At 50.5% G+C, this 230,686-nt stretch carries 198 protein-coding genes, 3 tRNA genes and 15 pseudogenes (2 of these 216 cut by a window edge); 80 read left to right on the forward strand and 136 right to left on the reverse strand.

Annotated elements, in window-relative coordinates; all coding sequences use genetic code 11:
* On the reverse strand, positions 1–642 hold the 5' portion of the coding sequence (locus HC248_RS09180) for a glycosyltransferase family 2 protein (RefSeq protein ID WP_168922237.1). The gene continues 141 nt to the left of window position 1, outside the view; only the first 642 of its 783 coding nucleotides appear in the window; it begins with the start codon at positions 640–642; its stop codon lies beyond the left edge, outside the window.
* Between the two features lie 143 nt (positions 643–785).
* On the opposite strand from HC248_RS09180, the gene HC248_RS09185 reads away from it, so the two are divergent.
* Positions 786–2,054, forward strand: coding sequence for an O-antigen ligase family protein (locus HC248_RS09185; protein WP_238342587.1), 1,269 nt, complete (start codon positions 786–788; stop codon positions 2,052–2,054).
* Complete coding sequence (gene msbA, locus HC248_RS09190; protein ID WP_168922238.1) at positions 2,051–3,808, forward strand: lipid A export permease/ATP-binding protein MsbA; 1,758 nt, start codon at positions 2,051–2,053, stop codon at positions 3,806–3,808. Before HC248_RS09185 ends, msbA begins: the two co-directional genes overlap by 4 nt.
* Before the next feature lie 291 nt (positions 3,809–4,099).
* Here msbA and HC248_RS09195 read toward each other — a convergent pair whose 3' ends face one another.
* The 10 genes from HC248_RS09195 to HC248_RS09240 form a co-directional block, all read right to left on the reverse strand.
* Entirely contained in the window at positions 4,100–5,269 is a 1,170-nt protein-coding gene (locus tag HC248_RS09195) for a glycosyltransferase family 4 protein (RefSeq protein ID WP_168922239.1), read from the reverse strand.
* 5 nt (positions 5,270–5,274) lie between these two features.
* Positions 5,275–6,024, reverse strand: coding sequence for a polysaccharide deacetylase family protein (locus HC248_RS09200; protein ID WP_168922240.1), 750 nt, complete (start codon positions 6,022–6,024; stop codon positions 5,275–5,277).
* Positions 6,025–6,035: 11 nt separating this feature from the next.
* Complete coding sequence (gene rng / locus HC248_RS09205; protein ID WP_168922241.1) at positions 6,036–7,508, reverse strand: ribonuclease G; 1,473 nt, start codon at positions 7,506–7,508, stop codon at positions 6,036–6,038.
* A gap of 18 nt (positions 7,509–7,526) precedes the next feature.
* Positions 7,527–8,132 carry a Maf family protein gene (locus HC248_RS09210; RefSeq protein ID WP_168922242.1) on the reverse strand — a complete coding sequence of 202 codons (606 nt, stop codon included), beginning with the start codon at positions 8,130–8,132 and terminating at the stop codon, positions 7,527–7,529.
* 9 nt (positions 8,133–8,141) lie between these two features.
* Positions 8,142–8,609 carry a 23S rRNA (pseudouridine(1915)-N(3))-methyltransferase RlmH gene (gene rlmH, locus HC248_RS09215; RefSeq protein WP_168922243.1) on the reverse strand — a complete coding sequence of 156 codons (468 nt, stop codon included), beginning with the start codon at positions 8,607–8,609 and terminating at the stop codon, positions 8,142–8,144.
* Complete coding sequence (gene rsfS, locus HC248_RS09220) at positions 8,606–9,397, reverse strand: ribosome silencing factor (RefSeq protein ID WP_168922244.1); 792 nt, start codon at positions 9,395–9,397, stop codon at positions 8,606–8,608. The genes rlmH and rsfS overlap by 4 nt, the downstream gene beginning before the upstream one ends.
* Before the next feature lie 32 nt (positions 9,398–9,429).
* Complete coding sequence (nadD, locus tag HC248_RS09225; RefSeq protein WP_238342588.1) at positions 9,430–10,077, reverse strand: nicotinate (nicotinamide) nucleotide adenylyltransferase; 648 nt, start codon at positions 10,075–10,077, stop codon at positions 9,430–9,432.
* On the reverse strand, positions 10,074–11,000 hold the full coding sequence (gene hemF / locus HC248_RS09230; RefSeq protein WP_168922246.1) for an oxygen-dependent coproporphyrinogen oxidase: 927 nt from the start codon (positions 10,998–11,000) through the stop codon (positions 10,074–10,076). The genes nadD and hemF overlap by 4 nt, the downstream gene beginning before the upstream one ends.
* Positions 10,997–12,301 carry a phosphoribosylamine--glycine ligase gene (gene purD / locus HC248_RS09235; protein ID WP_168922247.1) on the reverse strand — a complete coding sequence of 435 codons (1,305 nt, stop codon included), beginning with the start codon at positions 12,299–12,301 and terminating at the stop codon, positions 10,997–10,999. Before purD ends, hemF begins: the two co-directional genes overlap by 4 nt.
* A 71-nt stretch (positions 12,302–12,372) precedes the next feature.
* Positions 12,373–13,095 (reverse strand): YebC/PmpR family DNA-binding transcriptional regulator, encoded by a 723-nt coding sequence (locus HC248_RS09240; protein ID WP_168922248.1) that lies wholly within the window; start codon positions 13,093–13,095, stop codon positions 12,373–12,375.
* A 212-nt stretch (positions 13,096–13,307) separates the two neighbouring features.
* Here HC248_RS09240 and upp point away from each other — a divergent pair, with 212 nt between their 5' ends.
* The 3 genes from upp (at position 13,308) to HC248_RS09255 (ending at position 15,740) form a co-directional block, all read left to right on the forward strand.
* Positions 13,308–13,937 carry a uracil phosphoribosyltransferase gene (upp, locus tag HC248_RS09245; protein WP_168922249.1) on the forward strand — a complete coding sequence of 210 codons (630 nt, stop codon included), beginning with the start codon at positions 13,308–13,310 and terminating at the stop codon, positions 13,935–13,937.
* Between the two features lie 22 nt (positions 13,938–13,959).
* The gene (gene trhO / locus HC248_RS09250; RefSeq protein ID WP_168922250.1) at positions 13,960–14,907 is read left to right on the forward strand and encodes an oxygen-dependent tRNA uridine(34) hydroxylase TrhO; all 948 of its coding nucleotides are present in this window, start codon (positions 13,960–13,962) and stop codon (positions 14,905–14,907) included.
* 128 nt (positions 14,908–15,035) lie between these two features.
* Positions 15,036–15,740: a glutathione S-transferase gene (locus HC248_RS09255; protein ID WP_168922251.1), complete on the forward strand. Its 705-nt coding sequence runs from the start codon at positions 15,036–15,038 to the stop codon at positions 15,738–15,740.
* On the opposite strand, the gene sbcB is transcribed toward HC248_RS09255, so the two are convergent.
* The 4 genes from sbcB to icd all read right to left on the reverse strand — a co-directional run bounded on the left by sbcB (position 15,724) and on the right by icd (position 21,591).
* On the reverse strand, positions 15,724–17,187 hold the full coding sequence (gene sbcB, locus HC248_RS09260) for an exodeoxyribonuclease I (protein ID WP_168922252.1): 1,464 nt from the start codon (positions 17,185–17,187) through the stop codon (positions 15,724–15,726). The genes HC248_RS09255 and sbcB overlap by 17 nt on opposite strands.
* A 142-nt stretch (positions 17,188–17,329) precedes the next feature.
* The gene (clpA, locus tag HC248_RS09265; RefSeq protein WP_168922253.1) at positions 17,330–19,672 is read right to left on the reverse strand and encodes an ATP-dependent Clp protease ATP-binding subunit ClpA; all 2,343 of its coding nucleotides are present in this window, start codon (positions 19,670–19,672) and stop codon (positions 17,330–17,332) included.
* A gap of 91 nt (positions 19,673–19,763) precedes the next feature.
* The gene (clpS, locus tag HC248_RS09270; protein WP_168922254.1) at positions 19,764–20,135 is read right to left on the reverse strand and encodes an ATP-dependent Clp protease adapter ClpS; all 372 of its coding nucleotides are present in this window, start codon (positions 20,133–20,135) and stop codon (positions 19,764–19,766) included.
* A 202-nt stretch (positions 20,136–20,337) separates the two neighbouring features.
* Positions 20,338–21,591 (reverse strand): NADP-dependent isocitrate dehydrogenase, encoded by a 1,254-nt coding sequence (gene icd, locus HC248_RS09275; RefSeq protein ID WP_168922255.1) that lies wholly within the window; start codon positions 21,589–21,591, stop codon positions 20,338–20,340.
* Between the two features lie 210 nt (positions 21,592–21,801).
* Between icd and HC248_RS09280 the strand changes: the two genes are divergently transcribed.
* A complete protein-coding gene (locus HC248_RS09280) occupies positions 21,802–22,095 on the forward strand; it encodes a cell envelope biogenesis protein TolA (protein ID WP_168922256.1) in 294 nt (97 codons plus the stop codon).
* Positions 22,096–22,192: 97 nt separating this feature from the next.
* On the opposite strand, the gene betA is transcribed toward HC248_RS09280, so the two are convergent.
* From betA to HC248_RS17665, 8 genes are all read right to left on the reverse strand, one after another.
* On the reverse strand, positions 22,193–23,866 hold the full coding sequence (betA, locus tag HC248_RS09285) for a choline dehydrogenase (RefSeq protein ID WP_168922257.1): 1,674 nt from the start codon (positions 23,864–23,866) through the stop codon (positions 22,193–22,195).
* A gap of 32 nt (positions 23,867–23,898) precedes the next feature.
* Complete coding sequence (gene betB / locus HC248_RS09290) at positions 23,899–25,371, reverse strand: betaine-aldehyde dehydrogenase (RefSeq protein WP_168922258.1); 1,473 nt, start codon at positions 25,369–25,371, stop codon at positions 23,899–23,901.
* A gap of 66 nt (positions 25,372–25,437) precedes the next feature.
* Positions 25,438–26,616, reverse strand: a complete 1,179-nt coding sequence (gene choV / locus HC248_RS09295) for a choline ABC transporter ATP-binding protein (protein WP_168922259.1) — start codon at positions 26,614–26,616, stop codon at positions 25,438–25,440.
* A complete protein-coding gene (gene choW, locus HC248_RS09300) occupies positions 26,613–27,455 on the reverse strand; it encodes a choline ABC transporter permease subunit (protein WP_202882356.1) in 843 nt (280 codons plus the stop codon). The genes choV and choW (HC248_RS09300) overlap by 4 nt, the downstream gene beginning before the upstream one ends.
* Positions 27,456–27,566: 111 nt before the next feature.
* Positions 27,567–28,502, reverse strand: coding sequence for a choline ABC transporter substrate-binding protein (locus tag HC248_RS09305; RefSeq protein ID WP_168922260.1), 936 nt, complete (start codon positions 28,500–28,502; stop codon positions 27,567–27,569).
* A gap of 477 nt (positions 28,503–28,979) precedes the next feature.
* Positions 28,980–29,183: a hypothetical protein gene (locus HC248_RS09310; RefSeq protein WP_168922261.1), complete on the reverse strand. Its 204-nt coding sequence runs from the start codon at positions 29,181–29,183 to the stop codon at positions 28,980–28,982.
* Positions 29,184–29,342: 159 nt separating this feature from the next.
* On the reverse strand, positions 29,343–29,741 hold the full coding sequence (locus tag HC248_RS17660; RefSeq protein WP_238342589.1) for a hypothetical protein: 399 nt from the start codon (positions 29,739–29,741) through the stop codon (positions 29,343–29,345).
* Between the two features lie 9 nt (positions 29,742–29,750).
* Positions 29,751–30,200 (reverse strand): hypothetical protein, encoded by a 450-nt coding sequence (locus tag HC248_RS17665; RefSeq protein WP_238342590.1) that lies wholly within the window; start codon positions 30,198–30,200, stop codon positions 29,751–29,753.
* Positions 30,201–30,721: 521 nt separating this feature from the next.
* Between HC248_RS17665 and HC248_RS09320 the strand changes: the two genes are divergently transcribed.
* From HC248_RS09320 to HC248_RS09335, 3 genes are all read left to right on the forward strand, one after another.
* Complete coding sequence (locus HC248_RS09320; RefSeq protein ID WP_168922262.1) at positions 30,722–31,459, forward strand: dienelactone hydrolase family protein; 738 nt, start codon at positions 30,722–30,724, stop codon at positions 31,457–31,459.
* A gap of 844 nt (positions 31,460–32,303) precedes the next feature.
* Positions 32,304–36,035, forward strand: coding sequence for an EAL domain-containing protein (locus HC248_RS09330; protein ID WP_168922264.1), 3,732 nt, complete (start codon positions 32,304–32,306; stop codon positions 36,033–36,035).
* Between the two features lie 537 nt (positions 36,036–36,572).
* Entirely contained in the window at positions 36,573–38,012 is a 1,440-nt protein-coding gene (locus HC248_RS09335) for a tyrosine-type recombinase/integrase (protein WP_168922265.1), read from the forward strand.
* A gap of 90 nt (positions 38,013–38,102) precedes the next feature.
* On the opposite strand, the gene HC248_RS09340 is transcribed toward HC248_RS09335, so the two are convergent.
* Positions 38,103–39,083: an IS30 family transposase gene (locus HC248_RS09340; protein ID WP_168922266.1), complete on the reverse strand. Its 981-nt coding sequence runs from the start codon at positions 39,081–39,083 to the stop codon at positions 38,103–38,105.
* A gap of 564 nt (positions 39,084–39,647) precedes the next feature.
* On the opposite strand from HC248_RS09340, the pseudogene HC248_RS09345 reads away from it, so the two are divergent.
* From HC248_RS09345 to HC248_RS09355, 3 genes and pseudogenes are all read left to right on the forward strand, one after another.
* Positions 39,648–40,809, forward strand: a pseudogene (locus HC248_RS09345) (IS3 family transposase).
* A 39-nt stretch (positions 40,810–40,848) separates the two neighbouring features.
* Entirely contained in the window at positions 40,849–41,568 is a 720-nt protein-coding gene (locus HC248_RS09350; RefSeq protein ID WP_238342591.1) for an EAL domain-containing protein, read from the forward strand.
* Between the two features lie 248 nt (positions 41,569–41,816).
* The gene (locus tag HC248_RS09355; RefSeq protein WP_168922267.1) at positions 41,817–42,047 is read left to right on the forward strand and encodes a transposase; all 231 of its coding nucleotides are present in this window, start codon (positions 41,817–41,819) and stop codon (positions 42,045–42,047) included.
* Positions 42,048–42,433: 386 nt separating this feature from the next.
* On the opposite strand, the pseudogene HC248_RS17815 reads toward HC248_RS09355, so the two are convergent.
* Positions 42,434–42,610, reverse strand: a pseudogene (locus tag HC248_RS17815) (helix-turn-helix domain-containing protein); the annotation flags it as partial.
* A 124-nt stretch (positions 42,611–42,734) separates the two neighbouring features.
* On the opposite strand from HC248_RS17815, the pseudogene HC248_RS17960 reads away from it, so the two are divergent.
* Positions 42,735–42,878, forward strand: a pseudogene (locus tag HC248_RS17960) (IS30 family transposase); the annotation flags it as partial.
* 17 nt (positions 42,879–42,895) lie between these two features.
* On the opposite strand, the pseudogene HC248_RS09365 reads toward HC248_RS17960, so the two are convergent.
* Positions 42,896–43,939, reverse strand: a pseudogene (locus HC248_RS09365) (PQQ-dependent sugar dehydrogenase); the annotation flags it as partial.
* 71 nt (positions 43,940–44,010) lie between these two features.
* Complete coding sequence (locus HC248_RS09370) at positions 44,011–44,703, reverse strand: IS6 family transposase (RefSeq protein ID WP_168922269.1); 693 nt, start codon at positions 44,701–44,703, stop codon at positions 44,011–44,013.
* Positions 44,704–45,052: 349 nt separating this feature from the next.
* On the opposite strand from HC248_RS09370, the gene HC248_RS09375 reads away from it, so the two are divergent.
* On the forward strand, positions 45,053–46,561 hold the full coding sequence (locus HC248_RS09375) for a sigma-54-dependent transcriptional regulator (RefSeq protein WP_168922270.1): 1,509 nt from the start codon (positions 45,053–45,055) through the stop codon (positions 46,559–46,561).
* A 142-nt stretch (positions 46,562–46,703) separates the two neighbouring features.
* Here HC248_RS09375 and HC248_RS09380 read toward each other — a convergent pair whose 3' ends face one another.
* From HC248_RS09380 to HC248_RS09485, 22 genes are all read right to left on the reverse strand, one after another.
* Complete coding sequence (locus tag HC248_RS09380; RefSeq protein ID WP_168922271.1) at positions 46,704–47,396, reverse strand: IS6 family transposase; 693 nt, start codon at positions 47,394–47,396, stop codon at positions 46,704–46,706.
* A 160-nt stretch (positions 47,397–47,556) separates the two neighbouring features.
* A complete protein-coding gene (locus HC248_RS09385; protein WP_168922272.1) occupies positions 47,557–47,973 on the reverse strand; it encodes a response regulator in 417 nt (138 codons plus the stop codon).
* 11 nt (positions 47,974–47,984) lie between these two features.
* Positions 47,985–49,466 (reverse strand): PAS domain-containing sensor histidine kinase, encoded by a 1,482-nt coding sequence (locus tag HC248_RS09390; protein WP_168922273.1) that lies wholly within the window; start codon positions 49,464–49,466, stop codon positions 47,985–47,987.
* A 118-nt stretch (positions 49,467–49,584) separates the two neighbouring features.
* Entirely contained in the window at positions 49,585–51,453 is a 1,869-nt protein-coding gene (locus HC248_RS09395; protein ID WP_238342592.1) for an Hsp70 family protein, read from the reverse strand.
* Positions 51,450–52,001: a DUF2760 domain-containing protein gene (locus HC248_RS09400; RefSeq protein ID WP_168922274.1), complete on the reverse strand. Its 552-nt coding sequence runs from the start codon at positions 51,999–52,001 to the stop codon at positions 51,450–51,452. The genes HC248_RS09395 and HC248_RS09400 overlap by 4 nt, the downstream gene beginning before the upstream one ends.
* Positions 52,002–52,023: 22 nt before the next feature.
* Positions 52,024–53,859 (reverse strand): molecular chaperone DnaK, encoded by a 1,836-nt coding sequence (dnaK, locus tag HC248_RS09405; RefSeq protein ID WP_168922275.1) that lies wholly within the window; start codon positions 53,857–53,859, stop codon positions 52,024–52,026.
* A gap of 9 nt (positions 53,860–53,868) precedes the next feature.
* Positions 53,869–54,939: a GvpL/GvpF family gas vesicle protein gene (locus HC248_RS09410; protein WP_168922276.1), complete on the reverse strand. Its 1,071-nt coding sequence runs from the start codon at positions 54,937–54,939 to the stop codon at positions 53,869–53,871.
* Positions 54,940–54,946: 7 nt separating this feature from the next.
* Positions 54,947–55,753: a GvpL/GvpF family gas vesicle protein gene (locus tag HC248_RS09415; RefSeq protein ID WP_168922277.1), complete on the reverse strand. Its 807-nt coding sequence runs from the start codon at positions 55,751–55,753 to the stop codon at positions 54,947–54,949.
* Complete coding sequence (locus HC248_RS09420; RefSeq protein WP_168922278.1) at positions 55,750–57,903, reverse strand: CDC48 family AAA ATPase; 2,154 nt, start codon at positions 57,901–57,903, stop codon at positions 55,750–55,752. Before HC248_RS09420 ends, HC248_RS09415 begins: the two co-directional genes overlap by 4 nt.
* Before the next feature lie 32 nt (positions 57,904–57,935).
* Positions 57,936–58,541, reverse strand: coding sequence for an Hsp20/alpha crystallin family protein (locus HC248_RS09425; RefSeq protein ID WP_168922279.1), 606 nt, complete (start codon positions 58,539–58,541; stop codon positions 57,936–57,938).
* 42 nt (positions 58,542–58,583) lie between these two features.
* A complete protein-coding gene (locus HC248_RS09430) occupies positions 58,584–58,910 on the reverse strand; it encodes a gas vesicle protein (protein WP_168922280.1) in 327 nt (108 codons plus the stop codon).
* Between the two features lie 9 nt (positions 58,911–58,919).
* Positions 58,920–59,210: a gas vesicle protein K gene (locus HC248_RS09435; protein ID WP_168922281.1), complete on the reverse strand. Its 291-nt coding sequence runs from the start codon at positions 59,208–59,210 to the stop codon at positions 58,920–58,922.
* Positions 59,207–59,413 carry a gas vesicle protein gene (locus HC248_RS09440; RefSeq protein ID WP_168922282.1) on the reverse strand — a complete coding sequence of 69 codons (207 nt, stop codon included), beginning with the start codon at positions 59,411–59,413 and terminating at the stop codon, positions 59,207–59,209. The genes HC248_RS09435 and HC248_RS09440 overlap by 4 nt, the downstream gene beginning before the upstream one ends.
* Positions 59,414–59,433: 20 nt before the next feature.
* Positions 59,434–59,691, reverse strand: a complete 258-nt coding sequence (locus HC248_RS09445; protein ID WP_168922283.1) for a hypothetical protein — start codon at positions 59,689–59,691, stop codon at positions 59,434–59,436.
* A 14-nt stretch (positions 59,692–59,705) separates the two neighbouring features.
* Entirely contained in the window at positions 59,706–61,682 is a 1,977-nt protein-coding gene (locus HC248_RS09450) for an ArsA family ATPase (protein WP_168922284.1), read from the reverse strand.
* Positions 61,672–61,962, reverse strand: coding sequence for a gas vesicle protein GvpG (locus HC248_RS09455; RefSeq protein WP_168922285.1), 291 nt, complete (start codon positions 61,960–61,962; stop codon positions 61,672–61,674). Before HC248_RS09455 ends, HC248_RS09450 begins: the two co-directional genes overlap by 11 nt.
* On the reverse strand, positions 61,946–62,728 hold the full coding sequence (locus HC248_RS09460; RefSeq protein WP_168922286.1) for a GvpL/GvpF family gas vesicle protein: 783 nt from the start codon (positions 62,726–62,728) through the stop codon (positions 61,946–61,948). The genes HC248_RS09455 and HC248_RS09460 overlap by 17 nt, the downstream gene beginning before the upstream one ends.
* Positions 62,729–63,097: 369 nt before the next feature.
* Positions 63,098–63,424, reverse strand: coding sequence for a hypothetical protein (locus tag HC248_RS09465; protein WP_168922287.1), 327 nt, complete (start codon positions 63,422–63,424; stop codon positions 63,098–63,100).
* Between the two features lie 12 nt (positions 63,425–63,436).
* Positions 63,437–64,438, reverse strand: a complete 1,002-nt coding sequence (gvpN, locus tag HC248_RS09470; protein ID WP_168922288.1) for a gas vesicle protein GvpN — start codon at positions 64,436–64,438, stop codon at positions 63,437–63,439.
* Positions 64,439–64,910: 472 nt separating this feature from the next.
* Positions 64,911–65,894: a hypothetical protein gene (locus HC248_RS09475; RefSeq protein WP_168922289.1), complete on the reverse strand. Its 984-nt coding sequence runs from the start codon at positions 65,892–65,894 to the stop codon at positions 64,911–64,913.
* Between the two features lie 106 nt (positions 65,895–66,000).
* The gene (gene gvpA / locus HC248_RS09480; RefSeq protein WP_168922290.1) at positions 66,001–66,219 is read right to left on the reverse strand and encodes a gas vesicle structural protein GvpA; all 219 of its coding nucleotides are present in this window, start codon (positions 66,217–66,219) and stop codon (positions 66,001–66,003) included.
* A 412-nt stretch (positions 66,220–66,631) separates the two neighbouring features.
* Positions 66,632–67,249, reverse strand: coding sequence for a hypothetical protein (locus tag HC248_RS09485; protein ID WP_168922291.1), 618 nt, complete (start codon positions 67,247–67,249; stop codon positions 66,632–66,634).
* A 548-nt stretch (positions 67,250–67,797) separates the two neighbouring features.
* Between HC248_RS09485 and HC248_RS17670 the strand changes: the two genes are divergently transcribed.
* Together HC248_RS17670 and HC248_RS09495 are read left to right on the forward strand one after the other, a co-directional pair.
* Complete coding sequence (locus tag HC248_RS17670) at positions 67,798–67,911, forward strand: type II toxin-antitoxin system RelE/ParE family toxin (protein WP_238342804.1); 114 nt, start codon at positions 67,798–67,800, stop codon at positions 67,909–67,911.
* 14 nt (positions 67,912–67,925) lie between these two features.
* Positions 67,926–68,231, forward strand: a complete 306-nt coding sequence (locus HC248_RS09495) for an addiction module antidote protein (RefSeq protein ID WP_168922292.1) — start codon at positions 67,926–67,928, stop codon at positions 68,229–68,231.
* 83 nt (positions 68,232–68,314) lie between these two features.
* Here HC248_RS09495 and HC248_RS09500 read toward each other — a convergent pair.
* The 6 genes and pseudogenes from HC248_RS09500 to HC248_RS09525 form a co-directional block, all read right to left on the reverse strand.
* Positions 68,315–68,728 (reverse strand): annotated as a pseudogene (locus HC248_RS09500) (IS6 family transposase); the annotation flags it as partial.
* 228 nt (positions 68,729–68,956) lie between these two features.
* Positions 68,957–71,050 (reverse strand): TonB-dependent receptor, encoded by a 2,094-nt coding sequence (locus HC248_RS09505; protein WP_168923770.1) that lies wholly within the window; start codon positions 71,048–71,050, stop codon positions 68,957–68,959.
* A 37-nt stretch (positions 71,051–71,087) separates the two neighbouring features.
* Positions 71,088–71,351 carry a hypothetical protein gene (locus HC248_RS09510; protein WP_168922294.1) on the reverse strand — a complete coding sequence of 88 codons (264 nt, stop codon included), beginning with the start codon at positions 71,349–71,351 and terminating at the stop codon, positions 71,088–71,090.
* 104 nt (positions 71,352–71,455) lie between these two features.
* Positions 71,456–72,364 carry a metal ABC transporter solute-binding protein, Zn/Mn family gene (locus tag HC248_RS09515; protein WP_168922295.1) on the reverse strand — a complete coding sequence of 303 codons (909 nt, stop codon included), beginning with the start codon at positions 72,362–72,364 and terminating at the stop codon, positions 71,456–71,458.
* Between the two features lie 1,053 nt (positions 72,365–73,417).
* Entirely contained in the window at positions 73,418–73,894 is a 477-nt protein-coding gene (locus HC248_RS09520) for a nucleotide-binding protein (protein WP_337778938.1), read from the reverse strand.
* Positions 73,895–73,936: 42 nt separating this feature from the next.
* A complete protein-coding gene (locus tag HC248_RS09525) occupies positions 73,937–74,245 on the reverse strand; it encodes a hypothetical protein (RefSeq protein WP_168922296.1) in 309 nt (102 codons plus the stop codon).
* Positions 74,246–74,745: 500 nt separating this feature from the next.
* Here HC248_RS09525 and HC248_RS09530 point away from each other — a divergent pair, with 500 nt between their 5' ends.
* Positions 74,746–75,315 carry a recombinase family protein gene (locus HC248_RS09530; RefSeq protein ID WP_168922297.1) on the forward strand — a complete coding sequence of 190 codons (570 nt, stop codon included), beginning with the start codon at positions 74,746–74,748 and terminating at the stop codon, positions 75,313–75,315.
* A gap of 334 nt (positions 75,316–75,649) precedes the next feature.
* On the opposite strand, the gene HC248_RS09535 is transcribed toward HC248_RS09530, so the two are convergent.
* Both HC248_RS09535 and HC248_RS09540 read right to left on the reverse strand, forming a co-directional pair.
* Positions 75,650–75,988, reverse strand: a complete 339-nt coding sequence (locus tag HC248_RS09535) for a hypothetical protein (RefSeq protein ID WP_168922298.1) — start codon at positions 75,986–75,988, stop codon at positions 75,650–75,652.
* A 121-nt stretch (positions 75,989–76,109) separates the two neighbouring features.
* The gene (locus HC248_RS09540; protein ID WP_168922299.1) at positions 76,110–76,241 is read right to left on the reverse strand and encodes a recombinase family protein; all 132 of its coding nucleotides are present in this window, start codon (positions 76,239–76,241) and stop codon (positions 76,110–76,112) included.
* Between the two features lie 575 nt (positions 76,242–76,816).
* Between HC248_RS09540 and HC248_RS09545 the strand changes: the two are divergent.
* Positions 76,817–77,482, forward strand: a pseudogene (locus tag HC248_RS09545) (IS3 family transposase); the annotation flags it as partial.
* A gap of 532 nt (positions 77,483–78,014) precedes the next feature.
* On the opposite strand, the gene HC248_RS09550 reads toward HC248_RS09545, so the two are convergent.
* From HC248_RS09550 to HC248_RS09565, 4 genes are all read right to left on the reverse strand, one after another.
* Complete coding sequence (locus HC248_RS09550; RefSeq protein ID WP_168922300.1) at positions 78,015–78,347, reverse strand: hypothetical protein; 333 nt, start codon at positions 78,345–78,347, stop codon at positions 78,015–78,017.
* A gap of 21 nt (positions 78,348–78,368) precedes the next feature.
* Entirely contained in the window at positions 78,369–78,623 is a 255-nt protein-coding gene (locus HC248_RS09555; RefSeq protein ID WP_168922301.1) for a hypothetical protein, read from the reverse strand.
* Between the two features lie 100 nt (positions 78,624–78,723).
* Complete coding sequence (locus HC248_RS09560; RefSeq protein WP_168922302.1) at positions 78,724–79,857, reverse strand: hypothetical protein; 1,134 nt, start codon at positions 79,855–79,857, stop codon at positions 78,724–78,726.
* A 201-nt stretch (positions 79,858–80,058) separates the two neighbouring features.
* Entirely contained in the window at positions 80,059–80,262 is a 204-nt protein-coding gene (locus HC248_RS09565; protein WP_168922303.1) for a helix-turn-helix transcriptional regulator, read from the reverse strand.
* 666 nt (positions 80,263–80,928) lie between these two features.
* Between HC248_RS09565 and HC248_RS09570 the strand changes: the two genes are divergently transcribed.
* From HC248_RS09570 to HC248_RS17970, 5 genes and pseudogenes are all read left to right on the forward strand, one after another.
* Positions 80,929–81,231, forward strand: coding sequence for a transposase (locus HC248_RS09570; protein ID WP_168922304.1), 303 nt, complete (start codon positions 80,929–80,931; stop codon positions 81,229–81,231).
* A gap of 74 nt (positions 81,232–81,305) precedes the next feature.
* A pseudogene (locus HC248_RS09575) lies at positions 81,306–81,929 on the forward strand (IS3 family transposase); the annotation flags it as partial.
* Positions 81,930–81,939: 10 nt separating this feature from the next.
* A complete protein-coding gene (locus tag HC248_RS17965) occupies positions 81,940–82,101 on the forward strand; it encodes an IS3 family transposase (protein ID WP_168922305.1) in 162 nt (53 codons plus the stop codon).
* Between the two features lie 38 nt (positions 82,102–82,139).
* Positions 82,140–82,838 carry an ADP-ribosyltransferase-containing protein gene (locus HC248_RS09585; RefSeq protein WP_168922306.1) on the forward strand — a complete coding sequence of 233 codons (699 nt, stop codon included), beginning with the start codon at positions 82,140–82,142 and terminating at the stop codon, positions 82,836–82,838.
* Positions 82,799–82,966, forward strand: a pseudogene (locus HC248_RS17970) (hypothetical protein); the annotation flags it as partial. The gene HC248_RS09585 and the pseudogene HC248_RS17970, both read left to right, overlap by 40 nt.
* A gap of 680 nt (positions 82,967–83,646) precedes the next feature.
* Here the strand turns inward: HC248_RS17970 and HC248_RS09595 are convergent.
* The 10 genes from HC248_RS09595 to aceA (HC248_RS09640) all read right to left on the reverse strand — a co-directional run bounded on the left by HC248_RS09595 (position 83,647) and on the right by aceA (HC248_RS09640) (position 93,614).
* Positions 83,647–83,723 (reverse strand) — tRNA-Pro (locus tag HC248_RS09595).
* Between the two features lie 34 nt (positions 83,724–83,757).
* Complete coding sequence (locus tag HC248_RS09600; RefSeq protein WP_168923773.1) at positions 83,758–84,255, reverse strand: MerR family transcriptional regulator; 498 nt, start codon at positions 84,253–84,255, stop codon at positions 83,758–83,760.
* A 179-nt stretch (positions 84,256–84,434) separates the two neighbouring features.
* Complete coding sequence (locus HC248_RS09605; RefSeq protein WP_168922307.1) at positions 84,435–84,752, reverse strand: integration host factor subunit alpha; 318 nt, start codon at positions 84,750–84,752, stop codon at positions 84,435–84,437.
* Between the two features lie 58 nt (positions 84,753–84,810).
* Entirely contained in the window at positions 84,811–87,237 is a 2,427-nt protein-coding gene (gene pheT / locus HC248_RS09610; RefSeq protein ID WP_168922308.1) for a phenylalanine--tRNA ligase subunit beta, read from the reverse strand.
* Between the two features lie 32 nt (positions 87,238–87,269).
* A complete protein-coding gene (gene pheS, locus HC248_RS09615) occupies positions 87,270–88,334 on the reverse strand; it encodes a phenylalanine--tRNA ligase subunit alpha (RefSeq protein ID WP_420371981.1) in 1,065 nt (354 codons plus the stop codon).
* A gap of 160 nt (positions 88,335–88,494) precedes the next feature.
* A complete protein-coding gene (gene rplT, locus HC248_RS09620; protein WP_168922309.1) occupies positions 88,495–88,857 on the reverse strand; it encodes a 50S ribosomal protein L20 in 363 nt (120 codons plus the stop codon).
* A gap of 25 nt (positions 88,858–88,882) precedes the next feature.
* Positions 88,883–89,086 carry a 50S ribosomal protein L35 gene (gene rpmI / locus HC248_RS09625; RefSeq protein WP_011802230.1) on the reverse strand — a complete coding sequence of 68 codons (204 nt, stop codon included), beginning with the start codon at positions 89,084–89,086 and terminating at the stop codon, positions 88,883–88,885.
* A 223-nt stretch (positions 89,087–89,309) separates the two neighbouring features.
* Positions 89,310–89,900, reverse strand: a complete 591-nt coding sequence (gene infC / locus HC248_RS09630) for a translation initiation factor IF-3 (protein ID WP_168923775.1) — start codon at positions 89,898–89,900, stop codon at positions 89,310–89,312.
* Positions 89,901–90,009: 109 nt separating this feature from the next.
* Positions 90,010–91,917 carry a threonine--tRNA ligase gene (gene thrS / locus HC248_RS09635; RefSeq protein ID WP_168922310.1) on the reverse strand — a complete coding sequence of 636 codons (1,908 nt, stop codon included), beginning with the start codon at positions 91,915–91,917 and terminating at the stop codon, positions 90,010–90,012.
* A 377-nt stretch (positions 91,918–92,294) separates the two neighbouring features.
* Positions 92,295–93,614: an isocitrate lyase gene (gene aceA, locus HC248_RS09640; protein WP_168922311.1), complete on the reverse strand. Its 1,320-nt coding sequence runs from the start codon at positions 93,612–93,614 to the stop codon at positions 92,295–92,297.
* A gap of 297 nt (positions 93,615–93,911) precedes the next feature.
* Between aceA (HC248_RS09640) and HC248_RS09645 the strand changes: the two genes are divergently transcribed.
* Positions 93,912–94,811: a DMT family transporter gene (locus tag HC248_RS09645; protein ID WP_168922312.1), complete on the forward strand. Its 900-nt coding sequence runs from the start codon at positions 93,912–93,914 to the stop codon at positions 94,809–94,811.
* 10 nt (positions 94,812–94,821) lie between these two features.
* On the opposite strand, the gene HC248_RS09650 is transcribed toward HC248_RS09645, so the two are convergent.
* Genes HC248_RS09650 through HC248_RS09665 form a run of 4 tightly spaced genes read right to left on the reverse strand, consistent with a single transcriptional unit; the run spans position 94,822 to position 98,905 of the window.
* Complete coding sequence (locus tag HC248_RS09650) at positions 94,822–95,658, reverse strand: ABC transporter permease (RefSeq protein WP_168922313.1); 837 nt, start codon at positions 95,656–95,658, stop codon at positions 94,822–94,824.
* A 1-nt stretch (position 95,659) separates the two neighbouring features.
* Complete coding sequence (locus HC248_RS09655; RefSeq protein WP_168922314.1) at positions 95,660–96,583, reverse strand: ABC transporter permease; 924 nt, start codon at positions 96,581–96,583, stop codon at positions 95,660–95,662.
* A 4-nt stretch (positions 96,584–96,587) separates the two neighbouring features.
* On the reverse strand, positions 96,588–97,763 hold the full coding sequence (locus HC248_RS09660; RefSeq protein ID WP_168922315.1) for an ABC transporter ATP-binding protein: 1,176 nt from the start codon (positions 97,761–97,763) through the stop codon (positions 96,588–96,590).
* Positions 97,764–97,771: 8 nt separating this feature from the next.
* The gene (locus HC248_RS09665; RefSeq protein WP_168922316.1) at positions 97,772–98,905 is read right to left on the reverse strand and encodes an extracellular solute-binding protein; all 1,134 of its coding nucleotides are present in this window, start codon (positions 98,903–98,905) and stop codon (positions 97,772–97,774) included.
* A 205-nt stretch (positions 98,906–99,110) separates the two neighbouring features.
* Between HC248_RS09665 and HC248_RS09670 the strand changes: the two genes are divergently transcribed.
* Positions 99,111–99,830, forward strand: a complete 720-nt coding sequence (locus HC248_RS09670; RefSeq protein WP_168922317.1) for a helix-turn-helix domain-containing protein — start codon at positions 99,111–99,113, stop codon at positions 99,828–99,830.
* A gap of 499 nt (positions 99,831–100,329) precedes the next feature.
* Here HC248_RS09670 and HC248_RS09675 read toward each other — a convergent pair whose 3' ends face one another.
* The 5 genes and pseudogenes from HC248_RS09675 to HC248_RS09695 form a co-directional block, all read right to left on the reverse strand.
* Positions 100,330–102,798, reverse strand: a complete 2,469-nt coding sequence (locus tag HC248_RS09675) for an adenosylcobalamin-dependent ribonucleoside-diphosphate reductase (protein ID WP_168922318.1) — start codon at positions 102,796–102,798, stop codon at positions 100,330–100,332.
* Positions 102,799–102,979: 181 nt separating this feature from the next.
* Positions 102,980–103,798: a transglutaminase family protein gene (locus HC248_RS09680; protein WP_168922319.1), complete on the reverse strand. Its 819-nt coding sequence runs from the start codon at positions 103,796–103,798 to the stop codon at positions 102,980–102,982.
* Between the two features lie 80 nt (positions 103,799–103,878).
* Positions 103,879–104,821 (reverse strand): annotated as a pseudogene (locus HC248_RS09685) (alpha-E domain-containing protein); the annotation flags it as partial.
* A gap of 11 nt (positions 104,822–104,832) precedes the next feature.
* Positions 104,833–106,363, reverse strand: a pseudogene (locus tag HC248_RS09690) (circularly permuted type 2 ATP-grasp protein).
* Between the two features lie 500 nt (positions 106,364–106,863).
* The gene (locus HC248_RS09695) at positions 106,864–109,182 is read right to left on the reverse strand and encodes a DNA internalization-related competence protein ComEC/Rec2 (protein WP_337778939.1); all 2,319 of its coding nucleotides are present in this window, start codon (positions 109,180–109,182) and stop codon (positions 106,864–106,866) included.
* A gap of 299 nt (positions 109,183–109,481) precedes the next feature.
* Between HC248_RS09695 and HC248_RS09700 the strand changes: the two are divergent.
* Positions 109,482–110,575 (forward strand): annotated as a pseudogene (locus HC248_RS09700) (transglutaminase family protein); the annotation flags it as partial.
* Here HC248_RS09700 and clpS (HC248_RS09705) read toward each other — a convergent pair.
* The 4 genes and pseudogenes from clpS (HC248_RS09705) to HC248_RS17985 form a co-directional block, all read right to left on the reverse strand.
* Positions 110,531–110,895, reverse strand: a pseudogene (gene clpS, locus HC248_RS09705) (ATP-dependent Clp protease adapter ClpS). The pseudogenes HC248_RS09700 and clpS (HC248_RS09705) sit on opposite strands and share 45 nt — an antisense overlap.
* Before the next feature lie 202 nt (positions 110,896–111,097).
* Positions 111,098–111,648: pseudogene (locus HC248_RS17975) on the reverse strand (isocitrate/isopropylmalate family dehydrogenase).
* On the reverse strand, positions 111,620–111,763 hold the full coding sequence (locus HC248_RS17980) for an isocitrate/isopropylmalate family dehydrogenase (protein ID WP_420371982.1): 144 nt from the start codon (positions 111,761–111,763) through the stop codon (positions 111,620–111,622). The pseudogene HC248_RS17975 and the gene HC248_RS17980 overlap by 29 nt, the downstream one beginning before the upstream one ends.
* A gap of 125 nt (positions 111,764–111,888) precedes the next feature.
* A complete protein-coding gene (locus HC248_RS17985; RefSeq protein ID WP_420371983.1) occupies positions 111,889–112,203 on the reverse strand; it encodes an isocitrate/isopropylmalate family dehydrogenase in 315 nt (104 codons plus the stop codon).
* A 365-nt stretch (positions 112,204–112,568) separates the two neighbouring features.
* On the opposite strand from HC248_RS17985, the gene HC248_RS09715 reads away from it, so the two are divergent.
* Positions 112,569–112,763, forward strand: coding sequence for a hypothetical protein (locus tag HC248_RS09715; RefSeq protein ID WP_168920681.1), 195 nt, complete (start codon positions 112,569–112,571; stop codon positions 112,761–112,763).
* On the opposite strand, the gene HC248_RS09720 is transcribed toward HC248_RS09715, so the two are convergent.
* The 15 genes and pseudogenes from HC248_RS09720 to HC248_RS17705 all read right to left on the reverse strand — a co-directional run bounded on the left by HC248_RS09720 (position 112,755) and on the right by HC248_RS17705 (position 120,994).
* Positions 112,755–112,913, reverse strand: coding sequence for a hypothetical protein (locus HC248_RS09720; protein ID WP_168922320.1), 159 nt, complete (start codon positions 112,911–112,913; stop codon positions 112,755–112,757). The two genes, HC248_RS09715 and HC248_RS09720, sit on opposite strands and share 9 nt — an antisense overlap.
* A 171-nt stretch (positions 112,914–113,084) precedes the next feature.
* A pseudogene (locus HC248_RS17675) lies at positions 113,085–113,369 on the reverse strand (GMC oxidoreductase); the annotation flags it as partial.
* A 250-nt stretch (positions 113,370–113,619) separates the two neighbouring features.
* A complete protein-coding gene (locus HC248_RS17680) occupies positions 113,620–113,811 on the reverse strand; it encodes a hypothetical protein (RefSeq protein ID WP_238342594.1) in 192 nt (63 codons plus the stop codon).
* Positions 113,780–113,977: a GMC family oxidoreductase N-terminal domain-containing protein gene (locus tag HC248_RS17685; RefSeq protein WP_238342595.1), complete on the reverse strand. Its 198-nt coding sequence runs from the start codon at positions 113,975–113,977 to the stop codon at positions 113,780–113,782. The genes HC248_RS17680 and HC248_RS17685 overlap by 32 nt, the downstream gene beginning before the upstream one ends.
* A 187-nt stretch (positions 113,978–114,164) precedes the next feature.
* A complete protein-coding gene (locus HC248_RS17895) occupies positions 114,165–114,452 on the reverse strand; it encodes a GMC family oxidoreductase N-terminal domain-containing protein (protein ID WP_337778940.1) in 288 nt (95 codons plus the stop codon).
* Positions 114,453–114,488: 36 nt separating this feature from the next.
* Positions 114,489–114,653: an NAD(P)-binding protein gene (locus HC248_RS17900; RefSeq protein ID WP_337778941.1), complete on the reverse strand. Its 165-nt coding sequence runs from the start codon at positions 114,651–114,653 to the stop codon at positions 114,489–114,491.
* 32 nt (positions 114,654–114,685) lie between these two features.
* Positions 114,686–116,160, reverse strand: a pseudogene (gene betB / locus HC248_RS09730) (betaine-aldehyde dehydrogenase).
* Positions 116,161–116,226: 66 nt separating this feature from the next.
* Positions 116,227–116,619 carry a hypothetical protein gene (locus HC248_RS17485; RefSeq protein ID WP_202882359.1) on the reverse strand — a complete coding sequence of 131 codons (393 nt, stop codon included), beginning with the start codon at positions 116,617–116,619 and terminating at the stop codon, positions 116,227–116,229.
* Positions 116,564–116,893, reverse strand: a complete 330-nt coding sequence (locus HC248_RS17820) for an ATP-binding cassette domain-containing protein (protein ID WP_202882360.1) — start codon at positions 116,891–116,893, stop codon at positions 116,564–116,566. Before HC248_RS17820 ends, HC248_RS17485 begins: the two co-directional genes overlap by 56 nt.
* Positions 116,836–117,342 (reverse strand): ATP-binding cassette domain-containing protein, encoded by a 507-nt coding sequence (locus HC248_RS17825; protein ID WP_202882361.1) that lies wholly within the window; start codon positions 117,340–117,342, stop codon positions 116,836–116,838. Before HC248_RS17825 ends, HC248_RS17820 begins: the two co-directional genes overlap by 58 nt.
* Before the next feature lie 63 nt (positions 117,343–117,405).
* On the reverse strand, positions 117,406–118,248 hold the full coding sequence (choW, locus tag HC248_RS09740; RefSeq protein WP_202882356.1) for a choline ABC transporter permease subunit: 843 nt from the start codon (positions 118,246–118,248) through the stop codon (positions 117,406–117,408).
* 111 nt (positions 118,249–118,359) lie between these two features.
* The gene (locus HC248_RS09745; RefSeq protein WP_168922260.1) at positions 118,360–119,295 is read right to left on the reverse strand and encodes a choline ABC transporter substrate-binding protein; all 936 of its coding nucleotides are present in this window, start codon (positions 119,293–119,295) and stop codon (positions 118,360–118,362) included.
* Between the two features lie 477 nt (positions 119,296–119,772).
* On the reverse strand, positions 119,773–119,976 hold the full coding sequence (locus HC248_RS09750) for a hypothetical protein (protein WP_168922261.1): 204 nt from the start codon (positions 119,974–119,976) through the stop codon (positions 119,773–119,775).
* A gap of 160 nt (positions 119,977–120,136) precedes the next feature.
* Positions 120,137–120,535, reverse strand: coding sequence for a hypothetical protein (locus HC248_RS17700; RefSeq protein ID WP_238342589.1), 399 nt, complete (start codon positions 120,533–120,535; stop codon positions 120,137–120,139).
* A gap of 9 nt (positions 120,536–120,544) precedes the next feature.
* Positions 120,545–120,994, reverse strand: a complete 450-nt coding sequence (locus HC248_RS17705; protein WP_238342590.1) for a hypothetical protein — start codon at positions 120,992–120,994, stop codon at positions 120,545–120,547.
* A gap of 521 nt (positions 120,995–121,515) precedes the next feature.
* Here HC248_RS17705 and HC248_RS09760 point away from each other — a divergent pair.
* A complete protein-coding gene (locus HC248_RS09760) occupies positions 121,516–122,253 on the forward strand; it encodes a dienelactone hydrolase family protein (protein WP_168922262.1) in 738 nt (245 codons plus the stop codon).
* A gap of 844 nt (positions 122,254–123,097) precedes the next feature.
* Entirely contained in the window at positions 123,098–126,829 is a 3,732-nt protein-coding gene (locus HC248_RS09770; RefSeq protein ID WP_168922264.1) for an EAL domain-containing protein, read from the forward strand.
* 299 nt (positions 126,830–127,128) lie between these two features.
* On the opposite strand, the gene HC248_RS09775 is transcribed toward HC248_RS09770, so the two are convergent.
* The 10 genes from HC248_RS09775 to aceA (HC248_RS09820) form a co-directional block, all read right to left on the reverse strand.
* Positions 127,129–127,205, reverse strand: a tRNA-Pro gene (locus HC248_RS09775).
* A 34-nt stretch (positions 127,206–127,239) separates the two neighbouring features.
* A complete protein-coding gene (locus HC248_RS09780; protein ID WP_168923773.1) occupies positions 127,240–127,737 on the reverse strand; it encodes a MerR family transcriptional regulator in 498 nt (165 codons plus the stop codon).
* Positions 127,738–127,916: 179 nt separating this feature from the next.
* Positions 127,917–128,234, reverse strand: coding sequence for an integration host factor subunit alpha (locus tag HC248_RS09785; RefSeq protein WP_168922307.1), 318 nt, complete (start codon positions 128,232–128,234; stop codon positions 127,917–127,919).
* 58 nt (positions 128,235–128,292) lie between these two features.
* Entirely contained in the window at positions 128,293–130,719 is a 2,427-nt protein-coding gene (pheT, locus tag HC248_RS09790; protein ID WP_168922308.1) for a phenylalanine--tRNA ligase subunit beta, read from the reverse strand.
* A gap of 32 nt (positions 130,720–130,751) precedes the next feature.
* Entirely contained in the window at positions 130,752–131,816 is a 1,065-nt protein-coding gene (pheS, locus tag HC248_RS09795) for a phenylalanine--tRNA ligase subunit alpha (protein ID WP_420371981.1), read from the reverse strand.
* Positions 131,817–131,976: 160 nt separating this feature from the next.
* Positions 131,977–132,339 carry a 50S ribosomal protein L20 gene (rplT, locus tag HC248_RS09800; RefSeq protein WP_168922309.1) on the reverse strand — a complete coding sequence of 121 codons (363 nt, stop codon included), beginning with the start codon at positions 132,337–132,339 and terminating at the stop codon, positions 131,977–131,979.
* Between the two features lie 25 nt (positions 132,340–132,364).
* The gene (gene rpmI / locus HC248_RS09805; RefSeq protein ID WP_011802230.1) at positions 132,365–132,568 is read right to left on the reverse strand and encodes a 50S ribosomal protein L35; all 204 of its coding nucleotides are present in this window, start codon (positions 132,566–132,568) and stop codon (positions 132,365–132,367) included.
* 223 nt (positions 132,569–132,791) lie between these two features.
* Positions 132,792–133,382 carry a translation initiation factor IF-3 gene (infC, locus tag HC248_RS09810; protein ID WP_168923775.1) on the reverse strand — a complete coding sequence of 197 codons (591 nt, stop codon included), beginning with the start codon at positions 133,380–133,382 and terminating at the stop codon, positions 132,792–132,794.
* Between the two features lie 109 nt (positions 133,383–133,491).
* Positions 133,492–135,399, reverse strand: a complete 1,908-nt coding sequence (thrS, locus tag HC248_RS09815) for a threonine--tRNA ligase (protein WP_168922310.1) — start codon at positions 135,397–135,399, stop codon at positions 133,492–133,494.
* A 377-nt stretch (positions 135,400–135,776) separates the two neighbouring features.
* Positions 135,777–137,096, reverse strand: a complete 1,320-nt coding sequence (aceA, locus tag HC248_RS09820) for an isocitrate lyase (RefSeq protein ID WP_168922311.1) — start codon at positions 137,094–137,096, stop codon at positions 135,777–135,779.
* A 297-nt stretch (positions 137,097–137,393) separates the two neighbouring features.
* On the opposite strand from aceA (HC248_RS09820), the gene HC248_RS09825 reads away from it, so the two are divergent.
* Complete coding sequence (locus HC248_RS09825) at positions 137,394–138,293, forward strand: DMT family transporter (RefSeq protein ID WP_168922312.1); 900 nt, start codon at positions 137,394–137,396, stop codon at positions 138,291–138,293.
* A gap of 10 nt (positions 138,294–138,303) precedes the next feature.
* On the opposite strand, the gene HC248_RS09830 is transcribed toward HC248_RS09825, so the two are convergent.
* From HC248_RS09830 to HC248_RS09845, 4 genes are read right to left on the reverse strand one after another with little or no spacing between them, the layout of a single operon-like run.
* Complete coding sequence (locus tag HC248_RS09830; RefSeq protein ID WP_168922313.1) at positions 138,304–139,140, reverse strand: ABC transporter permease; 837 nt, start codon at positions 139,138–139,140, stop codon at positions 138,304–138,306.
* A 1-nt stretch (position 139,141) separates the two neighbouring features.
* Positions 139,142–140,065, reverse strand: coding sequence for an ABC transporter permease (locus HC248_RS09835; protein ID WP_168922314.1), 924 nt, complete (start codon positions 140,063–140,065; stop codon positions 139,142–139,144).
* A 4-nt stretch (positions 140,066–140,069) separates the two neighbouring features.
* The gene (locus HC248_RS09840) at positions 140,070–141,245 is read right to left on the reverse strand and encodes an ABC transporter ATP-binding protein (protein WP_168922315.1); all 1,176 of its coding nucleotides are present in this window, start codon (positions 141,243–141,245) and stop codon (positions 140,070–140,072) included.
* 8 nt (positions 141,246–141,253) lie between these two features.
* Entirely contained in the window at positions 141,254–142,387 is a 1,134-nt protein-coding gene (locus tag HC248_RS09845) for an extracellular solute-binding protein (protein ID WP_168922316.1), read from the reverse strand.
* A gap of 205 nt (positions 142,388–142,592) precedes the next feature.
* On the opposite strand from HC248_RS09845, the gene HC248_RS09850 reads away from it, so the two are divergent.
* Positions 142,593–143,312: a helix-turn-helix domain-containing protein gene (locus HC248_RS09850; protein ID WP_168922317.1), complete on the forward strand. Its 720-nt coding sequence runs from the start codon at positions 142,593–142,595 to the stop codon at positions 143,310–143,312.
* Positions 143,313–143,811: 499 nt separating this feature from the next.
* On the opposite strand, the gene HC248_RS09855 is transcribed toward HC248_RS09850, so the two are convergent.
* The 5 genes from HC248_RS09855 to HC248_RS09875 all read right to left on the reverse strand — a co-directional run bounded on the left by HC248_RS09855 (position 143,812) and on the right by HC248_RS09875 (position 152,615).
* On the reverse strand, positions 143,812–146,280 hold the full coding sequence (locus HC248_RS09855) for an adenosylcobalamin-dependent ribonucleoside-diphosphate reductase (protein WP_168922318.1): 2,469 nt from the start codon (positions 146,278–146,280) through the stop codon (positions 143,812–143,814).
* A gap of 181 nt (positions 146,281–146,461) precedes the next feature.
* Positions 146,462–147,280, reverse strand: coding sequence for a transglutaminase family protein (locus HC248_RS09860; RefSeq protein ID WP_168922319.1), 819 nt, complete (start codon positions 147,278–147,280; stop codon positions 146,462–146,464).
* A gap of 58 nt (positions 147,281–147,338) precedes the next feature.
* Positions 147,339–148,301, reverse strand: a complete 963-nt coding sequence (locus HC248_RS09865) for an alpha-E domain-containing protein (protein WP_168922321.1) — start codon at positions 148,299–148,301, stop codon at positions 147,339–147,341.
* An 11-nt stretch (positions 148,302–148,312) separates the two neighbouring features.
* Positions 148,313–149,842: a circularly permuted type 2 ATP-grasp protein gene (locus tag HC248_RS09870; protein WP_168922322.1), complete on the reverse strand. Its 1,530-nt coding sequence runs from the start codon at positions 149,840–149,842 to the stop codon at positions 148,313–148,315.
* 199 nt (positions 149,843–150,041) lie between these two features.
* Positions 150,042–152,615 carry a DNA internalization-related competence protein ComEC/Rec2 gene (locus HC248_RS09875; protein ID WP_168923776.1) on the reverse strand — a complete coding sequence of 858 codons (2,574 nt, stop codon included), beginning with the start codon at positions 152,613–152,615 and terminating at the stop codon, positions 150,042–150,044.
* A gap of 344 nt (positions 152,616–152,959) precedes the next feature.
* On the opposite strand from HC248_RS09875, the gene HC248_RS09880 reads away from it, so the two are divergent.
* The 10 genes from HC248_RS09880 (at position 152,960) to HC248_RS09925 (ending at position 168,027) form a co-directional block, all read left to right on the forward strand.
* Complete coding sequence (locus tag HC248_RS09880; RefSeq protein ID WP_168922323.1) at positions 152,960–156,493, forward strand: transglutaminase family protein; 3,534 nt, start codon at positions 152,960–152,962, stop codon at positions 156,491–156,493.
* A gap of 14 nt (positions 156,494–156,507) precedes the next feature.
* Entirely contained in the window at positions 156,508–159,417 is a 2,910-nt protein-coding gene (locus HC248_RS09885) for a circularly permuted type 2 ATP-grasp protein (protein ID WP_168922324.1), read from the forward strand.
* Between the two features lie 15 nt (positions 159,418–159,432).
* Positions 159,433–160,356, forward strand: a complete 924-nt coding sequence (locus HC248_RS09890) for a transglutaminase family protein (protein WP_168922325.1) — start codon at positions 159,433–159,435, stop codon at positions 160,354–160,356.
* A 20-nt stretch (positions 160,357–160,376) separates the two neighbouring features.
* On the forward strand, positions 160,377–160,853 hold the full coding sequence (locus HC248_RS09895) for a RidA family protein (RefSeq protein ID WP_168922326.1): 477 nt from the start codon (positions 160,377–160,379) through the stop codon (positions 160,851–160,853).
* Between the two features lie 301 nt (positions 160,854–161,154).
* The gene (locus tag HC248_RS09900; protein WP_238342596.1) at positions 161,155–161,835 is read left to right on the forward strand and encodes a GspH/FimT family pseudopilin; all 681 of its coding nucleotides are present in this window, start codon (positions 161,155–161,157) and stop codon (positions 161,833–161,835) included.
* The gene (pilV, locus tag HC248_RS09905) at positions 161,832–162,395 is read left to right on the forward strand and encodes a type IV pilus modification protein PilV (RefSeq protein ID WP_168922327.1); all 564 of its coding nucleotides are present in this window, start codon (positions 161,832–161,834) and stop codon (positions 162,393–162,395) included. Before HC248_RS09900 ends, pilV begins: the two co-directional genes overlap by 4 nt.
* On the forward strand, positions 162,392–163,399 hold the full coding sequence (locus tag HC248_RS09910) for a PilW family protein (protein ID WP_168922328.1): 1,008 nt from the start codon (positions 162,392–162,394) through the stop codon (positions 163,397–163,399). The genes pilV and HC248_RS09910 overlap by 4 nt, the downstream gene beginning before the upstream one ends.
* Before the next feature lie 6 nt (positions 163,400–163,405).
* Complete coding sequence (locus HC248_RS09915; protein WP_168922329.1) at positions 163,406–163,978, forward strand: pilus assembly PilX family protein; 573 nt, start codon at positions 163,406–163,408, stop codon at positions 163,976–163,978.
* Between the two features lie 81 nt (positions 163,979–164,059).
* The gene (locus HC248_RS09920) at positions 164,060–167,491 is read left to right on the forward strand and encodes a pilus assembly protein (protein ID WP_168922330.1); all 3,432 of its coding nucleotides are present in this window, start codon (positions 164,060–164,062) and stop codon (positions 167,489–167,491) included.
* A gap of 35 nt (positions 167,492–167,526) precedes the next feature.
* Complete coding sequence (locus HC248_RS09925) at positions 167,527–168,027, forward strand: type IV pilin protein (protein WP_202882362.1); 501 nt, start codon at positions 167,527–167,529, stop codon at positions 168,025–168,027.
* 15 nt (positions 168,028–168,042) lie between these two features.
* On the opposite strand, the gene parC is transcribed toward HC248_RS09925, so the two are convergent.
* Both parC and HC248_RS09935 read right to left on the reverse strand, forming a co-directional pair.
* Entirely contained in the window at positions 168,043–170,412 is a 2,370-nt protein-coding gene (gene parC / locus HC248_RS09930) for a DNA topoisomerase IV subunit A (RefSeq protein WP_168922331.1), read from the reverse strand.
* Between the two features lie 240 nt (positions 170,413–170,652).
* A complete protein-coding gene (locus HC248_RS09935; RefSeq protein WP_168922332.1) occupies positions 170,653–172,623 on the reverse strand; it encodes a DNA topoisomerase IV subunit B in 1,971 nt (656 codons plus the stop codon).
* 180 nt (positions 172,624–172,803) lie between these two features.
* Here HC248_RS09935 and HC248_RS09940 point away from each other — a divergent pair, with 180 nt between their 5' ends.
* From HC248_RS09940 to HC248_RS09960, 5 genes are all read left to right on the forward strand, one after another.
* The gene (locus tag HC248_RS09940; RefSeq protein WP_168922333.1) at positions 172,804–174,075 is read left to right on the forward strand and encodes an MFS transporter; all 1,272 of its coding nucleotides are present in this window, start codon (positions 172,804–172,806) and stop codon (positions 174,073–174,075) included.
* A 165-nt stretch (positions 174,076–174,240) separates the two neighbouring features.
* Positions 174,241–174,831, forward strand: a complete 591-nt coding sequence (locus HC248_RS09945) for a class I SAM-dependent methyltransferase (protein ID WP_168922334.1) — start codon at positions 174,241–174,243, stop codon at positions 174,829–174,831.
* A gap of 270 nt (positions 174,832–175,101) precedes the next feature.
* Positions 175,102–175,986 (forward strand): 4-hydroxy-tetrahydrodipicolinate synthase, encoded by an 885-nt coding sequence (gene dapA / locus HC248_RS09950; RefSeq protein WP_168922335.1) that lies wholly within the window; start codon positions 175,102–175,104, stop codon positions 175,984–175,986.
* Positions 175,987–176,003: 17 nt separating this feature from the next.
* Positions 176,004–177,170: an outer membrane protein assembly factor BamC gene (gene bamC / locus HC248_RS09955; RefSeq protein ID WP_420371984.1), complete on the forward strand. Its 1,167-nt coding sequence runs from the start codon at positions 176,004–176,006 to the stop codon at positions 177,168–177,170.
* Between the two features lie 24 nt (positions 177,171–177,194).
* A complete protein-coding gene (locus HC248_RS09960; protein ID WP_168922337.1) occupies positions 177,195–177,965 on the forward strand; it encodes an MBL fold metallo-hydrolase in 771 nt (256 codons plus the stop codon).
* Between the two features lie 98 nt (positions 177,966–178,063).
* Here HC248_RS09960 and HC248_RS09965 read toward each other — a convergent pair whose 3' ends face one another.
* Entirely contained in the window at positions 178,064–178,318 is a 255-nt protein-coding gene (locus HC248_RS09965) for a hypothetical protein (RefSeq protein WP_168922338.1), read from the reverse strand.
* 516 nt (positions 178,319–178,834) lie between these two features.
* On the reverse strand, positions 178,835–180,025 hold the full coding sequence (locus tag HC248_RS09970; RefSeq protein ID WP_168922339.1) for a cupin domain-containing protein: 1,191 nt from the start codon (positions 180,023–180,025) through the stop codon (positions 178,835–178,837).
* A 14-nt stretch (positions 180,026–180,039) separates the two neighbouring features.
* Between HC248_RS09970 and HC248_RS09975 the strand changes: the two genes are divergently transcribed.
* Positions 180,040–180,576, forward strand: a complete 537-nt coding sequence (locus tag HC248_RS09975; RefSeq protein WP_168922340.1) for an FKBP-type peptidyl-prolyl cis-trans isomerase — start codon at positions 180,040–180,042, stop codon at positions 180,574–180,576.
* A gap of 80 nt (positions 180,577–180,656) precedes the next feature.
* On the opposite strand, the gene HC248_RS09980 is transcribed toward HC248_RS09975, so the two are convergent.
* From HC248_RS09980 to coaBC, 3 genes are all read right to left on the reverse strand, one after another.
* On the reverse strand, positions 180,657–181,178 hold the full coding sequence (locus tag HC248_RS09980) for an outer membrane lipoprotein (RefSeq protein WP_168922341.1): 522 nt from the start codon (positions 181,176–181,178) through the stop codon (positions 180,657–180,659).
* 239 nt (positions 181,179–181,417) lie between these two features.
* On the reverse strand, positions 181,418–181,879 hold the full coding sequence (dut, locus tag HC248_RS09985) for a dUTP diphosphatase (protein ID WP_168922342.1): 462 nt from the start codon (positions 181,877–181,879) through the stop codon (positions 181,418–181,420).
* Between the two features lie 160 nt (positions 181,880–182,039).
* Positions 182,040–183,293, reverse strand: a complete 1,254-nt coding sequence (gene coaBC / locus HC248_RS09990; RefSeq protein WP_168922343.1) for a bifunctional phosphopantothenoylcysteine decarboxylase/phosphopantothenate--cysteine ligase CoaBC — start codon at positions 183,291–183,293, stop codon at positions 182,040–182,042.
* A 71-nt stretch (positions 183,294–183,364) separates the two neighbouring features.
* On the opposite strand from coaBC, the gene HC248_RS09995 reads away from it, so the two are divergent.
* From HC248_RS09995 to HC248_RS17500, 5 genes are all read left to right on the forward strand, one after another.
* Entirely contained in the window at positions 183,365–185,032 is a 1,668-nt protein-coding gene (locus tag HC248_RS09995; RefSeq protein ID WP_168922344.1) for a CTP synthase, read from the forward strand.
* Between the two features lie 2 nt (positions 185,033–185,034).
* The gene (gene kdsA / locus HC248_RS10000) at positions 185,035–185,892 is read left to right on the forward strand and encodes a 3-deoxy-8-phosphooctulonate synthase (RefSeq protein WP_168922345.1); all 858 of its coding nucleotides are present in this window, start codon (positions 185,035–185,037) and stop codon (positions 185,890–185,892) included.
* A gap of 82 nt (positions 185,893–185,974) precedes the next feature.
* Positions 185,975–187,258, forward strand: coding sequence for a phosphopyruvate hydratase (eno, locus tag HC248_RS10005; protein ID WP_168922346.1), 1,284 nt, complete (start codon positions 185,975–185,977; stop codon positions 187,256–187,258).
* Between the two features lie 33 nt (positions 187,259–187,291).
* Positions 187,292–187,567: a septum formation initiator family protein gene (locus HC248_RS10010; protein WP_168922347.1), complete on the forward strand. Its 276-nt coding sequence runs from the start codon at positions 187,292–187,294 to the stop codon at positions 187,565–187,567.
* An 81-nt stretch (positions 187,568–187,648) separates the two neighbouring features.
* A complete protein-coding gene (locus tag HC248_RS17500; RefSeq protein WP_202882363.1) occupies positions 187,649–188,053 on the forward strand; it encodes a hypothetical protein in 405 nt (134 codons plus the stop codon).
* A 53-nt stretch (positions 188,054–188,106) separates the two neighbouring features.
* On the opposite strand, the gene HC248_RS10020 is transcribed toward HC248_RS17500, so the two are convergent.
* The 3 genes from HC248_RS10020 to HC248_RS10030 are packed head-to-tail and all read right to left on the reverse strand — an operon-like array spanning position 188,107 to position 190,613.
* Complete coding sequence (locus tag HC248_RS10020; RefSeq protein ID WP_168922348.1) at positions 188,107–188,775, reverse strand: hypothetical protein; 669 nt, start codon at positions 188,773–188,775, stop codon at positions 188,107–188,109.
* A gap of 20 nt (positions 188,776–188,795) precedes the next feature.
* Positions 188,796–189,773, reverse strand: coding sequence for an MlaD family protein (locus HC248_RS10025; protein WP_168922349.1), 978 nt, complete (start codon positions 189,771–189,773; stop codon positions 188,796–188,798).
* 36 nt (positions 189,774–189,809) lie between these two features.
* The gene (locus tag HC248_RS10030) at positions 189,810–190,613 is read right to left on the reverse strand and encodes an MlaE family ABC transporter permease (RefSeq protein ID WP_168922350.1); all 804 of its coding nucleotides are present in this window, start codon (positions 190,611–190,613) and stop codon (positions 189,810–189,812) included.
* A gap of 277 nt (positions 190,614–190,890) precedes the next feature.
* Between HC248_RS10030 and HC248_RS10035 the strand changes: the two genes are divergently transcribed.
* From HC248_RS10035 to proX, 4 genes are all read left to right on the forward strand, one after another.
* A complete protein-coding gene (locus HC248_RS10035; protein WP_168922351.1) occupies positions 190,891–191,580 on the forward strand; it encodes a C40 family peptidase in 690 nt (229 codons plus the stop codon).
* Between the two features lie 1,071 nt (positions 191,581–192,651).
* A complete protein-coding gene (gene proV / locus HC248_RS10040) occupies positions 192,652–193,866 on the forward strand; it encodes a glycine betaine/L-proline ABC transporter ATP-binding protein ProV (protein WP_168922352.1) in 1,215 nt (404 codons plus the stop codon).
* 11 nt (positions 193,867–193,877) lie between these two features.
* Positions 193,878–195,050 carry a glycine betaine/L-proline ABC transporter permease ProW gene (proW, locus tag HC248_RS10045; protein WP_168922353.1) on the forward strand — a complete coding sequence of 391 codons (1,173 nt, stop codon included), beginning with the start codon at positions 193,878–193,880 and terminating at the stop codon, positions 195,048–195,050.
* 132 nt (positions 195,051–195,182) lie between these two features.
* On the forward strand, positions 195,183–196,154 hold the full coding sequence (proX, locus tag HC248_RS10050) for a glycine betaine/L-proline ABC transporter substrate-binding protein ProX (RefSeq protein ID WP_238342809.1): 972 nt from the start codon (positions 195,183–195,185) through the stop codon (positions 196,152–196,154).
* Positions 196,155–196,267: 113 nt separating this feature from the next.
* On the opposite strand, the gene HC248_RS10055 is transcribed toward proX, so the two are convergent.
* The 3 genes from HC248_RS10055 to HC248_RS10065 form a co-directional block, all read right to left on the reverse strand.
* Entirely contained in the window at positions 196,268–196,924 is a 657-nt protein-coding gene (locus tag HC248_RS10055; RefSeq protein WP_168922354.1) for a transmembrane anchor protein, read from the reverse strand.
* Between the two features lie 17 nt (positions 196,925–196,941).
* Complete coding sequence (locus HC248_RS10060; RefSeq protein ID WP_168922355.1) at positions 196,942–197,679, reverse strand: HupE/UreJ family protein; 738 nt, start codon at positions 197,677–197,679, stop codon at positions 196,942–196,944.
* 89 nt (positions 197,680–197,768) lie between these two features.
* The gene (locus tag HC248_RS10065; protein WP_168922356.1) at positions 197,769–198,188 is read right to left on the reverse strand and encodes a hypothetical protein; all 420 of its coding nucleotides are present in this window, start codon (positions 198,186–198,188) and stop codon (positions 197,769–197,771) included.
* Positions 198,189–198,248: 60 nt separating this feature from the next.
* On the opposite strand from HC248_RS10065, the gene HC248_RS10070 reads away from it, so the two are divergent.
* The 19 genes from HC248_RS10070 (at position 198,249) to HC248_RS10155 (ending at position 221,300) form a co-directional block, all read left to right on the forward strand.
* Positions 198,249–198,527, forward strand: a complete 279-nt coding sequence (locus HC248_RS10070) for a metal-sensing transcriptional repressor (protein WP_168922357.1) — start codon at positions 198,249–198,251, stop codon at positions 198,525–198,527.
* Positions 198,528–198,596: 69 nt separating this feature from the next.
* Positions 198,597–199,922, forward strand: a complete 1,326-nt coding sequence (locus tag HC248_RS10075) for an MFS transporter (protein ID WP_168922358.1) — start codon at positions 198,597–198,599, stop codon at positions 199,920–199,922.
* 249 nt (positions 199,923–200,171) lie between these two features.
* Positions 200,172–200,810: an efflux RND transporter periplasmic adaptor subunit gene (locus tag HC248_RS17830; protein WP_272953650.1), complete on the forward strand. Its 639-nt coding sequence runs from the start codon at positions 200,172–200,174 to the stop codon at positions 200,808–200,810.
* On the forward strand, positions 200,765–201,376 hold the full coding sequence (locus tag HC248_RS17835; protein WP_272953609.1) for an efflux RND transporter periplasmic adaptor subunit: 612 nt from the start codon (positions 200,765–200,767) through the stop codon (positions 201,374–201,376). Before HC248_RS17830 ends, HC248_RS17835 begins: the two co-directional genes overlap by 46 nt.
* A gap of 12 nt (positions 201,377–201,388) precedes the next feature.
* Positions 201,389–204,568, forward strand: coding sequence for an efflux RND transporter permease subunit (locus tag HC248_RS10085; RefSeq protein WP_168922359.1), 3,180 nt, complete (start codon positions 201,389–201,391; stop codon positions 204,566–204,568).
* A complete protein-coding gene (locus HC248_RS10090; protein ID WP_168922360.1) occupies positions 204,565–206,034 on the forward strand; it encodes an efflux transporter outer membrane subunit in 1,470 nt (489 codons plus the stop codon). The genes HC248_RS10085 and HC248_RS10090 overlap by 4 nt, the downstream gene beginning before the upstream one ends.
* A gap of 613 nt (positions 206,035–206,647) precedes the next feature.
* The gene (locus HC248_RS10095; protein WP_168922361.1) at positions 206,648–207,658 is read left to right on the forward strand and encodes a TRAP transporter substrate-binding protein; all 1,011 of its coding nucleotides are present in this window, start codon (positions 206,648–206,650) and stop codon (positions 207,656–207,658) included.
* Between the two features lie 66 nt (positions 207,659–207,724).
* Complete coding sequence (locus HC248_RS10100; RefSeq protein ID WP_168922362.1) at positions 207,725–208,249, forward strand: TRAP transporter small permease; 525 nt, start codon at positions 207,725–207,727, stop codon at positions 208,247–208,249.
* Positions 208,249–209,535: a TRAP transporter large permease gene (locus HC248_RS10105; RefSeq protein ID WP_168922363.1), complete on the forward strand. Its 1,287-nt coding sequence runs from the start codon at positions 208,249–208,251 to the stop codon at positions 209,533–209,535. Before HC248_RS10100 ends, HC248_RS10105 begins: the two co-directional genes overlap by 1 nt.
* A 343-nt stretch (positions 209,536–209,878) precedes the next feature.
* Entirely contained in the window at positions 209,879–210,835 is a 957-nt protein-coding gene (locus tag HC248_RS10110) for a cyclase family protein (protein WP_168922364.1), read from the forward strand.
* A gap of 516 nt (positions 210,836–211,351) precedes the next feature.
* On the forward strand, positions 211,352–212,656 hold the full coding sequence (locus HC248_RS10115; RefSeq protein ID WP_168922365.1) for an ABC transporter substrate-binding protein: 1,305 nt from the start codon (positions 211,352–211,354) through the stop codon (positions 212,654–212,656).
* 121 nt (positions 212,657–212,777) lie between these two features.
* Positions 212,778–213,638, forward strand: coding sequence for a carbohydrate ABC transporter permease (locus HC248_RS10120; protein ID WP_168922366.1), 861 nt, complete (start codon positions 212,778–212,780; stop codon positions 213,636–213,638).
* 9 nt (positions 213,639–213,647) lie between these two features.
* On the forward strand, positions 213,648–214,478 hold the full coding sequence (locus tag HC248_RS10125; protein WP_168922367.1) for a carbohydrate ABC transporter permease: 831 nt from the start codon (positions 213,648–213,650) through the stop codon (positions 214,476–214,478).
* 77 nt (positions 214,479–214,555) lie between these two features.
* Entirely contained in the window at positions 214,556–215,599 is a 1,044-nt protein-coding gene (locus HC248_RS10130) for an ABC transporter ATP-binding protein (protein ID WP_168922368.1), read from the forward strand.
* The gene (locus HC248_RS10135) at positions 215,596–216,324 is read left to right on the forward strand and encodes an SDR family oxidoreductase (RefSeq protein ID WP_168922369.1); all 729 of its coding nucleotides are present in this window, start codon (positions 215,596–215,598) and stop codon (positions 216,322–216,324) included. Before HC248_RS10130 ends, HC248_RS10135 begins: the two co-directional genes overlap by 4 nt.
* A 10-nt stretch (positions 216,325–216,334) precedes the next feature.
* Entirely contained in the window at positions 216,335–217,753 is a 1,419-nt protein-coding gene (gene dalD, locus HC248_RS10140; RefSeq protein ID WP_202882364.1) for a D-arabinitol 4-dehydrogenase, read from the forward strand.
* 32 nt (positions 217,754–217,785) lie between these two features.
* A complete protein-coding gene (locus tag HC248_RS10145) occupies positions 217,786–218,721 on the forward strand; it encodes an AraC family transcriptional regulator (RefSeq protein WP_168922370.1) in 936 nt (311 codons plus the stop codon).
* Positions 218,722–218,774: 53 nt separating this feature from the next.
* Entirely contained in the window at positions 218,775–220,247 is a 1,473-nt protein-coding gene (gene xylB, locus HC248_RS10150) for a xylulokinase (protein WP_168922371.1), read from the forward strand.
* 39 nt (positions 220,248–220,286) lie between these two features.
* Entirely contained in the window at positions 220,287–221,300 is a 1,014-nt protein-coding gene (locus HC248_RS10155) for a PfkB family carbohydrate kinase (RefSeq protein ID WP_168922372.1), read from the forward strand.
* 134 nt (positions 221,301–221,434) lie between these two features.
* Here HC248_RS10155 and HC248_RS10160 read toward each other — a convergent pair whose 3' ends face one another.
* Both HC248_RS10160 and HC248_RS10165 read right to left on the reverse strand, forming a co-directional pair.
* Positions 221,435–221,785 (reverse strand): PIN domain-containing protein, encoded by a 351-nt coding sequence (locus HC248_RS10160; protein ID WP_337778975.1) that lies wholly within the window; start codon positions 221,783–221,785, stop codon positions 221,435–221,437.
* A gap of 58 nt (positions 221,786–221,843) precedes the next feature.
* Positions 221,844–222,101: a hypothetical protein gene (locus HC248_RS10165; RefSeq protein WP_202882366.1), complete on the reverse strand. Its 258-nt coding sequence runs from the start codon at positions 222,099–222,101 to the stop codon at positions 221,844–221,846.
* A gap of 557 nt (positions 222,102–222,658) precedes the next feature.
* Here HC248_RS10165 and HC248_RS10170 point away from each other — a divergent pair.
* A complete protein-coding gene (locus tag HC248_RS10170; RefSeq protein WP_168922373.1) occupies positions 222,659–223,522 on the forward strand; it encodes an ion transporter in 864 nt (287 codons plus the stop codon).
* A 115-nt stretch (positions 223,523–223,637) separates the two neighbouring features.
* Here the strand turns inward: HC248_RS10170 and HC248_RS10175 are convergent, their stop codons facing one another.
* Complete coding sequence (locus HC248_RS10175; protein WP_168920958.1) at positions 223,638–224,618, reverse strand: IS30 family transposase; 981 nt, start codon at positions 224,616–224,618, stop codon at positions 223,638–223,640.
* Positions 224,619–225,240: 622 nt separating this feature from the next.
* On the opposite strand from HC248_RS10175, the gene HC248_RS10180 reads away from it, so the two are divergent.
* Positions 225,241–225,681, forward strand: coding sequence for a CBS domain-containing protein (locus tag HC248_RS10180; protein ID WP_168922374.1), 441 nt, complete (start codon positions 225,241–225,243; stop codon positions 225,679–225,681).
* 1,299 nt (positions 225,682–226,980) lie between these two features.
* On the opposite strand, the gene HC248_RS10185 is transcribed toward HC248_RS10180, so the two are convergent.
* Positions 226,981–227,056: transfer RNA gene (locus HC248_RS10185), tRNA-Asn, on the reverse strand.
* A gap of 314 nt (positions 227,057–227,370) precedes the next feature.
* Here HC248_RS10185 and aat point away from each other — a divergent pair.
* From aat to HC248_RS10200, 3 genes are all read left to right on the forward strand, one after another.
* On the forward strand, positions 227,371–228,120 hold the full coding sequence (gene aat, locus HC248_RS10190; RefSeq protein ID WP_168922375.1) for a leucyl/phenylalanyl-tRNA--protein transferase: 750 nt from the start codon (positions 227,371–227,373) through the stop codon (positions 228,118–228,120).
* A 14-nt stretch (positions 228,121–228,134) separates the two neighbouring features.
* Positions 228,135–228,878 carry an arginyltransferase gene (locus HC248_RS10195; protein ID WP_168922376.1) on the forward strand — a complete coding sequence of 248 codons (744 nt, stop codon included), beginning with the start codon at positions 228,135–228,137 and terminating at the stop codon, positions 228,876–228,878.
* 84 nt (positions 228,879–228,962) lie between these two features.
* Entirely contained in the window at positions 228,963–229,745 is a 783-nt protein-coding gene (locus HC248_RS10200; protein ID WP_168922377.1) for an IclR family transcriptional regulator, read from the forward strand.
* Positions 229,746–229,811: 66 nt separating this feature from the next.
* Here the strand turns inward: HC248_RS10200 and HC248_RS10205 are convergent, their stop codons facing one another.
* Positions 229,812–230,686: the 3' portion of a serine hydrolase gene (locus HC248_RS10205; RefSeq protein ID WP_168922378.1), read on the reverse strand. The gene runs 175 nt beyond the window's last position; the window shows 875 of its 1,050 coding nt (coding positions 176–1,050); its start codon lies off the right edge, out of view; it ends in the stop codon at positions 229,812–229,814.

Consider the following 230,686-nt stretch of genomic DNA (forward strand, 5'->3'; position numbering starts at 1 on the left):
CAAAATATAGCTACGCAGAAAAGTCCACAAGCCATGAAGCAAAGCAGTCACAGGCGTTGCGGTTTTATTTTGTGATTGCATACGCTCTGCACCCGCACTGGAGTAGTGGTTGACCTTGCTCAGCACGCTTTCAAAATTGATAAAGCTGTGGTGTAGCAAATGTGCTTTGAGCTGACCAACTTGAGATTTTGTGATTAATCTTTCATGCACTTTGTCGTTAGAAAAATCCGCAACGCCGCGTTTAAAAAGTCGTGTCACACGATCGGGATACCAGCCTGAATGGCGTATATATTGACCGCAATAACTAGAAAGCCGAGGAAAGTCATAGACATCGAATTGCGGCGCAGCCAAAGCCGCCAGAATTTGCTCGCGTAATTCAGGCGTGACGATTTCATCGGCGTCAATTGACAGCACCCAGTCCCCGGTGCTTAAAGCCAACGCACGATTTTTTTGGATGCCAAAGCCTTGCCAGTCTGTGGACTGCGTGACTTCCGCCCCTAGCTCACGGGCTATCTCGCAGGTGGCATCGCTGCTGCCAGAGTCCAGCACCACACATTGGTCTGCAAACGAGAGTGCTTGCAAACAAGTTTGAATGTTGTGGGCTTCGTTTTTTGTAATAACAATGACTGAAAGACTTGCCAAGGACTCCCCTTTGAGACGCTATTGAAAGCCTGTCCTTGAGGATGGGCGGTAAATTAATCCAGAATCTAAAGCATAGCAGAGGCATATAAAGGCTTGACTGGTGATGCATTGATAATGCTCTATCTCAGTCGTCAAGGTCATTCATGCTCATGGGGGAAAAAATCAACCTTCGGTTGACCATTATTTGTGCCGCAGCCGCTAGTGTTGGCCTGTCGATGGCTTTTATCAGTATCTTTAAATTTCTGTTGCTGCTTTGCGGCTTGACTGTTTTATTCAAAGCTTGGCGCCTAAGCAGCATCAAAATACCGCCAGTATTGCTTGGAAAAGCCACTCCCATTGCCATCATGCTGGTGTTGGCAGCGTTTGCAATAAGCCTTGCATGGACGATTGCGCCCATAGACCAGGCGTTTGGTAGTTTGGCTAAGTACGCTAAGTTACTAATCATTATTTTCATCATGTGCTTGATACGCAGCAGGCGCGAAGCCCTTTTGGCCGCAGCATGGTTTGCCGGGTCACAATTATTTTTAGTCTTAGGCGCTTGGGCTTTATATCTTGGAATACCGATTCCATGGGCCAGCTCAAAAATGGCCATGACTGAATATGCCGTTTTTTCTACCTATCTAGACCAAGGCATTATGAGTGCGGTGTTTGCCTTGCTCTGCTGGCACTTGCGCAGTTTAGTGCCAGGCCGATATGGCCCTGGCCTTGCCATAGGTGTTGGGGTTTTATCGCTAGGCAGTGTGCTGTTTGTTTTAAGTGGCAGAAGCGGTCACTTGGTGGCTATCGCAGGTCTGTCACTGGCCATCATGTGGGAGCTGCCGAAACGATTTCGGGTCTTAGTGGTGACACTACCTTTTTTGCTTGCCGCATTGCTGTTTGCCACATCAGAAAAAGTACGCGAGAGATTGACGGTTGTTCAAAGCGAAGTGCAGGCCTACTCAAGCACAGCGCAAAGCAACACTTCATCTGGCTTACGGCTAATGATGTGGCGTTATGCTTCGATAATGATCGAGCAACACCCAGCCAGAGGCTTAGGCTCTGGCAGTTGGACCACTGAGTACAACCGCCTACAGCACGCTGACAACCCTAGCTTTGAAAACATTCAACCGATGGGGAACCCGCACCAAGAGTATCTACTCTGGGGGCTGCAGCTTGGCATAGGCGGCATTTTGCTGTTTTTAGGCTTAATGCTAAGCATACTTAGAGATTCGCTGCGTATGGCTGATAAATATAGGCGCGCACTGCAAACTTGTCTCGCAGGTTTAGCGGTCGCTTGTCTTTTTAATTCGTCTCTTTACGACGCTTTGATTGGCGACTTTTTCTGTATGACCTTAGGCTTATTACTCGCCTTGGGCGCTAATTACAAACCCAAAGTGCTCAGCGCTCAAGTATCCAGAGTAAGCCCCGCATGACGACAGACATCGCAAAAACAAACGCCAAGCTCTCGATTCGGCAAAGATTCAAACGTGTCTGGCCGTATTTTAAAAATGCCAAAAGTGCTTGGGCGCTGGCAATAGGTGCAACCATCGTGGCTTCGGCAACCGAGCCATTTGTGCCGGCCTTATTAAAGCCACTGTTAGACCGTGGTTTTAAACCTGACGGTTTGGAGCTGTGGATGGTTCCGGTGTCTTTGATAGCGCTTTTTACGGTGCGTGGTGTGTCTGGTTTTTTGGCGCAATACGCACTGGCCAGAGTCACTAACGATGGCCTGCACTCTTTGCGGCGGGCAATGTTTGCCAAGCTTTTAAGTGCGCGTTTAACGCTGTTTTCTGACCAGTCCTCCAGCGCCATTGCCAACACCGTTGTGTATGAGGTGTTTAACGGCTCGTCTATGTTGATGAACGCGCTGTTAAAACTCGCGCGCGATCTACTCACCTTGCTGGCATTGATTAGTTATTTAATCTTTTTAAACTGGAAACTCATGCTGGTGGTGGGACTGTTATTTCCAGCGGTCGCACTGGTCATACAGTTCCTCACGCGACGTTTATACCGACTCGCCAAGCAAAGCCAAACCGCGACCGATGAGCTAGCTTATGTGGTCGAAGAAAATGTGCTGGCCCACCGCGATGTACGCTTGCATGGGGCGCAATCGCTACAAGCTACGCGCTTTGATCTGCTCAGCGATGCGCTGCACAGCCTGTCGATGAAGTCCACCGCAGCATATGCCAGCATGAGTGCGATTACTCAAATACTCGCATCTATGGCACTGTCGGCAGTGATATCAATCGCTATTTTGCAAGGCTCAGAAAACACCACCACGGTGGGCGGATTTGTGGCTTTTGTAACCGCCATGCTACTGCTCATTTCACCTATTAAAAGTCTCTCAGACGGCGCCACGCCCATCACACGCGGACTGGCCGCCTTAGAGCGCGGGCTGGACATGATTGACCTAATAGAAGATGAAACCAGCGGTGACTTCAAGCTTGAAAGAGCCAAAGGCGAAATCAAATTCACCGATGTTGCCGTGCGCTATAAGACTGACGCCCCAGCTGCCGTCGACGCCATCAATTTAACCATTAAAGCCGGTCAAACCGTGGCTTTAGTGGGCAGTTCAGGCTCTGGAAAAACCACCTTAGTTAATTTATTACCGCGTTTTGTTGACCTCACAGGCGGCAGTATTTTGCTCGATGGTCACGAGCTGCGTGAATGGGATTTAAATTGCCTACGCAGTCAATTTTCGGTGGTCAGCCAACACGTGGTGATGATCAACAGCACTATCGCATTTAATGTCGCACTTGGCCAAACCATAGACCGAGAAAAAGTAGTGCAATGTCTGCAAGCTGCAAACCTAGGCCAACTACTCGCCGACATGCCGCAAGGCATAGATTCAATGCTCGGACACAATGCGATGCAGCTCTCGGGCGGTCAGCGTCAACGCTTAGCAATTGCACGCGCACTTTATAAAGATGCCCCTATCGTCATTTTGGACGAAGCCACCTCAGCCCTTGATACTGAGTCTGAGCAAGCGGTTCAAGTCGCTATGAAAAGCCTGCTCAAAGACCGAACATCACTCATCATTGCGCATAGGCTGACCACGATTCAACACGCAGACTGTATTGTCATGATGAGCGCAGGCAAAATAATTGAGACCGGTAATCATGCCGAATTACTGGCACAAAACGGTGCTTATGCCCATTTGTATCGCCTTGGATTTTCAAATACCTAAAACTTTTTTTGTCTTTAAAGCAAGCCTGCACAAATGCTGTGGGCTTGCTGGACAAGTCATTTATCTTTAAATGGGTTCATGCTTAATTTAGACCTGTAGCAATAAAAAATTACACGCACAGACAATAGCTAAAAAAATCAGGCTGAAGATTAAAAATCAACCTTAAACAACTTTAGTCTGTGTTAAAAACATTTTCAGCACTGCAACGTTTATTGACTATGACGTTAGCAAAACAGCGTGAGTTGATTGGACGCAAACGAAACGCATACGCAAAAAAGATAGGGCGACCGTCTAAATTTTGTCTGAATTTGAAGCTGCAAAATAAAGCTTCTCTTGATCCCGTGCTATCTCACTCCACTCAAAACGTGTGGCGAATTTACGCGCGGCCTGACCTAAAGAGTTACGCAAACTTTCACTCTGACAAATTTCTCGCAAGGCGGCAGTTAGTGCGGAAACGTCGCGTGGATTCTCTAGTAGCAGTGCATTGACCTTATCTTTAAGCATTCCGGAAATGCCGCAATAACTTTCACTGCTCACCACCACTGGCAAACCAAAAGCCATGGCTTCTAAAACTACCATGGCAAAAGTATCTTCTAGCGTGGGATGGACCAAGCAATCAGCCGCCTGATAAGCCGGCCCGACGTCGTTCAAGCTGCCCAGGAAAAACACCCGCTGCTCTAGTCCGGCTTGCTGCGCTTGAAGTTTGAATTGCGGCAACTGTTTGGAATGACCGACCACCGCTAAAACAGTGTCATCAGGCAACAGGCGCAAAGCTTGAATCAATGCTGGCAAGCCTTTTTTTCGCATGTCATTGGCCACCAACAAAAAACAAAAACGTTCTTGCGGTAAGCCTAGCGCGTGTCTTGCGTTAGCGCGAACACCCGCTAACTGAGGATAGGGATGCAAGCGTACCCCGGGTGTGATGACGCTGCACATGCTGGCCGCTTGGGGATAGGTTGCTATAAAGATTTCTTCTAAGCTAGATGATGTGAGCACAACGGCGCGTCCGACTTGAGGTGCATAGCGAAGTTTTTCCAATCCTAAATACACCAACAACCTTGGACTGGTAAGAACTTTTATCCATCGCATAACAAGTCTAAAACCACTGCGAGCGTGAAAAAGATTGTGCTTGACTGGCAACACATGCACGGTCTGCACCGCGCCATGCCAAGTGTTTTCATGTGAGTGCACAACATCAAAACCTTTGCGTGTCGCCCACCAAGTCGAAGTTGCGAACCAGAGCTGATTAAACCAACGCGGTCGCCGCAAAGGCATGCTGACGTGGTGGTAGGTTACGTCTGGCCAGTCATGGTCTGTGCTTTGTGAGAAAACATGAATCTCGTGGCGACTGGCGAGCTCTTCAACCAGCGAGGTCGAGTAGCGCTCAGCACCGCCTGAGCGAGATGAAAAATGCCGGTTTAAAACTGCAATACGCAATCGTTTGTGACTGGCTTTTAGCATCGTGCTTATCGCCCATCCTCATAAGAAGTCAGTAACTTGAGCAAAAAATGCGCCAGCGTGGTGGAACGAACAATGCTCACGCGCGGCAACGCCAGCATGTCTGCACCGGCATGACAGCGACTGCGCGCTGTGGTGGTGCTGGCGCTAAAACCATGCTGACGCGCCATCTCAAGGTGAGTGTTTTTATACTCGCCATAGGGATAGCAAAATTGCGTGACGGATGTCTGCAACATAGTTTCAAGATCGCTACGCCCCAGCGCAATCTCAGCGCTACTGGCTGCGTCATCTAATGCAGTCAAATGAACATGACTGCGCGTGTGAGAACCAATTTCTTGCCCAGCTGCAACCCATTGCCGCATTTGCCCTGCGTCCATTAGCGCGGTTTGTGCGATACCAGTTTTAAGATCCCAACTATTGGTCTGACCGGCTTGGCTACTCACGGCATAACAAGTAGAACTAAATCCATGACGCTGCAAAACAGGCAAGGCATCGGTTAGATTGTTTAAGTAGCCGTCGTCAAACGTAATGCCCACCACCTTGCCATGACGCTCGCCGCGCAAATACGGTTCAAGTGCCGTCATAGACAGACCTTGATAACCCAAAATTTTGAGCAGCAGCATTTGCCGCGCAAAAGCTGACGGCGCTACATACAGGCTGCGAAACGCACTTCCGCTTGGGCTGCCTTTTTCTGGCGCCACGGCGATCTGGTGATAGACCAATATTGGTATTGGACTGGCGTTTTTGGTAACAGTCATAAGAGCCTAAATCAAAGCAAAACGATGTCGTATTGTTCCTGCGCCATGCTGGCTTCGGCTTGCAGCGAAATCGGCTTACCGATAAATTCACTCAACCCCGCTAGGTGTTGACTTTCTTCGTCGAGAAAAATTTCAATCACTTTGGGGCAGGCGATCACGCGAAATTCACGCGGATTGAACTGCCTGGCTTCGCGCAAAATTTCACGCAAGATGTCGTAACTCACGCTGCGTGCGGTCTTGACCACACCTTTGCCCAAGCAAGCTTGGCAGGGTTCACAAAGCTGTTGGGCCAGTGATTCACGGGTGCGCTTACGTGTCATCTCTAACAATCCGAGCGCAGAAAAACCATTCGCAGATGTTTTGATGCGGTCGCGTGCGAGTTGTTTTTTAAATTCGGCCAGCACCGCATCGCGGTGGTTTTCTTTGAGCATGTCGATAAAGTCGACGATCACAATACCGCCTAAATTGCGAAGCCGTAATTGGCGCGCGATAGCTTGTGAGGCTTCGAGATTGGTTTTGTAAATCGTCTCATCAAAATTACGCGCGCCGACAAAACCACCGGTATTGACGTCTACCGTGGTCAGTGCTTCTGTCTGGTCGATGATGAGGTAGCCGCCAGACTTAAGGTCAACGCGGCGACCTAAAGCTTTGGCAATGTCTTCATCAATATTGAAGAGATCAAAAATTGGCCGCTCACCGGCATAGAGTTGTAATTTCGGCAGTGTCGATGGCATGAACTCAGTAGCGAAGCTGGTGAGTTTTTCAAACTGTTCACGCGAATCAATACGTATGGTTTGCGTGCCCTCGACCACCATATCGCGTAGCACTCGTTGCAACAAATTAAGGTCTTGATGCAAAACCGAAGCTGGCGGTAAGCGCAGCGAAGCTTGCTTGATGCGAGTCCAGGTTTTACGAAGGTAGGCAATATCTTCGGCTAACTCGCTGTCGCTGGCTTCTTCTGCATTGGTGCGTAATATGAAACCGCCACCCAACTCACCGGCCAAGGTTTGAACACGTTGGCGCAAAACCTCACGTTGATTGGGTGGAATTTTTTGCGACACGCCGATGTGATTGTCCTGCGGTAAAAAAACTAGCAAGCGACCCGCAATACTGATTTGTGCGGTGAGCCGTGCACCTTTCGTGCCAATAGGGTCCTTGAGCACTTGCAGCATCAGAGACTGGCCTTCAAAAACCTGCTTTTCTATAGGTTTGAGAGGCGCGGATGCTGCATCTTGATCAGCATGACGGCTGTTAATGCTGCTCATCAAGTCGGCCACATGTAAGAAGGCCGCTTTTTCTAAACCGATATCTATAAAGGCCGATTGCATGCCCGGCAAGACGCGCACAACTTTGCCTAAATAGACATTGCCGACTAAGCCGCTCTCTAGTGAGCGTTCAACCTGCAATTCTTGCAATGCGCCGTATTCAATGACGGCGACGCGGGTTTCTTGTGGTGACCAATTAATCAGTATGTCTTGTTGCATGGATTGGATAAATCGCGATTAAATGTTCAAACCGGCCGCCGTCAGCAACAATGCGCATTCGCGCAACGGCAAGCCCATGATGCCAGTGTAGCTGCCGCTGATGCGGCTGATATAAAGCGCCGCCCTGCCCTGAACAGCGTAAGAGCCGGCCTTTCCGAGTGGCTCGCCCGTAGCAACGTAGGCTTGAATTTGGCGCTCAGTCATGTCGGCAAAATTAACTTGTGAAATACAAAGGCCGGCATGGCGCGCGCCGAGTGGACTTTGCACCGCCACAGCGGTGAGCACTTTATGGGCTTTGCCTGAGAGCGCGCTAAGCATGCTGACCGCGTCTGCATCATCTTCGGGTTTTCCAAAGATACGTCTTCCCAAAGCCACCGTAGTGTCAGCACAAAGAATCGGTGCAGCGGGAAGTTTTAAACGCTTGAGACGCGCTAGCGCCGCGTCGAGTTTTAAACCCGTGACGCGCATAACATAAGCCGCAGGGGCTTCGTTTTTAAGCACTCTTTCAAGTGCCTCGGCGTCTTCATTCGGCTCCGGCAACAACAACTCGTAGCTAACGCCTAGTTGCTCAAGCAGTTGCCGGCGCCTTGGACTTTGTGAGGCGAGGTAGATAAATTGAGCCATGCTAAATCCTTATTCACGGTGGTAAGGATGGTTGATGGTGATACTCCAAGCCCGATAAAGCTGCTCAATGAGTAGCACTCTGACCATGGCATGCGGCAAGGTCAAGTCTGATAAGCGAATTCGTTCATGGGCGGCACGCTTAAAGCCAGCATCTAAGCCGTCTGGGCCACCAATCACAATGGCCACATCATCGCCCGACAATTGCCAGGCTTTTAGCCTCTCTGCCAGCGCCATCGTGGTGACAGCCGTGCCGCGTTCGTCTAAGGCAACTATGTGCGTGCCACGCGCTATAGCGCCTTCAATACGGGTCTTTTCTGCAAGCAGCAAGTTATCCAATGTTTTGGAGGCACGCGGCTCTGTTTTGACAGCTTTTAACTCGACTTTTAATTCGGGCGGAAACCGCTTGGCATAGTCGTCGTAAGCCGTCTGCGCCCAATCGGGCACTTTCTGGCCTACGGCTACTATCGTCAGTCTCATGACTTGTCGACTAGGGGTTTCTTAGCTGCAGTTTTGGTGGCGGTGGTTTTGGCAGCGACTTTTTTCGCAGGTGCTTTAGCAGCAACCGTTTTTACAGCAACTTTTTTAACTGCTGGTGCTTTATCAGCAGCAGTTTTGGCTGGGGCACGAGTAGCTCTAGCGGGTTTGCTTGGCTCTTCAAGAACTTCAGCTTCATTGCGCTTTGCCGTCCAGTCGCTGGTCTTGCCCAAACGACCGATATAGCCTGGCTCATGGTCACGCACAGGTGCTTTAACCAACACTTTGGCAGCTGGCTTAGCGCGACCTTTTGCGGTTTTTGCGGCTACTTTTTTAGCCGCAACTTTCACTACTGGTGCCGGCTCTGCTTTTACTTCAGGCTTTGAAGCCTTAACTAACGGGGCAGCAGAACCCAACTTGAGCTTGATTGGCTTTTCACCCCAGAGCTCTTCAAGGTGATAGTACTGACGAATCGTCGGCTGCATGATGTGAGCCACAGCTGAGCCGCAGTCAACAATAATCCATTCGCCGTTGGCTTCGCCTTCGACGCGGGGTTTGCTAAAACCAGCGTCACGTACCGCATCGCGCACGCTGGCGGCGAGGGCTTTGGTCTGGCGGTTAGAGGTTCCCGAGGCGATGATCACGCGCTCAAAAAGCGAGGTAATGTGCTCGGTGTCAAACACTTGGATATCCTGCGCCTTGACGTCTTCCAGGCCATCGATGATGGCACGCTGGAGTTTCTGCACATCTTTTTTCTCAAGTGTGTTGGTGGGTTTAGGCGTAGAAGTCATGCAGTGCTTTGTGTGTTCGAAAGAGTAAAAATTTAACTGACAGTGTAGAGATGATGCTGTGAAATATAACGCGCAACAGCCTCTGGGACCCAATCGCTAAGATCGGGGTTTTCCCCGGTGCTTGCGGCGACGAGTTCACGAATCTGGGTAGCAGTTTGGGCCATGGGGGGCATTGATAGGCTTAAAAAACCTTGCCTGGACATGCTTGGCGACGCGTTGAGCGAGGCTGTAAAAACATCAAGCTGGGCTTGGGAAGCTGCAGATATTGCACGATCAGCTACGCAGATTATAGCAATTCTTAGGATCTCCTCCCAACGCTGCCAATGCGTGAACGCAGCGCACTGATCAGTACCAATAATTAAGCAAAGTTGTGCCTCTGGATTTGCCGCCTGTAGCGCCTCTAAAGTGTCAATCGTGAAACTTGACCCCGTGCGATTGAGCTCGGTCTCATCGACCACCACACCAGGCATTTTCTCAAACGCTAACTTGACCATTGCAAGTCTATGTTCTGCGTCGCTCAGCACGCGACTCTTATGCCAGGCTTTACCGGTGGGCACTATATGTAGCTCGGTCAAATCGAGCGTTTCTAGCGCTACTTTAGCCATTGCAATATGGGCTAAATGCGGCGGATCGAACGCGCCGCCGAACATACCGATTCGCCGCCTTATCGCTGCGCTCACAGCCATTCCCGCCGGGGTAAGAAGTCGCTGTAGAGGCTTTGCTCGGGCGAGCCGGGTAAAACCGGCCGCTGGTAAGACCAACTCGCAAGAGGCGGCATGGACATGAGTATGGATTCTGTGCGTCCACCCGACTGCAAACCAAAATGCGTGCCTCTATCCCACACCAAATTGAACTCAACATAACGACCACGCCGATAAAGCTGAAACTCGCGTTCACGCTCACCATAAGCCATGTGTTGCCGCTTATGCACTATCGGTAAATAGGCAAGCAAAAAAGCATTCGCCACACTTTGCAGCATGGCAAAGCTGCGCTGAGGCCCTAGCTCTTGGAAGTCATCAAAGAAAATACCGCCTATGCCGCGCTGCTCGTTGCGATGCTTGAGGTAAAAATATTCATCGCACCACTTTTTAAAGCGCGGATATTTATCTTCGCCAAAGGGCAATAAAGCGTCTTTGCAGGTTTGGTGAAAATGCACGGCATCTTCTTCGAAACCGTAATAAGGCGTGAGATCCATGCCGCCACCAAACCAGCACACTGGCTCACCACCATTCACCGGTGTAGCCACAATCATGCGCACATTCATATGCACCGTCGGCACATAGGGATTGCGCGGATGAAACACCAGCGACACGCCCAGCGCTTCGAACGGTGCACCAACTAATTCAGGGCGGTGAGCGGTTGCGGAAGCTGGTAGACGCACACCCCTGACATGCGAGAAACCACAACCGGCGCGTTCAAAAACGGATCCCTGCTCAAGAATGTTGGTAATTCCATTGCCTTGCAGTTGCTCGCCCGGCTCTTTATGCCAGGCATCAGCGACAAAATCGTGACCGTCAAGCCCGCTAACTGCCGCCACAATACGTGACTGAAGACTTAGTAAAAAAGCGCGTGCGCCCAGTGTGAGTGCATCGGCTTGTGTCATATTTTAATGGCTCTCCAGCCTATGTCTTTGCGGTATTGCGCGCCATTAAAGTGAATCTCATGGGCTACTTCATAAGCGCGCTGTTGCGCAGCTTTTACCGTGCTACCCAGAGCGGTAACGCACAGAACACGCCCACCGCTGGTCAAGGTAGAACTCCCCTGCGCTTGGGTGGCGGCGTGAAATACCATGCTATCCGGAGCTGGACCATCTTTAGACACCGGCAGGCCAGCAATCACATCGCCTTTGCGTGGCTGCAATGGGTAACCATGGGCCGCCATGACAACGCCAAGAGCCGGCCTTCTGTCCCATTCAAGGGTGAAATCTGCCAAGCCACCAGAAGTAGCAGCCAGCATGACCTCTAGCAAATCGGTTTTGAGTCGCATCATGATGGGCTGGGTTTCGGGGTCACCCATGCGGCAATTAAATTCCAGCGTTTTGGGGTTACCTTGGGCATCAATCATCAGCCCAGCGTAGAGGAAACCCGTAAACGGTATGCCGTCTTTTTCCATGCCCTTGATAGTCGGCAAAATAATCTCACGCATGGCTTTGGCATGCACTTCAGGCGTAACTACTGGAGCCGGTGAATACGCACCCATGCCGCCGGTGTTAGGGCCCATGTCACCATCGAGCAGGCGTTTGTGGTCTTGGCTAGTCGCCAGCGCAGTGACGTTTTTGCCGTCACACATGACGATAAAGCTGGCTTCTTCGCCGACCAAAAACTCTTCAATCACGACGCGCGCGCCGCCCTCGTTATGCGTCACGCCCAGAGGGTTAAAACTCGGCTCGGTGGCCAGCATAAAGTCAATCGCCTCATGCGCCTCAGCCAAGGTCATAGCCACGACTACGCCTTTGCCAGCCGCTAAGCCATCGGCTTTAACGACTATAGGCACGCCCTTGACATCGATGTAGGCGTGGGCAGCTGTTGCGTCGGTGAAAGTTTCGTATTCAGCCGTGGGAATGGCGTGGCGCTTCATAAAGGCTTTGGAGAAAGCCTTAGAGCTCTCAAGCTGTGCTGCTGCCTTGGTCGGGCCAAATATGCGCAGACCGTGGGCTCTGAACTCATCGACAATGCCAGCAGCCAGAGGTTGCTCTGGACCAACAACGGTTAGGCTGATTTTATTTTCCAGCGCCCATTCACGCAGCGCGACGACATCGGTGATGTTGAGGTTTTCAAGCCGCGCATCGAGCGCCGTTCCGCCATTGCCGGGTGCGACAAAAACCGAGCCTACTCGGGGTGACTGGGAGAGTTTCCAAGCCAACGCATGCTCTCGGCCGCCGCCGCCTACTACTAATACTTTCATTGAATTTCCCGTTTTTTTAAAACTGTTTTGCTAGCTTGTTTGAACTTGTGAATCACCGAGGGCAAAGCCGCTCAGGATAATGCTGCGTTGTGGTAAAGGGCCTGGGTGTCGTCTAAGTCTTCGAGTATGTCTAACAAATGCTGCATTTTGGCCGAGTCTTCTGGACTTAACTCAATGCTGTTATCGGCGCGCATGGTGATTTCAGCGACTTCGGGAATCAGACCTGCCACTTCTAAGGCTTGCTTGATACGTTCAAAGTCAGTGTAAGAAGTCAGCACTTCGATAGCGCCTTCATCATCAGCGATGACGTCTTCGGCGCCAGCTTCCAATGCAACTTCCATGACTTTTTCTTCATTCGTGCCTGGGGCAAAAACAAATTGACCGCAGTGCTTGAACTGAAACGCTACCGAGCCTTCGGTGCCCATGTTGCCGCCATGTTTAAGGAAAGCATGGCGTACTTCTGCCACAGTGCGTACACGGTTGTCAGTCATACAGTCCAAAATAATGGCTGCGCCACCTATGCCGTAGCCTTCGTAGCGAACTTCTTCGTAGCTCACGCCTTCTAAGTTGCCGGTGGCCTTGTCAACGCCGCGCTTGACGTTTTCGGCCGGCATATTAGCGGACTTGGCTTTTTCGATTGCTAAACGCAGACGCGGGTTAACGCTTAAGTCACCGCCGCCCATGCGAGCGGCAACCATGATCTCGCGCATCACGCGAGTCCAGATGCGCTGGCGTTTTTCGTCCTGCCTGCCCTTGCGGTGCTGAATATTTGCCCATTTACTATGACCTGCCACAAGCTAATCCCTTCAGAGTTGGATTAATTGATTTAATCCAGTGACTGCATTTTACTTTTTCATTTCCGCCTTCTTTAAAGCGGCTCAATACGCGCCGATTCTCGCCTCGTTGCAAGGTCTAATGCGTGGACTACTGAATTAACTGAGGTTAAGCTCCTCGCACAGCGCCGCGCATCGCGGCGCAGTCAAATACCTACCTAAAGCAAGAAAATATGCGCAATGTACACCACATCACCCACCCTTTAGTGCAGCACAAACTGACCTTGATGCGCCGTAGTGATGCATCAACCACCACCTTTAGAACCTTGCTCAACGAGGTATCTAGTCTGATGGCCTATGAAGTTACACGCGATATGCCGCTGCAAGATGTCGAGGTGCAAACCCCACTCGAGACCATGACTGGCCAAATGATTGATGGCAAAAAACTGGTTTTTGTATCGATATTGCGCGCCGGCAATGGCATTTTGGAAGGCATGCTTAGCGTGGTGCCGGGTGCGCGCATAGGTCACGTCGGCCTGTACCGCGACCCGACCACGCTAGAGCCCGTTGAGTACTACTTTAAAATGCCGCAAGAAATGGCGGAGCGCGACATCATCATCGTCGACCCTATGCTGGCGACCGGCAATTCAGCGATCGCAGCTGTCACGCGCTTAAAGCAACTCAAGCCCAAGTCGATTAAATTCGTTTGCCTACTGACCTGCCCAGAAGGCTTAGCGGCAATGGGTAAAGCCCACCCAGATGTAGACATCTATACCGCAGCGATTGACCGCGAACTCAGTGAGCACGGCTACATTTTGCCGGGTCTGGGCGATGCCGGAGACCGTATTTTTGGCACCAAATAACGTATCCAATTCCGCTTGAAAAATGTCTGAATTTCTAACAGCTGCGCTGTATAAATTTGTTGAGCTTCCCGATTACGCAGAACTGCAGGCGCCACTGCTTGAATGCTGCCAAGCCAATGGCGTCAAAGGCACACTGCTGTTAGCGCCAGAAGGCATTAACGGCACTATTGCCGGCCTTGCCGAAAACGTTAATGCTGTGCTGGCTTGGCTACGCCTAGACGCCCGTTTCAAAGCACTTGAGCACAAACAAGCTTGGGCTAAACACATGCCGTTTTACCGCATGAAGGTCAGGCTCAAACGTGAAATCGTCACCCTTGGTGTGCCGGATGTACATCCGGCGCTAATGGCCGGCGAGTATGTCAAACCAGAAAATTGGAACGCTTTACTGGCTCAACCCGGCGTGGTGCTAGTCGATACGCGCAACGATTACGAGGTGAGCATAGGCACATTTGAAGGCGCTGTTAATCCAGCAACGCAAAGTTTTTCAGACTTACCCGATTGGGTGGAACAAGAAATGCAAGCCGGCGGAAAACTCGCCGAAACCGATGGCGTAAAACCGCGCGTCGCGATGTTTTGCACCGGCGGAATTCGCTGTGAAAAATCCACCGCACTGCTGCGATCACGTGGGTTTACAGAGGTCTATCACTTAGAGGGCGGAATTCTTAAATACTTAGAAACCGTGCCGGCAGCGCAAAGCACTTGGCATGGCGAATGCTTTGTATTTGACGAGCGTGTATCCGTCGGTCATGGCCTTCAAGTGGGCAAATTTTCGCTGTGCCGGTCGTGTCGCGATCCCTTGAGCGAGCATGATCGCCAGTCGCCGCTCTATGAGCTAGGTGTGAGCTGCTCCCACTGCCATGCAAAAACCAGCGAATTACAAAAGCAAGGTTACCGCGAACGTCAGCGACAAGTTGATCTGGCCGATGCGCGGCAGCAGGCGCATATTGGTGTGACACAGAGTCAATCTTGAACTGCTGGACTGGGTAGTAAAAACGTTTCTCTGCGAAAACTAACTACGCAAAAAAACCTATTTACTTGCTTAGTCAACTTCGATGTAGACGACTAAAACACCAATCCAAATGCTTTACATTGAGTCTTATGCCTCTTGCCAACAGCAATACTTCACTGCCCATTCTTTACTCCTTTCGCCGCTGCCCTTATGCGATGCGGGCGCGAATGGCGCTCGCTGTGAGCGCTCAAACATGTGAACTGCGCGAAGTACTTTTGCGCGATAAGCCACCCGAGCTAATCGCCGCATCAGCTAAAGCCAGTGTGCCGGTACTGATTCTTCCCCATGGTGAAGTGCTGCACGAAAGCTTAGACGTAATGTTGTGGGCGCTGCATCAGCACGACCCACAGCACTGGCTAAGGCCTGAGCTTGGTGACATGGCGAGCATGTTGGGTTTGATAGCGCATAACGACGGCAACTTTAAGCGCCAGCTAGACCGCTATAAATACCCGCACCGTTTTGCTCTCGAGGCTGGAGATGATTTACTGCGGTTTGCAGAAAGTAATCGTGACAGCGCTGCGCTCTGGCTTTCATCACTTAACGCCGATCTTGACAAACACCAAGGCTGGCTGTTTGGTGCAAGGCCAAGTCTGGCTGATATAGCGTTGTTGCCTTTTGTACGGCAATTTGCACACACGGATGACGCTTGGTTTGCGCAGCGACCGTGGCACGCATTAATCGATTGGTTAGCGACTTGGGAGACGAGCGAATTATTCGCAGCGGTAATGGAGAAATATCCGCGCTGGTGTAGCGAGCAACGCGGGGTGTCGATCTGGCCTAAATCTGCGGCGTAATTTCTTCGGCGTAATCTTGCAAAGCCGACAAAATCTGCTCGCCTCGCGCATCTGCCGTTTCTTGCAAGTTCTCTAAGCTCTCAAGCAAAGCGTCAACATTGCGCGCCCCACCCTCCCCGTCCAGCAGCTTGGCCGTACGATAAGCTTCCCACCGCTGGTCCTCCTCAGGGCTCAAGGTATCGGGGAAGTTGCGTGCTCGATAGCGAAACAGCAATTCTGGCAAACGCTCATCGTCAAAACTGCCGCGACTCATGGCCAGCTTTTGCGGCGAGAGCTCAAGCAATTCATTCAAGCGATGCCTATCGTTGTTGCCAACAAACCCACCGTACAAGTCTTCATCCACATCTGGTCTTGGTAGAACTTCACGCTCAAAGACATCAGGCCAGATAGCGCTCATGTCTGGCAAACCTGCTGCAATCGCGGCGTGGCTGTGAACCAGATCTAAATCAACACCCCATTTAGTTGCCAACTCAGGCCGCAGAATTTTTAAAGTGCGCACAACCATAGGCGATTTATTCAGGTGTATGGACTTAATTGGCAGACGCGTGATGCCTTCCGGTAAATCTGCACTTTTGGTAAACATGCGCTGACGCAGTGTGGCCAAGTCAAGTAAAGCTAGCTCGCTAGGGTCTTGATTCAAATCCCAAGCCAGCAACTCGTTCTTATTAGTCGGATGCATGGCCAGCGGCCACATGATGGCCATACAGCCACGCTCTGGCGAGAACATGCCTGAAACGTGCAAAAACGGTTGTGCCAAATGCGGGCGTGTGGGCAGGCCAAGCTCTGCTGCGACACGGTCTTTTTTGTGCAAACCTAGACAAAAATCAAACAGCTTGGGCTGTGCTTGACGTATCAGTCTAGCTAACGCGATGGTGGCGCGCACGTCGGACAGCGCGTCATGTGCAGCCTCATGCAGCAAGCCGTTAGCTCGCGCTAAATCAACCAACTTAAAGCTCGGTCTGCCGTCTTCCTTTAACGGCCACTTAATGCCTTCGGGCCTCAAGGCATAGCACATACGAGTCACATCCAGTAAATCCCAGCGACCACAGCCGTTTTTCCATTCCCGCGCATAGGGGTCAATCAAGTTACGCCAAAACAAGTGGCGAGTGACTTCATCGTCAAAGCGTATGGTGTTATAGCCCACACCTATGCTGCCAGGCTGACCTAACCATTGCTCTATTTGAGCGGCAAAACTATGTTCGGGCAGACCTTCAGACAAACAAAGTTGTGGTGTGATGCCGGTGATCAAGCAGGATGCGGGATCCGGAAAATAGTCGTTGGCGGGCTGACAGTAAATCATTAGCGGCTCGCCAATTTCATTGAGCTCTGCATCGGTGCGAATGGCGGCGAATTGACACGGCCTGTCGCGCCTCGTGTTTAGACCAAAAGTCTCATAGTCGTGCCAGACAAAAGTATGCGAAGGCTTGCGTGTAGAGAGGTTTGTCATGCGGCTTGGAGTGTTGGGACCATGCGGTCTTATAACCGATGTCTGGGGACTGGTATTTTTGTCTCAAAAAAAAGGCCGGCAGCGTGATGCTGCCGGCCCTTTGGGACAAATATGAAATTACAGACTTGTCAAAGCCAAGTGTTTAACTCGGTTCAGCTGCCGGCTCTGCCGCTTCCGGCTTGGACTTACTTTCCTTTTTAGGCAGCGGCTGAATGTCGAGCTGAACTTCGCCATTTTCTATGCCCTTCTCATCCGTCGTGACCAGCATGTCTACTGTTAAACGGCCACCATCGGTCAGTCGTCCAAACAGCAGCTCATCGGCCAATGCACGGCGAATCGTGTCTTGAATCAAGCGCTGCATTGGACGCGCACCCATCAATGGATCGAAGCCTTTTTTACCCAGATAAGTGCGCAAGGTATCGGTGAAAGTGACCTCGACTTTTTTCTCAGCCAATTGGGTTTCGAGTTGCAACAAGAACTTGTCAACCACACGCAAGATGACCGTCGAGTCAAGCGCTTTGAAGCTCACCGTCGCATCAAGGCGGTTACGGAACTCAGGTGTGAACAGGCGCTTGATGTCAGCCATCTCGTCGCCAGATTCACGAGGATTGGTAAAGCCAATCGTTGCCTTATTTATGGTTTCCGCACCCGCATTGGTGGTCATAACGATGATGACATTGCGGAAGTCTGCTTTGCGTCCGTTGTTGTCGGTCAGCGTGCCGTGGTCCATCACCTGCAGCAAGACATTGAAAATGTCCGGATGGGCTTTTTCAATCTCATCGAGCAATAAAACGCAATGCGGCTTCTTAGTCACAGCTTCTGTCAGCAGACCACCTTGGTCAAACCCGACATAGCCGGGCGGTGCGCCAATCAGGCGGCTAACCGCATGACGTTCCATGTACTCAGACATATCAAAGCGGATCAGCTCAATGCCCATGATGTAGGCTAATTGCTTAGCCGCTTCGGTCTTGCCCACGCCCGTAGGACCCGAGAACAAGAAGGAGCCGATTGGCTTGTCATCTTTACCCAAGCCTGAACGTGCCATTTTGACGGCGCTGGCGAGTACTTCCAGAGCTTTGTCTTGACCAAAAACCACGCTTTTGAGATCTCGCTCAAGTGTTTTGAGCTTGCCACGGTCATCGTTAGAGACATTAGCGGGTGGAATACGGGCAATTTTTGCCACGATATCTTCAACTTCTGTCTTGGTGATGATCTTTTTACGCTTAGATGGCGGCAAGATACGCTGTGCAGCACCGGCCTCATCGATCACATCGATTGCTTTATCAGGCAGGTGACGGTCGTTGATGTACTTTGCACTGAGCTCTGCCGCAGCTTGCAGCGCAGCCAAAGCGTATTTCACGCCGTGATGTTCTTCAAAACGCGATTTCAGACCTTTGAGAATGTCTATAGTTTCCTGCACCGAAGGCTCGACCACGTCCACTTTTTGGAAGCGACGTGAAAGGGCAGCGTCTTTCTCAAAGATACCGCGATACTCGGTAAAGGTTGTCGCGCCTATGCATTTAAGCTGACCCGAACTGAGCGCAGGCTTGAGCAAATTCGACGCGTCTAACGTACCGCCAGAGGCAGCGCCAGCACCTATCAGGGTGTGGATTTCGTCAATAAACAGAACGCCATTTGGCTTGTCTTTGAGGGCTTTGAGCACGCCCTTAAGACGCTGCTCGAAATCTCCACGGTATTTGGTACCAGCCAGCAAAGCGCCCATGTCTAGTGAGTAGACCTGTGCTTCTGCCAAAATTTCAGGCACATCTTTTTGCGTGATGCGCCAAGCCAAGCCCTCGGCAATCGCAGTCTTGCCAACGCCGGCTTCACCGACTAGTAATGGATTATTTTTACGCCGGCGGCAAAGAATTTGGATAACGCGCTCGACCTCGAAATGGCGCCCGATAAGCGGATCAATCTTGCCTTCTTTAGCGAGTTGGTTCAGGTTTTGAGTGTAGAGCTCAAGCGGTGAAGCTTTCTCGTTTTTCTCACTACCTTCTTCGTTCTCGCTAGCTGACTCGCCAGCTTTGGTAGGCTCTGGTGGATCGGTCTTTTTAATACCGTGGGCAATGAAATTGACCACATCCAGACGCGTCACGCCTTGCTGATGGAGATAGTAAACAGCGTGCGAGTCTTTCTCGCCGAAAATAGCCACCAGCACATTTGCGCCTGTGACTTCTTTCTTGCCGTTGCCAGTAGATTGCACATGCATGATGGCGCGCTGAATCACGCGCTGAAAGCCCAGCGTGGGCTGGGTATCAACATCATCTGAGCCGGCTACTTGCGGGGTGTTGTCTTTAATAAAATTGCTAAGAGCCTTACGCAAGTCATCAACATTGGCGGAGCAGGCACGCAGTACTTCTGCGGCGCTGGGGTTATCCAGCAGGGCCAACAACAAATGCTCTACTGTGATGAACTCGTGGCGCTGCTGGCGCGCTTCGACGAAGGCCATGTGCAAGCTAACTTCTAATTCCTGGGCGATCATTGATTTTCCTTTCGGCTTGCTATGTGAATACTGAGATGACGGATGGGATTGAGGATTGATTCATAATTATTTTAAATATGGGTCATATTGCTCACAATTCAATGGGCTCGCTGACACACTGAAGAGGATGACCATTTTTTCTAGACGCTTCGGTAACTTGGTCAACTTTGGTAGCCGCAACATCGCGCGAAAACACACCGCATATTCCTTTGCCATCTAGATGAATTTTGAGCATGATCTGCGTCGCAGTTTCCATGTCCTTATTAAAAAATTCCTGAATCACCATCACAACGAACTCCATAGGGGTGTAGTCGTCGTTGAGGAGTACCACTTGGTACATCTGAGGGGGCTGAGTCTTAAGCGGTAAACGCTCGAGTACAACTGCGTCACCACCGCGCCCATCATCGGGTTTAGTAAGCGGCACAGAAGGTGGCGTTGGAGTCTTGGGGGGTTTGGTTACCATAAAAATCATTCTATCCATCGCCAAAGTACTGTGCATAGTGTGGGGTGATGTAGGTTAAGGATACAGCTGATGCTGATCTAAACTAATTCAAGGCTTTTGAGCTAGCAAGATTTAACAAAAAAGAATTACGCATCATGAGGCCAAAAAAAACCGCCGCGGAAACTACTTCCGGGCGGTTGGACTGCAGAGCAGACCGGGAAAATTACAGATGATCAATCATGACGTCGCCGAAACCGGAGCAGCTAACTTGGGTAGCGCCTTCCATGAGGCGAGCAAAGTCATAGGTGACTTTCTTGGAGTTAATTGAACGTTCCATGGACTTGATCATCAAGTCAGCAGCTTCTGTCCAACCCATGTGGCGCAGCATCATTTCGGCCGACAAGATGAGTGAGCCTGGATTCACATAGTCTTTACCTGCGTATTTTGGTGCAGTACCGTGCGTGGCTTCAAACATGGCGATGGTGTCGCTCAAGTTTGCACCGGGAGCAATGCCAATGCCGCCAACTTGGGCTGCCAAGGCATCAGAGACATAGTCGCCATTGAGGTTGAGCGTGGCAATCACGCTGTACTCGGATGGACGCAACAAAATTTGCTGCAAAAATGCATCAGCAATTACGTCCTTGATGATGATTTCTTTACCAGTCTTTGGATTTTTGAACTGGCACCATGGGCCACCGTCAATCAATTCAGCGCCAAATTCAGTTTGTGCCAGTGCGTAAGCCCAATCACGGAAACCACCTTCGGTGAATTTCATGATGTTGCCCTTGTGCACAATGGTCACGCTTGGCTTGTCATTGTCGATAGCATATTGAATGGCTTTGCGCATCAAACGCTCAGTACCTTCGCTGGAGACTGGTTTAATGCCAATGCCTGAAGTTTCTGGAAAACGGATCTTAGTCACGCCCATCTCATCTTGCAGGAACTTAATCAGCTTTTTAGCTTTGTCGCTGCCAGACTCAAATTCGATACCTGCATAGATGTCTTCCGAATTTTCACGGAAGATGACCATATTGGTTTTATGCGGCTCTTTGACGGGCGAAGGCACGCCAGCGAAATACTGGATTGGGCGCAAGCAAACGAACAAATCGAGCTGCTGACGTAAGGCTACGTTAAGGCTACGGATACCGCCGCCTACAGGAGTGGTCAAAGGACCTTTAATCGAGACAACGTAGTCGCGCACTGCGCTAAGGGTTTCTTCCGGTAGCCAAACGTCAGGGCCATAGACTTTGGTTGACTTTTCGCCAGCGAAAACTTCCATCCAATGAATTTTTTTCTTACCGGCATAAGCCTTGGCAACAACGGCATCAACCACTTTGATCATCACAGGGGTTATGTCTACGCCAGTGCCATCGCCTTCGATGAAGGGAATGATTGGCTCATTAGGCACATTGAGTGAATTGTCGGCGTTAACCGTGATTTTTTGGCCCTGTGCAGGAACCTTTATATGCTGATACATGTGCGAGAGTCTCCAGTTAGCCTGAGCGGAGTACATGTTCATCCGCTTCTAGCAGTTTCAGTGATAACTTATAAATTCTAGTCGTAAACACAAACAGTAAAAAAATATGTACACCGGCTGTCAACCGAATGAGAACTGACCTCGTTACATTAACAGCTTCGAAATTTCGAAGTAGTTTTTTCTAACAACGTTATTTCAGGAAATATCCAAATGAACAAAATCCTTGCTGTCTTGATCTCTGGTCTGTTTGCTGCTGGTGCATTTGCACAAGCTCCTGCTGTTAAAGCTTCTGCTGCTGCTCCTGCAAAAGCAATGGCTGCTCCAGCTGTTAAAGCTGAAGCTGCTCCAATGGCTAAAGCCGAAGCCGCTCCAATGGCAAAATCTTCGATGGCTAAAGCTGAAAAGCCAGCTAAAGCACCAAAAATGACTAAAGAAGAAAAAGCTGCCGCTAAAAAAGCAAAAGCTGAAGCCGCTCCTGCTGCTAAAGCATCTGCTGCTAAGTAATTCTTAGCGCCTAAGAATAAAAGCCCGCCTTGGCGGGCTTTTTGCATTGCGAAGCGGTTATTGACAAACGTCATAAAAATGATGCAAGCGCTACCGATCAAGAATGCGTTAGCGACATAGGTTCAACTTTAAAGTAAGCCGCTTGGCTACGCTGCAACGGTGAACGTCCGCGGATGAGGTCTGCAATTTTCTCCGCAATCATGACAGTGGGAGCATTTAAGTTGCCAGTGACAATCTGCGGCATGATGGACGCGTCCACCACACGCAGAGCTTGTATTCCGTGCACACGGCCCTGCGCATCAACCACGGCCATGTCGTCATAGCCCATGGCATTGCTGCCGCAAGGATGGTAGGAAGTCTCGGCGTTTTGACGCACAAATTCATCCAACTCAGCATCGGTCTGCACGCCCTCACCCGGGCTGATTTCTTTACCGGTGTAAGCCGCCATCGCAGGCTGGCGCATGATCTCACGGGTGATCCGAATCCCGGTGCGAAATTCAGTCCAGTCTTGCTCGGTCGACATGTAGTTAAACAAAATGCTGGGGTGATCATGTGGGTCTTTTGAGCGCAGGTGAACATGACCTCGGCTAGGTGAACGCATGGAACCCATATGCGCCTGAAAGCCATGAACCTTAATTGGTTTGCTACCGTTGTAGTTGATAGCTATCGGCAAAAAATGGTACTGAATATTCGGCCAATCAAACTTCTCAGATGAGCGAATAAATCCACCGGCTTCAAACTGGTTACTGGCACCCATGCCGCTGTTTAGAAACAACCATTGCGCGCCAATCGCAGGCTGATTCATTAGTTTGAGAGAATCCACTACAGAGACTGGTTGAAGACATTCATATTGCTGGTAGACCTCTAAGTGGTCCTGCAAATTAGCGCCAACACCCGGCAAGTCATGAATGACGGCTATGTCGAGACCACGCAATAAGTCGCCGGGACCAACACCAGAGCGCTGCAGAATCTGCGGTGAAGCAATTGCGCCAGAGCACAACAAGACTTCGCGCTTAGCACTGACGTTCTGCGGTTGATCTTTGTGTAGATAGGCCACGCCTACAGCACGCAGACCAGAAAAAATAATACGGTCAGTCACCGCATGCGTGACTATGGTTAAGTTAGGCCGGTGTTTGGCCTGATCTAAGTAACCACGCGAGGTGCTGGCACGCCGACCTTCTGGCGTCGTCGTTCGGTCCATGGGACCAAAACCCTCTTGCTGATAACCGTTCAGATCGTCGGTGCGCGGATAGCCCGCTTGCACACCGGCTTCGCACATCGCTTCAAACAAAACGTTGTTGCCCGCTTTCGGAGTGGTCACGCTTAATGGACCGCTGTCCCCGTGATAGTCATTAGCGCCAATATCGCGCGTTTCGGCTTTTCTAAAATACGGCAGGCAATCGGCGTAAGACCAGTCCTCTAGTCCAGCGCGTTGCGCCCAACCGTCATAGTCCATGGCGTTGCCGCGTATGTAGCACATGCCGTTAATGAGAGATGAGCCGCCTAAGCCCTTGCCGCGACCGCACTCCATGCGGCGGTTGCCCATATGCGGTTCGGGTTCAGTTTCATAGGCCCAGTTATAGCGCTTGCCTTGCAGCGGAAAAGCTAAAGCAGCTGGCATTTGGGTGCGGAAATCAAACCGGTAGTCTGGGCCGCCAGCTTCTAGCAGCAGCACGCTAACGTCAGCGTCTTCGCTCAGACGTGCGGCCAGCACATTACCGGCTGAGCCTGCGCCAATAATGATGTAGTCGTATTGAGCTTGTTTAGTCATAGTGTTAATTCTTTCTGCGATAGCTTGAGCATTTAAAACACCGAGGCGTAATCACCCAGTTCTACTTGAATAGACTTGTTACGGGTGTAGTGGCGCAAGGTCTCCTGACCGTTTTCGCGTCCAACGCCGGACTGTTTATAGCCGCCCACTGGCATCTCGGCGGCGGATTCGCCCCATGTATTAATCCAGCAAATTCCAGCATCTAGTTGATGAATCACGCGGTGCGCACGATTAAGGTCGGCAGTCATCAAGCCTGCGGCTAGACCGTAAGGTGTGTTGTTGGCTCGGAAAATAACCTCGGCTTCATCTTCAAAGCCCAAAATACACATGACTGGGCCAAAAACCTCTTCCTTGACCATGGTCATGTCATCACTGCAATCCGTAAAAACCGTCGCTTGCACAAAAGAGCCTTGTCCCAATACGCCACTCATTTCGCGCTCGCCACCAATCAGCAGTTTGGCGCCTTGGGACTTGCCCAATTTGATGTAACGCAGCACGTTTGCCATGTGAGCCGCGCTCACTAACGGACCAAAATTGGTATCCATGACTTGCGGATCGCCCATGCGAATACGGCGTACGCGTTCTAGTACTTTGCTTTCAAAACTGGCTTTAACGGATTGATGCACGAACACTCGGGTTGCGTTGGTGCAGACCTGGCCTGAACTATAGAAGTTGGCCATCATGGCTACGTCGGCGGCTCTGTCCAAATCGGCATCGGCAAACACGATCAGAGGCGACTTACCGCCTAACTCCATAGTCACTTCTTTCAGCGTAGAGCTAGACGCGCTGGCCATCACTTTTTTGCCCGTTACAGTGCCACCGGTAAAGGAAATTTTCTCAATACCAGCGTGTTCCGTCAGCCAAGTGCCTACGCTGGCACCGGGACCATTGAGTACGTTAAATACGCCATCTGGCAGACCCGCTTCGGTGTAGATTTCAGCCAACTTTAAAGTGCTCAGTGGCGTGAACTCACTGGGTTTGAAGACCATGGCGTTGCCAGCAGCCAATGCTGGCGCCGATTTCCAAAGCGCGATTTGTATCGGGTAATTCCATGCGCCAATACCAGCCACAACGCCTAATGGCTCGCGGCGGGTGTAGACAAAAGAGTTAGCGCGCAGCGGCACTTGTAGGCCTTCAATACTGGGCGCTAGGCCAGCGTAATACTCCAGCACATCGGCGCCGGTCACAATATCTACAAAGCGAGTTTCAGACACGGGTTTACCGGTATCTAAGGTTTCTAAATCTGCGAGTTCATCGTTGCGTTCACGCAAAATCTCGACCGCCCGGCGCAGCACTCGGCTGCGCTCCATCGCCGTAAAAGCGGCCCACACACGCTGACCTTTTGTGGCGCTGGCAACGGCTCGTTCTACGTCTTGTTGCGACGCAGCTTGTACCTGCGCTAAAACTTCGCCAGTGGCAGGATTCAGGGTTGTAAAGACTTCACCGCTGGTGGCGTCTACGCGCGCACCGTGGATATAAAGTTGTTGAATTGAAATTGCGGGCATCTCAGGCCTCCTAAAAAATTAAATCGATGGATGCCGGTAAGGGGATGCCGACCGGCATGTGGGTCATCAGCCCATGGCTTTGCCTAGCAAGGCGTGGTAGAGCTCGCGGTCACCGAGAATACCGACCACCTTATCTCCTTGACGCAGCATTATTTTTTGACCGGTTTGGTAGCGAATTTGAACCGCGTCACGCATGCCGATATCGGCATTCACCAATGTAGGCAGCGATTGCAAAGCCTCCAATGGCTCACCGCTTGTCCAAGATTGCGGAGGCAACACTCGATCGCCACGGCGCAAGCGCTCAAGCCCTCCTTGCTGATTTAGCGTGAGCCATATGTCTCCTTGATCATCGAGACAAATCTCGCCGCCTTGAGTATCACAAGCCTCAATCGGACGCATCAAGCTATGGCCGCTGAGCACATTCAAGGGATTGGTATGCGCGACGAATGAACGCACATAGTCGTCAGCTGGACTTAAAACAATTTCTTCCGGCTTGCCCCGCTGAACAATCACTCCACCTTTCATGATGGCAATATGAGTGCCTATCTTTAGCGCCTCATCTAAGTCGTGGCTGACAAACACTATGGTCTTGTTTAGCTTGTGTTGCAGTTCCAGCAACTCGTTCTGTAAGCCTTGGCGGATTAAAGGATCAAGTGCCGAGAAAGGCTCATCCATTAACAAAATATCAGCATCCATTGCCAACGCACGCGCCAAGCCCACGCGCTGTTGCATGCCGCCGGACAACTCGTCCGGTCGCTTGTCTCGCCACTGCGTCAAGCTCACCAACTCTAGCTTTTCGTTGACCAGTTTTTTACGCTCGGCGGACGGGCGACCTTGCATTTCTAGACCGAAGCTAATGTTCTCCGCTACTGTCAGCCAAGGCATTAAAGCGAACTTTTGAAACACCATGGCGATACGCTTGGTGCGCATAGCTTTAAGCATAGCGGCCGAGCAGTTGGCGATATCAACTTCAGCGCCTTCATGCTCAATTAGTAGCCGGCCGCGGCTGACGGTATTTAAACCGTTAATACAACGCAGCAAACTCGATTTACCTGAGCCCGACAGTCCCATCAGCACGCAAATCTCGCCACGCTGCACGGTTAGGTTGGCGTTTTGAACACCGACGGTTTGTCCGGTCTGCTTAAAAATCTCATCGCGTGTCAGTCCTTGGTCCAACAAGTCCAGCGCAACTTTCGGCTGCGGTGAAAAAACGACGTCTACGTTTTCAATATTGATCATGCTCATTGCGCACCTCCCCGGCTGGGTATGCGCTGCTTGCAAACGCGGTCAAGAATAATAGCTAGCAGCACGATGGCCAGACCGGCTTCAAAGCCAACAGCAATATCTGCAGTGTTCAAAGCGCGCACAACCGGTTTGCCAAGACCGTCAGCGCCAACCAAAGCCGCCACCACCACCATGGACAAGGACAACATAATGCATTGCGTTATACCGGCCGAGATACTCGGCATGGCATGCGGCAACTCAATGCGCATTAACAGTTGATGGCGTGAGCAGCCAAAGGCTTTGCCCGCGTCCATGAGTTCTGCAGGCACATCATGAATGCCGAGATAGGTCAGACGAATAGGTGCTGCGACGGCAAAAACGACCGTCGAAATTAAGCCTGGAACAACGCCCAAACCAAACAAAGTCAAGGTTGGAATCAAGTAGACAAAAGTAGGCACCGTCTGCATCAGATCCAGCAGTGGTTGCATAACCGTATAAAAGACCGGTTTATGTGCGGCATAAATACCCAGCGGTACGCCTATCAGCACACAAACAAAGGTGGCGAACAGCACTTGTGCCAACGTCTCTATTGTTTCTTGCCAATAACCTAAGTTCAAAATCAAGAGAAATGAAGCGACTACAAACAAGGTCAGCATCCATTTACGCTGGATTAGGTGGGCCAACAAACCAAATAAGCCTATCAACACCAACGGGTTGAGCCAAAGCAAACCGTCTGTGACGGTATGAATGCTGGTTTCAAGTACGTCGGCGAAAGTATCAAAGTAGTCGGCCCCGTGAAGAGTCAGCCAATCAACGAAGTCAGCCATAACCTCGCCCAGCGGAATTTTGTAATTATTCATAATATTTAAAAAAATCGCCCACTCGCGCTTCGTGAGTGGGCGGGAGCGCCTTGACGCTAAGAAGTTGCCAACGTGCGGCCCTCAGCACGCTGTGGTTTTACGGCGCTAGTCTTATTTAGCAAGCGCAGTTTTCACGGCTTTCAAACCTGGCTTACCGTCAAAAGTGGTGACACCAGATAACCAAGCATCTAAGGCCATGGGGTTGGCCTTGAGCCAGACTTTGGCGGCTTGAGCTGGCGTTTTGTCACCATTGAGCACAGCATCCATCAAGAAATTCTCAGCCTTGAGGGTAAAAGCCAAATTGGTTAGCAGCTTGCCGACGTTGGCACATTCTTGAACGTAGCCTTTGCGCACGTTGGTGAAAATAGTTGCGCCGCCTAAATTCGGGCCAAACACATCGTCACCGCCTTCAAGATATTTGATCTTGAAGCGGCTATTCATGGGATGCGGCTCCCAACCCAGAAACACTACCCATTTATTGCGACGCTCAGCGCGTTGCACTTGTGAAAGCATGCCCGCTTCGCTGGACTCGACAATTTTGAAGCTACCCAGTCCAAACATGTTTTTATCAATCATGCCTTGAATCAAACGGTTGCCGTCGTTACCGGGCTCGATACCGTAGATTTTTCCACCCAGCTTATCTTCAAACTTGGCGATATCGGAGAAAGTCTTTAAACCAGCTTCGTAAGCTTCGGCAGAAACTGCCAAGGTGTACTTAGCGCCTTCTAAATTAGCACGCACGGTTTCTACACTGCCGTTATCGCGGTAGGCCTTGATATCGGCTTCCATTGTCGGCATCCAATTGCCCAAAAACACGTCGATGTCATTGTTCTCAAGCGACTTGTAAGTCACAGGAACAGAGGTCAAATCGGTTGTGGTGGTGTAGCCCAAAGACTTTAAAACAGTGCTGGTCAATGCAGTGGTCACCGTGATGTCTGTCCAGCCTACGTCGGCAAAGCGCACAGCTTTGCAAGAGGCCGGCTCGCCCGCATGGGCGAACAGAGGCAGGCAAAGGGCTGCCAGCAGCATGGAACTGGAAATTTTCATTGGAGAGGTCCTGTAGAGTTGAATGCATTAGAAAGATCTGAGGACCTTTGGTGACAATCAATAAGAGGTTGTAGGGAAGTCAATCCCCATAAAGTTCGGCGCTTAGGCCAGACGAAATAGAGCGTCAAATGATGCGCAAGGCAAAGGAAAATGCACTGTACGAAATAATCACGACTTAAATAACTTCAAATATTATCAATCAGGGCAAACTTTTTGCCAGGATGAAATCTCCATCATTCCTGTAGTCTTTAGCCGATGATTTCGCTCTGACGTCAATTGGGCATCAATTGGAGCATCAAATACATATTTCGCAGGCCCAATATCTAAACTGTAAAGCTATATTTTAAAAAAATTCATTAAAAAAAATTTGAATATGGTTTTTTAAGTTTGAGGTTAGACAACAGCTGCACACTTTCTGACTTTTGCGAGGCACTCAGACACAGCCTCCAGTCATCTAACTCAACACCCCCTCATCACTCAACTATTTATATCAACACCTAATTTTGCAAGCTTTGATGCAAACGAATCTCTGCGTTTTACGGCCTTTGCCGCCGTATCAACCGCCGCTTGAATCGCCTTGGGGCCTTTTGCATTGACGAGCTTTATAAGACTTAGCTTGTGGGCAGCATCTGCTTGCGACCTTTTGTAAGTAGCAATGAGTTCGGCATGGGCTTGATTCACAAAAAACCTTTTTATTTAAAACATTATTTTCGTCGCTTTTGCTTTCGTCACGACCGCTTGTACAAAGCGAAAAAAATTCAAACGGATTTAAATTTATTCATACCTAGCAATAAGACCAATACCTACGCACAAGACAAACGAGGCGATCGCCAAGATCGTTCAGAGAAGAATTATTTCTGCATCACCGCTCAAAATCGGCTGACACAGTATTTTGTAACTATCGGCATCGAAGCCGCCAGCTACAACATCCAATTTAACCGCATCAGCTGCGTTGCTTACGCTACCCAAATAACACCAATTGCGAATCACATGGATTTGACAGTCAGTAGCATCCCGCTCAATTAAGCCGATGGCGCCGGGATAAGGCCAGCAATTCACGCGTAAACCCTCGAGGCTGGTAAAGAGTCTTATGCGGTGTGCCTCTTCGCTCTCATTGCCGCAGCAAACGCCTGCGCATTGCTTGAGCATGGCACGAAAGCAGGCGCGCCCAAGATTGAGCTTTTCCAGTCCCAAGGCGGCATAACAAAGGCTGTGTTTGTCAGCAAGATTACGCAGCATTTCAAGGGCTCAGTGACGGCTAGCAAACAGTCCATACAACATAGGCTCAGCCGCGAAGTTAAGGTCGTTGGAGTAAACCACCTCGGGCAAACCTTGCACGATTCGAAGCGAGCAAAGTCGCTTAATTCGCCTTAGTTTTTTGTTTATCAAAGGCTGCTGCTGCTTAATCAAACTGGCTTCTAACAAAAGAGCACCAATTTCTCCGACAGTGCGGATAAAACTGATTCTGCGAGTTTGTCTTAAGAGACTGGCTTCTTCTGCATTGCGCAGGTGAGAAAGCACCCGACTGCGCAGGTTAACACTTTTGCCGATGTAAAGCGGTAAATCACCCTCTTCACCGTGGAACACATAAACGCCGGGCGCAGACGGTAAATCACCAATGGCTTCGCGCAAATGACTAGGGTATTGATAGCCAAGCGATTGATCAAAGTCGGGATGACGCCGTGCAGGAATTTGCACGACTTAGACTTGTGAAGGTTTAATAAATACAAGCATTGGACGGTAAATTTTCAAGACTTCAACATCATTAAAAGAAAGACTAAGCCAATTGGTAATGTAAGCCTTGATTTTGATGAGTGCAGCGCACAGAGCCATTGCCTTAATCTCCTAGTCAATTGCAAACATTGCATGACGCTCTCTTAAAAAAATAATTGTGTGCGTGGCAAATTAGTCAATTTTTACACCACAAGTCTAGCGATTGGAGTCACTCAAAGATGGTTGACTGCATGAATAAATACAGATTGAACGATTATTAAACTTGACAACCTACAAACAAAAAAAAGTGAAAATAATTTTCACCGAAGCTTAAATTGCAACCATCAGTTTGTGCCAATGAAAAAATCTATGTCTCAGCCTCATGCTCAAGGCAATAAAAAACAAGTTAGTTCTTACAAATGCATCACGTACGGCTCGTGGTACTCTGAAGTTCGAGTTATTTGAAGATTGAGCTAATTTATGGCAGGCCACAAGAAATGCTCCACATGATAGAACATCACTTTGATATCCACACAGCCGACGGTTTGATGAACACCTTTGTGGTTCATCCAGACGAAGGCGGGCCTTATCCCGTGATTCTGTTTTATATGGACGCCCTAGGTAAGCGTGAAGAGCTGCACGATATGGCGCGGCGCTTTGCAGCCGTAGGTTATTTTGTCGTCTTGCCCAATCTTTACTACCGACGCGACCGCGATTTTTGCTTGCAAGAACGAACCGAAGCAGCAATGACCGCAATGTTCACCTTGATGGGTTCGCTCAATGCGGCCACAACAGCCTGTGACACAGGTGCAATGCTAGAGTTTATTGGCACACAGCCACAAGCTGATGCGCGCCGTGTTGGCGCAGTAGGCTATTGCATGAGTGGCCCCTTCGTCATGTGGGCCGCAGCCACATTTCCTCAGCGTTTACAGTGTATTGCGTCCATTCACGGAGCCAATATGGCAACAAAAGCACCGGATTCACCGCACTTGATGGCGCCTCTGATTGATTGTGAAAGTTATTTTGCCTGCGCTGAGATTGACAAGTGGGCTCCTCCGGCGGACATCGCACAGTTGCAGGATGCGCTTCAAAAATCCGGTACTCCACACCGAATAGAGTGGTACCCGGCAGTCGAACACGGCTTTGTATTTCCGCTGCGAATGGGCATCTACAACAAAGCAGCTGCAGAACGCCATTGGGAGCGGTTATTCAGCCTTTTTGAGAGAAATCTCAAAGTGATTTGAAGACCAATTCTTCGGGGCAACTTTGTGTAAAACCGATTTTTTTGAAAAACATCAAAAGCTAGAGCAAAACAAAATCTGGCCTACAACGCTGACAGGGTCATGCCACGGTTTTTAGGTTCACTCAAGCTTAAGTGCCCGTTAAATTTTCGCGCACACTCAACAAATTCGACAGCGCAAACATAGCCACGAGCTGGGCGAGTGCTTGGTCAACAAGGGCGAAGCAATCAAACGGGCATCCATCTACCTACGTACCAGTCTCGAGCAATAGGCCGTACGCAATCAGGATCGCATTCACCACACTCAAGGTTTACGCGACTAATTTGTGGGTCTACAGATGGTTGCGAAAACGCAGAATGGTACGCTCGTCGAACAGACGCCTAAACGCTTGCGGCTGCGCAAAATTTCGGCACAGCCGTATGACAAAGAAGAATTCTTTTATGGCGAGATCGGAGAGCGAAAACCACTGCTGCATGAAGTGAATACGCCGCATAGTTTGCTAACTAAATGGTGGCCGCCCGGTCCTCGGCAGTAATAGGGTGCAATGCGTTCGATCAGCGCAGTGTATAAAACCACCTGATCCATTTATTCCAAGAACACTTAATGACGTATTTTTTGTTTTCTTAACGTTCTGTTTGAGCTTAAGGCTAGCTTGTTTTATGACAATTTTTTTTAGGCCGAAGCTAACTGTAATAAGACGACCGGCGGAGTTGTGGAGCCTGACCATAAAACTTATTGCTCTGCGAGTCAGAATTAAATAGCCACATTTCCAACCAAAAGCGTACACTGAATATATCAAAAATTATCTATTTTTATCATTTTTTGGATAAATTCAAGGATAGCTATTATGGTCATTGCATCAGTTCCGGATTCGGAAGAATACCGCCTACTAGCTCTTGAACAGCTCGAAATTCTTGATTCGCAGGCTGAGGAAGGTTTTGACTCTTTAGTCAAGGCGGCTGCTTTAGTGTGTGAAGTACCTGTGTGCTTAATAAGTCTTGTCGATAAACATCGCCAATGGTTTAAATCAAATTTCGGCTTTTCTAATTTCACGGAAACGCCACGAGACATTGCATTTTGTGCACATACGATTTTGCAAGATGGTCTACTTGAGGTTAAAAACGCCCTAAAAGATAAACGGTTTTACGATAACCCTTTAGTTCTTGGCGATCCGCATTTTCAGTTTTATGCTGGTGCCCCTCTGGTCTTGTCTGGTGGCGCACGTGTGGGAACGCTCTGCATTTTTGACCGTGAACCGCGCACGCTTAATCAAAATCAAAAGCAAGTTCTATTGCAATTAGCTAAGACTGCGAGTCAGCTGATGGAGTTGCGCGCCACTGCTCGCAACAACGAGATTAATTCTGCACAGTTTCGAGATCTGAGTAGCGCCTCGCCAATGGGTATTTTTGCGACTGATCTACTAGGCATTTGCACCTACAACAATGCCGCTTGGCTTAAGATTTTTAATATTTCATTAAAGCAAAGTATTGGATCCAACTGGGCCGCTAGCATCCATCCCGAAGATGCGCCAATAGTTTTCGAACAATGGCAGGCCTTTGCTGAGAAAGGTGAAGTATTTGATGCCGAGTTCCGCATACAGCCAATAGGAGGAGATCTTCGCGTCGTGCATAGTAGTGCGAGCAAGATTATGAATTCGCAAGGCAAGCACACTGGCTATGTAGGAGCAGTCAAAGACATTACGAAACAGTCTCTTGTCGGATACGCCAATCACTCCTTGTTAGGCATGATCAAAAAGCACTTTATGGTCGCGGTGGTCGATTTGTCGGGTCACATAACTGATGTGAATGACGCGTTTTGTGATTTCAATGGCTACTCGCGCGCAGAGTTAATAGGCCAACACCACAACTTGTTGAACTCAAGCTCACACCCCGAATCACTTTTTGCAGAAAGGTGGCTAAAAGTAGAGCAAGGTGAGTCATGGCAAGGTGAAATTTCATACTGCAAAAAAAATGGAAAGCTGCAATGGGTGGATAACGTGATGGCACCACTCAAAGGTGTCTCTGGCCCTGTAGAGAGATATGTTTCGGTCAGTCGCGATATTTCGCAACGTAAAAATTTTGAAGAACAACTGCGTAAAAATAAGCTCTTCCTCGACCGTACAGGCAGCATGGCTGGAGTCGGCGGTTGGGAGGTAGACCTAGTAGCGAACACTGTTTATTGGTCTGACGAGATCTGTCGTATTCACGGCGAAGAGCCTGGTTACGCGCCTTCATTTGATGGGGCAATACACTACTACGCGCTAGACTCGCGCTCTGTCATCACGAACGCAATTGATAGCGCCATTTCGACTGGCAAAGGTTGGGACTTAGAGTTGCAACTAATACGTAAGGACGGCGCTTTAATCTGGGTCAGAGCAATAGGTTCTGTTGAGTTTGAACTGACTAAACCCATACGTCTAATCGGTGCATTTCAAGAAATAACGGAGACCGTTAAAACACGCCAGTTAATTGCAAACATCCACGAGCGTATGCTGCAACTGACAAAAACAGCGGGGGGCGTGGGTGTTTGGGAATATGACGTGCTTAAACATACCCTAGTGTGGGATGAATTAATGTACCGTTTATGTGGTGTTGAGCAAGATGACACGCTTAGTGCAAGAGCTCTTTCGTCACGCCATCTGCATCCGGATGATAGAAAAATAATTAAAAATAAATTTCAAACAGCAATTATTAATGCACAGCAATATGATGCGGAGTTTCGTATTATTTGGACAGATAAAAGTGTTCACACTATCAAAACACTTGGTCACGTAGAGCGTGATGCCACGGGAGCCGCTCAGCGAGTTATTGGTGTAAGTTGGGACGTAACGCATGAACGCGAAATCGAAGCTGTCTTAGTCGAACAAAATGAGCTACTTCGAATCACCATGCAGTCTATCGGTGATGCAGTCATAACTACAAATGCAAAAGGAGAAGTCACGTGGCTCAATCCAGTAGCGGAAAGAATGACTGGATGGGGGGCTCTAGAAGCACACGGGTGTCCATTAAAGAAAGTCTTTCACATCATTGATGAGCAGACGCGATTGCCGCTAAAAAATCCAATCGAGACTTATCTCCAACAAGACCAGATCGTCTGCCTTTTAAACCACACATTATTAATTTCGCGCAAAGGCATAAAGTTTGGAATTGAACATTCTGCTGCGCCCATTCGCAATGCACAAGGCGTGGCACTTGGCGCTGTCGTAGTCTTTCGTGATGTTACAGAGCAACGTCGCCTCGCTAGTGAGATGAAACACCGCGCCACCCATGATGAATTGACTGGCTTGTTCAATCGTGGTGAGTTCGATGATCGCTTAAGTCGTCTTTTAGAAAAATCCAGTGAAGACGGCAGTATTCACACCTTGTTATATATAGATCTAGACGAATTCAAACTGGTTAACGACGCATGCGGACATACGATAGGCGATCAATTACTGAAACAAATAAGTAGTTTGATGGGGGCTGTTATTCGCGACTGCGATACCCTAGCGCGTTTAGGCGGAGACGAGTTTGGTATTATTTTGGAGCATTGCAGCGGCGAGCAAGCTCAGCGTGTGGCGCAGCAGGTCTGTGACCATATAGGGGAGTTCAGACTACATCACGACGGCAAACGCTTTCGCGTGAGCTCTAGCATCGGCCTAGTCGAGCTGAGTCATACTTTCACCAGCACCATCTCAGTGATGCAAGCGGCTGACACCTGCTGCTACGCGGCTAAAGAAGGTGGTCGTAACAGAATTCACACTTGGATTGATAACGACCAAGCTATAAAAGAGCGTCGTCATGAAATGCAGTGGACAAGCCGAATTGAGCAGGCGCTAGACGAGGACCGGTTTGTACTCTATGCCCAGCGATTACATTCTTTAGAAGCCGATACTCAAGGCATACACGCCGAAGTGCTGCTGCGTATGCTTGACAACAACGGCTCTATCATTTCTCCGGCAGCTTTTTTACCAGCAGCGGAACGGTTTCACTTGGCTTCACGTATCGACCGTTGGGTGTTAAACCGCTCGATCGCTTGGCTTAAGGCCTTGGGCTCAGACAGCCCAATTCAGCTGCTTGCGATTAATTTATCCGGTCAAAGTGTCGGCGATATGGCCTTTCACCGAAGTGTTATGGAATATCTTGTGACGCTGCCAGCCACTCTTTGTAAACGCTTATGCTTCGAGATAACCGAAACTGCAGCAGTTACCAATTTAGCTGCTGCTGCACTTTTCATAGAACAAGTACGTGCATTAGGAATCAGCGTCGCACTGGACGACTTTGGCGCTGGTGCGTCATCTTTTGGATTTCTCAAACGACTACGTGTGGACTACCTCAAGATCGACGGTCAATTTATTACGAACTTGCTTGACGATGCTTTGGATGATGTAGCTGTGAGGTGCTTTGTGGATTTAGCCAAGGTCATGAATATCAAAACTATTGCCGAATACGTTGATAAAGCACCGGTTTTAGAGAGGATTAAGGAACTTGGTGTCGACTACGCTCAAGGATTTTTTCTGCACAAACCTGAGCCTATTAATTTTTTACTAAAAAGCCCAGTGACTCATAGCGATGGTCAAGCACATCTAAGCCTTCAGTAAGTTTTCAATTAATTCTTGCTTATCGCTTTATTGACTGTTCTGAAATGATTTGAAACTAGTCAAATTAATAAGCAGCAGAGTCCACTCAAAATTAGTGATGTAGGCTATCAAAGTCGAGCCGACTAAATCAGCCAATAGTCCAATGCCTGCGGCTGCGGCTGCGGCTGCGCTGGCAGTGAACCTTTTGGTATTCAAAGTTAGCCTGTTTTCCCTGCACTAGGGTTGCAAAGTATTCAGCGTAATAGACCCAGCAATAAAAAAGGACTTAGCCTCGTTTGAAACTAAGTCCTTAATCTGATTGGTCGGTGTGAGAGGACTCGAACCTCCTACCCCTTGCACCCCATGCAAGTTTTAGTAAATTCAAAGAGACACACTAAAAGCCAAATTTACATCTAAGCCATTGACTTTAAATGACTTTACTATAAAAAAGGCAGTCGATCGAATCCAGTGGCGTCCAGTAAGATACACTAAAAGCCTGCGTTTCGGTTGGGACAATAGTTGGGACAACGGCGATGGCGCAGGCTTACAAGGCTTGCTATGGCACTGACGATACTGGAGCTCAAGGCGCTTACCGCTGCAGACCACGGGCAACGACTAACCGACGGTGGATCACTCAAAGGCAAGGTCTATGCGGCACGGGACGGTGCCGTCTCGGTGCAATTCCGATTCGCATACAAATTTGGCGGCAAGTTCCGCGAGGTGCTGGTGGGCACATGGCCAAAAGCTGACATCACCGCCATCCGCAGAGACCGTGACGCATTGCGTGTGAAGCTTCAAAACGGCATTGACCCGGTAGCTCAAAGCCAACTGGCACGCGAACAAGTTCAATCCGACCGTGAAGCCGACCACCTGCGCCTGTTGGCAGAGCGTGAGGCAGAATTCCTCAAAATCGAAGCCGACCGACAAGAGGCTGTGCACCAGCAACAATTGCGGCTGCAAGCATTGGCCGAAAAAACGGCGCGTATGTCGGTACGCAGCTTGTTTGAACAATGGCAACGGCTGGAGCTGGTAAAACGCGCCGACAAGGGCAGTGAGGCACAACGCTCTTTTGAGCGCGATGTTTTCCCGCTCATCGGCGGTGTGGCTGCGGCGGATGTGACCAAGGCGCATATTCACGAGATTGTGGACACCATCAAATCACGCGCCACGGCAGTGCACAACATGGTGCGCACCGCCAAAAAGACACTGGCTGATATGCGCCAAATGTTTGGCTTCGCGCTGGATCGGGACTATGTGGATGCCGACCCCACCGCGCGCGTGAAAAAGGCTCGCATCGGTGCTGACGTGGAACGCGACCGCGTTTTAAGCGTAGCCGAACTGATCCTGCTGTTTCAGAAGCTACCCAAGGCGCGCTTGGCCATCACATGCCAAATGGCGCTGCTAATCCAATTAGCCACAGCCGCCCGCATCGGCGAAGTGTTGGCTGCGCGCTGGGAGCATGTGGACTTTGAGCGGCGGAGCCTGACCCTGCCAGAAACCAAGAATGGCAAGCGGCATGAAATCTGGCTAAGTGACTTTGCGCTGCGCCAGCTTAAGACATTACATGAAAACACTGGGCTGACAGCTTGGCTGTTCCCAGCCTCTCAAGCTAAAAATGATCAACCTGACTTTGCCGACCATGTTTGCGTCAAAACCGTCACCAAACAAGTGGGCGACAGGCAACGCCCCGGTGGTGTACCTATGACCGGACGATCAAAGGACGTGGAAGCACTGGTGTTGCCCGACGGCAAGTGGACTCCGCATGATTTGCGCCGCACCGCGGCCACCACCATGGCAGAGCTTGGCGCCCTCCCCGACGTGGTGGAAAAGTGCCTAAACCACACCGAAGTGAACAAAGTCAAGCGCATCTACCAGCGTGCGCAATATCAAAACCCGATGCGTGAAGCTTGGCGACTGCTGGGCATACATTTAAACCGATTAGAAAATATAGCCGCTGATCAAACAACTAAACTCAATCTTAAACAACAGACTAAATAATGCCCTCACTCAAACTCGAGCAACCTAAAATTAAAGAACATAGAGAGACAAAATAATATTTAAGCCATCGTTAAATATTAAGGGGCGGATTCAAGCTTGAAGTGCAACCGTATGCTGATAGGACTCTAACTGTTCCATAAAAACCTGATGCGGCGTTCGATACCCTAAACATTTTCTAGGACGATGATTGAGCCTGTGCATCGCTAAAGCAATGTCATCGTCGGTTATGCAATTAAAGCGCATCCCCTTTGGGAAAAACTGGCGAATCAAACCGTTCATATTCTCGTTCGCCCCACGCTCCCACGAGGCGTATGGATGGGCGAAAAAGAAATCTGCACTCAGCGCAGAAGCTATTCGTTCATGCTGAGAAAATTCCTTGCCGTTATCAGTCGTGAGAGTGTGCACGCAATGAGCGAACGGTTTGAGTAAAGTGATTAACGCGTCCCCTACGGCTTGCGCTGTTTTGAATGGCACGTGGAAAATTATTGAATAGCGAGAGACACGCTCATTAATCGTCACTAGTGCTTGCTTCTGCCCGGCACCAATCACCAGATCAGCCTCCCAGTCGCCAAAGCGCGCACGCTCAAGCACGATGTCGGGTCGCAGTTCTATTGAGACCTGGTGAGAGATGGTGCCGCGCCGTTCACGGCCACTGCTGCGTTTTTTTCGCGTCTTCTGGCAACGCAGTGTTTTATGCAAGGTGCCGCCCGCGCGTTTGTCAGCGTAGATGTACTGGTAAATGCTCTCATAGCTAACACCGGGTTGGTGGCTAGCTTCGAGGTGGCCGCTGATTTGCTCGGGGCTCCAAGCCTCAGCCAACTTTTCCTCCACTACAGCCCATGTCGAGTCAGCAACTCTAGGACTATTGGCGCAGGCAAGTCTACGTTCTTGGGCTTTGTCATTTGCCTGCTTAGGGCGATAGCCTCGTAGACCGCGGTTACGACGCAACTCACGGCTGATGCTCGATTTATCACGGTCCATCATTTTTGCAATTTCACTTTGATTGAAGTTTGCTTTGACGAGGATTGCAATCTGGTAACGTTCGTCACGGGTGAGGTGTGTGTAAATCATTCTGGGCAACTTTGACTTGGTAGTCGGGAAGCTTGGATGCTCTCACATCTCACCCACCCGTACGGTTAATTTCAAAGTTGCACTTCAGACTTGAATCCGCGAGGATGCTAATTACATAGAGATGACTTTTATCCACCAGTCGGGAATTGCCCCCCCGACTGTTCGTTGTGTTGACCTCGAACGTCGGCAGCTACCTCATGGCAGACCCTGCATTTGGGCAGATGTTTTTGAACAAGTACAAGACGACTATCCAACGACAAACTAAGGCGCTATCGCCAACCAGATGGCCGACTAGTTGTACAAGCTTCTCAGCAGGCTGGTGGTTGGCCTCAAGCAGAACAGCTTTACTTTAGCAAAACTGGTGATTGACATAGACGCCATACGGACAGCATTTTAGTATTCACTAACCCAATAAATTAAGCAATAAGGCATCAGCAAGGCATCGATGCAGGTAGAGATTTTGAATTATTAACAAGCAATAGCTAAAGCGCAGCAATCGGTAGTGCGGTGGTCTAATAAAAATGGACTACCCGATAGGTTGTTAAAACTGAAATAGGCTAAACCGTGAGCAACCCGAAATCCATAAGAGCATTTGATACAGACTTTAAACTGCAAGCTGTGCAAATAGTTAAAAAAATAAGGTCTGTGTATAAGCCAAGTCTGCAAAGACGTGAAGCTTGGCGAAAGTGCTGTTAGGCGCTGGTTAGGTCAGTATGAAGCAAAGCAGATAGGCCGCAGCGGCATAGGCAAGCGCTTGACTGCAGAGCACCAGCGCATTCGTCAGCTTAAGAGCAAGAAGCGCCAAATGCGAGGCGACGTTGACATATTGAAAAAAGCGTCGGCCTTCTTTGCCCGGGCACTCAGGTGAGCTACCAGCTCGTCGAAGACCTGCAAAAGAAGGCTTGTCCTAAAGTGGCGGTTGTCAAAGCCTGCCGTATCCTTGAAGTCAGACGTTCCGGTAATTAGCACACCAGGCAGCTGCACGGTAGCACCTTGCTGCGCCAGTAGTGTGTGCGGCCAGCGTCACCTCAAAGCCGCCTTTGCCGCCAGCCACAAGGCTTACGGCAGCCGCAGGCTATGTATAGCGATGGCCAAGCGAAGCATAAACGTTGGCCGCCACAGGGTACGCACCTTGATGCGGCTCAATGGCTTGCGCCCTGTTTGGCAGCGCAAGTTTGTTCACATCACTGATAGCAAGCATGGCCTGGCTGTGTATGTCAATGTGCTTAACTGGCAGTTCGCGCAAGCTTTACCTAACTCGGTCTGGGTTTGCAACGTCACCTACATCCGCACGAAAAGCGGTTGGTTGTATCTGGCAGCGGAGCTTGACTTGCATTCGCGCAAGATTGTCGAATGAGGGATGAGTCCAGCCATGCCAGCTGGACTGGTGTGTGCGGCGTTGCAGATACCTATTCTTCAAAGAAACTCGGCTGCCGGGCTGATCGTACATTCCGACAAGGGTACACAGTACGCAAGTACTGAACACTAAGCGTTGCTGAAAAAATATGGGTTTGTGGGCAGCATGAGCCGCAAAGGCAACTGTTGGGATAATGCAGTGATGGAGCAGTTCTTCTTCAATCTGAAGATGGAGCGGGTCTGGCAACAGGACTATGCCAATCACGCTGAGGCCACAAACGATATTGCTAACTACGTTGTTAGCTTTTACAAAGCCACAAGATTGCATTCAAAACTGGACAACACGTCACCCAACGCTTTCGACGTATGAATCGACATTTGAAAAATCTAGCGAACTGTCCGAAATTACTTGACTACTGCAGCTCCTATCAACGCACCCATCACTTTACGCTCCACCAAATTCATCATTGAACAAGATGGCAACCCTTGTGCTGACTGCGGCAGTGATCAAAAGTTGGCTTTCAAGTTCAGCTACGCATTTCAGCCAATAGTCGACATCCAAAAACGTGAGATCTTTGCCCACGAGGCTTTGGTTCGTGGAATCAACGGCGAATCAGCATTGAGCGTCCTTGAGAATATTACTGAGGCAAACCGCTACCGCTTCGACCAAGCTTGCCGAGTGAAGGCCATCAAGTTGGCGGCGGCGTTAAAAATGTCGACGATGTTGTCCATCAATTTCATGCCCAATGCGATTTATCGACCTGAGGTGTGTATTCGCACCACCATTAAATCGGCGCGGTCATTTGGATTCCCTTTAGAGCGCGTCATGTTCGAGACCGTTGAAGGTGAGTGCATCAGCGACGGGAAATGGTTGGCGGAGGTGTTTCGTCAGTACCAGCGCTTTGGCTTTTTAACAGCCATTGATGACTTTGGTTCTGGTTTTGCTGGACTCAACTTGTTGGCAGATTTTCAGCCTGATATGATGAAATTTAATATGGGTTTTATTCGCGACATTGATAAGCGCAAGACCAGTCAAGTCATCGTGCGGGGCGTAACGCGTATTTGCGAGGAATTGGGAATCCGAATCATCGCTGAGGGAATCGAGACCCTTGATGAAATTCAGTTTTAAAAGACTTGGGTATTAGTCTGATGCAGGGTTATTTGTTCAGCAAACCCCTTTTTGAGGCTGTCGGACGAGTGGAACTCTTGCAATATCCTGCCTAGAGAAAGTGAGATGTTGGGGCGATACCCCAGTTCTCCAATGAGCCCGAAATCTTAGTCAGCAAGATTTCACTAGATTGCATTTGTAAATCTCTCAGCCGATTTCCTGTAATGGTCTAATAAAAATATACAGCTCGATAGTTTGTTAAAACCGAAATGCCAAAACCCTTAAGTAATCCTAAAACTAGAAGAGCCTTTGACACAGACTTCAAACTGCAAGTCGTACAAATGGTTAAAACGCAAGGCGTGAGCATCAGCCAAGTGTACAAAGACATGGAACTTGGGCCCACCGCTGTCAAATACTTGTTGGGTCAGTTTGAGGCAGAGCAGTCTGGCCACAGCGGCATAGGCAAGCCGCTGACCGCAAATCACCAGCGGATCAGGTAGCTAAAGCAAGTGAGCGAACTGTCAGCGCTGATTGAATTCTGACCTACCGATGGTCAATTTTCGGTCAGTGATAACACATAGGCCCCAAAACGCGAACGCTCTAGCGCGATGGCGGGTAGCAGCTCAATAGAGACCTGGTTGGGTATATTGCTGCGCCGTTTAGGGCCACTGCTGAGTTTCTCTCTCGTCTTTTGGCAACGCAGTGTTTTATGCAACCTGCATCCCGAGTGTTTGTCAGCGTAGATGTGCTGATAGATGCTTTTGTGACTAACAACGGGTTGGTGGTTAGCATTGAGGTGGCCGCTGATTTTTTCGGGCCATTTACTTTAAGCCAACTTCTTCTCCACCACAGCCAATTTCGACTCAACAATTCTGGGACTATTGGCTCAATCAGGACTCCGTTCTTGTGCGAATTGGTTTGCCTGCTTAGTGCGATAGCCTCGTAGACCGCGATTACGACGCAGCTCACTGCTGATGCTCGATTTATCACGTTCCATTATTTTTGCAATTTCACTTCGATTGAAGTTTGCTTTGTTAAGGATTGTAATCTGGTAACGTTCGTAAAGGGTGAGGTGTCAGTAGATCAATCTGGGTAACTTTGACTTGGTGGTCGAGAAGCTTGGATGCCCTCATATCTCACTCACCTGTCTGGTCAACTTCAAAGTTGCACTTCAGACTTGAATTCGCGATTGCATAACCGACGATGACATTGCTTTAGCGATGCACAGGCTCAATCATCGTCCTAGAAAATGTTTAGGGTATCGAACGCCGCATCAGGTTTTTATGGAACAGTTAGAGTCCTATCAGCATACGGTTGCACTTCAAGCTTGAATCCGCCTATTCGAAAACGCCATGCCGAGCGGAGCAACATGCGAGCCTAGCGCGAAGTCAGGGGATACAGCTTTTGCAACCAAATCAGGTCGTGCTGGTTTTACTCGCTCGTCTACGTTTTGACCATAGTAGCTATATGGCCAGCCGTAGAACGCGCCATCAACGACGCTGGTGAGATAGTCGGGCACAAGGTCACTACCAATTTCGTCGCGTTCATTCACTACTGTCCAAAGTGTGCCGTCAGGCGCCCAGCCCATGCCATTCGGATTGCGAAGGCCGCTGGCAAATACGCGATGTTGTCCGGTTTTAACATCTACCTCCCAGATGGCTGCGCGGCCTTCTTCAGCTGTCATGCCTCGCTCACCTACATTGCTGTTTGACCCCACCGTGACGTAAAGCTTGCTGCCGTCGGCGTTTGGAATTAGATTTTTGGTCCAATGATGGTTAATTGGCCCGGCCGGCAGATCTACTAACTTGGTCGGGACAGCGCTGATGCTGGTTTCACCCGATCGATAGGGGAATTTAATTACAGCATCAGTATTGGCTACATATAAGTCATTGCCGACTAAAGCCATGCCAAACGGGGATGACAAGTTTTCTAAAAACACAATTTTGACTTCAGCCTGCCCATCTCCGTTTACGTCGCGGAGCAGTGTTATTCGGTTGGCTGATGGCACACCAGCACCCGCGCGGCCCATGACTAGACCCATCACCCAACCTCTAATACCCTTTCCATCCTCTGGTTTCGGCGGCGCGTTACTTTCGGCAACCAACACATCTCCATTAGGCAAGGTGTAGAGCCAACGCGGGTATTCCAATCCGGTAGAAAAGGCAGTAACGGTTAAACCCGCCATAGCGATAGGTTTCGTGCCCGCTGGCCAGCCTTTAGCTGGAGCAATATTGACAGTTGGAATCAAGCTACTTTTCGGCGAAGGCAAGATTGGGGTTGGTCCCATACCGGCAGTGTCAGGCAATTTTGCGGTGTCGCCACAGGCCGCAAGAGCGCTCACGGCAACCAGTGCTATAGCCGAACGCGCCGTAAAACTGCAACGGATGTTGATGAATGTATTAAGTTGGTTCTGTCGCGTTGCTGGCTGATGAACGTGTTTCGGGCAGGACGAATGCCAGTTCCTCAAACAAGGCGGATTTTTCCTGCCAATGCATAAAACTGGTCGGCAAAAGACAGCTCGCTGCAGCCTTGCAGCATGAGCTGACCTTTTCGAATCATGTGCATGAGTTCGATGCCGGCGAGGACATTTCTGGCGGCCCGAAATGACTTGAAATTCAGCATCGGCCTGGTGACGCGTTTGATGGCCCGATGGTCCTGTTCCACAATGTTGTTGAGATACTTCACCTGTCGCACGATGATCAATGTCTCACCTCTGCCATTGATTTCATCCATGGCCGCCTTGTTGGCGCCACTTTTGTCCATCGTGACCCTCTCGGGAACACTACTGGCCTTCATGGCTTTGTCAAAGAACCGCAGGGCTGCAGCCTTGTCGCGCCTGGCCGTCAGCAAGAAGTCGACCGTTTTGCCTTCCTTGTCCACTGCACGGTACAGGTATTTCCAGACGCCGTTGACCTTGATATAGGTTTCATCCATCCGCCAGCTGCCGCCCACCGGGCGCTTGTGCTTGCGTAACACTTTTTCAAGCAAAGGCAGAAACCGTATTGCCCAGCGGTTGATCGAAGAATGGTCTACAAATACGCCGCGTTCCTGCATCATTTCCTCCAGTTGGCGATAGCTCAACGGATACGCTGCATACCAGCGAATGCAAACTAAAATGATGTCGATCGGAAAGCGCACTCCTTTAGCAGCCAGCATCGCGTTTCAAGCCTTTTCAGTTAAAGCGCTCAGCATAGATCAGCGAACTGCTTGACCGCTAATGCGACAGAACCGAGATTGAAGTCCAAGGCGGCTTGTTTCACAGGCGTTATTGTCTCGAACGGGGTTTACATCAAGCACACAGTTGGGGGACTTATGGAGAGTTTACCTAGGAAAAACGATAAAATTTTACGCAGGCAAATACATAAAAAAGTGAGTATCGATCAACTCTCCATATTAAAATAAATGACATTGAAAACATAATAAATTTTATTAATTTAATGAACAATGCAAGCCGTTAGCCACATCATGCAAGAAGTCACTACGGTAATAAATAAAAGAGATATTTATGTCTGACGCAAACACAATACTTATAGTGGACGACGACGATGAAGCACGCTGGGCCCTGTCCAACTTCGTTCGGAAATTAGGCTTTATACCGCTAATGGCTGAGTCCGGACGAGTTGCTCTAATAAGCATATCAACAAAGAAAATAGATGCAGTATTACTTGATGTTTGTATGCCTGATTTGGGTGGTCACGAGGTTCTAAAACAAATCCGAGAGAGGCATGACATACCTGTGATCATGATCACAGGTCAGGGACATACGCAGGATGCGGCGATGTCGCTTAGAAGCGGCGCCAACGATTACATTACCAAACCGTACGACCACCACACACTTGAACGCAGTTTGAGGCGCGTACTGGCAAAGCCGATTCCACGCTTCGAGCCAGAGAGGCGATTGTTGCCACGGACTTTGACACGACCTGAAAAAGCTGAGACATTGGCGTGTCTAATTGAATCTATGGGGCTAGGAGCGAAAGCCCAGAAAGTTATTCATGCTGTAAAACACGTTGCACCGACAGATTTAACGGTTCTATTACATGGAGAAACAGGAACTGGTAAGGAACTAGTATCGAGGGCGATACATGACCTTAGCGCCCGCAGAAGTGGGCCGTTCATTGCACTTGACTGTGGTGCCATCCCAGAGTCCCTGATTGAACGTGAGCTGTTCGGTCATGAGAAGGGGGCTTTTACCGGTGCCAGTCAGTCCGCACCTGGTATGTTCGAACTAGCCCAAGGTGGAACTCTTCTACTTGATGAAATCAGTAGTCTTCCGCTGCTGATGCAGACCCGGCTCATTCGAGTAGTCGAGGCCCGAGAATATCGGCCACTAGGTGGTTCACAAACGCGACGATTAAGTGCCCGCATCATAGCGGCCAGTAACGTAAATCTAGAGCAGATGATTCAAAAAAAAGAGTTTCGTTCGGATCTCTATTACCGTTTAAAAGAATATCCCATAATTATTCCCCCCTTACGTGAACGCAAAGAAGATATTCCTGATTTAGTTCAACATTTTTTGGATATTGAGCGCAGAGAACATCGGACAGCTGTCACAGGCATATCGGAAGAAGGTCTTAAATTACTTCAGCATCAAAACTGGCCGGGTAATGTGCGCGAATTACGTAATACGATCCGCCACGCGTTGGTATTGAATATGGATCAGAACGGCCTACTTACCGCAGATGCTCTTAATGAACATTTTGGATTGTCGATTGCGGCTGAGGATTATAGAAAAACATTTATTAACGATTTTGGCGAAACACCAATCGAGCAACTTACACAGAGCTCATGGGATTCATTATTTCCACCCGACTTGAATAACTCAGCACGGGATCAGGGAAAACAAATATCGTTCAAGGATAGACTTAACTCAGCACATAATTATGTAGAACGAAAAATTTTATATCACGTACTTGGGGTAGCAAATAATAATAAAGCATTGGCTGCACGGTTACTTCAAATGGATTATAAAACGTTAAATGGCAAACTTAAATTTCATAAAATTAATGATTAATATCGCCATAAGCAACTAGTCAAATTTTCTTTCAAAAGAAAAATAAATAAAATAGCTTTACAAATTATTTATTTATATCTAACGCGGTTCTGTCGCGTTGCTGGCTGATGAACGTGTTTCGGGCAGGACGAATGCCAGTTCCTCAAACAAGGCGAATTTTTCCTGCCAATGCATAAAACTGGTCGGCAAAAGACAGCTCGCTGCAGCCTTGCAGCATGAGCTGACCTTTTCGAATCATGTGCATGAGTTCGATGCCGGCGAGGACATTTCTGGCAGCCCGAAATGACTTGAAATTCAGCATCGGCCTGGTGACGCGTTTGATGGCCCGATGGTCCTGCTCCACAATGTTGTTGAGATACTTCACCTGTCGCGCGATGATCAATGTCTCACCTCTGCCATTGATTTCATCCATGGCCGCCTTGTTGGCGCCACTTTTGTCCATCGTGACCCTCTCGGGAACACTACTGGCCTTCATGGCTTTGTCAAAGAACCGCAGGGCTGCAGCCTTGTCGCGCCTGGCCGTCAGCAAGAAGTCGACCGTTTTACCTTCCTTGTCCATTGCACGGTACAGGTATTTCCAGACGCCGTTGACCTTGATATAGGTTTCATCCATCCGCCAGCTGCCGCCCACCGGGCGCTTGTGCTTGCGTAACACTTTTTCAAGCAAAGGCAGAAACCGTATTGCCCAGCGGTTGATCGAAGAATGGTCGACAAATACGCCGCGTTCCTGCATCATTTCCTCCAGTTGGCGATAGCTCAACGGATACGCTGCATACCAGCGAATGCAAACTAAAATGATGTCGATCGGAAAGCGCATTCCTTTAGCAGCCAGCATCGCGTTTCAAGCCTTTTCAGTTAAAGCGCTCAGCATAGATCAGCGAACTGCTTGACCGCTAATGCGACAGAACCTATCACAAGCGCGGCCCAAAACATCTTCAATACTCGTGCGCAGCACTCAGTTCAGTAGACGCGATATTTGGGTAGTCTAACGGCGACTAGAGCTTCAAAAGTGCAACTTTGACAAGACGAATAAGTGTCTCGTGAACAATCGGTTTCGTAGCAAAAGCGGTAAAAAGTCCTGATCTCAGAACCTCTCTGACGACTACATCATCGTCATAGAAATAGCCGGAGACAAGAATCAACGGCGCTTGGCAGGGGGTTTCAATCCGAATTCGTCGTGCCAGATCAATCCCGTCAATGTCGGGGAGTTTGGCATCCACCAAGACGATGCAATACTTCGCGGTCTTAAGACTCTTTAGCGCCTCAATACCGGACGCTGCACTCGCGACCGCGTAACCATTGCTTTCCAAGAGATGCTGCAGGGACCAGCGAACACCAGGCTCGTCATCGATGATCAATACACTATTGCGCTGCGCTGAGGTCTGTGGCAATGGAGTCGGGTCTTTATTCACTATTGAACACCCTACCTTGCCGGCAGACTAACCGTGAAGGTGCTACCTTGGCCTATTTTACTATCCACGTCGATGCGGCCCTGGTGCTGGCTAATGATAGTGTGACAAATCGACAGTCCCAGCCCGGTACCACCGCCTGCGCCTTTTGTGGTGAAGAAAGGGTCAAATATCTTAGCAGTATTGCTCTCGGCAATACCAGACCCTGTGTCGCGCACAAATACAGTTACCCGCCCACCTTCACTGCGGATGGCAATTTTGAGGTCACCGCCTTTGGACATCGCGGCATAAGCGTTAACAATCAGATTCATGAGCACCTGCTGGAGTTGGCTGGTGTTGCCGTTTATGAGAATGCTGCCTGCAGGATAGTCCTCCGACACGCTGACCTTTTGCAGCGCCCCTTGATTGCTAAGGAGACGGACGGTCTCGCGTACGACAGGCACGAGGTCGATGACCTTCATGTTGCCTCCCTCCGATGGCCTGGAAAAGCGCAGAAGATTTTCAATAATACCGGACGCCCGATTTATACCGTCGAGAATTTTTTGTATGCATTCTTCTTGGAATGCGGGGTCCATGGCACCGTCTTTCAGAAATTGTGCGGCCGAATAGCTGACCGACAGCGGATTGCGCAATTCATGTGCGATCCCTCCGGCCATGACCCCCAACGCGGCCAGTTTTACGTTCTGAGCAAGTTGCGCTTCGAACGTATGTCGCTCAGTAAGATCACGGCCGACTGCCACCAAGGCGCTGACTTTCCCGGCTTCGTCGCGCATTGAAGAGAATGCCCATGCCACCGGGATCAGTGCCCCCGAACGAGCGACGAGACGCAACTCCCTAGAACTTACCATTTGCCCTCGTGCCATCTGCTGAATCATTGACCGCATATCTTCACGATCAGCGGGATCGCACAAATCGACCATAGCACGACCCTGCACCTCTCTGGATGAAAAGCCGGTGGCTCGCTCGGCAGCCGGGTTCCAGGTGACGATGCAGCCTGCGATATCGGCTGACACCAAGAGATCATTGGCGTACTCGACCACGTTCGCCAAACGCGCTTGAACCAGATGAGCCTGCTCCACCAAGCGCACCTTTTCTGTAATATCGTCCATCAGGATCATGGCGCACTCAACCCGACCATCGGCCTTGACAGGAACCACCGTGTAGTAGTACATGCGGGTTGGAATACCCGGAGCGCGATAGGTAATTTGCTCGCCACGCAACAACTCGCCTTGCTCAAACACGCGCCGAACTTTCTCCTCTACTCTAGTGAATTCCAGAATCGGCGTCGGGAAGACATCGTTCAGGGATGCGCCTATCGTCGAACGCTCGTCGCGGCGGGCTTTTTCGAGGAAATTGCGGTTCGCCGACATGACCCGCAGCGATCGGTCCACCAGCAGCACTGAGGACGGGATGCTCTCCAGCAGCATGTCGTAGAGATGCTCTTGCCATTTGTCCGATGACAATAAAATATTCGACCATTCGCGTCTAGTAGCCATGGCTCATACCTCCGCCTTGCGTAGCCTGCCTGTCGATAGGGTCATCGTGGCCATCACTGCTGATTAACTTTCTACCCGCAGATCGGGGCAAAGCGAAAAAGGTTTTCATTTTCTTATACTAGCTGTTGCCGCGCATGATGTTGAATTCCACCTTCCAGCGTTCGTCGCTTTTGGTAGCCACTGCAGTCAGTTCTAGCGTGCCGGTTTCAGTGACTATGGAGCGCAGCGTGACCTCTATCACTTCACCAGGTTGGCGACCGTTGGCCGACAGTAACGCTTGAATTTCGCCCAATTCCTGTAGTTCGTCTGGCTGCCAAAAGTCGAGCAAGGTGCCAAGTCGATCCTGACGCCGCACCGAAGAGCCGAAGAAGCGCAAATACACAGCTTGACCGACGACCACGCCGAACTGCTGCATCTGTAAATCCGCCTCGGTCTCTTCTTCCATGCCAAACGGCGCCACGCACAGCGCCTGCATTGCCGGTTCGGCCCCAGGGACGGCCGGCATCGATGATTCAATCGCGACGTAATAAGCGCGTGCCGTGCCGCCATGTATGCGCACGCCTAGTCCGCGCCGCACATAGCCGTAATAAGCAGCGCCGCGCGCCACCGCCAGATCGAGGTCGGCGCCGGCCAGCATGCGGGCCGCGTCGGACTCTTCGGCAGCGAGCCAGTCATTCAGCGTGGCCAGCGTACGCGCTGCCAGGATGTCGGCCTTGAAGACGCCACCATTGAATAAAACGGCGCTCGGATGGAGGAAGCTGGCGGCTTGATTGACCTTGTCGGCAAATCCTTCGAGTTCAGCGGTGGCGCCGACTTGTCGTCCGAGCAGTGCGGCCAGATGGCGCGTGACGCCTGCATCTTGCGCATACGGCAAGCCCAGTTGCGTCAGGCCGCCCCGGGTGCGGCTGCTGGGACGCGCCGAGGCCTCGACCTGGGGGAAGAATCCTTCCAGAATGGTGCTACGCACTTCGTCTTGGGTCAACTCGGTGCGGATCGAGCCGGCGATCAATTTCGAGCCGCGACTGGGCACCACGATCGGCTGCGTTTTCAGGTCCAAATCGCTCAACAGCACTTCCTTGGCCGCGCGGCAGGCATAGGTGAGCGCGCGCATTTGCCACGGGTCGAGCGTGGTGCCGGCCTGGGCTACTTTGCTGGCCACCAGATGCGCCAGTGCCAGGTCCATGTTGTCGCCGCCCAGCAAGATATGGTCGCCGACCGCCACCCGGTGCAGTTCCAGGTTGCCATCGCGCTCGAGCACCGCAATCAGGGAAAAATCGCTAGTACCGCCGCCGACATCGATCACCAAAATGATGTCACCCGGCTTGACATCCTTGCGCCAGCGGCCAGCGCTGGTCTGGATCCAGCTGTAGAGCGCGGCCTGCGGCTCTTCCAGCAAGGTCAAAGCGGCATAGCCGGCCGCGCGGACCGCTTCGGCTGTCAATTCGCGCGCCGCCGGATCGAACGAGGCCGGAATGGTGACGGTAATAGCCTGCTGCTCAAACGGTGCTTCCGGGTGGGCTGCGTCCCACGCGGCGCGCAGGTGCGCCAAATAACGGGTCGACGCTTCCAGCGGCGAGACCTTGGCCACTTCGGCCGGCGCTTCGTTTGGCAAAATCGGTGCGTGTCGATCGACACCGGCATGGCATAGCCAGCTTTTGGCACTCGAGACCAGACGAATGGGCGTCAGCGCCCCACGCGTTCGCGCGAATTCGCCGACCGCGTAATCTTGCTGATCGGACCAAGGCAGGCTCAGCTCGCCTGCAGCCAGTTCGTCTTGGTGCGGCAGGTAAAGAAAGGATGGCAGTAAGGGCGTTGCGCCGACGGTTCCCGGATCGGTCAGCTGCGGGATATCGAGCACGCCGTAGCTGGTGGTCTCGCCGTCGCTGGCAGCGATGTCAACATAGGCTAGAGCGCAATGGGTGGTGCCAAGGTCGATCCCGATCGAAAAAAGCGGGGTCTTGCTTGGGCTATTGCCTGTTATGCTCACAGCTCCACCTCGGCTTGGGCCAGCACTGTGGTGTCGTGACTTTCAGCCAGTTGGGGCAGCCGCACCTCGGTGGCGCGCCAGCCGCGATGACTCAGGCTGCCTTTGAACGGCGCCTGGCCGATCACATGGCCGGTCAAGCGGATCGCGCGTGCATCGAAACCGTCATTCAGGGTAATCCTACTGCCTTCGGCTTCCGCGCGCACCGGCGTGATCGTGAAATGCTCGCGCAGCACCTTGCAACAGCCTTCATGCACCACGCGCGCGGCCGCACCGATGTCGGCGTCGGCATAGCTGCTCAGGGTCTCTTGGGTGAAATCGATCAGGCGCGCGTCGCGCTGCAACAGCGCCAATAGCTGGAGTGCTGCGTCCGGGCTGGCTTGCTTGAGCGGAGCATTATTCTGGCGCAAGGCATCGACGCGGGCGGCGAATCCGGGATTAGACAGAATGCGGAAGAGGGCGCAGAAGGCGAGTGGAATGCGGCGCAAAAAAGAAACGTGCTGGTGCTTGTTTTGCTGCGGGTGATTCGAATCTGGCGGCGAGTTGCTCATCAATTTCTCCTTAAACGCAGATTCACCTGGTACACCCCAGAAATTCGTCGGGCTGTTCTGTTTCTTCCGCCTGTCCTTCGTGTCTGAGAACTTGCGCAGCCGCCACCAGAGCTTCGGTGCGCGTGCGAATTTCACGTGCATCGACAGCTTTGATGACTTGGCGCAGATCGGCGATTCGCTGCGTGATCAGCGAAGCTTCGGAGGCCTTAATCTGGCTGTAAAACTTATTCAGCGAGAGTTCGATTTCGGCGGCAAGGACTTCGGCATGGTTGCGCACGTCCGCGAGTTCGCGCAATCGGTGTGCCACATTGGCATACGCTTCGGCGCTTTTGACCATATGGCTGATTTCATCTTCCGTCAGGCCAGACCCGCCTTCGATCTGAATCTGCTGCTCGTTGCCGGTTGCTATGTCTTGCGCCTCCACATGGATGATTCCGTTGGCATCGATGTCGAAGGTAACATCGATCTCAAGCAGGCCGCGTCGTACTGGCGGGAGGTCATCCAGCAGGAATATGCCTAGCGACTTATTAAAGACAGCCATCTCCGACTCGCCCTGGAGGACGTTAATTTCCATCAAGCACTGGTTGTCCTCGGCAGTCGTGAAGGTCTGGGTCTTGCGGGTCGGGATACTGGTATTTCGCTCAATCAGTCTGGTGAAGACGCCGCCTTTGGTCTCGATACCCAGCGAAAGCGAGGTGACATCCAGTAGCAGCACATCTTTGATCTCACCGAGGAGAACGCCCGCCTGAACCGCGGCACCCATGGCGACAACCTCGTCCGGGTTGATGTTCTGGTGCGGTTCTTTGTCGATTAATTCCCTGATTTTGTCTTGCACTGCCGGCATCCGGGTCATCCCGCCGACGAGTACCACTTGATCGATCTCGCACGCTTTAAGGCCCGCATCTGCGAGCGCTTGCAGGATAGGAGCCGTGGTGCGGGCGATCAGCGCGGCGCTTAGCGCGTTCAACTGCACCCGCGTGAGTTCCAGGCTGAGATGCTTAGCGCCGGCTGGCGTGGCAGTGATGAACGGCAGCTTAACCAACGTCGTTGGCATGCTTGAAAGCTCAATTTTGGCCTTTTCGGCAGCCGCGTAAAGGCGCGACAAGGCTATCGGGTCGGCGGCTAAATCAAGTCCTTGCTCTCGATTTAACTCGCCGAGCAGCCAATCGACGATGGCCTTGTCAAAGTTGTCGCCGCCCAGATGGTTGTCGCCGCTGGTCGCCTTCACCTCGAACAGTCCGGCGCCGAGGCTGAGGATAGAGACATCGAATGTGCCACCACCGAGGTCAAAAACCAGAACCGTCTGGTCCTCCGCCTTATCCAGCCCGTAGGCGAGCGAGGCAGCGGTCGGCTCGTTGATGATGCGCAAAACATTGAGCCCAGCGATTCTGCCGGCATCCCTGGTTGCCTTGCGCTGGTCATCGTTAAAGAAAGCCGGGACAGTGATGACAGCTTGAGTCACGCACTCACCGAGGTAAGCCTCGGCATCAGCCTTCAATTTCTGCAGGATCATCGCGCTGATCTCTTGCGGGGTGTAGCACACACCCTCAACGCTGATGTTGACATCGCCGCGATCACCTTTTTCGACCGGGTAGGCAACGATTGCCATCTCCTCGGAAACCTCTTCCCACTGACGGCCCATGAAGCGCTTGATTGAAGCGAGGGTGCCCTGTGGATTCGTGAGTTGCGGCTGCTTGGCGGGCGTGCCTATGAGCCGTTGCCCGGCTTTGGTGAAAGCCACCACGGATGGCGTCGTGCGCTCGCCCTCGGCGTTCGGGATGATGACAGGCTGGCCGTCGACCAGCACAGCCATGCAGCTATTCGTGGTACCCAGATCGATGCCGATAGTCTTGCTCATATGGGGTCTTTAACCTTTCACGCGAGCCAACAGCGCGCCCTTGTCGTCAACGATAAAAGCTTGCTCGACCGCCTCCTGGGCGAAGGAAAACGCATCGTGCTTTTCCGCTTCCCCAAAGCCGGGAAGACTCTGACAATAGGCCTTGATAATCTCGTAAGCTGCGATCACGTCTTTGGTGCGTTTCGCCGCTTGCGGATCATCAGGGTTTTTATCTGGATGATGGGTCACAATTAATTGTCGATAGGCAGTTTTTATACTTTGCCAAGAAGCCTTCTCAGGCAATTGCAATAGTTTTCGTGACTTGTCGACCAGCGCAAAGTTGCCCTGATTCAGCTCGATATTAACGAAACTGTATATTGGCAGAGGCCCTATATAACGAAATGTTAGAGCAGCTTCAAACTCTGTCGCCACAGCATTCACCGCGTCGTCAAACAGTGGCTCCTTGTCTTTGCCAACCAGATAACTTCGGTTCAGAATCATGGCCTCTGCTTTGAGGGGGGCGTCCGAGTAGTCTTTTGAAAGCGCGGAGAGTTTGCCATGAATCGCGGCGACAATTTTTCCTTTTTTGAACTCGGCCGCTTCAAACAGTAGCCGACCTGTCTGTACCGGGTCTGAACCCGTCAATCCGGGATTATCCTTGACGATCTCTTGAAGTATCTTTGGCAATTCCCACGAGGTTTGGATCACCAGTTCCATCGTCCCTTGCAGTCTGTCAAGGTGGGTTCTCAGTTGGATATAAGCCTGCTCCAGAACCCTCATAACCTCTTGATCATTGTTTGCCGTAAAACCAAATTTTAGTGGCAGCATGCCATGGCTACCGGTCTGTTTAAGAAGAAACAAATTCACCTGTTGATACTTGAGTAGCCGTTCATTATGGCAATCTTGTTTTTCGGTCGCTATTTCACCCGGCAAAGCAAGGGCGAACTGGTCAACATCAAGGCTACTCACCACAGCCGCAATATCCCGATAGCTGACCGTTGCTAGCGGCGCAGCGTCAATTCCTCCCCCTGGGTAGCTAGCCAAATCCGGCATGTCTGACTGGTTATCGATGGTCGCGTAAATAAAGCGTTTTACTTGCATAGGCTGATTAACTTTCTACCCGCAGATCGGGGCAAAAGTTATAGGCTGGCCACGGGCCTTTCATCTCCAGTGTCAAGCCACCTTCGCTCCCGGCTGCGTGCAACGCAAAGAGCGCCTCACGAAAGTCGGGCAGGTCCAGATCGTCCAGCAGGAAAGCGCCGTTGAAAACCATGCGTTCCGGGCGCCCGGACTCCTCGCTGGAAAAAAGCCGCAAGTCAGCGTTTTCCACGGCATGGGTGTGAAGCGCATCGCCCATATGACGGACTTGATCGGCCAGCCACACTCGTAGTGCCGCATCGAGCATCACATCGACCTGCTTCTGCTGCATATACCGCGCACCCGGCGCTAAAGACATGGTCGCAATCCGGGCCTGGATAGCTGGATCCTCCGCACTAATCGTAGATCGTGCGCGCTCCTCGTCCAGATAAGCCGTGACGCCCCATTCCGCTTTGCCGTGCAGCTTTTCAAGAAATGCGGCAATACGCTCGCTATGCTGGGTCAGCAGTCGCGTCAAGCTCTCCGTTGACTCGAAGAGCGTGCCGAATCTGACCGGCAGAACCGCTGCCGAGCCCATGATTTTTTGCACAAGCTCGGCATGGCGGTAGGCCCGTTGCCCCAGCCATTCCGTGGACTGAAGGTTCTGCTCATTAAATTCACCGGCATCGACTGCTCCGATCACGGCGACGATGCCGCCCATCTCCAGTGTCAACAAGGGAGAGCTGGCATCAATGCCAGCCTCTTTTTCCCCCGCTAATTGTTTGACGACGGCAACGCACGTCGGGCCGGCCAGACAGTAGAGATAGATTGAATTCATCGATGGATACTTTTTAGTGCAGCTTCAAAATGCCGCGCTTGGAGTAGCACGGCGGCTTCCATTTTTTGACCACTATGCACCCGTTCCCGGACCGCATTGAGTGCTGCGTTTTGGCAGATGGCGGCCAGATCGGCCCCCGAAAGCCCATCGGTACGGCTAATGAGGGTCTCGATGGAAAAACCTTTTGCCAGGCGTTTCTTTTTCGTGTGCACTTTCAAGATGGCCAGACGCTCGGCAGCGTTCGGCGCTGGGATGACTACCTTGATATCAAACCGCCCGGGACGCAACAGAGCCGGATCAATCATGTCTGGGCGATTCGTGGCCGCCAGAATCAGCACACCGGTCAACTTCTCGACCCCGTCCAGCTCGGTCAGAAACTGACCCACCACCCGCTCACTGACATGCTCCGAAGAGCCGCCACTTCTTTGTGGCACCAAGGCGTCAATCTCGTCAAAGAACACCAGGCAAGGTGCTGCCTGCTTAGCCTTGCGGAACACCTCGCGCACCGCCGATTCCGACTCGCCAACGTATTTCGACAGCAAGGCCGGCCCCTTGATGCTAATAAAATTCATCTCGGACATACTGGCCGCTGCCTGGGCCAGTAGCGTCTTGCCACAACCCGGCGGCCCGACCAGCAGAATCCCTTTCGGCGGCTTGACATCGGCGGCTTCCAACAGCTCTCGATATTTCTGCGGCCACTCGATGGCTTCCTGCAGCAGCGTCTTGACCTCCTCCAAGCCGCCAACGTCGTCCCAGGTCGTCGTTGGCACCTCGACGAACACCTCGCGCAGCGCCGAGGGCTCGACTTCGCGCAGGGCAGACAGGAAATCATCCTTTGATATTTCCAGTTGCATCAACGTCTCGTAGGGGAGAGTGGACTGTGCCAGGTCAACCTCGGGCAAAACCCGTCGCAGGCAGGTCATGGCGGCCTCGCGGCACAAAGCCTCAAGATCAGCGCCTACAAACCCGTGTGTGATGCGGGCCACTTCGCCCATATCAACGTCCGCAGCCAAGGGCATGCCGCGGCTGTGAATCTCTAGAATCTGCAAGCGTCCATACCGGTCCGGAACCGGCAGCACAATCTCCCGGTCAAAACGGCCAGGACGACGCAGTGCCGGATCAAGCAAGTTTGGCAAATTTGTGGCGGCAATTACAATTACTTTACCCCGGCTCTTCAAGCCATCCATCAGCGTCAGCAGTTGCGCTACAACCCTGCGCTCAACCTGCTTTTCTCCGCCCAACTCTTCACGCTTTGGTGCGATAGCTTCGATCTCGTCGATAAAAATGATACTGGGGGCGTGCTTCTCGGCCTCCTCAAACACCGAGCGCAGCTTGGCTTCTGACTCGCCATAGAACTTACCAATGATTTCAGGTCCGCTAATAGAGATAAAGTAAGCATCGGTCTCGTTGGCCACCGCACGTGCGACCAAGGTCTTGCCGGTTCCGGGTGAACCGTGCAGCAGCACGCCCTTGGGTGCTTGAATGCCGAGCTTCTCGAAAATCTGCGGATGCCGCAATGGCAACTCGATCATCTCCCGGATCTTTTGCACCACTGGACCTAGTCCGCCGATGTCTTCATAGGACACTCTAGACCGCCCGGCTTTTTCGGCTTCCTTGCCTGCGGGTGCCTTGTTCACTGTCAACAAGGTGGTCGGTGCAATCAGCACAGGCCCCTTCGGTGTGGTCTCGCGGACAATGAATTCCGTGTGCCGACTGCCGAACAAAGTGGCCCGGATTCGATCGCCTTGAATCACCGGAAGGCCATCCAGAAGGCTGCCGATATACTTCATATCGCGCTCGCCTGGCACCACATCGGTGGGCGAGAGAGTCAGCTTCTGCGCCAGTTGCGTGGCCACTTTGCGCAGCGTCACGATTTCATCGAGCGCCACGCCCGCATTGCCCCGCGAAAGGCCATCGAGTTGCACCTTGGCCCCGTTCCTGGACTCCTTGTACGCCGGCATCACCCTGCAGGCGGTGACGCGTTTCCCGGACACTTCCACGATGTCGCCAATCTTGGCCCCCAGCGCCTCGATATCGGCCGGATCCATCCGGGCTAGCGCCCGACCAGCGTCCTTGCCGAGGGCTTCACAGACTTTAAGCCGCAGAGCGCCTTCGTCCGGCTTCTTTATCTCACTGGTTTTTTTTTGCATCGAATTTTCCGGTTTTGGCTACGGGGGTGCATTTATTTATTAAGCCGTATTTCGACGATGCCGCCGCGGCAGGTAAAGCTCATTTGGTCCGCTGAGAAGCTGGCCGGCAAGAGCATTTCCTTGCGGTATTTTTTCTCACCCCGCTCGGCTGCCAGCGTGAGGATATCGTCGTGGATTTCCAGCCGCACATCTTCCTGCGTGATGCCCGGCACTTCAGCGATGATCAGGATATGCGTTGGCTCGTCGAACAGATCGGTCATGGGTTCCCGAATTTCCTGGACTTCCACGCGGCCGCTGCGCTCGTCTTTTCGGATGTTGCCGAAGGGTTCGACTTTGACACTCCGATCGCCGCCCAAGCCGGTCTTGACCGAAAACCCGTACACGCCTCGCATGCGTTTGTCCGAGCCCACGTCGAACTCGCCGCTCTTGCTCGTGACACCGCCGGATTTGTGCGCCTCGTCAGCCAGTTTTCCTAGCTGGTCGATGAGCCCGCCGAGCCCGCCTAAAAATCCGGGCAAGCCCGACTCTTCAGCCTTGGGCCCTGCCGGCTTTCCGAACAGACCACCAAGCCGACGCCCAATCTCTTCCAGACGCTTTTTCCCCTCTGAAAACTGCTCTGATTTGTCCTCGTTTGCCATGTCTATCTCCTGAGTTTGTTGGCGCTTCGTCCTTGAAGCAGATCAGCTCGGTGCGGCCGGCTGGCGGGCAAGGTCCTGCTCCAAATGGGCGATTCGCGCTCGAAGCATATCGAGTTCCCGATTTTCATCTTGCTCCTTCGCCCCCGAACTGAGATAGGAATTGGTCATCCACCAATCGATGCCCATCTCTTTGGCCTTGTCCACCGAGCAAATCAAAAGGCGGATCTGAATCGTCAACAATTCGATATCTACCAGCTTGATCTTGATATCGCCAGCGATCACCACGCCCTTGTCCAGGATACGTTCCAGTACATCGGCGAGTGTGGCCGAATGCGTGGCATGCGTCATTGAGTTTGAGTTGTTTTCCATATGCTTGCCTTAAAGTAATTTTCCCAGCGGACCGAGATCAAGGTTCAGTTCGGCGTCGGTCAGCCCGAACTCCTTTTTCAGCCATTCCATTTCCTCACCCAACCTTAAAAAGGTCAGGCCCAGGCGCTCGATTTCTGCATCAGACAGCGAGCCGCCCTCGATGCGCCGCAGTGCCTGTTTTTCCAGCAACTGGCGGATCAACTCAACCAATGTCAATACCAGTTGCCCGAGTCCTTTGCGCATATTTTCCGGATCGAGCGCTATACGCGGCGACAGCGCCGACGTTGCAGGTGCGGTCATGTTTGCTCTTTCGGTGCCAGCGTCATCTTCAATCCATTGGCGGTTTCTATCGAAGTCAGTGTCAGTGTCAGGCCCAGATAAATCAGGTCGATATCGGCCACCGAAATCACAATTTCGCCGGCCACCACCACGCCTTTGTTCAAAACCCGGTCCAGGGTTTCGCACAAAGACATGCCGTCTGAATAGCTAACAGGTTTATTCATCGTCGCAAAACTCCTTCAAATCACAACAGACGCTCATAGACGGCGCGCGCCACACGCCTGGCACCGGCGCGCTCATAGGCCTCCGCCTGATCGAGCAGGCTCACGCGCGCGCTCTGCGCTTGCACTGTGCCGGGATGCTTGTCCAGCAAGGCCCAGTACAGCTCCATCGCCTGCCGCAAATTGCCTTCACTGCGGTAGTGGTGCGCCATGCCCAACAGACGATCGAGCAGCTTGCCGTTGAAAGACGAATCCACATCAATTGCTGTTTCTGCTTGCATACCATTTTCCTTTTTTAGTCATGTTCAACGAGATGTTGAACGGGTTGGTTTGAGTTCATACCCTTATAAAGTGATCGCCCCAAGCTGCCCAGTCGCTCTGGCTCAACTGATTCCTGCCGATATACGATGCTGAGGCTTTGCGTTTGAAATGCCTTTTGATACCGCTGCAACACAAGCAGCTCACCGCGCCGCAGTGCAGAACAGGTTGGGCAAGATGCCGCTGGCGTGACCATGTTCACGAACAGCACCGGCACCGCGACCTGCAGCCGCTCACAAGCCGCCACCAGGTCGCTGGTTTCTTCATAGGCCATCTGGGTCGGAATCGTCACCGCCATCAACGCCGCCCGCTCTGGATCGGTCAGAACGCGTCGGAACTGTTTCACCTTCTTGGACAGCTCGACCATGGCCTGCGTGATTTTCGGCAGCCGAAACATCTCCCGATACTTAAGGAATATGCCGAAAAAAGTCTTTAACCAAGCCTCGATCAGCTCTGGCATCTCTAGGAAGCGCAGCAGATGCCCGGTTGGCGCGGTATCCAGAATGATCAGGTCGTAGCGTTCCAAGTCCAGCAGTTCAACGATCCGCGTGATCGCAAGCATCTCATCCAGACCCGGCGGGGCGGTGTCCATGAGGCGCTCTATCACTTCCTGATCGAACTCAATGTGGACATGTGTCTGCCCTGAGAGGCGATCAAAGACACTCGCTACTTCTTCTGCATAAAGTTGTTTTAATTGCGTGTAATCAGATTCTGGATCGAACTCGATCGCGCTTAAGCCACAGCACAATCGCACCTCATTGGGTCCGATCTGCCTATTCATGCAGGCGGACAGTGAATGTGCCGGATCGATTGAAACAAGCAAAATTTCCTTGCCTTGCCACTCCTCAGCCAACCGCAATGCCGAAGCGCATGCCAAGGTTGTTTTCCCCACCCCGCCCTTACCCGCAAACAACAGCAGCCGCATTGAGGAAGCGGGCAGGTAAGCCGGGTTTTCTACCGCCGCGAGAAGCTTGGAAGCGGGCGCAGAGGAAAGATGCTGCCAGGTGTCTAGCGGCCGCAACCGCGCCCACAGGGCGCTTAGTCGCTGCATGCCAAGCGTTTCTTCAAGACACAAGGGCAAGCCCCAAGGCTCATTGTCCGGAAAGGTCCGCTGAATGGCAGCGATCAGCGTTGTTTGTGTCGCCACCCGCACCGTGCAGAGCGGGCACTCTGGATTTGAAGCGAGCAGTCGATTCACCACCAACTCACGCACAGGAATTTGTAGCGAGGACAGTTCCACCAACATACGGCGCGTGACATGAACGCTGAGCCTCTCGGCCAACAACACCGGCACAAAACGACATTGCGCTGGTGACTGGAGCAATGTCCACAGGTAGCGCAGGTCGGCCGTCCTCTCTTCCAGATAAATGTCTACTGAATCCTTGGTGTAACGTTTGCTGAACAAGTTCACCATAAACCGATGCTTGGCCAGCATCGTGTCCAAAACGACCAGCCATTTGCTCATCAGCTCGGGCAGACCCAGCAGACGAAGCGTGTGGCCAGCCGGCGCCGTATCCACCAAGATGCAGGCATAACGCGCTTCTTTGACCCATGCCACGATCTCCAACAAGGCCATCAGTTCATCCAGACCCGGCATCGACAAGTCAAGCAGTTGGGTGATGTCGGCTTCATCGAGAAACGTGCCGCGCAGTGCAATGGTGTGCAGATGTTGCTGATGCCGCGCCCGAAACCGTGCGAGGCTGTCCTGCGGGTTAATTTCCCGTAGCGCTAAGTTTTGGCTTAACGCGCCGCCAGACAAACTGTCAAGCAGAGAATGGGCCGGGTCAGTGGACACCAGCAAATACGAAGCTGCCGGGTGTTTCGCGGCTAAGTGGAGCGCAGCCGCAGCCGCACAAGTGGTCTTACCGACCCCTCCCTTGCCACCAAACAGCAGCAGGCGCAAGCCCTCGTCGCCAAGGAAACCAGGCAAAGGATGAGCGGTGCTAATCGTCACGGTCGTGCTCTTCTGATTCATCCGTCTGCTCAGCCGCATCCCCCGCACCTTCCTCGCGCTCCCAGATTTCATCTAACCGATCCAGCAATACCTTTTCCTGGACAGCAAACTGCTCTTCCGTGAGCTCGCCGGTTTCAAGCTGCATGTAAAGCTCGCTTAGCGCGTGGGCAACATGCTCAGCTTCACCATCTATTTCCTGCTGAGCCAATTTGTGGACCTCTTTGAACACCCAAATCAGGCTGTTGAATGGCGCCAGCAGAAGGTTATCGACGAGTAACATGACCACGCTTTATATTCAGTTCAACACGGACGAAATTGTGCGGGGCCCAAGGGCCGGTGAAATCGAATGCGAAGTTATTGTCGAATTGAGCGGCCGCTGCCAACACGGCGTTCTCGAATGTTTTTAAGTCATCACGTTTGATCAGGCAGGCCAGGTTCATCACTTCCAGATTATTGCGTGGTGGGTTGGGTTTGATTTCCACGCCGTGGGAACTCAGCACTTGCAAAACCGTTGCCGCATGGGTCTCCCGCTCCTCAGTCAACAAACGGTCGAACTGACCTCCCAGCTCGATCTTGGTCCCGCGCACCGGTTGTTGCAGTCCCCCGTAAGCAGTATCACGCGAGTCCCTCAGATCGCGGTGTGTACTGACTATATATTCGTAAATGTTCGGAACATCGAAGCGCACGCGCAGCCCCATCTCTATCTTTCCCCTCAGGCTGTCGAGTTGTTCGACGAGGATAGCGTTGTTTTTGGAAAGAAGATCCTGTACCGCCTGGTAGCTGTCGGCAATCGTGCCAAAAGCGACTGGCAATACGGTGCAATCCTGCATCAACAGTTTGATCATGCCATTATGTGCTGCCAGGTTGGCGCGCTCAGGTCGCACGCGTTTAGCTGCAATGCCACTGACCACTGCTGCAATTGGGCCTTCGACGATGGTTGTTACAGGCGCGCCGTTAATGCCGATATTTTCCCATTTGCCGGCTTGGCTGGCATCGGTAATGGCGTATAAGTAGCGCTGTGGTGTGGACGGCTTAACAATGTTCATGTCTGAAATTTCAAAAAATTGAATGGTTAAACTTGTTAGAAGTCTGTGCAACAAAAGGGTTGCGCTTGGAAATTAAGTCAATTTAGCGGCACGGCTACTTCCCGCAATTCATCTTTAACCGCCCTCTTAGCACTTTCGGATCATGCGTAACAATGGGTGTCTGCGAAAGCTGCCTAATACTCAGGATATCTTTGCGCGCACGATAGACCAAACCACGGGAATCGCGTGCAAGCACCACCTGAAATGCCGCCGCCTTCAATGAAGATGTGATATGGGTGCAGGTTCGGATACAAATACTCATAGCATCTCCTTTTTACTGCGGGCAATAGTCCGCCTAATATCATTACCAAGCGAGGTCTGTGCCTACCATCAATAAGAAAGACGTCTGCTTTTCACATTGCCCAACGGCACCGCGTAGGCCGGAAAAGGGTTGGTCTCTGCTGCATCTGACGAGTCTATAGCGGGCTTTTCCACAAAGTTGTAAAGCCTCTGTTTTTTGATGTCAATTTCAGCAATCCGCTTATGGATATCAGCACAGCGCCGCTCCGCGCGTTGCACCTCGCCGGTGAGCCGCTGCTTCTCCATTTCCAGCATGGATAACTCCAACAAAGCTCCATACGAAGTCCTGCTGCGACGGCCGTCCACTAGACCGGCCATAGTACGAAGGTGGGTCACTCCACGACGTTCGCTATTCATAGTGCGCCCCCCTTACGCACACGCGCTGCGGCGGCCACGTTTTTGTTTCAAGATTTGAATTTCTGGGTCGGGAACGGGAACTAACATAGGCTTGACCACAGCAGTACAGAACTTGTCAATAATCGCGTTTAAGCGGTCCAACCCAAAGGCCTGACTGTCGTGCGAAACCTTGACACAATCAATATTCACCACGTCGTGGCACATTTTGCGGAACATGGCGTCGGACGCATCAACCACGCCACCGCGCATAGCCACGATACGCGCCAGCATGATGCAGGCACGTATCGTTGGACGCGCGTTGTTGACCCCGATGGTCCTGAATTCTCGGATCATGCCGACAATGGCTTGCGCCTGCTTCAGCGGCAATCCCGACTTAGCCTGTGTGATGGCTATTTCTGTTTCGGCATCATGGTGATCGAGTTTAAGCGTGATCATCCTGTCAATCAGCGCATCCTGCGTTTTATGGACACCCGCGTACTCCTCGGGGTTGCTAGTAAATATGGCGTTGAACTTTGGATGCACCTTAAGGTAGCCCTCGCCTACTTGAACATTTGGTAATACCAGAAGCCGCTCCTCAAGGACCGAAAGCAGTACATTGTTGGCTTCGGGCCGAGACCGGGTGAACTCGTCATAAATCAACGTGTACCCATACTTGCAGGCTGAGGTCAAGCGGTTATCGACCCATTGCTTGGAGACACTCTCTTCCTTCTTTATCACCGAGTGAACGTAGTTGTCGATCAGCTTAGTCGAACGATAGCCATTGTTTTCACCAACCAAGTCAGAACTGCCAAATTCATCGTCGCCGTGGATCAAAATAACCTGGCGGTTCAACTGCGCAGCCACATGCATCGCCAGGGCAGTCTTGCCAGCCCCGGCAGGCCCACTTAGATGCACCGGGTACCCCGCTTTGATATAAATGACTGCCCTCTGCATGATGTCTTGGATGAATGCAGACTCGACAAAATCTGGCTTCTTGTCCAATGTCAGAACTGTTAAATTTTCAGCTTGTCCCATTAAACTATCTCCTCATCACGCAATGTTGATATAATCTTCCCCCTGCCACGACACTCCAAGCAAGGCAAGCCACTTGATTGTTCAGAGGCCTGCCCAAAACAAGCCGAGCAGATTTTGGTAGTCTCGCTCACCGGTGCCATCACCCCAGTACCCCGACACACTTGACAACTGAAGGTCTTGTAACTACCGCTGCCATGGCAGAACCGGCATGACAAATACGGCAAAGAAACACGGACGCTCTTTTTCCCATGGCAAACATAACAAGTTGCCCCTCGCCAAAGTTTGTTGTATGGATCCGTCCCCCTGCCTGCACAATAGGCGCATTGGATTTCATGATGATTCATAATGAATTTCTCCTTCATCTTCGGTAGAAAAGAATTTGATACACACCTCTGTTTCAATGCATTGGGCAATCAATTTTTAGATGGCAGGGCGAAAATAGTTTAACTACCTATGAGAACTACTGGCCTCGTTAGGAGGGTGTATATAACCTCGTCCCATCGTCCCTCTTGGCCTTTCCATTTTCGATAATGTCCTTCATGATTTTGCCTACAACCATGGCATGCAGCGAAACTTGCTCGCCGATTTGGGTGGCAGAAATACCATTCGGGTTTGCCCGTAAAACTTGGAACACTCTTTCCTCGTCCGACATAAGATATTGGTTGGTGCTTGGCTGCAATTTTGCTTCGGCGCTAAGCTCCAAATTTTCTATTGCTTTCTCCATCACTCCAAAAACTCTAACATCTGCCGCAGTTGCCACCAGGGCGGCCTGACCAAGCACTGCAACATCTCTGTTGTTTCTGTTTCTCCACATATGAGCAGCAACTTGCATGTCAGTGCGCAACTCACTTTGCGCCTCTTTGCAGCCGCGCTTTAATTCGGTGACATCGTTGCGAATCTTCGCTGTGTTAGCTCTTAATGTTTTCCGTAATTGCCCGGCCATCTCACCATGCGCTTTCTTGAACCTGCCAAGCATGACGTCAGTCCCATTTCGTATCCCAAGCGTAAAGCTCTCGAGGTTTTGCGACAGGGCCTGTGCCATGTTTTGACATGATACGCTGAGCTCATTCATCAGCCTGTCATTCCCTTTCAAGCGCGTTTGACTATCTTGGGTAAATTGCTTTTGTTGCGCCTCGGCCATGGCGGAATGTTCTCTGAAACTACGGGCCCGCATCGACGCCACAGAAGTTGAATTTTGATTAGTCTCTTGTGCGAGGCTGCTCCGTAGATCGCGCCCCATGCGGCTCTGGGTTTCACGATGCTCTTGACGCATCGAATTAACCTGCTTTATCCGAGTGCTGCATCCGGCAACAAGAATAGACTTTTGTTGGCGAGCCATGCTCGATTGCGCACGATCGAATTCTGAAAGCATACCCTTCACATTCAGAATACTTTGTAGCCTTGAGGCAACGACAGATTCCGTTAGCGATGCCATTTGTTCTGTAAATTTACCCATTTGAACACCTCGGTTTTTCCGTATCCAGATTTTGATGCCCATAAATTACCCAGCCGGAAGAGAACCCAAGTTTTTCTTCCAGCCGGGCAGCTATCAGGGAACGACTTTATGCCGGCGCTGCAGCACTGGCTGTAAGGCCGATAGCTTCGGCATACTTGAGGTAAGTTTCGACCGATGCGACCACTACACGTGCCTCGATTGACAGCAGTTCAATACCGACCAGTGACACTTTGACCCAAGCGTCGATGACGATGCCCTTGTCCAAAATACGGTCGACAACTTCTGCCAAGCTAGACGAATCTGTTGATTTCTGTACATTTGCCATTTAAAGCTCCTAAAGTTTTCCCCAAACTTATTTAACGATCGAAATTCGCACGTTACTACCGGAATGGGGTTGGTTTCCGGTTGCCTTTAATATGAGCAAATTACGTGCCAAAAAATAGAAGGGGGATGAGGTGTAAACCCTAGTCGTGCTCAAGGAGAGGTTGACGCATTACTAAAGTTCTGCATCAGTTCTTTCGGGACCTGCCTTAAGCGAAAAAAATCTGCAAAATCAACAGCTTTCTATAACCTCTTCAGCAAGCTCAGGGCGGGTTCTGCCCTGGAGTCAAGTTTCTTTGGCCTTTGTGCCTCAAGTGACTGAGCACAGAGAGAGCCGAGCATTCACGCTTTAAATTTGAAATATAGGGAATATTCGCCCTAACGTCATGAAAGTAGGTACAAAATTACCATGTGTTTTATACTAATTGTGGTGGTATGCCTATTTCGCTAAGCGACGGCAAAAGGTGCTTAACTTGTATGTCTGGCTGCAAATGTGCCTCAACAGAATGGGCTAGACCCATAAACAGTAAACCGATCTCGCCTGCGCACAATGTATTGTTAATGCGTTGGGCAATGTACTGATCTCGTTTGGCCAAGAGCTTACGGCCCTCGTCGATCGCTGGTGCGGCTATTTCTTGCTCGGATTTAGGCAAAGCCCCCAGTACGGTGCTGAGCAATGTGAGCTCTTGTGTCAGCAAACCAGGGGATTCGGTCCCCATCAAGGTGGCCCCTTTTTGCACCAGATCAAGCAGCAATTGATGGTTCTTGCTGCCGAGACCGGCCACTTCTCTCACGAGCTCTTCTTCGCGTCCGCATTCAGGTAAGCCATCTTGGTAAAGACGAATGCTCGCGTACGGCAAAGCTAGGCCACCGATTAACTGGTCAATAGAAGACCAGAGCCCATTGATCACCTCTAGATGTTGCTCCCATTTGGCCAAGCCGTACTTTTGCACGTAGGCCTGTTTAACTTGCTCGGAGAAGGAGCCCATGTCCTGCTCGGTATGAATAATGGGAATTAGGATAAGCAATCGCATAGTGAGTTTTTATATTCTTATTGGGGTTGACTTGGACTCGAAGAAACACGTAAAAGGACTATTACGAGAGCGCGAATTAAATGAAGGAAATTGCCCATACAGAAAGATATAAGTCTTTTTTACCGCGAATTCAAGTTTGAAGTGCAACTTTGAAATTAACCGTACGGGTGGGTGAGATGTGAGAGCATCCAAGCTTCCCGACTACCAAGTCAAAGTTGCCCAGAATGATTTACACACACCTCACCCGTGACGAACGTTACCAGATGGCGTTGTTGCATGGATCAGGACTTGTAAGACTCGGATAACGGGAATCGACAGGCGCAACCTAAGTATTGATTTAATGTAGTCGTTCGATTACAATACATGTATGTCATTGATCAAGCCGCTCCCCGAATTCACCGTCTGGCTCGACAACCTTCCAGATGCAGCGGTGCGCGGCGTTGTCGTGGCCCGGATCAAACGATTAGAGCGAGGACTTTTGGGCGACGTTGAACCTGTTGGCGAAGGCGTTTCGGACGCTTCGCATACATATCGGTGCAGGCTGGCGTGTGTACTTCACTCAGCGTGGCACACAACTGATCGTGTTGCTTGTGGGTGGTTCAAAGCGCACGCAAAAGAGCGACATCAAGCGCGCCAAAGCGCTGGCAGCATTGTTGGATTAATAGGAGAAACAAGTATGACAAAACGCATCAAGGTAGACGATCTACCCAGCTTCGACGCAGCGCCTTATCTGGACAGTGAGGTGGCCATCGCCGCCTACTTGACCGACATTTTGGAGGCAAACGATGCGGCTTTACTGGCTGCAGCGCTAGGCGACATTGCACGCGCTCGCGGGATGACCGAAATAGCTAAGTTGGCTGGAATCACCCGAGAAGCCTTGTACAAGGCACTACGCCCAGACAGCGCCCCACGTTTCGACACGGTTAGCCGCGTCTGCGCAGCACTCGGCGTGCGCCTGGTAGCGCAGCCAATACACGCATAACGCCTGTCGTGGTTGTGCTGATCCGGGTTATGTCGCGTTGTTTGCAAGCGGCCGCGTTTTGACTGAAGGACGTGCCACCGCCCTTACACTGAATGCACCTGTCCTGCAAGGGTGTAAATCTGATTGGCGAAAGACATCTTTTCGCAACTTGGAATTGCCATCTGTCCTTTGCGAATCATGTACATCAACTCGATCCCCACCAGCACACTGGCGGCGGCCCGAAATGACTTGAAGCCCAGCATGGAACGGGTGTTTCGTTTGACAGCCCTCTGGTCTTGCTCGACGATGTTGTTGAGGTACTTGATCTGGCGAACCTTAACCGCGATTTCCTTGTCCTCAATGATTTGATCGATGGCCGATTTGTTAGCTCCGCTCTTGTCCATCGTGACTTTCTCAGGGATGCCGTTGGCCTGCATTGCCTTCTCGAAAAAGCGCATCGCTGTTTTCTTGTCTCGCTCAGCAGTCGACAGGAAATCGATTGTTTTACCGGCCTTGTCTGTGCGTGCCGACGTCAGATTGCCCCAGCTTGCTGGCATTCAGTGACCTAGGCAATTTCATCGGAATCTATGTTGCATGCAGGCTGGCGGGTCGTCTGGCTAGGTCAGTTCAAAATCGGCCTTTGGGTCAAATTAGCATCGGCGTCAACAATTTGTAATACTACCCATTTCGCACGACTGATCAACAAGAATACGACTGAACTGAGAGAACACGAAAGTAGAAAAGGTTTAAAAACTGGCCTGTAAACCCACTTTGACGCTTCGACCGGGTAATGGTGCTTTTGGAAACACAGTGCTGGTTAACACTGACGTGGAGCTGTAAGCGAGTTGATTGGTTATGTTATCTAAGCGGGCGTACCATAGTAGTTGCGTGCTGCTAGACTTAATGCGGTAGCCAATCGTGGCATTCCAAAGCGCATAAGCATCGGTTGCTCTGTCGCCAAATGGCACACGGTGTTGAGCCGCGATTTGGTCAACACCTAAGCTTGTACTTAAAGGTCCACTCGCGTACTTTAAAGTAGCTCCTACTCTAGCTGGTGCAATCCTAGAAAGAGGTTGATCTGAGCTTAGATTATTAGCTCTAACCACATCCGCCCTTAAGGCTAGGTCAAGCGTGGATACGTTGCTAAACAAGCGGATATTGCCGCTAGCCTCAAGACCAGTGAATCTAGCCCGAATTTGTTGGTAACGAAACTCGTTGAGCGGATCGAACTCTCGTCCAGTCGCCTGAGAAAATCCGGGGTTGGCTGGATCTTCTACCGGATTGACCTCTCCATCTCCACTGTTACGCGTGACTCCGGCTGATTGCACTACTCCGATGTAATTTTTGAAGTTACTAAGGTAGGCGTTAACAGCAAAAGCGTTAGCACCAGACTTCCAAGCTGCACCAATGTCGAATTGGGTACTGCGTTCCTTAGCGAGTGCACTGTCGCCCAATTCGTAGCCTTTAGTTGCAACGTGCGGGCCATTAGCAAATAGCTCGTAATCTTTTGGAGCGCGCTCGGTGTAAGCTAAATTACTTGTTAACTGCCAGCGCGACGTCACATTCAATAGGCTGCCCAAAGCATAACTACCGGGTTTGAAATTGCGGCTCGCTGGTACAAATTTAGCTAGTACAGGGTTGCCAAATGACGTCACTGTTACAGACTCCAAACGTCCACCAAAACTGAGCTTGCCCCAGCTTGCTGCGTATTCTTCATATAAGAAAGCCGCTTGCTGGGCAGTGCGGCTGTAAGGCGCAAAGGCTTCGCTACCATCTGCAGAAAATCGACTTGCTTGTGCTTGAAAACCTAATAGTCCGTCGAAATTTCCAAGACGTGAATGCAAGGCCTCGATGCGTAAATCTGAACCCTTATTTTTGAATACCGTACCTGGGGTTTGCCCTTGAATCTCAGTATGGATGTAGTCGCTGTGGCTGAGCTGAGCTTTAAAGGTGCGGATGAGTCCGCCCAGGTTGCGCCATTCACCCTCAATGGCCGCCCGGTTCGAGCGCATGTCTATCATCACATTATCTTCGGCGACAGTGCCATAAATGCTTCTGTAGGTTGCGACGGAGGCACCCAGATAGCCTTGATCGAAAAAAACAGAGCCGCCTATTCCACCACCGTGAACTTTGCTGCCTGAGTTACAGATTTGTTGGCTAACAGTGAACGATCCGCCCTTGGTGCATGCAAGACTAACAGGCGCGTTGACGTCGCCAGTATCTCGGTTGAACGCATCGACATGCAAGGCGTAACGGTCGCTTCCTGTTTCTAGCAAAGCACCAGTGCTTTTCTCGCGGTTACCCGTACCAAGACCTATGTTTAACTTGCCACTAACACCGCCATCCTCGTCGAACACCGGGCTGTCAGATATTCGATTGTCAATGACATTGACGACACCACCCACTGCACTTCCTCCGTAAAGCAGGGCGCTGGGGCCGCGGATGACTTCGATACGTTCAATGCTAATCGGATCGACAGTTACAGCATGGTCGTAGCTCAGGTTCGAAGCATCTAGTAGAGCGCCTCCATTATTCAAAATTCGAATACGGTCGCCGTCCTGACCGCGAATTATCGGTCGGCTTGCATTAGGGCCAAAGTAAGTACTACTGACTCCTGGCGTTCCATCTAAAGTTTCTCCAAGCGTACTTTTTGAGCGAAGTAAGAGATCCTCCCCGCTATATTGCTGTGCTGGCACCAGCAATTCGCTAGCGCCTAAGGGGTTAGCTGTGACGTTGACTGGCGACAGCGTATTGACTTGTGCATACACAGCCTGTGACGATAGCAGCAGAGCCGCCAATCCGACTGGTTGAAAAAGATATTGTTTTTTCTTGATCTTCATTGTGAACATGACGGTGGTTAAAAGTTAGATATTCAAGTTATTGCTCGTGCTTCATGCCACAAAATCTGCCAACACCAATACCTGCACACGTGGTTTGGAGTTCGCCTTCGCACACTGAGTCATTCCTGCCGGACTCAAGACATTTAGCAGCGCTTTCGTGTGCAAGTGCCATCGTGCGGTGACGCGCAATGGCATCTAATGTTCGCTTATCAAGCTCTTGTGCGATGGCAATTGAGAAAGCGACAATACAAAATATGGTGATGATCGTTAGAAAAAAAATTTTGATCTGGTCAGTTCTCATAAGTATTTTTAATCATATTTTTGAATGAAAAAGGTTTGTAGATCAGTTGTAACTTGCGCAAGCTGGGAATTAATAAAGAGTAAAAAACTTAAATACATACGATGTCAGTTTTTCTTCATGCCGGCGACTAACTGGGTGACGTTGTAGCGCATCAGTTTTAAGTAGCTAGTGGCAGGGCCATCAGCTTTAGATAGGGCGTCAACATAAAGCTCAGGTCCGACTGTGACGCCAACATCTTTACTCAGCTGGGAAAGCAACTTTGAGCTGCTCATATTTTCAAAAAATATAGCTTTAATTTTTTCCATTTGGATCTGCTGGATTAGTTGCGCAATTTGTTTAGCACTAGGTTCAATATTTGTTGAAATACCCTGAGGTGCCAAAAATTTAATCCCGTAATGTGCACCAAAGTAACCGAATGCATCATGCGAGGTGATGACCTTTCGCTTGGCAACAGGTATGAGTGAAATTTGTATTTTGGCGTCAGCGTCCAAAGCCTTCAGTTCATTGGTATAGACTTCGCTATTGAGTTGGTAGATTCTGGCACCTGCGGGGTCTAGTTTGCTCAGTGCGGCAGCGATGTTACGTACGTAAATCGCCACGTTGGATGGATCTTGCCAAGCGTGTGGATCAGTCTCCACGCTATCGCCTTTTTCAGTTGGCATATTTTGGGCTATAACGCCTTGGCTCGCGACGACAACTAGCCCTTTGTAGCCTGATGACTTGATTAGTTTTTGTGCCCAATGCTCAAAACCTAAACCGTTGGTAACCAACAGTTGCGCTTGCAGAATATTCTTGGCGTCAGACGGCTTTGGCTCAAATACATGCGCGTCTTCATCTGGGCCGACAAGCACACTTACCGTAACGCGGTCAGCACCAACAACGCGCACCAAATCTCCCAAAATACTGAAACTGGCTAAAACTGGAATTTTGTCCGCAGCATTGCTGACATTAGCCAATGCACAGATTGCCAGCACAACAATTGGTTTGAGGAATAATCTAAATAGTTTCTTCATAGGGATAACTTTGTTAAATAGAAAAGAGTAAAAATTCAAACAACACACAACGCAATTTCAAGTTGTAAGTATTTAAAGTCGACAGTCGCTAGAAGCGACCGTCAACAAGAAGAAATTGATTGCAATGAAAAAATAAAAAAACCGTTGAACTCTCCAAGTAAAACTTGGGTGTTGACACGTTGAGCAGGCTATTGCGTATTAAATCGAAATACACATTGCCAATGTCGTTGATATCAATAGCTCTAACACCATAAACTTTGCACGATGTATAGAAGTCTGCAATTTAGCGAGCAACTATCATTTAAAAAATCTTATCGTTACAAGTAGCGTGCTAATTCATGTTCCTTCAACTGGATTTTTTACCCAGAAAAAATTAATCTATGGTTTTAATATCAGACTGAAATAACTAACCGTCGCTATTAGCGTGATTATTTTTATCGCTATGCGCCGCTTAGCACCACACAACACAAACGATTAAATTTTGATTTTTAAAAAAGATGTGAATTATTTTTTATGCAATGCCTATTTTTTAATAAAAAAACGTAAACTAATTACACTTGTATGCTAACGCAACTTAATGGCGTTAGTATCGTTAAAGCAACTAAGTTGCATTAAATTTTTTAAATAATTGTTGATTGTTTACACAGATTCAATTCTAGGGTCCCCTCAGAATTCGGGAAAAATCGTACGTTAGCTAGTTGAGGCTTTTCGCAAACGAAGGTTTTTGAGGCTAAGCCTTGAGAAAGCAGCCTTTCCAGAGCCGATACGGGCAGTGTGACTATTGAAAATGGTTCTCAAAACGTTCGACCCGAACTCATGAGTTTTGATAGCGGTGACAATGCTGCAACCCGCGCTACTGCTGAAGATGTTGTGTAGCAGCCAGTCGGGAATTGACCCATGTGCAGGAATTGCGCTGACCCATGTATCGGCTATACGATTCGTTGCCAGCCCTGGAGTTGCGAGGAAATAACCCGGGTCAGTCCACAGTCGGCACCTGGGTCAAAATCGCGTCGGCGCCAGCAGGCGCCGTCAGGCGTCCGCTTAAAGGAGGGGTTAGGTAACTGCGTATCCAGACGCCTTCAGGTTCTTAATCACGCTGTACGCCACCTCTTCGATGCTTCGCTCATACCGCTTGTAAATCATTCCGCTGACATCGCTTGGCAGAGATACATTCCCCGTGTAAAGGCAACACACGCGAGAACGGCCAAGTTTTCCAACGAAGTAACCAAACTCAAATATAACGTTCGGTCTTGTACGAAACTCCTCATTTCGCTCGCCGTCTGGCTTACCTTCTTCATAAGCAAGATAGGCAACTTCATCAGGTGTTAGAAGAATGAAGGCATACCCAACATCGCTGTGCTTTTCAAACTTCTTGATGATTGTCATTCCCTCGTCGGCTTGACGATGCAAGACGATCGGTTCAAGCCCGATCTCATGCAGAAAGACCTCGAGGCTAGTTTTCGCCACGTCGTCTCGCCCATGAACCACAAACACTCGCTTGGTTCGAACTGCGGTAGCCGGTGCTTCCACTGCCGGTACGGTAGTTGCGGCGGAATTGAGCGGTATCAGTTCTCACCGTTCGATAATGGAATCCAGGCGATGGATCTTCTTGTCGACGTCTTTGTAGACTTTGGCGATTTTCTCGCCAAGAGACGGCTCATGCATTGAGATTGCCATTCCACTCCAAAAGCCATACTCATCGGCAAGCTCATCAGTCGTGAATATGCGCGTCAGCAGCTCGGAGTTGAAGGAGTTCCACTTACTGTGATCATTCGATAGGGACTCGAAAGCTTCTCTTGTATCAACCCTTCTCTGCTTTAGCTCAAGTCCTTTCTCAATTCGTGCTTGCAGCTTCGTCTTCGCGCGTAACCGCCAGCTCAAGTAGTACCTTTGGCAGAGGGTGTGCGGGTGTTTTTCTGGTTACCACTCTTTGCTCCTAAATTGCCTAACGTAATGTAGACCGCAAACACCGGTTAATACATCCTGCGCTTGACGATACATCTTTACTGAAAAAGAGGCGAAACCCGCATGTGTGTTGACCTTTAGGTCCACCGGCTGTGCAAATAAAAAGGTATAAATTTTTCCATGAAATCCGGTGGCGCTCCAATGCTATCTATATTCTGGATCAAAAAAACGATTAAGTTTGGTGCACGCGCTATAGCGTTAAGGGAATGCGGGACAAGATGTGATGGGCCCACCTTTGCCCGCCAAATGATCGCTATTGAGGAACAGTGTGATCGACAACTAACTGCCATCAGTTGACAGTCAAGGTGTTCAAAAAACGGTCGTTTAGTTGACACTCCAAAAAAGAAGGTTTCGGCCCGCTTTTTTGCCCCTTATGTGTTAATTTACTCATTCATCAATCAAAGTAAATTAAACGTATGGTTAAACTAACACACAAACGAATAGGATACGCCCGCGTCTCCACAGATGACCAGAATCTGGACATGCAGCGCGATGCGCTCACAAAGGCCGGGTGTGCGGTGATCTACGAAGAAACTGCCTCGGGCAAGTCGTCACAGCGCATCGAGCTGGAACACTGTCGCAAAGCCCTGCGCAGTGGCGACACGCTGGTGGTGTGGCGGCTGGATCGGCTGGGCCGTTCACTGTCTGACTTGGTGAGTATCATTGGCGACATGGAGCGTGAGGGCATCACGTTTGAGAGCTTGAGCGAGAAGATCGACACCGGCAGCGCTTCCGGGAAATTGCAATTCCATGTGTTCGCCGCGCTGGCAGAGTTTGAACGCAACCTTATTCGCGAGCGCACCAATACGGGATTGTCGGCAGCTCGTGCGCGTGGCCGGGTTGGCGGCAGGCCTGCAAAGCTCTCAGAGAAGCAGATCAGGGAGATCAAGGTATTGATGGCCGATCCTCAATGCCAAGTCACTGACTTGGCCAAGCGCTATGGCGTGTCCAGGACGACGCTTTACAAGCGGGTTAGCGTACTTTAAATTCGGCGCCCTGTGCCCCCTAGGAAATGCAGATGCTGCCACGCCGCCGGTGAAATCCGCCTGAGCAAGTCCAGCATCTTCTCATTGCCAGCTGCCAAGTACCGACCAAGCAGTCCTGTAAGCAGCATCGAGTTTAGACGGTTCTTTACCGCTGGGTGTCAGCATTTTCACAAGTCTAAAGATTTTGCGGGGTTGGGCTTACAACCTCATAAATGGGAGTGAGCCGCAACACCTTTATCTCTTCAGGAGCGTCACGAGTTGCTGCAGGCTAAGGCTACCGCCCACCAGGCTGGCTCGCATGGGTTCGAAGAGTTCGTACATGAAGCTATAGCGCTCATAGGTTGGACAGGTCATCATCAGCAACTTCCCTGAACTTGCCCTGTATGTCTGTCACCATCTCAGTGATGTCCACATCCTCACCCATGATGTTGCCTTGGTAGGCACTGATGACCATGGCCGCATTGATGGATGCTTTTGCAGCTGTCTTTGCTTTAGCTTGGGGGATCGTGGCTCCAGCCTTGCTTTCAAACGTAAGTGCCTGAAGGTCTTTAAGTGCTGACATAACGTGTTTAGCTGGCTGTTTAGCAGTTGCGTTTAGGGTTGCATTATTTGAAGTTGCATTAGACGTGAAATTGTTTGCGACTCTCTTGGTCATCGTTTTTTCGACTTTCACCGTGTGGAGCTCCTTGGGTTGACTGTTGGAGTACCTTTGCCCGCAGCCAGCTCGCCGCGCCCGTACTTGCCGGTTTGTCTGCCAGAACACCACTGCGGAGCTGGTCAAGCAACCGTGCCAACTAAGGCGTATCCCAGCGGCCGCCCGATGCTGTTTCTTCATAGATGCGGGAACATACTGCCGCAGTCAGCGCGGCAATCTGCGCCCCAGTGTCTTGCTCCTGGGTTGAAACCCAGGCGTATCCAACGAGCATGACTTCCTCCTAAAAAATCACAGCCAGTTCACATGCCGGGGCGAACCACCTCCGCATGCGAGATTGCGGCAAGCATAGCAACCGAAAAAATCAGGGAGATCCCCAACGCGACAAACATGATGAAGAGCGGGAAATTGCATTAGCCCTGTTGCCATTGCAGTCTAATATGCAATACCTTTTTGCTAGCACCATCCACCCGGAAAATCATATGGATGCTGGTGGGTTTCGTAAACAATCGTTTATGCAATCAACTTTTAGCCAGGAGAACCGATGCCCCGCCGTTGGGGGTGCGGTTAATAACTTGGACTACTTGGAGGTAGTTCACGTATTCATACGCAGAAAGAATTCGGGCTGTAAAGCTGTATATCAAAATGGGAAGACGCTTTAATACGACCATTCGCCAGTTGGGCTACCCAACCAAGAATTCACTGATTGGCTGTTATCGGGAGTACGAGCAAAGTCGCGATTTGCAAGTCGGCTATGCACGCTCGAAGCGGAAATACACTGCCGAGCAAATACAAGTAGCCGTTCAGCATTACCTTGAACACGACCGCTGTATTGGTTCAACGATCAGAGCACTGGGTCAACGCCACCTGCACATCTCAGAGAAGGTCATCCAAAACCTGATGAAGCAGGAATTATTGGTCATTGCCGCCAATAAAAAGCGTCGGCACGGCTCCTACCTTGTTGAAATCAGCCCTGCACCAGAGAACATTAGTAATCGGGACTTCTACGCCGGTCGCCCAAACGAGAAATGGCTTACCGACATCACGGAGATCCACATCCCTGCTGGAAAGGTATACCTATCACCCCTGATCGACTGTTTCGATTGTCTGTTCGTCAGTTGGACCATTCGCACACGCCGGAATTCCGACTTGGTAAACACCATGTTGGATGCATCTATTGAGACAGTTGTCGCCTGCGAAAGCAAGCCAATCATAAACTTTGACCGTGGTGCCCACTATCGCTGGCCAGGGTGGCTCTAACGGGTATTCGATTTTAAGCTGATTCGACCAATGTCACGCAAAGGCTGTTCGCCGGACAACTCAGCCTGCGAAGGCTTCTTCGGGCGATTGAAAGCGGAGTTGTTTTACCCTCGAAAATAGATGGACATCACTATCGAAGAATTCATCCAAATCGTTGACTCTTAAGTACGCTGGTATGACGAAAAGCGAATCAAGATATCTCTTTGCTCGCTCAGTCCCATTGAGTACCGGCAAAGCCTCAAATTGGTGGCATAAACCAGTCCAAGTTTTTGTCCGTACCACCGGTAAGTCAGAATTCAATAAGCGCTGACAGAATGGATCGTTGTTGGTTACAAAGTAAGCCGGTAATACGCTGCAGTCGATCAGCTGCGCTATGTGCTACAAACTACGCCATCAATTGCGTATCGTTGACGTCTGGGTATAGCGGCAGTTTTTTGCGCCGGTTGGATTCAGTCCTGCTGCAGCAACGAGCGATTGATCTATATCGCGTAACTGAGTATCTAGATCCCTTAATAATCGACCAATCTCTCCTCTCCTTTTCGTGGCATTTCTAGCTTTATTCGTGTGAAGTCCAGTAGTTTGAGGGCGCCCTCCTTTGCCACCCCCATTCATTCTGCAACGTATCTTTTCGAGCATTGGCCTACTCTTGCAAGGTTGACCAGTTGTCCTGCAATGCGCATTTCAAATAGCATGCAAGGGGTTTGCATTCATTTCACATTTTTCCCTGTCAATACGGATCCGACTATCGCTTGACCCCCCGGCGAAACATGAACATGTTCAATTCGCATTAATTGCTGGTTATCACCCGCAGCTTTCGTAAGTTAACCGCGCCACGTTGAAAGACCTCTACAGCCCTGATGGCAATATTTATATTTCGCATGGCAATTACTGGGTCAGATTCAAGTGTCGCTTTAAACATCATCTGCATGGAAGTGTTGTGGAGAACCGCAAGCTGATGACAAAATATTTTTTCTAAAGAGTTCGATGCTCCTACCGTTTGAGCCGCATCCTGAGCCATGGCAGCAACGTTAGTTCCAATACTGGTAACGAGTTCTAGTCGGTTTGCTGAAGTATCTAACGTTGCTGCATCCGGCGTAGCGAGCGTATCTCTAAGCGCCAAATCATGCTCTGGTATAACTTCTCAACCTGCCGCTTTATCTTCAAGCATCTCATCGACTTCGCCTCCGTTATATTTAGAACGGACAATCTGAGCCTTGTCACGCTGCGAATTAATTTGCAATTTAACTGCAAGAGTGGTGCCATCACTACCATCATGCCCCATTTCGGCACAATCATCGCAAACTTTTCTGCCTTCAAACTTCTTAATTGCTGTTGCTTCTGTTCCGCAAACAACACAGATTAGAGCTGGACTGGGTTTAGGCACATTTAATGTCATTGAAAATTCCTTAAGGATTAAATTTGTAATTGGCCTTAGCAAGACTGCAGGCGAGTGCGGCGACTGTCATCACGCTTTACATTTATTCGTAATTTCAGTGTCACCAAGACTTTTCTTGCATAGACAAATTCATTCTGTAGCGACTGGCCTTTCGTCCGGAGCCTGTAGAAATCAATGTCAGCACGTCGTCCTTTACGAAAGCCTTCAGAATCTTGGCGGCTTCGACAAAGTGAACGCCAATAAGATCACCAGCTAGACGAGCCCCAAGGAAAAACGGCTCGGGATCTTGTTTGATTTGTAAAGCAGAACAAATCCTAATTAATCGAAGAGCAGTTGATTGATATCCCAATATCAAAATTCTTGCCGGTATTGGATTAATGTGATCGATGCTATCGATAACAGGCTGCAAGATCGAACCAAAAGGATAACGAATTTTTTCCCATGCATTTAGGAAATCCGCCCACGAAACGGCGAAATCTTTTGTGCCGATTACATTGAATGCGTTGTGGTGCCATTGCATGACTACTTCACGCAGCTCATCCTTACTAGCATCAGGCATCTTGCCGCGCAGGTATCTAGCTAAATCAAAAAGACAACGATTACGCTGCCCTTCCTCTGTGGGCATATTTGTTGTTAACGTACCTACAGAAGAGGACAGAAGTTGTACTGAAGGAGACGGAAGATTGCCTTTGTTAACTTCAGTTCTCTTCTGTAGAAGTTGACCTCGAACAGCGTTGGCTAAATCATCAAACCCACTTAAAGAGGCAATCGGACCGTTAAGAATCGCCTTACCGGTAACGGTTAGATAACGCAAATTGGCATACAACTCCACGTTTACGCCATCCAGTTGGCCACTTGTCCCAGCAATAGGCTTACCCTTCACATACCCAAAACCGCGTAGACCAGTGCCGCTGGGGCTAAACTCAACGTAGCGACAGTTAATACGATCAAGTAATTGCAAAGCGGCTGGACTTGGTTCTCCAGCATGGACACATTTATCTAAATCAATACCGACAATTCCATCTCCGTTGAGCACAAATCCTAAACCTAGATAACCACCTTCTTCATAGGCAGTTTGCGTTTGATTGAAAGAAGACCAAGAATCAGGATTTATGACGCTGGCCTTACTGTTCAATAAAGTCGAGCAAAAAGGCACTTTATTGTCACGCCACACAACCCAACGTGGCTCTTTTTGGAGTTCCATAGGTATGGCGTCAAAGTCAGGAGTTAGCATTTTTACTGCCCTTCTGACAAATAAAAATCATACCGATGGAAGCAAAATTTTTGAAGTAATGGCCACTAAAACGGCAACCGCGCCAAAGTAAGCAGAAAAATTCACGCTTAGTTAACCAACAGCAATCAGATAAAAAACAAGCGGTAATAAACAGGCACTTTAGATAAATGACATGAAAATTTTTATTCATCTTGAAGTCCTTTAGATTGACTTCAGGGAGTCAACTAAAACTTTTATATCTGAACTTCTCCATGCAACGGAGCGTGTAGAGATTTTGACGGATGACGGAAAACGTCCTGTTTTAATTCCAGCAAACCAAGCACTCCGAGAAATTGGGTAGAGCAATAAAACCTGCGGAAGGCGGAGCAGTGCGTCCGATGGGGAAATACTAAGTGTTTTGATCATCGAGGATCCTTTCAAATTAATTAAGAAAGGCCCGTGGACGTTTTACCTTGACTCTTGATGATTAATCGGGTTTTCACACGAATCATCCTGAGATCTCAGCGATATAATTGAAATGTAGTGATTCAATGACACCGGCGTCCTCGGACATCGGGAGAAAACCTCGGTTCGTACCCGAGGTTTTTTTACATTAGTCCCACAGTGTGTAGTTGCACACCATGCTGTCTTTTGCATACCGACACCTCGAACTGTACGCCTACTTTAGGTATAAATATGGACAAAAGCCGCAGGAACAAACACTACCAATGGTTTATTGCTATGTATTTAGTAGCAAACTGAGTCAAAGAAAAGATTGATAGTTCAACAAAAACATCTTTTTTTATTAGGTTTATTTACCAATAAAAATCGTTATGTAAAGATTAAAAATATTTTTTCAATCGTACAAAAACTAAGTGTTATGAGTCTTTTTCGATATGGTTTTTAAAGAATTAACTAGTTCCTGCGCTTTAACGATGGTTTGACAAAAGCACGCAGCTACGCTAATGACCTCCTCCCCACCGAGGTTCTCATTGCGCATAATTTTTTTAACTGAAGTCGTATTGGACCTAGTCAAAAAAGTAGACGAAGAGTTCCTCTAAAGGTTTAAATCAAACCTTGAAAAGGAAATTCATGAGCAAACATCACAGTGAACAGTTCAGGCAGCAAGCAGTCGAACACGTTTTAAATCACCCAGGGCAGTCCGTTGCGAACACAGCCAAGCTGCTTGGCGTTGGCTACTCTACGTTAGACAAGTGGATGCGTATACACCGCACTAGCATCGGCGTTACCGCCAGCGCGGCCTTATCAACAGATCAACAACGACTTCGTACGCTTGAGCGTGAGAACGCGCATTTACGAGAGGTCAACGACATACTAAAAAAAGCGCACGTGTACTTCGTGAAAAATCCAAGTCTGCCAAGTACACGTTTATGAAATCTCACTTGGACGCCTACCGCATGGCCGCTCTGTGCGCGGCTTTGTCGGTTAGCCGCTAGTGCTACTACGCATGGCTTGCTCGCCCACAGCGAGCAACTGATCTGCACCATGCCATTCGTATCTACAGTACGACACATGAAGTGCATAAAGCGAGAGTGGGTCCACTAAGCATTCACACCGAGCTCGTTGATAGCGGCTTTAACGCTTGCGCGCACACCGTCGGTAGGCATATGCATTATTTGGGTTTGCGCGTTAAAGGCAGTCAAAAATTTAAACGCGCAACTGACTCTAATCACGGCAAATTAGCCTCGCCTAACTTGCTGGAGCGCCAGTTCGAAGTGTGCGCACCCAATCAGGTTTGGGTTGGAGACACTACTTATATACGCACTGCGCAGGGTTGGCTGTATTTGGCCACGGTGATCGACTTGTACAGTCGCGCTGTTGTAGGCTGGCAGATGAGCGGGCGAATTGATAGCAAGTTAGTGTGCGATGCATTGCAAGCGGCAATTCTCACCAGAGGAAAACCTACTGGCGTGATGGTTCACACCGATCAGGGATCGCAATACGTGTCGAACGCGTACCGCAAAATACTCAGGGAAAGTTTACTTATTCAAAGCATGAGTAGGCGCGGAAATTGTTGGCAGATTCAAGTTAACGCCGTAGCAGATTCGATCTTCGCCACACTGAAAAAGTAAGCTATTGAAGGTGAATACTTTGCGACCCGAAAGCCAAGCTAATCAGGCAGTCTTTGAATACATAGAGGCTTATTACAATCGCATTCGCAGGCATTCAACCGTTGGCTGGCTAAGCCCACTTAACTTTGAAAATCTGTATTACCAATCTTTAGAGGACTCTGCTGCCCATTAATTTGACTAGGTCCAAAACAATGATTTGGTGACAGCAAGATGGTGGAAAAAGATGGCTCACCCAAGGTCGCCTATCACGGCAGCATTGAGCGAGGTATAACCGAGTTCAATCCAGAAATAGAGCCGGTGCGTACGCGCACAGGGCCTAATGACGTTTACTTTACAGACAGTGTAGAAAATGCAGCCGACTACACGCGGGCGCCTCGTGCCGGCATTAAGACACCTTGCGGCAGCGTCACCGCCGCATATATCCGCCTGCAGGACCCACTGAACATCACGGCCGACGTCAAGAGACTGCAAAAGCGTGGGATGCCGTTTTCTGGCGCAAAGCAAGTCGCCCTCCAGAAGCTGGACCGCAAAGTGAATGATGGAGTGGTATTTGACGGCAATGGTGCAAATCCGCCCGAGCACATTGCGTTTGACTCTGCGAGCATCAAGTCAGCGACTTGCAACAACGGCAACTTCGACATCAATCAACGCGACATCAACAAGAGCACAGTTCAGCCCCAGACGGAAACTCCGGAATTTAACGCTGGTACAGTAGCAATTATGGTCAATCCACTCAACAAAATGACACTGGAGCAGCTACTGGAGAGCCTGCCAATACCGCCACTGGACCCCAACGAAGTGGACCCGTTAATGCGCAAGGTAGCCCAGTCGTTTTCTACCATGGCACCCGAGACGATGTTAAGTCCTTCGACATCGACCACCCCAATCGAAAAGGCAGAGGATGGTTAGGCCAAGATGTTTACGATGTCAGCGACCCGCACTTGGCGAGCACTTACGCGAACATGAAGCGTAGCAACGACAATCAAAACGTGATGCCGCTGTATTTAGCAGTAACCCATCCTCATAGAGATGCTTAGAGACAACGCTAAATTTGAGATGAGCACCTTTTTTCATTATTGAGGCGTTCTCTAGCAAGGTAAAAGAATTGGGTCATATTGGCGTTACTCTGGTGTTTGTTGATAGCGCCATGAGTGTCATGGCACTTGTCCTCCCCCTAGCTAAAACTGTCACATCAAAAAAATAGCAACTTTCATAGCGGTCAGGGCATTGTTGCTATCAATCGGGAAATGACCGTTTGCCGGAATTGCGCTGACCCAAGCATAGGCTATACGATTCGTTGTCAGCTTTTGGGTTGCGAGAAAAGAACCCAGGACAATACGATTCAGTTTGTAAATAAAGGACTAGCGGCGCAAACCAAATTGGTCTTTTAATGATCTCCGTTAGGGATACGGATTCCAGAGGTAAGGTCAGATAACGCCAAATTAATTACCTTATATGACTAAGGAGGGTGTCCTCAGGTTTGAGGACACCCTCCTCAACCCTACAAATTAAAAAATACAGTCGTGATTTTGACTAAGTTCAAGTTGCACTTATTTAATAACTTGTTTCGCAGTTAACGTAATGATTTCTGTTAGGGATGGATTTAAAATCCTCTCTAGCTTTTACTGTAGTTGGGACAATGGTTGGGACAACGGAACATTCAGGACCAAATAAAAAAAGACACAATTTTTTTTTAAAGCTAAGTCCTTGATTCATATGGTCGGTGTGAGAGGACTCGAACCTCCGACCCCTTGCACCCCATGCAAGTGCGCTACCAGGCTGCGCCACACACCGAAGATAATAATTATAGCCTGTGCAAATGCTTGTATTAGCAGCGAATACTTAGCAAATCACGGATTTCAAATAACTCTTGTCGCAGAAGTTCTAGCCGATGTGGCTCTATGCTTATTGATGAAAATTCAACGGCTTGAAAATGCTGTGTAGATTGAGGCGAAAGATCATTTGTAGCGATTTTTTCCTCAAGCGCAAGCTGCTCTGTTTTTTCGCGAGGACCGATGTCAAGGGAGCCAAACAATAGCGCTTCGTTTGAGTGTTTATTATTTTGAGTTTGAGCTAACTCTATCAATTTGTTTCGCGCGCCGCTGATAGTGAAACCTTGGTCATACAGCAAATCCCGTATGCAACGAATCATTAAAACGTCGTGGTGTTGGTAGTAACGTCGATTACCTCGCCTTTTCATAGGGCGCAATTGGGTGAACTCTTGCTCCCAGTATCGAAGCACATGTGCTTTGACTCCGCACAAATCACTAACTTCGCCAATAGTGAAATAACGCTTAGTAGGAAGAGTGGGCAGGGGTTTAATCAAATCCATCAGCACGTTGAGGAAAAATTATCTAATTGAGCTTGAAGACGCGCTTAAAAACGTAGCGTTCAAGCTGGTTTCTTTGATTGTTGGACAGGTTAAATCCAAACAATTCAATCATATTAACTCAATAGAAAAGGATATTGACACTGATTTTTGCCACCTTGAAGTTGTCAGCGCACTTAGGCTCCGCCCTGAATCTGATCTTTAAGTTTGAGACTGGCGTGAAAAGTAACCACCCTGCGCGCCTGAATAGGTATTGCCTCGCCGGTCCTAGGGTTACGGCCAGGACGCGGCGATTTTGTACGAATCTGAAAGTTTCCAAAACCCGAAATTTTCACATCTTTCCCGTCAACCAAGCTGTCCGAGACGAGAACAAAAAACGAATCAATCATGTCCTTGGCTTCACGTTTGTTTAGGCCTAGTTGATCGAACAGCATTTCAGCAAGAAAAGCTTTGGTTAGCGCGGGGGTTTCCAGACTTTCAACAGAAAATTCCATAAGTACACTTACCTTTAATCTGCGCTTAGCAGAATGTTGTGTTTGTCTCCACTATCCATCATGCGCGCAAGCGTGCTTGTAATTCACGCTGTAAGCTGGTGAGCACGGACTGCACAGCAGACTCAATATCATCCTCAGTCAGTGTAGCTGTACCGCCCGAAAGAATAAGTCGAACTGCCAAGCTTTTTTCACCCATTTGCAAACTGGTATTGCCAGCCACGGGCCGGTAGACATCGAATAGTTGGGCACGCAGCAAGCGGCCTTGGGTTTGTGCGCCATTGATAGTACGCACCAAGTCAGCATGGGTAACACTTTCAGCGACGATTACAGCAATATCGCGCTCGACTGGTTGCAACTTGCTGACAGGCGAGAATTCAGGCACTGGGCGTTGCAGCACCGCCTCCAAGTCAAGCTCAAACAGCAGCGGCGCAAGCGCCAATTCGTAGCTCTGACGCCACTTAGGGTGAAGCTCACCCACAAAACCAATAGCCTTGCCATTGAGGCTTACGCAAGCGCAGCGTCCAGGATGCATCGCAGGATGTTCTGCAGGTGAAAACTCGGCTTGCAAAGGTGCGAGCAAGGCCTGCACATCGCCTTTGATATCGAAGAAATCGACGGCTTTATCCGCTTGCCCCCAATGCGTGGGTGAACGTGGACCATAGGCTAAACCACTTATACGCATGGGCTGGTTGAATCCGGCCACCGTGGTATCCGTGTTCTGGCTATTCGCATCACGCAAAAAAACATGACCTAGTTCAAACACATTTATGCGCGGTGCTTTACGGTCAAGATTAAACTTAAGCACTTGCAGCAATGAGCCCAACAACGAAGAACGCATCACGCTCATCTGGCTAGCAATCGGATTGAGCAGTTTGATTGGGTTGGCGTTGCCAGCGAGTTCGTGCTCCCAGCGCTCTTCCACAAAACTAAAATTAATCGTTTCTTGATAACCCAAACCAGCCAGTGCGCGGCGCACAGCGAACGGACTACGCTCTGACTCAGGGCGAACCCTAGCGGTGATGGGCGCAAGCGGCGGTGTAGCTGGCAAATTATCGTAGCCCAACATGCGCACGACTTCTTCAATCAAGTCTTCTTCGATTTGCAAGTCAAAGCGAAAGCTTGGCGGGGTTACTGTTAAAGTGCCCTCCCCTTCTTTGACGTCTAAACCCAAGCGCTGCAAAGCATCTAAACATTGAGCCTGCGAGACCGGCATACCCAAAACCTTGGCGGCACGAGCGACACGTAATGTGACTGGCACTGACTTGGGGATGTTGACCTGAATATCGTCCATGGGTCCGCAAACCGTCTCAGGCAGGCCGCAGATATCAAGAATTAATTGCGTGATGCGTTCTAGATGTTCAGTGGTGTGACCTGCATCTACACCGCGCTCAAAACGATGACCCGCATCGGTAGAAAAATTGTAGCGGCGTGATCGGCCAGCAATAGCTTTAGGCCACCAAAAGGCGGCTTCGACGTAAATATTTTGCGTCTCATCCGTAACCGAAGTCGCGTCGCCACCCATGATGCCAGCCAGAGATTCGACTTGAATATCGTCAGCAATGACACCGACTTTTTCGTCAACTGTGACGGTATTGCCGTTAAGTAATTTAAGCGTCTCACCGGCTTTTCCCCAACGCACATCGAGGCCACCATGAATTTTGTCAAGGTCAAAAATATGTGTAGGTCGGCCCAACTCAAACATCACGTAGTTAGAAATATCGACCAATGCAGTCACGCTGCGTTGGCCGCAACGCGCCAACCTGTCCACCATCCAAGTAGGTGTCACCGCTTTAGTGTTAACGCTGCGCAGCACACGACCCGAAAAACGGCCGCACAAATCGGGGGCACTGATCTTGACGGACAAACGACTTTCATCGCCAACCGCAACGCTTGGAAAACTCAGCGCTTTAAGTGGTGAACCGGTCAACGCAGAGACCTCACGGGCTACGCCGTAAATGCTCAAGCAATGCGCCAAATTTGGGGTGAGTTTGAGCGTGAATAAAGTGTCGTCGAGCTTTAAATACTCACGAATATCTTGACCGGGTTGGGCATCATCAGCCAACTCCATTAGGCCGCCATGATCTTCGCTGAGTTTTAGCTCGCGAGCTGAGCACAACATGCCCTGACTTTCAACACCGCGCAACATTCCCAACTTTATCAAGAAAGGTTTGCCGTCTTCACCGGGTGGTAGTTCTGCGCCAACTAGTGCGCAAGGCACTCGAATACCAACGCGCGCATTAGGCGCACCACAAACAATGCTTAGAAAATCACTACGGCCCACATCAACCTGACAAATGCGCAGACGATCGGCATTCGGGTGTTGTTGTGCATCGACGATTTGACCGACCACAATATGGTTAAACGGCGGAGCAACAGGCTTGAGTTCTTCGACTTCTAGGCCAGCCATAGTCAAGGTGTGAGCGAGTTGTTCAGTGCTCAAAGAGGGGTTGCAAAATTCGCGCAACCAGGATTCAGGAAATTGCATTATGTGCTTTCAGCTTATTTTTTTGGATTTAATCAGGATGAGAATTGCGATAAAAAGCGCACATCACCGTCAAAAAACAAGCGTAAGTCATTCACGCCGTAACGCAGCATAGTCAAACGATCTGGCCCCATACCAAAAGCAAAACCGATGTATTTTTCAGGATCAAGCCCCATGTTGCGCACTACATTGGGATGGACTTGACCCGATCCTGCCACCTCCAACCAACGGCCGGCGAGTGGGCCGGTTTGGAACTGTATGTCTATCTCTGCACTGGGCTCGGTGAAAGGGAAAAAGCTGGGACGAAAGCGCAGCACCAAGTCATCAGACTCAAAAAATGTGCGGCAAAAATCCGTGAACACATATTTCAAATCTTTAAAGCTCACGTTCTCACCAATCCACAGGCCTTCGCACTGGTGGAACATGGGTGAATGCGTCGCGTCGCTGTCAACACGGTAAGTGCGACCTGGAGCGATGACACGAATTTCTGGCATGCGTTCGCCAGCATCAATAGCTGCGCGGTGCTTTTTAACATGCTGCACGGCGTAACGAATTTGCATCGGGCTGGTGTGCGTGCGCAGTAAATTAGGTGCAGACTCAGTGCCGCCTTCGACATAAAAAGTGTCGTGCATGGAACGAGCCGGATGATCTTCAGGCGTATTGAGCGCGGTGAAATTAAACCAGTCGGTTTCTATTTCTGGCCCTTGGGCAACATCGAAACCCATGGAACCGAATATGGCTTCTATGCGCTCTAGCGTGAGTGACACAGGGTGTAATCCGCCTTGCGCGCGCTGGCGGCCGGGCAAGCTCACGTCTAGGGCTTCAGCTTTGAGTTGTAGGTCAAGCTCAGCGTCGGCTAGTGCTTGACGACGCTCATTTAAAGCCGCTTCAATCGCCTGTTTGGCCAGATTGATAGCCGCACCGCGCGACTTTTTCTCATCAACGGGCAGCTGCGCCAAACCCTTCATCAATTCGGTGATGCGGCCGGCTTTGCCGAGGAACTGGGCCTTGGCATTTTCCAGATCGGCCGGCATGGCGGCGAGATTAAAACTGGCTTTGGCGCTGGTCACCAATTCATTCAGGGCTAAGTCTTGGGTCATAAATTATTTCTGAATTCTTGTATGCATTTTGTGCTGCGTAGGCAGCTGCGGGTGATAGAGCCGGCAGGCCTGAATGAAAAAAGGGCCAGAGCCTTTTCAAGCTCTGGCCCTTTATTTTCTTACCAGCCGCTATGAATCAGACAGCAACTAGGTTTGAAAATCAGGCAGCAGCCAATTTGGCTTTGACCTGGTCGACGATGGCGCCAAATGCGGCACTGTCGTGAATCGCCATATCGGACAAAACCTTACGGTCAATCTCGATACCGGCTTTGCGCAATCCGTTAGCGAACTGGCTGTAGGTGATGCCGAACGAACGGCTGGCTGCATTGATACGGGCAATCCACAAGCGGCGGAAAACACGTTTCTTGGTACGACGGTCACGGTAGGCATATTGCCCAGCCTTCATTACCGCTTCTTTAGCGACGCGGAAGACATTACCGCGGCGACCGCGAAAACCTTTTGCAAGGGCTATGATTTTTTTGTGGCGGGCGCGAGCCGTTACACCACGTTTGACGCGAGGCATTTAATTACTCCTGAACGTTGTTAAATTAAATGCCACGGCCTGGAAGCATCTGTGCCATGTGACCCATATTGGTCTCATGAACAGCTACTGATCCACGCAATTGACGCTTGTTCTTGGTGGTCTTCTTAGTCAGAATGTGACGTTTGAAGGCTTGACCACGTTTGACCGTGCCACCTGGACGAACTCGGAAACGCTTTTTAGCGCCGCTCTTGGTCTTCATTTTGGGCATATAAATGCTCCTTTTGATTTGTGCTCGTGAGGCGCTGCGAACCTACGCAGACTTGACGGCCCCGAGACACTTATAAAGGCCGCCAGCTCCGAGAAGTTTTAGCTTCTCGCTGCCCGCAGCCTTGGCGAAAAAAGCGCATGGCTTTCTTCAGTCGAAAGACGGATTCTACTCTGACTTTAAGGGATAGCTTTACAGCCAGCCCTTTTAATTTTTATGCGCCGCATTAAGAAGTGCTAGCAGCAGCTTCTGTTGACTGTTTGGCGCCTGGTTTTTTACGACCCGGTGCAATCATCATGACCATTTGACGACCTTCTAGTTTTGGAAACTGCTCAACCAATATCAGATCGGCGAGCTCATCACGAATACGTGCAAGTAAAGCCAAACCGATTTCTTGGTGAGTAATTTCCCGACCACGAAAGCGCAGAGTAATCTTGCACTTATCGCCATCATCTAGAAAACGCTTGATATTTCGCAACTTGATGTTGTAGTCACCATCATCAGTACCGGGGCGGAATTTAATTTCCTTAATCTCGATAACTTTTTGCTTGGATTTGGCGTCCGCCGCTTTTTTCTGCTCGGCATATTTGAACTTGCCGTAATCCATTAATCTACAAACGGGTGGAACCGCTGTTGGAGAAATCTCCACCAGATCAACATCATATTCACCTGCTAGACGCAATGCCTCCATCAAATTGACGATGCCCAAAGGCTCGTTATCGGGGCCAGAGAGACGCACTTCGGGAGCCATGATTTCACGGTTCAAGCGGTGCTTGCGTTCTTCGCGGTGACGACGGTCACGAAATTCTGTAGCGATGGTTTTTGTCCTTCAATGCTTGCTATAAAAGCTATAGCGGCTTTGCCCAATGAGATGATAAAGATGAACCAAAAACGCTCAACAATGTTTGCTTGAGCGTTAAATCTGATCAGGTTTTTTGTGCAATGTCCGTAGCGATTTGCGCTGCAAATGCTGCTAGTGACATGACGCCAAGGTCTTTATTACCGCGGGCTCTTACTGCTACTGCGCCGGCTTCTTTTTCCTTGTCACCAAGAACAAGAATATAAGGGGGCTTTTGTAACGAGTGCTCTCGTATTTTATACGTTATTTTCTCGTTCCTGAGATCTAATTTGACTCTTATCCCTTGATTTTGCAGTGTCTTTGCCACTTCGCGTGCGTAATCAGCTTGTGCATCTGTAATCGTAAGTACGCAAACTTGTTCCGGCGCTAGCCAAGTAGGTATCGCGCCAGCGTGCTCCTCAATCAGTATTCCGATGAAGCGCTCAAGGCTGCCAACAATCGCGCGATGCAGCATGACAGGTCGGTGACGGGCGCCGTCTTCGCCCACGTATTCAGCATCGAGTCGCTCGGGCATTGAGAAGTCGACTTGCATAGTGCCGCACTGCCACTGACGGCCAATCGCGTCTTTTAACGTGTATTCGATCTTAGGTCCGTAGAACGCACCGTCGCCTGGAGATACTTCAAATTCGCAACCGGATGCACGCAGACTTTCCATCAAGGCATGCTCGGCTTTGTCCCAACTTTCGTCTGAACCAATACGGGCTTCTGGACGCGTCGCGACTTTGTAAATGATGTTTTTAAAACCAAAGTCGGTGTAGACCTTTTGCAGCAAGGTTGTGTAGTCGACACATTCTTTGAGAATTTGCGACTCAGTGCAAAAAATATGGCCGTCGTCTTGGGTAAAACCACGCACACGCATGATGCCGTGCAGACCGCCCGAAGGCTCATTGCGATGGCATTGACCGAACTCGCCATAACGCAATGGCAAATCGCGGTAGCTCTTAATGCCTTGCTTGAAAATCAAAATGTGACCGGGGCAGTTCATAGGCTTGAGCGCATATTCACGCTTTTCGCTCTCGGTCGTGAACATGTTGTCGCGGTACTTGTCCCAGTGACCTGTTTTCTCCCACAAAGTCTTGTCTATAACTTGTGGGCCTTTGACCTCTTGATATCCATTGTCTTGGTAGACCTTGCGCATGTATTGCTCAACGCCTTGCCAAATAGTCCAACCCTTGGGATGCCAAAAGACTAGGCCGGGCGCGTGATCATCAATGTGAAATAAATCCAGCTCTCGGCCTAACTTACGGTGGTCACGCTTTTCAGCTTCTTCTAGTTGAAGTAAGTAGTTTTGCAAGTCATCTTTAGTCGCCCAAGCCGTGCCGTAGATGCGTTGCAGCATCTCGTTTTTGTGGTCACCGCGCCAATAGGCACCAGCTAACTTCATGAGCTTGAAAAACTTAAGCTTGCCGGTGCTGGGTACATGCGGGCCACGGCACAAATCTTCAAAATCACCTTCGCGGTAAAGCGAGACATCTTCGTTTGCTGGGATGCTGGCAATAATCTCAGCTTTGTAAAACTCACCTTGGCTTTTGAAATGCTCCACTGCCGCGTCGCGTGGCAATACGCGGCGTGTGACGGCTTCGTCCTTGGCCGCGAGTTCGGTCATACGCTTTTCGATAGCGATCAAATCGTCGGGCGTGAAGGGGCGCTTGTAGGAAAAGTCGTAGAAGAAACCGTTTTCAATCACCGGGCCAATCGTCACCTGTGCATCGGGGAACAATTCTTTGACGGCATAGGCCAACAAGTGAGCGGTAGAGTGGCGAATCAAGTCTAGGCCGTCCGCATCCTTGGCGGTGATGATGCTAAGGGCACTGTCTTTTTCGATCAGAAAACTGGTGTCAACCACTTTACCGTCGACTTTGCCGCCCAATGCAGCTTTAGCCAAGCCTGCGCCAATGGAGGCAGCGACTTCAGCCACGGTAACGGCCTGAGGAAATTCGCGCTGTGATGCGTCTGGAAGCGTGATCTGAATCATGTAATGGACTTTAGAGCGTTGGAGACAACAAAAAGCGCGGAACCTGCCGCGCTATGAAAGTTATCCGAAGAGTAATTTAGTTTGATGACTCAAAACTAGTTAACTGGCTTGGCCGGCAGGGCTTAATCAGTTGAGGCGTGTGAGCGTCGAGTTCGCTGCAATGTCAAAAGACAAGTCGATGGGGTTGGCAGTAGAAAAGCAAACATGCATGTATTTTACGGCAGCTTTGCCCACCCTTTGATTAAGCAGCCTGATAGACATGTCACAAGCCCACTAAAGGCCATAAAAGCAAAATAAAAAACCCGGCAAAAGCATCTTAATGCTCGCCGGGTTTTGACCAATCAACGCTCTAAGTCATCAGAGCGCATTAAAGATTTTTAGTGGAACTGCTCTTCTTCGGTTGAACCTGTCAATGCAGTAACGCTGGACTTTCCGCCCTGAATCACAGTCGTTACTTCGTCAAAGTAACCAGTGCCGACTTCTTGCTGATGGGACACAAATGTGTAGCCACGATCACGAGCTGCAAATTCTGGCTCTTGCACTTTCTCAATGTAAGCCGTCATACCGCGTGCTACATAGTCTTGCGCCAAGTCGAACATGTTGTACCACATCGAATGAATGCCGGCCAAGGTGATGAACTGGTACTTGTAACCCATGGCGCCTAGTTCTTTCTGGAACTTGGCAATGGTTGCATCGTCAAGGTTTTTCTTCCAGTTAAACGACGGCGAGCAGTTGTAGGCCAACATTTTTCCGGGGTGAACTTTGTGCACTGCTTCGGCAAATTTCTTGGCGAACTCAAGGTCAGGCGTGCCAGTCTCGCACCAGACCAAATCAGCGTAATGGGCATAAGCAATAGCGCGACTAATCGCCTGGTCCATGCCTTTACGGGTTTTGTAAAAGCCTTCTGCTGTGCGCTCGCCGGTAATGAATGGCTTGTCGTTTTCGTCGTAGTCGCTGGTGAGTAAGTCAGCAGCTTCTGCATCAGTACGGGCAATCACCAAAGTAGGTACGCCGCAAACGTCAGCTGCCATACGGGCCGCAATCAACTTTTGGCAAGCCTCTGCAGTAGGCACCAACACCTTGCCACCCATGTGACCGCATTTTTTAACTGATGCGAGTTGGTCTTCAAAGTGAACACCAGCAGCGCCAGAATTAATCATGGCTTTCATCAATTCAAATGCATTCAGCACGCCGCCAAAACCAGCTTCAGCATCGGCAACGATGGGGGCGAAGTTATCGATATAGCCCTTGTCGCCAGCGTCAATGCCTTTGGCATGTTGGATTTCGTCCGCACGGCGGAACGTGTTGTTGATACGCTCAACGACTTTTGGCACCGAATCGACTGGGTACAAAGATTGGTCTGGGTACATAGCGGCGTAGCCGTTGTTATCTGCAGCGACTTGCCATCCCGACAGGTAAATGGCTTTCACGCCAGCCTTAACTTGTTGCATGGCTTGACCACCCGTCAGAGCACCAAGGCAGTTCACATAGGCTTCTGTGTTAACCAAATTCCAAAGCTTTTCGGCACCGCGGCGAGCCAAGGTGTGCTCGATTGGGAAGGAGCCGCGCAGACGAACCACATCCGCTGCCGTGTAACCGCGCTTAATGCCTTTCCAGCGGGGGTTGGTTGCCCAGTCTTTTTCAAGGGCGGCGATTTGTTCTTCGCGGCTTGATACTTCAGTATGGTGTTGGGTCATGGTGCGCTCCGTAGGTTAAGAAGAGTTTGAAACTAAACGATTTGATTTCTGGTCTGGGTCTAGTTTAAGTCTTCTACAAGACTATTTTTACTCTTATGTCTTATATAAGATAAAAATTAAATTCAATTAAATCAACAGTTATTTTTGCTTTTGCCACAATACAAAATGTCGTCTCTTATATCGAGAAATATTTTTGCAGCGCAACAATTAAATTTTTCATATTATAAAAAGCACTATGTTGAATATGAAATTTAAACGGCACAATCTCGATTAATTAACGCAATACAGAAAAAATTGATGAATCGCTTCGCCGCCTTTGCCTGTCTCGCCTTGAGCATGACTCTGGTTGGCAGCTATGTAGCCCTCTCCAAACCCTTGGTTGCTGCCCTGCCCGTCTTTTTGCTGGCTTGGCTACGTTTTGGTATAGGCACAGCAGCCATGCTGCGCTGGCTTAAAAAGCCGGCCTTTGAAGCGCCCATGACACAGCTCACCAAGCGCCTATTGTTTCTTGAATCTTTTCTAGGCAATTTCCTGTTCTCCATTTGCATGCTGTACGGGGTGAGCCTGACCAGCGCTTTGGCTGCGGGCGTCATCATGGCCGCCATTCCCGCCGCAGTGGCCCTTCTTAGCTGGATCATTTTGCGCGAGAAAATAAGTCTGCGAATATGGGCTGCAGTGGCCTGTGCAGTGCTAGGAATCAGCTTGGTTTCGCTGTCAAAGAATCAAGGTTTAGAGACTTCTCAACCGCTAAACAGCCAAGCTTGGCTAGGCAATTTACTCTTGATGGCAGCGGTACTTTGCGAGGCCGCTTACGCCGTGATTGGTAAACAGCTCACCGGCGTGCTAAGCCCCAAGCGAATCACATCATTAATAAACCTTTGGGGCTTTGCACTTGTCACACCCTTTGGCTTGTGGGTAGCAATAGACTTTGATTTTGGCGCGGTTCAGCTTCACAGCTGGTTGCTACTGATGTTCTACGCCATGTCAGCCAGCGTATGGACTGTTTGGTTGTGGATGACAGGTCTTAAGCTGGTGGCGGCAAGTCAAGCCGGTATCTTCACAGTACTACTACCGGTTAGCGCAGCGGCTGTCGGTGTACTGGTGCTAGGAGAGCAACTTAACCGAGTGCAGGGTCTGGCATTTGCGATCGCTTTGGCAGGCGTGTTGCTCGCGACCTTGCCGGCCTCGCGTCGCTAGTTTTTTTAAGTCACTTTTCTTGCTGTTCCAGTCTTTGCCGCCTTTGCCGACGCAGCATAAGCAGGCTGTAAACAATGATGCCTATAGACACCGTTGCAATCAGCAGCGTAGCGGCAGCATAAACCGAAGGATTCAGGCCGCGTCTGGCGTAGCTAAAAATAACCTGTGGCAGCGTTGTCACGCCTGGGCCAGATAAAAATTCTGAAATCACCACATCATCAAAAGACAGCGTAAAAGTAAGCAGCCACGCTGACACCAAAGCAGGTGTGATACATGGCAAAGTAACCAGAAAAAATACTTGCACGGGCCGGCAACCTAAGTCTTTGGCCGCGTCCTCCAGCGACAAATCCATCTCTGCCAAGCGCGACTTAATCACCACCGTCGCATAGGCCATGCCCAACAAAGTGTGGCCTATGACAATCGTCGCCACGCCGCGCTCTGGCCAACCAATGGCGCGTTGCACTGCGACAGAAAGCAGCAGCAGCGACAAACCAATAATGACCTCAGGCATGACCAGTGGCGCATTGACCATTCCATAAAACAAGGTGCGGCCTGAAAAACGCTTGTAACGCACCAGTACGAAAGCTGCAAAGCAACCCAGTAGCACTGAGAAACAAGCCGTAATCAAAGCCACCTTAAGCGAGAGAAAAAATCCGGCGACAAGCTGAGAGTCATCCACCAAAGCCTGATACCAACGCAGAGAAAATCCGGTAAAAACACCGTCTTGCCGGGTGCTATTGAATGAAAAAACAATTAAAAAAATCAGCGGTATATTCAGAAACAAAAACACCAAGCCCAGCCACAAGCGAGCCATGTTTCTTTGCAACCAGTAATCCAGTGCTCGCATGTTAAACCCGACTTTCATCTTGACTCGCATTGCTGTAGCGGTAATACAGAGCCAGGGGCAACAAGATAAGCACAATCATCACAACGGAGAGCGCTGCAGCACGCGGCCAGTTATTACTGCTAAACATCTCGTCCCACACAACCCGACCAATCATTAAGTTTTCAGCCCCGCCCAAAAGAGAGGGAATCACAAACTCACCGATACAAGGGATAAATACCAGCATAGAGCCGGCAACAATACCGCCACGACTGAGCGGCACAGTCACCAACCAAAACGCAGACCAAGCGCTAGCGCCCAAGTCGTGTGCCGCCTCCAGCAAACGCATGTCCATCTTCACCAAGTTGGCATACAGGGGCAAAATCATAAAAGGAATGTAGACATAAGTCATGCCTATCAACATAGACACATCGGTATAAAGCATGATTAAAGGCTGATGAATAATGCCCAGCGCAAGCAAAGCGTTATTGATAATGCCTTGGTCAGCCAAAATACCTTTCCAAGCATACACACGCAATAAAAAAGAAGTCCAAAACGGCAGCATCACCAGCATTAAGAGCGCTGGCCTAATCGTGGGTTTGGCACGTGCCAAAAAGTAAGCAAACGGATAACCAAAAATCAAACAGAAAAAAGTAGTGAGAAAAGCGTATTTGAGCGAAGTCAGATAGGCCTGCAAATAAAGCGTGATGTCGCTTTGGCCATCACTGAAAATCGAGATGTAGTTTTGTGGCTTAAGCAGTATTTTCAAACTGCTGGGCGCACTTTCAAAGAGTGGCGCAAATGGGTCTACCCCATTGCCCATATCAGTCACGCTGATACGCAGCAAAATCAAAAATGGCAACGCAAAAAACAGTAGCAACCAAAAAAACGGCACGGCAATCACAAAGCGCCGACCAAGTTGAAACTGAAAATACTTAAACAAACTCATGGCGCTACAGCGTTAACACCACAGGCGAGGCCGCATCCCACCAGAAATACACTTGGTCGTTCTTATCTATCGGGCTGCTGTCTTGGCGCGCGGTGTTTGACTGAGTAATACGTATGCTTATTGTTTGAGACAAAGACTGCACAGCATCATTGGCATTGGCCACAGCCGTATCCACAAGAAAGCTGCTGTAGCTGCCAAAGTAAGCGATTTCCCGCACTTTGCCAGTGAACAAGTTAACGTCAACATTTGGTCTAGATTTAGAAAGATGGATTTTTTCGGGCCGCAGAGAAACGGCAGCCGGCATGCCTAGCGAGCCACTCACCCCATGACCGACGTGAATCACACCTAAATTGGTTGTGAGTTCACAGCAATCAGGCTCATCAAGGCTTAACTGGCCTTCGAACAAATTGACATTACCGATGAAGTCCGCCACAAAGCGGCAATTCGGATGCTCATAAATTTCTCGTGGCGTTCCGACTTGCAGAACGCGTCCTTGGCTCATCACCGCAATACGCGAGGCCATAGCCATTGCCTCATCTTGATCATGGGTGACCATCACACAGGTCACACCTACTGATTGCAAAATATTGACCAGCTCGAACTGCGTTCTCTCACGAAGTTTTTTATCTAACGCGCCCAAAGGCTCATCGAGCAACAGCAGTTGCGGCTTCTTAGCCAAACTGCGTGCCAAAGCGACGCGCTGCTGTTGGCCGCCTGAGAGTTGATGCGGTTTTCGTTTGGCAAAGCTTTCAAGCTGCGTCAGGGTGAGCATTTCGTCAACACGCACGGCGATTGAAGCCTTGTCCATGCCTTCGCGCTTAAGACCGAAAGCAATGTTGTCCCAGACATTGAGATGAGGAAACAATGCATAAGACTGAAACATCATATTGATGGGCCGCTCATGCGGCGGCAAACCCACAATATTTGCGCCGCCCAACACAATGCTGCCGGCGCTAGGCTTTTCAAAGCCCGCCAACATACGAAGAAGTGTCGACTTACCGCAGCCAGAACTGCCGAGTAAGGCGAATACCTCACCTTTACGAATCGACAGACTGACTTCGTCCACCACGGCAACGCCGTCGTAGCGCTTGACGAGTTTTTCGGTGCGTAAAAATCCAGCGACAGGCGCGTGACCAAACTCGGGCGTGTAGTTATCCAATGCGGATGGGGCTTGCGACATTCAAGTCATCAGCCTTTTTTAAAACGGGTAAAAACATTGCTCATGGATTCGCGTGCCGCGTTGCTAAAGCTAGACGGTACCAGCATTTTTTCAAGATTTGTTGAATCAGGAAAAACGGTTGGGTCCTTGGCTATTTCAGGTTTAACCAATGCCAAGCTAGCCTTGTTGGCAGTAGCGTAGCCGAGCTCATTGGTCAGCGAAGCGGCAACATCGGCTTGGAGAAAATAGTTTATGAAGGCGAGTGCATTTTTCGGATGTTTGGCGTCTTTGGGGATGGCCAGATTGTCAAAAAATATCAATCCACCGGTAGACGGCAGCAAGGCCTCGACCTCATTACCATTTTTATTCTCAATCGCCCGGGCGCGCGCAATATTGATGTCGCCAGCCCAGCCGAGTGCGACGCAGGCCTTGCCACTGGCCAAGTCATCAATCATGGTGCTAGAGAAAAAGCGTATGTCTGGCCTAACCTTGGCCAACATGGCGCCAGCGGCTTGATGATCGAGCGGGTCGTTGGAATAGGCATTTTTACCAAGGTAATGCATAGCCGGCGGTATCACCTCGGTGGGCGAGTCGAGCAACACAATGCCGCAAGTTTTTAGTTTGGCGGTGTAGAGCGGATTAAACACCAGCTCCCAAGCATTGACCGGCATAGGCATAGTGCCGAGTGCTTTGGCAACCTTGGCCTTATTAATAGCCACTGTCGTAAAGCTCCAAGCCCAAGGCACTAGGTAGTCATTACCCGGGTCAATAGCGCCCAGCTTGGCCATGATGGCAGGGTCTAAATTTGTGTAGTTAGCGAGCTTGCTTTTATCGAGCTTTAGCAATAAGCCAGCGTCAATTTGCGGCTTGGCAAAAACTGCCCCCGGCACCACGATGTCGTAGCCCGAATTACCGGCGACTAACTTGGCTTGCAATGCCTCGTTGTTCTCAAAAGTTTGGTAGTTGACCTTGATACCGGTCTCTTTAGAAAAATTAGCCACCATGTCTTTGGCTATGTAGTCTGGCCAGTTGTAGACATTGAGTATTTTTTCCTCGGCACTGGCTAAGGCCGGCGCGGGCTTTGCCGCGACAGGTGCATCGTTTTTGCCACAGGCGGTCAGCGCAATGACTGATAAAGATATAGACCACAAATACTTATTCATGACGTTCTGAGTCCTTTAAAAGTAACTATAAGAGCTGCGCCGCTTATCACTGCGCAAATTAAATCTGCCAGATTGTAAGAGCTTAGTGGGATTGTTTTCAAAGCAATTTGCGGACCATGACGGTCTATGAACAGACTTAAAAATAAATGATGTGTTTTTCAAAAAAAAAGTGTTAAAAATTCACACACAGATAAAAATAATTCACATGAATAAACCATCCAATACCGTGACTTACTCAAAATGTAATCTTCGTGGATTTTGCATACCAGCCGGTCTCAACGACAAGGACTATGCACGAATTGACGAGTTAATCACCGTCAGGCAACGCGTACAGCGCGGCCATTACTTATTTCGGAACGGGGACAAATTTAGCTCACTGTATGCCATTCGCAGCGGCTTTTTCAAAACTTGCGTCGCTACGAAAGATGGTCGTGAACAGGTCTCAGGTTTTCAAATGGCCGGTGAGATCACAGGTCTAGACGGTATTGTTAAATCTGAACACAGCTGTGATGCGATTGCACTAGAAGACGCGGAGGTCTGCGTCATTAAATATGAAAGCGTACTAAAAGTCGCGCAGGAAATGGACGTGTTTCAACACCATATGTATAAAATTTTAAGTCGCGAAATTGTGCGCAGTGCCAGTGTAATGTTGCATTTAGGCAGTCTGCGAGCGGAAGAACGCGTGGCAACATTTTTGCTCGATTTAACGCAGCGCTTGCAAGCACGCGGCTTCTCAGAATCAGAAATAGTGCTGCGCATGACGCGTGAAGAAATTGGCAGTTATTTAGGCTTAAAACTTGAAACTGTGAGCCGTACTTTTTCAAAGTTTGCCCGGGACGGTACGTTAGCAGTTAAGCAGCGTCACATCCGAATACACAAACCAGAAGAACTCATGCGCATCGCCAACCATCAGTTCTGCCACTGATTTAGGCGAATCACACGTTGCAAATTTTGCAATGCAGTAAGCGCTTGATATGAGTGAAGGTTAAGAGCAGTTATAAGGCCTAAAAAAGTCGAGCATCACAGCTTGCTTAAAAGCAAGCGTGAGCTGTTTTCAAAACCAAAGAATAAACAGTTGTAGCACCGAATTCTGATTGCAACCGATGACTCTAACTTGTCACACAACGCGGTTGAGAATTGCCTGTAAATTGTTTGTATCACGAGTGCATATGTTTTTTTACTTAAAGTCGTTCTCCGCTATCCGGTGATCTATTTAGAGGAAGGTATGACCCTCCCACAGGACGAGGTAGCTAAGATTGAAAAAAAAGTAGACACCGGCGACAAAAGACATCGTCGTCGTTATCAAAACTGAAGCTTAAGATTTACGACTCAAAGCCAAGGCGATCACTACAAGTTCTGATTTGATTGCAGAAACCAACATCAGAACGGTTTAAAAGCAGCGCACCAAAGATCAAGAAAACACCTTAACCGCAAGCGCCCACAAATCCGCACTGCGTGCAGTACTCGCAACCATCTTTGCGGATTACCGCATGTGCGCCGCATTCATCGCACTTTTTGCCAGCCATTACGCCGGGCCCGGATGCGGGCGTTTCTGCCACAGCATCAATTCCCGGCAACGATGGCGTGCCGCTACGGCGTTCGAGAATGTTTTGCACCGCGTAAGCAATCGCTGCGACTTCAGAGTCATGCCACAAAGGTATCAAACTACCGTCTTCACGCGTGCGCTGACCTAAGCGGACAGGACCTCTGTCCCAAGCGACTTTGCGCATATCGCTCAAAGCCCGGTCTAAAAAGCCGCCGCGCGCAGCCAGCGACAGCAAGCGCATGCTGGCTGTTATCCACTGCTGCGACTGCGCGTTCTGTCCAACCGGCATAAAAAATTCAATCGCACGATCAGAAGTGGCCGAACTTCCTTGCTGTGCAACAGGCAGGAAAGACACCACCAGATACAGAGTCTGCTGACCTTCGTGCGTCCAATATTCAACTTTTTCAGCTACCGCATCTAGCGCACCTTTAGGCCGACTCTCGATTACGCTGCGCATTGGGTCTGCAGTCGCCGCCACTACAGCGGGAGCGATCGCAGCGACAGCTGTTGGCGTAGCCGGCGTAGTGGATGTTGTGGGCGTGACAGACAGCACAGAGCCCAAAATATCATTGGGTCTATAAGTCGCCATGCCCTTTAGCCCGGCGCGCCAAGCTTGTTGGTAGAGACTCTTAAAACGGTCATAAGGATAGTCAACCGCGATATTGACGGTCTTAGAGATGGCAGTGTCCACAAAGGGCTGAACCACTTCCATCATCGCTATATGGTCTTCAGCGCTAAGCGCTAAGGCAGTCTCAAAGTAATCAGGTAAATTTTTGACATCGCCGCCCATTGCTTGATACAGACGCCAAGCATGGTCTTGCACCTCATACTCAGTGTGACCGCCGTTAGACTCGCGTTTTTTGCGCGTGTATGTCCAAGAAAATGCGGGCTCGATTCCATTCGACGCATTGTCGGCAAACGCCAGACTGACAGTACCAGTAGGCGCAATCGACAACAAGTGGCTGTTGCGTATGCCGTGTTTGCGAATCGAGGCTTGCAGATAATCCGGCAGGCGGCTGGCAAAAGTACCCGGCTCAAGATAAGCCTTGGCGTCGAACAAGGGGAATACGCCCTTTTCTCGTGCTAAGGCGACCGAGGCGGTGTAGGCGCTGTCGCGCATGCACTCTGCAATCCGCTTTGCCGTATCACGGCCCTCGGGTGAGCTGTAACGCAGACCAAGCATGACCAGCGCATCACCCAAGCCAGTAAAGCCAACACCAATACGACGTTTAGCTTGGGCTTCTGCCTGTTGAGCCGGCACTGGCCAATGTGTGAGTTCGAGCACATTGTCTAGAGCTCTGACTTGCAGTGCGACAGCGCTGGCGAAACTTTCAAAGTCAAATGAGGCTTGCGTGTCTTTGGCGAAGGCGTTGCGTACAAAGCCGGTCAAAATCATAGGCCCAAGATCACAGCAGCCATAAGGCGGCAGCGGCTGCTCGCCGCACGGGTTTGTGGCGCTGATGGTTTCTATGGCGCGCAGATTGTTGTCTCGGTTAATTTGATCTAAAAACAAAATACCGGGTTCGGCAAAGTCATAAGTCGAGCGCATAACGGCATCCCACAACGCACGTGCTTGCAGCGTCTGGTAGACCCAAAGCATGTCCTTGCGCTGATGCGCACCATCAGCACAAAGAGCTGCATTGGGCTGCTTGACATGGACTAAGTCCCAAGTTTGATCTTGTTCTACAGCATTCATGAACTCGTCGCTCACGGCGACAGAGACATTGAAATTGTTCCAGCGACCCGGCGTGCGTTTAGCGGTGATGAACTCCATCACATCCGGATGATCTATGCGCAGCACACCCATCTGGGCGCCACGTCGGGCGCCAGCGCTCTCTACCGTGGCGCAGGACTGGTCAAACACATTGATGTAGCTGCAAGGACCAGAAGCCGTAGACGCCGTGCCGAGAACACGCGCGCCGCGTGGGCGGATACGGGAGAAGTCATAACCCACACCGCCGCCTCGGCGCATGGTTTCAGCGGCTTCGCGCAAGGCCTCGTAAATGCCGGGATAACCCGCATCATCTACACCTTGAATGCAGTCGCCGACGGGTTGCACGAAACAATTAATTAAAGTGGCCTGTATGCCGCTTCCTGCAGCGCTCATGATGCGGCCAGCACCGATGGCACCGAGGTCCAAGTTGCGGCGAAACAGTTGCTCGTACTGCTCGCGCTTTTCCGGCAGTTCAATGCTGGCCAGGGCCTTGGCTACGCGATCAAACACATCTGAGGCCGATTGTTCGTTACCTTTGAAATACTTCTCTCGCAGCACGTCTTCGCTAATTAGCTGAGCCACCATGCTTTTGTTAGCCAAGGAGAGATCTTGTATTTTTAATCGGGAATTCATATTGATACTTTCTTGCACGCTACGCGTCGCACTGCTTGGTAGTCACAGTGACGAGCGGCGAATGTTGTGTGGGATAAACCAAGTATAGGATTAGCCGATTAACAGGGCTTGCACCGGGTCAAGCAAAAATCTCAGCCCAATGATTTCACAAATGATGGTCGCGAGAAAATACAAAAGATGCTCATACCTGCACGATGCTTATGCTTACCGTCATACTTTCCTCACCCCCGCCCTGCCGCACGCCTTTAATCGGCGGGCAGGCGTTGTAATCAGTCCCCATCGCGAGGCGTATGTGGCGCTGATCAATCAGGCAACTGTGCGTCACGTCAATACTGACCCAGCGCCGCGAGGCGACATCTAGGCAAACATCGACCCAAGCATGACTGGCCAAATCGGGCTCGTTTGCGGCGTAGAAATAACCACTGACATAGCGAGCTGGATAGCCCAAGCTACGGCAGACGGCAACCATGACGTGGGCTTGGTCTTGGCAAACACCGGCACCGGCCTCGAATGCTTGCATGGCAGTGGTGCTGACGTTGCTGCTGTTTTTACGATAACTCACCGCATTCGCCACACCCTGACTTAAGGCCAGCAAAGCCTGCAGGTCAGCGCTGCCGTCCACACTTTGGGCTAAAAATTGGCGGCCAAATTCAGCCAGTTTGAAATGCGGCTCAGCCAGTGCGGTTGCGCGCAGATAGAAATACGGTTGGGGCAAATTAGGTGCATCGACGAATTCGGGCACACCCAAGGTTTCAATATCGCCAGCAGCGTTAACCAGACTCCAGCGAACGTTGTCACTCTCGCTCGCCACCAAGGTGTAGTCTTCAATCGTATTACCAAAGGCATCTTGCTGACGAAACAGTTTTTTCGGCGCGCCGACACTCCAAAACAATACGTTTTGAGACGGGCCGGACGAAGGCGTTAGCCACAGTGTTTGCAGCGCGTAACGTAGCGGCAAGGTGTAGCGGTAATCAGTGACATGGCGGACGTGAAGTTTCATAGGCGGCTCATAGCCAATCGATGCCGCATATGATTTATAGCCACTTGAAAAATAATACTCAAGCCGTCACCGGCACCAAAAAATTCACGGCTAATGTGTGCACCCAACTCGTTGACACGGTCTAAAAATTGTGTCAAAAAGGCATGTAATCCGGTTGCCAAAATTTCGTCGATGCGGGCATATTGCAGATCGGCGCGTAATTTTCCAGCACGGCGTTGAGTCTCGCTAAACGTGTCATTCGTGACCAACGCCAAATTGGTAATGACTTCATTTAAACAACCTAGCAGCGAGCGCGGCATATCTGGGCGCAATATCAGCAATTCGGCCACGCATTCCGGCTTGATCACATCGCGATAAACCTTACGGTAGACCTCAAACGCAGAAACGCTGCGCAAAATCGCACTCCAGTGATAAAAATCATATTCCTGACCGTGGGCATTATCGACACCAAAAAAGTCACCATGCACGGCGTTGAATTTGACATCCACCAATCTTGCGGTGTTGTCAGCGCGCTCTAAAAATGTGCCGAGACGCAAAAAGTGAAACGCTTCATCTTGCAGCATAGTGCCCATGGTGACGCCACGCGACAAGTGAGAGCGAAACTTGACCCATTCAAAAAAATTGCGCTGGGTCACGCTCAAAATCACTGCCCTTGAGCATGCGTGAGACTTCCAAATAGGTCTGGTTCTCGGTCTCCCAGACTTCTGTCGTCAAGGTGCCGCGTACGGCGCGTGCGTTTTCTCTGGCATTTTTCAGGCAAGAGATGATGCTTGAGGAGTTTTTCTCATCCCTCACCATGAAATCCATCACATCGCGCGGAATGATTTTTTTGCCGTATTTGGCGGCATAACTTGGCGTGAGTTCGCTAATCGTGAGCAAACCTTCCCAGCCGACTTGAGCGACAGCGGCGGATTGGGGCAACAAAGAAGTCTGATAGTTGACGTCGAGCATACGAGCGGTGTTTTCAGCGCGCTCGGTGTAACGGGACATCCAAAATAAATGGTCGGCAGTGCGTGAAAGCATGGTCTAAATCCTTAGCTTTGAGCTTGTGTCGTGGTGGGTGCCATGGCTGGCATAGGCGGCATGGAGGACATCGGTGTCATTGGATTCATGGCCGGCAAACTAGCGCCAGCCTCTATCACCCAAGTGTCTTTTGTGCCACCACCTTGGGAGGAATTCACCACCAAAGAGCCTTCTTTGAGTGCCACCCGAGTCAGGCCACCCGGCACGATTTGCACGTCTTTACCACTCAGCACAAAAGGCCTTAAGTCCAGATGGCGTGGCGCAATACCGCTTTCAACATAAGTTGGACAAGTCGATAAACTCAGCGTTGGTTGAGCGATGTAACCGGACGGGTTGGCCAGCAGAGCGGCGCGAAAACTCCTCAATTTCTGCTGCCGTCGAAGCAGGCCCACCAACATGCCATAGCCACCTGCTCCATGCACTTCTTTGACGACCAAATCTTTCAGGTTGGCCAAGGTGTATTTGAGGTCTTCCGTGTTGCGGCACATAAAAGTGGGCACATTTTTAAGAATGGGTTTTTCGCCGAGATAAAACTCAATCATTTTGGGCACATAGGGATAGATGGACTTGTCGTCAGCTATACCCGTGCCTATCGCGTTGCACAAAGCCACATTGCCGCTGCGATAAACGTTGAGCAGGCCGGCGCAACCTAAAGTGGAACTTGGCCTAAATGCCAGTGGGTCGAGGAAGTCGTCATCGAGCCTGCGGTAAATCACGTCAACACGTTTGGGTCCGCGCGTTGTGCGCATATATACGAAGTTATCTTTGACGAATAAGTCCTGACCTTCAACTAATTCAACACCCATTTGTTGGGCTAAAAACGCATGTTCAAAATACGCCGAGTTATACATGCCTGGGGTAAGCACAACCACAGTTGGGTCGGCGGTTGCCGGTGGTGCTGAAGCGCGCAGCGTCTCTAACAACATGTCGGGATAGTGGGCTACTGGAGCGACGCTGTTTTCGCTGAATAAATCAGGAAACAGACGCATCATCATTTTGCGGTTTTCCAGCATGTAGCTCACGCCGCTAGGCACGCGCAAATTGTCTTCCAGCACATAGTATTCGCCTACGCCGGTTGGCGTCTGGTGCGCGAACAATATCGATACCGCTAATTTGCGAGTAGACATTGTTCGGTACATCAACACCCATCATTTCAGGTCGGAACTGAGCATTTTGGAAAATCTGCTCGGAAGGCACAATACCGGCCTTGAGAATTTCTTGATCGTGGTAGACGTCGTGGATAAAACGATTTAATGCTGTGGTGCGCTGTATCAAGCCTTTTTCCATGCTGACCCACTCATGGGATGGAATGATGCGAGGTATCAAGTCGAACGGTATTAGTCGCTCTGTACCAGAGCCATCTTCATCTTTTGCGCCATAAACAGCGAAGGTTATGCCGACACGTCGAAAAATCATCTCAGCTTCAGCGCGCTTGGCCTTCATGGTGTCCTGCGGTTGGCGCAAAAGCCAGCGTTGATAACCTTGGTAGTGCGCTCTAACACTGTCTGCGCTTGCATTCATTTCATCAAACATCTGACTCATGTCCTTTTTATCCAACGGGGTTGTTTAGGCAGGTTTTCCCTCGACTTTAGCCTGCAATTTGTATGCCAAAGCTTTAAGCCCAACTATTTTTTTTTACTATCGGAAACCTCTGACAAGTCAATGCCAACAAGGCTTACAGCTTAATGACTCTATGGCCTAAACACCTAGGGGTTCACCCTCGGTGGTGCGATCAACTTCACGTCAATCGGATCGTATTAATGGTTTAGCAATCAATTCCTGCATAGGCACTTGATGCTGCCAATAATGCGGCTCTAATTGACGCTGACACAATATCTGCAAAGGCTGACTGCTACGCCACAAAGCTGCGCCACACGAGGTGTAGCGAAAAACTTGCATACCGCGATCCTCGTAACGCTGCAATCACACTGCTCGCGGGTGACCAAAACGGTTGCGATAACCCGTTTGAGCCAGCGCCAACGGCGCCTGAACAGCATCAAGGAAAGCAGCACTAGACGAGGTCTTACTGCCATGGTGGGGTACTAGCAAAAAGTCAGCCTTGAGTTTGACTTTGAGAGCGAATCACTGAGTAAGCGACGTTCCTGCGCCACCTCCATATCACCGGTTAACAAAGCGCTGTTCACACCATTCGAGACGCGCAACACACAACTCATGGCATTTGGTTTAAGGCTTTGCGCGTAATCAATTGGCAGTGGATTGAGAATTTCGAAATCCACCCCATCCCAGCGCCAGTGCTGACCTGTTTGGCAACGCTTTGCAGGGCGTAAGGCCTGCAGTGTATGGCCATCCTCAATCGAGCTGAGCAAACTAGCCTGAGGCTGCATCGTCAGAATTGCCGCTGCACCACCAGAATGATCAATGTCGCGGTGGCTAAGCACCAGCATGTCGATGCGTTCACCCAACGCTCTGAGCAGTGGCACTAAAACCCGATTGCCGGCATCGCTTTCGCGCGAAAAGCGCGGCCCGCTGTCATAAACAAGACTGTGGTGTTGGGTTCGCACCAACAAAGCATTGCCCTGACCGATGTCAGCACCAAGCACGTCAAACTGCCCAGTATTTGGGCGTACTGGTTGCCATAACAGCACCGGTAGCATTAAAGGCAAACCTAAACCGCGCCAATGCCAAGGCAGCTTCATGGCCATCAGCAAGCCTCCCATCACACCGGCTACTGCGCACCACAAAGGAGCAGCCGCAACGTTAATACTGGCCCATGACCAGCTAGCTAGCCACTGCAAATAAAGCGCTAACGCACTGGCTGCAAGGGCTGCAGCATCCCAGAGCGGTGACCACAGCACACCCAGCATAGCCAAGGGCGTGAGCACCAATGTCACCCATGGAATCGCCAACGCATTAGCCAGCAAGCCGAGCACCGAAACTTGGTTAAACAGCAACAGTGAGAGCGGCGTAAGCGCCAGCGTAACCACCCACTGCTCGCGCGCGGCCTTGGCCAGCCCCGCCAAGGTTGACTTAATAAAGCCAACAACACATAAGTATCCACGTCCCCAAATTGATCTTACGCAGAGGTCTGTAGTTTGCGTATTTGTCTGCCTTGGCCTTACAGCGCCCGATTCGGGATCGCTGGCGAACAACACGCCAACGGCAACAAAAGAAAGCCAAAACCCAGCTTGCATCAAGGCCCATGGATCAAACATCAACACCAGCGCCATGGCCAACAACCAAACCAAAGGCCATGGCCATTGGCGTGCACTTAAGCGAAGCAGCATCACAGTAGCCAACATAAGTATGGTGCGCTGAGCCGGCACACCCCAACCCGAAAATAAGGCATACAGGGCAGCCAGCCCCAAGCCGCCGAACGCACCCGCAGTGGGTGCCGCCAGCCACAGACAAAGTCGCCAGCCTAGTTGCGCAGAGCGCTTCCACAAAGCGTTGATAAGGCGCGCCGCCAGCCAAGCGAACATGGTGATGTGTAGACCCGAAATACTCATTAAATGCGCCACGCCGGTAGCCCTAAACACCGCCCAGTCGTGTTGATCTATAGCGCCCTGATCGCCCACGACAAGCGCCGCCAACATACCCGCGAGTTGACGATCTGCCACGCGCTCAAAAATAGCCTCCCGCACCGACTGGCGCGCCCGCTCCACCGGATGGGCCCAACTGTCGCTGATTTTTTGTGGCGCAACGTCACGCAGACCTGCACGCACATAAGCGCTGGCTTGCAAGTTTTGCTCCCATAGCCAGAGTTCATAGTCAAAGCCGTAAGGGTTGCTCGCGCCGTGAGGAGCTTTTAAGCGCAGCGTCATGCGCCAGCGCTCACCAGCCCTTAGCACTTGGGGTTGTTGTTCCAGCTCGAACAGAGTTTCTGGCAATAGAAAGCTAGGGGTGCTAATGGAATTAGAGGAGTTAGATCCAGCTTGCGCAGGCACAGCAAACTGACCTAGACCAAAACCGCTGTACCAGCCTACATAAATTTGCGCTGGCAATTGCACTGGCTGACCGGCCAGCAGAGCCGTCTCTGTCTGAAAGCGAAAACGCAGTGCGTCTTCTGACACTTCAGGCATGGCTTGGACGAGGCCCGTCACCACAATATCCTTGCCCTCCAGCGCTGGATTGAGTGCAGTGCGAAGAAAAATAACGCTACGCAAACCCGTCAGCCCAAAACTTAGCGCTAAACACACTGCCAGCGACAAAGCCCAAGACAACGCCAACGCTGGCCCAGCCCTAGGGTTGCCCCGCCTTTGCAGCCAGCAAAGCCATAGCAACGACAGCGCCGCAAAAACTAGGTTGGCGAGGTAAACGTTGACCTCAAAAAGGCTAGCTTGCCTAAGCTGCAACATCACACCTGCGATCAGACCGAACAAAGACAAAAAGGTCTTACCCAAATGTGCTGTTGCGCAAAATGCAGAGCATAAAAGTTGATTAAAGAGCAGCCTCACACAAGTGTTCCAGCTTGAATTAGTGCGACCCGTTTGGGCTTAGCTGGCAGACAATAAATCAAAATTGGCCGAATACAAACTGATGGCCCAGCTCTTGCTACAGTTGTACTAAATAAAAAACCCTCAATCCGGCACGCAAGCGATGCGTCAATACAATGTTTTGTTACTTTGTTCAGCGCCCGGCCCACCAAAACCAGCCCCAGCGTTTTCCACGTGCCCGTTAAACCCTGAAAAGCGAGATTGCCTTGTCCATTCACGTTGCCCTTAGCCATATCACCCATTACAAATACGACCGACTCGTCACTTTGGGCCCACAAATTGTCAGACTGCGGCCCGCGCCTCACAGCCGTACACAAATACTTTCTTACTCGCTCAAGATTGAGCCGCTAGACCACTTCATCAATTGGCAACAAGATCCCTTTGCCAACTACCAAGCAAGGCTGGTGTTTGCCAAGCCAACACGCGAATTCAAAGTCACGGTCGACATGGTGGTCGACATGGTGGTGCTCAACCCGTTTGACTTTTTCCTAGAGCCTGAGGCTGAAGAGTTCCCCTTCAAGTACCAAAGCGCGATGCAAAAAGAACTCGCGCCCTATTTGGTCACCGAACCCGCAACGCCGCTGCTGCAAGCATATTTAGACAAAATTGATTTAACGCCTAGGCGAACCAATGATTTTTAGTCAGCGTCAACCAAGGCCTGCAGCAAGCAATTGCCTACTCCATACGCATGGAACCGGGCGTGCAAACACCAGAAGAAACGCTCACATTGGCCTGCGGTTCATGCCGCGATACCGGCTGGCTAATGGTGCAATTGTTTCGCCACTTAGGCCTAGCCGCGCGCTTTGTCTCGGGCTACCTGATTCAACTCAAAGCCGACGTCAAGTCGCTTGATGGCCCTAGCGGCGCAGAAGCCGACTTCACCGACCTACATGCTTGGTGCGAAGTATTTTTGCCAGGCGCAGGTTGGGTTGGACTAGACCCCACTTCTGGCCTGATGGCGGGCGAAGGTCACATCCCACTGGCTTGCACGCCAGACCCATCAAGCGCAGCGCCTATCGAAGGCGGCGTAGATGAGTCTGAAGTTGAGTTCGCACACCATATGGGTGTGCAGCGTATTTTTGAATCCCCACGTGTCACCATGCCATACACCGAGGCGCAATGGGCTGATGTGTTAGCCCTTGGCGAGGCAGTCGACCGTGATTTACTCGCCGGTGATGTACGCCTAACCATGGGCGGCGAGCCAACCTTTGTCGCCACTAACGACCGCGATGCGGGTGAGTGGAATATCGACGCATTAGGCCCGACCAAACGCGGCTACGCAACAGAACTGGTGAAAAGACGCTTCGGTAACTTGGTCAACTTTGGTAGCCGCAACATCGCGCGAAAACACACACCGCATATTCCTTTGCCATCTAGATGAATTTTGAGCATGATCTGCGTCGCAGTTTCCATGTCCTTATTAAAAAATTCCTGAATCACCATCACAACGAACTCCATAGGGGTGTAGTCGTCGTTGAGGAGTACCACTTGGTACATCTGAGGGGGCTGAGTCTTAAGCGGTAAACGCTCGAGTACAACTGCGTCACCACCGCGCCCATCATCGGGTTTAGTAAGCGGCACAGAAGGTGGCGTTGGAGTCTTGGGGGGTTTGGTTACCATAAAAATCATTCTATCCATCGCCAAAGTACTGTGCATAGTGTGGGGTGATGTAGGTTAAGGATACAGCTGATGCTGATCTAAACTAATTCAAGGCTTTTGAGCTAGCAAGATTTAACAAAAAAGAATTACGCATCATGAGGCCAAAAAAAACCGCCGCGGAAACTACTTCCGGGCGGTTGGACTGCAGAGCAGACCGGGAAAATTACAGATGATCAATCATGACGTCGCCGAAACCGGAGCAGCTAACTTGGGTAGCGCCTTCCATGAGGCGAGCAAAGTCATAGGTGACTTTCTTGGAGTTAATTGAACGTTCCATGGACTTGATCATCAAGTCAGCAGCTTCTGTCCAACCCATGTGGCGCAGCATCATTTCGGCCGACAAGATGAGTGAGCCTGGATTCACATAGTCTTTACCTGCGTATTTTGGTGCAGTACCGTGCGTGGCTTCAAACATGGCGATGGTGTCGCTCAAGTTTGCACCGGGAGCAATGCCAATGCCGCAACTTGGGCTGCCAAGGCATCAGAGACATAGTCGCCATTGAGGTTGAGCGTGGCAATCACGCTGTACTCGGATGGACGCAACAAAATTTGCTGCAAAAATGCATCAGCAATTACGTCCTTGATGATGATTTCTTTACCAGTCTTTGGATTTTTGAACTGGCACCATGGGCCACCGTCAATCAATTCAGCGCCAAATTCAGTTTGTGCCAGTGCGTAAGCCCAATCACGGAAACCACCTTCGGTGAATTTCATGAATGTTGCCCTTGTGCACAATGGTCACGCTTGGCTTGTCATTGTCGATAGCATATTGAATGGCTTTGCGCATCAAACGCTCAGTACCTTCGCTGGAGACTGGGTTTAATGCCAATGCCTGAAGTTTCTGGAAAACGGATCTTAGTCACGCCCATCTCATCTTGCAGGAACTTAATCAGCTTTTTAGCTTTGTCGCTGCCAGACTCAAATTCGATACCTGCATAGATGTCTTCCGAATTTTCACGGAAGAATGACCATATTGGTTTTATGCGGCTCTTTGACGGGCGAAGGCACGCCAGCGAAATACTGGATTGGGCGCAAGCAAACGAACAAATCGAGCTGCTGACGTAAGGCTACGTTAAGGCTACGGATACCGCCGCCTACAGGAGTGGTCAAAGGACCTTTAATCGAGACAACGTAGTCGCGCACTGCGCTAAGGGTTTCTTCCGGTAGCCAAACGTCAGGGCCATAGACTTTGGTTGACTTTTCGCCAGCGAAAACTTCCATCCAATGAATTTTTTTTCTTACCGGCATAAGCCTTGGCAACAACGGCATCAACCACTTTGATCATCACAGGGGTTATGTCTACGCCAGTGCCATCGCCTTCGATGAAGGGAATGATTGGCTCATTAGGCACATTGAAGTGAATTGTCGGCGTTAACCGTGATTTTTTGGCCCTGTGCAGGAACCTTTATATGCTGATACATGTGCGAGTCTCCAGTTAGCCTGAGCGGAGTACATGTTCATTCCGCTTTCTAGCAGTTTTCAGTGATAACTTATAAATTCTAGTCGTAAACACAAACAGTAAAAAAATATGTACACCGGCTGTCAACCGAATGAGAACTGACCTCGTTTACATTAACAGCTTCGAAATTTCGAAGTAGTTTTTTTCTAACAACGTTATTTCAGGAAATATCCAAATGAACAAAAATCCTTGCTGTCTTGATCTCTGGTCTGTTTGCTGCTGGTGCATTTTGCACAAGCTCCTGCTGTTAAAGCTTCTGCTGCTGCTGCTCCTGCAAAAGCAATGGCTGCTCCAGCTGTTAAAGCTGAAGCTGCTCCAATGGCTAAAGCCGAAGCCGCTCCAATGGCAAAATCTTCGATGGCTAAGCTGAAAAGCCAGCTAAAGCACCAAAAATGACTAAAGAAGAAAAAGCTGCCGCTAAAAAAGCAAAAGCTGAAGCCGCTCCTGCTGCTAAAGCATCTGCTGCTAAGTAATTCTTAGCGCCTAAGAATAAAAGCCCGCCTTGGCGGGCTTTTTGCATTGCGAAGCGGTTTATTGACAAACGTCATAAAAATGATGCAAGCGCTACCGATCAAGAATGCGTTAGCGACATAGGTTCAACTTTAAAGTAAGCCGCTTGGCTACGCTGCAACGGTGAACGTCCGCGGATGAGGTCTGCAATTTTTCTCCGCAATCATGACAGTGGGAGCATTTAAAGTTGCCAGTGACAATCTGCGGCATGATGGACGCGTCCACCACACGCAGAGCTTGTATTTCCGTGCACACGGCCCTGCGCATCAACCACGGCCATGTCGTCATAGCCCATGGCATTGCTGCCGCAAGGATGGTAGGAAGTCTCGGCGTTTTGACGCACAAATTCATCCAACTCAGCATCGGTCTGCACGCCCTCACCCGGGCTGATTTCTTTACCGGTGTAAGCCGCCATCGCAGGCTGGCGCATGATCTCACGGGTGATCCGAATCCCGGTGCGAAATTCAGTCCAGTCTTTGCTCGGTTCGACATGTAGTTAAACAAAATGCTGGGGTGATCATGTGGGTCTTTTGAGCGCAGGTGAACATGACCTCGGCTAGGTGAACGCATGGAACCCATATGCGCCCCTGAAAGCCCATGAACCTTAATTGGTTTGCTACCGTTGTAGTTGATAGCTATCGGCAAAAAAATGGTACTGAATATTCGGCCAATCAAACTTCTCAGATGAGCGAATAAATCCACCGGCTTCAAACTGGTTACTGGCACCCATGCCGCTGTTTAAGAAACAACCATTGCGCGCCAATCGCAGGCTGATTCATTAGTTTGAGAGAATCCACTACAGAGACTGGTTGAAGACATTCATATTGCTGGTAGACCTCTAAGTGGTCCTGCAAATTAGCGCCAACACCCGGCAAGTCATGAATGACGGCTATGTCGAGACCACGCAATAAGTCGCCGGGACCAACACCAGAAGCGCTGCAGAATCTGCGGTGAAGCAATTGCGCCAGAGCACAACAAGACTTCGCGCTTAGCACTGACGTTCTGCGGTTGATCTTTGTGTAGATAGGCCACGCCTACAGCACGCAGACCAGAAAAAATAATACGGTCAGTCACCGCATGCGTGACTATGGTTAAGTTAGGCCGGTGTTTTGGCCTGATCTAAGTAACCACGCGAGGTGCTGGCACGCCGACCTTCTGGCGTCGTTCGTTCGGTCCATGGGACCAAAACCCTCTTGCTGATAACCGTTCAGATCGTCGGTGCGCGGATAGCCCGCTTGCACACCGGCTTCGCACATCGCTTTCAAACAAAACGTTGTTGCCCGCCTTTCGGAGTGGTCACGCTTAATGGACCGCTGTCCCCGTGATAGTCATTAGCGCCAATATCGCGCGTTTCGGCTTTTCTAAAATACGGCAGGCAATCGGCGTAAGACCAGTCCTCTAGTCCAGCGCGTTGCGCCCAACCGTCATAGTCCATGGCGTTGCCGCGTATGTAGCACATGCCGTTAATGAGAGATGAGCCGCCTAAGCCCTTGCCGCGACCCGCACTCCATGCGGCGGTTGCCCATATGCGGTTCGGGTTCAGTTTCATAGGCCCAGTTATAGCGCTTGCCTTGCAGCGGAAAAGCTAAAGCAGCTGGCATTTGGGTGCGGAAATCAAACCGGTAGTCTGGGCGCCAGCTTCTAGCAGCAGCACGCTAACGTCAGCGTCTTCGCTCAGACGTGCGGCCAGCACATTACCGGCTGAGCCTGCGCCAATAATGATGTAGTCGTATTGAGCTTGTTTAGTCATAGTGTTAATTCTTTCTGCGATAGCTTGAGCATTTAAAACACCGAGGCGTAATCACCCAGTTCTACTTGAATAGACTTGTTACGGGTGTAGTGGCGCAAGGTCTCCTGACCGTTTTCGCGTCCAACGCCGGACTGTTTATAGCCGCCCACTGGCATCTCGGCGGCGGATTCGCCCCATGTATTAATCCAGCAAATTCCAGCATCTAGTTGATGAATCACGCGGTGCGCACGATTAAGGTCGGCAGTCATCAAGCCTGCGGCTAGACCGTAAGGTGTGTTGTTGGCTCGGAAAATAACCTCGGCTTCATCTTCAAAGCCCAAAATACACATGACTGGGCCAAAAACCTCTTCCTTGACCATGGTCATGTCATCACTGCAATCCGTAAAAAACCGTCGCTTGCACAAAAGAGCCTTGTCCCAATACGCCACTCATTTCGCGCTCGCCACCAATCAGCAGTTTGGCGCCTTGGGACTTGCCCAATTTGATGTAACGCAGCACGTTTGCCATGTGAGCCGCGCTCACTAACGGACCAAAATTGGTATCCATGACTTGCGGATCGCCCATGCGAATACGGCGTACGCGTTCTAGTACTTTGCTTTCAAAACTGGCTTTAACGGATTGATGCACGAACACTCGGGTTGCGTTGGTGCAGACCTGGCCTGAACTATAGAAGTTGGCCATCATGGCTACGTCGGCGGCTCTGTCCAAATCGGCATCGGCAAACACGATCAGAGGCGACTTACCGCCTAACTCCATAGTCACTTCTTTCAGCGTAGAGCTAGACGCGCTGGCCATCACTTTTTTGCCCGTTACAGTGCCACCGGTAAAGGAAATTTTCTCAATACCAGCGTGTTCCGTCAGCCAAGTGCCTACGCTGGCACCGGGACCATTGAGTACGTTAAATACGCCATCTGGCAGACCCGCTTCGGTGTAGATTTCAGCCAACTTTAAAGTGCTCAGTGGCGTGAACTCACTGGGTTTGAAGACCATGGCGTTGCCAGCAGCCAATGCTGGCGCCGATTTCCAAAGCGCGATTTGTATCGGGTAATTCCATGCGCCAATACCAGCCACAACGCCTAATGGCTCGCGGCGGGTGTAGACAAAAGAGTTAGCGCGCAGCGGCACTTGTAGGCCTTCAATACTGGGCGCTAGGCCAGCGTAATACTCCAGCACATCGGCGCCGGTCACAATATCTACAAAGCGAGTTTTCAGACACGGGTTTACCGGTATCTAAGGTTTCTAAATCTGCGAGTTCATCGTTGCGTTCACGCAAAATCTCGACCGCCCGGCGCAGCACTCGGCTGCGCTCCATCGCCGTAAAAGCGGCCCACACACGCTGACCTTTTGTGGCGCTGGCAACGGCTCGTTCTACGTCTTGTTGCGACGCAGCTTGTACCTGCGCTAAAACTTCGCCAGTGGCAGGATTCAGGGTTGTAAAGACTTCACCGCTGGTGGCGTCTACGCGCGCACCGTGGATATAAAGTTGTTGAATTGAAATTGCGGGCATCTCAGGCCTCCTAAAAAATTAAATCGATGGATGCCGGTAAGGGGATGCCGACCGGCATGTGGGTCATCAGCCCATGGCTTTGCCTAGCAAGGCGTGGTAGAGCTCGCGGTCACCGAGAATACCGACCACCTTATCTCCTTGACGCAGCATTATTTTTTGACCGGTTTGGTAGCGAATTTGAACCGCGTCACGCATGCCGATATCGGCATTCACCAATGTAGGCAGCGATTGCAAAGCCTCCAATGGCTCACCGCTTGTCCAAGATTGCGGAGGCAACACTCGATCGCCACGGCGCAAGCGCTCAAGCCCTCCTTGCTGATTTAGCGTGAGCCATATGTCTCCTTGATCATCGAGACAAATCTCGCCGCCTTGAGTATCACAAGCCTCAATCGGACGCATCAAGCTATGGCCGCTGAGCACATTCAAGGGATTGGTAATGCGCGACGAATGAACGCACATAGTCGTCAGCTGGACTTAAAACAATTTCTTCCGGCTTGCCCCGCTGAACAATCACTCCACCTTTCATGATGGCAATATGAGTGCCTATCTTTAGCGCCTCATCTAAGTCGTGGCTGACAAACACTATGGTCTTGTTTAGCTTGTGTTGCAGTTCCAGCAACTCGTTCTGTAAGCCTTGGCGGATTAAAGGATCAAGTGCCGAGAAAGGCTCATCCATTAACAAAATATCAGCATCCATTGCCAACGCACGCGCCAAGCCCACGCGCTGTTGCATGCCGCCGGACAACTCGTCCGGTCGCTTGTCTCGCCACTTGCGTCAAGCTCACCAACTCTAGCTTTTCGTTGACCAGTTTTTTTACGCTCGGCGGACGGGCGACCTTGCATTTCTAGACCGAAGCTAATGTTCTCCGCTACTGTCAGCCAAGGCATTAAAGCGAACTTTTGAAACACCATGGCGATACGCTTGGTGCGCATAGCTTTAAGCATAGCGGCCGAGCAGTTGGCGATATCAACTTCAGCGCCTTCATGCTCAATTAGTAGCCGGCCGCGGCTGACGGTATTTAAACCGTTAATACAACGCAGCAAACTCGATTTACCTGAGCCCGACAGTCCCATCAGCACGCAAATCTCGCCACGCTGCACGGTTAGGTTGGCGTTTTGAACACCGACGGTTTGTCCGGTCTGCTTAAAAATCTCATCGCGTGTCAGTCCTTGGTCCAACAAGTCCAGCGCAACTTTCGGCTGCGGTGAAAAAAACGACGTCTACGTTTTCAATATTGATCATGCTCATTGCGCACCTCCCCGGCTGGGTATGCGCTGCTTGCAAACGCGGTCAAGAATAATAGCTAGCAGCACGATGGCCAGACCGGCTTCAAAGCCAACAGCAATATCTGCAGTGTTCAAAGCGCGCACAACCGGTTTGCCAAGACCGTCAGCGCCAACCAAAGCCGCCACCACCACCATGGACAAGGACAACATAATGCATTGCGTTATACCGGCCGAGATACTCGGCATGGCATGCGGCAACTCAATGCGCATTAACAGTTGATGGCGTGAGCAGCCAAAGGCTTTGCCCGCGTCCATGAGTTCTGCAGGCACATCATGAATGCCGAGATAGGTCAGACGAATAGGTGCTGCGACGGCAAAAACGACCGTCGAAATTAAGCCTGGAACAACGCCCAAACCAAACAAAGTCAAGGTTGGAATCAAGTAGACAAAAGTAGGCACCGTCTGCATCAGATCCAGCAGTGGTTGCATAACCGTATAAAAGACCGGTTTATGTGCGGCATAAATACCCAGCGGTACGCCTATCAGCACACAAACAAAGGTGGCGAACAGCACTTGTGCCAACGTCTCTATTGTTTCTTGCCAATAACCTAAGTTCAAAATCAAGAGAAATGAAGCGACTACAAACAAGGTCAGCATCCATTTACGCTGGATTAGGTGGGCCAACAAACCAAATAAGCCTATCAACACCAACGGGTTGAGCCAAAGCAAACCGTCTGTGACGGTATGAATGCTGGTTTCAAGTACGTCGGCGAAAGTATCAAAGTAGTCGGCCCCGTGAAGAGTCAGCCAATCAACGAAGTCAGCCATAACCTCGCCCAGCGGAATTTTGTAATTATTCATAATATTTAAAAAAATCGCCCACTCGCGCTTCGTGAGTGGGCGGGAGCGCCTTGACGCTAAGAAGTTGCCAACGTGCGGCCCTCAGCACGCTGTGGTTTTACGGCGCTAGTCTTATTTAGCAAGCGCAGTTTTCACGGCTTTCAAACCTGGCTTACCGTCAAAAGTGGTGACACCAGATAACCAAGCATCTAAGGCCATGGGGTTGGCCTTGAGCCAGACTTTGGCGGCTTGAGCTGGCGTTTTGTCACCATTGAGCACAGCATCCATCAAGAAATTCTCAGCCTTGAGGGTAAAAGCCAAATTGGTTAGCAGCTTGCCGACGTTGGCACATTCTTGAACGTAGCCTTTGCGCACGTTGGTGAAAATAGTTGCGCCGCCTAAATTCGGGCCAAACACATCGTCACCGCCTTCAAGATATTTGATCTTGAAGCGGCTATTCATGGGATGCGGCTCCCAACCCAGAAACACTACCCATTTATTGCGACGCTCAGCGCGTTGCACTTGTGAAAGCATGCCCGCTTCGCTGGACTCGACAATTTTGAAGCTACCCAGTCCAAACATGTTTTTATCAATCATGCCTTGAATCAAACGGTTGCCGTCGTTACCGGGCTCGATACCGTAGATTTTTCCACCCAGCTTATCTTCAAACTTGGCGATATCGGAGAAAGTCTTTAAACCAGCTTCGTAAGCTTCGGCAGAAACTGCCAAGGTGTACTTAGCGCCTTCTAAATTAGCACGCACGGTTTCTACACTGCCGTTATCGCGGTAGGCCTTGATATCGGCTTCCATTGTCGGCATCCAATTGCCCAAAAACACGTCGATGTCATTGTTCTCAAGCGACTTGTAAGTCACAGGAACAGAGGTCAAATCGGTTGTGGTGGTGTAGCCCAAAGACTTTAAAACAGTGCTGGTCAATGCAGTGGTCACCGTGATGTCTGTCCAGCCTACGTCGGCAAAGCGCACAGCTTTGCAAGAGGCCGGCTCGCCCGCATGGGCGAACAGAGGCAGGCAAAGGGCTGCCAGCAGCATGGAACTGGAAATTTTCATTGGAGAGGTCCTGTAGAGTTGAATGCATTAGAAAGATCTGAGGACCTTTGGTGACAATCAATAAGAGGTTGTAGGGAAGTCAATCCCCATAAAGTTCGGCGCTTAGGCCAGACGAAATAGAGCGTCAAATGATGCGCAAGGCAAAGGAAAATGCACTGTACGAAATAATCACGACTTAAATAACTTCAAATATTATCAATCAGGGCAAACTTTTTGCCAGGATGAAATCTCCATCATTCCTGTAGTCTTTAGCCGATGATTTCGCTCTGACGTCAATTGGGCATCAATTGGAGCATCAAATACATATTTCGCAGGCCCAATATCTAAACTGTAAAGCTATATTTTAAAAAAATTCATTAAAAAAAATTTGAATATGGTTTTTTAAGTTTGAGGTTAGACAACAGCTGCACACTTTCTGACTTTTGCGAGGCACTCAGACACAGCCTCCAGTCATCTAACTCAACACCCCCTCATCACTCAACTATTTATATCAACACCTAATTTTGCAAGCTTTGATGCAAACGAATCTCTGCGTTTTACGGCCTTTGCCGCCGTATCAACCGCCGCTTGAATCGCCTTGGGGCCTTTTGCATTGACGAGCTTTATAAGACTTAGCTTGTGGGCAGCATCTGCTTGCGACCTTTTGTAAGTAGCAATGAGTTCGGCATGGGCTTGATTCACAAAAAAACCTTTTTATTTAAAACATTATTTTCGTCGCTTTTGCTTTCGTCACGACCGCTTGTACAAAGCGAAAAAAATTCAAACGGATTTAAATTTATTCATACCTAGCAATAAGACCAATACCTACGCACAAGACAAACGAGGCGATCGCCAAGATCGTTCAGAGAAGAATTATTTCTGCATCACCGCTCAAAATCGGCTGACACAGTATTTTGTAACTATCGGCATCGAAGCCGCCAGCTACAACATCCAATTTAACCGCATCAGCTGCGTTGCTTACGCTACCCAAATAACACCAATTGCGAATCACATGGATTTGACAGTCAGTAGCATCCCGCTCAATTAAGCCGATGGCGCCGGGATAAGGCCAGCAATTCACGCGTAAACCCTCGAGGCTGGTAAAGAGTCTTATGCGGTGTGCCTCTTCGCTCTCATTGCCGCAGCAAACGCCTGCGCATTGCTTGAGCATGGCACGAAAGCAGGCGCGCCCAAGATTGAGCTTTTCCAGTCCCAAGGCGGCATAACAAAGGCTGTGTTTGTCAGCAAGATTACGCAGCATTTCAAGGGCTCAGTGACGGCTAGCAAACAGTCCATACAACATAGGCTCAGCCGCGAAGTTAAGGTCGTTGGAGTAAACCACCTCGGGCAAACCTTGCACGATTCGAAGCGAGCAAAGTCGCTTAATTCGCCTTAGTTTTTTGTTTATCAAAGGCTGCTGCTGCTTAATCAAACTGGCTTCTAACAAAAGAGCACCAATTTCTCCGACAGTGCGGATAAAACTGATTCTGCGAGTTTGTCTTAAGAGACTGGCTTCTTCTGCATTGCGCAGGTGAGAAAGCACCCGACTGCGCAGGTTAACACTTTTGCCGATGTAAAGCGGTAAATCACCCTCTTCACCGTGGAACACATAAACGCCGGGCGCAGACGGTAAATCACCAATGGCTTCGCGCAAATGACTAGGGTATTGATAGCCAAGCGATTGATCAAAGTCGGGATGACGCCGTGCAGGAATTTGCACGACTTAGACTTGTGAAGGTTTAATAAATACAAGCATTGGACGGTAAATTTTCAAGACTTCAACATCATTAAAAGAAAGACTAAGCCAATTGGTAATGTAAGCCTTGATTTTGATGAGTGCAGCGCACAGAGCCATTGCCTTAATCTCCTAGTCAATTGCAAACATTGCATGACGCTCTCTTAAAAAAATAATTGTGTGCGTGGCAAATTAGTCAATTTTTACACCACAAGTCTAGCGATTGGAGTCACTCAAAGATGGTTGACTGCATGAATAAATACAGATTGAACGATTATTAAACTTGACAACCTACAAACAAAAAAAAGTGAAAATAATTTTCACCGAAGCTTAAATTGCAACCATCAGTTTGTGCCAATGAAAAAATCTATGTCTCAGCCTCATGCTCAAGGCAATAAAAAACAAGTTAGTTCTTACAAATGCATCACGTACGGCTCGTGGTACTCTGAAGTTCGAGTTATTTGAAGATTGAGCTAATTTATGGCAGGCCACAAGAAATGCTCCACATGATAGAACATCACTTTGATATCCACACAGCCGACGGTTTGATGAACACCTTTGTGGTTCATCCAGACGAAGGCGGGCCTTATCCCGTGATTCTGTTTTATATGGACGCCCTAGGTAAGCGTGAAGAGCTGCACGATATGGCGCGGCGCTTTGCAGCCGTAGGTTATTTTGTCGTCTTGCCCAATCTTTACTACCGACGCGACCGCGATTTTTGCTTGCAAGAACGAACCGAAGCAGCAATGACCGCAATGTTCACCTTGATGGGTTCGCTCAATGCGGCCACAACAGCCTGTGACACAGGTGCAATGCTAGAGTTTATTGGCACACAGCCACAAGCTGATGCGCGCCGTGTTGGCGCAGTAGGCTATTGCATGAGTGGCCCCTTCGTCATGTGGGCCGCAGCCACATTTCCTCAGCGTTTACAGTGTATTGCGTCCATTCACGGAGCCAATATGGCAACAAAAGCACCGGATTCACCGCACTTGATGGCGCCTCTGATTGATTGTGAAAGTTATTTTGCCTGCGCTGAGATTGACAAGTGGGCTCCTCCGGCGGACATCGCACAGTTGCAGGATGCGCTTCAAAAATCCGGTACTCCACACCGAATAGAGTGGTACCCGGCAGTCGAACACGGCTTTGTATTTCCGCTGCGAATGGGCATCTACAACAAAGCAGCTGCAGAACGCCATTGGGAGCGGTTATTCAGCCTTTTTGAGAGAAATCTCAAAGTGATTTGAAGACCAATTCTTCGGGGCAACTTTGTGTAAAACCGATTTTTTTGAAAAACATCAAAAGCTAGAGCAAAACAAAATCTGGCCTACAACGCTGACAGGGTCATGCCACGGTTTTTAGGTTCACTCAAGCTTAAGTGCCCGTTAAATTTTCGCGCACACTCAACAAATTCGACAGCGCAAACATAGCCACGAGCTGGGCGAGTGCTTGGTCAACAAGGGCGAAGCAATCAAACGGGCATCCATCTACCTACGTACCAGTCTCGAGCAATAGGCCGTACGCAATCAGGATCGCATTCACCACACTCAAGGTTTACGCGACTAATTTGTGGGTCTACAGATGGTTGCGAAAACGCAGAATGGTACGCTCGTCGAACAGACGCCTAAACGCTTGCGGCTGCGCAAAATTTCGGCACAGCCGTATGACAAAGAAGAATTCTTTTATGGCGAGATCGGAGAGCGAAAACCACTGCTGCATGAAGTGAATACGCCGCATAGTTTGCTAACTAAATGGTGGCCGCCCGGTCCTCGGCAGTAATAGGGTGCAATGCGTTCGATCAGCGCAGTGTATAAAACCACCTGATCCATTTATTCCAAGAACACTTAATGACGTATTTTTTGTTTTCTTAACGTTCTGTTTGAGCTTAAGGCTAGCTTGTTTTATGACAATTTTTTTTAGGCCGAAGCTAACTGTAATAAGACGACCGGCGGAGTTGTGGAGCCTGACCATAAAACTTATTGCTCTGCGAGTCAGAATTAAATAGCCACATTTCCAACCAAAAGCGTACACTGAATATATCAAAAATTATCTATTTTTATCATTTTTTGGATAAATTCAAGGATAGCTATTATGGTCATTGCATCAGTTCCGGATTCGGAAGAATACCGCCTACTAGCTCTTGAACAGCTCGAAATTCTTGATTCGCAGGCTGAGGAAGGTTTTGACTCTTTAGTCAAGGCGGCTGCTTTAGTGTGTGAAGTACCTGTGTGCTTAATAAGTCTTGTCGATAAACATCGCCAATGGTTTAAATCAAATTTCGGCTTTTCTAATTTCACGGAAACGCCACGAGACATTGCATTTTGTGCACATACGATTTTGCAAGATGGTCTACTTGAGGTTAAAAACGCCCTAAAAGATAAACGGTTTTACGATAACCCTTTAGTTCTTGGCGATCCGCATTTTCAGTTTTATGCTGGTGCCCCTCTGGTCTTGTCTGGTGGCGCACGTGTGGGAACGCTCTGCATTTTTGACCGTGAACCGCGCACGCTTAATCAAAATCAAAAGCAAGTTCTATTGCAATTAGCTAAGACTGCGAGTCAGCTGATGGAGTTGCGCGCCACTGCTCGCAACAACGAGATTAATTCTGCACAGTTTCGAGATCTGAGTAGCGCCTCGCCAATGGGTATTTTTGCGACTGATCTACTAGGCATTTGCACCTACAACAATGCCGCTTGGCTTAAGATTTTTAATATTTCATTAAAGCAAAGTATTGGATCCAACTGGGCCGCTAGCATCCATCCCGAAGATGCGCCAATAGTTTTCGAACAATGGCAGGCCTTTGCTGAGAAAGGTGAAGTATTTGATGCCGAGTTCCGCATACAGCCAATAGGAGGAGATCTTCGCGTCGTGCATAGTAGTGCGAGCAAGATTATGAATTCGCAAGGCAAGCACACTGGCTATGTAGGAGCAGTCAAAGACATTACGAAACAGTCTCTTGTCGGATACGCCAATCACTCCTTGTTAGGCATGATCAAAAAGCACTTTATGGTCGCGGTGGTCGATTTGTCGGGTCACATAACTGATGTGAATGACGCGTTTTGTGATTTCAATGGCTACTCGCGCGCAGAGTTAATAGGCCAACACCACAACTTGTTGAACTCAAGCTCACACCCCGAATCACTTTTTGCAGAAAGGTGGCTAAAAGTAGAGCAAGGTGAGTCATGGCAAGGTGAAATTTCATACTGCAAAAAAAATGGAAAGCTGCAATGGGTGGATAACGTGATGGCACCACTCAAAGGTGTCTCTGGCCCTGTAGAGAGATATGTTTCGGTCAGTCGCGATATTTCGCAACGTAAAAATTTTGAAGAACAACTGCGTAAAAATAAGCTCTTCCTCGACCGTACAGGCAGCATGGCTGGAGTCGGCGGTTGGGAGGTAGACCTAGTAGCGAACACTGTTTATTGGTCTGACGAGATCTGTCGTATTCACGGCGAAGAGCCTGGTTACGCGCCTTCATTTGATGGGGCAATACACTACTACGCGCTAGACTCGCGCTCTGTCATCACGAACGCAATTGATAGCGCCATTTCGACTGGCAAAGGTTGGGACTTAGAGTTGCAACTAATACGTAAGGACGGCGCTTTAATCTGGGTCAGAGCAATAGGTTCTGTTGAGTTTGAACTGACTAAACCCATACGTCTAATCGGTGCATTTCAAGAAATAACGGAGACCGTTAAAACACGCCAGTTAATTGCAAACATCCACGAGCGTATGCTGCAACTGACAAAAACAGCGGGGGGCGTGGGTGTTTGGGAATATGACGTGCTTAAACATACCCTAGTGTGGGATGAATTAATGTACCGTTTATGTGGTGTTGAGCAAGATGACACGCTTAGTGCAAGAGCTCTTTCGTCACGCCATCTGCATCCGGATGATAGAAAAATAATTAAAAATAAATTTCAAACAGCAATTATTAATGCACAGCAATATGATGCGGAGTTTCGTATTATTTGGACAGATAAAAGTGTTCACACTATCAAAACACTTGGTCACGTAGAGCGTGATGCCACGGGAGCCGCTCAGCGAGTTATTGGTGTAAGTTGGGACGTAACGCATGAACGCGAAATCGAAGCTGTCTTAGTCGAACAAAATGAGCTACTTCGAATCACCATGCAGTCTATCGGTGATGCAGTCATAACTACAAATGCAAAAGGAGAAGTCACGTGGCTCAATCCAGTAGCGGAAAGAATGACTGGATGGGGGGCTCTAGAAGCACACGGGTGTCCATTAAAGAAAGTCTTTCACATCATTGATGAGCAGACGCGATTGCCGCTAAAAAATCCAATCGAGACTTATCTCCAACAAGACCAGATCGTCTGCCTTTTAAACCACACATTATTAATTTCGCGCAAAGGCATAAAGTTTGGAATTGAACATTCTGCTGCGCCCATTCGCAATGCACAAGGCGTGGCACTTGGCGCTGTCGTAGTCTTTCGTGATGTTACAGAGCAACGTCGCCTCGCTAGTGAGATGAAACACCGCGCCACCCATGATGAATTGACTGGCTTGTTCAATCGTGGTGAGTTCGATGATCGCTTAAGTCGTCTTTTAGAAAAATCCAGTGAAGACGGCAGTATTCACACCTTGTTATATATAGATCTAGACGAATTCAAACTGGTTAACGACGCATGCGGACATACGATAGGCGATCAATTACTGAAACAAATAAGTAGTTTGATGGGGGCTGTTATTCGCGACTGCGATACCCTAGCGCGTTTAGGCGGAGACGAGTTTGGTATTATTTTGGAGCATTGCAGCGGCGAGCAAGCTCAGCGTGTGGCGCAGCAGGTCTGTGACCATATAGGGGAGTTCAGACTACATCACGACGGCAAACGCTTTCGCGTGAGCTCTAGCATCGGCCTAGTCGAGCTGAGTCATACTTTCACCAGCACCATCTCAGTGATGCAAGCGGCTGACACCTGCTGCTACGCGGCTAAAGAAGGTGGTCGTAACAGAATTCACACTTGGATTGATAACGACCAAGCTATAAAAGAGCGTCGTCATGAAATGCAGTGGACAAGCCGAATTGAGCAGGCGCTAGACGAGGACCGGTTTGTACTCTATGCCCAGCGATTACATTCTTTAGAAGCCGATACTCAAGGCATACACGCCGAAGTGCTGCTGCGTATGCTTGACAACAACGGCTCTATCATTTCTCCGGCAGCTTTTTTACCAGCAGCGGAACGGTTTCACTTGGCTTCACGTATCGACCGTTGGGTGTTAAACCGCTCGATCGCTTGGCTTAAGGCCTTGGGCTCAGACAGCCCAATTCAGCTGCTTGCGATTAATTTATCCGGTCAAAGTGTCGGCGATATGGCCTTTCACCGAAGTGTTATGGAATATCTTGTGACGCTGCCAGCCACTCTTTGTAAACGCTTATGCTTCGAGATAACCGAAACTGCAGCAGTTACCAATTTAGCTGCTGCTGCACTTTTCATAGAACAAGTACGTGCATTAGGAATCAGCGTCGCACTGGACGACTTTGGCGCTGGTGCGTCATCTTTTGGATTTCTCAAACGACTACGTGTGGACTACCTCAAGATCGACGGTCAATTTATTACGAACTTGCTTGACGATGCTTTGGATGATGTAGCTGTGAGGTGCTTTGTGGATTTAGCCAAGGTCATGAATATCAAAACTATTGCCGAATACGTTGATAAAGCACCGGTTTTAGAGAGGATTAAGGAACTTGGTGTCGACTACGCTCAAGGATTTTTTCTGCACAAACCTGAGCCTATTAATTTTTTACTAAAAAGCCCAGTGACTCATAGCGATGGTCAAGCACATCTAAGCCTTCAGTAAGTTTTCAATTAATTCTTGCTTATCGCTTTATTGACTGTTCTGAAATGATTTGAAACTAGTCAAATTAATAAGCAGCAGAGTCCACTCAAAATTAGTGATGTAGGCTATCAAAGTCGAGCCGACTAAATCAGCCAATAGTCCAATGCCTGCGGCTGCGGCTGCGGCTGCGCTGGCAGTGAACCTTTTGGTATTCAAAGTTAGCCTGTTTTCCCTGCACTAGGGTTGCAAAGTATTCAGCGTAATAGACCCAGCAATAAAAAAGGACTTAGCCTCGTTTGAAACTAAGTCCTTAATCTGATTGGTCGGTGTGAGAGGACTCGAACCTCCTACCCCTTGCACCCCATGCAAGTGCGCTACCAGGCTGCGCCACACACCGAAGATAATAATTATAGCCTGTGCAAATGCTTGTATTAGCAGCGAATACTTAGCAAATCACGGATTTCAAATAACTCTTGTCGCAGAAGTTCTAGCCGATGTGGCTCTATGCTTATTGATGAAAATTCAACGGCTTGAAAATGCTGTGTAGATTGAGGCGAAAGATCATTTGTAGCGATTTTTTCCTCAAGCGCAAGCTGCTCTGTTTTTTCGCGAGGACCGATGTCAAGGGAGCCAAACAATAGCGCTTCGTTTGAGTGTTTATTATTTTGAGTTTGAGCTAACTCTATCAATTTGTTTCGCGCGCCGCTGATAGTGAAACCTTGGTCATACAGCAAATCCCGTATGCAACGAATCATTAAAACGTCGTGGTGTTGGTAGTAACGTCGATTACCTCGCCTTTTCATAGGGCGCAATTGGGTGAACTCTTGCTCCCAGTATCGAAGCACATGTGCTTTGACTCCGCACAAATCACTAACTTCGCCAATAGTGAAATAACGCTTAGTAGGAAGAGTGGGCAGGGGTTTAATCAAATCCATCAGCACGTTGAGGAAAAATTATCTAATTGAGCTTGAAGACGCGCTTAAAAACGTAGCGTTCAAGCTGGTTTCTTTGATTGTTGGACAGGTTAAATCCAAACAATTCAATCATATTAACTCAATAGAAAAGGATATTGACACTGATTTTTGCCACCTTGAAGTTGTCAGCGCACTTAGGCTCCGCCCTGAATCTGATCTTTAAGTTTGAGACTGGCGTGAAAAGTAACCACCCTGCGCGCCTGAATAGGTATTGCCTCGCCGGTCCTAGGGTTACGGCCAGGACGCGGCGATTTTGTACGAATCTGAAAGTTTCCAAAACCCGAAATTTTCACATCTTTCCCGTCAACCAAGCTGTCCGAGACGAGAACAAAAAACGAATCAATCATGTCCTTGGCTTCACGTTTGTTTAGGCCTAGTTGATCGAACAGCATTTCAGCAAGAAAAGCTTTGGTTAGCGCGGGGGTTTCCAGACTTTCAACAGAAAATTCCATAAGTACACTTACCTTTAATCTGCGCTTAGCAGAATGTTGTGTTTGTCTCCACTATCCATCATGCGCGCAAGCGTGCTTGTAATTCACGCTGTAAGCTGGTGAGCACGGACTGCACAGCAGACTCAATATCATCCTCAGTCAGTGTAGCTGTACCGCCCGAAAGAATAAGTCGAACTGCCAAGCTTTTTTCACCCATTTGCAAACTGGTATTGCCAGCCACGGGCCGGTAGACATCGAATAGTTGGGCACGCAGCAAGCGGCCTTGGGTTTGTGCGCCATTGATAGTACGCACCAAGTCAGCATGGGTAACACTTTCAGCGACGATTACAGCAATATCGCGCTCGACTGGTTGCAACTTGCTGACAGGCGAGAATTCAGGCACTGGGCGTTGCAGCACCGCCTCCAAGTCAAGCTCAAACAGCAGCGGCGCAAGCGCCAATTCGTAGCTCTGACGCCACTTAGGGTGAAGCTCACCCACAAAACCAATAGCCTTGCCATTGAGGCTTACGCAAGCGCAGCGTCCAGGATGCATCGCAGGATGTTCTGCAGGTGAAAACTCGGCTTGCAAAGGTGCGAGCAAGGCCTGCACATCGCCTTTGATATCGAAGAAATCGACGGCTTTATCCGCTTGCCCCCAATGCGTGGGTGAACGTGGACCATAGGCTAAACCACTTATACGCATGGGCTGGTTGAATCCGGCCACCGTGGTATCCGTGTTCTGGCTATTCGCATCACGCAAAAAAACATGACCTAGTTCAAACACATTTATGCGCGGTGCTTTACGGTCAAGATTAAACTTAAGCACTTGCAGCAATGAGCCCAACAACGAAGAACGCATCACGCTCATCTGGCTAGCAATCGGATTGAGCAGTTTGATTGGGTTGGCGTTGCCAGCGAGTTCGTGCTCCCAGCGCTCTTCCACAAAACTAAAATTAATCGTTTCTTGATAACCCAAACCAGCCAGTGCGCGGCGCACAGCGAACGGACTACGCTCTGACTCAGGGCGAACCCTAGCGGTGATGGGCGCAAGCGGCGGTGTAGCTGGCAAATTATCGTAGCCCAACATGCGCACGACTTCTTCAATCAAGTCTTCTTCGATTTGCAAGTCAAAGCGAAAGCTTGGCGGGGTTACTGTTAAAGTGCCCTCCCCTTCTTTGACGTCTAAACCCAAGCGCTGCAAAGCATCTAAACATTGAGCCTGCGAGACCGGCATACCCAAAACCTTGGCGGCACGAGCGACACGTAATGTGACTGGCACTGACTTGGGGATGTTGACCTGAATATCGTCCATGGGTCCGCAAACCGTCTCAGGCAGGCCGCAGATATCAAGAATTAATTGCGTGATGCGTTCTAGATGTTCAGTGGTGTGACCTGCATCTACACCGCGCTCAAAACGATGACCCGCATCGGTAGAAAAATTGTAGCGGCGTGATCGGCCAGCAATAGCTTTAGGCCACCAAAAGGCGGCTTCGACGTAAATATTTTGCGTCTCATCCGTAACCGAAGTCGCGTCGCCACCCATGATGCCAGCCAGAGATTCGACTTGAATATCGTCAGCAATGACACCGACTTTTTCGTCAACTGTGACGGTATTGCCGTTAAGTAATTTAAGCGTCTCACCGGCTTTTCCCCAACGCACATCGAGGCCACCATGAATTTTGTCAAGGTCAAAAATATGTGTAGGTCGGCCCAACTCAAACATCACGTAGTTAGAAATATCGACCAATGCAGTCACGCTGCGTTGGCCGCAACGCGCCAACCTGTCCACCATCCAAGTAGGTGTCACCGCTTTAGTGTTAACGCTGCGCAGCACACGACCCGAAAAACGGCCGCACAAATCGGGGGCACTGATCTTGACGGACAAACGACTTTCATCGCCAACCGCAACGCTTGGAAAACTCAGCGCTTTAAGTGGTGAACCGGTCAACGCAGAGACCTCACGGGCTACGCCGTAAATGCTCAAGCAATGCGCCAAATTTGGGGTGAGTTTGAGCGTGAATAAAGTGTCGTCGAGCTTTAAATACTCACGAATATCTTGACCGGGTTGGGCATCATCAGCCAACTCCATTAGGCCGCCATGATCTTCGCTGAGTTTTAGCTCGCGAGCTGAGCACAACATGCCCTGACTTTCAACACCGCGCAACATTCCCAACTTTATCAAGAAAGGTTTGCCGTCTTCACCGGGTGGTAGTTCTGCGCCAACTAGTGCGCAAGGCACTCGAATACCAACGCGCGCATTAGGCGCACCACAAACAATGCTTAGAAAATCACTACGGCCCACATCAACCTGACAAATGCGCAGACGATCGGCATTCGGGTGTTGTTGTGCATCGACGATTTGACCGACCACAATATGGTTAAACGGCGGAGCAACAGGCTTGAGTTCTTCGACTTCTAGGCCAGCCATAGTCAAGGTGTGAGCGAGTTGTTCAGTGCTCAAAGAGGGGTTGCAAAATTCGCGCAACCAGGATTCAGGAAATTGCATTATGTGCTTTCAGCTTATTTTTTTGGATTTAATCAGGATGAGAATTGCGATAAAAAGCGCACATCACCGTCAAAAAACAAGCGTAAGTCATTCACGCCGTAACGCAGCATAGTCAAACGATCTGGCCCCATACCAAAAGCAAAACCGATGTATTTTTCAGGATCAAGCCCCATGTTGCGCACTACATTGGGATGGACTTGACCCGATCCTGCCACCTCCAACCAACGGCCGGCGAGTGGGCCGGTTTGGAACTGTATGTCTATCTCTGCACTGGGCTCGGTGAAAGGGAAAAAGCTGGGACGAAAGCGCAGCACCAAGTCATCAGACTCAAAAAATGTGCGGCAAAAATCCGTGAACACATATTTCAAATCTTTAAAGCTCACGTTCTCACCAATCCACAGGCCTTCGCACTGGTGGAACATGGGTGAATGCGTCGCGTCGCTGTCAACACGGTAAGTGCGACCTGGAGCGATGACACGAATTTCTGGCATGCGTTCGCCAGCATCAATAGCTGCGCGGTGCTTTTTAACATGCTGCACGGCGTAACGAATTTGCATCGGGCTGGTGTGCGTGCGCAGTAAATTAGGTGCAGACTCAGTGCCGCCTTCGACATAAAAAGTGTCGTGCATGGAACGAGCCGGATGATCTTCAGGCGTATTGAGCGCGGTGAAATTAAACCAGTCGGTTTCTATTTCTGGCCCTTGGGCAACATCGAAACCCATGGAACCGAATATGGCTTCTATGCGCTCTAGCGTGAGTGACACAGGGTGTAATCCGCCTTGCGCGCGCTGGCGGCCGGGCAAGCTCACGTCTAGGGCTTCAGCTTTGAGTTGTAGGTCAAGCTCAGCGTCGGCTAGTGCTTGACGACGCTCATTTAAAGCCGCTTCAATCGCCTGTTTGGCCAGATTGATAGCCGCACCGCGCGACTTTTTCTCATCAACGGGCAGCTGCGCCAAACCCTTCATCAATTCGGTGATGCGGCCGGCTTTGCCGAGGAACTGGGCCTTGGCATTTTCCAGATCGGCCGGCATGGCGGCGAGATTAAAACTGGCTTTGGCGCTGGTCACCAATTCATTCAGGGCTAAGTCTTGGGTCATAAATTATTTCTGAATTCTTGTATGCATTTTGTGCTGCGTAGGCAGCTGCGGGTGATAGAGCCGGCAGGCCTGAATGAAAAAAGGGCCAGAGCCTTTTCAAGCTCTGGCCCTTTATTTTCTTACCAGCCGCTATGAATCAGACAGCAACTAGGTTTGAAAATCAGGCAGCAGCCAATTTGGCTTTGACCTGGTCGACGATGGCGCCAAATGCGGCACTGTCGTGAATCGCCATATCGGACAAAACCTTACGGTCAATCTCGATACCGGCTTTGCGCAATCCGTTAGCGAACTGGCTGTAGGTGATGCCGAACGAACGGCTGGCTGCATTGATACGGGCAATCCACAAGCGGCGGAAAACACGTTTCTTGGTACGACGGTCACGGTAGGCATATTGCCCAGCCTTCATTACCGCTTCTTTAGCGACGCGGAAGACATTACCGCGGCGACCGCGAAAACCTTTTGCAAGGGCTATGATTTTTTTGTGGCGGGCGCGAGCCGTTACACCACGTTTGACGCGAGGCATTTAATTACTCCTGAACGTTGTTAAATTAAATGCCACGGCCTGGAAGCATCTGTGCCATGTGACCCATATTGGTCTCATGAACAGCTACTGATCCACGCAATTGACGCTTGTTCTTGGTGGTCTTCTTAGTCAGAATGTGACGTTTGAAGGCTTGACCACGTTTGACCGTGCCACCTGGACGAACTCGGAAACGCTTTTTAGCGCCGCTCTTGGTCTTCATTTTGGGCATATAAATGCTCCTTTTGATTTGTGCTCGTGAGGCGCTGCGAACCTACGCAGACTTGACGGCCCCGAGACACTTATAAAGGCCGCCAGCTCCGAGAAGTTTTAGCTTCTCGCTGCCCGCAGCCTTGGCGAAAAAAGCGCATGGCTTTCTTCAGTCGAAAGACGGATTCTACTCTGACTTTAAGGGATAGCTTTACAGCCAGCCCTTTTAATTTTTATGCGCCGCATTAAGAAGTGCTAGCAGCAGCTTCTGTTGACTGTTTGGCGCCTGGTTTTTTACGACCCGGTGCAATCATCATGACCATTTGACGACCTTCTAGTTTTGGAAACTGCTCAACCAATATCAGATCGGCGAGCTCATCACGAATACGTGCAAGTAAAGCCAAACCGATTTCTTGGTGAGTAATTTCCCGACCACGAAAGCGCAGAGTAATCTTGCACTTATCGCCATCATCTAGAAAACGCTTGATATTTCGCAACTTGATGTTGTAGTCACCATCATCAGTACCGGGGCGGAATTTAATTTCCTTAATCTCGATAACTTTTTGCTTGGATTTGGCGTCCGCCGCTTTTTTCTGCTCGGCATATTTGAACTTGCCGTAATCCATTAATCTACAAACGGGTGGAACCGCTGTTGGAGAAATCTCCACCAGATCAACATCATATTCACCTGCTAGACGCAATGCCTCCATCAAATTGACGATGCCCAAAGGCTCGTTATCGGGGCCAGAGAGACGCACTTCGGGAGCCATGATTTCACGGTTCAAGCGGTGCTTGCGTTCTTCGCGGTGACGACGGTCACGAAATTCTGTAGCGATGGTTTTTGTCCTTCAATGCTTGCTATAAAAGCTATAGCGGCTTTGCCCAATGAGATGATAAAGATGAACCAAAAACGCTCAACAATGTTTGCTTGAGCGTTAAATCTGATCAGGTTTTTTGTGCAATGTCCGTAGCGATTTGCGCTGCAAATGCTGCTAGTGACATGACGCCAAGGTCTTTATTACCGCGGGCTCTTACTGCTACTGCGCCGGCTTCTTTTTCCTTGTCACCAAGAACAAGAATATAAGGGGGCTTTTGTAACGAGTGCTCTCGTATTTTATACGTTATTTTCTCGTTCCTGAGATCTAATTTGACTCTTATCCCTTGATTTTGCAGTGTCTTTGCCACTTCGCGTGCGTAATCAGCTTGTGCATCTGTAATCGTAAGTACGCAAACTTGTTCCGGCGCTAGCCAAGTAGGTATCGCGCCAGCGTGCTCCTCAATCAGTATTCCGATGAAGCGCTCAAGGCTGCCAACAATCGCGCGATGCAGCATGACAGGTCGGTGACGGGCGCCGTCTTCGCCCACGTATTCAGCATCGAGTCGCTCGGGCATTGAGAAGTCGACTTGCATAGTGCCGCACTGCCACTGACGGCCAATCGCGTCTTTTAACGTGTATTCGATCTTAGGTCCGTAGAACGCACCGTCGCCTGGAGATACTTCAAATTCGCAACCGGATGCACGCAGACTTTCCATCAAGGCATGCTCGGCTTTGTCCCAACTTTCGTCTGAACCAATACGGGCTTCTGGACGCGTCGCGACTTTGTAAATGATGTTTTTAAAACCAAAGTCGGTGTAGACCTTTTGCAGCAAGGTTGTGTAGTCGACACATTCTTTGAGAATTTGCGACTCAGTGCAAAAAATATGGCCGTCGTCTTGGGTAAAACCACGCACACGCATGATGCCGTGCAGACCGCCCGAAGGCTCATTGCGATGGCATTGACCGAACTCGCCATAACGCAATGGCAAATCGCGGTAGCTCTTAATGCCTTGCTTGAAAATCAAAATGTGACCGGGGCAGTTCATAGGCTTGAGCGCATATTCACGCTTTTCGCTCTCGGTCGTGAACATGTTGTCGCGGTACTTGTCCCAGTGACCTGTTTTCTCCCACAAAGTCTTGTCTATAACTTGTGGGCCTTTGACCTCTTGATATCCATTGTCTTGGTAGACCTTGCGCATGTATTGCTCAACGCCTTGCCAAATAGTCCAACCCTTGGGATGCCAAAAGACTAGGCCGGGCGCGTGATCATCAATGTGAAATAAATCCAGCTCTCGGCCTAACTTACGGTGGTCACGCTTTTCAGCTTCTTCTAGTTGAAGTAAGTAGTTTTGCAAGTCATCTTTAGTCGCCCAAGCCGTGCCGTAGATGCGTTGCAGCATCTCGTTTTTGTGGTCACCGCGCCAATAGGCACCAGCTAACTTCATGAGCTTGAAAAACTTAAGCTTGCCGGTGCTGGGTACATGCGGGCCACGGCACAAATCTTCAAAATCACCTTCGCGGTAAAGCGAGACATCTTCGTTTGCTGGGATGCTGGCAATAATCTCAGCTTTGTAAAACTCACCTTGGCTTTTGAAATGCTCCACTGCCGCGTCGCGTGGCAATACGCGGCGTGTGACGGCTTCGTCCTTGGCCGCGAGTTCGGTCATACGCTTTTCGATAGCGATCAAATCGTCGGGCGTGAAGGGGCGCTTGTAGGAAAAGTCGTAGAAGAAACCGTTTTCAATCACCGGGCCAATCGTCACCTGTGCATCGGGGAACAATTCTTTGACGGCATAGGCCAACAAGTGAGCGGTAGAGTGGCGAATCAAGTCTAGGCCGTCCGCATCCTTGGCGGTGATGATGCTAAGGGCACTGTCTTTTTCGATCAGAAAACTGGTGTCAACCACTTTACCGTCGACTTTGCCGCCCAATGCAGCTTTAGCCAAGCCTGCGCCAATGGAGGCAGCGACTTCAGCCACGGTAACGGCCTGAGGAAATTCGCGCTGTGATGCGTCTGGAAGCGTGATCTGAATCATGTAATGGACTTTAGAGCGTTGGAGACAACAAAAAGCGCGGAACCTGCCGCGCTATGAAAGTTATCCGAAGAGTAATTTAGTTTGATGACTCAAAACTAGTTAACTGGCTTGGCCGGCAGGGCTTAATCAGTTGAGGCGTGTGAGCGTCGAGTTCGCTGCAATGTCAAAAGACAAGTCGATGGGGTTGGCAGTAGAAAAGCAAACATGCATGTATTTTACGGCAGCTTTGCCCACCCTTTGATTAAGCAGCCTGATAGACATGTCACAAGCCCACTAAAGGCCATAAAAGCAAAATAAAAAACCCGGCAAAAGCATCTTAATGCTCGCCGGGTTTTGACCAATCAACGCTCTAAGTCATCAGAGCGCATTAAAGATTTTTAGTGGAACTGCTCTTCTTCGGTTGAACCTGTCAATGCAGTAACGCTGGACTTTCCGCCCTGAATCACAGTCGTTACTTCGTCAAAGTAACCAGTGCCGACTTCTTGCTGATGGGACACAAATGTGTAGCCACGATCACGAGCTGCAAATTCTGGCTCTTGCACTTTCTCAATGTAAGCCGTCATACCGCGTGCTACATAGTCTTGCGCCAAGTCGAACATGTTGTACCACATCGAATGAATGCCGGCCAAGGTGATGAACTGGTACTTGTAACCCATGGCGCCTAGTTCTTTCTGGAACTTGGCAATGGTTGCATCGTCAAGGTTTTTCTTCCAGTTAAACGACGGCGAGCAGTTGTAGGCCAACATTTTTCCGGGGTGAACTTTGTGCACTGCTTCGGCAAATTTCTTGGCGAACTCAAGGTCAGGCGTGCCAGTCTCGCACCAGACCAAATCAGCGTAATGGGCATAAGCAATAGCGCGACTAATCGCCTGGTCCATGCCTTTACGGGTTTTGTAAAAGCCTTCTGCTGTGCGCTCGCCGGTAATGAATGGCTTGTCGTTTTCGTCGTAGTCGCTGGTGAGTAAGTCAGCAGCTTCTGCATCAGTACGGGCAATCACCAAAGTAGGTACGCCGCAAACGTCAGCTGCCATACGGGCCGCAATCAACTTTTGGCAAGCCTCTGCAGTAGGCACCAACACCTTGCCACCCATGTGACCGCATTTTTTAACTGATGCGAGTTGGTCTTCAAAGTGAACACCAGCAGCGCCAGAATTAATCATGGCTTTCATCAATTCAAATGCATTCAGCACGCCGCCAAAACCAGCTTCAGCATCGGCAACGATGGGGGCGAAGTTATCGATATAGCCCTTGTCGCCAGCGTCAATGCCTTTGGCATGTTGGATTTCGTCCGCACGGCGGAACGTGTTGTTGATACGCTCAACGACTTTTGGCACCGAATCGACTGGGTACAAAGATTGGTCTGGGTACATAGCGGCGTAGCCGTTGTTATCTGCAGCGACTTGCCATCCCGACAGGTAAATGGCTTTCACGCCAGCCTTAACTTGTTGCATGGCTTGACCACCCGTCAGAGCACCAAGGCAGTTCACATAGGCTTCTGTGTTAACCAAATTCCAAAGCTTTTCGGCACCGCGGCGAGCCAAGGTGTGCTCGATTGGGAAGGAGCCGCGCAGACGAACCACATCCGCTGCCGTGTAACCGCGCTTAATGCCTTTCCAGCGGGGGTTGGTTGCCCAGTCTTTTTCAAGGGCGGCGATTTGTTCTTCGCGGCTTGATACTTCAGTATGGTGTTGGGTCATGGTGCGCTCCGTAGGTTAAGAAGAGTTTGAAACTAAACGATTTGATTTCTGGTCTGGGTCTAGTTTAAGTCTTCTACAAGACTATTTTTACTCTTATGTCTTATATAAGATAAAAATTAAATTCAATTAAATCAACAGTTATTTTTGCTTTTGCCACAATACAAAATGTCGTCTCTTATATCGAGAAATATTTTTGCAGCGCAACAATTAAATTTTTCATATTATAAAAAGCACTATGTTGAATATGAAATTTAAACGGCACAATCTCGATTAATTAACGCAATACAGAAAAAATTGATGAATCGCTTCGCCGCCTTTGCCTGTCTCGCCTTGAGCATGACTCTGGTTGGCAGCTATGTAGCCCTCTCCAAACCCTTGGTTGCTGCCCTGCCCGTCTTTTTGCTGGCTTGGCTACGTTTTGGTATAGGCACAGCAGCCATGCTGCGCTGGCTTAAAAAGCCGGCCTTTGAAGCGCCCATGACACAGCTCACCAAGCGCCTATTGTTTCTTGAATCTTTTCTAGGCAATTTCCTGTTCTCCATTTGCATGCTGTACGGGGTGAGCCTGACCAGCGCTTTGGCTGCGGGCGTCATCATGGCCGCCATTCCCGCCGCAGTGGCCCTTCTTAGCTGGATCATTTTGCGCGAGAAAATAAGTCTGCGAATATGGGCTGCAGTGGCCTGTGCAGTGCTAGGAATCAGCTTGGTTTCGCTGTCAAAGAATCAAGGTTTAGAGACTTCTCAACCGCTAAACAGCCAAGCTTGGCTAGGCAATTTACTCTTGATGGCAGCGGTACTTTGCGAGGCCGCTTACGCCGTGATTGGTAAACAGCTCACCGGCGTGCTAAGCCCCAAGCGAATCACATCATTAATAAACCTTTGGGGCTTTGCACTTGTCACACCCTTTGGCTTGTGGGTAGCAATAGACTTTGATTTTGGCGCGGTTCAGCTTCACAGCTGGTTGCTACTGATGTTCTACGCCATGTCAGCCAGCGTATGGACTGTTTGGTTGTGGATGACAGGTCTTAAGCTGGTGGCGGCAAGTCAAGCCGGTATCTTCACAGTACTACTACCGGTTAGCGCAGCGGCTGTCGGTGTACTGGTGCTAGGAGAGCAACTTAACCGAGTGCAGGGTCTGGCATTTGCGATCGCTTTGGCAGGCGTGTTGCTCGCGACCTTGCCGGCCTCGCGTCGCTAGTTTTTTTAAGTCACTTTTCTTGCTGTTCCAGTCTTTGCCGCCTTTGCCGACGCAGCATAAGCAGGCTGTAAACAATGATGCCTATAGACACCGTTGCAATCAGCAGCGTAGCGGCAGCATAAACCGAAGGATTCAGGCCGCGTCTGGCGTAGCTAAAAATAACCTGTGGCAGCGTTGTCACGCCTGGGCCAGATAAAAATTCTGAAATCACCACATCATCAAAAGACAGCGTAAAAGTAAGCAGCCACGCTGACACCAAAGCAGGTGTGATACATGGCAAAGTAACCAGAAAAAATACTTGCACGGGCCGGCAACCTAAGTCTTTGGCCGCGTCCTCCAGCGACAAATCCATCTCTGCCAAGCGCGACTTAATCACCACCGTCGCATAGGCCATGCCCAACAAAGTGTGGCCTATGACAATCGTCGCCACGCCGCGCTCTGGCCAACCAATGGCGCGTTGCACTGCGACAGAAAGCAGCAGCAGCGACAAACCAATAATGACCTCAGGCATGACCAGTGGCGCATTGACCATTCCATAAAACAAGGTGCGGCCTGAAAAACGCTTGTAACGCACCAGTACGAAAGCTGCAAAGCAACCCAGTAGCACTGAGAAACAAGCCGTAATCAAAGCCACCTTAAGCGAGAGAAAAAATCCGGCGACAAGCTGAGAGTCATCCACCAAAGCCTGATACCAACGCAGAGAAAATCCGGTAAAAACACCGTCTTGCCGGGTGCTATTGAATGAAAAAACAATTAAAAAAATCAGCGGTATATTCAGAAACAAAAACACCAAGCCCAGCCACAAGCGAGCCATGTTTCTTTGCAACCAGTAATCCAGTGCTCGCATGTTAAACCCGACTTTCATCTTGACTCGCATTGCTGTAGCGGTAATACAGAGCCAGGGGCAACAAGATAAGCACAATCATCACAACGGAGAGCGCTGCAGCACGCGGCCAGTTATTACTGCTAAACATCTCGTCCCACACAACCCGACCAATCATTAAGTTTTCAGCCCCGCCCAAAAGAGAGGGAATCACAAACTCACCGATACAAGGGATAAATACCAGCATAGAGCCGGCAACAATACCGCCACGACTGAGCGGCACAGTCACCAACCAAAACGCAGACCAAGCGCTAGCGCCCAAGTCGTGTGCCGCCTCCAGCAAACGCATGTCCATCTTCACCAAGTTGGCATACAGGGGCAAAATCATAAAAGGAATGTAGACATAAGTCATGCCTATCAACATAGACACATCGGTATAAAGCATGATTAAAGGCTGATGAATAATGCCCAGCGCAAGCAAAGCGTTATTGATAATGCCTTGGTCAGCCAAAATACCTTTCCAAGCATACACACGCAATAAAAAAGAAGTCCAAAACGGCAGCATCACCAGCATTAAGAGCGCTGGCCTAATCGTGGGTTTGGCACGTGCCAAAAAGTAAGCAAACGGATAACCAAAAATCAAACAGAAAAAAGTAGTGAGAAAAGCGTATTTGAGCGAAGTCAGATAGGCCTGCAAATAAAGCGTGATGTCGCTTTGGCCATCACTGAAAATCGAGATGTAGTTTTGTGGCTTAAGCAGTATTTTCAAACTGCTGGGCGCACTTTCAAAGAGTGGCGCAAATGGGTCTACCCCATTGCCCATATCAGTCACGCTGATACGCAGCAAAATCAAAAATGGCAACGCAAAAAACAGTAGCAACCAAAAAAACGGCACGGCAATCACAAAGCGCCGACCAAGTTGAAACTGAAAATACTTAAACAAACTCATGGCGCTACAGCGTTAACACCACAGGCGAGGCCGCATCCCACCAGAAATACACTTGGTCGTTCTTATCTATCGGGCTGCTGTCTTGGCGCGCGGTGTTTGACTGAGTAATACGTATGCTTATTGTTTGAGACAAAGACTGCACAGCATCATTGGCATTGGCCACAGCCGTATCCACAAGAAAGCTGCTGTAGCTGCCAAAGTAAGCGATTTCCCGCACTTTGCCAGTGAACAAGTTAACGTCAACATTTGGTCTAGATTTAGAAAGATGGATTTTTTCGGGCCGCAGAGAAACGGCAGCCGGCATGCCTAGCGAGCCACTCACCCCATGACCGACGTGAATCACACCTAAATTGGTTGTGAGTTCACAGCAATCAGGCTCATCAAGGCTTAACTGGCCTTCGAACAAATTGACATTACCGATGAAGTCCGCCACAAAGCGGCAATTCGGATGCTCATAAATTTCTCGTGGCGTTCCGACTTGCAGAACGCGTCCTTGGCTCATCACCGCAATACGCGAGGCCATAGCCATTGCCTCATCTTGATCATGGGTGACCATCACACAGGTCACACCTACTGATTGCAAAATATTGACCAGCTCGAACTGCGTTCTCTCACGAAGTTTTTTATCTAACGCGCCCAAAGGCTCATCGAGCAACAGCAGTTGCGGCTTCTTAGCCAAACTGCGTGCCAAAGCGACGCGCTGCTGTTGGCCGCCTGAGAGTTGATGCGGTTTTCGTTTGGCAAAGCTTTCAAGCTGCGTCAGGGTGAGCATTTCGTCAACACGCACGGCGATTGAAGCCTTGTCCATGCCTTCGCGCTTAAGACCGAAAGCAATGTTGTCCCAGACATTGAGATGAGGAAACAATGCATAAGACTGAAACATCATATTGATGGGCCGCTCATGCGGCGGCAAACCCACAATATTTGCGCCGCCCAACACAATGCTGCCGGCGCTAGGCTTTTCAAAGCCCGCCAACATACGAAGAAGTGTCGACTTACCGCAGCCAGAACTGCCGAGTAAGGCGAATACCTCACCTTTACGAATCGACAGACTGACTTCGTCCACCACGGCAACGCCGTCGTAGCGCTTGACGAGTTTTTCGGTGCGTAAAAATCCAGCGACAGGCGCGTGACCAAACTCGGGCGTGTAGTTATCCAATGCGGATGGGGCTTGCGACATTCAAGTCATCAGCCTTTTTTAAAACGGGTAAAAACATTGCTCATGGATTCGCGTGCCGCGTTGCTAAAGCTAGACGGTACCAGCATTTTTTCAAGATTTGTTGAATCAGGAAAAACGGTTGGGTCCTTGGCTATTTCAGGTTTAACCAATGCCAAGCTAGCCTTGTTGGCAGTAGCGTAGCCGAGCTCATTGGTCAGCGAAGCGGCAACATCGGCTTGGAGAAAATAGTTTATGAAGGCGAGTGCATTTTTCGGATGTTTGGCGTCTTTGGGGATGGCCAGATTGTCAAAAAATATCAATCCACCGGTAGACGGCAGCAAGGCCTCGACCTCATTACCATTTTTATTCTCAATCGCCCGGGCGCGCGCAATATTGATGTCGCCAGCCCAGCCGAGTGCGACGCAGGCCTTGCCACTGGCCAAGTCATCAATCATGGTGCTAGAGAAAAAGCGTATGTCTGGCCTAACCTTGGCCAACATGGCGCCAGCGGCTTGATGATCGAGCGGGTCGTTGGAATAGGCATTTTTACCAAGGTAATGCATAGCCGGCGGTATCACCTCGGTGGGCGAGTCGAGCAACACAATGCCGCAAGTTTTTAGTTTGGCGGTGTAGAGCGGATTAAACACCAGCTCCCAAGCATTGACCGGCATAGGCATAGTGCCGAGTGCTTTGGCAACCTTGGCCTTATTAATAGCCACTGTCGTAAAGCTCCAAGCCCAAGGCACTAGGTAGTCATTACCCGGGTCAATAGCGCCCAGCTTGGCCATGATGGCAGGGTCTAAATTTGTGTAGTTAGCGAGCTTGCTTTTATCGAGCTTTAGCAATAAGCCAGCGTCAATTTGCGGCTTGGCAAAAACTGCCCCCGGCACCACGATGTCGTAGCCCGAATTACCGGCGACTAACTTGGCTTGCAATGCCTCGTTGTTCTCAAAAGTTTGGTAGTTGACCTTGATACCGGTCTCTTTAGAAAAATTAGCCACCATGTCTTTGGCTATGTAGTCTGGCCAGTTGTAGACATTGAGTATTTTTTCCTCGGCACTGGCTAAGGCCGGCGCGGGCTTTGCCGCGACAGGTGCATCGTTTTTGCCACAGGCGGTCAGCGCAATGACTGATAAAGATATAGACCACAAATACTTATTCATGACGTTCTGAGTCCTTTAAAAGTAACTATAAGAGCTGCGCCGCTTATCACTGCGCAAATTAAATCTGCCAGATTGTAAGAGCTTAGTGGGATTGTTTTCAAAGCAATTTGCGGACCATGACGGTCTATGAACAGACTTAAAAATAAATGATGTGTTTTTCAAAAAAAAAGTGTTAAAAATTCACACACAGATAAAAATAATTCACATGAATAAACCATCCAATACCGTGACTTACTCAAAATGTAATCTTCGTGGATTTTGCATACCAGCCGGTCTCAACGACAAGGACTATGCACGAATTGACGAGTTAATCACCGTCAGGCAACGCGTACAGCGCGGCCATTACTTATTTCGGAACGGGGACAAATTTAGCTCACTGTATGCCATTCGCAGCGGCTTTTTCAAAACTTGCGTCGCTACGAAAGATGGTCGTGAACAGGTCTCAGGTTTTCAAATGGCCGGTGAGATCACAGGTCTAGACGGTATTGTTAAATCTGAACACAGCTGTGATGCGATTGCACTAGAAGACGCGGAGGTCTGCGTCATTAAATATGAAAGCGTACTAAAAGTCGCGCAGGAAATGGACGTGTTTCAACACCATATGTATAAAATTTTAAGTCGCGAAATTGTGCGCAGTGCCAGTGTAATGTTGCATTTAGGCAGTCTGCGAGCGGAAGAACGCGTGGCAACATTTTTGCTCGATTTAACGCAGCGCTTGCAAGCACGCGGCTTCTCAGAATCAGAAATAGTGCTGCGCATGACGCGTGAAGAAATTGGCAGTTATTTAGGCTTAAAACTTGAAACTGTGAGCCGTACTTTTTCAAAGTTTGCCCGGGACGGTACGTTAGCAGTTAAGCAGCGTCACATCCGAATACACAAACCAGAAGAACTCATGCGCATCGCCAACCATCAGTTCTGCCACTGATTTAGGCGAATCACACGTTGCAAATTTTGCAATGCAGTAAGCGCTTGATATGAGTGAAGGTTAAGAGCAGTTATAAGGCCTAAAAAAGTCGAGCATCACAGCTTGCTTAAAAGCAAGCGTGAGCTGTTTTCAAAACCAAAGAATAAACAGTTGTAGCACCGAATTCTGATTGCAACCGATGACTCTAACTTGTCACACAACGCGGTTGAGAATTGCCTGTAAATTGTTTGTATCACGAGTGCATATGTTTTTTTACTTAAAGTCGTTCTCCGCTATCCGGTGATCTATTTAGAGGAAGGTATGACCCTCCCACAGGACGAGGTAGCTAAGATTGAAAAAAAAGTAGACACCGGCGACAAAAGACATCGTCGTCGTTATCAAAACTGAAGCTTAAGATTTACGACTCAAAGCCAAGGCGATCACTACAAGTTCTGATTTGATTGCAGAAACCAACATCAGAACGGTTTAAAAGCAGCGCACCAAAGATCAAGAAAACACCTTAACCGCAAGCGCCCACAAATCCGCACTGCGTGCAGTACTCGCAACCATCTTTGCGGATTACCGCATGTGCGCCGCATTCATCGCACTTTTTGCCAGCCATTACGCCGGGCCCGGATGCGGGCGTTTCTGCCACAGCATCAATTCCCGGCAACGATGGCGTGCCGCTACGGCGTTCGAGAATGTTTTGCACCGCGTAAGCAATCGCTGCGACTTCAGAGTCATGCCACAAAGGTATCAAACTACCGTCTTCACGCGTGCGCTGACCTAAGCGGACAGGACCTCTGTCCCAAGCGACTTTGCGCATATCGCTCAAAGCCCGGTCTAAAAAGCCGCCGCGCGCAGCCAGCGACAGCAAGCGCATGCTGGCTGTTATCCACTGCTGCGACTGCGCGTTCTGTCCAACCGGCATAAAAAATTCAATCGCACGATCAGAAGTGGCCGAACTTCCTTGCTGTGCAACAGGCAGGAAAGACACCACCAGATACAGAGTCTGCTGACCTTCGTGCGTCCAATATTCAACTTTTTCAGCTACCGCATCTAGCGCACCTTTAGGCCGACTCTCGATTACGCTGCGCATTGGGTCTGCAGTCGCCGCCACTACAGCGGGAGCGATCGCAGCGACAGCTGTTGGCGTAGCCGGCGTAGTGGATGTTGTGGGCGTGACAGACAGCACAGAGCCCAAAATATCATTGGGTCTATAAGTCGCCATGCCCTTTAGCCCGGCGCGCCAAGCTTGTTGGTAGAGACTCTTAAAACGGTCATAAGGATAGTCAACCGCGATATTGACGGTCTTAGAGATGGCAGTGTCCACAAAGGGCTGAACCACTTCCATCATCGCTATATGGTCTTCAGCGCTAAGCGCTAAGGCAGTCTCAAAGTAATCAGGTAAATTTTTGACATCGCCGCCCATTGCTTGATACAGACGCCAAGCATGGTCTTGCACCTCATACTCAGTGTGACCGCCGTTAGACTCGCGTTTTTTGCGCGTGTATGTCCAAGAAAATGCGGGCTCGATTCCATTCGACGCATTGTCGGCAAACGCCAGACTGACAGTACCAGTAGGCGCAATCGACAACAAGTGGCTGTTGCGTATGCCGTGTTTGCGAATCGAGGCTTGCAGATAATCCGGCAGGCGGCTGGCAAAAGTACCCGGCTCAAGATAAGCCTTGGCGTCGAACAAGGGGAATACGCCCTTTTCTCGTGCTAAGGCGACCGAGGCGGTGTAGGCGCTGTCGCGCATGCACTCTGCAATCCGCTTTGCCGTATCACGGCCCTCGGGTGAGCTGTAACGCAGACCAAGCATGACCAGCGCATCACCCAAGCCAGTAAAGCCAACACCAATACGACGTTTAGCTTGGGCTTCTGCCTGTTGAGCCGGCACTGGCCAATGTGTGAGTTCGAGCACATTGTCTAGAGCTCTGACTTGCAGTGCGACAGCGCTGGCGAAACTTTCAAAGTCAAATGAGGCTTGCGTGTCTTTGGCGAAGGCGTTGCGTACAAAGCCGGTCAAAATCATAGGCCCAAGATCACAGCAGCCATAAGGCGGCAGCGGCTGCTCGCCGCACGGGTTTGTGGCGCTGATGGTTTCTATGGCGCGCAGATTGTTGTCTCGGTTAATTTGATCTAAAAACAAAATACCGGGTTCGGCAAAGTCATAAGTCGAGCGCATAACGGCATCCCACAACGCACGTGCTTGCAGCGTCTGGTAGACCCAAAGCATGTCCTTGCGCTGATGCGCACCATCAGCACAAAGAGCTGCATTGGGCTGCTTGACATGGACTAAGTCCCAAGTTTGATCTTGTTCTACAGCATTCATGAACTCGTCGCTCACGGCGACAGAGACATTGAAATTGTTCCAGCGACCCGGCGTGCGTTTAGCGGTGATGAACTCCATCACATCCGGATGATCTATGCGCAGCACACCCATCTGGGCGCCACGTCGGGCGCCAGCGCTCTCTACCGTGGCGCAGGACTGGTCAAACACATTGATGTAGCTGCAAGGACCAGAAGCCGTAGACGCCGTGCCGAGAACACGCGCGCCGCGTGGGCGGATACGGGAGAAGTCATAACCCACACCGCCGCCTCGGCGCATGGTTTCAGCGGCTTCGCGCAAGGCCTCGTAAATGCCGGGATAACCCGCATCATCTACACCTTGAATGCAGTCGCCGACGGGTTGCACGAAACAATTAATTAAAGTGGCCTGTATGCCGCTTCCTGCAGCGCTCATGATGCGGCCAGCACCGATGGCACCGAGGTCCAAGTTGCGGCGAAACAGTTGCTCGTACTGCTCGCGCTTTTCCGGCAGTTCAATGCTGGCCAGGGCCTTGGCTACGCGATCAAACACATCTGAGGCCGATTGTTCGTTACCTTTGAAATACTTCTCTCGCAGCACGTCTTCGCTAATTAGCTGAGCCACCATGCTTTTGTTAGCCAAGGAGAGATCTTGTATTTTTAATCGGGAATTCATATTGATACTTTCTTGCACGCTACGCGTCGCACTGCTTGGTAGTCACAGTGACGAGCGGCGAATGTTGTGTGGGATAAACCAAGTATAGGATTAGCCGATTAACAGGGCTTGCACCGGGTCAAGCAAAAATCTCAGCCCAATGATTTCACAAATGATGGTCGCGAGAAAATACAAAAGATGCTCATACCTGCACGATGCTTATGCTTACCGTCATACTTTCCTCACCCCCGCCCTGCCGCACGCCTTTAATCGGCGGGCAGGCGTTGTAATCAGTCCCCATCGCGAGGCGTATGTGGCGCTGATCAATCAGGCAACTGTGCGTCACGTCAATACTGACCCAGCGCCGCGAGGCGACATCTAGGCAAACATCGACCCAAGCATGACTGGCCAAATCGGGCTCGTTTGCGGCGTAGAAATAACCACTGACATAGCGAGCTGGATAGCCCAAGCTACGGCAGACGGCAACCATGACGTGGGCTTGGTCTTGGCAAACACCGGCACCGGCCTCGAATGCTTGCATGGCAGTGGTGCTGACGTTGCTGCTGTTTTTACGATAACTCACCGCATTCGCCACACCCTGACTTAAGGCCAGCAAAGCCTGCAGGTCAGCGCTGCCGTCCACACTTTGGGCTAAAAATTGGCGGCCAAATTCAGCCAGTTTGAAATGCGGCTCAGCCAGTGCGGTTGCGCGCAGATAGAAATACGGTTGGGGCAAATTAGGTGCATCGACGAATTCGGGCACACCCAAGGTTTCAATATCGCCAGCAGCGTTAACCAGACTCCAGCGAACGTTGTCACTCTCGCTCGCCACCAAGGTGTAGTCTTCAATCGTATTACCAAAGGCATCTTGCTGACGAAACAGTTTTTTCGGCGCGCCGACACTCCAAAACAATACGTTTTGAGACGGGCCGGACGAAGGCGTTAGCCACAGTGTTTGCAGCGCGTAACGTAGCGGCAAGGTGTAGCGGTAATCAGTGACATGGCGGACGTGAAGTTTCATAGGCGGCTCATAGCCAATCGATGCCGCATATGATTTATAGCCACTTGAAAAATAATACTCAAGCCGTCACCGGCACCAAAAATTCACGGCTAATGTGTGCACCCAACTCGTTGACACGGTCTAAAAATTGTGTCAAAAAGGCATGTAATCCGGTTGCCAAAATTTCGTCGATGCGGGCATATTGCAGATCGGCGCGTAATTTTCCAGCACGGCGTTGAGTCTCGCTAAACGTGTCATTCGTGACCAACGCCAAATTGGTAATGACTTCATTTAAACAACCTAGCAGCGAGCGCGGCATATCTGGGCGCAATATCAGCAATTCGGCCACGCATTCCGGCTTGATCACATCGCGATAAACCTTACGGTAGACCTCAAACGCAGAAACGCTGCGCAAAATCGCACTCCAGTGATAAAAATCATATTCCTGACCGTGGGCATTATCGACACCAAAAAAGTCACCATGCACGGCGTTGAATTTGACATCCACCAATCTTGCGGTGTTGTCAGCGCGCTCTAAAAATGTGCCGAGACGCAAAAAGTGAAACGCTTCATCTTGCAGCATAGTGCCCATGGTGACGCCACGCGACAAGTGAGAGCGAAACTTGACCCATTCAAAAAATTGCGCTGGGTCACGCTCAAAATCACTGCCCTTGAGCATGCGTGAGACTTCCAAATAGGTCTGGTTCTCGGTCTCCCAGACTTCTGTCGTCAAGGTGCCGCGTACGGCGCGTGCGTTTTCTCTGGCATTTTTCAGGCAAGAGATGATGCTTGAGGAGTTTTTCTCATCCCTCACCATGAAATCCATCACATCGCGCGGAATGATTTTTTTGCCGTATTTGGCGGCATAACTTGGCGTGAGTTCGCTAATCGTGAGCAAACCTTCCCAGCCGACTTGAGCGACAGCGGCGGATTGGGGCAACAAAGAAGTCTGATAGTTGACGTCGAGCATACGAGCGGTGTTTTCAGCGCGCTCGGTGTAACGGGACATCCAAAATAAATGGTCGGCAGTGCGTGAAAGCATGGTCTAAATCCTTAGCTTTGAGCTTGTGTCGTGGTGGGTGCCATGGCTGGCATAGGCGGCATGGAGGACATCGGTGTCATTGGATTCATGGCCGGCAAACTAGCGCCAGCCTCTATCACCCAAGTGTCTTTTGTGCCACCACCTTGGGAGGAATTCACCACCAAAGAGCCTTCTTTGAGTGCCACCCGAGTCAGGCCACCCGGCACGATTTGCACGTCTTTACCACTCAGCACAAAAGGCCTTAAGTCCAGATGGCGTGGCGCAATACCGCTTTCAACATAAGTTGGACAAGTCGATAAACTCAGCGTTGGTTGAGCGATGTAACCGGACGGGTTGGCCAGCAGAGCGGCGCGAAACTCCTCAATTTCTGCTGCCGTCGAAGCAGGCCCCACCAACATGCCATAGCCACCTGCTCCATGCACTTCTTTGACGACCAAATCTTTCAGGTTGGCCAAGGTGTATTTGAGGTCTTCCGTGTTGCGGCACATAAAAGTGGGCACATTTTTAAGAATGGGTTTTTCGCCGAGATAAAACTCAATCATTTTGGGCACATAGGGATAGATGGACTTGTCGTCAGCTATACCCGTGCCTATCGCGTTGCACAAAGCCACATTGCCGCTGCGATAAACGTTGAGCAGGCCGGCGCAACCTAAAGTGGAACTTGGCCTAAATGCCAGTGGGTCGAGGAAGTCGTCATCGAGCCTGCGGTAAATCACGTCAACACGTTTGGGTCCGCGCGTTGTGCGCATATATACGAAGTTATCTTTGACGAATAAGTCCTGACCTTCAACTAATTCAACACCCATTTGTTGGGCTAAAAACGCATGTTCAAAATACGCCGAGTTATACATGCCTGGGGTAAGCACAACCACAGTTGGGTCGGCGGTTGCCGGTGGTGCTGAAGCGCGCAGCGTCTCTAACAACATGTCGGGATAGTGGGCTACTGGAGCGACGCTGTTTTCGCTGAATAAATCAGGAAACAGACGCATCATCATTTTGCGGTTTTCCAGCATGTAGCTCACGCCGCTAGGCACGCGCAAATTGTCTTCCAGCACATAGTATTCGCCTACGCCGGTGGCGTCTGGTGCGCGAACAATATCGATACCGCTAATTTGCGAGTAGACATTGTTCGGTACATCAACACCCATCATTTCAGGTCGGAACTGAGCATTTTGGAAAATCTGCTCGGAAGGCACAATACCGGCCTTGAGAATTTCTTGATCGTGGTAGACGTCGTGGATAAAACGATTTAATGCTGTGGTGCGCTGTATCAAGCCTTTTTCCATGCTGACCCACTCATGGGATGGAATGATGCGAGGTATCAAGTCGAACGGTATTAGTCGCTCTGTACCAGAGCCATCTTCATCTTTTGCGCCATAAACAGCGAAGGTTATGCCGACACGTCGAAAAATCATCTCAGCTTCAGCGCGCTTGGCCTTCATGGTGTCCTGCGGTTGGCGCAAAAGCCAGCGTTGATAACCTTGGTAGTGCGCTCTAACACTGTCTGCGCTTGCATTCATTTCATCAAACATCTGACTCATGTCCTTTTTATCCAACGGGGTTGTTTAGGCAGGTTTTCCCTCGACTTTAGCCTGCAATTTGTATGCCAAAGCTTTAAGCCCAACTATTTTTTTTACTATCGGAAACCTCTGACAAGTCAATGCCAACAAGGCTTACAGCTTAATGACTCTATGGCCTAAACACCTAGGGTTCACCCTCGGTGGTGCGATCAACTTCACGTCAATCGGATCGTATTAATGGTTTAGCAATCAATTCCTGCATAGGCACTTGATGCTGCCAATAATGCGGCTCTAATTGACGCTGACACAATATCTGCAAAGGCTGACTGCTACGCCACAAAGCTGCGCCACACGAGGGTGAGCGAAAAACTTGCATACCGCGATCCTCGTAACGCTGCATCACACTGCTCGCGGGGTGACCAAAACGGTTGCGATAACCCGTTTGAGCCAGCGCCAACGGCGCCTGAACAGCATCAAGGAAAGCAGCACTAGACGAGGTCTTACTGCCATGGTGGGGTACTAGCAAAAAGTCAGCCTTGAGTTTGACTTTGAGAGCCGAATCACTGAGTAAGCGACGTTCCTGCGCCACCTCCATATCACCGGTTAACAAAGCGCTGTTCACACCATTCGAGACGCGCAACACACAACTCATGGCATTTGGTTTAAGGCTTTGCGCGTAATCAATTGGCAGTGGATTGAGAATTTCGAAATCCACCCCATCCCAGCGCCAGTGCTGACCTGTTTGGCAACGCTTTGCAGGGCGTAAGGCCTGCAGTGTATGGCCATCCTCAATCGAGCTGAGCAAACTAGCCTGAGGCTGCATCGTCAGAATTGCCGCTGCACCACCAGAATGATCAATGTCGCGGTGGCTAAGCACCAGCATGTCGATGCGTTCACCCAACGCTCTGAGCAGTGGCACTAAAACCCGATTGCCGGCATCGCTTTCGCGCGAAAAGCGCGGCCCGCTGTCATAAACAAGACTGTGGTGTTGGGTTCGCACCAACAAAGCATTGCCCTGACCGATGTCAGCACCAAGCACGTCAAACTGCCCAGTATTTGGGCGTACTGGTTGCCATAACAGCACCGGTAGCATTAAAGGCAAACCTAAACCGCGCCAATGCCAAGGCAGCTTCATGGCCATCAGCAAGCCTCCCATCACACCGGCTACTGCGCACCACAAAGGAGCAGCCGCAACGTTAATACTGGCCCATGACCAGCTAGCTAGCCACTGCAAATAAAGCGCTAACGCACTGGCTGCAAGGGCTGCAGCATCCCAGAGCGGTGACCACAGCACACCCAGCATAGCCAAGGGCGTGAGCACCAATGTCACCCATGGAATCGCCAACGCATTAGCCAGCAAGCCGAGCACCGAAACTTGGTTAAACAGCAACAGTGAGAGCGGCGTAAGCGCCAGCGTAACCACCCACTGCTCGCGCGCGGCCTTGGCCAGCCCCGCCAAGGTTGACTTAATAAAGCCAACAACACATAAGTATCCACGTCCCCAAATTGATCTTACGCAGAGGTCTGTAGTTTGCGTATTTGTCTGCCTTGGCCTTACAGCGCCCGATTCGGGATCGCTGGCGAACAACACGCCAACGGCAACAAAAGAAAGCCAAAACCCAGCTTGCATCAAGGCCCATGGATCAAACATCAACACCAGCGCCATGGCCAACAACCAAACCAAAGGCCATGGCCATTGGCGTGCACTTAAGCGAAGCAGCATCACAGTAGCCAACATAAGTATGGTGCGCTGAGCCGGCACACCCCAACCCGAAAATAAGGCATACAGGGCAGCCAGCCCCAAGCCGCCGAACGCACCCGCAGTGGGTGCCGCCAGCCACAGACAAAGTCGCCAGCCTAGTTGCGCAGAGCGCTTCCACAAAGCGTTGATAAGGCGCGCCGCCAGCCAAGCGAACATGGTGATGTGTAGACCCGAAATACTCATTAAATGCGCCACGCCGGTAGCCCTAAACACCGCCCAGTCGTGTTGATCTATAGCGCCCTGATCGCCCACGACAAGCGCCGCCAACATACCCGCGAGTTGACGATCTGCCACGCGCTCAAAAATAGCCTCCCGCACCGACTGGCGCGCCCGCTCCACCGGATGGGCCCAACTGTCGCTGATTTTTTGTGGCGCAACGTCACGCAGACCTGCACGCACATAAGCGCTGGCTTGCAAGTTTTGCTCCCATAGCCAGAGTTCATAGTCAAAGCCGTAAGGGTTGCTCGCGCCGTGAGGAGCTTTTAAGCGCAGCGTCATGCGCCAGCGCTCACCAGCCCTTAGCACTTGGGGTTGTTGTTCCAGCTCGAACAGAGTTTCTGGCAATAGAAAGCTAGGGGTGCTAATGGAATTAGAGGAGTTAGATCCAGCTTGCGCAGGCACAGCAAACTGACCTAGACCAAAACCGCTGTACCAGCCTACATAAATTTGCGCTGGCAATTGCACTGGCTGACCGGCCAGCAGAGCCGTCTCTGTCTGAAAGCGAAAACGCAGTGCGTCTTCTGACACTTCAGGCATGGCTTGGACGAGGCCCGTCACCACAATATCCTTGCCCTCCAGCGCTGGATTGAGTGCAGTGCGAAGAAAAATAACGCTACGCAAACCCGTCAGCCCAAAACTTAGCGCTAAACACACTGCCAGCGACAAAGCCCAAGACAACGCCAACGCTGGCCCAGCCCTAGGGTTGCCCCGCCTTTGCAGCCAGCAAAGCCATAGCAACGACAGCGCCGCAAAAACTAGGTTGGCGAGGTAAACGTTGACCTCAAAAAGGCTAGCTTGCCTAAGCTGCAACATCACACCTGCGATCAGACCGAACAAAGACAAAAAGGTCTTACCCAAATGTGCTGTTGCGCAAAATGCAGAGCATAAAAGTTGATTAAAGAGCAGCCTCACACAAGTGTTCCAGCTTGAATTAGTGCGACCCGTTTGGGCTTAGCTGGCAGACAATAAATCAAAATTGGCCGAATACAAACTGATGGCCCAGCTCTTGCTACAGTTGTACTAAATAAAAAACCCTCAATCCGGCACGCAAGCGATGCGTCAATACAATGTTTTGTTACTTTGTTCAGCGCCCGGCCCACCAAAACCAGCCCCAGCGTTTTCCACGTGCCCGTTAAACCCTGAAAAGCGAGATTGCCTTGTCCATTCACGTTGCCCTTAGCCATATCACCCATTACAAATACGACCGACTCGTCACTTTGGGCCCACAAATTGTCAGACTGCGGCCCGCGCCTCACAGCCGTACACAAATACTTTCTTACTCGCTCAAGATTGAGCCGCTAGACCACTTCATCAATTGGCAACAAGATCCCTTTGCCAACTACCAAGCAAGGCTGGTGTTTGCCAAGCCAACACGCGAATTCAAAGTCACGGTCGACATGGTGGTCGACATGGTGGTGCTCAACCCGTTTGACTTTTTCCTAGAGCCTGAGGCTGAAGAGTTCCCCTTCAAGTACCAAAGCGCGATGCAAAAAGAACTCGCGCCCTATTTGGTCACCGAACCCGCAACGCCGCTGCTGCAAGCATATTTAGACAAAATTGATTTAACGCCTAGGCGAACCAATGATTTTTTAGTCAGCGTCAACCAAGGCCTGCAGCAAGCAATTGCCTACTCCATACGCATGGAACCGGGCGTGCAAACACCAGAAGAAACGCTCACATTGGCCTGCGGTTCATGCCGCGATACCGGCTGGCTAATGGTGCAATTGTTTCGCCACTTAGGCCTAGCCGCGCGCTTTGTCTCGGGCTACCTGATTCAACTCAAAGCCGACGTCAAGTCGCTTGATGGCCCTAGCGGCGCAGAAGCCGACTTCACCGACCTACATGCTTGGTGCGAAGTATTTTTGCCAGGCGCAGGTTGGGTTGGACTAGACCCCACTTCTGGCCTGATGGCGGGCGAAGGTCACATCCCACTGGCTTGCACGCCAGACCCATCAAGCGCAGCGCCTATCGAAGGCGGCGTAGATGAGTCTGAAGTTGAGTTCGCACACCATATGGGTGTGCAGCGTATTTTTGAATCCCCACGTGTCACCATGCCATACACCGAGGCGCAATGGGCTGATGTGTTAGCCCTTGGCGAGGCAGTCGACCGTGATTTACTCGCCGGTGATGTACGCCTAACCATGGGCGGCGAGCCAACCTTTGTCGCCACTAACGACCGCGATGCGGGTGAGTGGAATATCGACGCATTAGGCCCGACCAAACGCGGCTACGCAACAGAACTGGTGAAAAAGCTGCGCGCCGAATACGGCCATGGCGGCTTTTTGCATTTTGGTCAAGGCAAGTGGTATCCCGGCGAGCAATTACCGCGCTGGGCGCTGAGCATTTTTTGGCGCAAAGATGGCGAACCAATTTGGCAAAATCCAGACCTTTTCACGGACGAACGTGACGTCTGCAACTACAGCGCCGAAGACGCTTCACGCTTTACTAAGCTGCTGGCCGAAAAGCTCGGCCTCAAGCCCGATTTCATCACGCCGGGCTATGAAGATGCTTGGTATTACCTATGGCGCGAACGTCGCTTGCCGATTAATGTCGATCCGTTTGATTCCAAACTCGACGATGCAATGGAACGCGAACGCCTGCGCCGCGTCTACATGCAAGGCCTGGACTCGGTAGTCGGCTATGTGCTACCCCTCAAGGCCAGAGAAGAAGTGCCAGGCGCTAAAACAGAACGCACAGGACCGGCGTGGACGACAGGGCCTTGGTTTTTCCGCGATGAGCGCATGTACCTGATGCCGGGTGACTCACCTATGGGTTACCGCTTACCGCTGGACTCAGTGCCTTGGGTCTCCAAAACAGACTTCCCCTACATGATCGAGGCCGATCCGTTTTCGCCGCGTGAGGCACTGCCGACAGCGGCGGCGCTCACATCACGTTACGCCGGCAGCTCAGCACAAAGTACCCAACCCTATTTGAGCAGCCCAGCCAAGGCCATACCACCGCTCTACGAAGCGCGGCGCTTAATGCAAAACCCGACCGATGCGGCTGAGCACGGCACAGCTGGCCTGACACCAGAGCAGCTACAAAACACTGATCCATTAACCCGCGCGCCTAACGCCTTTGAGTCAGCAGGCTGGTTAAGTCGTACCGCTATTTGTGTCGAAGTACGCGACCCAAATCGCGCAAATGGCCCCAAGGCCAAACAAGAAGCCGAAGCCAAACTGGCTGGCAAAAAAGACATGGGCAAAGGCGAGAAAGGCGCGCTTTATGTTTTCATGCCGCCAATGGAGCGACTCGAAGACTACCTAGATTTGCTCGCCGCAGTCGAAGCCACCGCCGAAAGTTTGGCTATCACTGTAGTCTTAGAAGGCTATCCACCGCCGCGTGACCCACGCTTAAAAATGTTGGCCGTCACGCCTGACCCCGGTGTGATTGAAGTCAACATTCACCCGGCCTACAACTGGGGCGAATTAGTCGAGCACACCGAGTTTCTCTACAAAATAGCCCACGAGACACGCCTGTCAGCCGAAAAATTCATGACCGATGGCCGGCATACCGGTACCGGCGGCGGCAACCACTTTGTCATGGGCGGTGCTACGCCTTCAGACAGTCCATTTTTGCGAAAACCAGAAATGCTGGCCAGCCTGATCGCTTATTGGCACAACCACCCGTCGCTGAGCTATTTGTTCTCGGGTATGTTTATCGGCCCTACCAGTCAAGCGCCTAGAGTCGATGAGGCACGCAACGACCAGCTTTATGAGCTAGAAATAGCGCTGCGCGAGATCGCTGTAAACCGCGAGAAATATGGCCAGGACATGCCGCCATGGATTGTTGACCGTACGCTGCGCAACATACTGGTTGACGCAACCGGCAACACCCATCGCAGCGAGTTCTGCATTGACAAACTTTATTCGCCAGACTCATCCACAGGCCGACTCGGTCTACTCGAATTGCGCGCTTTTGAAATGCCGCCGCATGCGCGCATGAGCATTGCCCAGCAACTACTGCTGCGCGCATTGGTCGCGCGTTTTTGGAAGAAGCCTTACCAGACCCGGCTGACACGCTGGGGGACCGAACTGCATGACCGCTTTTTGCTGCCTAGCTTTGTGCGTATGGACTTTGAGGATGTGCTGACCGAACTGCAAGAGGACGGTTATGCATTTGACATGGCCTGGTTCGAGCCACACCTAGAGTTCCGTTTCCCCATGATTGGCCAAGTCAAGACCCACGGCATAGAACTGACGCTGCGCACGGCGCTAGAGCCTTGGCATGTAATGGGTGAGGAAGGCTCGTCTAGCGGCACTGCACGCTATGTGGACTCATCGCTGGAGCGCGTCGAGGTTCATGTCACCGGCTTAAACGACAACCGCTATGTGATCACCGTCAACGGCCGCGCATTACCACTGCAAAACACCGGTACTGTTGGGGAACATGTGGCAGGCGTACGCTATAAAGCCTGGAATCCACCCTCCTCGTTACACCCGTCTATCGGTGTGCACGCGCCGCTGACTTTTGACATCGTCGACACCTGGATGGAACGCTCACTAGGCGGCTGCCAATACCATGTTGCCCATCCGGGCGGGCTGAGCTATGCAACGCTGCCAGTGAACTCTTACGAGGCCGAAAGTCGTCGTTTAAGTCGCTTCTTCCAGATGGGTCACACCCCTGGAAAAATGAAAGTTGCACCAGCCGCGCCTAGCCGCGAGTTTCCGTTCACACTGGACTTGCGCTAGGCGATACTGAGTAAGTGGAAATACAAAAAAAATTACTCTTTGATGATGTGCTGGGGGAAGACCCAGCCGAGCTCGCGTCGGAACTGGCCAGACCTGCACAGATCGGCCATTTCGACGAGTTACGCGGCAAGGTGAGACAAGACTCGCCTCTGCCGGGTGCTCCGCTACAAAACCAGAGCCAGTCGCAAAGTCAGACACAACAGCAGTCGCAGTCGCAGACGCAAACGCAGACGCAGACGCAGACACAAGCCTCTGCTCCGGCTGAGCCAATCAAAGCGTTTGCACCAATCGCGCCTTTGATGCCGTCAACACAAACGGCTAAAACGCCTGCGCCACTGGCCAATACCGAACTGACTAAAAACTGGACTGAATTTTTCAACCATTTAGGCACTGACGGCTTTAACGACTTGAGTCGGCGCAACGACAACCTCAAGCGCCAAATACGCGACAACGGCGTGACCTACAACGTCTATGCCGATGCCAATGGACCGCAAAGACCTTGGTCGCTGAATTTGTTTCCGTTGATAGTGCCGGCACAAGAGTGGGCGGTGATTGAAGCTGGCGTAAAGCAGCGCACCCACTTACTCAACAGTGTGATGGCCGATGTTTACGGTCCGCAAACACTACTCGAACGCGGCCTTTTGCCGGCAGCCTTGGTTCTCGGCAACCCAGGCTATCTGCGCGCCATGCGCGGCAGTAAACCACCGGGCGAGCTGTTTTTACACATCGCAGCCTTTGATTTAGCACGCGGACCAGATGGTCGCTGGTGGGTGATCTCGCAACGCACCCAAGCGCCTTCTGGCCTTGGCTATCTGCTGGAGAATCGCTTGAGCGTCTCAAGTCAGTTTCCCGAGGCTTTTCGGGAAATGCGGGTCCAACGCTTGGCCGACTCCTATAAAACGCTGGTTAGCAATTTGCGTAGACTGAGCCCGAACGGTGCTCAAAGCCGCATCGTATTGCTCACGCCTGGCCCTTATAACGAGACTTACTTCGAGCATGCTTATCTGGCACGCTATCTGGGTCTAACCTTGGTCGAGGGCAGTGATTTGATGGTTAGAGATGAAAAGCTTTATCTCAAAACCCTCAAAGGCCTGGAACCCGTGCATGGCCTGCTCAAACGCCTAGACGACGAATTTCTTGATCCGCTAGAGCTCAAAGCCGACTCCACCTTGGGCGTACCCGGCCTGCTACAAGCAATACGTGCGGGCAATGTTTTGGTAGCCAACGCGCCTGGCTCGGCGTTTCTTGAGTCCAGTGCCATTTTGGGATTTTTACCCGCACTATCACGCCATCTTTTGGGCCAGACTTTAAGCTTGCCGTCGCTAGCGACCTGGTGGTGCGGCGAACAAGCCGTCATGAAAGGCATGCTGGCGCAACTGAAAAACTGTGTAATTAAGCCGACCTATCCCGGCACAGGCATGACCTCAGTCATAGGCCACAGCTTAAGTCCAACTGACTTAGCTAAATGGGCTGAACGCATAACACGCCAAGGCGAAGACTACACGGTTCAGTCTTATCTGCCCTTGTCACAAAACCCAACTTGGCAGGGTGAACGCATCTCACCACGCTCCACAGTGCTGCGTGTGTTTGCACTAGCCGATGGTGAAGGCGGATGGCAGGTCTTACCAGGAGGGCTGGCCCGACTGGCAGGTAAAAGCGAGAACATTGCATCCATGCAGCGCGGCGGCACCAGCGCTGACGTATGGGCTTTAGGCGGGTTAAAAACCGATTCGACGCGCAACCCATCTCCAGCTAAAACGCCAGCAACTGTAGCCACTGCGCCGGCTGACTCGTTGGCACAGAAAGAAACGCCCAAAGCAACTAGCCTGACTGCCACCATTGAGCTAGGCTTTACGCCCGCCAATCCACTGCATACCGAGACACAAAAACGCCAAGTCACCAGCCGAGCCGCAGAAAATCTTTACTGGCTAGGCCGTTATACCGAGCGTGCGGAAAATTCGCTACGTTTGGCCCAAATCACGCTGCGATGTCTGAGCGGAGAAGACCAATCATCTCAACCATTGCTGGCCTGGCTTAGCGAGATGGCGGTTAGCAACGGCCTGGTTAACGACACAGTGCCGCCAGCGACTGAAGCGCTGCGCGTTTTCGAACGCTCACTCATAACAGCGCTAGCCGATACTGAAAAAGGCGCTAGCGTAGCGCGTAACTTGAGCGCCATAAAAAATACGGCAGCATCCGTTCGAGAGCGCTTGTCGCAAGAGCAGTGGCACGTGATTGTGCGAGCAGAACAAGATTTCCTAGCGATTTGCGCCGGTTTCCAAAAAACCACGAAAGACGGCCCACACTCTCTAGAGTATTCCTGCGTGGAGGCGTTGCGCGCTTTGGAAACCGGTAGTGGTTTTTTAGCCGCGATGACAGGCGCGCAGACCGACCGCATGGTGCGCGACGACGGATGGCGCATGCTCAGCATAGGCCGACATATCGAGCGTTTTGCGACTTTGTCAGCAGCACTGGCCACTGGCTTTCGCACCCATGCCGTATTTGATGATGGTGGATTTAATGCCTTATTGGCACTGTTTGACAGCACCATTACCTTTCACGCCCAATTCCAGCAGCGGCGCGATTTGCCCGCATTGCTAGACTTGCTGGTGCTGGACCGTAACAACCCGCGCTCCCTTTCTTGGGTGCTGCAAACGCTAAAAGGCAGGCTGGCCAAACTAGAAGCCGGTTCTGCTGAGGATTTAGCAGAATTATTGACCGGCATATCTGACCCCGCAACCTGGCATATAGAAGACTTGCTGGCGGTAAAAGAAGATACAAAAGACAGCCCACAGCCCAATATTCATGACAATTTAATCACCCTACTGACCCAATTTCAGGAATCAGCATTTGCACTATCTGATCGCATCAGTCGGCGCTATTTCAGCCATGCCAGCGCAAGCAATTACAGCGTAGGCACTTAACATAGTCATCGCCTTATGCTGCTCAACCTCATCCACGAAACTCGCTACCACTACACACCTTCGGTAGAAAATGCCCACCATGTGTTGCATCTCAAGCCTGCAAATCAATCTGGCCAGCAGATACTCAGCCACAGCTTGAGCATAGTGCCAAAGCCAGCAGAGCAGCGCGAAGTCACTGACGTCTACGGCAACAGCAGTACCTTTTTTTCGCTACGCGGCGAGCACGACAGGCTTTGCGTAATCGCCAACAGCGTCGTCAAAACTAGTGCGGCTCAACCTGCGTCTAGCATGACGGGTTTGGCTTGGGAAAGCGTGCGCGATCAATTTCGCTATCGCGCAGGCGTGGCCTACAGCAGCGCTTGGGAGTTTTTGTTTGCCTCACCCTATGTGCCTCGCGATGACGCTTTTGTAGCGTTCGCCCTGCCCAGCTTCACCACTAATCGGCCGCTACCAGAAGCCGCGCATGACTTGATGCAGCGCATACACAGCAGCATGAAATACGAAAGCCACAGCACTGAAGTCAATACCCCGGCGCTAGAAGCTTTGCGCCAAGGTAAAGGCGTCTGTCAAGATTTTGCCCACATCATGGTGGCCTGCTGCCGCGCCATGGGTTTGCCGGCGCGCTATGTCAGCGGCTATATGCTGACCCATCCGCCAGCGGGTCAAGCACGACTGATTGGCAGCGATGCCTCGCATGCCTGGGCATCGGTTTATTGCCCAATGACGGACGGCACCAGTCATTGGTTAGACTACGATCCGACCAACGACAGAGCACCTGGCGAAGATTATGTGACGCTCGCCACAGGTCGAGATTTTCTCGATGTCTCGCCGCTGCGCGGAGTCATTCGCGGCGGAGCACAACACATACTCACGGTTGCTGTGACAGTCATGCCGTTGGCCAACTTTGCAGATGAAACCATCTCTCTAAAAAATTTTTAACCCCCAAAGGAATCCACACCATGAGCCATAACGTTTACGACAAACTCGCCAGCCTCGCGATCACACTGCCACCCGTGTCCGCACCCGCAGCGGCCTACGTGCCATTCGCCATAAGCGGCAAACTGATATTTTTTAGCGGCCATTTAGCCAAGCAAGATGGCAAGGTATGGGTCGGCCAATTTGGCAAAAACATCAGCACAGAAGAAGGCAAGCTAGCTGCACGACTGGTGGCAATTGATTTGATGGGCTCACTGCATGCCGCGCTCAGCACTGTTGGTAAAGACTTAAACAGCGTCACACGGATTGTCAAACTCATGAGTCTGGTCAATTCAACCGGCGACTTTACCGATCAGCATCTGGTGACCAATGGTGCGAGCGAGCTGTTTGGCGAAGTCTTTGGAAAAGAGATTGGCGCCCATGCCCGCAGCGCTTTTGGAGTGGCACAAATTCCTATGGGCGCCTGCGTTGAAATTGAGATGATTGCAGAAATTAGCTGACCAACTGAGCTAACTGTGCCAACAAACCAGCCTTAGCCGCTTGGTGTTGGCGGTACATAAAGACTGGCTATCAAGTGCCTATCGACACTCTGTAGCCAAGTCACGGCATTGCGCTAAAACTGAAAAATTAGTGACGCAAATTTCGATTGTTTGTAGTGCACAAAATAATTTAAATTTTTATCTTTAAATTAAACAGTCGTATCAACTAAGGCCTGGGTTACATCGCATGACCCAGACCCATTTCCCAACATAAGAATTATGTGTCTTAAAATGTCGCACATATTTCATGTGAGTCAAATTCATGCACGCCTATCTTGCCCAAAATTTCAGACTGAACTACTGCTCGATTAACCACTCAATTTACTATTCGATTAGCCGCTCAAAAGATAAACAAGATAATGAACCAACGCGGCCCACATACACTTTTAAAAATCTATTTCGGTCTCGCTATAGTCACGGCTTTACGCTAATCGAAACGCTGATGGTGGTATCCATCACCGCCATCTTGCTGGCCATTACCCTCCCGAGTATGCGCAGCATGATTGAAAAATCTTCAGTCAGCAGCGCTGTCAACGCTTTTAGCACAGCTGTGAATCTCACCCGTGTTGAAGCCATTAAACGCGGTATTTCAGTGGTCATGTGTCCCAGCACTAATGCAGACACAGCAGATCCTAGCTGTCTTAGCAATGGCAGCGACTGGAGCGGTGGTTGGATTATTTTTACTGATCGTTTAAAAAGTAATTCATTCTCCAGCGCCAACAGCATCTTGATTCAAGCCCAAGGCGGCTTAAGAGGCAGCGGTCCCATTACACAAAATCCGATAGCAATTTTGGTCTTTAGACCCAACGGCCTTATGAGCGCTGTAACCAGTGAAATCAGTTTCGATTCACCCTCAATCAGTAGCGAACAAAAGCGTCGCCTGTGTCTCGGTCCTAGTGGTCGCCCACAGTTAATCAATGATCCCTCAAAGGTCTGCACATGAAGCAACTTAAACCGCAAAAAGGCTCATCGCTGATAGAAGTTCTTGTGTCCATTTTGATAGTGTGTCTTGGTTTACTCGGCATGGCGAGCATGGTGGCCGCGTCAGTCCAATACGTAAAATTAGCCCAATTCCAAACCATTGGCACACAGCTAGCAGAAGCTTATGCAGAGAATTTACGCGCTAACACCAGCGGCTTTTATGCTGGCAACTACAACCGATCAATCGCTTACGACGGGGATTCAAGTAACCTAGAAGTACCCACATGCATCATAACTTCGCTTTGCACGCCGAGTGAAATCGCCAACATCGACAAGGCAGTATGGCTAAATGATTTACGTCGCCGCTTACCCGCCGGCGGCGCCTATGTTTTACGTGATGAGAACAATACTTTGGCCGCTGATATATGGATCATGTGGGTCGATCCCAGTCTTGCTTTTAGCATTGGTAATGATTTATCAGTTTCCAGCACTGGTGGTGACCAATGTCCGGCTGCATCCATAGCCGGATTAGCAAACACTACGCCCCAGCCGCGCTGCATGTATTTTCGGGTGAGCATATGAATAAATATTTGACAACTCATTTGCTCTCGCATTTGTCTGTGCCTAACCAAAATACAAAAAAACCAGTCACAGTAAAAATCCGTCAAACACGAATCAAGCAGCTTGGCATGAGCTTGGTCGAGCTGATGATTAGCATTACTTTAGGCTTGGTAGTAGTTGGCTCAATTCTCTCGGTTTACCTCTCGACGGCAAGGAGTAGTCAACAAAATATTGCACTGGCCCGCATGAATGAAGATGCCGCGATTGCCATGGCCTTTATTGGCAACTACATACGCGTTACCGGCTACAGCCCACCGCAAATATTGGTGACTGCAGCAACCGTCGTCAGTGATGGTGTTAGCCACTCAGTAGTAGACCGTAATTTCATACAAACAAGCATTCGCGCATGTGACAACGGCTTTACCGATCCAAAGGTCGCATTCGATTTGCTAGCTTGCAGCGCTACTATTGCGCCCGGAAAATCAGCGCTAGCACTGCGCTTTGAGGGAGACACTGATGACACACAGGGAACCGACACCAACCCGGGTGACTGCCTCGCCCATCCAGTCAGTGTCACGACTGACTCAAGCATGGGTCAGGCACTTAGTTACAAGCTGATAGACAACCGAATTTTTCTTGCCGACAACACTAATAGCGGTGCGCCAGAACTCAACTGCATTGGCAATGGCGGAGATGGCGTCACAGCGATCTCGCCACAAGCGCTAATCGAATCGGTTGAATCCATGTTTTTACGCTTTGGGCTTGCTGATATGGCGGGCAATAAATTAGTCACTAGCTACCTCACGCAGACACAGCTTGAACCGACTAACGCGACTGTCGACACAACTGAGAGCCGCTGGGGCCGCGTGATTAGCGTAAAAGTCTGCTTGGTTATGCGCAGCCAATACCCTGTACCTGAGGGCGGGGGGAGCTACATTGACTGCGACGGTTTAGCGCAAACCTCAAGCGACAAATTTCTGCGCCGCAGCTTTACCAACACCTACACCTTGCGCAACCGAGTTTAAATTGCGATGACTAAAAAAAACTTTTACACCAACTGGAAACCCAGCCAGCAAAAGCGCGGCACAGTTTTGGCGACGACCTTAATTTTGTTAGTGGTGATGTCTTTAGTGGCAGCTATGGCTTTGAAACATTCAATCGCCAGTGAGCAAATCTCTAAGAGCATGCGCACCAGCGCAGTGGCATTGCAAAGCGCAGAAACAGCCTTACGGCAATGTGAAAATGCGATAAAAATCGACAGCAACACAATCGAAGGCAGAGCATTGATCAGTCTAGAAATGCCGGACTCGCAGGCCTCAGGCAGTCGTCCTACTCAGTGGAAGCTGCGGACAAACTGGACCACCGCGGCCAACTTAAGCAATCGAATTTCGACCAATCTTATAGCCGCTACGGGCATGCGACCCAAGCCTGATGCACGCTGCATGATCGAGAAATTTCGACTGCCGCGGCTTGATCCAGACGTAACCCTAAGCGACCCATACCTAATCACTGCGGTGGGCTTTAGTCCGGATTACCAGAGCGATGCAAACGCTAACGGCACAGCCGGAAGCGAGGCATGGGTGCAAAGTATTTTTCAACCTTAAGTGTGGGATTAACAGCATGAAAAAAATTAGCTTTTTATTGCTTGCGCTGCTTTTAAACTGACGGGCAATGCGTTATCAGAGATGCTCAGAATTCCTTTGCAAGCCGCAGGCACAACTGTGGCGCCTAACCTGATGTTCACTTTGGATGACTCCGGTTCTATGGGTTGGGAATGTCTGCCGGATTCAATTTGTGTAGGTTCATTCCAAGTAGGCGTCATGCCAGACATGACGGCCAATTGGAAACATGGGGTTGCCACGGCAGACAGCCAATCAGTTTTTAATATGCGTGTGCGCTCACCAGCGATCAATTTGCAGTACTACAACCCCAACGTCCGTTATCAACCCTGGATGAAAAAAGACGGTTCGCGCTGGCCAGCCACGCTTGCCACGCAGGCCCGAGTTTTTCCAGAAATCGCCAATGACACCAGCGTCATAAACCTTGCCACCTTGCAGTCATTCGACCGCAGGTGGTGCATTTCTGAGAGTGATTGCGGCGCCAGTTCAACACAAAGTATTTACTTGGCACAGTATTACGATTTAACCAGTGGCAACGGTACTGCTGCCAATAACTTCACGCTGGTACAAATCACTGCGGCTGGCACCTACCCGTCTGTCAATACGCCAAAGCACGCTGCGCGTAACGACTGCGCTGGAATTAGCTGTACTGGGGCTGAAGAGTTGCAAAATTTCTCTAATTGGTACAGCTATCACCGCACCAGAATGCGGGTCGCAATAGCCGGGACTTCAGAGGCTTTTTACGCTATACCCGCCACATTTAGAGTGGGTTATGGCCGCATCAATAATAGCGCTGTTGGGAATATTGACGGACAAACCACCTCCACTGTTGAACAAGGCGTCAGACCTTTTAGTCTGAATGAGGGTGGCTCTAAAAATGCCTTTTATGATTGGCTCAACCAACAAATTCCACGCTATGGCGGCACGCCGCTAAGGCGCGCAATGGACAACGTAGGTCAGTATTTTTCATACACTGACTCCAGAGGCCCATGGGGTGACCAACCAGGCACTACAAGCGACACCCCAGCTCAATCTTGTCGCCGATCGTTTCACGTATTAATGACAGACGGTATGTGGAACAGTGATGCAGCGCCAACCGAGGCGGCAAAAGCCAATGTTGACAACAGCTTAGGGCCGGTTATTACGGGCGTGAACAATCAACGCTATCAATACAGTCCAGCTAGACCCTATCAAGATGAATTTAGCAATACCTTGGCAGATGTGGCAATGTATTACTGGGTTAACGACTTAAACCCCGGACTTGAAAACGCGGTACGCCCAACCAGCACTGACCCAGCTTTCTGGCAACATTTGGTGACCTACACCATAGGCTTTGGCGTGAGTGGAAGACTCAACCCTGACACAGCTTTACCAGGGCTGACGGCAGGTAGTCAAACCTGGCCAGAACCGGGCGAGAACAGGATTGCAAACATTGACGATCTCTGGCATGCCGCAGTCAACAGCCGGGGACGTTTTCTCAACGCCAGCAACTCAACACAATATGCCGAGGCACTGAAAAATATCGTTGACGAAATTAGATCAATTAATGGCAGTGAATCGGGCGTAGCGGTTTCTGCAAAAGCTATTTCAGCAACCTCTAGGTCGCGTAAATATGTGCCAACTTATAGTTCTGCGATGTGGAGTGGCGATGTCGAAGCCACCGCTTTATCAATCAGCGATGGCAACCAAAGTGCAATTTGGCGTGCATCTGAGCATATTCCTGCCTTTGCCAGTCGCAACATAGTCGTCCTCAACTCCGCAGCGACCAGCGTGCCTAAAAGCCTGGCTTTTAACTGGGATAGCATGACCGTCGCAATGAGAACTCAGCTGTTTGGCGCTAACGATAACGCAGGCAGAAATTTAGTGAACTACTTGCGCGGTGAGCGCAGCTTAGAAGGCAACGGCTTTCGCCAACGCGCATCGGCTCTAGGCGATATCGTCAACTCAGCCCCGGTGTTGGTTAAAGACCAGCTTGATGGGCAATATGATTTTTTACCCGACACAGATTCGCTCAGAGCGGCACGAGATTCTTACCGCAAATTTTTAACCGCGAAAAAATTGCGTGAAGCACAACTCTTCGTAGGCGCCAACGATGGCATGCTGCACGCCTTTAGCGACAGCACAGGCGCAGAGTCCTTTGCTTTTATTCCCGGCTCATTACTCGACAAAATGAAACGACTTTCGGAATCAAACTACATCCACGACTATTATGTCGACGGCCCAGTCGTTGAAAGCGATGTTTACGACAGCGGTGCAAACAAATGGCGCAACCTCGTCGTTGCAGGTCTTGGTGCGGGCGCAAAAGCAATATTTGCTATTAATGTTCCGGTGGTAGCTTCTTGGGCAACTGGCGCCAGTCCTCCAACACCATACAGCGCCAGCACTTCAGCGCCAAGCGCAAACGATGTCATGTGGGAAATCAACACCGCAAGCACCGGATTTGCAGAGCTAGGCTACCAACTGGCAGCGCCTGAACACGGTGTGATGCGTGACGGCACATGGGTAGTCATCGTCGGCAATGGCTACGAAAGTGCGAGTCACAAAGCCCAGCTTTTTATCATCAATGCCATCACCGGCGTATTAATCAAAGTCATAGACACCGGGCGAGGCAGCAATGCTTCACGTAACGGTCTGGGCGGCGTCAGACTGGTGCGCAATATTCAAAAACAAATTGTGGCCGCTTATGCCGGTGACCAATTGGGCAATTTATGGAAGTTTGATCTGTCGTCCAGCACGCGAGATGACTGGAATGTCGCTTTCGGAACTACCGGCGCAGACCGCAATCCACTCTACACAACGGCGAGTCCTGAGCCGATTAGCGCCGCACCGACTTATGTGCTCCATCCCTCTGGCGGCGTGATGGTGTTGTTTGGCAGCGGCAAGCTTTTTGAGACGACGGATGGCACTGACACAGGTGCGCGCGCGCTTTATGGCGTCTGGGACAATGTTGCTATCGGTGCAACATCGATTCAGTCAGCAGATCGCGTCACAGAGGCCAGCAGCATTGTCAATCAAAGCTTATCCAACACGGCATTAAGCGATACGAACGGTGTGTTTTACGGCTTAATGGTCACGCCTGTGGACTATGCGACCAAGCGTGGCTGGCGCCTACCTTTGAGCATTGCGCCCGGTCAGCGCTTGGTTGACGATCCTGAAGTCAGCATAGGCCGGGTCATGATGCAGACCGTCACACCGGTTAACAGCATCAGTTGTCAAAACAACTATATGCGCCGCCACGCTTTTGTACTCGACCCGTTTATGAACGCTATTGTTAAACCGACGTTTGATACCAATGCGGACCACTTTATCAATGCCACAGACAGCCTGACGGCGGTGAGCATAGAGCTCAATATAAACGGCCCAGCTACTGTCGTGCATATGCTGGGAACATCAGAATCAGGACTGGTCGGTAGTGGCGTCGGCTCTGCTACAAGCCAAAAGTTTCAGGGCAATAGCCGCAGTGCAAAACGCGATTGGCGCCAGCTCAATCAACCTTAAAAAAACTTCAATTTATTCGACACTGAGCATTAAAGATGAGTAATAAAAAAACCTATTTTCAAATCTCTATCAACTATCAACCGCAGCACAAAATGCGCGGATTTAGCTTACTAGAAGTCATGATTGTGCTGGCGATAGTGGCCATTCTCGCCAGCATTAGCTACCCCAGTTACAGGGAGTCAGTCGCCAAAACAAAGCGCGCACAAGCCGCCGGTCAACTGCTAGAAGTGGCGCAATTCATGCAGCGTTTTTATTCTCAAAATGACAGGTATGACCAGACAAATACCGCGCAGCCGGCTGCGGTAGTGATTCCAGCAGTGTTGGCAAACGCACCCAAAGATAGCCCTGCTGCAAATGCCAACTACAACATCAGTTTTGCAGCAAACACTCTTACCAGTAATAGCTTCACGCTTCAGGCCGTACCGGCCAACAGCATGACAGGCGACAGATGCGGGACACTGCAACTGACCAGCACCGGTAGGCGCTTAATTACCGGCAACGCAGACGGCGCTACGCTTGCAAGTTGCTGGCGTTAACTGGCTCAAAAATAATTATTCCACCCGCGTGATCGTTGCTGGTTTAAAGCCCAAATCAGCCGCTTTTCCTTTGCGCGCTCTGGCGCTGCGGGCATTATTTAAACTTCGAATTTCAAGCGTTTCTTCACGCGGCTTAGCGCCTCTGCCAATGCCGGAAATTTTCACACTACGGGTATAGGCGGCAGCGCCGGCTAGATTGTCTTTGTCATCAAGATCAATCAACATCAAGCCGCGTCCACCAGCAGGTTGATTTTTCAGCTCGCTGATCTCAAAGGTCAAAATACGACCACCGGTAGATGCGCAGGCCACGTGCGTTGCTGGCAACAACGGCGCGGCAGCAGAACTGCCTGCCACTGGTGAAGGCTTGCAAATTAATTCGCCATCACCGCAACTGATAAACGCTTTGCCTGATTTTTGCCGCGATACCATGTTCTCCAGCGTGGCAATAAAGCCGTAACCGCCGCTGCTGCTAATGAGCAAACTGGCACTGCTAGGTCCAGCAAAATAATGCGCGGGTTGCGTGCCGGATTCCAACTCAATAAGCGTCGTCACTGGCTGACCATCGCCGCGCGCATTGGGCAGCAACGCGACCGGTGTTGAATAGACTCGGCCAGTGCCCTTGGCGGCAGATCCGAACACCAACAAGATATCAACTGTGCGACATTCAAATGTGCCGTAAAGCGCATCGCCAGACTTAAACGCAAAACTCGCCGGGTCGTGCCCGTGGCCGCCGCGTGAGCGTATCCAACCCTTGCTGCTGATCACAACAGTGACTGCCTCATCTAACACTTTGACTTCAAGCACGGCTTTTTTCTCTGCCTGAATCAAGGTGCGACGCGGGTCAGCGAAGAGCTTGGCGTCGGCCTCTATTTCTTTAATCATCAGGCGTTTAAGCGCAGACGGATTGCCTAAAATTTCATCCAAGCGACTTTTTTCTTCGCGCAGACCAACCAGTTCTTGCTCAATTTTGATGGCTTCAAGGCGGGCTAATTGGCGCAGGCGAATTTCAAGAATATCTTCGGCCTGACGCTCGCTTAAATCAAAACGCGCCATCAAAGCGGCCTTGGGCTCGTCGGACTGACGGATGATGGCAATGACTTCATCGATATTGAGCAGCACCAGCTGCCGGCCTTCGAGAATGTGAATACGATCCAGCACTTTATCCAGACGGTGCTGCGAGCGGCGCTCAATCACGCTTTGGCGAAAAGCAATCCACTCGACAAACATCTGGCGCAGCGACTTTTGCGCCGGCTTGCCGTCAATCCCAATCATGGTTAGATTAATCGGTGATGAACTTTCTAGACTGGTGTGTGCCAGCAAGCTGGTGATTAACTCAGACTGCGATGTGCGGCTGGTCTTGGGTTCGAACACCAAGCGCACAGCGGCTTCTTTGCCAGACTCGTCACGCACCACATCTAGCACCGACAAAATAGTTTGCTTGAGCTGCACTTGGTCCACGCTCAAGGCTTTTTTGCCGGCTTTGATTTTAGGGTTGGTGATTTCTTCAATCTCTTCGAGCACGCGCTGGGTACTCACACCAGGTGGTAATTCCTGCACCACTAACTGCCACTGACCGCGTGCAAGTTCTTCAATTTTCCAACGCGCACGCACTTTGAGCGAACCCCGGCCAGTGCTGTAGGCCGAGGCAATATCAGCCGTTGTCGAGATGATTTGCGCGCCACCCGGATAGTCTGGGCCAGCCACTATGGCATAGAGCTCTGCATCAGGTAGATTGGGATTTTTAATCAATGCTACGCAGGCATCAGCGACCTCACGCAAATTGTGGCTAGGTATCTCGGTGGCCAGACCAACCGCAATGCCGCTGGCGCCATTGAGCAAGCTAAACGGCAAGCGTGCAGGCAACTGACTTGGTTCTTGAGTCGAGCCGTCGTAATTGGGGATGAAGTCGACCGTGCCTTCGTCAATCTCGTCCATCAACAAGCTGGTGATGCGGGACAGCCGCGCCTCGGTGTAGCGCATGGCAGCCGCACCATCACCGTCGCGCGAGCCGAAGTTGCCCTGACCGTCAATAAGCGGATAGCGCTGTGAGAAATCCTGCGCCATGCGCACCAGTGCATCGTAAGCGGCTTGGTCACCATGCGGGTGAAAGCGGCCCAGCACATCGCCCACCACACGGGCGCATTTCACTGGCTTGGCACCACTGGCGCCATTAGCTCCACCAAAACTCAAACCCATGCGCGCCATGCTGTAGAGAATTCGGCGCTGCACCGGCTTTTGGCCATCACAGGCATCGGGTAAAGCCCGGCCTTTGACGACGCTGAGCGCATATTCCAAATACGCGCGCTGGGCGTAAGCGGCCAGTGAGTCTTGGTCAGCGGATTCAGGTTGAGCCGGTTCGGCTTCTAATGTAAAAAGATCATCCATGGCGGTGTTTAGCGGCTATAAAAATAAATTAAAAATGTGTTGCCTTGGGCGGCGCTATATCAAACGTTGCATCTCGCGCTTATCGCAATTAAGAAGCAAGTGAAGATGCAGATGCTTTGGGGGCGAAGGATATTGAAAAGTTGACCCGAGCAAACTTCAAAAAACAAAGCGGGTTACGAGAGAAAATTTCAAGCGTCTGTCTCAATCGTTTAACTAAACCGTACAACTCAAACGTAGAACCTAAACGTCAATATCAACCGCATCACCATGCAACTCCATCAGTTCGCGTCGAGAGGCGGCTTCACCCTTGCCCATGAGTTTGGTGATCAATTCCTCAGTCTGCAAAAAGCTTTGATTTCCAAGTTGAACCGGTAACAAGCGGCGCGTATCGGGGTTGAGTGTGGTCTCCCATAACTGGCCGGCATTCATCTCGCCCAAACCTTTAAAGCGGCTGATAGTCCAGGCGTTTTCTTTCACGCCTTCTTTGCGCAGTTTGTCGAGAATCGCTTTGAGTTCACCGTCATCCAGCGCATAAGCTTTAGACGCCGGCTTTTTACCGCGCGCCGGCGCATCGACGCGAAACAGCGGCGGTCGGGCGACGAATACATGTCCGGTTTCTATCAGCTTTGGAAAATGCCTAAAGAACAAAGTTAGCAGCAAGACTTGAATATGTGAGCCATCAACGTCCGCATCACTGAGTATGCAAATTTTTCCGTAACGCAAACCGCTTAAATCGGGCGAATCCAAGGGACCGTGCGGATCCACGCCAATCGCCACCGCAATATCGTGAATCTCGGTATTGGCAAAAAGTCGGTCGCGCTCAACTTCCCAGGTATTGAGTACCTTGCCACGCAGCGGCAATATGGCTTGACTTTCCTTATCGCGACCCATCTTGGCGCTGCCGCCGGCGGAGTCACCCTCGACTAAAAAAACTTCGTTATGGGCTAAATCTTTGCTCTCGCAATCAGTCAACTTGCCGGGCAAAACGGCCACGCCAGAGCCCTTGCGTTTTTCAACTTTTTGACCGGCTTTTTGCCGTGTCTGGGCAGCGCGAATCGCCAGTTCAGCCAATTTTTTGCCGTAGTCCACATGCTGGTTCAGCCACAGCTCCAAGGTTGGGCGTACAAAGCTAGACACCAAACGCACGGCATCACGGGAATTAAGCCGCTCCTTAATTTGACCTTGGAACTGCGGATCTAAAACCTTAGCCGATAGCACATAGCTGGCGCGCGCAAACACATCCTCGGGCAAGAGCTTGACGCCCTTGGGTAGCAGACTGTGTAAATCGATGAAGCTTTTAACGGCGGTAAACAAACCGTCGCGTAAGCCACTTTCATGTGTGCCGCCAGCGCTAGTGGGGATTAAGTTGACATAGCTCTCACGCACGGGTTGGCCGTCTTCGGTAAAGGCAACACACCAACCAGCGCCCTCGCCTTCGGCAAAACTCTCATGCGCGCCGTCAGCAAATCCTTCGTTCTCGAACATGGGTATGACTAACTCACCGTTGAGGGTTTGCATCAGGTAGTCGTGCAGACCGCCTTTGTATAACCAAACTTGCGTGTCTTTGGTTTTTTCGTTGATCAAAGTCACCGTCACGCCGGGCATCAGTACGGCTTTGCTGCGCAGCAAATGCGTCAGCTCGGCCAGTGGCAGCACCGGGGACTCAAAATATTTGGTGTCTGGCCAAGCGCGCACCACGGTGCCGGAGCGGCGCTCACCGTCTTGCGCCGGGCGTATTTCCAGCGGCTCAATCACGTCGCCGCCAGAAAACACCAGTCGAGCGACCTTGCCTTCACGGTATGACACGACTTCAAGTCGGGTAGATAAAGCATTCGTCACGCTCACACCCACGCCATGCAGACCACCAGAAAAACTGTAGGCACCGCCCTTGCCTTTATCGAATTTACCGCCAGCATGCAAGCGGGTAAAAACCAGCTCAACAACCGGCGCTTTTTCTTCTGGGTGCATACCAAACGGGATGCCGCGGCCATCGTCTTCTACGCTGACTGAGCTGTCGAGATGCAAGGTGACGCGGATTTTTTTGCCGTGGCCAGCTAAGGCCTCATCGGCGGAGTTATCCAGCACTTCTTGGATGATGTGCAGTGGGTTATCGGTGCGGGTATACATGCCCGGACGCTGCTTGACAGGCTCTAAGCCCTTGAGCACGCGTATCGAGTTTTCGGAATATTCGGGGGTTAGTTTGACGGCCATGGCTTTTGAAAATTTGGCTTGAGTGTAATCGCGGTCTTTTCACCTGCTGGATGAATACACAGTATAAAAATAATTTTCTCTACTATAACTTGCCCGTTAGGATCATTACGTCTGCTGCGCTGTAATACAAAGCAAACGCGCGCTACACACAATATTGAACTTTTGTTTAAAGTCGGCTACATGTCCAAAACAATAACTAGCGCCCCTATAAGCGGTGCAAACAAAAAACTCTCGACTTTTCAAGTGCTTTTGTGTGGTGCGGCGATTGTCACGCTCTCCATGGGCGTGCGTCACGGCTTTGGACTGTGGCTGCAACCGATTACGCAAGCGATGGGATGGACCCGCGAGACGTTTTCTTTTGCGATCGCCATACAAAATCTGTCTTGGGGCGTATTTGGCATTTTTGCCGGCATGGCGGCCGACCGTTTTGGCGCCTTTAAAGTAATTTTGACAGGTGCCGTGCTCTACGCGCTAGGCTTGGCTGGCATGGCGTTGTCGCCAACCGGCTTGATTTTCACCTTGACCACTGGTGTTTTAATCGGTGCAGCCCAAGCCGGTACCACTTATGCCGTGATTTACGGCGTGATAGGTCGCAATATTTCAGCTGAAAAACGCTCCTGGGCCATGGGTGTGGCCGCAGCGGCTGGCTCATTTGGTCAATTCCTAATGGTGCCGACTGAAGGTTTTTTGATCAGCAATCTAGGTTGGCAGCAGGCATTGCTGGTGCTTAGCGTGTCGATGCTACTCATCATGCCGCTGGCCCTAGGTCTGCGCGAAGGTGGCTTTGCCAGCGGCAACAGTGCGCCTAAGCGCGAACAAAGTATTGCCGAGGCGCTGCGAGAAGCCTTTAAATACCCGAGCTTTCAGCTACTCATGGCGGGTTACTTCGTTTGCGGTTTTCAGGTGGTGTTTATTGGTGTGCACATGCCAAGTTACTTGCGCGACAAGGGCTTGTCGCCGCAGGTAGCTAGCTACGCGCTGGCATTAATCGGTCTTTTTAATGTGTTTGGCACTTATACCGCCGGCGTGTTGGGCCAGAAAATCCAGAAGAAAACCATACTCTCGACGATTTACTTTTCCCGCGCCGTGGTGATTACGGTGTTCATACTTGCTCCACTCACCGCCACTAGTGTGTACATTTTCTCAACTGTGATGGGTTTGCTGTGGCTTTCAACCGTACCGCCTACCAACGCGGCAGTGGCACAAATTTTTGGCATCCAACACCTGTCAATGCTCAGCGGGTTTATCTTTTTTAGCCACCAAATTGGCTCATTCATGGGTGTTTGGTTGGGCGGCTATGTCTACGACCGGGCCGGTAGCTACGACTTGGTCTGGTATTTGGCGATTGTTTTAGGCGTGTTTGCCTGCCTGATTAACCTACCAGTGCGTGAAGCGCCGATTCAACGCGGCCGTCCTGCGGAACTTGCAAGCGCTGCTGTAGTTGCACCATGACGCGTAAGTTATTACTCCAAATCACGCTTTACACGCTAGCGCTAGCGACACTTCTGGCTGTGTTTGGCCTTTACACTCGACCAGAATTTATGTTGCGTATGGCCAATCAAGTCTGGTCATGTTTTTAATCACGCAACAACCAGTCAGCAAAGAGATAGAACACGCATGAGCACCATTCCACACGGCGCAGAGCCGGCCTCCGCTTGGGTGCAGCGCTGGTCACATTTGGTGACGCCCGGCGCCAGCGTGCTAGATCTGGCCTGCGGTAACGGCCGACATGCGAGGTGGTTTGACAGTAAAGGCTGTTTAATCGTGGCCGTCGACATTTCGCAATCCGCCATTGAAGCCGTCAAACAAGCATTGCCCGCGTGCGAAGCCGTCCTAGCGGATATCGAAAATAATCCATGGCCGTTGGGACAGCGTCAATTTGACGCAGTCATCGTCACCAACTACCTCTGGCGCGCCTTAATGCCCAAGATTTTGGACAGCATGGCGCCAGGCGGAGTGCTAATTTACGAAACTTTTACCGATGGCAATGCCAGCGTCGGCAAACCATCCCGAGCCGACTTTTTGTTGCGCAGCGGTGAGTTACTCGACATCTGCCGTGACTTGCGAATCGTGGCTTTTGAAGATGGCTTTGAAGATGCATCACAAAGTCACGGCCAACGTTTTGTTCAACGCATTGCGGCCGTCAGGCAAGCGGTACTGGCTGAGTCAGAAACCAAAGTACCGATTCGCTACAAATTAGGCCAATAGTTTGAGCCTGCAAGCCAGACATTGCTTGCAGAAAATTTCAAGCCAAACCGTTAAAAAGCTAGCGACAGCTCCAACAAACTCAAACATTTGCGAGTTGCCAAACATCAATTTGACGCGACAAATGACCCAAGCACAGCACGTAGCTAGCTCCGGCAGTAATTCAGAAGCCTGCTAAGCTCTGGTTAGAATCTAAGTTGGCGTTTATAAGAGCCGGTCTGCTGGACACACCAGCGACAACATCCAGACTCCAGCCACAACCTGAGCAAAGACATGAAACCCATTATTGGCAGCATTGTTGCATTGGCAACGCCCATGCATGAAGACGGCAGCGTGGATTACCCCGCACTGCGCAAACTGGTGGACTGGCATATCGCCGAAGGCACTGACTGCATAGGCGCGGTCGGCACCACCGGCGAGTCACCCACCGTCAGCGTCGAAGAACACTGCGAAATCATCCGCGTTTGCGTCGAACAAGCTGACAAACGCGTACCCATCATGGCTGGCTGCGGTGCAAACTCTACGGCAGAAGCCATTGATTTGGCAAAATTTGCCAAACAAGTAGGCGCTGATTGCCAGTTGCAAGTCGTGCCTTACTACAACAAGCCCACTCAAGAAGGTCAATACCTGCACTTCAAGGCAATCGCAGAAGCCGTAGGGGATTTACCCATAGTGCTGTACAACGTGCCCGGACGCACGGTCGCCGATATGGCACACGCAACCGTGCTGCGATTGGCTCAAATACCCGGCATAGTCGGGATCAAAGAAGCCACTGGCAACATAGAGCGTGCGCAGTGGTTAATCAAAGAGGCGCCAGCTGATTTCTCGATTTACTCTGGCGACGACCCAACAGCAGTCGCTCTCATGCTGTGCGGCGGCAGCGGCAATATCAGCGTGACAGCCAATGTTGCACCCCGCCTCATGCATGAGTTGTGTATGGCAGCCGTTAACGGCGATGTCAAACGTGCCATGGCGCTGCAGCTGCAGTTATTGCCACTGCATAAGCAACTGTTTGTTGAAGCCAATCCGATACCGGTCAAATGGGCAATGGCCCGTATGGGTCTTTGTGGCCCTGCGCTACGCCTGCCTATGACCCGGTTAGAAACACAAAACGAAGCCGTCGTCGAGGGCGCTTTACGCCTTTGCGGCCTGATCTGATTTTTAAGGAAACCCAAGTGAAGACTCTGAAAATTCGCACCGATCTGCTCGCTTCGCTTGCGTCAGCAAAAAAATCGCTAACGCCGTCTTTAACACTTGTTTGCGCAGCCTTGGTGCTGAGCGGCTGCACCAGTGTGGGCAGTCTGATGGAAGGTCAAAAAGTCGATTACAAAACCGAAGGCAAGAACACTGCACCTTCGCTTGAAATACCACCTGACTTAACCCAGCTGTCCAAAGACAACCGCTATGTGGTGCCAGGCGCAGCTATTACAGCCAGTGGCATGCAAGCTAATCAAGTAAAGCAAGTCCTACCGTTAGCTGCCCTGAGTATTGGTGATGTGCGCATTGAGCGCAGTGGCAACCAGCGCTGGTTGGTCGTAGACCGCCCGGCCGATAAGCTCTGGTCACCAGTGCGTGATTTCTGGCTTGAGAACGGCTTTTTGCTCACGCTAGACCAAGAAAACCTCGGCATCATGGAGACCGACTATGCAGAAAACCGCGCCAAGCTGCCGCAGGACTTTATCCGCCAAGCAATCGGTAAAGTTTTTGACAGTCTGTACTCTACCGGCGAGCGCGATAAATTTCGCACCCGGCTAGAGCGCAATGCAGCCGGTGGTACAGAAATTTATATCAGCCACCGCGGCTTGGTCGAAGTAGTGACTGGCGTAACAACAGGAAACAAACTAGGCGACGGCACTGTCTGGCAACCACGCCCGGCAGATGAAGAGCTTGAGACTGAATTCTTGCGCCGCATGATGGTCAAGTTAGGTGTGAGCAAAGAACAGTCTGCCGCTCTAGTTGCAGCCCAATCGACTCGCAGCACATCACGCATTGCAAGCCTTAACGGCTTGCCAGTGGTACAGATCGATGATGAGTTCGACCGCGCTTGGCGCCGTGTCGGCCTGGCATTAGACCGTACTGGCTTTACTGTTGAAGACCGCGACCGCTCAAAAGGCACTTACTTTGTTCGCTATGTGGACCCCACCACAACAAATCAAGAACAAGGCTTTTTCAGCAAAATATTTAGTGCGGCCAAGCCAACAGTAGCGCCGTTGCAATACCGTATTAGTGTCAAGAGCGTAGGCCAGGCAACTACTGTCAGTGTGCTCAATGACAAGGGTGAGCCAGAGACTTCGGGTAATGCCAAACGCATTATTCAGGTGATTGCTGACGATCTCAAATAAACCCATAGATCCGGGCCGTCTGCCATGAGGTTTAAAAACCTAGGCAGTGGCAGCACGGGCAACGCTACGCTGGTTGAAGCTGGTGGTAAAAATCCTTTCAGGCTGCTGGTTGATTGCGGGCTGGGCATACGCCAATTGCAAGTTAGATTGGCAGTCGCAGGTCTACAAACTAGCGACATCCATGCGATATTCATCACCCACGAGCATGGCGACCATATTGGTTGCGCTCGCTCGCTGGCGCTGAAGATGAAAATTCCTGTCTGGATGAGTCAAGGCACTCATGCAGCACTGCGTGAACCTGACTTTGCTGACTTCTTGCACATCGCAAAAGACGGTCAGCTTATAAACTTGGGCGGTCTGCAATTGTTGCCGTTTACCGTGCCGCATGATGCGCGCGAACCACTGCAACTAACGTGTAGCGACGGCGCATCCCGCTTGGGAATACTGACTGACTTGGGTCATGTGACCGCACATGTGACGCAGCATTTGGCCGGCTGCGACGCGCTGCTGCTGGAATGCAACCACGACAGTTCTATGCTCGAAAACTCAGCCTATCCGTACTTTTTAAAGCAGCGCATCAGCGGCCAGCACGGGCACTTATCTAATCTTGCAGCCGCCAACCTAGCCCGCGACATCGCTCATCCAGGTCTTAAACACTTGGTGGCAGCTCATCTTAGTGAGCAAAACAACCGGCCAGAACTGGCGCAGCGATCGATCGCACAAGCACTCAACTGCGAACCACAAGACATCTTGGTAGCCAGTCCTAACGAAGGCACTGGCTGGTTAGAGTTTTAACTCGGGCCAACATAAAAAACGACGTGTATTTGGTGATAAATAGTTTTTCACCCACAAAAAAGCCGCCCTAAGGCGGCTTTTAAGTTGATCTTAAAAAATTAAGACTTTGGAGCTGCAGCAGCAGCTGCTTTCTTAGCAGCGTCCATTGCGGCGTCAGAACCCATGGCTGAAGAAGCAGAACCCATAGCGGAAGAAGCAGAGTCCATAGCTGCTGGAGCAGCAGAAGCCGCTTCAGCAGGAGCTGCCATTGCCGCTGGTGCAGCCATTGCCGCTGGTGCAGCTTCTTCTTTTTTGCCGCAAGCAGCCAAAGCCATTGCAGCGACGATAGCTGCCAAAACGAGAGATTTGTTCATTTTTACTGTCCTTGAATAATGGTAGAAAACAATTTCCGGAAACTGTCAAAAATTAGAGGCAAACGCCTTGGGTTAAATTTCGACTGATTAAAGTGACTCGAGCACCGTCAATCAGTTGGCGATTATAGGGGTGAATTTTAAAAATATAGGACAAACCCTAAATCGTCTGTGATATAAAAATCTAAGATCTACTTTTTAATTTAAGTCTCAGTAAATCAGCCATATTTTTAACATTAATAAGCAACACAAATAAGCTCAGTAAATTACGCTCAAAGCGAGAAAAGTTATGCAATAACTACGACTGTTAACGATCGCATAGCGAGTCGTCATCAGCACTTTTTTATACAAAAAAAAATTCACGCTATTAGCGGCTAGCCGCCCCTACAAACACCAAGCGCATGAGCCAAAAAAGTTCTCACTCTTAGTCAAATCTCACTTGAGGCCATGCTTGTCAAACCGTTAACGGTTTTTTGCATCAGTCGAAGTCACTTGCGACGGCTATGTTGTATGCCGTGTTTAATCTTCAATCCAACCTGAGGCATACCAGTCGCCAAGTAGGTTCAGCACATCAAGGCTGGCTTTTGCCAGCTCTGCACGGGTCAGTCCCCTTTGATCGGCCAGACGCTGCATCAGCTTAGCGTCACTGCCTTTGGCTTTATAGCTCTCGCCATTGATGAACACATGGTTTGCGTCGTACATCATGCGGGTTTGTGCCGTCAAGTGAATATCTCCAGCACCTTTTTGCCAGTCTTGTTCAGCTTCATCAAACCATACCGAAGGTTTTGGGCTGGTCATGTACTCACCCAAAGCGCAAGCCACTGCCTGCGGGTCCTTTAGCGCATCAGTAATCGCTTGGGTTGCAAAACTAATGAGGGACGTGGGTAATTCAGCTGGTGTACTTGTAGCAGCTTGATCTGGGTCACGATACAAACGCTTAACCAGACCGGCCTCTTCTTCGTCCTCCGCAGTATCTTGACTGAATTCAGCCAGTCGTTGCAACAACTCTGACGCTATCTCATGCTCAGCCGGCGCACGAAAACCGATCGAATACGTCATGCAGTCAGCGCTTTTACCACTGGCGTCTAGACACTCGACTGCTTCGCCATCATGCGCATAGCGCGGCGGCAGATACAGCATATCGCCAGCATGAAGCACAAACTCCTCATCGGGCTCAAAGTTTTGCAAAATTTTCAAGGGCGCGTTAGGCACCAGCGTGAGGTCTTTTTGTTTGCTGATTTTCCATTTTCGACTGCCACTAGCTTGCAATAAAAATACGTCATAGCTATCGAAGTGTGGTCCCACACCACCGCCGTTGGTGGCAAAAGAAATCATCAAATCATCAAGCCGCGCATCTGGTACAAAGCGAAACTGTTGAAGCAGCGCATGCGCGTCTGCATTGTGTAAGTCCACACCTTGAACTAATAGCGTCCAAGCAGTCTGACTCAGTGTTGGCAAAGCCCGCGCACCAAACGGGCCACTTTTCATAGCCCAGTCGCCACTTGTCTTGCTACCTTTTTCTTGGCGCTGAATCAATCGAGATTCAACCTGTTCGTCCGCAGCGAGCTTAAAAAGAGCGGTACGAGTGAGCAGTGGTTTAAAGCCAGGTATGGCGTTGCACACCAGTAGCGGCTTTTTCTGCCAGTGCTTTTGCATGAATTGAGTCGGTGAAAGACCGGCCAATAGGTCGAGAGGGTGATTTATATCCATGACACAATTGTCTGATGAAAATTACACCTCAATGCGCAGTCTCCCTCACTTGGACTCTAAAAGATACTTTGGGCGAAATACTTGACGAGCTAGACGAGCCGGTTGAGTTCCTTCTAGGCGGCGATGATCTATTGGCAAAGATTGAGGAATCTCTCCAAGGTCATGCAGTCGGTGACACGCTAGATTTGCACTTAGAGCCCGAAGACGCCTTTGGCGACTACGACGAAAACCTGGTTTTTCTTGAAACTAGAGCCTTATTTCCTAAAGAATTGGAAGAAGGCATGAGTTTTGATGGCGCAGCAATGCCAATTGGTTGCAGCTCTGATATTCCTAAAGAATTTATCTATACGGTGACAGAGATCTATCCCGAGCATGTGGTGCTCGATGGCAACCATCCCCTGTCAGGCATAGCAATTCGTATCAGCATCAAGGTCTGCGAAGTTCGCGAAGCAAGCGCAGAAGAAATAGATCTAGGAACATTGGGTACCGGCTTTTTTAAGCTTGAGCCCCTAATAACTGCAAGCAACTCAGACGGTAATACGCTGCACTGATGTCTCAAAGCTAGTCAGGGCCGCCTAGACAGGCAGCCCGGCTAGTAGTCAGGGCCGCCTAGACAGGCAGCCCGGCTAGATTAGTTACGAAATATCTGACCGTTTTCAACCCGAACGCGGTCACCCGTGCGCAGGTCGTTAGCAGACGGTATGTCGTAGCTGCGCAAACCACCCCTGTCTAATTGCACCGTAATGCGAAAGCTTTCGACCGATTGGCTGCGGTTATTTTTCTCTATTGCATTTCCGGCAAAAGCACCGCCCGCTACACCAGCGATCTGAGCCGCCGTGCGGCCATTACCAGAGCCAATTTGATTTCCAATCACAGCACCGGCTAGACCGCCAAGAATCGCGCCTGCACCGCTGGTCGATCCACTGCCTTGGCTGCGTATCACTTCGATATTGTTAATACGACCGTATTCCGCATAGTTGGCCTGCGTATTACTCGATGGGTACTGCGCGGCCGGGTACTGACCCTGTGACGCTTGGTTGGGCGAAGGATAGTTTTGGTTTTGATTAGGATAATTAGGTGCGGCACATGCCGTCAGGCCGGCAACAACGACAGCAGCGCTGGCGAGTGAGGCAAAGCGAGTAAATTTGAGCATGAAGTTCTCCAGTGATGAAAAAAATTCACCAGCTCGACCTTGAAATTTAAAGCACGAGATGGTGTGACACAAATTCTATTAAACGCCCCTAGCCAAGCGTAAACAAGCGAAACAAAGCCCGCATCAGCGTCAGCTATTCGTAGTAAAAAAAGTAGGCCAGCGACTACGCCTTGCCCATCGATCCCAAGAGCCAAGCACCGTCCTTAAAAAACGCGCTTAAGTCTGCAGAAGTCTGAGCTTTATGTTTTACCCGTACTGCCAAAACCGCCTTCGCCACGATCGGTTTGTGTCGAGAACTGATCGACTATGTTGAAAGCCATTTGTACGACTGGCTGAAACATCAGTTGAGCAATACGGTCGCCTTGCTGCACGGTGTAATCCGCAGAGCCATCATTGGCGAGAATGACCGCAATTTCACCGTGGTAATCCGCGTCAATAACGCCTATGCCTTGCGCCACATGCACATGGTGTTTTAAAGACAAGCCGGAGCGAGAAGCGACTATTGCCACCAAGCCTGGGTCCATCATATTGATGGCCAGACCGGTTTTAATCAACTCACGCCCACCAGGAGGAATAGTGATGGGACTGCTGATACAAGCCCTTAAATCCATGGCGGCAGAACCGTCTGTTGCGTACTCGGGCAAAGAAACCTCATTACCCAACAATTCATTCACAATTCGGGCTTCAATTCGTCTGAACATATTTTTTTCCTAAGAGAGATTAAGACAAGCGACAAAGCCTGCAGAAGAAAAAAATCTTCTGAATAAGCGATAACACGAAAGGAGTTTGACCAGCGCTAACAGCAGCTAGTGGGTGTCTTATATGCAATTGCAGCACTGTCGCTCAGGCAGTTTTAAAGCGTTATTGTCGTGCCATGCGTGCGGCAATTTCGCGTATCAGTGTTCTAGCTAACACCAGCTTGGGCGCTCGTGGCAGCGCCAAAGAACCCTCGGCGTCAACTAAAAGCAAAGCATTGTGGTCTTGACCGAAAGTGTCCGGGCCTATATTTCCAACTAACAGCGGCACTTGCTTGCGCAGTAGTTTGGCCTTTGCGTTAAGCAATAAATCTTCACTTTCAGCGGCAAAACCAACGCAGAACAATCGCCCTGCTTTAGCGCGTGGGCCTTGGGCAATAGTCGCGAGAATGTCGGTATTTTCAGAAAAAGATAACTGCGGCGGTTGGCCAGAACCCTCTTTTTTGATTTTTTGTGCCGCAGGCGAAGCAACGCGCCAATCAGCCACTGCTGCCGTTGCAATAAAAATAGTCGAACGCTCGGCCAGCGGCAACAAGGCGTCCAGCATGTCTTGCGCAGATTTCACATCAATTCGGTTCACGCCGCGCGGCGCGGCCAAGCCGACCGGTCCGGCCACCAAAGTAACCTCTGCGCCGGCTTCACGCGCGGCCCGCGCAACTGCAAAACCCATCTTGCCGCTAGACAAGTTAGTGATGCCGCGCACCGGGTCTATCGCCTCGTAAGTGGGTCCTGCGCTAACCAGCACATGCTGGCCAGCTAAGTGTTTAGGGGTAAAAAAAGCAATCAAGTCATCCAGCAATTGATCGGGTTCCAGCATGCGGCCATCGCCGGTTTCGCCACAGGCTTGAAAGCCACTACCGACACCCAACACATGCGCACCATCGGCGGCGAGTTGCTCAAAATTACGTTGTGTTGCGGGATGGGCAAACATTTCGCGGTTCATAGCCGGGGCTAACAGCAAAGGAACACTGGCTAGTGGCCGGGCCAAACACATCAAGCTGAGCAAATCGTCGGCACGGCCATGCAGCAGTTTGGCCATAAAGTCAGCGCTTAAAGGCGCGATCAGTATTGCGTCCGCCTCACGCGACAAATTGATGTGCGCCATGTTGTTGTCCGGCCGACTGTCCCACTGACTGGTGTAGACCGGCCTGCCACTTAACGCTTGCATGGTCACCGCGGTAATGAATTGTTCAGCAGCTTCAGTCATAACAACTTGCACCGTCGCACCAGCCTTAATCAAAGAGCGACACAACTGAGCCGACTTATAGCAGGCGATACCGCCGGATAAGCCAAGCACTATGTGTTTTCCGGCAAGATCCTCTTGGTTTGAGGGTTGAAATGTTTCAGGGTGAGTCTGCATGCTGGGAATGTATCAGTTAACCCCTATAATTTCCGTTTACCACCTCAGCGAAGTTAAGCTTCGTCTAAGAAATGACCAAATTTGTCTTCGTCACCGGCGGTGTGGTGTCCTCCCTAGGTAAGGGAATCGCCTCCGCATCGTTAGCCGCAATCCTAGAATCACGCGGCCTTAAAGTCACTCTCATCAAACTCGATCCCTACTTGAATGTGGATCCTGGCACTATGTCGCCGTTCCAACACGGCGAAGTATTTGTTACCGAAGATGGCGCAGAAACCGATCTTGACCTTGGTCACTATGAGCGTTTCATCGAAACGCGCATGAAAAAAGCCAATAACTTCACGACTGGCCAGATCTATAAAAGCGTGCTTGAAAAAGAACGCCGCGGTGACTATCTCGGCAAAACCGTGCAAGTCATCCCGCATGTCACCAACGAAATCCAAGATTTCATCAAGCGCGGTGCGGGTTTCGACACGCCAGAGGCGGTTGATGTGGCCATCGTCGAAATTGGCGGCACTGTCGGCGATATCGAGTCCCTGCCCTTTTTGGAAGCCGTACGCCAAATGTCGCTACGCCTTGGCCCAAACAACTCCGCCTTTGTGCATCTGAGCTATGTGCCGTGGATTGCAGCGGCTGGCGAGCTCAAAACCAAGCCAACGCAACACACGGCCAAGCAATTGCGCGAAATCGGTATTCAAGCCGATGTACTGCTGTGCCGCGCAGACCGTCCAATACCGGCCGAAGAGCGCGAAAAGATTTCGCTCTTTTCAAACGTGCCCGAATGGGGTGTGATCTCCATGTGGGACGTGGACACAATTTATAAAGTACCGCGCATGCTGCACGAACAAGGCCTAGACGGCCTGATCTGCGACAAGCTGCGTCTGAACACACCGCCGGCCAGCCTCAAACGCTGGGATGACTTAGTCTTTGAAATGGCCAATCCGACCCAACAAGTGACTATCGCCATGGTTGGCAAATACGTGGATTTAAGCGACAGCTATAAGTCTTTGGTTGAGGCTTTACGCCATGCCGGCATGAAAAATCACGCCAAGGTCGTCATCGAGTACATAGACTCGGAAAACCTCACGCCAGAGAATGTTTCGCGCCTTGCAAAATTCGACGGTATCTTGGTGCCCGGCGGTTTTGGCGTACGCGGCGTCGAAGGCAAAATTTGCGCAGCCCGTTATGCACGTGAAAACAAACTGCCTTATTTGGGCATTTGTCTGGGCATGCAGGTAGCAACGATTGAATTCGCCCGCCATGTAGCGGGGCTGAAAGACGCCAACAGCACTGAATTTGATCCGCACACACCAAACCCAGTGATTGCCTTGATTGCTGAATGGAAAGATGCTGACGGCACCATCAAGACGCGTGACAGCAAGTCCGATTTAGGCGGCACCATGCGTTTAGGCGCACAAAGCTCAGACGTGGCAACTGGCACGCTGGCGCACTCGATTTACGGCGACGTGGTGACCGAGCGTCACCGTCATCGCTACGAGGCCAACACCAACTATCTCGATAAGCTGCGCAAAGCCGGCTTGGTGATTTCAGCCATGACCCAGCGTGAGCATCTGACAGAAATCGTTGAGCTGCCGCAAGCGGCTCACCCATGGTTTGTGGGCGTGCAGTTCCACCCAGAGTTCAAGTCCACACCATGGGACGGTCATCCACTGTTTAACGCCTACATCAAATCCACACTGGATCACCAGTTGCTCAGCACAACCTTGAAAGCCGTGGCCTAAATATGAAACTTTGCGGCTTTGAGATTGGCTTAGACAAGCCTTTTTTCCTGATTGCAGGCCCTTGTGTGATTGAGTCCGAACAACTGCAAATGGACACGGCTGGTGCGCTTAAAGAAATCACTGCCTCGCTAGGCATTCCTTTCATCTTTAAATCCAGCTATGACAAGGCCAATCGTTCAAGTGGCACCACTTTTCGCGGCCCCGGCATGGACAAGGGACTGGAGATTCTGGCCAAGGTCAAACGTGAACTCGGCGTGCCAATACTCACTGACGTGCACTCGATAGAACATATCACCCAAGTTGCAAGCGTTGTCGATGTGCTGCAAACACCCGCATTTTTGTGTCGCCAGACCGACTTCATCTATGCGGTTGCGCAATCAGGTCTGCCAGTCAACATCAAGAAGGGCCAGTTTTTAGCGCCCAACGATATGCTTAATGTGATTGAAAAAGCCAGAGCCGCCGCACGCGACAAAGGTTTGGATGAAGACCGTTTCATGGCTTGTGAGCGTGGCGCAAGTTTTGGCTACAACAACTTAGTCTCTGACATGCGCAGCCTGGCCATCATGCGCCAGACCCAAGCGCCTGTGGTGTTTGATGCAACCCACTCCGTCCAATTGCCAGGCGGCAACGGCACGAGTAGCGGCGGTCAACGCGAAATGGTGCCGGTGCTAGCCCGCGCAGCCGTGGCGGTGGGTGTCGCGGGTCTGTTTATGGAAACTCATCCAGATCCAGCGAACGCTATGAGCGATGGACCGAATGCTGTGCCGCTCAAACATATGCGAGCGCTGCTAGAGACGCTAATGGAACTGGACCGAGTAACCAAGAAAAACGGTTTTCTTGAAAATAATTTTCAAGCCTAAGACTAAAGATCAGTTTTTCAGCCCTGAATCAGACCTGATTCGTCCTAAATTTTTTATTCATTTTTTATAGAGGCCCCAATCCATGAGCGCAATTGTTGACATCGTCGCACGCGAAATTCTTGACAGTCGAGGCAACCCCACCGTCGAGTGCGACGTGCTGCTGGAGTCTGGCATCATGGGCCGCGCGTCCGTGCCCTCAGGTGCTTCTACCGGTTCACGCGAAGCCATAGAGCTGCGCGACGGCGACAAATCGCGCTACTTGGGCAAAGGCGTTCTCAAAGCGGTTGACTACATCAACACTGAAATCGCTGAATCCGTGCTCGGCCTAGACGCCAGCGAACAAGCTTTTTTAGACCGCACTTTAATCGAGCTAGACGGCACAGAAAACAAGTCACGCCTAGGCGCCAACGCCATGCTGGCAGTGAGCATGGCGGTTGCCCGCGCAGCGGCTGAAGAAGCTGGCCTACCGCTATACCGTTATTTCGGCGGCAGCGGCGCGATGCAAATGCCCGTGCCTATGATGAATGTAGTTAACGGCGGCGCGCACGCCAACAACAACCTAGACCTGCAAGAGTTGATGATCATCCCCGTTGGTGCGCCTAGCTTTCGTGAAGCGCTACGCTACGGTGCAGAAGTCTTTCATGCACTCAAAACCATATTGCACGACAAGGGCATGAGCGTAGCCGTCGGCGACGAAGGCGGCTTTGCACCCAATGTGCCAAGCCATGAAGCGGCCATTGAGATGATTCTCGAAGCCATTGACAAAGCTGGTTTTGTAGCCGGTGAGCAAATTGCACTTGGCCTTGATTGCGCAGCATCAGAGTTCTACAAGAACGGCATGTACGAACTCTCTGGCGAAGGCTTGAGCCTAACCTCCCAACAGTGGACTGACATGCTGGCCACTTGGGTCGACAAATACCCCATCATCAGCATTGAAGACGGTATGGCCGAGAACGACTGGGACGGCTGGAAAATACTCAGCGAGCGCTTGAACAAAAAAGTGCAATTGGTTGGCGACGACTTGTTTGTGACCAACACCAAAATCCTCAAGCAAGGCATTGACATGGGTGTAGCCAACTCCATCTTGATCAAAATTAACCAGATCGGCACGCTGACTGAGACTTTTGCGGCCATAGAAATGGCCAAGCGCGCCGGCTATACCGCAGTGATCTCACACCGCTCTGGCGAAACCGAAGACACGACGATTGCCGACATCGCAGTGGGCACCAATGCCGGTCAAATTAAAACCGGTAGCCTGAGCCGCTCTGACCGTATGGCCAAGTACAACCAGTTGCTGCGCATAGAAGAAGACTTGGGCGAAGTGGCAAGTTACCCAGGTCGCTCAGCTTTTTACAACCTGCGCTAAGACCGCTTAGCCTGCGCTTTTTAAAAAACGCACATGACTAAACGCGTAGTCTGTTTACTGTTGCTGGCATTGCTTGCCGGCATACAGGCGCAGCTTTGGTTTGGCCGTGGCAGCCTGCCCAATGTGCGCGACATGCAGCACAGGCTGGCTGAACAGCAGGCCAAAAATATCAAGGCGCAGGTGGTAAATGATCAACTCTCAGAAGAAGTAAGAGACTTGCGCGAAGGCCTGGACATCGTCGAAGAAAAAGCGCGCAGTGAGTTGGGTATGGTCAAACCAAATGAAATATTTGTGCAGGTAAAACCATAAGTCTTCCTTGAGTTCTAGCGCCGTTTTCGTCCACAGCCACACCCGAATTTTCTCGCCTCCCGTCCCCGCAAGGTACTAAGCATGCTCTCTATTGGTGTTTTCGGCGAAGCTAAGCAAGCCACTCGGCTAGCGAGCAATCTTTCCGATGCTATTGAATCCCATCAGTGGGCAGCGAATGTCAGAGTCAACGACCCATGCGATCTCAATTTTTTAATCGGCTTGAGTTCACTGACTTCTGAGAATCAAGACTGGCGTACCCATCTAGTCAGCGCCGGACTGCCGTTTCACGTGCTGTATGGCCTGCCTGATGAGTGTTTAAACCAAGCCATTGGTGTGATCGACTGGCAACTTGAAAAAGACGATGTCATAGCCCGCAAACCCATGCTGGCCGGCAAGCCCTGGGTATGGTTATGCGACAAATGCAGTGACCCGGTTTGCGAGCATCGTTTGCTCAGTGATTTGATTGCGGCAAGAGCTAGAACTTAAATCTAAGCTTACCGCACGCGTTAATCTTCAAATAACCGACTTCTATCAAGGCGTTATTTAGAAGCATCCGCTTGCACCAACGCAATGCGCCGTTCTAGGCTTGTGGCCTTGACCGAATCCCCGCCCTTTTGTGCCAACGCCAACTCAACACCCAACCAAGCCAGCAAAGGCCTACGCCAGCCTTGGCTAGAAGCAGCATTGACCGCCAAGCTAATGTGTGCCGGACTAGCTCGACCAGCCTGAAAGACGACCGCTACCGCAACTAATTGCGACAAAGGGTCTTTGATTGCAGCGATCTCAACGTCATTGCTGCCGATAAGACTAGTAGCAACTGCACGCTGTTCTGGCGGTAGCAGGCTTGCATCCTGCGGATTAAGACGGCCAGCCAGATAGTCGGCATAAGCGCGATCTTCGGGCTGCGCATCTAATCTTATTTTTTCAAACCCATCGCAGGGTGTAAGAACCAAACTAGCCACATGGCTGGCGCAATGGAGTAGTTCGACCTTCGCCAACAAATCAAGGCGCCCAGTGCTGGCAATCGCAGTTCTAGTACGCGCAAACTCTAGCGCTTCAAGGCCTGAATTGCCTTGCAAATAAGCCGACACAGAGCGCTCCATCGCCGACTTAGCGTCCAACTGCCAATCCGCCGGTCTCGGCCCAGACGTGCAGGCTGATAAAGCAACAAGCGCGGCCAAACTGACCCAAAGAAAAGGCTGTTTCATGTGAACTGAGGTAGTTTTTTTCATGGCAGTTTAATCTGGGTATCTCGCGCGAACGGCCATTTCCGGTTGATCTCGCCCACCAAGCTATCGACTTTGCGCAAGCTGGACTCAACTTCTGTGCGCAGACTGCTGAGGTCTTGCGTCGCGTTATTCACATTGCTACCCACCGCTTGCGCTTGGACTAGCACCGCATCGACTTTTTTCAGACTGTTACGCGCATCGGCCAACAAGCCATTGAGCTGCACGACTGTCGCACGGGTCTGCGGCATCACGCCAGCCTCACCGAACACCTGCGTATCAGCTTTAAGCGCCAAGCCGTCGAGCCGAGCTAGCAAGCTGTTGCTACGCTCTAGCGTGAGCATGAGTTTTTTCGCTTCTGCATCATTGCCGAGCAGCACGCTAAGTGCGCCGCCAGTGCCATTTAATCGGGCGGTGAGGGCTTGTAGGTTCGCCAAACTTGCGCCGATTGCGCCCTGCTGAGAAGTCAGGCTACTCAATTGCTCAATCAGGTTCTTGGCCGCTGCGATTAGCTTGGGTATTTCCGCCGATGCATCGCCAGCGAGCACATCGCGCACAGCATCAGCAGGCAAAGGCGGATCGCTTAAAACGCCGCTGTAAGCACGAATGTTCGTGCCGCCCACCAAGCCGCGCACCATGGTAAAAACACTGGACTGACGCAGCCAATGTACATCTTTGCTTGCTACAAGCACCGAGATACGGGCCCGGCCATCCTCTGCTAAATCAATGCGGTTAACACGACCAATCGGAAAACCGGAGAAGGTCACATCCATACCAACGACTACGCCTTCCGAGTCGTCAGCCATGAGAAACAAACGCTGGCTGCTCTCAAAAACGCCACGCGCATACATCACATACAAAGCCGAACCGATCACCAAACACAGCATAAAAACCAGCAGCAACAAAGCCTTGAACTCTAGTCGCTTACTGGGTAACTGGGCTGGCGCTTCAGAAGCAATATTGGTCAATCTATCACTCATAAGTATTTAAATAATGGGTTTAAAAAACGCTAGACATCAAAGGTAATTGCCCACCAGAGACAATACCTCGATTAAAAGTATTAGCGCAAACATGCGTACCAGTCCGCGCATCTCGGCACTGCTGCGGCTGGCCTTATCACCGATTCCATAGAGCGCACTAACCATTGGAATAAGCGAGACAGCAAGGCTAAAAAACAATGTCTTGAGCACAAAAATTAACGATACCGCAGGGTTAAAGACTTGGCCAAATAAACGTGTGTAAGCATCTAAGCCTGAAAATCTAAAGCCATACACAGCTAAATAAGCGACTACCAAAGCGACCACGCAACTCAAGGCCGCAAGCGTTATCGTAGACACCAAACCGGCCAACACACGTGGTAAGACCTCTTGACGAATGGGATCAATCCCGCGCATTCGCATGGCATCAAGTTCACCGCGCGACTGCATACCGGCAACTTCTGCGCCATCTGGAATCGTGCAGCGCAGCGCCACAAAAAGAGCCGCTGTTAAAGGAATAAGTTCTAACACCAACACCCTTATCACGACCTGCATTCCATATTGGGACAGCCCGTAACTCAATGCAGTCGCCGTCACAATACGCGTGAGCACCACGCTGATAATCGCGCAAAGCAAGCTAAAACCCAGCAATATAGGGGCGGTATTGGTGTAGATGTGAAACGCCATCACAGGCCGGTTCGCTCGGCTATAGCTCGATGGTGATAAAGCATGCACCAAAATCAAACTGCCCAGCCAAACTAAACGCCACCAAGCCGAGAGGTAGTGCTGTGCCCGGTGATTAGCCCGCGCCAGCAACTGCTTGGAAGATGCGATTGTTGTCATAAGGGCATGATAACTGCGCTCAATCGTCAGACGATGAGAGTCTTAGTGGAAAACTTTCGCCTGCAGTTACCGACTTTTTAACGTAAATCAGCCCAAGACCATCTCGGTTATCAAACCATAAGCGTACGCAATAAAATACTAAGGGGATTCTTTTTATCTGTCGAATTCACGTAAAAAAGCGCGTCTTTACAAAAAGATGCCGAAAAATTAGTACTTAATAATCAATAAAGACTCAACTCAACGATTTAAAGCTTCTATATCAAGTATCCTGCGGCTCATGCCTAAAAAAGTTACTGCCATTCTTCTGACCGCACTTTTGTTGTCAACCAGTGTGTACGCACTGCCAGTAGTAGCCAGTGAGGAGTATGACAAAGCAGCAAACGACAAAGGCCTTCTGACACAAATTAGCCAAGTTGGTCAAAACGTAGGTAAACAAGCGACGCAATTGGTCGCTAACGCGATTGATTTGCTCGGTGTGCCGTACCGTCGCGGCGGAAATTCAGCAGAAACCGGTTTTGATTGCAGCGGCTTTGTACGCGCGATATACGAGCAAAGCATAGGTTTGATATTGCCCCGCCGTGCCGAGCAGCAAGCCGCGGCAACTCAAAACATAGAAAAAAGCGATTTGCAACCCGGTGACTTGGTGTTTTTCAACACCATGCGGCGCGCCTTCAGCCATGTGGGCATCTATATCGGCGACGGCAAATTCATACATGCCCCAAGGCCTGGTGCCGAAGTGCGTGTAGAAAGCATGTCGATTGCCTACTGGCGTGGTCGCTTTGACGGCGCACGGCGAGTACTCAGCGAGAGCTTGGATGACGGCGCAACAAACAGCGCTGACAAATCAGATAGGCCAGAAAAACCAGCGCTCGCAGCCAGTGCGCTAGCCGCACTAAAAGCTTACAGACTGCAGCTGCAAGCGCAAATGCCGCAAGCTACGCCGGCGTCGATTCACCTCAAGAACTAGTCCAGAAAAAACAGACGACAGTGTTGTGATTCGGACGGTCTGTTCTGAAATGCGCCGAGTCAATTTCACAGGACTGGCGCAGTTAAAAGTCTAAAAGCTCGCTTGCGGTTGGGTAAAGTTCACATTTAACGACTCAACACCGAGAAAAATCTGGCGCACGACCGCAAAACTTTGGCACTGGTGACAGTCGCGAAACTCGCGGTACTCGCGTCTCCCAGACTAACGACGCCAAGACAATGCTTGGGTGTTTTTACGCACTGCTTCTGCCGCAAAGGTCGAGCCAGCATAGGTATTACAAGCTTGGACATACAACGCAAAAATGCAGACCGGCAAGGTCGTCTGAATAGTTACTCAATTTATCGACATTAACAAAAGACAATGCTTGCACTCCAGCGCAAGCCATGAAACTGTATGCGTAATGTGCTGGCATTAAGGATTGCCTATGCTGCACCAGAGCTGACTGCCCTTGAGTTTTCTTGACCGAACGGACGAGATGTAAGAGGCACAAGGCATTACGCGACAAGCGGCTGGAGTCAGGAGTCAGGTCTTAAGTAAATTCAAAACCTAGGCAAAACAAAACGGTAAGTCTAAATAGCCACAACCTTAAGGCCTTAGCCAACATCTCAAGAACTGAGCACATTAAGCGACGAACACCCCCCTCTCACAGTAGATTATTAAAGACAAGATCCTTGCGTTATACTTACAATTGAATACACATAGTCGGCATTGTCTGACAAGTGTTACTAAACATAAGATTGATAATCATTTTTGGCTAAAACTGAAGACACTGTTATCGACAGATCTACTTCAGACAAAGCTAAATTGAGCTTGAATAAAGCTCACGACGAGACTTTTTGCCAGCCGACAAATCCATTAAAAGTCGCCTGTTAGCGCAATTGCAACCTAGCAGCGCCAGCGCAAAACTGTCATTTTTTAAAACTACCGAGTGCTTAAATTTGCTAATGGCATAGCTGCCGGGGCAACCCCTTTGTCACATTAATTCGTCAGTACGTCGGCCATGTCGCCTTGTGCTGTCCCCACCCAAGACAAGTAGAGAAGAGAGATTTCAGAGTGGCTAAACAAATCATTATCGAAAAAGTATTCAAGGTTTTCGGCAAGCAGCCGCAAGCAGCTATTGATCTAGCTTACAAAGGCGTATCCAAGGAAGACATTCTGGCCCAAACCGGCAGTTCAGTCGGCGTCTTCGACGTCAGCTTGACGATAGAGCCCGGCGAGATTTTCGTGGTCATGGGTCTGTCCGGCTCTGGGAAATCTACGCTTGTTCGCATGCTTAACTTGTTAATTGAGCCGACCTCGGGTCGCATCTTGGTTGACGGTGTGGACATCAACAAACTTAAAGACTCTAAGCTGCGCGACTTGCGCCGTAAAGACATCAGCATGGTGTTTCAGTCCTTTGCCTTAATGCCGCACATGACGGTGCTGGACAACACAGCACTCGGTTTGGAGCTCGCCGGTATGAGCCGAAAACAGCGCCATGCGCAGGCCGAGACAGCTTTAGAACAAGTTGGCTTGTCCGCTTGGGGCGCTAGCTATCCGGACGAACTCTCAGGCGGTATGCAACAGCGTGTAGGTTTGGCCCGAGCATTAGCGTCCGATCCTTCGATTCTGCTGATGGACGAAGCCTTCTCGGCACTCGACCCTATCATTCGCACCGAGATGCAGTCGGAGTTGCTGCGCTTTCAAACCGTCAAACGCCGCACCATCATTTTTATCTCGCATGATCTTGACGAAGCCATGCGCATTGGCGACAGAGTCGCCATCATGAAAGACGGTGTGGTCGTTCAAGTCGGTACGCCAGACGAAATCTTGCGTAACCCAGCCGACGACTATGTGCGCAGCTTTGTGCGCGGTGTCGATGCTTCGGCGGTTTTCAAGGCCGGTGATATTGCGCGTAAAAGCCAGATCATCGTGTCGGAAAACGCACAAAAAGGCGCACGCGCCGCGCTCAAAATGCTGGAAGAGCAAGACCGCCAGTTCGCCTTTGTGGTGAGCCCAGCCCAACAGTACATGGGTGTGGTTTCTGTTGACTCGCTGCGCGCAGCGCTTGAGGGCCATGTTGGCCCACTAGGCCTATCCCTGGCCTACTTGCCAGATGTAGAGCCGATTGCTATGGACACCGTGGTTAACGATTTGTACGGCCAGGTTGCTCAATGCCCTTACCCCGTCCCTGTGGTTGCTCTGGACGGCCGCTTTCACGGCGCCATCAGCAAGACCATCTTGCTCAAATTCCTTGACCGCGACACGCCAGCCGTGCCTGCCAACTAAGAACGACACACATGACTACACATCAGAACAACGTTTACGACACCGCCATAACCGCAGCTAGTACTGCGCCGGCTTCACCCGCATTAGACGCATGGGGTATGCCAATTGAGGGCGCACTGCCTGCCGCATCGCAAGCCGCTGCAGCACCGGTTGACGCATGGGCAACAGCAGCGCAGCCATCCACCCCAGCAACTGATAGTTGGCTTAATGCACCGGCCGCAGCGCCAGATGCAGTAAGTGGCTTTCAAATTCAACAATTGTGGGATGGCTCTTTACCCGTAGAAGACTGGATTAATAGCGGTCTGGATTGGGTGGTGGATAATTTTCGGCCAGTCTTTCAAACCATACGCACGCCAATTGACAGCTTGCTAACCAATGTCGAAGGTCTGCTGCAAAGCGTACCTACGTTGGCAATGATCGCCTTAATAGGTATTTTGGCTTGGCAGTTCGCTGGTCGTGCGATTGCGCTTGGCGCGGTCATCTCGCTGCTGCTGGTCGCCATGCTTGGCATCTGGCCAGAAGCCATGGTCACGCTGTCGCTGGTGCTCACTGCGCTGGCGTTTTGCTTAGTCGTAGGTCTGCCTGTGGGTATTTTGCTGGCCAGTAGTGACCGCGCACAAAGCATCACACGCCCAGTTCTCGACGCTATGCAGACCACACCAGCCTTCGTCTACTTAGTGCCTGTGGTGATGCTGTTTGGTATTGGCAATGTGCCCGGTGTGATCGTGACCATCATCTTTGCATTGCCACCGCTGATTCGCTTAACTAACTTAGGCATACGCCAAGTTAGACCTGACCTGATTGAAGCGGCGCGTGCCTATGGTGCGTCACCTATGCAAATGCTGGTCAAAGTGCAGTTGCCGTTGGCCATGCCATCCATCATGGCTGGCGTGAACCAAACCCTGATGTTGTCGCTGTCAATGGTGGTGATTGCATCCATGATTGCCGTCGGTGGTCTAGGTCAGATGGTGCTGCGCGGTATTGGTCGTTTGGATATGGGACTGGCTACCGTAGGCGGTCTGGGCATTGTGCTGATGGCCATTACGCTAGACCGTATTACCCAGTCTTTGGGCAAAACTGGTCGTGGTAATCACCATTGGTATGAAGGTGGTCCTGCAGGTTTTGTCTTGCGTCTGGTTCAGCCAGCCGACAAAAAAGCGTCTGCTAGCAAGTCCAGCGTTTAAAACATCTAAACCGTTTTACAAAAGCAGACAACAACGCGTGCAGCTAATTGCACGCGTTTTATTTCAACTCAAGGGAGAGACCAATTGAAAAAAACAATTAATTTCACACGCACTTTTCTTGCCACCAGCCTATTGGCTTTTGGTCTAGTCGGCATCAGCGCTCAAGCGGCTGACAGCCTGCCTGGTAAGGGCATTAAAGTTCAAGGTCTGCAAGGCGCTATTGCGGAAGAAACTTTTCAAACACTGCTGGTTAACCGCGCGCTGGCAAAACTGGGCTATGACGTTCAGCCGATCAGAGAAATCGAAGCTGCAACTAGCCACATAGCAGTAGCCAACGGCGACGCCACCTTTATTGCCGACCATTGGGACCCACTGCATGCTGACTTTTATAAGAACGCAGGCGGTGCAGACAAGCTATACCGTAAAGGCGTGTTATCCAGCAATGCCGCTCAGGGTTATCTGATCGACAAAAAAACCGCTGACAAATACAAAATCACCAACATCGGTCAGCTTAAGGATCCCAAAATAGCCAAGCTATTTGACTCCACCGGTGACGGCAAAGCCGACTTAGTGGGCTGCAATCCGGGCTGGGGCTGCGAAGTCGTGATTGAGCATCAGCTCACCGCCTTCAAATTGCGCGACACCGTGTCACATGCTCAGGGTACTTACTCCGCATTGATGGCCGACATCATTACCCGCTTTAAGGCCGGTCAACCCGTTCTGTACTACACCTGGACACCGTACTGGGTCAGCGGCGTATTGCGCCCGGGCAAAGAAGTGGTTTGGCTTGAAGTGCCCTTCTCTTCACTACCCGGCGAGCAGGCTAAGTTAGATACCAAATTGCCGAACGGTAAAAACTACGGCTTTACGCTGAACAACCAACACATTGTTGCGAACAAGGCGTTTACCGATAAGAACCCCGCCGCCGCCAAACTGTTCTCTGTCATTTCATTGCCGATTGCCGATATCAATGCGCAAAACCAGCGCATGCAAGCCGGTGAAAACAGCCAGCAAGATATGGAGCGTCACACCGATGCTTGGATTAAAGGCCATCAAAAGACGTTTGACAGCTGGATTGCACAGTCACTGGCTGCCGCCAAGTAAGACTGAGCCTCATGCCTGGCTAGATAGCCGTGCATAAGACCAGAAAAGCTCGTCCAAGGCTTGACCGCTACAACCTCCATTAAGAGGTTGGAGAAGGTTGAGCCGGACGAGCTTTATTGTTTAATCTCGCTGTAGTCGCCGCGGGTACGCAACATCACTTGAACATCTGTTTTGCCTCGATTGCGCCAAAACCAGCCGTGATTACCCGTGAAGGCAGCTTCCAACACACCCGCATCTGAAGCGACACTGCGACCTTTTTCATAGCTAATCGACTTGCCTAAAGCGTCGCCATGGGTATCGAAATTAACGTCGCCACCCGTCACAACCCAAGCGTATTGCGCTTTGCCACCGGCTAGCATTTTCATTTTGATCTCCAGTCCTTGACCGGGCGTTAAGGTAAAGGGAATTTCATCCCGCCACTGCACATTCGGCACAGGCGCTGGCTCAAGTGCTTTGACAACTTCAACTGCTGCTTTCTTAGCCATTTGTTTTGTATTGGCAGGCTCCATGCCCATTGTTTTGATCTCTGGCGATGCCGCTAAGGTTGCAGCAGAATCGGCGGCAGATTCAGACGCGAGTTGCTGCTTGACTTCGCCCATATCCGTCATTCGCAAAACCCGACCAACACCAGTCGGATCAATCCCGTATTCAGCTGGTAAAACCACGGCAACTAAGAGAGCTAATGCCGCAATAGCTGCAAAAATCGTGGATTTAAAAAGCTTTTGGCTTGAAGGAAGTTCGGCCCGCAAAGGGGTATCACTGTTGTACATAAAATTTCCTTGGAGGTTCAAGAGACAAAAAAGCCGGTGAGCTGCATGCCCACCAAAACAAAACCGGCGCTCATCATGGCGACGTTGGCGGTGTAGGCGTGACGGGCAAAACTAAGCGTGCGGCGCCAGTAGCCCATACCAATCAAGATCACCGAGAGTGCCAGCAACTGGCCTATTTCTACGCCCACATTAAAGGCGATCAGGTTAGGCACCAAGCCGTCGGCAGAGATCTCATACTCAAGAATCTTGCTGGCCAGTCCAAAACCATGAAACAGACCAAACACCAAGGTGGCAACTTTGGTGTTGGGCTGAAAGCCAAACCAGCGCTGGAATGCGCCTAAGTTGTCCAGAGCCTTGTAGACGACCGATAAACCAATGATGGCGTCAATCACGTAGCTGTTGATGCCGAGATTGAAATACACACCCAAAATCATGGTGGTGGAGTGACCCAAGGCAAACAGGCTCACATAAACGCCTATGTGTTGAAGTCGATAGAGAAAAAAGATTACCCCAAAAAGAAACAAGATATGGTCGTATCCCGTCATCATGTGCTTGGCTCCCAAGTACATAAAAGGCAATAAATTAATGCCCGAAATCTCTTGGATATAACCTTTGTCGCCAGCCGTTACAGCATGTGCAAATGCATCAATACTGCCTATAAAAAGGCCAATAAAAAGTATCGAAAGAATTAATAGCCGGGTCTGCCATGACGCCCAGGGTGAGCGCGGCAACCTGCTTGAGACAAGCTTGTGCATAAAGACTCCAGTGGTCTGAAAAGAGAAAAAAATGAATGCGCTGCGCCAGACTTAATGTGGCGCGAGCGAAGTTGTCGACTAAATGCGGTTCAGCCCATGGGTGGGCGATAGCGCCTAAAGGATTGGTCTGTATTCATCCCAAGCACCAGCGCGTCCCAACTCAAGCGCGGCGCTAATGATGCGCGCAAGGCTTGGGGCAGATGGGCGGCCGTATCGTGGGAATGGTCTAAGTCGTGATGCGGATGATCACTGCCCAAGTCTTGCTCGGCCACCGACATAACCTCGTCGTGGTCTGCATAGTCATGCGAATGCTCGTGTGCATGATCTTGTGCCACAACCAGCAATGAAGGCGCGGCTTCATGCAATGCAGCAATCGAGGCAATGCCGTGAGAGTTAGTCATTCCAACCGAGGACAGCATCACACCGAGCATGATCACCACTAACACCATCCACCTTTGGCTCAACGTGGTCACGCTGGTTAAGGTTTTCGGGTGGAGGCGTAAGGTCATGTGGTTGTTTGGTAGCAAGTCAGCTATTATCGCATCCCCCTAGGGAGGATAATATCCAGAATGACTCAAGCCCACATACATGCCTCGCATCCGGCCATCATCAAACGTCTTAAAAGAGCCAATGGCCATCTCGCCAGCACCATAGAAATGCTGATGGCGGGTCGCTCTTGTCTGGATGTTGCGCAGCAATTACAAGCCGTAGAAAAAGCCGTTCAACAGGCGAAAAAAGCTTTAATCCAAGACCATTTAGACCATTGTCTTGAAGGCTTAGTCGGCCCGCTTGGTGGAGATCAAAGGCACGCCATGGACGAATTCAAAGAAATCACGCGCTACTTATAAAGTTGTTTATGACAGGCCAGCACACACTATTTCAGCCAAGACGCTTGGCTTGAGAGCGAAAGACACAACATGCTGAGCATCTTCGCCAACCAAACCTATCGCCATTTATTTGCCGCTCAAGTCATTGCATTGATAGGAACTGGCCTAGCCACAGTCGCACTAGGCTTGCTAGCTTTTGATCTAGCCGGCAATGACGCCGGCGTAGTCTTGGGAACGGCATTGGCTATCAAAATGATTGCCTATGTTGGCGTCGCACCTATCGCCGCCGCATTTGCCGAGCGCTTGCCAAGGCGAGCCATATTGGTCAGTTTGGATTTAATCAGAGCAGCAGTAGCACTGTTTCTGCCGTTCGTCACCCAGATCTGGGAAATTTACCTGCTCATTTTTGTCTTGCAGGCGGCCTCAGCAGCATTTACGCCGGCTTTTCAAGCCACTATTCCAGAGGTGTTGCCGCGGGAAGATGACTACACCAAAGCTTTGTCGCTATCACGCTTAGCCTATGACATGGAGAACTTAGTCAGCCCCCTACTAGCCGCAGCCTTGCTGTCGGTGATCAGTTTTCACAATTTGTTTGCTGGCACGGTGCTGGGGTTTTTACTCTCCGCCGTATTGGTCGTGTCGGCCCGGCTACCGCAACAAGCCGTGCCGCAGCGCCGCAGCATTTACCAGCGCACCACGCGCGGGCTACGCATTTATTTAGCCACACCCAGGCTGCGCGGTTTGCTGGCTGTGAATTTGGCGGTGGCAGCAGCGGGCTCAATGGTGTTTGTCAACACCGTGGTGATTGTCCAAGGCCAGCTGGGTTTAAGCCAAAACGCAGTAGCGCTGACCTTGGCGAGTTTTGGTGCGGGCTCCATGATTACTGCGCTGGCGCTACCCAGCCTATTGGCTAAGCTGACAGACAGGTCGGTAATGCTCAGCGCTATTGTTATGTTGGTTGTGGGCATGTTCGCGGGCGTTTGGGTGACGGGACAAAACGCATTAATGGCCTTGTGGTTTGTACTTGGCTTGGCGTTTGCCAGTGCCCAAACACCTTCGGGGCGATTGTTACGTCGCTCAGCCAATCCAGAAGATCGGCCATCACTGTTTGCCGCGCAGTTTGCCCTGTCACATGCTTGTTGGTTGCTGTTTTATCCTTTGGCCGGCTGGTTGGGCTCTCACTTTGGCATGCCTTTAAGCTTTGCGGTACTAGGCTGTTCAACTGCATTGGCTGTCGGCTTAGCTTTAAAAATATGGCCGCCTTTTGATCCCGATGTACTGACGCATGTACACCCTAATCTTGCGGTTTGCCATCCACATGTAACAGGTGAACCTGCAACCGGCCAAGATTTACACCACACCCATGCTTTTGTGATTGATGACGACCACCTGCATTGGCCGAGTACAGGTCATTAATATTTAAGTGCATTTTTGATTCAAATTTAAGCCACCTTCTCCCTTGTCTAATTAATAACATGTAACCGACTGAGCGCGTTTAAAAAGGTAAGAATGCTTCAACCCCAAAGGCATCTTTTGAACACCCCTTTCTTATGCATTTTCAGTCCTGCGCAGCGCAGTATTTATTCATCATATTTAGTGACTGGATCTATCGACTTTAAAAAAATGAGCCATGCTTGGCCACACGCAAAGTCAACTTTGTTGACCATGCTTTGCCTGAGCACATTACTAACGGCATGCTCAGGCAAGTCTGAAGCACCAGCCGTCAAGCCACCCACTGAAGTCGGTGTAGTGACGATGCAGCCAGAACGCCAAATCGTCACCAACGAATTACCCGGACGAACCAGCGCTTTTCTCACTGCCGAGATTCGCCCGCAAGTAGGCGGCATCATCGAGCAACGTCCGTTTACTGAAGGCGCCCAGGTCAAAACCGGTCAGTTGTTGTATCAACTCGATAACGCCAGCTATCTCGCTGCACAGGCTAATGCACAGGCCTTGCTGACTCGCTCTGAGGCCGCCTTGAGCGCAGCAAAAAGAAATGCCAACCGCAATGCAGAGCTAGTCAAGATCAATGCGATTAGCCAGCAGTTGGCGGATGATAGCCAAGCACTGATGTTGCTGGCCACTTCAGACCTTGCCGTGGCCAAGGCGGCGTTAGACAGCGCGCGTATTAATTTGGCCTATACCCGCATAGTCGCGCCAATTAATGGGCGCATAACTACCTCTAGCGTCACGCCAGGCGCTTTGGTCACAGCGAATCAATCGGCGCGGCACTCACTACAGTGCTGCAACTCGATCCGATGTATGTCGATATCACCCAGTCCAGCACCGAACTACTGCAACTAAAAACCGATAAGGCACGCGGCCTGATCAAGGGCAGCGAGCAAGCCGAAGCCAACATCACCTTGATCTTGGAAGACGGCAGCACTTACGCGCAAAAAGGCAAACTCAAGTTCAGCGGTGTGAATGTCAACACCAGCACCGGCACCGTCACGCTGCGTGCGCTTGTGCCGAACCCGAATGGTTTGTTAATGCCTGGCATGTATGTGCGGGCCATGCTGGAGGCCGGAGTGAACGAGCAGGCCATACTCACACCACAGCAAAGCGTGACCCGGGAGGCGAGCGGCAAAGCGACTGTTCTTGTAGTCGGTAGTGATAACAAGGTCGAGCGTCGGGCGATTCAAATCGATCAAGCAGTGGGTAACCGCTGGCTGGTAACCCATGGTTTGGCCCAAGGTGAGCGGGTGATTGTTGACGGACTGCAACGCATCACAGCGGGTGACACGGTCAAGCCGGTGGTACTGACGCTGGCGCAGTTAGCCGGCGAAAAGGCTGAGCCTGCTAAGGGCGCTGCACCGGCAACCTCGACAGCGCCAATAGCGGCCGCTTCATCGACCACAGCCCAGCGCTAAAAGGGCTTTTTCATGGCACATTTTTTTATCGACAGACCTATCTTTGCGTGGGTGCTGGCCATCATCATCATGCTCGCGGGGGCCTTGTCCATCAGCACCTTGCCGCTAGAGCAATACCCGGACATCGCGCCGCCCAGGGTCTCGATTAGCGCCACCTATACCGGCGCTTCAGCCGAGACGATTGAAGCGTCAGCCTCTCAAGTGATTGAGCAGCAGCTCAAGGGCTTGGATAACTTGCTGTATGTCGAATCGAACAGTGATGCCTCGGGCCGTTCCCGCACGACGCTTACCTTTAACCCCGGCACCAACATCGACGTAGCCCAAGTACAGGTACAAAACAAACTACAACAAGCTTTATCGCGCCTGCCAGAAGCGGTGCAAAGCCGCGGTGTGAGTGTCACCAAGGGCGGCTCTGATTGGTTGATGGTGTTTACCTTCACCTCGCCCGACCCCAGCGTTAGCCAAGTTGATATTGGCGACTATCTGCAAAGCAATCTCATCGATGTGATTGGCCGCGTTCCCGGTGTCGGCGACGTGCAATTATTCGGCACCAACTATGCCATGCGGATATGGCTAGACCCCGCAAAACTAGAAAAATTTGCGCTAATGCCGTCGGATATTACCAGCGCTATCAACGCCCAAAATACCCAAGTTTCAGCCGGCCAGCTCGGCACATTGCCCGCTATTGAAGGTCAGCAACTTAACGCCTCGATTACGGCGCGCAGCCAGCTCAAGACGGTTGAACAATTCAATAACGTACTGCTTAAATCCAGCCCCGATGGCGCTGTTGTGCTGCTCAAAGATGTGGCTAGAGTTGAACTTGGCGGCGACAACATGTCGCGCTCCTCACGCCTGAACGGCAAGGTCGGCGCTGGCATGGGCATTGTGTTGGCAGATGGTGCAAACGCAACCCGAGTAGCCGATGCCATCAACGCCAAAGTGGCGGAACTAGAGCCTTATTTCCCGTACGGGTTAACGTCATTCATCAGCTCGGATTCCACGCCGTTTGTGCGGGCCTCTACCAAAGAAGTGTTTAAGACGCTGGTCGAAGCCATGATTTTGGTGGTTGTGGTGATGTTTTTATTCCTGCAAAACTTTCGCGCCACTTTGATTCCTGCGATTACCGTTCCCGTCGTGCTCTTGGGCACGCTAGGGGTGTTGTCGATTGCCGGTTACTCAATCAACGCACTGACCATGTTTGCACTTGTGCTGTCTATTGGTTTGCTAGTCGATGATGCCATCGTGGTTGTGGAAAACGTCGAGCGGGTGATGAATACCGAAGGCTTGTCGCCCAAAGAGGCAACCCGAAAATCCATGAGTGAGATCACGCCCGCATTGGTCGGCATTGCACTGACTCTGTCCGCGGTGTTTATTCCAATGGCCTTTTTTGGCGGTTCAACTGGTGTGATTTATCGGCAATTTTCGGTCACGATTGTCTCCGCTATGGCGCTGTCCGTGCTGGTTGCGCTAACGCTTACACCAGCGATGTGCGCGACTTTTCTCAAACCGATTAAAAAAGGCGAGCACCATAAGCAAGCGGCACGCAAAGGTTTAATCGGCCTGCAAGATAGATTTTTTCATTGGTTTAACAAGCACTTTGACCGCAACGCAGACCGCTACCAAAACGGGGTGAGCAAAGCCATACGCGGCAGAAAATACATGCTGCTGGCCTTTGTGCTGCTGTGCGGCGCGATGGCGCTGATGTTTGCGCGCTTGCCGACATCGTTTCTGCCCAATGAAGACCAGGGCTTTATGCAAGTTCGCATCTCCCTGCCCTCAGGCGCTGCAGACGCACGCTTGCAAATAGTCATGGCCGAAGTGCAAGCCTATATGGCCAAGCAGCCAGATGTGATTAGCTTTAACTCCCTCACAGGACTGAGCGGCGACCAAAGTTCAGCCCGTGGTTTCGTGCGCTTAACTGATTGGAGCGAGCGTACCCGGCCGGAACAAAAAGCCGGTGCGATTGCGCGCAAAGCCACGCAAGATTTGGCCTACATACGGGATGCACGCATTTATGTGCAACTGCCCCCAGCGGTACGCGGATTGGGCGCCAATGCGGGCTTTAACTTTCAGCTAAAAGACTTAAACGGCTTGGGTCATGCCGCATTAATCGCCGCTAAAGACAAGCTTTTAGCACTCTCATTGAGTCGGCCAGAAATGGATAATTTGCGCACCAATAACTTGGACGATACGGCCCAACTGAGCGTTGTAGTGGATGACCGCAAAGCCGCCGCACTTGGCCTTTCAGCCAGCGATGTCAACAACGTCTTGTCGAGCGCATTAGGCGGCGTTTACATCAACGACTTCCTCAACAATGGCCGAGTCAAACGGGTCTATATGCAGGCCGATGCGCCCTACCGCATGCTGCCCAAGGACATAGGTCAGTGGATGGTGCGCAACAACCAAGGCCAGATGGTTTCTTTCGCTTCATTTAGTAAGACCGAATGGACCATGGGCTCCCCCGAGCTGCGCCGCTACAACGGCAGTCCTAGCTACGAATTCATTGGCGATGCAGCTCCCGGGGTGAGTTCTGGTGTGGCAATGGATGCCATCGAAGCAATGATTAAAGAGCTGCCTAACGGCATTGGCTACGAGTGGACTGGTGCGTCCTATCAAGAACGTTTGTCGGGCGCGCAAGCACCGCTGCTCTACGCCATATCCATACTCTTTGTTTTCCTTTGTTTAGCCGCTTTGTATGAGAGCTGGTCAGTGCCTATGTCGGTCATTTTGGCCGTGCCACTAGGCGTGATCGGTGCGCTGATATTTACCGGAACGCGAGGGCTATCGAACGACGTTTACTTCCAAGTAGGACTTTTAACCACCGTGGGACTGGCGTCTAAAAATGCCATATTGATTGTTGAGTTCGCCACGCAATTGCAAGCCCAAGGTAAAAGCGTTTTAGACGCTACGCTGGAAGCCGTCAGGCTCAGGCTCAGGCCCATATTGATGACGTCATTAGCATTTGGCTTTGGTGTGTTGCCGCTGGCCATTGGCACTGGCGCAGGCGCTGGCGGACGCCAAGCGATTGGCACAGCAGTACTAGGTGGCATGATGTTTTCCACTGCGTTAGGGATTTTCTTTGTGCCAGTTTTCTTCTTTGTCATTCGCAACTTTTTTGCCAAACGTAAAGAAGCCAAAAAGCAAATTGATGAAAACCAGCCAATAAAACCCAATTCAGAAAGTGCGCAATGAAGCCAAGCCACAGATTTAAAACGCTGAGCTTTCGTGTAGCCGCACTGAGCGCCATTGCCTTAGTGGCCGGTTGCGCGAATCTCGCACCCGACTATCAACGTCCAGCGCTACCAGTTCCCGCAACGCTAGATTCGACAAACACAACGCCAAGCACTCCAGAAATCCAGACACCGGCTTTGAGCTGGAATGATTTTCTGCAAGAGCAACGCCTGCGCGAAGTAGTTGCCCTGACACTAGAAAACAATCGCGACCTGCGTGTCGCCGTGCTTGCCATTAGCAAAGCGCGCGCGCAATACAGTATCTCACGCGCAGACTTATTCCCCACACTGACGGCAACCGGCGAAGGCAACAGCAGCAACGCTGGCTCGCAAACGAGCAATAACAGCAACGCGCAGACCGGCGTACGCCGCCAATACACGGCGGAGCTGGGTATTACCAGCTATGAAATTGATTTTTTCTCGCGTGTGCGAAACCTCAACGATGCGGCGCTACAGCAGTTTTTTAGCATCACAGAAAACCGCCGCAGTGTGCAGCTAAGCTTAGTTGCCGAAGTCGTCAACGCTTGGCTCACCTTAGACGCAGACGGACGCCGACTACAACTGGCCAACAACACCTTGGAGAATTTAAGCCGCGCTTACGAGCTGTCTAAGCGCAGCTTTGAGCTGGGCGCAACGTCCGGTCTCGCCCTAGCGCAGGCGCAAACCACGGTTGACGCTGCGCGTGTTGATGTGGGCAGCTTCACCAGTTTGTTCGCCCGCGACCGCAATCTACTGGCCTTGCTCATAGGCGCGACCATGCCAGAGAGGTTGCTGCCAGACGGCGCAGTAGCAGAACCAATCCGGGCAGATAGTGCACCTAGACAGCAAGCCAAAACTGCATCGTTGTTATTAGACGTGCCGGTCAACTTGCCCTCTACACGGCTGCAAAACCGACCGGATGTACAAGCGGCTGAGTTTGCACTGCGCGCAAGTTACGCCAACATAGGTGCGGCGCGGGCAGCGTTCTTTCCCAGCATCACGCTAACGGCAACTGCGGGCAGCAGCAGTTCTAGCCTGTCCAATTTGTTTGCTAGCGGCAGCAGTAGCTGGAGCTTTTTGCCACAAATACGCCTGCCCATTTTTGATGCAGGCCGCAATCGTGCAAATTTAGACATCGCGCAAATAGACCGCAACAGCCTGCTGGCTAAATATGAAAAAACCGTACAAACAGCCTTCCGCGAAACCGCCGACGCACTGGCCGACCGAGCCACGCTAGAGAGCCGATTGACGGCTCAACGCTCATTGGTCGCAGCAACCGAACAAGTGCTAAAGCTGTCCGAGGCCAGATACCGTTTAGGCAGTGACAGTTTTTTGCCCGTGCTTGACGCTAGGCGTGCGGTATATGCGGCTGAGCAAACATTGATTGGACTGGTGCTGACGGAGCAGCTAAATCGAATCACACTCTACAAAGTGCTGGGTGGCGGCTGAGGATTATTAAGGCCTGCTTGAACAGCTCAAAAACCACTACCAAAAACCGCTGCTTAAGCGGTTTTTTTTCGTTTGCAATAACGCATGCGCTAAGGTTTGTTTGCCCAGATTGAATGCTGGAGTCTTGGGCCAACGTAACAAAAACGCTGATATTAAAAATCAATGCAGCGCAACATGAAGTCAACAAGTCCCTAAAAAGAGTAGCTATCGCTGCAATTAAATTGATACGAGTTGCTACGAGAAACCAGTTAAATCTCACGTCTTAAAAATCTTTCAAGACGAAATTTGTCACCCATGTGATTGTAAAAAAATTAAATTAAAGACTTTAGTTAAAAACAAAAATTCTTACAAAAAAGAATTATGAAAAGGGTTGTCCCTTATGGTGTTTAAATTTGTTTTATGTAAAGTTTCTAAATCTAAAGATTAAAAATCTTAAGTTATCTCTAAAAAGTACTAGAAAAAACTCTTTTTTAACAAGATTTGATGCGTCTTGAGAAAAAGCTTTAAACAGTTTTTACCCTAATTCTTTCCTTACTCACCTAGGGTATTGCCGCCTCTCAGCAAAGCGCAAGGCGAAATGCAAGCAAACCCAGACTAAAAAACTAGGAAAAAAATGAAATTAAATATACGCCGCAAAATACTGGCAGCTGCTATTGCCACAATCGCCGCGGCATCTATTGCACTGCCACTAAGCGCAGCTGCTCAGTCACCCATCATCATTAAATACAGCCATGTCGTGGCTGATCAAACACCAAAAGGCCAGGCCGCTCAAAAGTTCAAAGAACTTGCTGAAAAAGCTTTACCAGGCAAAGTAGTTGTTCAAGTTTTCCCTAACAGCCAGCTGTTTGGTGACGGCAAAGAAATGGAAGCACTGGCCTTGGGTGACGTACAAATCATTGCACCATCGCTGTCTAAATTCGGGAAATACACGCCGAAATTACAGATTTTTGATCTGCCATTTTTGTTCAATGACATTCAAGCGGTTGATCGTTTTCAAGCCAGCCCGTCCGGCCAGTCCTTGCTTAATTCTATGAATAAAAAAGGCATCACAGGACTCGGCTATTTGCACAACGGCATGAAAGTTTTCTCCACCACCGCGCCAATGAATTTGCCAGCAGATGCCAAGGGCATGAAGTTTCGAATTCAGGCCTCTGACGTGTTGGAAGCGCAATTTAAAGCCGTTGGTGCCAACCCGCAAAAGCTTGCCTTTGCTGAGGTCTACCAAGCCCTTCAATCAGGCGTAGTAGATGGTCAGGAAAACACTTGGTCGAATATTTACAGCAAGAAGTTTCATGAAGTCCAAGGCTTTATTTTAGACAGCAACCACGGTGTGATCGACTATATGGTCATCACCAACACCAAGTGGTGGAACGGTCTGCCAGCAGATATCAGAAAAGGTCTGAGCCAAGCAATGAAAGAATCGATTGCATTTGGTAACCAAGTCGCGATTAAAGAAGCCGAAGCTTTTAAAGCCAAAGTTATTGCCGACAATAAAGCCAAAGTCGTTGAAATGACGCCCGCTAGTAAAGCTGCTTGGCGCAAAGCCATGGCACCGGTGGTGAAAAAGTTCGAAGATGAAATTGGTGCTGACCTGATCAAGGCGGCGCAAAACTCTAACCAATAACACGCAAAAAAAGCTAACTTCAACCTAACAGAACCCCGGCAAGTCCGGGGTTTTTTGGAATCTAAGATGAAAATTATCGACCGCCTTGAAGAGTGGGTCATATCCCTGATGCTGCTGGCCATGACAGGCGTAGCCTTTATGCAGGTGGTGAGACGCTATGTGTTTAATACCGGATTTTCTTGGTCACTTGAAGTGACCACTATTTTTTTCGCCATCATGATTTTTACCGGGCTTTCTTACGGCGTAAGGGTTGGCGCGCATATTGGCGTTGATGCACTGGTGAATTTATTATCTGAAAAAAAGCGCCGACGAGTAGCCATAGCAGCGGTTTGTCTGTGCTTGGTGTATGTCGGTTTTATGCTGTATGGCTCGGGCATTTACGTCAGCAAAATGATGGAAATCGGCATTGAATTTGATGACTTGCCGCTCGAACGCTGGAAAGTTTTAATGATTATGCCGATTGGTTTTGCGCTAGTGGGATTGCGCTTTTTGCAAATTCTCTATCTCTTGATAACCGGAAAAATTGATAACTTGCAGCTCGCCGACGAAGCTGCAGACGCGATGAAACTCAAATCAAAAGACAACGACTAATGAACACACTCATTTTATTTACCTGTCTATTCCTGTTTATGGCGATAGGCATGCCGGTAGCCATCAGCTTGGGATTTGCCAGCGTGCTGACGATTTTCTTTTTCTCTCAGGATTCACTCGCCTCGATGACGATCAAGATGTTCGAGACCAGCGAGCACTACACCCTGATGGCGATTCCGTTTTTCGTACTGGCAGGCAACTTAATGTCTACCGGCGGTGTGGCAAAACGCATGGTGCGGTTCGCTATGGCAGCCGTTGGTCACTTGCGCGGCGGTATGGCTATTGCGTCAATTTTGGCCTGTATGCTGTTTGCGGCAGTCTCAGGTTCTAGCCCGGCTACAGTGGTTGCGATTGGTTCAATCGTGATTGCTGGCATGGTTAAAAACGGCTACCCAAAAGAGTTTGCAGCGGGCGTGATTTGCACCGCTGGCACGCTGGGTATTTTGATTCCACCGTCTATCGTGATGGTGGTCTACGCTGCTGTGACTGAGGTATCGGTTGGCCGCATGTTCATGGCCGGTGTGATTCCTGGCTTGCTGCTCAGTTTGATGCTGATGGTCGCGGTCTGGTGGCGCACTGACAAGCTCAATATCGCGCCGGCCATCAAGGCCAGCAAGCGCGAAGTACTGGTTGCGTTGCGTGATTCGTTTTGGGGCTTAGCGCTATTAGTCATCATCATGGGCGGCATTTACGGCGGCGTGTTCACACCCACCGAAGCGGCGGCCGTGTCTGCGGTTTACGCTTTGTTTATTGCCTTGTTTGTGTATAAAGATATTGGCCTGCGCGATTTGCCAGCGGTATTTCTAGACTCCGCCAAGACGACAGTCATGCTGATGTTCATTGTTGCTAACGCCCTGCTGTTCGCCCACGTGCTAACAACCGAGCGGATTCCGCAAGTCATGGCGGAACAAATATTGGCCATGGGTATGTCGCCGTGGATGTTTTTATTAGTCGTTAACGTGATACTTTTGGTCGCGGGTAACTTCATGGAGCCCACCGGTATCATCTTGATTCTTGCGCCGATACTTTTTCCGATTGCAACAAAACTCGGTATTGATCCGATTCACCTAGGCATCATCATGGTGGTGAATATGGAGATTGGTATGGTGACACCGCCAGTGGGTCTCAATCTGTTTGTCACCAGTGGTGTGTCAGGCTTGAGCTTGGTCAAAGTCACACGTTCGGTACTGCCGTGGTTACTCGTGCTGCTGACATTTCTCATGATCATCACCTACGTGCCGTGGATATCACTGGTGTTGCCAAATATGATTTTTGGCGCTGCTTAGGTTTTAATGTATTTTTAGGCCTTATTTAGACCACTATCGGCAAGACTATTAACTGCCAAATAGCTGAAAAAAAATGCGAATAAATTTCCCTTAAATCTCTTTATTGCACACCAACAATACAGAGTTTGAGGGTTCGCACATCAAGCGTTTCAAAGCGTGAACTACATTTATTTTTTGTAAAAAAACTGCTGCTTTAAAAAAACAGTCGTAAAAAATCAGTGTTTTCCCGCGCTTTGTCACCTACGCGCATGACAAAAAAAATTAGTCCGTTATAAAAGATTTACTCAACACATGAGAATCCCCAAATCTGGGTTTTTAGTAAATTTTTTGATGGAGTTAGATCATGAAAACATATAAATCTCTGCGTCCTTGGTTGCTATCTGCGAGCCTTGGTTTTTTTGTGTTGTCAAACAACGCTTGGGCACAAGACGATTGGTGTAAATCCAAATGGGGGGCGGCTGATGAGATAGGCGCAGCCAATTTACTCACGCCTCAAATGGCGATAGATGCAGCCAAATTGGTTAAGACGGGCAAAACATATGCGCTGGGTTTTGAGACGAATTCTGCTAGTGCCGCCTATGCTCCACGCAATTGGGCAGTCACTATCGTGCAACCTGGTCAAGCAGGCGGGGGCAGCTTAGGGCCCACTAAAACTACGTACAACGACGACATCATCACCGGCTGGGTTGGCATAGGCTCACAGATCGACGGTCTAGGTCATATCGGCGAGGACAACGTTTACTACAACTGCTTTAAAAATAGTGACTTTGCACAGACCAATGGTCTGAAAAAACTTGGCGTCGAAAAAATTCCACCTTTTGTCACGCGCGGCATTGTTCTGGATATGACGGCGTATTTCGGCGTGGACATGGTCAAAGAAGGCACGGCCTTTAACCGCAAAGAAATTCAAGAGCAAGCCAAGCGCCAAGGTATCGATATTCGCAAAGGCGACGTGGTACTTTTTCACACCGGCTGGCAGGCTTTAGAAGGCAAAGACAATAAGCGATTTTTAGCCGGTGAACCGGGCTTAGGAAAAGACGGTGCGCTCTTTTTAGCCTCTAAAGAAGTTGTTGCTGTTGGGGCAGATCAGTGGGCACTGGAAGTTATACCGTTTGAAAAAAATGTGGGAGTTTTTGAAGTCCACCAAATTCTCTTGGCGAGAAATGGCATTTACATATTGGAGAACATGAACACTGGCCCACTGGTCAAAGACAAAGCTTGGGAATTCATGTTTACGCTGGGCGCATCGCGCATCACCGGTAGCGTGCAAGCCATCATCAACCCGGTTGCGATTCGATAGGCCAACACAGCCGAAAAGTAAGCAGCATCCAAGGGGTAAAAATCTCAAACTCTTGCGTGAAATTTAATTCTTTAATTAAATGTTTAGCTTACAAATCGCATAGTGCAAAGAAATGCGATGTAGACATAAGCCGTAAAAAGAGCTTGTCGGGATTTGCGCCTGACAAGCTCGTCGGCTTTTATGATTAAAAGTCCGACGTCAAAGTCAGGCACCTAAACCAAGATTCAAGCCAGCATGGATCGACTGCTGTTTTTACCCATCGGTTAGCTGTTTGATGAATCCATCGCAGCTTTATCTTCAGTCATGCGCCAATTCCATACTGATCCAAACACTCTGAAAAATTTAGATACTTAAAACTAAAAACTTAGGGAAATCACTAGATTGCGATGCATTAAAGTATAAGTAATTGAATTTCTGGTATCACCATTGCAACCCTCGCTTGCTTATGATTTATATGCAGGTGCGAATATGGCCTAGCACTTTGAATCCAACGAACATTACTACTAGAGACATCTCATGAAACTCAAAGCATCCTTGGTATTGGCCTTTGGTTTAGTCGCCGGCATGGCGCATGCGGCGACTGAACTTGTGATTGCAACTGTCAATAACGGTCACATGATCGAGATGCAAAAACTCAGCGGCAACTTCGAAAAAGCCAATCCAGACATCAAACTCAAGTGGGTCACATTAGAAGAAGGCGTGTTGCGCCAACGTGTGACCACTGATATCGCCACCAAAGGTGGTCAGTTTGATGTGATGACGATTGGCATGTATGAGACGCCGATCTGGGGGAAAAAAGGCTGGTTGCAAGAGATCAAGACTGATGCGGCCTACGACGTTGACGATTTACTGCCCAACATACGCAACGGCCTGTCGGTTGATGGCAAGCTGTTCGCAGCACCCTTCTACGGCGAGAGCTCAATGCTGATGTACCGCAAAGACTTGGCTGACAAGGCTGGTGTAACGCTTCCCGAGCGGCCCACATGGACGCAAGTCGCCGATTTAGCCAAGAAAATTCATGACCCAAAAAATGGCGTGTATGGCATTTGCCTGCGCGGTAAGCCGGGCTGGGGCGACAACATGGCCTTAATCTCCACCATGGTCAACACTTACGGTGGTCAATGGTTTGACATGAAGTGGCAGCCCCAGTTGACCAGCCAACCATGGAAGGACGCGATTACCTTTTATGTAGACCTGCTGACCAAATACGGCCCTCCGGGCTCATCAGCCAATAGTTTTAATGAAATCTTGGCGCTGACCAACTCTGGCAAGTGCGGCATGTGGGTTGACGCCACCATCGCGGCTTCCTTCGTGAGCGACCCCAAGCAATCGAAAGTGGCTGACAAGATGGCTTTTGCACAAGCGCCAACGCAACTAACTGCAAAGGGTGCGAATTGGCTGTGGGCTTGGTCTCTCGCCATTCCAGCGGGGTCTAAGAAAGTAGATGCAGCGCAAAAGTTCGTGACCTGGGCGACCTCTAAGGATTACATCAATCTAGTTGGTCAAACCAATGGCTGGGCCACAGTGCCGACCGGTACGCGCAAAAGTACTTATGCGAATGCGGATTTCTTAAAGATAGCCCGGTTTGCTAAGGCTGAAAAAATGGCCATCGATTCGGCCAATCCAAACGATTCCACCCTGCCTAAGAGCCCATACGTTGGCGTGCAGTACGCGGCTATTCCAGAGTTCCAAGCCATTGGTACAACGGTGGGTCAGCAAATGAGTGCGGCTTTAGCCGGTCAAAAGACGGTGGACGAGGCACTCAAAGCCAGCCAAAACGTGGCCGAGCGTCAAATGAAAAAAGCTGGTTACTACAAGTAAGAAACCGTCTCGACGGGCCGACCTTTATGTGTCGGCCCTTCATGCCTTTGCAGAACAATCTGCATAAGCCTTGCGCGCATGACAGCTCGCGCACAAATTCATCTACCTTGGGTTTACTGCAATGCACCGCACGCTTCCTCGCCTTTTGCTGGCGCCCGCCGTGGGCACTCTCTTCCTGTGGATGATTGTGCCGCTGGTGATGAGCATCTACTTTTCTTTGATCCAGTTCAATTTGCTGCAGCCAGACCAGTCCGACTTCATCGGATTGGAGAACTACATTTACTTTGTGACCGACCCTTCTTTTGGTGCGGCGATTCAGAACACCTTGCTTTTACTCGGCAGCGTGATACTGATCACTGTCGTCCTTGGAACTTTGATTGCATTGCTGATTAACGAGCCGCTGGCTGGTCGCGGCTTAGTGCGCATCTTGCTCATCTCGCCCTTTTTTGTCATGCCTACAGTTAATGCATTGCTGTGGAAGAACATGATGATGAACCCCATTTACGGTGTACTGGCACAAGTTTGGATATTTTTTGGTGCCACGCCGGTGGACTGGCTGACTGAGTTGCCGCTGTTCTCGGTAATCCTCATGGTGTCGTGGCAGTGGTTGCCGTTTGCCACACTGATTTTTATGACCTCTCTGCAAAGCATGGACCGCGAACAGCTAGAAGCCTCGCGTATGGACGGCGCAACTTATTTGCAGCAACTGCGCTACCTCTACTTTCCCCACATGGCTCGCTCGGTTGCAGTGGTGGTGATGATTGAACTGATATTTTTACTCAGCATATTTGCCGAAATCTACACCACCACAGGTGGCGGCCCGGGCGACGCGAGTACCAACGTGGCTTACCTGATTTTCAAACAGGCCTTGCTGAACTTCGATGCAGGCGTTGCCTCAGCCGGCGCACTGTTTGCGGTCGTACTGGCGAACATAGCGGGGATTTTCATGATCCGCATGGTCGGCAAAAACCTCGACAAATAAGGATAAATCATGGCTAGACAATCTACCTACACAGCCGCTTTTGCCGTTCGCAGCGTCGCCGCTTGGGGCGTTGCACTGCTGCTGTTCTTTCCGCTCGCTTGGCTCATGCTGACGTCATTTAAGACCGAACTGCAAGCCATCGCGGTGCCGCCAGAGTTGTTCTTCAAACCCACGCTGGAGAGCTTTCTTGCGGTAAATGAACGCAGTGATTATTTGCAATACGCCAAAAACTCAGTCATCACCAGCGTGATCTCTACGATTTTAGGCTTGATGATCGCAGCCCCTGCGGCTTACGCCATGGCTTTTTTCAAAGGCAAACACGACAAAAATATATTGATGTGGATGCTCTCGACAAAGATGATGCCGGCTGTGGGCGCGCTGGTGCCGGTCTATGTGTTGGCACAAAAAAGCCACCTACTAGACTCACCCATAGCACTGATTATTGTGTTTACCCTGTCCAACCTTCCCATCATGGTATGGATGCTGTATTCGCAGTTTAAGGAAATTCCACGCGAAATTTTGGAAGCCGCGCGCATGGACGGCGCAACACTCTGGCAAGAAGCCCGCATGGTGCTGTTTCCACTAGCTTTGGGCGGCTTTGCATCGACGGGTTTGCTGTGTCTGGTGCTGAGTTGGAACGAAGCCTTCTGGAGTCTTAACCTAACCGCCGCCAATGGCGGAACGCTGGCCACTCTGATTGCAGGTTACTCCAGCCCTGAAGGACTTTTTTGGGCCAAGCTATCGGCCGCATCGTTCATGGCCATCGCGCCTATCGTGGTGTTTGGCTGGTTTAGCCAAAAGCAACTGGTACAAGGCTTAACTTTTGGTGCTGTCAAGTGATGACCTGTGCCCTGCTGTTGACTAAAAACAATAGATTTGCAGCGGCAAATCAATAACAAATTATTGGGACTACTTTCATGGCTTATTTGCAACTCCAAGGACTAGAAAAGTTTTTCGGTGAGCACCGTGCGATCAAGGGGATTGATCTGGACATACAGCAAGGCGAGTTCGTCGTCTTTGTCGGTCCTTCAGGCTGCGGCAAATCAACCTTGCTGCGCCTAATCGCCGGTCTTGAGCACATCGATGGCGGCTCGCTCACGCTAGAAGATCGCGACATCACCCACTTGCCCTCTTCTAAGCGCGATCTGGCCATGGTGTTTCAAAGCTATGCGCTCTACCCCCACATGAGCGTGGCCGAAAACATGAGTTTTGCGCTCAAACTGGCCAATGTTCCCAAGTCTGAGATAGATGCCAAGGTAAAAAAAGCCGCCGAGATACTCGACCTCACAGCCTATTTAAAGCGCACACCAAAAGAGCTCTCCGGTGGTCAACGCCAGCGCGTAGCGATTGGTCGCGCCATCGTCCGCGCTCCCAAGGTTTTTTTATTCGATGAGCCACTCTCCAACCTAGATGCGGCATTGCGCGGGCAGACTCGTGTGGAGATCGCCAAACTACACAGGGATCTGGGTGCCACTACGATTTACGTGACGCACGATCAAGTCGAGGCGATGACGCTGGCTGACCGCGTCGTGGTTTTACGCGACGGTCTGATTGAGCAAGTAGGCACACCGCTAGACCTCTACGACAACCCAGCCAACCAGTTTGTGGCGCAGTTCATAGGCACGCCGCAAATGAACATCTTGAACCACGCCCAGTGGCCTACTGCTATCGCGGCTATGGCCCCTGCGGGCGCTAAAGGTGGCTCTATCGGCTTGCGCCCCGAAAGCCTATTGGTGTGCACCGACGGCAGCGGCAATAGTCAAGGCAAGGTTGAATTGATAGAAGCGTTGGGCGCAGAAACACTGGTTCATGTCACCACATTGGAAGGTGCTCATTTAGTCGCGCGCCAGAGTGAGCGCACTTCTTTACGAACCGGTGACGCCGTTAGCATTTCCATGGCGCTTAACAAAGCCCATTGGTTCGACAGCAAAGGTCGTGTTGTCAAAGCTGCAAGCAAATGACACAAGCTTTTCTCGGTAAAGTCGCCGCCGTCACCGGTGCGGCATCAGGTATTGGTCTGGCCAGCGCACAAGCGCTGATTCAGGCCGGCGCACGCGTCGTACTAATTGACCGCGACCAAAAGGCGCTGACCGCCGCCTGCGCACCGCATGGAGACGCAGCCATCCCCTTGCTGCTTGACTTGCTGGATGCCGAACAATGCGCCTCGCTGATGCCACAGATATTGGATAGTGCCGGACGGCTGGACATTTTTCACGCCAACGCAGGCCTATACGTGGGCGGCGATCTGGTGGACGCGGAGCACGAGGCAATAGACCGGATGCTCAACCTCAACGTCAACGTAGTGATGAAAAATGTACGCGATGTGCTGCGCCACATGATTGAGTGCAAGACTGGCGACATCATCATCACCAGCTCTTTGGCAGCGCATTTCCCCACACCTTGGGAGCCGGTTTACGCATCGTCTAAATGGGCGATTGATTGTTTTGTGCAAACCGTGCGAAGACAGGTTTTTAAGCACGGAATACGCGTTGGCTCAGTCTCGCCAGGCCCCGTCATTACTTCTTTATTGGCGGACTGGCCAGCCGAAAAACTCCTAGAAGCCAAAGCTTCTGGCAGCCTTCTTGAAGCCAGCGAAATCGCCGAAGTGATTCTTTTCATGCTCACCCGACCACGCGCTATGACGATACGCGATGTGGTGCTGATGCCCACCAACTTTGATCTGTGAAACACACCCTATGAATGTCATGCTCCACCTTGGTCTGGGATCGTTTCACCGCGCTCATCAGGCCGTATACCTGCACCAACTGCAACAAACTGGCGACAAAAGCTGGACCTTGGCGGGCGGCAATATCCGCCCGGATATGCGAGACACCATCGCCGCCTTGCAAATTCAAAGCGGCGCTTACACGCTGGAGACTATCTCCCCTAGCGGCGTTCACGAATACGAGCGCATTAAGTCGATAAGCCAAGTCATAGGCTACACGCCAGATTTAGCCGGCTTAGTAGCCCAAGGCAGTAGCGCAGAGACCAAAATCATTTCTTTTACCGTCACCGAGGCGGGCTACTACCTAGACGCGCAAAACCGTCTCGACCTAGCGACTTTTGCAGACCTTCGCCATGATTTGGAGGTAGCTCGCGCAGACAAACCCGGCAACACTATTTATGGCGCGCTGACAGCCATACTCAAGGCCCGAAAAAATGCCAATGTTGGGGCGGTCACTCTGCTTTGCTGCGACAACCTGCGCCATAACGGCGAGCGTTCGCGCAGTGGACTACTCCAGTTTATTGAACTGACGGGGGACACCGAGCTACTGACCTGGGTACAAGCCCACACCACCAGCCCGAACGCCATGGTTGACCGCATCACGCCACGCCCCACACCCGATGTACGCTTGCGCGTGAAGGCCGCCACTGGCGTGGATGATCCAGCCGCTTTGATGGGTGAGCGCTTTATACAGTGGGTGATTGAAGACAATTTCATCGCCGGGCGCCCGGCATGGGAAAAAGTAGGCGTGGAAATGGTGGCCTCGGTCGACGCCTACGAAGAAGCCAAAATTCGCCTCCTCAACGCCACTCATTCGTGCATCGCTTGGGCGGGCACCTTGGTGGGTTTTCTGTATATCCACGAAGGCACGCACGACGCGCAAATTCGTCAATTCGCCTATGACTACGTCACCGACGATGTGATTCCGGTGCTCGACACACCCGAGCAGCCCTGCCCAATTAACTTACCCCGCTACCGCGACGAGGTAATTGCGCGCTTTGGCAACGCCGCCATTTGTGACACCAACCAGCGCGTGGCGATGGACGGCTTTAGCAAAATTCCCGGCTTTATCGCACCCACCATACGCCAGCGTTTAGCGCGCAACGAGTCTATCGACAGCGTAGCCATGCTGCCAGCCTTGTTCCTCGCCTACCTCAAACGCTGGCACGCCGGGCTACTGCCCTACGCCTACCAAGATCAGGCAATGGATGCGTCAGTAGCACATGCGATTTGCGATGCAACCGATCCGATAGCTGCTTTTTGTGCCGATGCGCCACTGTGGGGCGACTTGGTCGGTGATGGCCGTTTGGTAAGCGCCGTGCGCAGCGCTAGCCAGCGGGTAGACCGGTTCACGAATGAGCATAGCGGTGTCAGTCCCCAGTCAGCCTGATTAAAGCCCTTTTTCAAGTGCAAAATAGCCCTGTGACAATCCAAAACCGCACCATCCCGCGTCAGCTCAAACCCGAGCGTGAACAAGAACATGCGCGCTCGCCTGACTTAGGTTATGAAGCACAAGAAACGGCTGGATTCGTGCGCTGTCTGTCACACGGTTTTCCCACACCCTTGGCACGCTGGCACTATCACGATGAGTACGAGCTGCACTTGATCACAGCGACGTCAGGTAAGGCTTTTGTGGGTGACTGGATAGGCCCGTTTCAGCCCGGTCATCTGGTGCTAACCGGCCCCAGATTACCGCACAACTGGTTGTCTATGGACACGCCTGAAGGTGGTGTGCCGCTTAGAGACTTGGTGATTCAGTTTGACCACGAACCACTGATAAAGTCCGTCTCACTGATTCCTGAATTAGCCGAATTACAACCCCTGCTAGAGCGGGCGCGCAACGGGATTGAATTTTTCGAAATGGGCGAGCGTGCAGAACGCCATTGGCACCGTATCAAGCAAGCCACCGGTCTACGCAGGCTGGCTGCGTTTATTGATTTAATGGGTGATCTGGCTGCTTGCAACGACTACCGGTTGCTGTCGAACGTGCAACTGCAAAGCGACGACGATGACGCCTCTGTGAATCAAATCCATGTACTGGTAACCCGCATCATTGATCACCTCAATGAAACCCATTCGGCAGCAACAATGGCCCGCGAACTCGGCATGAGTGAGAGCCGCTTTTCGCGCTTTTTTCGCAAAGCCACCGGCAACACATTTACTGATTTTGTAAACCGCGTACGTATTAGTCGCGCTTGCCAATTGCTCATGGACACCGATCAGCAGATTTGCCTGATCTGCGACGAAGTAGGCTTTAACAACATCGCCAACTTCAATCGCCGCTTTCTCGAATCCAAAGGCATGACGCCGCGCGAATTTCGCAAACAGTCGTTGACGCGATTTCGCGGCAGACACTAATTCTTTTCTCGGCGCGCGGCGCCGCCTTCTTTTTTAACTACATCGGCATACAAATGTTTCTCGGTCTCGACCTCGGCACGTCCGAACTTAAAGCGCTGCTGCTTTCCGATCAGCAACAAGTCATAACCACAGCGGGTTCGCCATTGACAGTACAGCGCCCCCAGACGCTATGGTCTGAGCAAAACCCGGCCGACTGGTGGCAGGCGCTAGAAACAGTGATGACGCAACTCAAGCGCGAGCATCCCGAAACACTGTCGCAAATAAAAGCAATTGGCTTGGCCGGTCAAATGCATGGTGCGGTGTTGCTGGGCGCTAAGCAAGAAGTACTGCGTCCCGCTATTTTGTGGAACGACGGACGTAGCGCTAGCCAATGCGAGCAACTCACCCGCGCCTTACCCGAACTCAGCGACATTACTGGCAACCTCGCCATGCCTGGCTTTACCGCGCCCAAACTATTGTGGGTGCGCGAACACGAGCGCGATATTTTTGATAAAACGCAACTCGTCTTGCTACCTAAAGACTGGCTTAGGTTAAAACTCTCCGGCGTTGCGGTCAGTGATATGTCCGACGCTTCGGGCACGCTTTGGCTCGATGTGGGTGGACGGTGCTGGAGCGAAAAGCTGCTCAAAGCCAGCGGACTGACGCTTGGGCACATGCCGCGCTTGGTCGAAGGCAATCAAGTCTCAGGAAAACTTTTACCCGAGCTAGCTGAGCGCTGGGGTTTGTCCAAGGACGTGTTGATAGCTGGTGGCGCTGGTGACAACGCGGCCAGTGCCGTAGGAATGGGCTTAGTAAAGGCCGGTCAGGGCTTTGTTTCGCTGGGGACATCGGGGGTTATCTTTGTGACGACCGACAAATTCTCACCCAACCCTGCGCATGCCATGCACGCGTTTTGTCATGCTTTGCCGGGGCGCTGGCATCAAATGTCGGTGATGCTGTCAGCCGCCAGCGCACTAACTTGGGCGGCTCGCAACTTTGGTTTCGCCGACGAGTCGGCTTTGATTGCCGCCGCCGCAACCTGCCGTCTTGAAGCGCGCGCCAAAGCGCCAATTTTCTTGCCCTATTTGTCGGGCGAGCGGACGCCGCACAACAACGCCGATGCGCAAGCGCTTCTGTTTGGGCTGTCAAACGTGCACGAGCGTAGCGACATCGCCTATGCGGTGTTAGAAGGGATAACTCTGGGCCTGCTCGACGGTTTCAAGACATTGAGCTTGCCTGCGTCGAGCGCAGTGTCAGAGCTATCCATAGTGGGCGGCGGCTCGCGCAGTACTGTGTGGGCGCAGATGCTGGCCGATGCGTTGGGTGTTCCCCTGACCACGCACGAAGCCAGTAGCGCGGGAGCAGCCTTGGGCGCTGCGCGCCTGGGCTGTCTGGCTGCGGGCGGCACAGAATTAGATGTCTGCAGCGTGCCTTTCATTACCCAACGCTTTGAGCCCCGCGCTGATGAACATCAAAGACTGCAAGCACGCCACCTGCGATATCGCAGCTTGTACCTAGCCATTCGTCATCAATACGTAGCGGCATAACTTGGTTAATTCGCCAACAATATAAATGAATAGCGTTAAATGACAGCACAAACTTGGAATGCACAGGTCGCCACTGCGGGCGAGGCACTGATTGACCTGATTGGCGATGCAGATGGGCGCTTTAAGCCTTGTCTGGGTGGCGCAGTCTTCAACTTGACACGAGCACTAGCCCGTCAGGGTGTGCAAACGCTTTACCTAAACCCACTCTCCCGTGACCGGTTTGGCCGGCAACTGGCGGCGGCTTTAGAAAACGATGGTGTGTGTTTAGCCGTCCCGGCGGCAGTGCAGCAAGTGACTTCTTTGGCCGTCGTCAATGTCGATAGCAAAGGCCAACCTGATTACGCTTTTTATCGCGAAGGCGTGGCGGACCGGGAATGCAGCGCGAACGACCTAATACACGCTTGCACGCAAGCAAAAGCCTTGTCTATGGTGTGCTCAGGCGCGCTCGCGCTGTCGCCAAACGACGCTGATATCTATTTGCCATGGCTGGCGTCTCAGTACGATGCCGGGAAAGCTGTGGTGATCGATGCCAACTTGCGGCCATCAGTTATGCCTGACCTTGAAAGCTATCAGCAGCATGTTTTACGGGTCTTGCAATATGCCGACATCATTAAGGCTAGTGATGAAGACCTGGCTTGCCTAAACCTTCCCGGCGCGAACGTCATCGAGCGAGCCAGTCATTTATTGCAATACAGCCGAGCGCATTTTGTAGCGCTGACCTGCGGCGCTGAAGGCGCTGCTTTGCTCACCCGTCAGGGTCAAGTTTTTTATGCCCGAGAGATGCAGAAAATTGAAGTGACCGATACCGTAGGGGCGGGCGATTGCTTTCTGGCGGGGCTGCTGGCGAGTGTGCTTGAGCTAGCTCTACCGCGTGCCTGGGGATCGACTGCCGTGGACACTCAACAAGCCCACTCTGTGCTGCAAAACGCTGTTGCTAGCGCCAGTATTTGCGTGATGCGTCAAGGTTGTGAGCCACCAAGGCGCGAGGAAGTGCTAGAGCGTTTGGCGCACAACACAATAAACCACGACGCACTTATTTTTTCAGCAATCTGAAAGATAGCTATTGCTTGAGAATTTTTCACCGATTCTTGCTTGGCATTAAGGAGCAAATAAGTGCAGTGTCGATTGGAAAAAAGGTAAGCAATTCAAGTGACACTGAAGCGAGCAACTATTATTTTGATAACGCATTAAGTCACCACAAAGTCAGCAAGCCAAGCGATTTGGCCCAAGTGCTGCGCTTTATCAAAATAGCAGCGGTCTGCAGTGACAAATATGGCGCCGGGTGTTTCAAGCGCCAGCGCGTGGTACAGACTGTCAAACAGGTGATGTTTGAGGTGGGTGGCCAGTGCGACGGCCCGCGCGTAAAACATTGGGCTTTCAACTGTGCGGCGCTCTATGGCGATCAAATCCAGTAGATCATCCTGGGCCTCATCAGGTTTGGAGCGCGCCAATACAGCTGCGACCTCAGCAATAAAGTGCACAGGCTGAAGCAATTGGATACGGCCGAGGACAGCCGCTTCAAAGATGGACAGAGCTATTTCGCTATGGTCTTGTACCGAAGAGTCAAAAAGAAATCACTTAAGGACTACGCTAGCATCAGCGACAACAATCACGTCCGACCTTCTTCACGGGCAGCACGAAAATCCGCCTCGTCATACTTGGAGCGTGTTTTCTGCGCTCTAGGATTCGCAAGTAAGCGGCCTGACTATTGGTTTTTTGATGCGCGCGTTCTACCGCCTCACGCATCAAATCTGCAATGACAGCACTCTTGTTTTGCCCCTCAAAGGTGGCGTTAAATGCCGCGTTAAATGCCGCTTTAACATCGTCAGGGACACTGAAATTGACGGTTGACATGGAAAACCTTTAGTTGTTGAAAACTTCAACAACATTTTGTGCGCAGCAACATCACTAGCCAAGCGCCGCCGTTAAACACCATCAGATACGGGAAATTAGCCGTCACCAATAGCCGCTTTAAAGTCGGCCTTGCGCTTGGCCCTTGTCTACGATTTCCAAGCAAAATCTTAAGCATGCCAGCGAAAAGTTTTGTTTAAGACCTGCGTTGGGCGTCAACAAGCGCTGCGGTCGGGGAGATTTTTCTTGGCATACTCTGGGTACGTTTCATAGACAAAAGTAAAAAAGTGGCTCTGGACTGGGCTAAAAAATCCAAACGCCAGATTCAAAAAAATATGAATGATTTAGTTAAAAAAATGCACTTTAGAGCCGCCATAGATTGGATAGGCAGCGAAGGCTTCATACTGCTAAAGCGGCGACTTGCAGCAACAGCACACTGGCAGCTAACCAAGCGTTTAACGTTGATGCGCTCAGTTTTAAAGCCCTTTCCCCCGCCAACCCCAGCACCCAGCGCCGCAGCTTGCTTGGTGTGCGAAGCAATATTTGAAAGTAACGTTTAAATGGAGTATTTGGGCAAACCTGAGGCCGGCTGGCGACTGCGCCTGCACAGGGTTATTTTTGAAGCCGACACCCACGCTGGTCGCTTGTTTGATCAGTGGCTGATTGTCATCATATTGGTCAGCATCGCAGCAGTCGTGATAGACAGCGTGAACGGTTTAGGCGACGACTACCGCACTACCTTTGCCGCAATGGAGTGGCTGTTCACCGTTATTTTCACCTTGGAATATCTCGCCCGCCTAACTTGTGTGCGTCATCCTCTTCGCTATGCGAGAAGCTTTTTCGGCGTCATAGACCTGCTGGCTTTGTTGCCCACCTATGTAGCCTTGATAGCGCCGGAGATGCATGCGCTGATTGATGTACGGGTACTGCGCTTGCTGCGTGTTTTCCGGGTATTTAAACTCACCGCCTATGTCACGGAATATCAGTCTTTAGGCCGAGCATTAGCCGCGAGTAGGCGCAAAATTTTGGTTTTCTTGTTTGCCGTACTGATGATTGTTCTGGTGTTGGGAACCGTGATGTATGTAGTCGAGGGCCCTGCCAATGGCTTTTCCAGCATCCCCACTTCGGTGTATTGGGCTATCACCACTATGACTACAGTGGGCTATGGCGACATCATTCCCAAAACAGATCTAGGGCGCTTGATCGCGTCAATGATGATGCTATTGGGTTGGGGAACGTTGGCAGTTCCTACAGGAATAGTTACGGCTGAAATCAGTGCCGACAGATTTCTCAAAGCCGCAAAAAACCGCTCCTGTGAGGAGTGCCAAACTGACGGCCATCAAATGAATGCAAACTTCTGCATGCACTGCGGATCACCATTACCGCCCTACTCCAAACAAAGTCTTGAAAATACTGACTCATGACGTGCAGTAACAGCCACTTATTGGTGGCGGCACAGACTGAGTCCGTGCCGACCTAAGACACGGGCCTGCGTTAATCCATATGTCCACACAAGAGGCAATTTAATCTTTGGCGGATTCAAGCTTGAAGTGCAACCGTATGCTGATAGGACTCTAACTGTTCCATAAAAACCTGATGCGGCGTTCGATACCCTAAACATTTTCTAGGACGATGATTGAGCCTGTGCATCGCTAAAGCAATGTCATCGTCGGTGATGCAATTAAAGCGCATCCCCTTTGGGAAAAACTGGCGAATCAAACCGTTCATATTCTCGTTTGCCCCACGCTCCCACGAGGCGTATGGATGGGCGAAAAAGAAATCTGCACTCAGCGCAGAAGCTATTCGTTCATGCTGAGAAAATTCCTTGCCGTTATCTGTCGTGAGTGTGTGCACGCAATGAGCGAATGGTTTAAGTAAAGTGATTAACGCGTCCCCTACGGCTTGCGCTGTTTTGAATGGCACGTGGAAAATTATTGAATACCGAGAGACACGCTCGTTAATCGTCACTAGGGCTTGCTTCTGCCCGGCACCAATCACCAGATCAGCCTCCCAGTCGCCAAAGCGCGCACGCTCAAGCACGATGGCGGGTCGCAGTTCTATTGAGACCTGGCGAGAGATGGTGCCGCGCCGTTCACGGCCGCTGCTGCGTTTTTTTCGCGTCTTCTGGCAACGCAGTGTTTTATGCAAGCTGCCGCCCGCGCGTTTGTCAGCGTAGATGTACTGGTAAATGCTCTCATAGCTAACACCGGGTTGGCATCGAGCTTCGAGGTGGCCGCTGATTTGTTCGGGGCTCCAAGCCTCAGCCAACTTTTCCTCCACTACAGCCCATGTCGAGTCAGCAACTCTAGGACTATTGGCGCAGGCAAGTCTACGTTCTTGGGCTTTGTCATTTGCCTGCTTAGGGCGATAGCCTCGTAGACCGCGGTTACGACGCAACTCACGGCTGATGCTCGATTTATCACGGTCCATCATTTTTGCAATTTCACTTTGATTGAAGTTTGCTTTGACGAGGATTGCAATCTGGTAACGTTCGTCACGGGTGAGGTGTGTGTAAATCATTCTGGGCAACTTTGACTTGGTAGTCGGGAAGCTTGGATGCTCTCACATCTCACCCACCCGTACGGTTAATTTCAAAGTTGCACTTCAGACTTGAATCCGCGTTTTAAAAAATTAAAAAAGACGTTCAGTAAATGCTTGAATTCATCACGGTTTAAAAAACTTTGAAGATAAATTCATGCGTAAATATCTCAGCGAAAAGTTTAGAAGGCAAGCTGATAACGGTGAATTATTTGCAATCAGATAGCAGACAAAATAAGCCGTACTGTTAGCACCCGAAGGTTCACTTCAATAGCATTTCAAAGTTTTCTATGACTGACTAGATTAGCCAATTCAAGTTTAAATATCTGTCCCACCTACTTTTAGATGACTTAGCTATCCATTTGTTTGAAACAGTCCAAAGAGCGTCAATTTCTACAACGCTAGGCGTCTGCAGTCAACACGCTAGAAATTCTCAGACATTGCTTTGAAAGCAACAATTGCTAAGAAAAAATTCACTCGACTACACGAAAAAAATATAACACTACAGGGTTAAAAACAGTGAAGTTGAGTGGCAACACCAAAACACAATTCCCGATACTATGTGTCGTAATATTTATTTCAATTCATCATCTAAAAGGTCATTATGTCAACTGTAAAACACTGTCTAGATCGGAAACCAAAAACGATTGTTTCGGTTCCCCCGCACGATAAAGTTGTTAAAGCCCTAGAGCTAATGCGCGATAAGCGCGTGCGTTCCATATTGGTTTTAGAGGACGAAAAACTCGTTGGCATAGTCTCTCAGGGCGACTGCGCCATAAAGGTACTGTTACCTGGAGCGAATGCAGCAGAAACAAGCATTGAGTCTGTAATGACACGCAAACTTATTACCGTCAAACTTGAGGATACCCTTGAGTCATGCATGGCAACAATGGTGAAACTCCACATACGGCATTTACCTGTGATTGACGCCGGGACAGTCATTGGAGTCGTTTCTATTGGTGACATCGTAAAAGAAATTTTAAGTCTGCAGGGCAATCAAATTGATTTCTTAGAAACCTTCATTAAGGGCCACGAAGGCAATTAAATTGCAGTGAAAGCCAAGTACTAACTTGGCTTAGATCGTTGTCACGGTCCCTACCAAAGTGAGCTGTGCCGAAGAATTATTTGTAATCGTGGGTTAAAAATTTATGACGAATTCAGACTCAAATTGCAACCACGAACCGACTAAGCCTTCACTACACAACAACAGTTAAATAAACGTTTTCTATCCCAAGTATTTTTTGGGAAAGAAAATTTAATTTATATGTCTAAAAAAATATCTACCGCATTAGCTGTCATGCAATAAAAAGTCTGATTTTTAAAAAAAGTTACAGATCTAGACATTCGTTCAGAATTAACTTCAAGTTTTCACAAGCTAGGTGGGTAAGGAAAAAAGCCTATCCAAAAAGCATCTCCACTTGGCACAACCTAGTTAGCATATATCCATTAGAAACATACGGCTTTTGCTACTTATGCTTTTGCTACTTATGCTTTTGTTATTGCATTTGATAGGTTTTGTAGTGCTAGCCAAAAAGCTGCACTTATCAGTGCGCGACTTGCTACCCAAAAGCGCGTGGGCACTTGACAACAAATTTCACTGCCAACACAAGCACCTTAAAAAGCGCATGACTGCAGCGCAAGCAGACGTTAACTCAAAGATCACTGACCTACTCCACAGAACACCTGATTTGCCGTTTACTCATTTAAACCAAGGCTGACAAGCATTCACTCAAAAACTATCAACTAATTTTGGGCATTCAACATACCAACAGTAGCAAAGGTATCCACGTCGCCGACTACGCTGAAATGGGCAGTTTCTAGATGTGCTGAACGAGTTTTATCGGTTGTTCGCTAGAGAAAAATTTAGGCTAAGTTTTTTTATGCGTGGAATTAATTTATAAAAATTAATCAAAACAGTCGTCTTGGCCAGATCTAAAACCTAAGCCGCGCAAAACGATTAAGAATACATTTCGTACCGCTTGAGCTTTCATTTCGGATTTTTTGCTCACAACCATCTATGACAATATTGTTAAATATTCCACAAAGATTTTTAGTGCGATATTTGCAAAATAGTGTGGGTCTTAGAGCGCACTTATTTATCAAATTTAGGGAGCTGTGTCTGTCTATACAGATAATTGATCCGATTGACAGCTAAGACTGCCGATTAAAAGCAACAACCCGCGATAGCCAGTAACTGCCAGGGCCAACTAATGCTCCGCCACAAGAGCTGCGCTTGGACAAGACGCACGCAGGAAGAGTCAACAAGTCAATTTAAAGCGGAAATTAAAAAGCCCCGCGCTATCAATTAAGTAGCTACAGGGCTAGTGCCTAGAAGGCATATGTTTGGCTCCTCGACCTGGGCTCGAACCAGGGACCTACGGATTAACAGTCCGGCGCTCTACCAACTGAGCTATCGAGGAATATAGTCTCATATTATAGCTTGGCTTTTTAAACCTTTTTAAAAAAATCTCATGTTATTGAGAAAGCTTTTATGAAATGTCTATCAACTACATTTAACGAAATAGTTCATAAAAATCTGATGATTTCAGTGAAGCAATCTGTGTAGCGAAGAGGATAGTTTAACAGCACAAATACGCCTTACCAGCGATTGACTCGCTAATATTTTCATAGCACGCGGCAGGAAAATACCATGCAGTGGTGTATCGAGGTGCGGCCTCAGCTAACATGACTTATGCAACACCTTACACAAAGCCTATTGGTAAAGACATAAGCGATGACACAAACACAACGCTCGCTGACCTGGCTTGAAGCGGGGGATGCGTTTCCGCCGTTGGAGTCAGCATGGGGCGAGCAAGATCCCGCACCCGGCCTGCTAGCGGCAAACGGAAATCTTGACACCAACACGCTGCTTGACGCTTATTCTCAAGGCATATTTCCTTGGTTCAACAATGAGCAGCCTGTGTTGTGGTGGAGTCCCAATCCGCGCATGGTGCTAGAGACAAAAAACTTTAAACTGCACCGTTCTTTGCGCCAGAGCATTAAACATTTTCGGGACACGCCCGACTGCGAAATACGCTTCGATAGCGCCTTTGAACGCGTCATCAAAGCCTGCTCAACAGCGCCGCGTGCCGGCCAAGGTGGCACTTGGATTGTTGATTCCATGGTTAAAGCCTATATTGACTTGCATAAGGCCGGACATGCGCATAGTGTGGAGACTTGGGTAAACGGTGAACTCGTTGGTGGCCTATATTGTATTAACTTGGGACGCATGGTGTTTGGTGAGTCGATGTTTGCCAACCAAACCGATGCCTCAAAAATTGCACTAGCTGCGCTTGTCGCTTTTTGTAAAGTCAACGCTGTGAGCATGATAGATTGTCAGCAAAACACTGGCCACTTAGCCTCGTTGGGCGCAGCAGAGATTGAGCGCACTCAGTTTGTCCAGCATTTGCAGCGTAACGCCAAAGAGGCCAGTCCTATGTGGGATTTTCAAACTCTATACTGGAATGAATTGTTGACCGTCTAAAGTCTGATTTTAAGATGACAAATCTCAAAGACGCACCACCCAATACACTGCAAAATCTGCAGTTTTATGCCACCGCCCCCTACCCGTGCAGTTACCTGCCAGACCGGCAAGCTCGCTCACAAGTAGCGACACCCAGCCACCTGATCAACAACAGCGCGTACTCGGAACTGGTCACCACTGGTTTTCGCCGCAGTGGCATGTTTACTTACCGTCCTTACTGCGAAGGCTGCCAAGCCTGTGTGCCGCTGCGCATACCGGTGATGCAATTCAAGCCTGATCGCAGCCAGCGTAGAGCCTGGCGCAAGCATCAATCCTTACAGGCGGTGGTGCGAACGCTGAGCTTTGTGTCTGAGCATTACCAGCTCTATTTGCAATACCAAAGCAGCCGCCATCCTGGTGGCGGAATGGATCAAGACAGCGTCGACCAATACACGCAGTTTTTATTGCAGAGTCGGGTCAACTCTAGACTGGTGGAGTTTCGCGAAATATTGCCGAGTGGCCAGGCTGGTGCAGTGAAAATGGTCTCCCTTGTCGATGTACTGGAAGACGGTATCTCAGCGGTCTACACCTTTTATGCCCCAGAAGCAGGCATGAGCTACGGCAGTTATGGCGTTTTGTGGCAAATTGAGCAGGCTAAACAGTTAACTCTGCCCTATGTCTATTTAGGTTATTGGATAGAGCAAAGCCCGAAAATGAATTACAAAGCCGACTTTAAACCCAACCAAATTCTGAGTAACGGCCAATGGGTGACGCGCTAGCAAGTCTATGCCCGGCGCTTTAAAAAGAGTTCACCCAATGAGGCTGCATTTCACAGAGTAAAATTTCATGCAGAAAGTCTGCATATGAAAAAAACTGACAGCGCGTTAAACGCCAAGCCCACCGTTCAAGTCATTGAACGAATTTTCACCTTATTAGAGATAATGGCCGACCGGGAAGAGGCAATGACACTCAAGGAGATAAGTGAGAAATCCGGCCTGCACCCATCGACTACTCACCGCATTCTCAACGACCTAGCCATAGGCCGATTTGTCGACAGGCCTGTGGCGGGCAACTACCGCTTGGGTATGCGCTTATTAGAGCTAGGTAATCTGGTCAAAGCTAGACTTAATGTGCGCGACGCGGCCTTGCTACCGATGCGAGAGCTGCACAGACTGACCCAACAACCCGTTAACTTAAGCATGCGTCAGGGTGACGAGATCATTTATGTTGAGCGCGCTTACAGCGAGCGCTCTGGTATGCAGGTTGTTCGTGCCATTGGTGGTAGAGCTCCGCTGCACCTGACCTCAGTCGGTAAACTATTTTTAGCCTTTGACGATCCACATCGCCTACAAACCTACGCCAGCCGCACTGGCTTACCCGGTCAGACGCGCAACAGCATCACGCAGTTACCCGTTTTAGAGCGCGAGCTGTCTAAAGCTAGGCAATACGGAATTGCACGCGACAACGAAGAGCTAGAGATGGGTGTGCGCTGCATGGCCGCGGGTATTTACGACGATCAAAATAAGCTAATTGCAGGCTTGTCTATCTCAGCGCCAGCGGACAGACTCGAAGAGCATTGGCTTGACAAACTGCAAGCCACGGCAAACGAAATATCAGCAGCCTTAGGCTACAAGTCAAGGGGGTAATAAAAAAGCCGGTCACTGACCGGCTTTTTTATTAAAAGGCTAAGAATTCGTCAGACCGCTAGTCGATTACTTGATTGAAGCACTTAAGTTGTACTTACGGTCTATCGCCGGGTTACTCTCAACCCAGCGGCGCACGCGCTCTGCATCCCCGATACGGCTTAGCTTGCCAGCCGAGTCGAGAAACACCATGATCAATTTTCTACCCGCAATTTTTGTTTGCATCACCAAACACTGGCCGGCTTCATTGATAAAGCCGGTTTTTTGTAAACCTATATCCCACTGCGGATTTTTCACCAGCCGATTGGTGTTGTTGTATTGAAGCGTGCGCTTTCCGAGTGCCACTTCATAGCCGGGAGAAGTAGTCAACTCGCGCATGGTGGCGTCGCCATGCGCAGTATTGACCAAGGTGGCCAAGTCTTGCGCGCTGGACTGATTTAGGCTGGAAAGACCCGTCGGCTCAACATACCGGGTATCAAGCATACCCAGCAGTTTTGCCTTAGCGTTCATATTGTTAACAAACACCGTCATTCCGCCCGGGAAGGTACGACCCAAGGCATGCGCAGCACGGTTTTCACTGGACATCAGCGCCAAATGCAGCATCTCTGCACGCGACAAGGTAGCACCAACACTTAGTCTTGAGCGACTATTTTTTTCTGTGTCCACATCATCTTGAGTGATGGTGATCATTTCATCCATATTTAACTTCGCACCAACAACTATGACACCCGTCATGAGTTTGGTCAGTGAAGCAATAGGAAGAACGGCATGGTCATTTTTACTGAACAACACTTCGCGTGTATCTTGATCAATGACCAGCGCCACGCTGGACTTCAGATCTAGTGGATCTGGAGAATTATGCAGACCAGCCATTTGGCCAAACGACTGCACAGCCGGCACAACCGCGTGGGCCACAACTGTTCGGCGCTTGGCGCTTACTACAG

Origin of the sequence: Polaromonas vacuolata (assembly GCF_012584515.1) — a bacterium.
Classification (GTDB): Bacteria; Pseudomonadota; Gammaproteobacteria; order Burkholderiales; family Burkholderiaceae_C; genus Polaromonas; species Polaromonas vacuolata.

What these genes read in the sequence shown, in the direction of transcription:
- HC248_RS09185 (WP_238342587.1), top strand. Translation starts at nt 786, where the DNA reads ATGCTCATGGGGGAAAAAATCAACCTTCGGTTGACCATTATTTGTGCC.
- msbA (WP_168922238.1), top strand. Translation starts at nt 2,051, where the DNA reads ATGACGACAGACATCGCAAAAACAAACGCCAAGCTCTCGATTCGGCAA.
- HC248_RS09195 (WP_168922239.1), bottom strand. Translation starts at nt 5,269, where the DNA reads ATGCTAAAAGCCAGTCACAAACGATTGCGTATTGCAGTTTTAAACCGG.
- HC248_RS09200 (WP_168922240.1), bottom strand. Translation starts at nt 6,024, where the DNA reads ATGACTGTTACCAAAAACGCCAGTCCAATACCAATATTGGTCTATCAC.
- rng (WP_168922241.1), bottom strand. Translation starts at nt 7,508, where the DNA reads ATGCAACAAGACATACTGATTAATTGGTCACCACAAGAAACCCGCGTC.
- HC248_RS09210 (WP_168922242.1), bottom strand. Translation starts at nt 8,132, where the DNA reads ATGGCTCAATTTATCTACCTCGCCTCACAAAGTCCAAGGCGCCGGCAA.
- rlmH (WP_168922243.1), bottom strand. Translation starts at nt 8,609, where the DNA reads ATGAGACTGACGATAGTAGCCGTAGGCCAGAAAGTGCCCGATTGGGCG.
- rsfS (WP_168922244.1), bottom strand. Translation starts at nt 9,397, where the DNA reads ATGACTTCTACGCCTAAACCCACCAACACACTTGAGAAAAAAGATGTG.
- hemF (WP_168922246.1), bottom strand. Translation starts at nt 11,000, where the DNA reads ATGACACAAGCCGATGCACTCACACTGGGCGCACGCGCTTTTTTACTA.
- purD (WP_168922247.1), bottom strand. Translation starts at nt 12,301, where the DNA reads ATGAAAGTATTAGTAGTAGGCGGCGGCGGCCGAGAGCATGCGTTGGCT.
- upp (WP_168922249.1), top strand. Translation starts at nt 13,308, where the DNA reads ATGCGCAATGTACACCACATCACCCACCCTTTAGTGCAGCACAAACTG.
- trhO (WP_168922250.1), top strand. Translation starts at nt 13,960, where the DNA reads ATGTCTGAATTTCTAACAGCTGCGCTGTATAAATTTGTTGAGCTTCCC.
- HC248_RS09255 (WP_168922251.1), top strand. Translation starts at nt 15,036, where the DNA reads ATGCCTCTTGCCAACAGCAATACTTCACTGCCCATTCTTTACTCCTTT.
- sbcB (WP_168922252.1), bottom strand. Translation starts at nt 17,187, where the DNA reads ATGACAAACCTCTCTACACGCAAGCCTTCGCATACTTTTGTCTGGCAC.
- clpA (WP_168922253.1), bottom strand. Translation starts at nt 19,672, where the DNA reads ATGATCGCCCAGGAATTAGAAGTTAGCTTGCACATGGCCTTCGTCGAA.
- clpS (WP_168922254.1), bottom strand. Translation starts at nt 20,135, where the DNA reads ATGGTAACCAAACCCCCCAAGACTCCAACGCCACCTTCTGTGCCGCTT.
- icd (WP_168922255.1), bottom strand. Translation starts at nt 21,591, where the DNA reads ATGTATCAGCATATAAAGGTTCCTGCACAGGGCCAAAAAATCACGGTT.
- HC248_RS09280 (WP_168922256.1), top strand. Translation starts at nt 21,802, where the DNA reads ATGAACAAAATCCTTGCTGTCTTGATCTCTGGTCTGTTTGCTGCTGGT.
- betA (WP_168922257.1), bottom strand. Translation starts at nt 23,866, where the DNA reads ATGACTAAACAAGCTCAATACGACTACATCATTATTGGCGCAGGCTCA.
- betB (WP_168922258.1), bottom strand. Translation starts at nt 25,371, where the DNA reads ATGCCCGCAATTTCAATTCAACAACTTTATATCCACGGTGCGCGCGTA.
- choV (WP_168922259.1), bottom strand. Translation starts at nt 26,616, where the DNA reads ATGAGCATGATCAATATTGAAAACGTAGACGTCGTTTTTTCACCGCAG.
- choW (WP_202882356.1), bottom strand. Translation starts at nt 27,455, where the DNA reads ATGAATAATTACAAAATTCCGCTGGGCGAGGTTATGGCTGACTTCGTT.
- HC248_RS09305 (WP_168922260.1), bottom strand. Translation starts at nt 28,502, where the DNA reads ATGAAAATTTCCAGTTCCATGCTGCTGGCAGCCCTTTGCCTGCCTCTG.
- HC248_RS17660 (WP_238342589.1), bottom strand. Translation starts at nt 29,741, where the DNA reads ATGCTGCGTAATCTTGCTGACAAACACAGCCTTTGTTATGCCGCCTTG.
- HC248_RS09320 (WP_168922262.1), top strand. Translation starts at nt 30,722, where the DNA reads ATGATAGAACATCACTTTGATATCCACACAGCCGACGGTTTGATGAAC.
- HC248_RS09330 (WP_168922264.1), top strand. Translation starts at nt 32,304, where the DNA reads ATGGTCATTGCATCAGTTCCGGATTCGGAAGAATACCGCCTACTAGCT.
- HC248_RS09335 (WP_168922265.1), top strand. Translation starts at nt 36,573, where the DNA reads ATGGCACTGACGATACTGGAGCTCAAGGCGCTTACCGCTGCAGACCAC.
- HC248_RS09340 (WP_168922266.1), bottom strand. Translation starts at nt 39,083, where the DNA reads ATGATTTACACACACCTCACCCGTGACGAACGTTACCAGATTGCAATC.
- HC248_RS09355 (WP_168922267.1), top strand. Translation starts at nt 41,817, where the DNA reads ATGCCAAAACCCTTAAGTAATCCTAAAACTAGAAGAGCCTTTGACACA.
- HC248_RS09370 (WP_168922269.1), bottom strand. Translation starts at nt 44,703, where the DNA reads ATGCTGGCTGCTAAAGGAGTGCGCTTTCCGATCGACATCATTTTAGTT.
- HC248_RS09375 (WP_168922270.1), top strand. Translation starts at nt 45,053, where the DNA reads ATGTCTGACGCAAACACAATACTTATAGTGGACGACGACGATGAAGCA.
- HC248_RS09380 (WP_168922271.1), bottom strand. Translation starts at nt 47,396, where the DNA reads ATGCTGGCTGCTAAAGGAATGCGCTTTCCGATCGACATCATTTTAGTT.
- HC248_RS09390 (WP_168922273.1), bottom strand. Translation starts at nt 49,466, where the DNA reads ATGGCTACTAGACGCGAATGGTCGAATATTTTATTGTCATCGGACAAA.
- HC248_RS09400 (WP_168922274.1), bottom strand. Translation starts at nt 52,001, where the DNA reads ATGAGCAACTCGCCGCCAGATTCGAATCACCCGCAGCAAAACAAGCAC.
- dnaK (WP_168922275.1), bottom strand. Translation starts at nt 53,859, where the DNA reads ATGAGCAAGACTATCGGCATCGATCTGGGTACCACGAATAGCTGCATG.
- HC248_RS09410 (WP_168922276.1), bottom strand. Translation starts at nt 54,939, where the DNA reads ATGCAAGTAAAACGCTTTATTTACGCGACCATCGATAACCAGTCAGAC.
- HC248_RS09415 (WP_168922277.1), bottom strand. Translation starts at nt 55,753, where the DNA reads ATGAATTCAATCTATCTCTACTGTCTGGCCGGCCCGACGTGCGTTGCC.
- HC248_RS09420 (WP_168922278.1), bottom strand. Translation starts at nt 57,903, where the DNA reads ATGCAAAAAAAAACCAGTGAGATAAAGAAGCCGGACGAAGGCGCTCTG.
- HC248_RS09425 (WP_168922279.1), bottom strand. Translation starts at nt 58,541, where the DNA reads ATGGCAAACGAGGACAAATCAGAGCAGTTTTCAGAGGGGAAAAAGCGT.
- HC248_RS09430 (WP_168922280.1), bottom strand. Translation starts at nt 58,910, where the DNA reads ATGGAAAACAACTCAAACTCAATGACGCATGCCACGCATTCGGCCACA.
- HC248_RS09435 (WP_168922281.1), bottom strand. Translation starts at nt 59,210, where the DNA reads ATGACCGCACCTGCAACGTCGGCGCTGTCGCCGCGTATAGCGCTCGAT.
- HC248_RS09440 (WP_168922282.1), bottom strand. Translation starts at nt 59,413, where the DNA reads ATGAATAAACCTGTTAGCTATTCAGACGGCATGTCTTTGTGCGAAACC.
- HC248_RS09445 (WP_168922283.1), bottom strand. Translation starts at nt 59,691, where the DNA reads ATGCAAGCAGAAACAGCAATTGATGTGGATTCGTCTTTCAACGGCAAG.
- HC248_RS09455 (WP_168922285.1), bottom strand. Translation starts at nt 61,962, where the DNA reads ATGTTACTCGTCGATAACCTTCTGCTGGCGCCATTCAACAGCCTGATT.
- HC248_RS09460 (WP_168922286.1), bottom strand. Translation starts at nt 62,728, where the DNA reads ATGAACATTGTTAAGCCGTCCACACCACAGCGCTACTTATACGCCATT.
- HC248_RS09465 (WP_168922287.1), bottom strand. Translation starts at nt 63,424, where the DNA reads ATGAATAGCGAACGTCGTGGAGTGACCCACCTTCGTACTATGGCCGGT.
- gvpN (WP_168922288.1), bottom strand. Translation starts at nt 64,438, where the DNA reads ATGGGACAAGCTGAAAATTTAACAGTTCTGACATTGGACAAGAAGCCA.
- HC248_RS09475 (WP_168922289.1), bottom strand. Translation starts at nt 65,894, where the DNA reads ATGGGTAAATTTACAGAACAAATGGCATCGCTAACGGAATCTGTCGTT.
- gvpA (WP_168922290.1), bottom strand. Translation starts at nt 66,219, where the DNA reads ATGGCAAATGTACAGAAATCAACAGATTCGTCTAGCTTGGCAGAAGTT.
- HC248_RS09485 (WP_168922291.1), bottom strand. Translation starts at nt 67,249, where the DNA reads ATGCGATTGCTTATCCTAATTCCCATTATTCATACCGAGCAGGACATG.
- HC248_RS09495 (WP_168922292.1), top strand. Translation starts at nt 67,926, where the DNA reads ATGACAAAACGCATCAAGGTAGACGATCTACCCAGCTTCGACGCAGCG.
- HC248_RS09505 (WP_168923770.1), bottom strand. Translation starts at nt 71,050, where the DNA reads ATGAAGATCAAGAAAAAACAATATCTTTTTCAACCAGTCGGATTGGCG.
- HC248_RS09510 (WP_168922294.1), bottom strand. Translation starts at nt 71,351, where the DNA reads ATGAGAACTGACCAGATCAAAATTTTTTTTCTAACGATCATCACCATA.
- HC248_RS09515 (WP_168922295.1), bottom strand. Translation starts at nt 72,364, where the DNA reads ATGAAGAAACTATTTAGATTATTCCTCAAACCAATTGTTGTGCTGGCA.
- HC248_RS09530 (WP_168922297.1), top strand. Translation starts at nt 74,746, where the DNA reads ATGGTTAAACTAACACACAAACGAATAGGATACGCCCGCGTCTCCACA.
- HC248_RS09540 (WP_168922299.1), bottom strand. Translation starts at nt 76,241, where the DNA reads ATGCTCGTTGGATACGCCTGGGTTTCAACCCAGGAGCAAGACACTGGG.
- HC248_RS09555 (WP_168922301.1), bottom strand. Translation starts at nt 78,623, where the DNA reads ATGACATTAAATGTGCCTAAACCCAGTCCAGCTCTAATCTGTGTTGTT.
- HC248_RS09560 (WP_168922302.1), bottom strand. Translation starts at nt 79,857, where the DNA reads ATGCTAACTCCTGACTTTGACGCCATACCTATGGAACTCCAAAAAGAG.
- HC248_RS09565 (WP_168922303.1), bottom strand. Translation starts at nt 80,262, where the DNA reads ATGATCAAAACACTTAGTATTTCCCCATCGGACGCACTGCTCCGCCTT.
- HC248_RS09570 (WP_168922304.1), top strand. Translation starts at nt 80,929, where the DNA reads ATGAGCAAACATCACAGTGAACAGTTCAGGCAGCAAGCAGTCGAACAC.
- HC248_RS09585 (WP_168922306.1), top strand. Translation starts at nt 82,140, where the DNA reads ATGGTGGAAAAAGATGGCTCACCCAAGGTCGCCTATCACGGCAGCATT.
- HC248_RS09605 (WP_168922307.1), bottom strand. Translation starts at nt 84,752, where the DNA reads ATGGAATTTTCTGTTGAAAGTCTGGAAACCCCCGCGCTAACCAAAGCT.
- pheT (WP_168922308.1), bottom strand. Translation starts at nt 87,237, where the DNA reads ATGCAATTTCCTGAATCCTGGTTGCGCGAATTTTGCAACCCCTCTTTG.
- pheS (WP_420371981.1), bottom strand. Translation starts at nt 88,334, where the DNA reads ATGACCCAAGACTTAGCCCTGAATGAATTGGTGACCAGCGCCAAAGCC.
- rplT (WP_168922309.1), bottom strand. Translation starts at nt 88,857, where the DNA reads ATGCCTCGCGTCAAACGTGGTGTAACGGCTCGCGCCCGCCACAAAAAA.
- rpmI (WP_011802230.1), bottom strand. Translation starts at nt 89,086, where the DNA reads ATGCCCAAAATGAAGACCAAGAGCGGCGCTAAAAAGCGTTTCCGAGTT.
- thrS (WP_168922310.1), bottom strand. Translation starts at nt 91,917, where the DNA reads ATGATTCAGATCACGCTTCCAGACGCATCACAGCGCGAATTTCCTCAG.
- aceA (WP_168922311.1), bottom strand. Translation starts at nt 93,614, where the DNA reads ATGACCCAACACCATACTGAAGTATCAAGCCGCGAAGAACAAATCGCC.
- HC248_RS09645 (WP_168922312.1), top strand. Translation starts at nt 93,912, where the DNA reads ATGAATCGCTTCGCCGCCTTTGCCTGTCTCGCCTTGAGCATGACTCTG.
- HC248_RS09650 (WP_168922313.1), bottom strand. Translation starts at nt 95,658, where the DNA reads ATGCGAGCACTGGATTACTGGTTGCAAAGAAACATGGCTCGCTTGTGG.
- HC248_RS09655 (WP_168922314.1), bottom strand. Translation starts at nt 96,583, where the DNA reads ATGAGTTTGTTTAAGTATTTTCAGTTTCAACTTGGTCGGCGCTTTGTG.
- HC248_RS09660 (WP_168922315.1), bottom strand. Translation starts at nt 97,763, where the DNA reads ATGTCGCAAGCCCCATCCGCATTGGATAACTACACGCCCGAGTTTGGT.
- HC248_RS09665 (WP_168922316.1), bottom strand. Translation starts at nt 98,905, where the DNA reads ATGAATAAGTATTTGTGGTCTATATCTTTATCAGTCATTGCGCTGACC.
- HC248_RS09670 (WP_168922317.1), top strand. Translation starts at nt 99,111, where the DNA reads ATGAATAAACCATCCAATACCGTGACTTACTCAAAATGTAATCTTCGT.
- HC248_RS09675 (WP_168922318.1), bottom strand. Translation starts at nt 102,798, where the DNA reads ATGAATTCCCGATTAAAAATACAAGATCTCTCCTTGGCTAACAAAAGC.
- HC248_RS09680 (WP_168922319.1), bottom strand. Translation starts at nt 103,798, where the DNA reads ATGAAACTTCACGTCCGCCATGTCACTGATTACCGCTACACCTTGCCG.
- HC248_RS17985 (WP_420371983.1), bottom strand. Translation starts at nt 112,203, where the DNA reads ATGCCGTTGTTGCCAAGGCTTATGCCGGTAAGAAAAAAAATTCATTGG.
- HC248_RS09715 (WP_168920681.1), top strand. Translation starts at nt 112,569, where the DNA reads ATGAACAAAAATCCTTGCTGTCTTGATCTCTGGTCTGTTTGCTGCTGG.
- HC248_RS09720 (WP_168922320.1), bottom strand. Translation starts at nt 112,913, where the DNA reads ATGCAAAAAGCCCGCCAAGGCGGGCTTTTATTCTTAGGCGCTAAGAAT.
- HC248_RS17895 (WP_337778940.1), bottom strand. Translation starts at nt 114,452, where the DNA reads ATGAAACTGAACCCGAACCGCATATGGGCAACCGCCGCATGGAGTGCG.
- HC248_RS17900 (WP_337778941.1), bottom strand. Translation starts at nt 114,653, where the DNA reads ATGACTAAACAAGCTCAATACGACTACATCATTATTGGCGCAGGCTCA.
- HC248_RS17485 (WP_202882359.1), bottom strand. Translation starts at nt 116,619, where the DNA reads ATGTGCGTTCATTCGTCGCGCATTACCAATCCCTTGAATGTGCTCAGC.
- HC248_RS17820 (WP_202882360.1), bottom strand. Translation starts at nt 116,893, where the DNA reads ATGCAACAGCGCGTGGGCTTGGCGCGTGCGTTGGCAATGGATGCTGAT.
- choW (WP_202882356.1), bottom strand. Translation starts at nt 118,248, where the DNA reads ATGAATAATTACAAAATTCCGCTGGGCGAGGTTATGGCTGACTTCGTT.
- HC248_RS09745 (WP_168922260.1), bottom strand. Translation starts at nt 119,295, where the DNA reads ATGAAAATTTCCAGTTCCATGCTGCTGGCAGCCCTTTGCCTGCCTCTG.
- HC248_RS17700 (WP_238342589.1), bottom strand. Translation starts at nt 120,535, where the DNA reads ATGCTGCGTAATCTTGCTGACAAACACAGCCTTTGTTATGCCGCCTTG.
- HC248_RS09760 (WP_168922262.1), top strand. Translation starts at nt 121,516, where the DNA reads ATGATAGAACATCACTTTGATATCCACACAGCCGACGGTTTGATGAAC.
- HC248_RS09770 (WP_168922264.1), top strand. Translation starts at nt 123,098, where the DNA reads ATGGTCATTGCATCAGTTCCGGATTCGGAAGAATACCGCCTACTAGCT.
- HC248_RS09785 (WP_168922307.1), bottom strand. Translation starts at nt 128,234, where the DNA reads ATGGAATTTTCTGTTGAAAGTCTGGAAACCCCCGCGCTAACCAAAGCT.
- pheT (WP_168922308.1), bottom strand. Translation starts at nt 130,719, where the DNA reads ATGCAATTTCCTGAATCCTGGTTGCGCGAATTTTGCAACCCCTCTTTG.
- pheS (WP_420371981.1), bottom strand. Translation starts at nt 131,816, where the DNA reads ATGACCCAAGACTTAGCCCTGAATGAATTGGTGACCAGCGCCAAAGCC.
- rplT (WP_168922309.1), bottom strand. Translation starts at nt 132,339, where the DNA reads ATGCCTCGCGTCAAACGTGGTGTAACGGCTCGCGCCCGCCACAAAAAA.
- rpmI (WP_011802230.1), bottom strand. Translation starts at nt 132,568, where the DNA reads ATGCCCAAAATGAAGACCAAGAGCGGCGCTAAAAAGCGTTTCCGAGTT.
- thrS (WP_168922310.1), bottom strand. Translation starts at nt 135,399, where the DNA reads ATGATTCAGATCACGCTTCCAGACGCATCACAGCGCGAATTTCCTCAG.
- aceA (WP_168922311.1), bottom strand. Translation starts at nt 137,096, where the DNA reads ATGACCCAACACCATACTGAAGTATCAAGCCGCGAAGAACAAATCGCC.
- HC248_RS09825 (WP_168922312.1), top strand. Translation starts at nt 137,394, where the DNA reads ATGAATCGCTTCGCCGCCTTTGCCTGTCTCGCCTTGAGCATGACTCTG.
- HC248_RS09830 (WP_168922313.1), bottom strand. Translation starts at nt 139,140, where the DNA reads ATGCGAGCACTGGATTACTGGTTGCAAAGAAACATGGCTCGCTTGTGG.
- HC248_RS09835 (WP_168922314.1), bottom strand. Translation starts at nt 140,065, where the DNA reads ATGAGTTTGTTTAAGTATTTTCAGTTTCAACTTGGTCGGCGCTTTGTG.
- HC248_RS09840 (WP_168922315.1), bottom strand. Translation starts at nt 141,245, where the DNA reads ATGTCGCAAGCCCCATCCGCATTGGATAACTACACGCCCGAGTTTGGT.
- HC248_RS09845 (WP_168922316.1), bottom strand. Translation starts at nt 142,387, where the DNA reads ATGAATAAGTATTTGTGGTCTATATCTTTATCAGTCATTGCGCTGACC.
- HC248_RS09850 (WP_168922317.1), top strand. Translation starts at nt 142,593, where the DNA reads ATGAATAAACCATCCAATACCGTGACTTACTCAAAATGTAATCTTCGT.
- HC248_RS09855 (WP_168922318.1), bottom strand. Translation starts at nt 146,280, where the DNA reads ATGAATTCCCGATTAAAAATACAAGATCTCTCCTTGGCTAACAAAAGC.
- HC248_RS09860 (WP_168922319.1), bottom strand. Translation starts at nt 147,280, where the DNA reads ATGAAACTTCACGTCCGCCATGTCACTGATTACCGCTACACCTTGCCG.
- HC248_RS09865 (WP_168922321.1), bottom strand. Translation starts at nt 148,301, where the DNA reads ATGCTTTCACGCACTGCCGACCATTTATTTTGGATGTCCCGTTACACC.
- HC248_RS09870 (WP_168922322.1), bottom strand. Translation starts at nt 149,842, where the DNA reads ATGAGTCAGATGTTTGATGAAATGAATGCAAGCGCAGACAGTGTTAGA.
- HC248_RS09875 (WP_168923776.1), bottom strand. Translation starts at nt 152,615, where the DNA reads ATGTTGCAGCTTAGGCAAGCTAGCCTTTTTGAGGTCAACGTTTACCTC.
- HC248_RS09890 (WP_168922325.1), top strand. Translation starts at nt 159,433, where the DNA reads ATGCTGCTCAACCTCATCCACGAAACTCGCTACCACTACACACCTTCG.
- HC248_RS09895 (WP_168922326.1), top strand. Translation starts at nt 160,377, where the DNA reads ATGAGCCATAACGTTTACGACAAACTCGCCAGCCTCGCGATCACACTG.
- HC248_RS09900 (WP_238342596.1), top strand. Translation starts at nt 161,155, where the DNA reads ATGCACGCCTATCTTGCCCAAAATTTCAGACTGAACTACTGCTCGATT.
- pilV (WP_168922327.1), top strand. Translation starts at nt 161,832, where the DNA reads ATGAAGCAACTTAAACCGCAAAAAGGCTCATCGCTGATAGAAGTTCTT.
- HC248_RS09910 (WP_168922328.1), top strand. Translation starts at nt 162,392, where the DNA reads ATGAATAAATATTTGACAACTCATTTGCTCTCGCATTTGTCTGTGCCT.
- HC248_RS09915 (WP_168922329.1), top strand. Translation starts at nt 163,406, where the DNA reads ATGACTAAAAAAAACTTTTACACCAACTGGAAACCCAGCCAGCAAAAG.
- HC248_RS09920 (WP_168922330.1), top strand. Translation starts at nt 164,060, where the DNA reads ATGCTCAGAATTCCTTTGCAAGCCGCAGGCACAACTGTGGCGCCTAAC.
- HC248_RS09925 (WP_202882362.1), top strand. Translation starts at nt 167,527, where the DNA reads ATGAGTAATAAAAAAACCTATTTTCAAATCTCTATCAACTATCAACCG.
- parC (WP_168922331.1), bottom strand. Translation starts at nt 170,412, where the DNA reads ATGGATGATCTTTTTACATTAGAAGCCGAACCGGCTCAACCTGAATCC.
- HC248_RS09935 (WP_168922332.1), bottom strand. Translation starts at nt 172,623, where the DNA reads ATGGCCGTCAAACTAACCCCCGAATATTCCGAAAACTCGATACGCGTG.
- HC248_RS09940 (WP_168922333.1), top strand. Translation starts at nt 172,804, where the DNA reads ATGTCCAAAACAATAACTAGCGCCCCTATAAGCGGTGCAAACAAAAAA.
- HC248_RS09945 (WP_168922334.1), top strand. Translation starts at nt 174,241, where the DNA reads ATGAGCACCATTCCACACGGCGCAGAGCCGGCCTCCGCTTGGGTGCAG.
- dapA (WP_168922335.1), top strand. Translation starts at nt 175,102, where the DNA reads ATGAAACCCATTATTGGCAGCATTGTTGCATTGGCAACGCCCATGCAT.
- HC248_RS09960 (WP_168922337.1), top strand. Translation starts at nt 177,195, where the DNA reads ATGAGGTTTAAAAACCTAGGCAGTGGCAGCACGGGCAACGCTACGCTG.
- HC248_RS09965 (WP_168922338.1), bottom strand. Translation starts at nt 178,318, where the DNA reads ATGAACAAATCTCTCGTTTTGGCAGCTATCGTCGCTGCAATGGCTTTG.
- HC248_RS09970 (WP_168922339.1), bottom strand. Translation starts at nt 180,025, where the DNA reads ATGGATATAAATCACCCTCTCGACCTATTGGCCGGTCTTTCACCGACT.
- HC248_RS09975 (WP_168922340.1), top strand. Translation starts at nt 180,040, where the DNA reads ATGAAAATTACACCTCAATGCGCAGTCTCCCTCACTTGGACTCTAAAA.
- HC248_RS09980 (WP_168922341.1), bottom strand. Translation starts at nt 181,178, where the DNA reads ATGCTCAAATTTACTCGCTTTGCCTCACTCGCCAGCGCTGCTGTCGTT.
- dut (WP_168922342.1), bottom strand. Translation starts at nt 181,879, where the DNA reads ATGTTCAGACGAATTGAAGCCCGAATTGTGAATGAATTGTTGGGTAAT.
- coaBC (WP_168922343.1), bottom strand. Translation starts at nt 183,293, where the DNA reads ATGCAGACTCACCCTGAAACATTTCAACCCTCAAACCAAGAGGATCTT.
- HC248_RS09995 (WP_168922344.1), top strand. Translation starts at nt 183,365, where the DNA reads ATGACCAAATTTGTCTTCGTCACCGGCGGTGTGGTGTCCTCCCTAGGT.
- kdsA (WP_168922345.1), top strand. Translation starts at nt 185,035, where the DNA reads ATGAAACTTTGCGGCTTTGAGATTGGCTTAGACAAGCCTTTTTTCCTG.
- eno (WP_168922346.1), top strand. Translation starts at nt 185,975, where the DNA reads ATGAGCGCAATTGTTGACATCGTCGCACGCGAAATTCTTGACAGTCGA.
- HC248_RS10010 (WP_168922347.1), top strand. Translation starts at nt 187,292, where the DNA reads ATGACTAAACGCGTAGTCTGTTTACTGTTGCTGGCATTGCTTGCCGGC.
- HC248_RS17500 (WP_202882363.1), top strand. Translation starts at nt 187,649, where the DNA reads ATGCTCTCTATTGGTGTTTTCGGCGAAGCTAAGCAAGCCACTCGGCTA.
- HC248_RS10020 (WP_168922348.1), bottom strand. Translation starts at nt 188,775, where the DNA reads ATGAAACAGCCTTTTCTTTGGGTCAGTTTGGCCGCGCTTGTTGCTTTA.
- HC248_RS10025 (WP_168922349.1), bottom strand. Translation starts at nt 189,773, where the DNA reads ATGAGTGATAGATTGACCAATATTGCTTCTGAAGCGCCAGCCCAGTTA.
- HC248_RS10030 (WP_168922350.1), bottom strand. Translation starts at nt 190,613, where the DNA reads ATGACAACAATCGCATCTTCCAAGCAGTTGCTGGCGCGGGCTAATCAC.
- HC248_RS10035 (WP_168922351.1), top strand. Translation starts at nt 190,891, where the DNA reads ATGCCTAAAAAAGTTACTGCCATTCTTCTGACCGCACTTTTGTTGTCA.
- proW (WP_168922353.1), top strand. Translation starts at nt 193,878, where the DNA reads ATGACTACACATCAGAACAACGTTTACGACACCGCCATAACCGCAGCT.
- HC248_RS10055 (WP_168922354.1), bottom strand. Translation starts at nt 196,924, where the DNA reads ATGTACAACAGTGATACCCCTTTGCGGGCCGAACTTCCTTCAAGCCAA.
- HC248_RS10060 (WP_168922355.1), bottom strand. Translation starts at nt 197,679, where the DNA reads ATGCACAAGCTTGTCTCAAGCAGGTTGCCGCGCTCACCCTGGGCGTCA.
- HC248_RS10065 (WP_168922356.1), bottom strand. Translation starts at nt 198,188, where the DNA reads ATGACCTTACGCCTCCACCCGAAAACCTTAACCAGCGTGACCACGTTG.
- HC248_RS10070 (WP_168922357.1), top strand. Translation starts at nt 198,249, where the DNA reads ATGACTCAAGCCCACATACATGCCTCGCATCCGGCCATCATCAAACGT.
- HC248_RS10075 (WP_168922358.1), top strand. Translation starts at nt 198,597, where the DNA reads ATGCTGAGCATCTTCGCCAACCAAACCTATCGCCATTTATTTGCCGCT.
- HC248_RS17830 (WP_272953650.1), top strand. Translation starts at nt 200,172, where the DNA reads ATGCTTTGCCTGAGCACATTACTAACGGCATGCTCAGGCAAGTCTGAA.
- HC248_RS17835 (WP_272953609.1), top strand. Translation starts at nt 200,765, where the DNA reads ATGTATGTCGATATCACCCAGTCCAGCACCGAACTACTGCAACTAAAA.
- HC248_RS10085 (WP_168922359.1), top strand. Translation starts at nt 201,389, where the DNA reads ATGGCACATTTTTTTATCGACAGACCTATCTTTGCGTGGGTGCTGGCC.
- HC248_RS10090 (WP_168922360.1), top strand. Translation starts at nt 204,565, where the DNA reads ATGAAGCCAAGCCACAGATTTAAAACGCTGAGCTTTCGTGTAGCCGCA.
- HC248_RS10095 (WP_168922361.1), top strand. Translation starts at nt 206,648, where the DNA reads ATGAAATTAAATATACGCCGCAAAATACTGGCAGCTGCTATTGCCACA.
- HC248_RS10100 (WP_168922362.1), top strand. Translation starts at nt 207,725, where the DNA reads ATGAAAATTATCGACCGCCTTGAAGAGTGGGTCATATCCCTGATGCTG.
- HC248_RS10105 (WP_168922363.1), top strand. Translation starts at nt 208,249, where the DNA reads ATGAACACACTCATTTTATTTACCTGTCTATTCCTGTTTATGGCGATA.
- HC248_RS10110 (WP_168922364.1), top strand. Translation starts at nt 209,879, where the DNA reads ATGAAAACATATAAATCTCTGCGTCCTTGGTTGCTATCTGCGAGCCTT.
- HC248_RS10115 (WP_168922365.1), top strand. Translation starts at nt 211,352, where the DNA reads ATGAAACTCAAAGCATCCTTGGTATTGGCCTTTGGTTTAGTCGCCGGC.
- HC248_RS10120 (WP_168922366.1), top strand. Translation starts at nt 212,778, where the DNA reads ATGCACCGCACGCTTCCTCGCCTTTTGCTGGCGCCCGCCGTGGGCACT.
- HC248_RS10125 (WP_168922367.1), top strand. Translation starts at nt 213,648, where the DNA reads ATGGCTAGACAATCTACCTACACAGCCGCTTTTGCCGTTCGCAGCGTC.
- HC248_RS10130 (WP_168922368.1), top strand. Translation starts at nt 214,556, where the DNA reads ATGGCTTATTTGCAACTCCAAGGACTAGAAAAGTTTTTCGGTGAGCAC.
- HC248_RS10135 (WP_168922369.1), top strand. Translation starts at nt 215,596, where the DNA reads ATGACACAAGCTTTTCTCGGTAAAGTCGCCGCCGTCACCGGTGCGGCA.
- dalD (WP_202882364.1), top strand. Translation starts at nt 216,335, where the DNA reads ATGAATGTCATGCTCCACCTTGGTCTGGGATCGTTTCACCGCGCTCAT.
- xylB (WP_168922371.1), top strand. Translation starts at nt 218,775, where the DNA reads ATGTTTCTCGGTCTCGACCTCGGCACGTCCGAACTTAAAGCGCTGCTG.
- HC248_RS10155 (WP_168922372.1), top strand. Translation starts at nt 220,287, where the DNA reads ATGACAGCACAAACTTGGAATGCACAGGTCGCCACTGCGGGCGAGGCA.
- HC248_RS10165 (WP_202882366.1), bottom strand. Translation starts at nt 222,101, where the DNA reads ATGTCAACCGTCAATTTCAGTGTCCCTGACGATGTTAAAGCGGCATTT.
- HC248_RS10170 (WP_168922373.1), top strand. Translation starts at nt 222,659, where the DNA reads ATGGAGTATTTGGGCAAACCTGAGGCCGGCTGGCGACTGCGCCTGCAC.
- HC248_RS10175 (WP_168920958.1), bottom strand. Translation starts at nt 224,618, where the DNA reads ATGATTTACACACACCTCACCCGTGACGAACGTTACCAGATTGCAATC.
- HC248_RS10180 (WP_168922374.1), top strand. Translation starts at nt 225,241, where the DNA reads ATGTCAACTGTAAAACACTGTCTAGATCGGAAACCAAAAACGATTGTT.
- aat (WP_168922375.1), top strand. Translation starts at nt 227,371, where the DNA reads ATGACACAAACACAACGCTCGCTGACCTGGCTTGAAGCGGGGGATGCG.
- HC248_RS10195 (WP_168922376.1), top strand. Translation starts at nt 228,135, where the DNA reads ATGACAAATCTCAAAGACGCACCACCCAATACACTGCAAAATCTGCAG.
- HC248_RS10200 (WP_168922377.1), top strand. Translation starts at nt 228,963, where the DNA reads ATGAAAAAAACTGACAGCGCGTTAAACGCCAAGCCCACCGTTCAAGTC.